Source organism: Amycolatopsis coloradensis (assembly GCF_037997115.1).
GTDB lineage: Bacteria > Actinomycetota > Actinomycetes > Mycobacteriales > Pseudonocardiaceae > Amycolatopsis > Amycolatopsis coloradensis_A.
Genome location: NZ_CP150484.1, coordinates 8,719,791 through 8,932,590 on the forward strand (window position 1 = coordinate 8,719,791; position 212,800 = coordinate 8,932,590).

Below are 212,800 nucleotides of genomic sequence, written 5' to 3' on the forward strand. Positions count from 1 at the left end.
CGCGGTCCGGGTGATCGGCCATCCGCACGGCGAACGACGGCACGCCCGCGCGTTCGGCCCGGGTGAGCGCCTCGATGCCGGCGCGGTCCGCTCCGACGGCGACCACCTTCGCCGGGAAGTTCGGCTTTTCGACCGCGTCGAGCACGGCTTGCAGCAGCGTGCCGGAACCGGACGCGAGGACGACGAGCTTCACCGGAGTGGGCAGGTCCAACCGACTAGCCAGAACGGGCTCCTTGCCACGGCGGTACGCACTCGGGCGTACGGCGCTTCACCTGGTCGCGACAACCCTAACGGTCGTCTCCGGGGGCGCTTTCGTCGCCGGACCCCTCGGTGGAGTCGGTCACAGCGACGTCCTGCTCGGGCTCGTCTTCCGGCTCCGCGTCCGGCTCGTCTTCAGCAGGAGTCTCGTCGACGTCCTCCGCCGGTTCTTCGGCTTCGGGCTCGGTTTCTTCCTCCGCCGGTTCATCCTCTTCCGGCTCGACGAGGTCTTCCTCGACCTCGGGTTCACCCGGCGGTTCGGGGGCGTCGTGCGCTCCGGCGAAGAACGCGACGAACCCGCCGGGAACGACGATCCAGCAGAAGGCGATCACCGACGCGACCCCGACCGGCACGCTGACCGGATCGAACGGCCCGTCTCCCAGCCTGCCACCGGAAAGGGTCCCGAGGATGACACAGCCGAACGCGACGAACGCGCCCGCGACGGCGACCGCCCGCATCCGCAGCATCGGATCCTCGTCGATCGCGCGGATCCGCCAGCCGACCAGCGCGCCGACCAGCGCGGGCAGGAGCAGCAACGCTGGCCACCAGACCGCGTGGTGCGACGGGACCCCCGCCAGCAGCGGCACCCCGGGCAGCTTGCCTTCCTGGTAGCCGAACATGCCGACGGTCAGCGAACCGACCGAGAACCCCGGCCCGGTGGTGAACGACAGCGCGGCGACGACCGCGTTCGGCAGGTAGGCGACGGAAAGCACGAACAGGCCGAAGCTCGCACCGAATCCCGGCTCGAACAGACTGTCCACAGTGGACCAAGAAAGCGCGGTGGCCGCGGTGAACACCACGGCGCCGCAGGCGATCAACGCGGCGAGCCCGAGCGCGCCCGCCCGCAGGCCTTGGACCGCCACCGGATCGAACCGGTCCCGCACCGCGACAGGCAGCCCGCAGGCCTTGGCGACCCCCGCGATGGCGGCGAGTCCGGCGAGGAGGCCCGGTACGCAGAAAGCGGTCAGCGGGTTCGCGTCGACCGGCGATCCGCCCGCCAGCAGGGCGACGAGCACACCGAACAGGGCGTGGGCGCCGGCGATCACCGTCACCACGGGAATGGCGTCCGCCGGGGTCCGGCCGCCGCTCCGGCGGGCGGCGCGTGCGGCGGCCCTCGCCACGATCCAGCCGACGACGAGCGTCGGCAGCAGCGGCAGCACGCCGAGCGGATGACCACCGAGGTCGAGTTCCACCTGCCACGAGGCGAGCCAGCCGGGGCCGGCGGCGAGCAGGGCGCCGGTGGCGGAGAACCGGGACCGGTCGGCGGCGAACGAAACCACCGCGAGGACGGCCGCGATGGCGGTGAAGGAGAACAACAGGGGCGCGCAGGCCGCCGCGAGCAACACACGAACCCGCTTCGCCCTGGAGACCTCCAGCTCGGGGACGAGGTCGCTCACCGGCTCTTCGCCCGGCGGGCGTTCGTCGCGGGTGAGCAGCTTCATGAACCGCACCATGACATCCGGACTGGGCCGTCCGGGTGAGGCACGCCGCCACCCGTCGGCGCACGTGGCCCAACCCACCCGGTCGGGTAACCCGGAAAAGAAAAACACCCGCTGTGACACGGAGAGTCACAGCGGGTGCTTTTTCGTGCGAGAGGTCAGCTCTGCTGGCCGAAACCGCCGGGCGGCGTGCCCGGGTTCTGACCCGACTCCGACGAGGAGGACGGCGGCTGCTGGAAGAACTGGCCCTGCTGCGGCGCGTACGTCGTAGCCTGCTGGCCCGGCGGCTGTGTGACCGGCGGCTGGAACCCGCCCGGCTGCGAGAACGGACCGGACTGCTCACCCTGCTGACCCTGCTGGCCCGAACCGGGGAACGGCTGGACCTGCGTGGCGGCCGGGCCCTGCTGACCCTGCTGACCGAACGGACCCTGCGGGCCCTGCTGCGGGAACTGCTGACTGTACGGAGCCTGCGGCGCCTGCTGCTGCGGCTTCGCGGCGGGCAGCTTGATGACGTCGTGCTCGAACAGCAGCGCGGCGACCGCGACCAGCATCTGCAGGATGCCGAGGATCAGCACCACGGTGAGGATGCCGGGGACCGAGACATCCTCACGACCGCTCCCGTAGCCGATGACCAGATCCAGCGCTCCGAACGCGCCGAGGACGCTGAACAACGCGGCGAACGGCAGTGTCTTCGGACCGCGCGGCAGCGCGTGCAAGGCCGCGAGCAGACCGCTGACCAGCAGGAAGATCGAGACCTGCCCGGCGGCGTCGGCCTCGTCGGAGAAACCGATGAAGAACTGCACCAGGCCGAGGACGGTCACGGCGAGCGCGAGCAGCAACGCCAGGTTCAGCGGAGTCGCCTGCGACGGCGCCTGCTGCTGAGGAAAGGCTCCCGAGCCGGGGTTGGGGTGTTGCTGGCCGCCACCCTGCTGGGGGTAGCCGGGCCCACCGCTGGGATAGGACATCCGAATGCTCTCCTGTCGTTCGACCGGCACCCCGGGGCGCGCGGGACTCCCGGGACAAACGAGGCGGCTGTGATGCTCGAACGCTAGCGCACACGCGGACACCCCACGCCTCGGGCTCTGAGACGTCTCTACACCCGGTCGGGTTCCGTGCGGAACCCCTCGGCGACGACCGGATCGCGATTAGGGGGCTAAACGCGACGCGGCCGCCGGATCGCGATTAGGGGGCTAAACGCAGGTCCGCCCCGACGTGCGTTCAGCGGGCTAACCGCGATCCGGGCGCAAAGAGGCGGGCCGGGCACCACATCTGCTCGTCGGCCGATGACTACCTNCGAACGCCTCGAGGGCGTCGATGTGCGTCGTGCCGATGACCGGGTCGCCGCCGATGCCGACACCGGTCGAGAAACCGATGTCACGCAGCTCGTACATCATCTGGTAGGTCAGCGTGCCCGACTTCGACACGAGACCGATCGGGCCGGCACCGGTGATGTCGGCCGGGATGATGCCCGCGTTCGACTTGCCGGGGCTGATCACGCCGGGGCAGTTCGGCCCGATGATGCGGGTCTTGTTGCCCGTCGCGACCGCGTGCGCCCAGAAGTAGGCCGAGTCGTGCACCGGGATGCCCTCGGTGATCACCACGGCGAGCGGGATCTCGGCGTCGATCGCCTCGATGACCGCGTCCTTGGCGAACTTCGGCGGCACGAAGATGACCGAAACGTCGGCGCCGGTCTCCTTGATGGCCTCCTCGACCGTGCCGAACACGGTGAGGTCCTTGCCCTCGATGGAGACGGTCTGGCCTGCCTTGCGGGCGTTGACGCCACCCACGATGTTCGTGCCGGACTTCAGCATCTTGGTCGCGTGCTTCATGCCCTCGGAGCCGGTGAGCCCCTGGACGATGACCTTGCTGTTCTCGTTGATGAAGATCGACATCTCACGCACCTGCCGCGGCGAGCTCGGCGGCCTTGTCGGCCGCGTTGTCCATTGTGTCCACCACGGTGACGAGCGGGTGGTTCGCGTCGGCCAGGATCTGACGTCCCTCGACGACGTTGTTGCCGTCCAGCCGCACGACGAGCGGCTTGGTGGCCTCGTCGCCCAGGATCTTCAGCGCTTCGACGATGCCGTTCGCGACCGCGTCGCAAGCGGTGATGCCACCGAAGACGTTGACGAAGACGCTCTTCACGTCGGTGTCGTTGAGGATGACGTCCAGACCGGCCGCCATGACCTCGGCCGAAGCGCCGCCACCGATGTCGAGGAAGTTGGCGGGCTTGACGCCGCCGTGCTTCTCGCCCGCGTACGCCACGACGTCCAGCGTGGACATCACGAGGCCCGCGCCGTTGCCGATGATGCCGACCTCGCCGTCGAGCTTGACGTAGTTGAGGTCCTTGGCCTTGGCCTTCGCCTCGAGCGGGTTCTCCGCGTCCTTGTCGACCAGGGCCTCGTGGCCCGGCTGACGGAACGAGGCGTTCTCGTCGAGGGTGACCTTGCCGTCGAGGGCGATGATCTTGTCCTGCGGGTCACGGACCAGCGGGTTGACCTCGACCAGCGTGGCGTCCTCGGAGACGAAGGTCTCCCAGAGCTTCACGACGACGTCGGCGGCCTCGTCGACGACCTTCTCCGGGAACTTGCCCGCGGTCAGGATCTCGACGGCCTTCGCCTTGTCGACACCGGCGATCGCGTCGACCGGGATCTTCGCGAGCGCTTCGGGACGCTCGACGGCCAGCTGCTCGATCTCCACGCCACCTTCGGCGGAAGCCATCGCGAGGAAGGTGCGGTTCGCACGGTCCAGCAGGAAGGAGAAGTAGTACTCCTCGGAAATGTCCGAGGCTTCGGCCACCAGCACGCGACGCGTGATGTGGCCCTTGATGTCCAGGCCGAGGATCGCCTCGGCCTTCTCGGCGGCCTCATCCGGCGTCTGGGCCAGCTTGACGCCGCCCGCCTTGCCGCGGCCGCCGGTCTTGACCTGCGCCTTGATGACGACCTGGTTGCCGATCTTCTCGGCGGTGGCCTTGGCTTCTTCGGGGGTGTTTGCCACGGCACCCGGCAGAACCGGTACTCCGTGGGCGGCGAAGAGATCCCTCGCCTGGTATTCGTAGAGGTCCACTACTCCAGTCTCCTGACGACACGCCACTGTGGTGGTCCGTTGCCGGACCGCGCTGTCGGACCAGTCGAGGTTAGCGACCTGCGCAGAAGCAGGGGACTCCGCACCTGGTGAAGTCGGTCACCGTACGCGGTCAGACGGTGTTTCCACGGTGTGAGACCGCACACCGGAGACCCAGTTCGCCGCGTCTTCCAGGGTTTCGAAGGAGTTCTCGAACCCGCTCGGCCCGTTACCGACCGCGAAGAGGAGAACGCCGGGGGCAGCTTCGGCGAGTCCTTCCGGTCCGCTCGCGCCGCACAGGATGCCGAGGATGTCCGGATCCTCCTGTTCGACCGTCCTGGCCACTTGGTCGACCGTGTCGAGGCGTCCGACGTAGACGACCTCGACGCCGTCATCACGCAGCAACCGACCGAGAGCGACCGCCGCGCCTTCCTCGACGTCGAACTCGGCCAGCACGACCCGAAGAAGACGGCGCGTCATCCGGCCCGCCGTGAGCCCGCGACGGCCATCCCGGCCGTGACGAGGGTGACGACGGCGCCGCCCAGCGCGAGCCAGAACCCGATCCCGGCCGACGAGCCGTCGTACTCCGAGCCGACCAGCGGAAGTTCCGCCGCGCGCAGGCCGAGCACCAGCGCGGCCCCGGCCAAGGCGGACGCCGCCGCGGCCGGCCGTGAACGCGGGACGAGCGCGTACAGGCCGAGCACGACCGCGAGCGCGCCGAGCAGGCCCCACGACGCCGCGCCGAAGTCCGACCACAGCCCGGGGGCGGCGTAGCCGGGCGCGGTGAACACCGGCGTGCCGAACGCGGCGATCGCCAGTACCGCCGCCGCGACGAGCGGGGTGAGCACGTTCCCGCTCGCCCGCGTTCCGTCCAGGCCGGTGTCCAGTTCCGCGTCGTCGTCGGAGACGTCACGCTCCACGACGCCGGTGATCACCGCCGCGAGCGCGGCCACGGCCGCCAGCACGAGCGCGATGAACGTCCACGTGACCCCGGGACCCGCCGAGAAGCCGACCTTGTCCGGCAGCGGTACCGGCAGATCGACTCCGAACAGCGCCGGGTCCACGGCCTTGTCCTCGGTCACGGACAAGGCCGCGCTCAGCACCGCCGCGCCCGCGAGGACGACCCCCGCCCACGTGGCCGCGACGACTCCCCTCGCGAACGCCGAGAGCCGCGGTACGAAGACGAAGAGCGCGGGCACGGCGAGCACGACCGCGGCGCCGAGCAGCAGCCAGCGCGCCGGAGTCTCGGGTACCGGTGTCGGACCGTTGGCCTTCAGTACCGGGGCCAGCGCACCCGCGACCGCGGCCGTGGCGGCGAGCAGCGCCAGCCCGCCGGTGGCCAGCCGCCACCAGAACAGCCCCGGCAGCTTGGCCTCGCCCGCCAGGTCGCCGGTGACGGCCTCGCCCGCTTCCGCGACGTCGAACCGCGTGAAGGCAAGGCCCACGAGCGCCAGGCCCGCGACGGTCACGACCACCGAACCCGGCGCGACCGAAAGCCGGTCCACGACCAGCCCCGCGATCACGGGCGGGACACCGACCGCGAGCGCCGCCAGCCCCGCTCCGGCGAATCCGCCCTTGCCGACCCCGGCCGAGGGCGAACTCACCGCCACGAGCACGGTCAGCGGGAGCAAGGCCGCGAGCAACAGGTACCCGGCCATCGCGACGGTCGGGCCTTCGAAGGCGTTCTTGGCCAGGAGGTAAGCGTTGCCCGAACCGAGCGGCGCGAGCAGCAAGCCGACCCCGCCCGCCACGCCGAGCACGGGGCCGAGCAGCCGCCAGCGGCGCCGTCCGTCGAGTTCACCCGCCAGTTCCGCCTCGTCGCGAGCGGCCCCGGCGGCGAACGCCCCGGCCGCGAGCGTGAGCAGATGACCCGCCACCAGCGGCCACAGCCCCGGCCCCGCCGGAGGCAGCGCGAGCAGCCTGTCGGCGAGGAACAGTTCCGGACGCGCGGCGAGGGACCCGTCGGCGAGCAGCTGCAGATCCAGCAGCAGCCGTCCGGGCGCGAGCGCGGTGAGCCCGAGCACCAGACCCGCCGTGAGCCCCGAGCGGCCGGTGACCACCGCGTAGAGCACGGCCGCCGCGGGCGCCAAGGCCAGCACGACCAGCAGGGGAGCGGCGGTGAAACCAGGCGAACCGCCCTGGATGACGGGCAGCAGCGCGCCGGCGGCCAGCGCGACCGCACCGGCCGACACCAACCCCGCCGACAGCAGGAGCGCTCGCGGGCGGGAGCCCGGTTCGCTCCGGAGAAGTTCGGCGGACGCGGTACCGGGGTCGGCTTGCCCGGCGGAGTCGCCAGGGTGCCGTGAGCGCGAAGTCATCGACGGCGACGCTAGCAAGCCAGGGTCGGCGGGGCCCCGCAGCAGGGCGCCCCAGGTCTCATCGGCGCTCGACCAGGCCGCTGAAGGGGCCGGGTCCGGGTAAACCTGTTTCAACACCGTCGTGCAACCACTTATTTCCCTCGTTTGCCTCCCTTCCGGCCCTCCGGTACCCCCGAACGGCCCTCTGATCTTGTAACGCAAGTCACACGGTGGTGAGTAAACCTCCTCTAACTTTGGGTAATTTTCACTGGACAACGGCCAGATCGCCGTCGCCCGATCGGCCGAGAGCGCCGCCAGATCTTGCTGATCGGGGTGCCGCTTCGTTACTGTCCCGGGGTCCCCATTACAGTCAGATCACGAATGAGAGCACCGAACGAACCACCCCCGAGGTCGTTCACCGGGATCCCCCGCCCGGGCTCTTGATCCGACTCCCCGAACACGGAAGGCCCCGTCTTGGCTTCACACCGCTCCCCCGGCGGCCAAGCTCCTTCCCCGGCGCTCGAGAACGCACTCGATGGTGCGGTCGTTCGCGTCCGGGGCTCGCACCGCCTGTCGCCCCCGTCCTCGGCCCTTCGCGGTCGTGTCGTGGTCGCAGCCGTAGCTGCCGGCGCCTTCGCGGCCGCCGCTGCCGGGCAGACCCTGAAGTCCGTTTCGGAATCCTCCGACGCCGCCGTCACCCCGCTGGCCAGCACCCAGGACGCGAGCGCCTCGTTCGCCCTCGGCGGCGGAGCCGGTGGTGGCGCCCCCGAGCTGCTGCCGACGAGCCAGTCGACGAACGCCTCCGCCGAAGCCCAGAAGCTCTCGGAGAACAACAGCATCACCCAGGCCCGCGTCAAGCGTGAGGCCGAAGCGGCCCGCAAGGCCGAAGAAGAGGCCAAGCGGCCCAAGACCTGCATGCCGACCAAGGGCACCTTCACCTCGGGCTTCGGCGCCCGGTGGGGCACGAGCCACCTCGGCATCGACATCGCGGCCCCGATCGGCACGCCGATCGTCGCGGCCTCCGACGGCACGGTCGTCGAAGCGGGCCCGGCCAGCGGTTTCGGCCTCTGGGTCAAGGTCCAGCTCGCCGACGGCACCATCCACGTCTACGGCCACATGAACTCGTTCTCCGTCCGCGAAGGCCAGAAGGTCAAGTGCGGCGAGGAGATCGCCGAGGTCGGCAACCGTGGTCAGAGCACCGGCCCGCACCTGCACTTCGAGGTGTGGCAGAACGGCACGAAGAAGATCGACCCGCGCCCGTGGCTCGCCGCCCGTGGCGTGAGCGTCGGCTGATCCTGCCGCAGTCCCCTTCACCACACCGGTGACCCCGCCCGCGACAAGGGCGCGCCGGGCAACGACGCTCTGGCGCGCCTTCAAGGCCTCCGCTTCCCCCTTCGAAGACATCGGGAAGCGTCGCAGGCCATCCACCGCGGAGCGCGTGCCCTCTTTCGGGCCCTCAATGCCCTCATGCGACGCCGTCGGCCGGCTTCCGGACGAAGTACCCCACGGCGATCTGCCAGACCGTGCAGAGACCGGCCGGGCGCCGTTCGATCGGCCGCCATCCGGCGAGAAGTCCCCGGAAAAGAGTTCGGCACCCGGCTGGCCGCGGCCCGAACAGCCATCGCCGCGCGTGACCGCATACGACGCACCGTCCGGCCCCGTCCGGTTCGTGTGTCCGCAGTAACGCGCGCCAGGCCGCGACCAGCCTGAGCACTTCCGGCGGTTCCGGACCCCGATCCGTCCCCACCCCTTCTTCAACACCCCGCAAGTACTCGAGTACCCCACTCGAGAGAACCCCAAACAAGACCCCGTCCACACCGCGTGCCCCCTCCTCCTGGTCGGGGCACACCGGCTCATCCAGCCTACCCCAGCGCATCGAACTCGTGTTCGATGGCACAGGTATACGGGAGGGGTCCGACAGTTTTCGTGCGCGGCGAAGAAACCGCAGGTCAGGGCTAGAGTTTGACCATCGGGACGCTACCGATGAGCATCAGCCGGACCTTGCCGGCGGCGCCGAAGTCGATCGTCGCCGTGGCCCGCGGGCCCGCGCCGTCGCAGGCGACGACGGTCCCGAGCCCGTACTTGTCGTGGCTGACCCTGTCGCCGACGTCCAGTTTGAGCGCGACGGTGTCCTTCCAGCCCTTGCCGAACGGGCTGGTGCTCGCCGACCTCGAAGGCGACGAGCCACCGCCGCGGCTCCCCCAGGTCGTCGCGGCACGCGGCGATCCACCCGACGAACCGAAACCGCCGGAGGAAGAGGAAGGCGCGAGCCTGCGCCAATCGACCAGGTCCGCGGGAAGCTCGTCGAGGAACCGCGAGGCCGGGTTCATCTGCGGTTGGCCCCAGGCGGAGCGCACCATCGAACGGGAGACGTACAGCCTCTTCCTCGCCCGCGTGATCGCGACGTAGGCGAGCCGTCGCTCTTCGGCCAGTTCGGTCGGGTCACCGAGCGCGCGCATATGCGGGAAGATCCCGTCTTCCCAGCCCGTTCCGAAGACGACCGGGTACTCGAGGCCCTTCGCGGTGTGCACGGTCATCAGCGTGACCACGCCCGCGTCGTGCCCCTCGCCGCTATCGTCGCCGCCGTCGGGCGACGGGACCGAATCCGCGTCCGCCACCAGCGAGACCCGCTCCAGGAAGGCGGGCAGCGAACCCGGCTCCGGCACACCGGGGTCCGCGGTGTCGATTTCGGGGAGTTCGCCGTCCGGACCGGCGACCTCCGTGGTGAATTCGGTGAACTCCCGCGCGACGGTGACGAGTTCCGTCAGGTTCTCCACCCGCGACGCGTCCTGCGGGTCTTCGGACTCCTCGAGTTCCGTGCGGTAGCCCGTGCGCTCCAGGACCGCTTCGAGGATGTCGGCGACTTCCGCGCCGCTCTCGACGACCTCGCCGAGCTCGTCCATCAACTCGACGAAACCGGTGATCGCCTTGGCGGAGCGCGGGTTCAGCAGCGGCACCTCGCCGTTGACCGCGCCGCGCAACGCCTGCGCGAACGAGATCCGCTCGCGCTCGGCGTACGTCGCGATGACCGCTTCGGCGCGGTCGCCGATGCCTCGTTTGGGGACGTTGAGGATGCGGCGCAGGCTGACCGTGTCCTCCGGGTTCGCCAGCACCCTCAGGTACGCGAGCATGTCGCGGACCTCGCGCCGTTCGTAGAACCGCACCCCGCCGACGACCTTGTACGGCAGGCCCAGGCGGATGAAGATCTCTTCGAAGACACGGGACTGGTTGTTGGTGCGATAGAAGACCGCGACATCGGAATAGTCCGCTTCGCCCTTGTCCGCCAGCGCGTCGATCTCGCCCGCGACGAACGCCGCTTCGTCGTGCTCGTTGTCCGCGACGTAGCCGACGATCTTCTCGCCGTCACCGGAATCGGTCCACAGCCGCTTCGCGCGCCTGTTGGGGTTTCGCGCGATGACCGCGTTCGCCGCGTTCAGGATCGTCTGGGTCGAGCGGTAGTTCTGTTCCAGCAGCACGGTCCGCGCGTTCGGGAAATCGCGTTCGAATTCCTCGATGTTGCGGATCGTCGCGCCGCGGAAGGCGTAGATCGACTGGTCCGCGTCACCCACGACGCAGAGTTCGGCCGGCTCGATCCCGGCCTCGTTCGCCTCGGTGCCCACCAGCTCGCGGACCAGCGTGTACTGCGCGTGGTTCGTGTCCTGGTACTCGTCGACCAGCACGTGCCGGAACCGCCGCCGGTAGTACTCGGCGACGTCCGGATACCGCTGCAGGAGTTCGACCGTCCGCATGATGAGGTCGTCGAAGTCGAACGCGTTGGCCTGGTTCAGCCGCCGCTGGTACTCGACGTAGACCTCGGCGACGCGGCGTTCGAGATCGTTGCCCGCGTCGGCGACCGCCGTCTCCGGATCGATCAGCTCGTTCTTGAGGTTCGAGATGTGCACGGCCAGCGTGCGCGCCGCGTACTTCTTCGGGTCGATGTCGAGATCGCGGGCGACGAGGGTGATGAGCCGCTTCGTGTCGTCCGAGTCGTAGATGGAGAAACTCGACGACATCTCCAGCGTTTTGGCCTCACGGCGCAGGATCCGCACGCACATGGAGTGGAACGTCGACACCCACATGGCGTTCGCGCGGCGGCCGACGAGGTCGCTCACCCGCTCCCGCATCTCCGCGGCCGCCTTGTTGGTGAACGTGATCGCCATGATCTGGCCGGGGTGCACGTCCCGTTCGGCCAGCAGGTACGCGATCCGCCGGGTCAGCACCCGGGTCTTGCCGGAACCCGCGCCCGCGACGACCAGCAGCGGCGAGCCCGCATGGGTCACGGCCTCGCGCTGTGCCGGGTTCAGGTCGTCGAGCAGGTCCGAGTGCCGGGACTTGGCCGGACCGTCCGCTGGGAGATCGAAGAGGGTGTTCATCGCCGGTCCACGCTACAGCGCCGGGCGTAGGCGGTGTTGACGCCTGCCGTCCGACGCGCGAGCGGTGTTCGCGGCGGAGGATCGGATGCCATGGACACCAACGGAATTCCCTCCCGGCTCAGGGCCGCCGACATCGACAGGGAGCGGGTCGCGACCCGCATCCAGGCCGCCGGCGGTGAAGGCCGTCTCACTCTCGAAGAAGTGGAAGACCGGCTGAGCGCTGTGTATTCCGCCAAATACACGGACGATCTCGTCGCGCTCACTTCGGATCTGCCGAAACCCGTGCCGAAGCGGCGCCTGGTCGCCTTCGGGCATCCAGCGCTGCGGATCCATCTCGCGGTCGCCGTCGTGGTTTCGGCGCTGCTGATCGTCCGATGGACAACCTCGGGGGCGCCGTTCTTCTGGCCCGCGATGCCGATGTTCTGGCTGGCCATGAGCGTCCTCGTGCACGCCCGTGTCCGCGGAGCGCGCCGCCGCTTCAAGCCGGAAGACGGCATCGCTGTGGCATAATGACCGGCATGCGGCACCACGCGACGCGATTTTTTTACGGGACCCGGACTCCGGCTCCCGTGATCGCATAGTGCCGCGAATGCCATCACCCGAAGCCCCGGAGTCCACGGACCCCGGGGCTTTACGCTGTTCCGGGGGCCAGCAGGGAATCCGGACCGAAGAAAGGTCCCGATGAGCACCACACAGAAGCCGGACGCCGAAGAACCCACCGCCACCGCCGAAGAGATCGGCGAGCTCCGCAAGGAGATCGACTTCCTCGACGGCGAGATCCTGCGGCTGGTCAAACGCCGCGTCGAAGTCTCCAAGACGATCGGTGCGGCCAGGATGGCCGCGGGCGGCACCAGGATCGTCTACAACCGCGAGATGGACGTGCTCGCGCGCTACCGCGAGCTCGGGCCGGAGGGGCGGCAGCTGGCGATGGCGCTGCTCAACCTCGGGCGGGGCAGGCTGGGACGGTAAGTGGTAGCAAAGGTCCCTCGCTCCCGCGACGCACCCGGATCGCGTTTAGCGGGCTAAACGCGATCCGGCCACGTCACGATCCAGTGCCGTGAGACGGNACCCGGATCGCGTTTAGCGGGCTAAACGCGATCCGGCCACGTCACGATCCAGTGCCGTGAGACGGAACTCAGGGTGTTCCCCGAGCCACGACGGCCCGGGACAGGGCAAACTGGACACATGATTAACCTCATCGCCGTCGTGATCGCGATCGCCGGTGTGCTCGCCGCCCTGGGCCATCTCGGCTATCTCGCCATGCTGAACAACGCGGCGGGTAAGCGCGCGGGCGGCACCCCCATCGCCCAGTACGTCAAGACGCGCTGGCCGATCGCGGCGGGTACCACCGCCGCGTCGCTTTTCGCCTGGCTGCTCACGAGTGGGGGAACGACGCTCGACGTCATCGCCATTTTGCTTGCAGCGGGTAGCGGGATCACCGCCACGAAAGCCTTGCAATCGACCCAGCAGAAGTACCGCAGCGGCAACTGAACGGCTTCACCAGCGCCGATAGCACTCCGTAACGTCACCGAGGCCCGTTCGGCCGCGCCCGACCGAGTGAAACATCTGCAACTTGCAGAGTGGGTGAAGACTTGCGGGTGTCGAACTTTTAGTGTGGTCCTCGTGTGGACCCTTGCGTCTGGGTCGGGCGATGCCCGTATGGCGCGCGGGGGCGATGGCCCCGCGCGCCCCCAGTCGTATGCGCGTGCATTTGCTCACGAGACTGCTTGGGAGTCTGCAAGCGAGGGATCCCGTGAACTCGCTGCTCCGTTCGGCTTAACCGGTGTCACATCGCCGTCAGGGCCGGCCTGCGAGGGGGTCGCTCGGACATGAACGGCTGGGCGGAACACCAGGGACGGAACGGCGCCACGCAAGCGGGCCGCCACCGGGCGGGCGGTACCGAAGGCTGGACTCCCTCCGTGCCTCCGCGGGGGCAGCGCGCAGGCGGGCACGGGCATCACGCGCACCGCGAGTTCGCCCCGCCCTCCACCGGTTCCCTTCCCTTGCCGCCACCGCGGGACAGGAGGGCGCCGAGCCCCGGCTACGCCCCATCGAGCGGCCGTCTGCCGCTCCCCCAGCCCGCTCGCGAGGTCCCCGTAGAACCCCCAGCCCGCCCGGCCCGCGTCGAGGTCTCGTTCACCGAACCCGTCCCGCCTCCCGCCGAGGAACGGCGCGCGAAGACCGCCCAGCGCACGAAGGTGACGCTCACCGCCCCCGCTCCCCGCCGTCCCGAGCCGGTGGAGGTCGACGACAACGAAGACGTCCGTGTCTACTTAGCCCCGCCCGTCGACGGTCTGAGCACCTTCGACCTCGGTACGGTGCCCGCTTCGGTGACGCCGCCCAAGACCTGGCGCAAGGCCGCCTGGTTCGCGGCGGCGGCGTCCGCGCTGGTCGTGGTCGGCCTGCTCTTCGCCGGTTCGTACCTCGTCGGCAAACCCCTCCCGGAACAGCAGAGCCAGGGCGGCTGGCCCGGTTACCGCGGTGGCAGCCCGCTGACCCAGGACGATCTCGCCGGTCATCCGGCCACGCCGCCGCAGGGTGGCGCGGCGGGCAACCCGTCTGAATCCGAGAAGGAGTCTTCCACCAGGGACGACCGCAGTGCCGCGAATTCCGGCACCCCCTCGGACAGCGAAAGCGCCGGGACCGGCTCGTCGCGGCCCGACTCGAGCGGGCCGGCGACGTCCGGGCGGCCCGCGCCGCCGTCGAGCGATCGGCCGCAGAAGCCGCCGGTCGTCCCGGCCAACCGCACCACCACGCCGGCCCCCTGGTACGCGTCGCAGCCGGACGCGCAGGCGATGGGCGACAACACCGAGCTCTTCCTCAACTCGGTCACCACGAACCCCCAAGAGGCGTCCTCGGTGACCTCCGGCGGCCTGCGCGAAGAGGGCGCGGAGGGCCTCCGGGACCGCTACCGCGATGTCGCCTACTTCGAGGTGAAGAAGGTCAGCATCGACCAGCGCCGCGGCGTCACGGTCAACACCGTCGAGGTCACTCACAAAGACGGAACGAAGACCATGGAGCAGCGCACGTTCACCTTCGGCGACGACGACAAGATCGTCGACGACGGCATGTAGGCGACCGCGCACGTGCAAGTGTCCTGTTCCTCTGCACGTGCGGTGCGCCGAGCGGTCATCCCTGGTCCGGGTGGGTGACCTAAGCTGCCGTTCGTCGTATCGCGACGGCATTCCGGCGATGGAGTCTGGCCGTGGACCGTCCGCACAGGGTTACCTGACGACTGCAGGGGTCCGCACCGTTCAGAAGACGGCCGCGCGGACCAGAGGCGTCGGCCGAACGGCCTAGCGCCTGCCCCGGACCAGAGCGAGGAATTCGTGCTTGATCGACAGCGCATACGGCGGGAGGACGCCGTACGTGTCGAGGACGTCATCCCGGAAGAGATCCTGAACGACACCCGCGTCGACCGCGAGTACCTCGAGCAGGTCTTCCGCGAGCCGCAGAAGTTCGTTCCCGCGCGTGCGCGCGAAGAGCGGTCGCCGCGGCCCGAACCCGAGGTGGACGAGCCGGAAAGCCGCGCCATCCGGCGGGCGAAGCTGGCAGGCCTGGTCGCCGCCGGGCTCCTGGTCGCGGGCGCCGTCGTCACCGCGGGCGTGCTCGCGGGCACACAGCCGCAGGGCACCGTGCCGGCTGCCGCCGTACCCGAGGTGATGAGCGGAGCAGCCGCGCTCGGCGGGCTCGCCGTCCCGGACTCCACCGAGCCGCAGCGGAAGCAGGAGACGCCGACGCCGTCGGGCAGCGGCACGAGGCCCCAGCCGTCCTCAGGCACCGGCTCGGGCTCGCTCCCGCCGCAGGGCTCGTCGTCCAGCACCAGCTCGCAGCCTGCCGCCAAGCCCGCCGCGGTCAGCACGACCGAGGACAAGATCGACGCGGTCCGGAAGTTCTACCAGACCGTCGACGCCGATCCGTACGGCGCGATGTCGCTGATCACGCCGGTGCTGGCCGATTCCGAAGCGGGCAAGCTGATCGAGGCGTGGAGCGCCATGGACGCCATCCAGATCCAGGACGTCCGGGAACAGGCCGACGGCACCATCCTCGCCGTCGTGACCATGCGCAACCCGGACGGCGGCCTGCTGCGGGTCACGCAGGTGCTGGAATTCGCCGACGAGACCTCCGGCCTGATCACCGACGCGCGCCTGCTGTCCGCGCAGCACATGTGACGGACACCGCGCGTGTAACAGCCCTCCACCCAGGGCGATCAGTGTGTGCCGCGTGTGTGTGCGCAGAGTGAGCGCCTAGCCTTGTCACGAGTCGGTCTCGGAAAAGCCGGCACACAGACCACTACATGTGCATACGCTCCAACGCTGTGGCGTGCTGAAGGCCGCACCGCGTACGCGGACGATTCCGCGTCGTGAAGACGGAGCCCAAAGGGAGGTCGCGTGAGCGACGAGGGTCGCCTGGTCGCCGGTCGATATCGCATCGCCGGGCGGATCGGCACGGGCGCGATGGGGGCCGTGTGGCAAGCGCACGACGAGGTACTCGGCCGCACGGTGGCGATCAAGCAGTTGCTTCTGCAACCCGGGCTTGAGGCTCACGACGCCGAAGACGCCCGTCAGCGCACGATGCGCGAGGGACGTATCGCCGCCAGACTGCACCACCCGAACGCCATCTCGGTGTTCGACGTCGTCACCGACGACAACGGCCAGCCGTGCCTGATCATGGAGTACTTGAACTCCACCAGCCTCGCCCAGGTGCTGCAGGAGGAGCGCACGCTGCCGCCGACGGAGGTCGCGCGGATCGGCGCGCAGGTCGCGGCGGCGCTGACCGAAGCGCACGCGGTCGGCATCGTGCACCGGGACATCAAGCCCGGCAACATCCTGCTGGCGCCCAACGGCACGGTGAAGATCACCGACTTCGGCATCTCGCGGGCCAAGGACGACGTGACGGTCACGAAGACCGGGATGATCGCCGGGACCCCCGCCTATCTGGCGCCCGAGGTGGCCATCGGCGGCGACCCCGGCCCGGAGTCGGACGTCTTTTCGCTCGGCTCGACGCTCTACGCGGCCTGCGAAGGCCAGCCGCCGTTCGGCCTCAGCGAGAACACGCTGAGCCTGCTGCACGCGGTCGCGGCCGGGCAGATCATCCCGCCGCGCCAGTCCGGCCCGCTCGCCAGCGTGCTGGCCGTGCTGCTGCACCCGGAGGTGCGGCACCGCCCCACCGCCGAAGAGTGCGAAGAGCTCCTCGCCGCCGTCGCGCGGGGTGAAACGCCGCTGGGCGGCCCCGCGGACGACACCGTGCTCGCCGCCCCGATCGCGGGCGCGCTCGCCGGCGGTGGCGTGACCCAGGCGCTCGACAGCGAGGCCGCCGGTCACTCGGGCTCGCTCCTCGACGACCAGGACGCGGCCGGGTCGTACTACGACGACGAGGACGACTACCACCAGCCGCCCGCGTCGGGCTACCCGGAAGACGACTACGACGGGTACGACAACTACGACGAGACGGCGTTGCTGGCCGAACGCGGCCACCCCGGCGGCGGCCCCGCGCCCACGCGCGCCGTCCCGATCCCCGCGGGCGACTACGACGACGATCCCTACGACGACGATTACGACAACCCGCCCCCGCCGCCGCCCACCCGCGCGCAGACCAGCCCGGTGGACGAGGACGACGACGAAAAGCCGGGCGCGTGGAAGAAGCCCGCGATCATCGGCGGTGTCGTGGTGGTGGCGCTGGCCGCGCTGGGGTTCTGGCTGCTGAGCCCGAACAACCCGGAAGCACCCGCGCAGGTGGGGAACTCGTCCTCGACGAAGCCGTCCCCGTCTGCGACGTCGTCGGCTCCGGAGACCACGGAAACGCCGACGGAAACGCAATCGGCGGAGCCGCCGAAGGAGACACCGACTTCGTCGAAGAAGACGTCGAGCAAGGCGACGCAGACTCAGGAACCGGATCCGACGACACCGTCGAAGACGCCCACTAAGACTCCGACGAAGACACCGACTCCGACCACACCGACAACTCAGTCGAACACGGAGACACCGACTTCGACCCCGGCTGGCACTTGATCCGAGGCTGCAATTGAGTTCTGAAGGTTCCATCGTCGGCGGCCGATACCGCCTGGACCAGCCCATCGGGCGCGGCCGGGCGGGCATCGTGTGGCTGGCGTTCGACACACGCCTGCTGCGCACGGTCGCGATGAAGCGCATGTACCTGCCCGTCGGCCTGCCGCCGGACCGGGCGGAGCAGGCCAAGGCCGTCGTCGTCCAAGAAGGCAAGGACGCGGCCAAGTTCGAGCACGCCACCGCCATCAAGGTGTACGACGTGCTGCCCGACGGGCCGGACGTGTGGCTGGTGATGGAGTACATCCCGTCCCGCGGGATGGCGACCTTCCTCGCCGAGCACGGCAGGTTGACCGCGGAACAGGCCGCCGGGCTGGGCATCGTGCTCGGCCGCGCGCTGGCCGCGATGCACGAGGCCGGGGTGGTGCACCGGACCGTCGAGCCGGGCACGGTCCTGCTGGCCGACGACGGCGGAGTGAAGCTCACCGACATCGGCATCACCGGCGGCGGCCCGAGCCCCGCGTACCGGGCGCCCGAGGTGGCGCGCGGTGAACCGGCGACTTCGGCGTCCGACGTGTTCTCGCTGGGCGCGACGCTGTACACGGCCGTCGAGGGGGTGCCGCCGTTCGGTGAAGACGGCGAGTCCTCGGAACGGCCGCCGCAGACCGCCGGGCCGCTGGCCGGCGCGCTGCGCAAGATGCTGCGGGCGGAGCCGGACGCGCGGCCGACTATGGCCGACACGGTGCGCTCGCTGGGCGCGATCACCGAAGGGCGGCAGACGGCGTTCATCCCGCCGACCGCGCCCGCCATGCCGACGGTCCCGGCCTCGATGCCGGTGCCCATGCAGCAGCAGGCGCCGCAGTTTCCCCAGCACCAGCCGCAGCAGTATCAGCCGCCGCAGCCGCAGTACGCGCCGCCGGCGCAGCAGTACGCGCCCGCCGCGCCGGTGGCGGCGAAGTCGGCGGACACCCGGAAATGGCTGATCGTCGCGGGCGCCGTGGTGGCGGCGATCCTCATCGGTGTGCTGTTCGCGGAGCTGTTCCTGATCTGAGCTAGAGCCGCTCGAGGACCAGCGTCGCCAACTCGACAGGACGGCTGAGATACGGGCTGTGGCCGGCCCGCCAGGTCACCGTCGTGTCGCACCGGGCGGCGAAGTGGACGACCATTTCCGGGACGAGCGCCCGGTCTTCGGTGCAGGTGATGTAGGTGGTCGGGGTGTCCTTCCACGCCGAGCCTTCCGGTGACTCGTCGAAGATCGTGACGGGCTCCGGGCGCAGCAACGCCATGGCGCGCTCGGCGATGGCGTCCGTGCAGTCGGCGTACATCGCCTCGCGGACGGTGGCGAGGTCGAGGTGGGTCAGGCCCGTGTCGTCGATGGTCAAGGGCACCTGGCCGGGTTCGCGGCCGGTTTCCTCCTTGATCCGCTCGATCCAGTACTGGGCGGTTTCACCCGGCTCGCTGACGATCGCGGCCAGATAGACCAGGTGCGCGGCCCCCTGGAGGCCGCTGGCGGTGAGCCCGCCGAAGGAGTGCGCGAGCACCACCGGTGGCTCGGCCGACCGGTCGACGAACTCCTGGACGGTCCGGGTGGTTCGGCGATCGGACGCCCGCCCAGGTCGGGGACGGTGACCACGGCGCCTTCCCGGCGCAGACGTTCGGCGAGGTCGTCGAAATGGGCGGGCTGGTGCCAAGAGCCGTGCAGGACGATCAGGGGGCGCACCGGGGTCCTTTCGCTGGCGGGTTCCCTGCCAGGTTGTCGACCGCCAGTGCGGCTGTTCAAGCTCAGCCGGTTTTCGTGCCTACTCGGCCAGTCCCGCTTACCTGTCCGGCCCCTTCGCGGATCGCGAGGAGGAACCGTCGCACCGCGGGGTGTTCCCTGGCGTGCGCGGCCACGGCGGCGTGGATGGACCGCACCGGATCCGGCCGCCGGACCTTGCGGATGGCGACGCCGGGATGCGGGGCGCCGAGGCCGAGCTCCGGGATCAGCGCGACACCGAGCCCGGCGGCCACGAACCCTTGTGCCGTTTGGTAATCCTCGGATTCGACGACGTGGTTCGGGGCGAATCCGGCCGCGCCGCAGGCGTCGAGGAGGATGTCGCGGCAGGCGCCGGGGAGACCGTCGACGCCGACCCACGGATCCTCGGCGAGTTCGCCGAGATCGAGGACGCGTTTGCGGGCGAGCCGGTGGTTCTTCGGCAGGATCGCGCGGTACGGATCGTCGAGCAGGTGGACGTACTCGACCCCCTTGATCCGGGGAGTGCTGCTGGGGAGCACGATCATCGCGACGTCGGCCTTGCCTGACTCGATCTCGGGCATCGAATCGTCGGGCTCGACCAGTTTCAGGTCGAGGCGGACACCGGGGAAGTCCCGGCGCAGCGCGGCGACGGCCAAGGGCACCAGCGAGGCGCCCGCCGTGGCGAAGTAGCGGATCGCGAGCCTGCCGGTGCGGCCTTCCTTGAGTTCGGTGAGCGCGGCTTCGGCCTTGGCGAGCTGGGTGCTCAGCGTTTCCGCGTGTTCGGACAGCAGCGAGCCGGCGGGTGTCGGCCGCACGCCGCGGCCGACACGCTCGAGCAGTTCGACCCCCGCTTCCCTTTCCAGGGTGGACAATTGCTGGCTGATCGCGGAAGGTGTGTAGCCGAGATTCCGGGCGGCGGCGGTGATCGAACCACTGCTGATCACGGCTCGGAGGACCTGCATGCGGCGGACGTCCAGCATGCCTCGATCTTACAGTTCTTCTTAAGGCTGCCTGCAGTTATTTTCGCTTGTCCTTACGCGTCGGCGCGGCGAAGCTGGGCCAGGCACTTAAGGAGGACTGGGGTGGGCGAGACGAAGACCCTGCTGCGGATCGGCGCGCTGGCGCTCATGTGGGGATCGAGTTTCTTCTGGATCAAACTGGGGCTCGGCGCGTTCTCGCCGGTGCAGCTGGTGCTGGCGCGGGTGGCGCTCGGCGCGGCGGTGCTGATCGGACTCTGCTACCTCGGCCGGGACCGGCTGCCGTCGGGACGGCGGATCTGGGGGCACCTGGCCGTCGCGGCGTTCTTCCACAACGCGCTGCCGTTCCTGCTGTTCGCGTGGGGTGAGCTGACCGTCGACTCCGGGATCACCGGGGTGCTGAACTCGACGACACCCCTGTGGGTGTTGCTGGCCGCGCCGATGATGGGCGCGCGGACGAAGATGACCGCGGTGCGGGTCACCGGGCTCGTCGTCGGGCTCGCCGGGATCCTGCTGATCTTCGCGCCGTGGGAGGCCTCCGGCCTGCTCAGCTGGGGCGCGCTGGCGTGCCTCGCGGCGGCCGCGAGCTACGGGTTCGCGTTCGTCTACGAGGGCAAGTACCTCACCGGTACCGGTGACTCGCCGCTGTCGCTGGCCGGCGGGCAGATGCTGCTGGCGACCGGGTTCCTGCTGCTCGCGATGCCGATGGGCGGTTTCGAACCGGTGCACCTGAGCACCGGCGCGGTCGTCGCGGTGGTGATCCTGGGGATCGGGTCGACCGGGATCGCGTTCGCGCTGAACTACCAGCTCCTCGCGAGCGAGGGCGCCGTCGCGGCGTCGATCGTCGGCTACCTGTTGCCGGTGGTGTCGGTGCTGCTGGGGGCGGTGTTCCTGGCCGAGCCGCTGAACCTGCGGGTGATCGCCGGAATGGTCGTCGTGCTGGGCGGGGTCGCGCTGACCCGGCTCCGCCCGAGGGAGCAAGGGACCTTTGCTACCACTCCGCAGGTCGAGCGCCCACTCGCCGCCGCCGGGGAGGCCGCGCCGTGACCGCGACGACGACGTTGTGGCGGCCGACGGGCCCGGCCGAGCTCGACCTCGTCCGCGAGTCGGGCTGGCGCGAGTGGCCGCCGCGGCTGCCGGAGCAGCCGATCTTCTACCCGGTGCTGAACGAGGACTACGCGATCAAGATCGCCCGCGACTGGAACGTGCGGTACGACGGCGCCGGGTTCGTGACGCGGTTCGAGGTCGAGACCGCGTTCGTCGAGCGGTACCCCGTCCAGCAGGCGGGCGGGAAGACGATCCTGGAGCTCTGGGTCCCGGCCGAGGATCTCGCCGAGTTCAACGCGCACATCGTCGGAAAGATCGAAGTGACCCACGAATTCAGCTGACCTGCGTTTAGCGGGCTAATCGCGATGCGGTGGGGCTGGGGGCTCGCCGGATCGCGATTAGCCCGCTAAACGCAGGTCAGGGCGTCAGAGGGTCGCGAGGATGAGCAGACCCGCGAGAACGATCTCGACCCAGAAGTAGAGCCAGCTCGGATAGAACCGCTCCGGCCGCTCCGCGAACCGCGCGACCAGCCGTCCGAAGGCCATCCCGGAGAGCGCGACGGCCACCGCGATCGCGGCGCCCCGCTGTATCCCGCCGACGTCGAAAGCCGCGAACCCGAGCAGCACCGCGACAGCCACCCCGAAGCCGCCGTAAACCGCGCGCACTTCGGTCCGCGCCGTCGCCGACTCCAGGGAGATGCCGAACGGCCGGATCAGCCGTTTCGGCGCGACGAGCCCGAGCAGCCCCATGCCCAGGAAGAACACGGCCACCAGGCCGATGAGAACAGGCGCCACCTAGACGAGACGCCGGTCGGAAGCCCAGCGCGAAAGCTCGTACCGGTTCGAAAGCTGCGTCTTCCGCAGCACGCTCGACACATGCGTCTCGACGGTCTTCACCGAGATGAACAGCTCCGACGCGATCTCCTTGTACGCGTACCCGCGCGCGAGCAGCCGCAGCACGTCGCGTTCCCGCGGGGTCAGCAGGTCGAGGTCCGGGTCGCTGATCGGCGCGGAACCCGGCCGGTCGGCGAACGCGTCGAGCACGAACCCGGCCAGCCGCGGCGAGAACACCGCGTCCCCGTCCGAGACCCGCACGACGGCGCGCACGAGTTCCTTCGACGAGATCGTCTTCGTGACGTAGCCCCGCGCCCCCGCGCGGATCACGGCGATCACGTCCTCCGCGGCGTCGGAGACCGACAGCGCGAGGAACACGACGTCCGGCAGTTCCGGCCGGACCCGGCGCAGCACCTCGGCGCCGCCGCCGTCCGGCATGTGCACGTCGAGCAGCACGACCTGGGGTTTGGTCCGGGCGATGCCCGCGACCGCCTCGGCGACCGAGCCCGCCTCGCCGACCACGCGGACGTCGTCGGTGATCGAGTCCAGTTCGGTGCGCACACCCGCACGGAAGAGCGCATGGTCGTCGACGAGGAAGACCTTGACCGGCTCCCGCGTCTGCTGGTTCTCCGTCACGATGCTCCCTCGCTCGCCCTGTCCCGTGAGCATAGCGACCTCACGCCGCACCCTTCCCCGCCTTGACCGGCATCTCCAGCTGGACCTCGGTTCCTTCACCCGGTGCGGTACGCAGCTTGCACTTGCCCCCGTGCCGTTCCATCCGCCCCCGGATGGAATCGGCGAGACCGTGCCGATCGCTCGGCACGACGTCGGGATCGAACCCCTTGCCCCTGTCCCGCACGAAGACCGTCACCGCTGTCGGCTCGACCTCGGCGTACACGCTGACTTCGTCGACGCCCGCGTGCTTGGCGGCGTTGACGATCGCTTCGCGTGCCGCCTGGACCAGCGCGGTCAGCGGCTCGTTCAGGGTCGCCTCCCCCACGACGACCTGCTGCACCGAGATCGCGAACGCGTCCTCGACCTCGCCGCACGCGGCCGCGAGCACTTCGGACAGCTGACCGCTGATGGCCTCTTCCTCGGTCTTCTTGCTCTTGCCGTACCCCGACGGCCCGTACAGCCAGCCGCGCAGCTCGCGTTCCTGGCCGCGCGCGAGCCTGGCGACCTCGCGCGGTGATTCCGCCTGTTTCTGGATCAGCGCGAGAGTCTGGAGGACCGAGTCGTGCAGATGCGCGGCGATCTCGGCGCGTTCGTCGGTGCGGATGCGAGCCATACGCTCGTCGGACAGGTCACGGACCAGGCGCAGCCAGAACGGGACGGTCAGCACGGCCACCCCGAACAGCGTCGCGATCACGGCGACCAGCGCGAACTTGACCTGGTCGATGCTGCCGCTCTCCAGGACGACGACGCCGATGCCGGTCATCACCAGCGCGACACCGGCGACCACGCGGATCGCGGCCGACCAGCCCCCGCCGCCGAGGAACGCCGTGGCGACCCCGCCCTTGGCACTGACGCGCCAACGCCGTCGCTGCGACTCGTCGGCCTCCCGCCAAACGACGGCCGCACCTATCATCGCCAATGCCAGCGGGATGGCGACCCAGCCGCTGATCAGGCCGGTCAGCGTGCCGCTGGCGACGGCGAGGCCGACACCCAGCGCCATGAGCCCGAAGGCCTGTTGCTTCTCCTTCGGCGCGGATTTCTCCGGCTCGACCTCGCCGGATTGCTGCTGGACGAACACCCAGAGCAGGCCGTACGCGAGCAGGCCGGCGCCGTTCAGGGCGGCCAGCAACGCGAACGCGGTCCGGACCCAGAGCACCTTGACGCCGAGGTGGTCAGCGAGGCCGCCGGCGACACCCGCGATGGCGCGGCCGGAGCGGCGGCGGTACATCTTGGGCGGCTCGAACGGTGCCGGGGACAGGCTGCCGACGACGGGCACCGGCGGACGCTCGATGATCGTCGGCTTCACCTGTTCGGCAAGGTCGTTGGGGGCGGATTCCTGCACGTTCTCCATGGTCACACGGAGTGGGGTACTGATCCATCGGGGAAACCCCTGACTCTTCCCGCTGGGGAAACCTCAGGGACGTTCCCGGATGTGGCGGAGGCCGCCGGGGCGCATTCTTTGTGGCATGAGTGGGAGTGAGACACAGGTTCCGAAGCGCGGCCCCGCGGCCGGCTTCGAGGAGACCGTCAAGGATTTCTGGCGGAGCAGGCCGGTCCGCCCGGCACACGGCCGCAAGTTCGCCGGTGTGGCCGCCGGCATCGGCTACCGGTACGGCATCGACCCGACCGTGGTCCGTGTCGCGCTGGTCGCGGCGACCGTGTTCGGCGGCTTCGGCGTCTTCGTCTATCTGCTGGGCTGGCTGTTCCTGCCGCAGGAGGGCGACCCCGTTTCCGCGTTCGAGAGCCTGATCGGCCGAGGGCGGGCGTCGAGCTCGCCGGCGTTCGCGGTGCTGCTTCTGCTCCTGCTTTTCCCCGGTCTCACCTGGACCTTGAGCGGCGGCTGGATGACCGACGGCACCGGCTTGATCGGTTTCGCGCTGATGGCCGTCGCGCTGTACCTGCTGCACCGCAACCGCGGACAGTTCAACCGGCCGACGATGCCCGCTCCGGCTTATCCGACGGCCGCGTTCTCGATGGCGTCGGCGTCGGCGGCCTCCACCTCGACGGCGACCGAGGGCGGCTGGGACCCGCTCGCGGCCGACCCGTCGGCTTGGGATCTGCCGAACGCATCGCCCTCTGGTGGGCTGCCGCCGCAGACTCCACCTCCGCCTCCCGCGCCGCCTGCGCCTCGCGGCCGGAAATCGAAGATCGGCGCCACGACCTTCGGGATCGCCGTGCTGGTCGCCGGGGTCGGCACCGTCCTGGGTCTGGACGGCGAAGCGTGGTTCACCCCGCAGCACATCGTCGGGCTCACCCTGGGTGTGGTCGGCATCGGGCTGGTGGCCGGCTCGTTCGTCCGGGGCGGCCGCGGGCTGATCGGGCTGGCGGTGCCGCTGGCGATCGTCGGGATGGCGCTGACCACGGTGCCGTTCGAGAACTTCTCCGTGAAGGGCGGCGTCGGGGACCTCACGGCGACGCCGAGCCAGGTGTCCGAGGTGCTGCCGGAGTATCACCGCTCGGCGGGGAACATCGACGTCGACCTGACCAAGCTGCCGGCGGGCGCTTCGGTGACCACGAAGGTCTCCAACGGGGCGGGCAACTCGACGGTGCTCGTGCCGGCGGGTGCCGAAGTGAAGGTCTCCTGCGAGACGGGAGCGGGCGAGGTCGACTGCCTCGGCCAGTCCCGCTCGGGAGTCGGCGAGGACGCCGTCGACTTCACCGCGCCGGGCGACAACGGACAGAAGATCACTCTGAAGGTCAAGAACGGTGTCGGGAACGTGGAGGTGCGCCGTGGCTGAGTACGACTACGACAGCACGCAGGCACAGTCGTCGCAGCCCGCGAAGCGCGGGGTGGACGTCTTCACCCTGATCATCGGCATCGCGACGTTGCTGGTGTCGGGTTACGTCCTCTCGGACGGCTCCTCGTGGCTCCCGCGGTTCGACTTCCGGTGGGTCATGGCGGGTGGGGCGATCTTCGTCGGCGTCCTGCTGCTCGCCGCTTCGCTGCGCAAGAGCCGCCGCTAGCGGCGTCGCTCACGCTCCACCCCACTCCGAAGGCCCCGGCCCCTCGCCGGGGCCTTCGCCTTGCTCCCACCCCGGCGCCCCGGATCGCGATTAGGGGGCTAAACGCAGGTCCGGGCGGGGCTGGTCACTCCCACTCGATGGTGCCCGGCGGCTTGGACGTGACGTCCAGGACCACCCGGTTCACCTCGGCGACCTCGTTGGTGATGCGGGTCGAGATCCGCTCCAGCACCTCGTAGGGCAGCCGCGTCCAGTCCGCTGTCATCGCGTCCTCGGACGACACCGGCCGCAGCACGATCGGGTGCCCGTAGGTCCGCCCGTCGCCCTGGACGCCGACGCTGCGGACGTCGGCCAGCAGCACCACCGGGCACTGCCAGATCTCGCCGTCCAGCCCGGCCGCGGTGAGCTCCTCGCGCGCGATGGCGTCCGCCGCGCGCAGTGTCTCGAGCCGCTCGGCGTCGACGGCGCCGATGATCCGGATGCCGAGCCCCGGGCCGGGGAACGGCTGCCGCTGCACGATCGTCTCCGGCAGCCCGAGCTCCAGCCCGACGCGCCGCACCTCGTCCTTGAACAGCAGGCGCAGCGGCTCGACGAGCTCGAACTGCAGATCGTCGGGCAGCCCGCCGACGTTGTGGTGGCTCTTGATGTTCGCCGCGCCCTCACCGCCGCCGGACTCNTCGGGCAGCCCGCCGACGTTGTGGTGGCTCTTGATGTTCGCCGCGCCCTCACCGCCGCCGGACTCGACGACGTCCGGGTACAGCGTGCCCTGGACCAGGAACTTGTAGTCGCCCTTGGCCTTGAGGTCGCGCTCGGCCTGCTCGAACACGCGGATGAACTCGCGCCCGATGATCTTGCGCTTCTCCTCGGGGTCGGTGACCCCGGCCAGCGCGTCGAGGAACCGGTCCCGCGCGTCGACGGTCACCAGGTTGACCCCGGTCGCCGCGACGAAATCACGCTCGACCTGGGTGCGCTCGCCGGACCGCAGCAGGCCGTGGTCGACGAACACGCAGGTCAGCCGGTCACCGATGGCCCGCTGGACCAGTGCGGCGGCCACGGCGGAGTCGACGCCGCCCGAGAGCCCGCAGATCGCCCGGCCGTCGCCGACCTGCTCGGCGATGCGCTTGACCTGGTCGTCGACGATGGACGACGTCGTCCACTGCGGCTTGATGCCCGCGATGTCGTGCAGGAAGCGGCGGAGCACCTCTTGGCCGTGCGGCGAGTGGTGCACCTCGGGGTGGTACTGGACGCCGGCGAAGCGGCGCTCGACGTCTTCGAACCCGGCGACGGCGGCGCCGTCACTCGAAGCGGTCACGGTGGCGCCCTCGGGAGCCTTGGTGACGCTGTCGTTGTGGCTCATCCAGGCGGGCTGGTTGCTCGGGAGACCGGCGTGCAGGACACCGCCCTCACCGGCGACGCGGACCTCGGTGCGGCCGAACTCGCGGATCCCGGTCGGCTCGACCGTGCCGCCGAGGGCCTGCGCGAGCACCTGGTGGCCATAGCAGATGCCGAGGATCGGCACGCCCGCGTCGACCAGCCCGGGGGCGAGGGCGGGGGCGTTCTCCGCGTACACGCTGGAAGGACCGCCGGAAAGGATGATCGCGGCGGGGTCCTTGGCGAGGATGTCCTCGGCGGTGGCGGTGTGCGGGACGACCTCGGAGTAGACCTGCGCCTCACGCACGCGCCGCGCGATCAGTTGCGCGTACTGCGCCCCGAAGTCCACGACGAGTACCGGACCGGTGGGACTGGGCACCTGAAACCTCCAGATCAGAGCAGTACGCTTCCCCACCATCGTCCCAGGTGGGCCGGGTCACCTCGCCGCCAACCCCCTCACGATTCAGGACAGCGGATGACCGCGAGGCGTCCTAACGTTCGGGACATGGACATCGACTGGAGCAAGGAACTCTCCGAACAGCTCGACTGGCACTGGACACAGCATCTCCGGCCCCGGCTGGACACCCTCGCCGACGACGAATACCTCTGGGAACCCGTCGAGGACTGCTGGTCGATCCGGCCGGGCGAGAACGGCGCTTTCACGATCGACTGGGCGTATCCGGAGCCGTCTCCGCCGCCGGTGACGACGATCGCGTGGCGCCTCGCCCACATCATCATCGGCGTCTTCGCGATGCGGAGCGCGTCGCATTTCGGCGGCCCGCCCGTCGACTACCAGACCTTCCCCTACGCGGGCTCCGCCAAAGAAGCGCTGGAGCAGCTCGACGACGCCTACGCGCGCTGGCGTGACGGCGTCCGCGGCCTCACCGCCGTAGACCTCGCGCGCCCCTGCGGCGAGGCTGAAGGCCCGTACGCGGAGTACCCACTCGCGACCCTCGTCCTGCACATCAACCGGGAGGCCATCCACCACGGCGCCGAGGTCCTGCTGCTCCGCGACCTCTATCGGTCCCGTCCCCGAACAGATCGCGTTTAGCGGGCTAAACGCGACGCGCCCATACTGGGGCAAGCCGAGGAAAGGACCCGTCTTGCGAGCGACTCTCATCTACGGCGCCGGCGACGTACGCGTCGAGACCGTCCCGGACCCGAAGCTGAGCGAACCGACCGACGCCCTCCTCCGCGTCGTCCGCTCCTGCATCTGCGGCAGCGACCTCTGGCCGTACGGCAGCATGCCCGCGCGCGACCGCGGCGTCCGGATCGGGCACGAGTTCCTCGGAGTCGTCGAGGCCGTCGGCTCCGACGTCACCACGCTCAAGCCTGGAGACCTGGCCGTCGCGCCCTTCGTCTACTCCGACAACACGTGCCAGTTCTGCCGCGAAGGCCTCCACACCTCCTGCCTGCACGGTGGCAACTGGGGCGCGAAGGGCGTCGACGCCGGCCAGGGCGAGGCCGTCCGCGTCCCGCAGGCCGACGGCACGCTGGTGAAACTGCCGCACACCGAGGACGACGACCTGCTCGCCTCGTTCCTCACGCTCTCCGACGTGTTCGCGACCGGCCACCACGCGGCGGTCAAAGCGGGCGTGAACGAGCGCACCACAGTCACTGTCATCGGTGACGGCGCCGTCGGTCTCTCCGCGGTTCTCGCGGCGAAGCGCCTCGGCGCCGAGCGCATCATCCTGATGGGCCGCCACCGGACCCGCACGGACCTCGGCCGTGAGTTCGGCGCGACAGACGTCGTAGCCGAGCGCGGCGACGAAGGCATCGAGAAGGTCCGAGAGCTGACGAACGGCGAAGGCACGCACACAGTCCTCGAATGCGTCGGCACGAAGCCCGCCTTCGAGATGGGTGTCGGCGCGGTCCGCCCCGGCGGCACGGTCAGCCGCGTCGGCGTGCCGCAGTACGCCGAGGGCCCGATCGGTCCGTCACTCTTCCGTCGCAACATCACCGTCACCGGTGGCGTCGCCCCCGCCCGCCACTACATCCCCGAACTGCTCGAAGACGTCGTCGAGGGCAAGTACCAGCCGGGCAAGGTCTTCGACCGGACCATCGGGCTCGAAGAGGTCCCCGGCGGTTACCGCGCGATGGCGGACCGCGAAGCGCTCAAGGTGCTCGTCAAACCCTGACTGGAATACCTTGTCCCCATGGACATGATCACCCCGGAGCCGCGCCCCGCCTGGATCGCCGGACGCCCCGAGCAGGGCGCTTCGACGATCACCGTGCATCACCCCTACGACGGCAGCGAAGTCGCCACCGTCGCGGTGCCCGGACCGGAGCAGGTCGAACGAGCGGTGAGCGCTGCGGCGAGCGTCGCGAAGGAGTTCCGGCGTTCCTCGGCACACAGCCGTGCCGCGGCGCTCGACCACGTTTCGCGGGTCATCGCCGGCCGGGCCGAGGAGATCGCCGAGGTCATCACCGCCGAGAACGGCAAGCCGCTCAAGTGGGCCGACGCGGAGGTCCGGCGCGCGGTGTCGGTGTTCCGGATCGCGGCCGAAGAGGCCCGCCGGTTCAGCGGCGACCTGCAGCGCCTGGACACCGACCCCGCGGGCGAGGGCAGGCTGGCACTGACCCGGCGTATCCCGCGCGGCCCGGTGCTGGGCATCGCGCCGTTCAACTTCCCCCTGAACCTGGTGGCGCACAAGGTGGCGCCGTCGCTCGCGGTCGGCGCGCCGATCATCGTCAAACCCGCGCCGCGCACGCCGTTGTCCGCGCTGATCCTCGGCGAGATCCTGGCCGAGACGGACCTGCCGGAAGGCGCGTTCTCGGTGCTGCCGCTCGGCAACGAGGAGACTTCGGCGCTGGTCGCGGATCCTCGGCTCCCGGTCGTGTCGTTCACCGGTTCGGGTCCGGTCGGCTGGTCGATCGCGGATGCCGCGCCGCGCAAGCACGTCGTGCTCGAACTCGGCGGCAACGCGGCCGCCGTCGTGCTCCGCGACTGGCCGGATCCGGAAGGTGCCGCGGAGCGCATCGCGACCTTCGGCAACTACCAGGCCGGGCAGTCCTGCATCGCCGTGCAGCGGGTCATCGTGGAACGCGAAGTCGCCGAGGAGTTCGTGCCCGCGTTGGTGGAAGCCGTGCGGGCACAGCGAACCGGTGACCCGTACGACAAGAACACCGACGTGGGCCCGGTCGTCGACGAGGCCGCCGCGGAGCGGATCGTCGCCTGGATCGACGAAGCCGTCGCCGCCGGCGCGAAGGTCCTCACCGGCGGCAAGCGGGACGGCGCGACGGTGGAGCCGACCGTGCTCACCGACGTGCCACCGTCCACAAAGGCCTGGGCGGAGGAGATCTTCGGGCCGGTACTCGCAGTGTCCCTTGTGGACGGTGTCGACGAGGCTTTCGCGTCGGTCAACGAATCCGCCTACGGCTTGCAGGCCGGAGTGTTCACCCGCGACGTGCATCTCGCCTTCTACGCGTCGACGGAACTCGAAGTCGGCGGCGTGATCATCGGCGACGTCCCGAGCTACCGCGCGGACCAGATGCCCTACGGCGGCGTCAAGGGATCGGGCGTCGGCAGGGAAGGCGTCCTGGCCGCGATGCACGACCTCACCGAGGAACGGGTCACCGTCTTCACCGGCATCGACCTCTAGTCCGGGGTGACGGCCTGCGCGAACCCGAACACCTTGTCCGGGTCGTAGGTCTTCGCCACCTGCTTGAGGCGGGTGACGTTGCCGCCGTAGTAGGCCGTCATCCAGTCGGGCAGGGCGGGGTCGATGTAGTTGACGTAGCCCCCGTCCAGCCCGAGCCCTGTCACCACCTCCGCGACGGAATCCGTTGCCGCGGAACGGTTACGCGCGTCCGCCTGACTGTAGATCTGGACGCTGCCGAGCGCTTTCCGGTGCCAGAACGCCGTGGCGTCAGGGGCGATGTCGGCGACGGCGCCGCCGAGGCCGTCGACCAGCAGGTCCATTCCGCGCCTGCCCTTGAGGATCGACGTCACTTTCGCGGGATCCGCCGGTTGGCCGAGAATCCGCGACGAGGCCACAAAGGACTGACGATTCTCGCTGCCGGAGAAGTACTTCATGGCACCGAGATAGTCGAGCTGCTTGACCGAACGCGTCGCACCGGCGAATCCGTTCAGCAGCTTGCCCAAGGAAGCGGAATCGCCCACGTAGCAACCGGAAATCCGCGCACCGACCGAAGTCCCGCCGGACAGCACGACGTTCGCCCACAACTCCGGCGGGGCTTCGGGTAGCCAGCGCTGCCACTCGGCGACGACATCGTCCGCGCTGCCCGCCGGGAAATGCAAGGAGAACACCGAAACGGCCGACGGCGCGGGATCCGTGCGGAAGGTGAACGAGGTGACGACACCGAAGTTGCCACCGCCCCCACCGCGCAACGCCCAGAACAGCTCCGGCTCGGAATCCGCCGACACCCTCCGGAGTTCCCCGTCCGCCGTGACCACGCGCGCGGACACCAGATGGTCACAGGTGAGACCGTATTTCCTGGCCAGGACACCGATTCCGCCGCCGAGCGTCAGCCCGGCGATCCCGACACTCGGACAGGAACCCGCGGGCAGGCAACGGCCCGCCGCGCCCAGCGTCGCGTAGACGTCCTTCAGCTTCGCGCCCGCACCGATCACGACCTGATCACCTTGGACGTCCACTGAGGACATTCCGCCGAGGTCGATCATCAAGCCACCGTCGGGAACCGAATAGCCGGCGTAACTGTGCCCACCACCGCGCGCGGCGATGGGAACCCGCCTCGCGGCAGCGGAAACAGCCACCTGTACGTCTTCGGGCTTGGCGCAGTTCGCGATCGCGGCGGGCCTGAGTCCGTCGAAGGCCGGATTGAATACGCGTTTGGCGCTGTCGTAGCCGGAATCCCCTGGCAGGAGCAGGGAAACCTTGCTCCGCAACGCCGCCCAGTCCGGCGAACCGGACGGCGGCGTGACACCGGCGCTCGGCGGCAACGACGTTCCCGGGGCGGAGCTGGGCGCCTGGCCGGAAGGCACGGCGGAGCACGCCGTCGCGGCCACCCCGGCCGCTGTCGCACCGGCGAGTTTGAGGAAGTTCCTTCGCCCCAGCTTCATGCCCGTTAGACGCCCATGGGGCGGGCAGGTTGCGGCCTTACGCCCGAAGGTGTGCGCTCACCGGCACGACCAGCGGCGTACCGGACACCGGATCGGCCATGACCTTCGCCGTCAGACCGAAGATCTCCTCGAGCAGCGGCTCGGTGAGCACCTCGGCGGGTGGGCCCTGCGCGACGATCCTGCCGTCGCGCATCGCCACCAGCTTGTCGGCGTACCTGGCGGCGAGGTTCAGGTCGTGCAGCACCATCACCACGGTGGTCCCGCGTTCGTCGTGCAGCCGGTACACCAGGTCCAGCACGTCGATCTGGTGTGCCAGGTCGAGATACGTGATCGGCTCGTCGAGCAGGAGCAGGCCGGTCTCCTGCGCCAGCGTCATCGAGATCCACGCCCGCTGCCGCTGCCCGCCGGAGAGCTGGTCGACGACCCGGCCGGCGTGCTCCTCCATCCCGGTCAGCCGCAGCGCCCGCTCGATCGCCTCGTCGTCGGAGGAAGACCACTGCCGGTACCAGCTCTGATGCGGATGCCGCCCCCGCCGGACCAGATCCGAGACGGTCAGCCCTTCGGGTGCGGACGGCGTCTGCGGCAACAGGCCGATGATCTTGGCGACCTCGCGGGTCGGCAGCTTGTCGATGCGCTCACCGTCGAGCAGCACCGCGCCCTGCCGTGGCTTGAGCAACCGCGCCAGCGCACGCAGCAGGGTCGACTTTCCGCAGCCGTTGGGGCCGATGATCGCGGTGACGGTCCCGTCGAGGACGTCGAGGTCCAGCCCGGTCACGACGGGCGTTTCGCCGTAGCCGAGTTCCAATTCCCGGGCACGCAGTCTGGCGTTCACGCGCGCTCCTCCTTACGGCTGCGGATGAACAGGAAGATCAGGTACGGCGCACCGAGGATCGCCGTGAGCACGCCGACCGGGAGCCCGGACAGGCCGGGCGTCACCCGCACCACGAAATCCGCGCCGACGGTCAGCAACGCGCCGAGGACCATCGAGCCGAACAGCGGCGGCTGCGCGGAGCGGACCAGCCTCAAGGCGATCTGCGGGGTGGCCAGCGCGACGAAGGTGATCGGGCCCGCGGCCGCGGTGGCGACGGCGGCCAAGGCCGCGCCGAGCAGCAGCAGGGTCCCCCGGGCGGCGTCCACCCGGATACCGAGACCGCGCGCGGTGTCGTCGCCGAACTGGAGGCCGCCGATGGTGTGCCCGGCGACCAGCGTGACCGGCGCGAGGACGGCCAACGCGAGCAGGACCGGGGCGACCGACTCCCAGCCGACGTCGGCGAGGCTGCCCACGATCCACGTCGTGGCCCGCGCGGCGTTGTCGACGTCTCCGATGGTCAGCAGCCAGTACACGAGGTTGTAGCCGACGGCCGAAAGCGCGATACCGATCAGCACGAGCCGGTAGCCGTCGATCCCGCGCCGCCAGGAAAGCGCGTACAGCAGGATTCCCGCGATCACGCCGCCCGCCAGTCCGGCGAGGGGGACGCCCAGCGTGCTCGCCAGGCCGCTGACCTGGCCGCCGGTGCCGCCCGCGACGATCACGCCGACCGCGCCGACGCCCGCGCCCCAGGTGATGCCGAGGATGTCCGGGCTGGCCAGCGGGTTCCTGGCGATGGTCTGGAACAGCGCGCCGGACAGCCCGAGGGCCGCGCCGACCCCGATCGCGGTCAAGGTACGCGGCATCCGCAGGTCGAAGATGATCCCGCGTTCCCGCGCGGTGCCGCCGCCGAACAACGTCTTCAGGACGTCGCCGAGGCCGATGTGGGAGGTGCCGATACCGATGTTCAGCGCCGCGACCAGCACCAGTGCGACCGCCGCGAGGGTCACGACGGCGAGCGTCCTCGGCCGGACGGTCCAGGCCGCCGGGCCGAGCGAGATCACCTTGGGAGCCGTCATATCCGTGCCAGGCCCTTCTTGCGGACGAGGTGGACGAACACCGGCACGCCGAGCACCGCCAGCATGATGCCGACCTCCAGGTTGTCCGAGGCGACGACGCGGCCGAGCAGGTCCGCCGCCAGCAGCAGGATCGCGCCGAGCACGGCCGAGAACGGCACCAGCCACCGGTAGTCGGGTCCGCTGATCGCCCGCGCGAAATGCGGGACCAGCAGGCCCAGGAACGCGATCGGGCCGCAGGCGGCGACGGCGGCGCCGGTCAGCAGCGTGATCGCGACGACCCCGAGCAGCCGCGTCCGGCCGACGCGCCGTCCGAGCGCGACGGCGACGTCGTCACCGAGCGCGAGCGTGTTCATCCCCGGGGTGTTGATGACCGCGAGGAGCAGGCCGGCGGCCACGAACGGGGCGATCTGGCCGATCATCGCGGGATCCCGGCCCGCGATCGAACCGACGTGCCAGAACCGGTAGGTCTCCATCCCGCAGTCGTCGCCGAGCACGATCGCGGAGATGACGCCGTTGAGCAGGGCGCTCACCGCGGCTCCGGCCAGCGCGAGCGTCACCGGCGTGGCGCCGCGGCCGCCGACCGCGCCGAGCAGGAACACCACGGCACTCGCGACGAGGGCACCGGCGAAGCCGAACCAGATGAACGCGTACAGGTCGTCGATGCCGAGCACGACGACGGCGAGCACCACCGCGAACGCCGCGCCCTGCGTGACGCCGAGCAGGCCGGGGTCCGCGAGCGGGTTGCGGGTGTGGCCCTGCATGAGCGCCCCGGCCGCGCCGAGCGCGAGCCCCGCGAGGACACCGAGCAGCGTGCGCGGCACCCGCAACGAACGGACGATCAGGTGATCCGGCACACCGGTGGGATGGAAGATCGCGTCCCACACCACACCCAACGGAATCGAGCGCGCACCGAGGGCGATGCTCGCGACGCAGATCACAGCCAGAAGGGTGGCGAGCAGAGCGCCTACTGTCGCCTTTCCAACACGAACTTCCACTGTGGACATCCGCCATCCTATGCTCCGGTTAGGAAAGCCTAACCGCACAGAAAGAGTGGCCCATGACCCCACCCCGGCGCGCAGTCCTCGCCCTCGCCGTGACAGCCTGCCTGGCACTCTCCGCATGCGGTGGCGCTGAACAGGAATCCGCTTCCACCGGCACCGGCCAAAGTGGATTCCCGCGAACCGTCGAACACGTGATGGGGTCCGCCCAGATCGAGAAGCAGCCCGCCACCGTCGCGGCACTCGACTCCAGCTACGTCGATGCCACGCTGGCACTCGAGACGAAACTGGTGGCGTACACCAAATACCGCAACTACGACAAGCTGCCGGACTACCTGGGCGACGACCGCAAGTACGCCGAGGGCGCCAAGGAGATCGGCGCGCTCGAGAGCCCGGACATCGAGCAGCTGTACGACATCAAGCCGGATTTGATCGTGTCCGCGAAGGTGCGCCACGAGAAGTTCTACGCGGAGTTCAGCAAGGTCGCACCCACGGTGTTCAGCCAGACCACCGGTGCCACCTGGAAGGACAACATCCGGATGCTCGGCAAGGCGCTGGGCAAGGAAGCGTTGGCAGAGCAGAAGATCAAGTCCTACGAGGAGCGGGCCCGCAAGGTCGGCGACGCGATCAAGGCGAAGCTCGGCAAGCCCGCGGCCGTCTCCGTGGTCCGCTTCATCGAGGGGGAGCCGACGGTGCGGCTCTACAGCAGCGCGTCGTTCCCCGGGACCGTGATGGCCGACGCCGGGCTCCAGCGCCCCGCGGGTCAGCCGGACAACAAGACGAAGATCTCCAACGACCTGAGCCAGGAGGAGATCGGGAAGCTCGACGCCGAAGCCATCTTCATCGCCAGCTACACCGATGAGACCAAGCAGGCCGAAAACCCCATGACGAAATTCCAGTCGAACCCGCTTTGGGGAACCCTCAAGGGAAAGAAGATCGACGTCAACGACACCACCTGGTTCACGTCGGTGAGCCTGCAGGGCGCGCAAGCCATGCTCGACGACCTCGCCAAGCAGTTCGGCGTGGACTCGTTCCGGAGCTGACCCTGTCCTCTTTGGACGGTGCCATCACAGCCAGCGCGGGAGCGTCGGCACGTCACCGTCCAAAGAGGATCCGTCGCTGCGGCCGGTGACCCAGGCCAACACCTCGCCACGGGTCCCGGTCAACGTCGTCAGTTGCCCTTCGCTCATCCGCCACTCGTGGCGGTAACCGTTGTCTTCGGCGGCGACCAGGAGTACGGCTGGCAGTTCGCCGCCGTACATCCCGATGGCGTTGCCGACGACGGTGTCGAACTCGTCACCGAGCAGATCGGCGACACGGGCGAAGTCGTAGCCGAGATCGAGATCGGCGAGATGGATCGAGGTCTCGGAGAGCCGGAGCCAGAGCACGAACTCCGCCGGGATGTCACGTCCCTGCCTGGCTCGCACCCGGACCCCCCACGCGTCGTCCGGCAGGCTCTCCGCGACCTCGACCAAGCGCGCGGCGGAGCCGATGACGTCCTCGGCGATCTCCTCGACGGACCGATACGCGCCCTGCTCGATGTCGTGGTCCCTGGCCGCCTCGCCGGCGTACATCGGCGTCTCGACGCCAGATTTCGCCCAGGTGAGCAGGTTGACCAGGCCGTCGGCGTTCCGCGCGAGGTGGGACAGCAGATGCGCCCGCGTCCAGCCGGGCAGCGCGCTGGGGCCGCGCACGGCCTCCTCGTCCATCCCGCGCACGACGCGCTCCCATTCGCCGTGCAGGGCACGGACGCGGTTCAGCAGCGCGTGCGCGCGTTCAGAGGCTGTCACACCCCCAAGTTACCGCCGAAGCGCCGCGGGCGCGTCTGCCGGAACGGCCGGGTTCTTCGGCGCGATCGGTTCGAGCCGCGCGTACGGCGAATCCTGCGGCGGCCTGCTGTCCCGCTCACCCTTGTTGGGCCAGAACGAGAAGGCCCGCTCGGCCTGCGCGGTGATGGTCAGCGAGGGGTTCACGCCGAGGTTCGCCGTGATCGCCGAGCCATCCACAATGGACAATCCAGGGTAGTTGAACACCCGGTGGTACGGGTCGATCACGCCGTTGTCGGGCGCCGTGCCGATCGGGGCGCCACCGATGAAATGCGCCGTGAGCGGGATGTCGAAGATCTCGCCCCAGGTGCCACCCGCCATGCCGCCGATGCGCTCGGCGGTGCGGAGGTTGGCCTCGTGCCCGGCGGGGATGAAGCTCGGGTTCGGCTCGCCGTGGCCCTGTTTGGACGTGTACTTGCGGCGGCCGAAGAGCCCGCGTTTGGTGTACGTGGTGATGGAATTGTCGAGACTCTGCATCACCAGCAGGATCACCGTGCGCTCGCTCCAGCGGTAGCCGTTGAGCAGCTTCACCGTCTGGACCGGGTGCTTGAGCATGAAGTTCACGGCCTGGCGCCAGCGCGGGACCGCCGAATCGCCTTCGGTGGCGATGGTCTGGAGCAGGCTCATCGCGTTGCTGCCCTTGCCGTAGCGGACGGGCTCGATATGCGTGTTCTCGTCGGGGTGGATCGACGACGTGATCGCGACACCGCGGCTGAAGTTCCGCCCCTCGTCGACCGAGGTCCGGGCGGCGCCGATGATGGCCTCGGAGTTCGTGCGGGTCAGTTCGCCGAGGCGCGGCGAGAGCTTCGGCAGCTTGGCGGTGTCGCGCATGCTGTGGAGCAGGTTCTGCGTGCCCCAGGTGCCGGCGGCGAGCACCACCTGCGCGGCGGTGAGCTTGTGCCGGAACCTGCGCGAGGTGGTCCCGGTCTTCTTGATGCTCACCTCGTACCCACCTGCGTTTAGCGGGCTAATCGCGCTCACGGTGGTGAGGGGGATGACCTTCGCGCCGTCCTTCTCCGCGAGGTACAGGTAGTTCTTGACCAGCGTGTTCTTGGCGCCGACGCGGCAGCCGGTCATGCAGGAGCCGCATTCGGTGCAGCCTGTGCGCGCCGGGCCCGCGCCGCCGAAGTACGGATCCTCGGCGCGCTCCCCCGGCTTGCCGAAGTACACGCCGACGGGCGTCGGATGGTACGAGTCCGGCACGCCCATGTCCTCGGCGACGCCCTTCATGACCACGTCCGACGGCGTGACGCTGGGGTTGGTGACGACGCCCAGCATGCGGCTGGCCTGGTCGTAGTGCGGGCCGAGCTCGGACTCCCAGTCGGTGATGTGAGACCACTGCGGGTCGACGTAGAACGGCTTCAACGGGCGGTACAGCGTGTTCGCGTAGACCAGCGAGCCGCCACCGACGCCCGCGCCGGCGAGCACCATGACGTCCTTGAGCATGTGGATGCGCTGGATGCCGAAGCAACCGACCTGAGGCGCCCAGACGTAGCGGCGAAGGTCCCAGGACGTCTTCGCGAACTCGTCGTCGGCGAAGCGGCGGCCCGCCTCGATGACGGCGACGCGGTAGCCCTTCTCGGTCAGGCGGAGGGCGGCGACACTGCCGCCGAACCCGGAGCCGACGACGATCACGTCGTAGTCGAAGTCGTCTTCAGTGGTGGTGTTACTCGCAGTCACACCCTCGACTGTAACCCCGGCCACCCCTTCTGACCAGAGGTAAGTTACTGGCCGGTTACCTTCCAGCCGAATGCACGAACGCGGCTGGGGCATCATCGACCGGTGGATACGGAGGCACTGCTGACGATCGACCTGACGCGTGACGAGCGCACGGTACTGCGCTGTGGCCTGGCGGAATGGGGTGGACCGGCCGCGTGCACCGACGACCTCGCCGTCGCGATGGGCTTCAAGGACGTGCCCGACCTCTTCGAACAAGCGCGAAGGTTGCGCGGGGCGCTGGCCGACGAAGAACCACTAAGCGCCTCGGACTGGCGCAGGGGCCTCGTGGCCACCGAAATCGTGTTCGCCAGCGACGTCTTCGGCTCCGGGATGGACTGGTCGATCACGACGGGCTTCGCGGACGACGAAACCCTCCCGATCCTGCGGGACCTACAGCGGAAGATCGCCCGGGCTCTCGGCTCGTCCCACTACCGCCCCCGGCCGCCGGAGCGCCTTTAGCAGGCTAAACGCGACACAGGAGGGACGTATGGGGCTGATGGGACTCCAGAACACGAAGACGGCCCGGATCGCGTTTAGCGGGCTAAACGCGGTGCGGGCCTTGCTGGATTCCGGCCAGCCGATCGGGCTGCTCATGGTGGCCGTGTNGCCGACGCCGTGATTGGATCGCGTTTAGCGGGCTAAACGCGATCCGGGCCGGGAGCGAGCGTCAGCGGCGGACGGTCAGGCCGACCCGCTGGAACTCCTTCAGGTCCGAGTAGCCCGTCTTCGCCATCGCGCGGCGAAGCGCGCCGAAGAGGTTCACGACGCCCTCGGCGTCCGAGGACGGCCCGAAGAGCAGCGTCTTCAGGTCGACGGCGTAGTCCGGCCCCAGCGCCACGCGCGAACGCGGCAGCGACGGGTGCGCGGCGGCCGACGTCCAGTAGAGCCCCTGCCCCGGCGCCTCGGAGGCGGCGGCCAGCGGCGCGCCCAGCATGACCGCGTCGGCACCGCAGGCGATGGCCTTGGCGATGTCGCCGGACGTGCTCATCCCACCGTCGGCGAGCACGTGGACGTACCGGCCGCCGGTCTCGTCGAGGTAGTCACGGCGAGCGGCCGCGGCGTCGACGATCGCGGTCGCCATCGGCGTCCCGATCCCCAGCACGCTGTCGGTGCTCGTCACGCCGCGGCTGGCCCCGTGCCCGACTATGACGCCGGCCGCGCCGGTGCGCATCAGGTGCATCGCGGTGCGGTAGTCGCTGACGCCGCCCGCGATCACCGGGACGTCGAGCCGTCCGATGAAGTCCTTCAGGTCCAGCGGCTCGGCGTCCCGCTGGACGTGCTCGGCGGAGATGATCGTGCCCTGCACGACGAGGATCTCGACGCCCGCGGCGAGGAGGTCCGGCGTCAGCTCCGCGGCGTGCTGCGGGCTGACCCGCGCCGCCACGGTGACCCCGGACTCGCGAACGGTCTTGATCGCCTCGGTCAGCAGATCCAGCCGGATCGGGGCGGAGTGCAGTTCCTGCAGCTCGCGCACGATCGCGGTCGGGTCCTCGGTGTCCTCGGCGGCCCGGACGAGGCGGAAGATCGCGTCCTCGACGTTCGGGTGCCGCGCCCACAGCCCTTCGGCGTTGAGGACGCCCAGCCCGCCGAGTTCGCCGACGGCCACCGCGGTTCCCGGCGACACGATCGCGTCGGTGGGGTGGGTGACCAGCGGCAGCTCGAACCGGTACGCGTCGATCTGCCAGGCGGTGGACACGACCGAAGACGACCGGGTGCGCCGCGACGGCACGATCTCCACGTCATCGAGGTCATACGCCCGCCGCGCGGTGCGGCCCATGCCGATCTCGACCAGATCCCGCACGTCAAGTCCCTTCTCACCGACGACCGTTACACCCCATTGTCGCTAGGCCGCGTGGGTTACCTGCGCACGGGGCACCCGAACCGGGCCGGAAGTCACACCAGCCCCATACGCCCCACCGGTTTCGCGTTTAGCCCGCTAAAGGCGCTCCGGGGCTCGTGGGGTCAGAAGGAGACCTTCTCCACGGAGTCGGTCCGAAGGACGGATTCCTGCGCGAAGGCCTTCTTGTAGTCGGTCCGGATCTCTTCGATCTCGCGGTTCGCGTCGCGGTCGCCGAACGGGTACACGACGACGATCACCTTAGACTTCTCTCGCGAGATCACGCCGTCCGAACCGCGCCACTGGCCGCGTCCGGTCAGCTCGGTGAACCCGTCCGGGAACCTCGGCGTGACGACCTTGTCGGTGAACGCGGCGAACTCGGCGTCGGTCAGCTCCCCGCCGCCCGGCTTCGTCGTCCCGAAGTACAGCTCGGTGCGCTTCCACAGCTCACCCGGTGACGCCTGGAAGGCGACGGCCTCGGGCGTGGAAGGCGCGGCGGAAGCGGTGGGGACGGCGGAAGCGGCCACCCCGCCGCCGAGCCCGAGGGCCGCGGCGGCGAAGACGGCCAGAGCGGTCCGACGCGACGTGAAAGACATCGGTTCCTCCCGGGAGACTTGATCAGCGAGCCAAGTCTCCCGGGAACGGAACCGGATGGGTAAGTGTCCTAAGGGGCGGACTAACGGGTGGTGTAGTTCGGCGCCTCGACGGTCATCGTGATGTCGTGCGGGTGGCTCTCCTTGAGCCCGGCCGCGGTGATCCGCACCAGCTGCGCCTCCTGCAGCTCGGGGATCGTCGACGCGCCCGCGTAGCCCATGCCCGACCGCAGCCCGCCCACCAGCTGGTGGACGACGTTCGCCAGCGGCCCGCGGAACGGGATCCGCCCCTCGATGCCCTCGGGGACCAGCTTGTCCTCGCTCAGCACGTCGTCCTGGGCGTAGCGGTCCTTCGAGTAGGACTTCGCCTGGCCGCGCGACTGCATGGCGCCCAGCGAGCCCATCCCGCGGTAGGTCTTGAACTGCTTGCCGTTGACCAGGATCAGGTCGCCGGGCGATTCGGCGGTGCCCGCGAGCAGGCTGCCGAGCATCACCGTGGACGCGCCGGACGCGATCGCCTTCGCGATGTCACCCGAGTACTGGATGCCGCCGTCGCCGATCACCGGGATCCCGGCCGGACGCGCCGCCTGGTCGGCCTCGTAGATCGCGGAGATCTGCGGCACGCCGACCCCGGCGACGATGCGGGTGGTGCAGATCGAGCCGGGGCCGACACCGACCTTGATCCCGTCCGCGCCTGCCTCCACCAGCGCCTGCGCGCCGGCCCGGGTCGCGACGTTGCCGCCGACGATGTCGACGGTGTCGCCCAGTTCCTTCTTCAACAGCGCGACGGTCTCGACGACGGCGCGGGAGTGCCCGTGCGCGGTGTCCACCATCAGCACGTCGACCCCGGCGTCGGCCAGCGCCATCGCGCGCTTGTGCCCGTCCGGGCCGACCCCGACGGCGGCACCGACGATCAGGCGGCCGTTGGTGTCCTTGGAGGCGTTCGGATACTGCTCGGTCTTGACGAAGTCCTTGACCGTGATCAGCCCGCGCAGCTTGCCCGCGCCGTCGACGATCGGCAGCTTCTCGATCTTGTGGCGGCGCAGCAGCCCGAGCGCGGCCTCCGCGGTGACGCCGACCTGCGCGGTGACCAGCGGCGGCTTCGTCATCACCTCGTGCACCGCGCGGGTGTGGTCGACTTCGAACCGCATGTCGCGGTTGGTGATGATGCCCACCAGCGACCCGGCGGCGTCCGTGACCGGCACACCGGAGATCCGGAACCGCGCGCACAGGGCGTCGACCTCGGCGAGGGTGTCCTCGGGCGAGCACGTGACCGGGTCGGTCACCATGCCCGCTTCGGAGCGCTTCACGACCTCGACGGCGGCCGCCTGGTCGTCGATCGGCAGGTTGCGCTGCAGCACGCCCATCCCGCCCTGGCGGGCCATCGCGATGGCCATCCGGCCCTCGGTGACGGTGTCCATGGCGGCGGAGACCAGCGGGATGTTCAGGGTGACGTTGCGGGAGAGCCGGGTGCGGGTGCTGACCGCACTGGGCACCACGTCGGACTCGGCCGGCAGCAGCAGCACGTCGTCGAAGGTCAGCCCGAGCATGGCGAACTTGCTCGGGACGGGGGCGGTGACGCTGTCGCTGGTCATAGCAGGCGAAGGGCCTTCCTAGCGGTGGCTAATGGGGGCCGCCGTGGCTGTTGGCATCACGGCGAGGGCCTGCCCCTCATGATATCCGGGCCGGGCGGCCGCCCGGCCCGGGTGGGCGCCCGGTAGCGTGCAGGCGTGCCGCAAGATGCGTTGCCCCCAGACCCGTTCGCGGATGACCCGGACGACCCGGCCCGCGCGTTCATCGACGACGCCGACCGGCTCGACGAGCCGATCAGCGACGAAGAACGCACCGAGTTGCTGGCCGACCTCTCCGATCTCGCCGTCTACCAGGCGCTCCTAGAGCCGCGCGGGGTGCGCGGGATCGTGGTCGACTGCGGTGAATGCGACGAGCCCCACTACCACGACTGGCATCTGCTGCGCGCCAGTCTCGAGCAGCTGCTCGCCGACGGCCGCATGCGGCCGCACGAGCCCGCGTTCGACCCCAACCCCGGTGACTACGTGAGCTGGGACTACTGCCGCGGGTTCGCGGACGGTGTCACCGCCAACGAAAGCGCCTACTGATCGCGTTTAGCCCGCTAAAGGCGAAGGGCCTGGTGAGAGAGATCTCACCAGGCCCTTCGGCGTTTTCGGGGTGCTACGTCGTCTCGCCCGCGGCGGGAGCCTGTGCTCCGGCGCCCGGCGTCGGCTCATTCCGCGAGCCACCGGGGTCGTTGCCCGAGGCCGGCGGCGTCGTGGACGTCGTGGGCGGCGGCGGCTCGCTGGTCGTGGTCGGCGGAGTCGGCGAGGGAGTCGTGGTGCCCGGCAGGCTCGTGCCGGGGTTGCCGCCTCCGGGCAGCGACGTCGGCGGAGCGGTCGGCTGTGGAGTGGGCTGCGGTGTGGTCGCGACCGGGGTCTGCGACGGCTGCTGCTGATCCGGCGGCAAGGGCTGCTGGCCGGGGTTCTGCAGCTGAGCACTCAACTGGCGGTGCTGTTCGAGCAGCTGATCGCGGTTCTCTTCGTCGGTCACCTGGCTCAGCGCGGCCTGGGCCTCGTCGAGCGCCTTGCGGGCGTCGTCGAGGCGCCCGCCGGCGAGCGCGAGGTTGGCCTTCTCGAGATCGAGTTTGGCCGCCGCGGCGGCCTCGACCGACCGGGCGTGGTCGGCGTAAAGCACCTTGGTCAGGCCCCAGAGCGTGTCACCAGGCTGCGCGTCCTTCGCGGCGAGACCGGTACCGGCGAAGGCGATGGCCAGGACGGCCGCGGCGGCGGCCACCGGGACCAGCAGCCGGCGTCTTCCCCCGTGTTTGCGGGCGAGCGCGGCTGTCTTCACGGTGACGACGGCGGTGTCGACGTCGACGAGTTCCGCGAGCGGCTCGCTGTCGATGTCACGCCGCCAGGCCAGCAGCAGCGCGTTGAGTTCTTGATCGCCGAGGTCGTCGGCCATCTTCGGATCCGAGCCACCGAGTGCGTCGAGCAGCGCGTCGTCGGCCTGGACGGCCGACAGATCAGCTGCGAACTCGGCTTCCGAGGGCGTCAGCCCTCTTTCGAAAGCCGTCAGTTCACGATCGGTCCCAGGGGAGAACCGATGGTCGCGATCGGTCACTCAGATCACCTCCTCAGCGGCCAGAACCTTACGTAGGCGCGCGAGGGCGCGATGCTGGGCCACCCGGACGGCGCCGGGGGTGGACCCCACGGCCTCGGCCGTCTCTTCGGCGGACAATCCCACGACCACCCGCAGGACCACGATCTCACGCTGTTTGTCGGGAAGGACGCGCAGCAGCTGCGACATGCGCTCGTTCAGCTCGCCTTGAAGGGCACGCTGCTCGGGACCGACGCCGCCCTCGATTTCATCGGGGACTTCGGCGACCGGCTCGGCGCGGTTGCGGGCCGCGGCGCGATGCGCGTCGGCCACCTTGTGCTGGGCGATCCCGTAGACGAAGGCCAGGAACGGGCGGCCCTGATCACGGTACGAAGGCAATGCCGTGAGCACCGCGAGACACACCTCCTGAGCAACGTCGTCTGCGGAAGCGAACGAACGCTCCTGCCTGCCAACCCGAGCGCGGCAGTACCGCACTACCAAAGGACGGATGGCCGCCAGCAACCGCTCGACCGCTTGAGGATCACCCTCAACAGCAGCGGCGACCGGCTCATCCAGTCCGTCCCCCACATTGGCCATCGCAGACAACAGTCCCAGTGTTACGTATAGGCGTGCAAAGAGTCCGGTGTGTGACTTCGGAATCCACTACCGGTGACAACTACCGTACCGCTCGGGCTCGCCGCCTTTGTTGACGGCCGCCATCGGCGCGCCGCCCTGCCGGCGAGCACGCTGAACCCGGATCTTCCTGGTCCTTTTCGCTCGTAGTCGAACTTTCAACGAGCCGGGACACAGTGGAGTACGACGGTCCACCCGGAGGCGGACTCGCTCGGGCAAGGGTGCCCGAGCGGTGAACATAAATGCGCGAAGCGTGACAGGGAACACAGGTACGGGCCAGGGGGTACGCCCCCGGCCCGCTCGTCACCCGTTGTGCGATCTCGCCGTTGAAATCAAGAAAGCGTTGTCAGGAAACAAGTCCACGGCGGAATCCGTGGGCGACCGCCTGAGCGCGGTCTCGCACGCCGAGCTTGCGGAACAAGCGGCGCGCGTGGGTCTTCACGGTGTCTTCGGACAGATACAGCTCGCGGCCGATCTGCCCGTTGCTCTTGCCCTGGCTCATCCCGCGAAGCACCTGAAGCTCTCGCTCGGTGAGCTGGACGCCCGGGTCGGACGGCTGACGCGGCGCCGGCACCGAGGTGCTGGCGAGCGTGTGCGCCAGTGCGGCGACCAGCTCGGGACGCGAGGCGTCCCAGCGCAGGTAGCCGCGGGCGCCGCCGGCGATGGCGGCGGCGATGCTGCCCGCGTCGTCCGGGGCGCCGAACACGATCACGTTCGCTTGGGGGTTCGCCGAGACGAGCCGCCGGGTGGCTTCGACGCCGGTCGGGACGGCGCGCTGGGTACCGACCAGCACGACGTCGACCGGCTGACGGGAGTACCGGGCCAGCAGCTCGTCACCGTGCGCTACGCAGTCGATGCGACTGACCCCTGGGACCGCGGACATCACTCGAGTGAGCCCTTCGCGGACACTGCGTCGGTCGTCGCAGATCAAGACCGTCGTCACGGGGTTTCCTTCCTGCAGCCGGGTGACATTCCACTTCCCCTATCGGACGCTTTAGCCCGAACCTTGACACGATCCGGTGGCTTTTTTTGAAAGTTCTTAGCCCGGTTGCCGGAATGGGCCCTCCAACAGGCTAGACGCCATCAGAGGGGTACCCACGGAGATTCCCGGGCGAGCCACCTCCCGCAAGGATCCGCATGCCGTAACACTGCGTGCAACACTTCCGCGCCTCTGAATCGATACTCATCGGCGTGTCCTGCCCCAAAGTCCGCCTCGACCAGGCATGCGACCCACAGAAGTGAATTGAATTCGTATTTTTCGGCGGTTTCGCGCGCGCTCTCGACCAGCGCTTTCGCGCGCTCCCGCTCAGCGGAACCGGCATTCGCGATCGTCACGCCGAGTACAAGCTGTGATTTGACGACGTGTCGGCACGCACCCCTGGCAAGCGCGGTTTTCCACGCCATTTCCGCAGGTGCGATCGCCGCCGCGGAAATGTTACTCGCCAGTTCGATTTCCGCGCCGACCCAGCCCGCCCTCGTCCGGGTCCGCCAGTTGCCGGTGTGCACGTCCGCACGGGTGAGCAGCCTCCGGGCGGCGGCCAGCCTGCCGCGCCCCAGGTTGTCCGCCGCGAGGCCGAGGAGTGCGTCCGCCCGCGCGCCCTCGGCGTCCAGACCGTCGGGGTCGGGTTCGCCTCGCGGCTCCGTGATCACCCGTGCGAGCGCCTCGCCGTCGAGGACGAGGGCCGCCGCGTGCCCGCCCAGCTGCCGCCGGTGCGACGCCAGCGTGCTCGCGGCCAGCGACGCGACCACCGGATCCTTGCCCGTGCGCAAACCGTTCAGCAGCGTGGCCGCCGCCGCGTACCGACCGCGGGCGCCGAGCCCGATCGCGGCGAGCAACCGTCCGCGAGGCGACGCGGGCACCGCGAAGAAGCTCGGCGGCGGCACGCCGTCACCGAACGCGGCGGACCGCAAGGACGATTCCATGCGTCCTTTCTATCGCCTCGCACCGACAAGAACGTGCTCTATCCGGTCGGCGGCGGTCGTCAGTTCGCCGAGCAGTTCGATCTTGTCCGGGAGGGTGGCGGGATCCCAGCCGGGTCCGCACGCGAAGAGCCTGTTGCGCTGACGGCCGCGGGAGATCCTGGCGAACAGGCGAGGGTCCGCGGTCGCACGCCGTCCCGACCACAGCACCACGGCGGCCGGGACGCTGCGGCGCACGGTCACGGCGAGCACTTCGGCGGGCAGGGACGCCCCGAACAGCTGGGCGCCGATCCGGCGTCCCGCCAGCGCCGCGGCGAGCGCGTACATGGGCAGGTTGTCGCGCTCGTCCGGGACGCAGGTCAGCAGGACCGGGCGCTGGTTACGCGGTTCGCGCAGCACCGGCGTGGCGCGGACGAGCGCGGCGTACACGCATTCGGCGAGCAGGTATTCGACCTCCGCGCCGGCGCTGACACCGCGCCAGCGCGCGCCGAGCGCGGTCAGGACCGGCGACACGACACCGGTCCAGGCCGGCAGGACGCCGAGTTCGCGGATCGTGTCGGCGAGCATGCGCTGGACCGCGGCGAAATCCATCGCGAGCGCGGCGGTGCTCAAACGCCTGGCGAGACGGGAAGGAACGTCATGATCGTCGGCGGGCGGCGCGGTGGCCCGCTCCTCCACTTGGACCACGACGGCTTCCGGCGGCTCCGTCGCAGTCCGGGGCATCTGCTCCAGCGCGTACTTCGCCGCTTCAGCCGTCGAGGCGCCACGAAGCAATGCGCGCTGCATCAGTTCGAGGCGGCCGATGTCGGAGCTGCCGTAGCGACGGTGACGGCCGTTGGTGTGGCGGCTCGGTCCTACGCCGTATCTGCGGTCCCAGGTGCGCAGGGTGGACGGCGCGACCCCGAGCCGGCGAGCGACCGAGGCCACCGGCAGGGTGGGTTCTTCACTGCTGATCCGAGATCCCACTCGACCCAATATCCAGGCAGGCAGGGACCGGGGCAACCGGAACGGAAAGTACCGCTCACACATCCGGGGGATGCCTAACGGCTGAATCGTCTTGAATCTCTTGAACAAGTATTGGCGCGCTTCTAACGTTACCGCCGTTGCACCGAATGGAGTATCCGCAGCGCAGCAGAGCAGGTAAACGCTTCGACCGGATGACGGAGGCGGTCAGGATGGCGGACACACGCAGGCTCCCGGGGCCCAACGCGGATGTATGGGACTGGCAGCTCGAAGGGTCGTGCCGAGGCATGGACAGCGCGTCCTTCTTTCACCCTGACGGCGAGCGCGGGCCGGCCAGAGCCCGCCGCGAGGCGAGGGCCAAAGCCGTGTGCCTGGCCTGCCCGGTACTGGCCATGTGCCGGAACCACGCGCTCGCCGTGCACGAGCCGTACGGCATCTGGGGCGGACTGTCGGAATCGGAACGCGAGCACATCATCAAGGCGGACAAGCGCACACTGAGCATGTCGAACGGCTGAACCGGCCGAGTCGGCGACGCGGAAGGGCGGCATCCGGGTGGGGTGCCGCCCTTCCGCGTCTCCGGCCCCGGATCGCGATTAGGGGGCTAAACGCAGGTCGGTGCGGCCCTGGGCACCCGCGCCACCCAGATCGCGTTTAGCCCGCGAAAGGCAGGTCGGCCTCGGACGCCGCTTCCCGCCCGCCGGATCGCGTTTAGCCCGCGAAACGCAGGTCCGCGGCGCGGCACCGCAGAGCGCGCCGGACCGCGATTAGGGGGCTAAACGCAGGTCGGCGGTGGGCACGAAAACGGGGCGGCACTCCGGATGGAGTACCGCCCCGCTTCAGGGGGTGGAACTAGTGCGCGTGGCCGTGACCGGCCGCGGCGGGCTCCTCCTCGACCGGCTTCTCGACGATGGAGCTCTCCGTCGTGAGCACGAGCCGGGCGATGGAAGCGGCGTTCGCCACCGCGGACCGGGTCACCTTGACCGGGTCGACGATGCCGGCGGCCAGCAGGTCGGTGAGCTCACCGGTGGCGGCGTTGAAGCCGTGCCCCCAGCTCTGCTCCTGGACCTTGTTCACGATGACCGCGCCCTCGTGGCCCGCGTTGGTCGCGATCCAGAACAGCGGGGCGGACAGCGCGTCGCGGACGATGCGCACACCGGTCGCTTCGTCGCCCTCGAGGCCGAGGCCGCCGTCGAGCTCCTTGACCGCGTGCACCAGCGCCGAGCCACCGCCGGGCAGGATGCCCTCTTCGACGGCCGCCTTGGTCGAAGCCACGGCGTCCTCGATGCGGTGCTTGCGCTCGTTCAGCTCGGTCTCGGTGGCCGCGCCGACCTTGATCACCGCGACACCGCCGCCGAGCTTCGCCAGCCGCTCCTGCAGCTTCTCGCGGTCCCAGTCGGAGTCGGTGTTCTCGATCTCCTTGCGGATCTGCGCGACGCGGGCCGCGATGTCGTCCTTGGTGCCGGCACCGTCGACGAGCGTGGTGTCGTCCTTGGTGACGACGATCCGGCGGGCGTTGCCCAGCTGGGCAAGCGTGGTCTCGGACAGCTTGTGCCCGATCTCGGCCGAGATGACCTCGCCGCCGGTGACGACCGCGAGGTCGTCCAGGAACGCCTTGCGGCGGTCGCCGAAGAACGGCGCCTTGACCGCGACGGCGGTGATCGTCTTGCGCAGCGAGTTCACGACGAGGGTCGACAGCGCTTCACCGTCGACGTCCTCGGCGATGATCAGCAGCGGCTTCTTGGCCTCGACGACCTTCTCCAGCACCGGGAGCAGGTCGGCCAGCGCCGAGATCTTCTCGCGGACCAGCAGGATGTAGGCGTCCTCGAGGATCGCCTTCTGCTCCTCCGGGTTGGTCGCGAAGTGCGCCGACAGGAAACCCTTGTCGAACTGCACACCCTCGGTGATCACGAGCTCGGTCGCCAGCGTGGACGACTCCTCGATCGTGATGACACCGTCTTCGCCGACCCGTTCGACGGCCTCGCCGAGCAGGGCGCCGATGGCCGCGTCACGCGAGGTGACGGTGCCGACCTGGGCGATGTTGTCGCGACCCTTGACCGGGGTCGCCTTCTCCTTGAGGACCGCGATGACCTTCTCCGCGGCGGCCTCGATGCCGCGGCCGACTGCGGTCGGGTTGGCACCGGCGGCGACGTTGCGCAGGCCGACCTTCACCAGCGACTGCGCGAGCACGGTCGCGGTCGTGGTGCCGTCACCGGCGACGTCGTTGGTCTTGGTGGCGACGCTCTTGGCGAGCTGGGCGCCGAGGTTCTCGAACGCGTCGTCGAGCTCGATCTCACGAGCGACGGTGACGCCGTCGAGGGTGATGGTCGGGCCACCGAACTTCTTGTCGAGCACGACGTGGCGACCGCGCGGGCCGAGGGTGACCTTGACCGCGTCGGCGAGCTTGTTCACCCCGCGCTCGAGCGCGCGACGAGCGTCCTCGTCGAAACTGATCTGCTTGGGCATGGCCTGTTCCGCTTACCTTCCAGTTCTAAAGCTCGGAAAACACGAACGCCCCGTTCCCCGGCAATGCGGGGCCCGGGGCGTCATGCGCTGAGAGCGGACGTCAGTTGATGACGGCCAGCACGTCGCGAGCGGAAAGGATCAAGTAGTCCTCACCGTTGTACTTCACTTCGGTGCCGCCGTACTTGGAGTAGATGACGACGTCGCCGACGGAAACGTCGAGCGGGACGCGGTTGCCCTTGTCGTCGATGCGGCCCGGGCCCACGGCCAGAACCTTGCCCTCCTGGGGCTTCTCCTTGGCGGTGTCGGGGATGACGAGGCCGGAAGCGGTCGTCTCCTCGGCCTCACTCGTCTGGACAACGATCTTGTCCTCGAGCGGCTTGATGTTCACGCTCACCGGGTTGACCTCCACGGTCGTCGAAAGCGTTGGCAGGATGAGTTACGGCTCCTACCACCCCCGCCGTCGCGGGTGCCGGGGCGTGTTCGGGCCGTGCAATTAGCACTCTAGCCATGTGAGTGCCAGCTTCGCAAGGAGGGTCCGCTCACCCCGTGAAAACTCGGCCTCCGAGCCCGTGACCGGCCGTTTTGTTGAGCCCGGTACCACCGGATCGCGATTAGGGGGCTAAACGCAAGTCCGCGAGGTCGGTCACCAGGGCGTCGGGGTCGAGGGCGGCGAGGGCCTTGCGCTTCGACGGCGTCTTCGCCAGAGCGATCGAAGCGACGCCCGCGGAGCGAGCGGCCAGGATGTCCGCGGCCGAGTCGCCGACCATGACGCACTGCCCCGGCGACGTGGCCAGGGCCTTCACCGCGGCGTCGAGGAGCGCCGGCCCTGGCTTCAGCAGCGCGGGATCGCTCGTCGTCCGCGCGCTGATCCCGCGGATGTGCACGGCGAGTTCGTGCAGCCCCAGGAAGGACCTGATCGCGTCGACGGAGTTGTTGCTGACGATCGTCACCGTGAACCCCTGCGCGCGCCATTCGCGGAGCACTTCCGCGATACCGGGAGCCGGCGAGATCAGGGCGACGGCCTCCCCTTCGAAGCGGTTGAGCTGCCGCTCGACGACGTGCGCGGCGTTCGGTCCGCACGAGGCGGCGTACCGGAGCACGTCGAACGGATCAGCCGAGGCGATCACCTCGGGCTCGATGAGGCGTTTGAGCCTGTCCGCCACCTCGCTCGCCGGAAGCCTGGCGAACACGTCGCACACCGGACCGTCGAAGTCGAGGAAGACGTGGTCCTTCTCCTGCAGAAGCTCCTTCACCCCAGTCATGCCCCCACCTTGCCACCGACCTGCGTTTAGCCCCCTAATCGCGATCTGGAGGGACCTTACGGACGAAGCCGGTTTCTGGTTAGGTTCCGACCATTGGGGTCGGTCCTGTTCAGCAGACCTAGTCACTGGGGGTATACGCCCATGCCGCGTCCCTTCCGTCCCGTAACCCTCGAGCCGCTCCGACGCCGGTCCAAACGGACCGCCGGGCTCGCCGTCCTCGCCCTCGCAGCAGGCCTCCTCGCCGCTGTCCCCGCCGAAGCCGCCCCTGCGGACCAGCAGCGTCAGCGGGACTTCGCGGCCGCCGCGCGGGAGTTCGGCGTCCCGGAGAACGTCCTGCTCGGCGTCTCCTTCCTGGAGTCGCGCTGGGATTTCAACGCCGGCACCCCGAGCACGTCCGCGGGGTACGGCCCGATGCACCTGACCGACCTCCGCGAGGCGGGCACGGGCACGCATCACGACGAAGGCGAGGAGGACCCGCGCGGCGACGACGCCCGCCCGGCGAAGCTCCCGGCGACTCCGGCGCCGGCGCCTCCCCCGCCCGGCATGCAGACCATCGACGAGGCGGCCGCGCTCATCGGCCAGGACGTCGCGACGCTGCGCACGAACACCACGCAGAACATCCGCGGTGGCGCCGCTCTGCTGGCGAAGTACCAGCGCGAGACCGGCGACTGGAGGGCCGCCGTCGCGCGCTACAGCGGCGCGAAGGACGCGGAGGGAGCGCAGGTCTTCGCCGACGAAGTCTTCGACACCATCTCCAAGGGCGTCAGCCGCAGGACCGACGACGGCCAGAACGTCACCCTCGCCGCGTCACCGGTGAGCCCGGCGCGCGCCCAGGCCGAAGCCCCGAAGATCGAGTGCCCGAAGAAGGTCTCGTGCCTTTCCGTGCCGGCGCCGTACCAGGAGTTGCCGGACAACGACTACGGCAACCACGACAAAGCGGACCGGCCGAAGAGCCAGAAGGTCGAATACATCATCATCCACGACACCGAGGGCTACTGGGACACGGCGATGGACCTTGTCACCGACCCGACGTACGTGAGCTGGCACTACACGATCCGCTCGTCCGACGGCCAGATCGCGCAGCACGTGCCGACCAAGGACGTCGCCTGGCACGCGGGCAACTGGTACGTCAACGCGAAGTCCGTCGGCATCGAGCACGAGGGCTTCGCCGCGAAGGGAACTTGGTACACGGAGGCGATGTACCGTACCTCCGCGAAGCTCGTCGCCTACCTCGCGCGGAAGTACGACATCCCGCTCGACCGCGCGCATATCCTCGGCCACGACAACGTCCCCGGCACGATCCCCTCGACCATCAGGGGCATGCACTGGGATCCGGGCCCGTACTGGGACTGGGCGCACTACTTCGAGCTCATGGGCGCGCCGCTTTCCGGCTTCGGCCGTCCCGGCTCACCGCTGGTGACCATCACCCCGGACTTCGCCACGAATCAGCCCGCGTTCACCGGCTGCGAGACGGCCGGAAAGCCTTGCCCGGCAAGGGGTTCCGGTTCGGTCGTGCTGCGCAGCGAGCCGAGCGACTCGGCGCCGCTGCTCAAGGACGTCGGCCTGCGCCCGGACGGTTCGGCGAGCACGATGGCCGTTTCCGACATCGGCAGCCGGGCGGAGACCGGCCAGCGGTACGTGGTCGCCGAGCGGCGTGACGGCTGGACGGCTATCTGGTACCTCGGCCAGAAGGGCTGGTTCCGCGACCAGCACACGACGAGTCCGGCGTTCGGCCTGGTCGTCACGCCGAAGCCCGGCCTGGCGACCGTGCCGGTGTTCGGGCGGGCGTATCCCGAAGCCGAGGCCTATCCGGCGAACGTGCCGGTGCAGCAGGTCGTCCCGCTGCCGTACACGTTCTCGGCGGGACAGCGGTACTCGCTCGGCAACGTCCTCGGTTCCGAGTACTACTCGGCGACGACGTTCGACCCGGCGAACCACGTGGTCGTCAAGGGCAAGACGAAGTACGTGCAGATCCAGTTCGGACACCGCATCGCCTTCGTGAAGGCGGACGACGTCCGGATCGTGCCCGCGCTCTGAAACCGTCCCCGGGGTCAGGAGTCCAGCGCGACCTTGACCCCGGGGGCGTGCTCGGTGTTCCGCCGCGTCTTCGACCAGCCGTTGCGGCCGCGCACCAGCCGGAACAGCGCCCGCCACGACGTGATGTAGAACGTGTAGATGTACAGCGCGTAGGCGAAGCCCATCCCCAGTCCACGCAGGACATTGCGGCTCTTCAGGCATTTGAACTGGTAGATCGGGCCCCACACGATGAACGGCAGCAGCCCGAACGAGCCGTAGATGGCGAACAGGATCCACGCGCCGTCGTCGGCGAACCAGGTCCACACCTGCGCCGGATCGCCCGCGGTGCTGAAGAGCAGCAGGATGAACGGGATCGGGTACAGCAGCGAGCCGAGCAGCTGCATCCACGGCTGCGCGAGGTAGTACATCATCTCCGCCGCGCCCAGCGTGCTCACATGCGGCGAATCCCAGATCCGCCGGAGATACCGCGAACACTGCATCGTGCCCTGGCCCCAGCGCGTGCGCTGCACCAGGAATCGCCGGAGGCTGTACAGACCTTCTTGCTTCACATGGGAATCCGGGGTGTAGCCGGTCCGCCAGCCCGCGGTCAGCAGGTGCACGCCGAGTTCGAAATCCTCCAGCAGCGAACCGCGCCATGGCTGTTCGTCCGGTCCGGCGATCGAGTCCAATGCGGACAGCCGCGTGAACTGACCGTTGCCGCCCATGGAGATCGTGCCGGTGAACCCGCGCGAGGTCTGGATGGCCGCGATGGCCGTGCGGAACTCGAGATCCTGCATCTGGGCCAGCTTCAGCCCGAAAGCGCGCGAAAACCAGTTCTTCCCCGGCGGGCGGGTGTCGGCGTTGCCCATCCAGACGTCCAGTTGCACGGCGCCGATCGTTTCGTCGCCGAAGAGATGGTCCGCGGCGCACACCTCGAGACAGTTCGCCGCCGGCCGCCCGTCCGCGTCGACGACCACGACCACCACGTCGTTCCGGCTCGCGTCCGGTCCCATCCAGTCGTTGAGCGCCTGATAGGCCGCGTTGAGCGCGTCCCCCTTGCCCGTCCGCGCCTCCGGACGACGCCGGGGAACGAGGTGCAGGTACGGGTCGTAGCCGCCGTTGCGGCGCCAGATCGACCTCACCACCCGCGCCGTGCGGTCCTCGGAGTCGTCGTCGACGACCCAGACGTGCGCGTGCCGGAACGTCGACCGCAGGTACCGCACGGTTTCCCGGATGACGGTCTGTTCGTCCCGGCACGGAACGAAGAAGTGCCAGGTGAAGTCGGCGGCGTCACCGACGGGAGCGGGTTTGCGCCGCAGGTACGGCACGACGATCACGACCACGTACACGATGAACGCCACGCTCATGGTGAGCGCGAAGGCCTGCGTGATCGCGAGAAGGATCTTGATCGAGCCGCCGCCCATCAGGCGGCCCCTCGTTCGGCACGCGGCTTGCGGGTGCCCAGCCAGACGAACAGCACGAGGGCGACCGCGCCGCCGAGGACACTGACCATCGAACCGAGCAGGGTGTGACCCCAGTAATAGCCTTCGTCGATACCCATCACGTTCACGAGCCCGACAATGGCCAAAACCCTCATCTGATTGACAAGAATGACGACGATCGCGGAAATGGCCAACGAAACGAAGAGCCTCTTCGCATTTCCAGGACGGAAATACAACATGACGGCGGTCACCAGCAACAGAGGCAGCAACATGAATGCCGACGAGCATTCCGGAGTCATTCTTAACCCGAGTGGAGTATCGCCCGACAACCCAAAGTAGACAGTCTCGCGTTCACCGGCGACGAAGACACCCGATGTGGTGATGACCCTCAGTATCAGACCGGAGAGCTGGACTTCGAAAACCCGGTACAGACGTTCGGCCAGCACCAGGCCGACCGCGACGGCGAGCACCGCCAGCACCGCCATACGCAGCGGGAACCGGCTGGAACTCGGCAAGGGAGCGCTCGCAACGGCCACGGTGACCCTCTCAGGAAAGACGCAGCAGACGACGGGATCCGGCGCAGCGGACAGGAACTCGCCGACGAGAGTAAGTCAGCGGGAACCGGCCCTTTCGACCGGGGTTCGCAATTCCAACGTGATCATGGGCCCTTTCGGCACGATCGTGGAGAAACTGACTAGGCCGAAAGGGTGAATCCTTCGGCGACCTGCGGGAAATTTCCGCAAGACCACCTGATCCGGTGATCCTCGCAGTTTTTTGTTCAATTTAAGAAACACTCGGCGATAGACGACCCGCGAGCCGAGTCAGGCCAGCTGAGGATTCGTCCGCAACGGTTGTGCCCTCGCGCCGACCGCAGATGAGAGAACCCCCACGAATCAATTCGGAGGACCAGTTGAAGAACACGCACCTCTTGCGACGAGGCGGACTGCTCGCCGCTGTGGTGGCGAGTGTGGCCATCGCCGGTGCGGCGCCCGCCTCGGCGGCCCCCGGTGACGGCTCCGCGTATGGCGTCAAGGTCGATGTGAAACTCCTCGGCCTCGACGCGGTGAAGGCCGGGCCGCTCGCCGAAGCGAAGACCTCCGGGCCGACCACCAACAGCCTCGCGAAGGCCAACCTCACCGGTGTGCTGACCGCGGGCGCTATCAACACCGAAGCCAAGCGCGACGACAACTCCGGTGCCGTGACCGCCAAGGCCAGCACCGCCGATGTCGGCTTGCCGCTGCTGAAGAGCGCACTCGGTAGTGTCGGCGTCAAGGTCGTCGAAGCCACCTGCACCGCGACCCAGAAGGGTGTGCAGGGTGCGACGAACCTGGTCGGTGCGAACCTCGGCAGCGCGGGCGCCGTCGACTCGACGCCGGCACCGAACACACAGGTCAAGGTCGGTCTCGGCGACGCCAACGTCGCGACGATCATCCTCAACGAGCAGATCAAGAACGGTGACGGCAGCCTCACGGTCAACGCCATCCACGTGAAGCTGCTGGGACAGGCGCTCAACCCGCTCGGTTCCGGCGACGTGATCGTCTCGTCGGCCACCTGTGGTCCGGCCGGTCTGCCCGTGCCGCTCGCTTCGGGCGCCGGACTGTGGATCGGTCTCGGCCTGCTCGGTGCCGTCGCCATCCCGGTCGGTATCCGCGTCGTCCGCAACCGGCGTCCGGCGACCACCGCCTGACCTGGGTGAAGTGAGGTCGAAATGTACAAGTTGCCTGGCGCCGGAGTCGGCGTCGCCGGTGGCGGGGTGGGTGCCCTCGCCGCCACCGGGGCCGATGTCGGCTGGTGGCTGGCCGTCGGGGTGATCCTGCTGGTTCTCGGAACCATCGCGGTCATCGCGGGCTATCGCCGCACGAAACGGCTCGGCGAGATGGGGAGCTGACGCTTCCCCGGACGGAACGGCCGCCGGCGTGGGCCCCTCGCACGCCGGCGGCCTTCACCCGCGCTTTGCGGGACACTCGAAATGTGGATGAGGAGCGCGAACGCGTGGATGTGATGTTGCTGGCCGGAACACGGCCGGAGGCGGTCAAGCTCGCGCCGCTGGCATTGGCGCTGGCGGAGCACCCGCACCTACGGCCCTTCGTCGTCCACAGCGGACAGCATCAGGGCATGGTGGAACAGGCGCTGATCCCGTTCGGACTGCCGGTCGACGCCTGGCTCGACACCCCGCCCCGGACCACCGGCACGCAGGCGGAACTCGTTTCCGGGCTGCTGCCCGCGCTCGACGATGTGCTGCGACGCGTCGCACCGGCCGCGGTCGTCGTCCAGGGTGACACCACGACGGGGCTGGCCGGCGCGCTCGCCGCGTTCTGGCAGGGCATCCCGGTCGTGCATCTGGAGGCGGGCCTGCGGACGCACGACCTCGCCGCACCGTTCCCCGAAGAGGGGACGCGGCAGATGATCTCGCGTATCGCCGCCTTGCATCTCGCGCCGACGCCGGCCGCCGCGGCCGCGCTGCGCACGGAAGGTGTTCCGCGCCAGCGGATCGCCGTCACCGGCAACACCGTCGTCGACGCCGTGATCGCGATCGCCGAGCGGGATCTCCCGGCGAGGGACACCGCGCTCGCCTTGCTGGAGATGGAAATCGCCGAGGCCGGCGAACGCCTCGTCCTCGTGACGTCGCATCGGCGCGAGTCCTGGGGCGAGCCGCTGAGCCGCACGCTCGCGGCCATCGAACTGATCGTCGCGGAACACAGCGACGTCCAGGTGCTGTTCCCGGTGCATCCCAATCCGGCCGTGCGGGATCAGGTGAAGACCGCGCTCGGCGGAACCCCGAGGGTGACGATCACCGAGCCGCTCGAGTATCCCGATCTCGTGCGCGCATTGCGGCTCGCCGAGCTCGTCCTGACCGATTCCGGTGGTATCCAAGAGGAAGCACCGACTTTCGGCACGCCCGTCCTCGTGCTCCGCGACGTCACCGAACGGCGCGAAGCCGTCGAGGCCGGCTGCGCCTGGCTGGTCGGGACGGACACCGGCCTCATCGCGGACACCGCGGCGAAGGTCCTCCGTGGCGACCTCTATCCGACACATGCCGGAAACCCTTACGGCGACGGCAATGCCGCCGCGTTGTCGGTGGCCGCGCTGGAGGAACTGCTCGACCTCGCCCCGGCGCCGCGCACCGCCGCCGAATCGCGCTAGATCGAGACGATCTGCACCGGCAGCGCCGGATTCGCGGAGAAATCGAGCGATGCCCGCGGCCGTCCGGCGGCGACCACGTGCGCGCCGAGCGCGGCGATCATCGCACCGTTGTCGGTGCACAGCCGCGGCCGCGGAACCCGCAGGGTGATCCCGGCTTCGGCGCAGCGCTCGGCGGCGAGTTCGGACAGTCGCGAATTCGCCGCCACGCCGCCGGAGATCACCAGCGTGTCCACGCCGTGTTCCTTGGCGGCGCGGATGGCCTTCATGGTGAGCACGTCGGCGACGGCCTCCTGGAACGACGCAGCGACGTCGTCGACAGGAATGTCCTCACCGCGGCGTTCGGCGCCTTCGACCCAGCGGGCGACGGCGGTCTTCAGGCCAGAGAAGGAGAAGTCGAACTTGGCGTCGCGCGGCCCGGTCATTCCCCGGGGGAACGCGATGGCGGCGCCGTCGCCGTTCTTGGCGGCCTTGTCGATGGGCGGGCCGCCGGGGTACGGCAGGCCGAGCACGCGGGCGACCTTGTCGTAGGCCTCGCCCGCCGCGTCGTCCACAGTGGACCCGAGTTCGATGATCTCGGAAGCGATGTCGTCCACCAGCAGCAATTGCGTGTGCCCGCCCGAAACGAGCAGGGCGAGACAGCGGTCAGGCAGCGGGCCGTGCTGGAGCGTGTCGACGGCGATGTGCCCGGCCAGGTGATTGACGCCGTAGAGCGGGATGTCGAGCGCGGCGGCGTAGGCCTTGGCCGCGGCGACGCCGACCAGGAGCGCGCCGGCAAGCCCGGGTCCCGCGGTGACCGCGATCGCGTCCACATCGGACAGTTGGAGCCCGGCTTTTTCGAAGGCCCGCTCGACCGTCGGGACCATCGCCTCCAGGTGCGCGCGGCTGGCGACCTCGGGCACGACGCCACCGAAGCGGGCGTGCTGGTCGACGCTGGAGGCGACCTCGTCGGCGAGGAGTTCGACCGTGTTGTCGTCGTGCAGGCGGACGAGGCCGACACCGGTCTCGTCGCACGAACTCTCGATGCCCATGATGATGCGCGGCATCAGCCCGCCACCTCGTCTCGGACCTGGGCCCGCGGGCGGGCCATCGTGTAGGCGTCGGCGCCGGAGGGCTGGTAGTAGCGCTTCCGGAGGCCGACGCGTTCGAAACCGTGCCGCTCGTAGAGCGTGATCGCCGCGTCGTTGTCGGTGCGGACTTCGAGGAAGACCGGCGCGGCGAGTTCGTCCGCGCGGTCGAGGAGCGCCTTCAGCAGCGTGGTGCCGATGCCCTTGCGCTGGTGGCCGGGGTCGACGCCGATCGTGTGGATGCTCGCCTCGTAGTCGCCGCGGCGGCCGACGACGGCGAGCCCGGCGTAACCGATGACCTCGTCGCTTTCGTCCGGACGGGCGACCAGGTAGTAGCCGCCGCCGTCGAGTTCGGCGTGAAAGGCGTAGGCGCTCCACGGCGAATCGCCGGGGAAGAGGATCTTCTCTATCTCGACACAGCGGGGAATGTCCTTGCGGCGTAAGGGTTCCAGCCTCACGGCGTGGTCACCTTCTTGCGCGCGGCCGGTTCGACGGCGTCCGGGCGGCGGAGATACAGCGGGGTAAGTGGGCTTGGCTTCTTGTTGAAGTCCTCGCGTGCGGCCTTGACCAGCCCGACGGGTGACGGGAAGCGCGGCTCGATCGGCTGGACGCCGAGGGTGTCCGCGTAGAGGAGCGCGCCGTCACCCGCCGCGACCTTGATGGTGGTCTCGAGGCCGGCGGGCCGCTCGACGTGGGGGCCGTCGGTGCGGGAGCCGTCGGCGGCGTACGCGGCCCAGTAGACCTCGCGGCGCCTCGCGTCGGTGAGGACGAGGAAGGGCGCTTCGCCGGGGGCGACGTCGGCGGCGATCGCGTCGAGGCTGCACACCGGGTACGCGGGGATGCCGAGGGCGTGGGCGAGCGACGCGGCGGTGGCCATGCCGGCGCGAAGGCCGGTGAAGGGGCCGGGGCCGACGCCGCAGACGATGGCGTCGAGGTCGCGAAGCGTGACGCCTGCGGCCTTGACGGCTTCGAGGGCGTGGGGCGTGATCAGCTCGCCGTGCGCACGCGGGTCGACCGTGACGCGGTCGCCGCGCGACTCGAGGACGTCGCCGTCCAGGGCGACGAGGCCCGCGGTGACCGCCGGGGTCGAGGTGTCGATGGCCAGTACCAGCACGGTTACCCAGCCTACGACCAGCGCCCCGCGTCGCGTTTAGCGGGCTGAACGCGATCGGGTGGCGTGGCCGCTCCCCCCGCGGCCGGATCGCGTTTAGCCCGCTAAACGCGATCCGNGATCGGGTGGCGTGGCCGCTCCCCCCGCGGCCGGATCGCGTTTAGCCCGCTAAACGCGATCCGGCTGGGGCCTGCCCTCCGGTCTCCGGACCACGCCGCCGGATCGCGATTAGGGGGCTAAAGTCGCTCCCGCTCTCCGCCCGCAGATCGCGTTTAGCCCGCTAAACGCGATCTGGTGGAACTTGGCGCCTCAGACCCGCAGATCGCGATTAGGGGGCTAAACGCGATCCGGCCGCGGGGTGTGAAGCTGGTCGCAGGGGTGCGGGTGGGCAGCGCGGTACGGTCCTGCGAGGGCCACGTGCCCGGCCGGCGGAATCGAGCAGGAGGTCACACGGTGCCCGATCGGTTGTTCCCCACGCTGGCGAGCGGCGCGGCCAAGGAGGCGCTGCGCTTCGGCGACATCTCCCTCACCTACGACGACGTCGCGGCCATCGCCGGCACACTCGCCCGCGACCTGCCGAGCGACCGCGTCGCCGTCTGGGCGACGCCGTCGGTGCACACCAGCGTCGCCGTCGTCGCCGCCCTGCTCGCCGGCGTCCCCGCCATCCCGCTCAACCCGAAGATCGGCGAGCGCGAACTCGCGCACATCCTCACCGACAGCGAGCCCGTCCTCGTACTCGCCGAACCGGGCGTCGGCCTGCCCGCGGGGCTCAGCGGCCTGCCGCGCCGCGACGTCGTCCTCGAAGGCACGCCTGTCGATCTCCCCGCCGAACCGGACGCCGAAGCCCCGGCACTGATCGTCTACACCTCCGGCACCACCGGCCCGCCCAAGGGCGTCGTCCTCCCCCGGCGCGCCATCTCGACGACTCTCGACGCGCTCGAAGACGCCTGGGAATGGACCGCCGACGACGTCCTGGTCCACGGCCTGCCGCTGTTCCACGTGCACGGCCTGATCCTCGGCATCCTGGGGCCGCTCCGGCGCGGCGGCTCGGTCCGGCATCTCGGTCGCTTCTCCACCGAAGGCGTCGCACGCGAACTCGCCTCCGGGGCGACGATGCTGTTCGGCGTCCCGACCATGTACCACCGCATCGCGGGCGAAGTCGGTGAAGATCCGTCGCTCGCCGAAGCCCTCGGCGGCGCCCGGCTGCTCGTCTCCGGATCGGCCGCGCTGCCCGTCCACGATCACCAGCGCATCACCGCGGCGACCGGCCGGCGCGTGATCGAGCGCTACGGGATGACCGAGACCCTCATGAACACCAGCATTCGCGCCGACGGCGAGCACGTGCCTGGCACAGTCGGTGTCCCGCTGCGCGGCGTCGATCTCCGGCTGGTCGACGAAGCGGGCAAGCCCGTCGAGGAGATCGAGACCGTCGGCGAGATCCAGGTCCGTGGGCAGAACCTGTTCACCGAGTATCTCAACCGCCCCGACGCCACCGAAGCCGCCTTCGACGACGGCTGGTTCCGGACCGGCGACATGGCGACCCGCGACGGGGCCGGATACGTGAAGATCGTCGGCCGGAAGGCGACGGATCTGATCAAGAGCGGCGGCTACAAGATCGGTGCGGGTGAGATCGAGAACGCGCTCATGGAGCATCCCGGCGTCGCGGAGGTGGCGGTGACCGGCGAGCCCGACGACGACCTCGGCGAGCGCATCGTGGCCTGGGTGGTGCCCGAAGGAGAACGCCCGGCGGAGTCGGAACTCGCCGACCACGTCTCGCGCCTGTTGTCGCCGCACAAACGGCCTCGGGTGGTCCGCTATCTGGAAGCGTTGCCGCGCAACGACATGGGCAAGGTCATGAAGCGAGCGCTCGGATGAGCAGGCTCTCGGCGCGGTCCGTCATCAAGGGAATCGCGAACGATTTCGAGGATCTGGACGTCCCGCGTTCCGAGGAGCCGGACGACGGGCCGATCGGCTGGCCGGGTTACCGCTCGGCACGCGAGACCGCCGAAGAGCGGACTGGAGAAGACGAGTCCGTGGTCTGCGGGACCGCCAGGATCGGCGCCGTCGAAGCGGTCGTGATCGCCTTCGAGTTCGGCTTCCTGGGCGGGTCGATCGGCCTGCGGACCGGTGACCGCGTCGAAGCGGCGTTCGCGCGGGCGGTCGAATCCCGGTTGCCCGTGGTGTCACTGATCGCGACCGGCGGCAGCCGCATGCAGCACGGGATGCGGGCCCTTTCGCAGTTGCAGCGCATCGCGCGGGCGGCGGCCGGAGCCCGGTCGGTGCCGCAGATCTCGGTGCTGCGCGATCCGACCACGGGCGGCGGCTGGGCGACCCTCGGCGCGAGCGCCGACGTCGTTCTCGCGCTACCCGAGGCACAGGTCGGTTTCGCCGGTTCCCGCGTGCGGCCCGTCGGCGCACCCGCGGAGGCGTACACGGCCGAAGCGAAGTTCGCGTGGGGCCAAGTCGATCAGATCGTGGTGCCTGCCGACCTTCCCGCCGCACTGGAACGGTGGCTGCGCCTCCTGACTTCGCCGACGCCGGAAGCCGCGAAGCCGCCTGGCGCGCTCGGGGTGACGGACTTACCCGACAGCGGATGGGACGCGGTCCAAGCCGCACGCTCCGCCGAGCGGCCGAGGGCAGCGGAGTACCTCGACGCGTACTTCGACTGGCGTGAGGAGGTCTCGGGCGACAGGTGCGGCGGAGTCGACTCCGGTGTCTTATGCGGCTTCGGCTGGCGAGGCGGCCGAGCGATCGCATACGCCGCGCAGTGCGGAACGCCGACGTCGCCCGCGGGTTTTCGGACGGCGGCGCGTCTGGTGCGGCTCGCGTCGAGGCTCGGAATCCCGGTCCTCACCCTCGTCGACACCCCGGGCGCGGCGAACGACGAGGCGGCCGAGCGGGCCGGGGCCGGCGCGGCGATCGCGGAGTTGTTCGAGGCGGTCGCGAGCGCGGCCGTGCCGATCACGACCCTGGTGATCGGGGAAGGTGGGTCCGGAGGCGCGCTCGCGTTCGCGGCGCCGGGGTCGACGTGGGTGACGCCCGGCGCGTACTTCTCGGTGACCTCGCCGGAAGCGGCCGCGGCGATCCTCAAGCTGCCCGCCGACGAAGCCCCCGCCCTCGCGGACCGACTGCGGCTACGCCCCCAAGACCTTGTCGACCTGGGGATCGCGCGCTCCGTCGTCGGCCCGGCGGATCGCGTTTAGCCCGCGAAACGCAAGTCAGACGGCACAGATCGCGATTAGGGGGCTAAACGCAGGTGGGCCCGCAGATCGCGATTAGCCCGCTAAACGCAGGTCTGGCGTGCGGGACGTCCAGGTGCCGTGCGGCTCCAGGGTGACCAAGCGGACATCGTCCTCACGGCGCTCAAGCCGCACGACGAGGTAGTCGTCCGACAGGCGTTCAGCGGACCCTTCGCCCCATTCGACGACCAGCGCGGATCGCTCCAATTCGGTGTCGAGGTCCAAGTCTTCCAGCTGCGAGAGATCCCCGCCGAGCCGGTACGCGTCCACGTGTACCAGCGCGACCCCGGAAGCCCCCGCCGGATGCACCCTGGCCAGCACGAACGTCGGCGAGCTGACCCGCCCGCCGACCCCGAGACCTTCCGCGATCCCGCGGGTCAGCGTCGTCTTGCCCGCCCCGAGCGGCCCGGCGAGCAGCACCAGATCGCCCGCGCGCAGCGAACGTCCGAGCTCGCGCCCGAAATCCATCGTCGACTCGGGAGTCGGGAAAGCGAAATTCATCAGCGTTGCCACCACCAGGTCCGCCGTTCGGAAGTCTCACCATCGGTGCCCGTGCATCGTTGCACCAAGTCGATCAGGTGGCTGTTCACCAGTTCGGGTTGTTCCAGCTGCACCATGTGCCCCGCGCCGCGGACGCGCACCAGCTCGGCGTCCGGTAGCTCCGCCGCGATCCGCTCGGCGTGCGCGATCGGCGTGAACCGGTCGGAATCCCCGCCGACGACCAGCACGTGCGCGTGCTTCAACCCGGCGAGCGCGGCGTACCGATTGTGGCTGCCGAGCGTGTCGACGAAGTTCACGAGCCCGCGCACGGGTGTCACTTCGAGCATTTCCAGCATGAAGTCGACGAGTCGCGGCGACACGTCACGGCTGCCGAAAGCGAGCCTGCGTACGGCCTGCCGGGTCAGCTGCCCGCCTGCCGCGCGCACGAACTCGACGAGCCCCGGCTGCCAGCCGGCCAGTCCGCCGACGCCTCGCGTGAGCGGGTTGTACTTAGAGAGCAGTGATCTCGGCAGTCCCCGCGCACCGACTTCACCCGCCGCGGTCGCGATGAACGCGACTCCGCAGACACGGTCGTCGAACAGCTCGGGATGCTCCGAAGCGAGCTCCATGATCACCATGCCGCCCATCGAATGCCCCATGAGCACGATGGGCCCCTCCGGCACCACCGAGCGCAGGACCATGTCGAGGTCGCGCGCCAGCTGCTCGATGGTGCTGGTCTCGGCGGTCGCGGCGCCGGATTGCCCGTGCCCGCGATGGTCGAAGTACACCTGTCGCACGCGCGGCAGCTTCAGCGAAGCGAGGTCTCGCCGCTGGAAGTGCCAGCAGCGCTTCGACAACGCGAAACCGTGCACGCCGACGACGGTCAGCTCCGGTTCTCCTCCATCGGCCGGATCGATCTCCTCGACCGCGAGCGGCGTGCCGTCCTCCGCCGCCACTGTCGATGTCCGGTCCGGTGCGAGATCCCCCAACGGCTCGTCCACGAACGGATCCTCACTCTGCCGCCGCTGCTGAGCGGCGACGGCGATCGCGGCGGCGGTGCCGGTGGCCACCGCCCCGACACCGCCGACGATGGCCAGCAGTCTTCGTGAAGGTGTCACGAGCCTGCCTCCAGATACGTCCGGTGGATACGCGGGCGGTACATCGAAGTCACGATCTCGTAGTCGATCGTCCCCAGCTTGTCGGCCCATTCCCGGGCCGTCGGCTCGCCGGAAGCGCCTGCGCCGAAGAGGATCACTTCGCTGCCGATGGACGGCTCGTCGTCTCCGCAGTCGACGATCAGCTGGTCCATGCAGACGCGGCCGACGACCGGCCGTCGCTTCCCGGCGAGCAGGACGTCCATCCGCCCGGACAGCGACCGCGGCACGCCGTCGGCGTATCCGACGGGGACGAGCGCGAGGGTGGTGTCGCGTTCGGCCGTCCAGCTGTGGCCGTACGAGACCGATTCGCCGGCCGGGATCCGCTTCGTGAGCACGACGGACGACTTGAAGGTCATCGTCGGGCGCAGATCGTCGCCGGTCGGCACCGGGTTCAGCCCGTAGATCGCGATCCCGGGTCGGACGAGGTCGAAGTGCAGGTCGGGCCTGGTCAGCACGGCGGCGGAGTTCGCGATATGCCGCATCGGGTCCAGGCCGGCGGCGCGGGCGATGTCGTAGGCCTCGTCGAATCGCTTCGCCTGCGCGTCGATGGAGGGGTGGCCGGGCTCGTCGGCGCAGGCGAGGTGCGACCAGATCGCGACGACCTCGATGAGCGGCTTCGCGGCCGCCGCGGCCTTGACCAACGCCGGCCACTCCGCAGGCGGGCAGCCGTTTCGGGAGAGCCCGGTGTCGATCTTGAGGTGAACCCGGCAGATCGCGTTTAGGGGGCTAAAGTCGCGTGCCCGGCGCGCGCCGTCGGCCACGCGGGCCAGCTCGTCGAGGGAGCTGACGGCGACGTCGATGTCTTCGGCGACCGCGGGCGCGAAGTCGGCTTCGGGAGTGTCGAGCCAGCTGAAGAGGCGAACACCGATCCCCGCCCGGCGCAGCGCGAGCGCCTCGCCGAGAGAGCAGGTGCCCAGCCAGGTGGCCCCACCCTCGACGGCGGCACGGGCGACCTCGAGGGCTCCGTGCCCGTAGCCGTCCGCCTTGACCACGGCCATGGTCTGGGCCGAGGGAGCGCGGGACGCGAGCAGGGCGACGTTGTGCCGGATGGCGGACAGGTCGATGACGACCTCGGCACGCGGGAAACTGGCGGTCATAACGACCACCAGTTTCCCACGAACCGGCTCAGGACAAGCGCGCCCCGTCGGTGGCGGAGAACACGTGCAGCTCGTCGGGACGGATCCGCAGGTGCAGGGTGTCACCCATGGCCGGCGGCTTGCGCGGGTCGACACGGGTGACGACGTTCGACTTCGTGCCTTCGGCGTCGGTCTCGGCCAGCTTGCCGTACACGTACGCGTCCGAGCCGAGCTCCTCGACGAGGTCGACCTTGACCGGCACGGTGCCGTCCTCGCTGGTGGTCACCTCGAGCGACTCCGGACGGAAGCCGAGGGTGACCGTGTCGCCGTCGGCCTTGGCGAGGATCTCGCGCGTCAGCGGCACCCGCGCGCCACCCAGCTCGGCACCGTCTTCGGTGAGCTTCGCGGTGACGAGGTTCATCGCGGGCGAGCCGATGAACCCGGCGACGAAAGCGTTTGCGGGCCGGTCGTACAGGGCGCGCGGGGTGTCGCACTGCTGCAGAAGACCGTCCGAAAGGACCGCGACCCGGTCACCCATCGTCATGGCCTCGACCTGGTCGTGCGTGACGTACACGGTGGTGACGCCGAGGCGGCGCTGCAGCGCGGCGATCTGCGTACGGGTGGAGACACGCAGCTTGGCGTCGAGGTTCGACAGCGGCTCGTCCATGAGGAAGACCTGCGGCTCACGAACGATGGCGCGGCCCATCGCGACACGCTGGCGCTGACCACCGGAGAGCGCCTTCGGCTTGCGGTCGAGGTACTGCTCGATGTCGAGCAGCTTGGCCGCGTCGAGCACCTTCTGCTTGATCTCCGACGCCGGACGGCCAGCGATCTTCAGCGCGAAGCCCATGTTCTGGCCCACGGTCATATGCGGGTACAGCGCGTAGTTCTGGAACACCATCGCGATGTCGCGGGCACGCGGCGGCAGCTGCGTGACGTCGCGGTCGCCGATCCACACGGCGCCTTCGTCGATGTCCTCGAGGCCGGCGAGCATCCGCAGGCTGGTGGACTTGCCACAGCCGGAAGGCCCGACCAGCACGAGGAACTCGCCGTCGGCGATCTCGAGGTCGAGTGCGTCCACGGCGGGCCGCTCGGAGCCCGCGTAGCGCCGGGTCGCCTTGTCGTAGGTGATCGTGGCCATCGGTTCAGTCCTCTTTCGGTTTCGCGGAAATGCCGTGCCCGAGTTCGCGGGCTTCGAGATGCCGTTGCCGGATCCGGTGCCCTTCGGCGCTGTCCGTTTCGGTCGGCTCGAGTGGGGTGTAGCCGTGCTGTTCCTGCCAGCGGGGAGGTTCCGTGCTGGAAGCGAGGGCCCAGGCCGCCTGCCGCGCGGCACCGACCGCGACGTACTCGGCGACTTCGGGGATGACGACGGGCACGCCGAAGACGATCGGCGCGACCGCGCGGACGGCGGCCGACTGCGCGCCGCCACCGATCAAGAGCACGCGGCGGACTTCCAGCCCCTGCTCGCGCAGGGCGTCGAGACCGGCGGCGAGGCCGCACAGCATGCCTTCGACGGCGGCGCGGGCGAGGTTCTCGGGCGTCATGTTGGCGCGGGTCAGGCCGAAGAGCGTGCCGTTGGCGTCCGGAAGGTTCGGCGTCCGCTCACCGTCGAGGTACGGCAGGAAGGTGAGGCCGCCGGAACCGGGCCCGGCCGTGAGCGCCAGCTTGTCGAACTCCGCGAGTTCGACACCGAGCATCGCGGACGTCGCCGTGAGCACGCGGGCCGCGTTGAGGGTGCAGGCCAGCGGGAGGAAGCAGCCGGTGGCGTCGGCGAATCCGGCGACGATTCCGGACGGGTCGGCGCTCGCCGTCTCCGAGACGCCGAAGACGGTGCCGCTGGTACCGAGCGAGACCACGACGTCGCCGGGGGCGAGTTCGAGGCCGAGGGCGGCGGCCATGTTGTCACCGGTTCCGGCCGAGACCAGGATCCCGTCCGGGGTGTGGCCCGCGGCTTCGGCGGGGCCGATGACCCTGGGCAGCTCGGGAGTGCGGCCGCCGAAAGCGTGCGCGAGGAGGTCTTGGCGGTATTCGCCGGTGGCGGGCGAGAAGTAACCGGTGCCGGAAGCGTCGCCGCGATCGGTGACCGGCTCGGCGCCGGAGCCCAGCAACCGCCAGGTCAGCCAGTCGTGCGGGAGCAGAACGCGGGCGACGCGATCGGCCAGCGCCGGCTCGTTCTCCGCCATCCAGCGCAGCTTCGTGACGGTGAAGCTGGCGACCGGCACCGAACCGACGGACTTCGCCCAGCTCTCCGGACCGAGCTCGCCGCTGAGGTCTTCGGCCGCCTTCGCGGACCGGGTGTCGTTCCACAGCAATGCGGGCCGGACGACTTCGCCCGCCTCGTCGACGGTGACCATGCCGTGCTGCTGACCGCCGATGCCGATGGCGCCGACGCCGTCGAGCAGGCCGTCCGTGGCCTCGCGGAACGCGTCCCACCACGCGGCGGGAGCGACCTCCGTGCCGTCGGGGTGCGAAGCGCGGCCGGTACGGACGATCTCGCCCGTGTTCGCGTCGCAGACGACGACCTTCGTCGACTGGGTCGACGAGTCGATTCCGGCGACCAGGTCAGAACTCATATTCCGGCCCTTCCGGTGCGCACTCGACCTGCTCTATGGCGGTTCCCGCGGTCAGCGCCGCCTCGATCTCCTCGGTCGGCGCCTCTTCGTCGGTGATCAGGAGGTCGTAGTCACCGATGTCGCCGTACGCGTAGGTGGCGGTGCGGCCGAACTTGGAGTTGTCGACGACCAGGACGTTGCGGTCGGCGGTGCGCAGCGCGGCTTTCTTGAGCTCGGCGTAGTCCTGGACCGGGTGGAACAGGCGGCCGACCGCGACCGCGGCGACCGAGACGAACGCGATGTCGGCGTGCGTGCGGTCGAGGAACGCGACGACGTCCGGGCCGGCGCACGAGTCGAACTCGTGGTGGTAGCGGCCGCCCGCCAGGACGACCTCGACGCTCTTGGCCGGGCCGAGGATGCGGGCGGCTTCGAGCGAGTTGGTGATGACGGTGAGGTCTTCGACCTGGCCGAGGCGGCGGACGAGCGGGAAGAGCGTCGTCGAGTCGTCGACGAAGACCGTCTGACCGGAGTGGACGTGCGCCGCGGCGGCTTCGCCCAGCGCGTCCTTCGTGGCCTGGTTGAAGGTGTCGCGGAAGCGGGCGGCGGACTCCATGGTCGTCGCGGGGTAGGCCTCGACCTTGCCGCGGAGTTTGCGGAGGAGGCGGCGCTCGGCGAGGTCGTCGAGGTCGCGGTGCATCGTCATCAGGCTGACGCCGAAGCGGGCGGTGAGGTCGTCGATGCGGACCTCGCCGGTGGCGATGACGTGGTCGAGGATCTCTTGGCGTCGTTGCTCGACTGCGGCGTCCGATGGCCTGGTCTTAGACATGGGCGACACCGTTCACGACCCGGACCATCGCGGTCTCGGCGGGGTGGGTGTCGACGCTCACACCTGCTTCTTACCAGATTATTCGGCCGGAGTTAACACGTAACTCGATAACTCTCGCATTTCTTGCCACCTTCCCCCTGACCCACGGACCTGCGTTTAGCCCCCTGATCGTGCTCTGCGGGCANCCTGGCGAGGAAGCGGGCAAGGCGCTCACGGAGGCGCTCCCCGCCCGCAGAGCACGATCAGGGGGCTAAACGCAGGTCGGGGCTCTGGTCAGGAGGTCGGCGGGCGGACCGACCGGATGGCGTCCGGGACCGCCGCGAGGATGCCGGAAGCCGAGGTGGGGGCGCCGTCGGCGGCGAGGGAACCGGCGAGGGAATGGACGTGCGCGGCAGCGCCGGCCGCCAGCCACGGGTCGAGCCCCGAAGCGAGCAACGCGCCGACCAGACCGGACAGCACGTCTCCCGAACCGGCCGTCGCGAGCCACGACCCCCGCGGCGTGTTCACCAGCGCGCGCCCGTCCGGCGCCGCGACCACCGTGCAGTGCCCCTTCAAGAGCACGACGGCGTCGTACTTCCGCGCGGCCGACCGCGCCGCCGCGACCCGGTCCGCCCCCGGCGGCGAACCCATCAGCCGCTCGAACTCCCCCGCGTGCGGAGTCAGCACGAGCGGCGTGTCCGGATCACGCGCGTCGAGCACGTCGGGCGAACGCGCGATGATCGTCGTCGCGTCGGCGTCCGCGCACACCGGCACGCCGCGGCCGAGCACGAACCGCAGCACGTCCCGCCCCTCGTTCCCCGTGCCGATACCCGGCCCGACAACCCACGCCTGGACCCGGCCCGCGTCGGTCACCGAACCCGTCGCGATGATCTCGGGCCACTGCCCGCGCACCACGTCCGCGGCATGGCCGGCGTACCGCACCAGCCCGGAAGTCGCCCGCACCGCCGCACCGGCCGCGAGCACGGCCGCCCCCGGATACGTCGCCGATCCGGCGGCCACCCCGACCACGCCCTGGCTGTACTTGTCGTCGTCCGGACCGGGCATCGGCCACGCGGCGGCGACGTCCGCCGTATCGAGTCGCTGCAGATCGGGATCGGTTAGCCGTAGTCCGATGTCCACCAGCGAGACCTCGCCGCAGGAAGCGGGTGCGAGGGCGTGCACCGGCTTGAGCGCGCCGAAGGTGACGGTCCGATCCGCCACGACCGCCGGACCGTCGACGGCGCCCGTGTCCGGATCCACCCCGCTCGGCAGATCGACCGCGAGCACCGGCGAGCTCACGTGCTCCAGCAACGCCGCGGCATCCGGCCGCAGCGGCCCGCGCGCCGAGATACCGACGATCCCGTCGACGACGAGGTCGGCCCGCCGGATCCACTGTGGACCGTCCTCAAGGGACACGACCTTGCCGCCGGATCGCTTCAGAGCGGCCAAACCCGGGCCGTGCGCGCGTTCGGGCTTCAGCAGGATCGCCGATACGGCCACATTGCGGCGGCGCAGGAACGCGCCCGCCCACAAGGCGTCACCGCCGTTGTTGCCCGACCCGACGAGCAGCGTCACGCGCCGCCCGGACACCGAACCTGTGTGCTCGGCCAGCATGTCGGCGGCGTGCACCCCGAGACCGAAAGCCGCGCGCCGCATGAGCTCGCCGTCCGGAGTGACGGCGAGCAACCGGTCCTCCGCCGCGCGAATCCGTTCCGTGGTCCAGATTCCCTGCACGACGCCTCCGGTCTATTACTCGACGGTGACCGACTTCGCCAGGTTACGCGGCTTGTCGACGTCGTACCCGCGCGTGCGGGCGATCTCGGCGGCCAGCACCTGCAGCGGCACCGTGGAGACCAGCGGCTGCAGCAGCGTCGGCACGGCCGGGATCTCGATCAGTTCGTCGGCGAACGGGCGGACGGTCTCGTCTCCCTCCTCCGCGATCACGATCGTGCGGGCGCCGCGAGCCTGGATCTCGCTGATGTTCGACACCAGCTTCGAGTGCAGCACCGCCCGTCCCTTGGGCGAGGGCATCACCACGACGACGGGCAGGCCTTCTTCGATCAGCGCGATCGGGCCGTGCTTGAGCTCGCCCGCGGCGAAGCCCTCGGCGTGCATGTATGCCAGTTCCTTGAGCTTCAGCGCGCCTTCGAGGGCGACCGGGAAACCGACGTGACGGCCGAGGAACAGCACGGCCTTCGAGTCGGCGATCCGACGGCCGAGATCGCGGACCTGGTCCACAGTGGACAGGACCTTCTGTACCGCGGCGGGCATGGCCTCGAGTTCGGCGAACTCACGGGCGACCTCGTCCGGGTACTTGGTGCCGCGGGCCTGCGCGAGCGCCAGGCCGACCAGGTAGTTGGCCGCGATCTGCGCGAGGAAGGCCTTCGTCGACGCGACACCGATCTCCGGACCGGCGTGCGTGTAGAGGACGGCGTCGGACTCACGCGGGATCTGCGCGCCGTTGGTGTTGCAGACGGCCAGGACGCGGGCCTTCTGCTCGCGCGCGTGGCGGACGGCTTCGAGGGTGTCCGCGGTCTCTCCCGACTGGGAGACGGCGACGACCAGCGTCGCGCGATCCAGCACCGGGTCGCGGTAGCGGAACTCGCTGGCCAGCTCGACCTCGACCGGCAGGCGGCACCAGTGCTCGATGGCGTATTTGGCGACGAGGCCAGAGTGGTACGCGGAACCACAGGCGACGACGAAGACCTTGTCGACGTCACGCAGGTCCTGGTCGGAGATGCGCTGCTCGTCGAGGATGATCCGGCCGCCGTCGAAGTGGCCGCGCAGCGTGTTCGCCAGTGCCTCCGGCTGCTCCTCGATCTCCTTGAGCATGAAGTACTCGTGGCCGCCCTTTTCCGCGGCCGAGAGGTCCCAGTCGACGGTGAACGGCTTGGCCTGGGCGGCGTCGCCGTGGAAGTCGGCGACCTCGTAACCGTCGCGGGTGATCACGACGAGCTGATCCTGACCGAGCTCGACCGCCTCACGGGTGTGCTCGATGAACGCGGCGACGTCGGAGGCGACGAAGTGCTCGCCCTCGCCGACACCGACGACCAGCGGCGACGAACGACGGGCGGCGACGATGGTGTCCGGCTGGTCGGCGATGCTCACGACCAGGGTGAACGCGCCTTCGAGCCGACGGCAGACCGCGGCGACGCTGGCCGGGAAGTCACCCTTGGTGTCGCCCTCGGTGTAGGCGCGGGCGATCAGGTGCGCGGCGGTCTCGGAGTCGGTGTCACTCGCCATCTCGATGCCTTCGGCCTCGAGATCGGCGCGCAGGGCGGCGAAGTTCTCGATGATGCCGTTGTGCACGACGGCGACGCGCTGGGAGGCGTCGCGGTGCGGGTGCGAGTTGCGGTCGACCGGGGCGCCGTGGGTGGCCCAGCGGGTGTGACCCATCCCGGCGGTACCGGTGAAGGCGTCCCTGCCGACGGTGTCGAGCTGGGTCTCCAGGTTGGCCAGGCGGCCCGCTTTGCGCTCGACGTTCAGCGCGCCGACGCCATCGAGGACGGCGACGCCCGCCGAGTCATAGCCGCGGTACTCCATCCGGCGAAGCCCGCCGATGACGACGTCCAGAGCCGGGCGGTGTCCGACGTATCCCACGATTCCACACACGGCCACCAGCCTAACGACGGAAATTCGGCCCCTTCGCCCGGGCGCCCGCACCTGCGTTCAGCGGGCTAAACGCGACGCTTAGGCACGCTAAGCAGCGCAGTTAGCCCGCGAAAGGCGAACGCCGGGGCGGCGCGCGGGCCGGACGGGAGCGCGGGCAGTAAGGTCACGAGCATGGCCAGCAAGCCCAAGCAGCTGCTCGCGGAGCTGTCCCACCCAGGTCCGCACGAGGTTCTGCGCGGCAACCTCGCCCTGGTCGGACTGCCCGGCGTCGTGTTCACCCCCCGTTCGGGACTCGGTCTGCCCGCGATCGCGTTCGGGCACGGCTGGTTGCAGCCGACCGGAAGCTACCGGCACCTGCTCCGGCACCTCGCGAGCTGGGGCATCATCGCGGCGGCCCCGGCCACCCAGCGCGGCCCGCTGCCTTCGCACCGGCTGCTGGCAGGCGATCTGCTCACGACGCTCGACCTGATCACGACCGTCCGCCTCGGACCGGACGGCATCAGCGTCGACCCGGCGAAACTCGGCCTGGCCGGGCATTCGACCGGCGGCGGTTCGGCGGTGCTGGCCGCCGCGCAGGCCGCCGAGAACGACGAGCGACCCGAGATCCGCGCGGTCGCGACCATCACCCCCGCGCAGACGCTGCCGCCGGCGACGGTGTCGGCACGGTCGGTGACCGCGCCCGGCCTGCACCTCGCGGCGGGCGAAGACCTGGTCGCGCCGCCCGTCGGACATGCCGAGGCGATCGCGGACGCGTGGGGCGGGCCGGTGCAGCTCCGGAAGCTCGGGAAGTCGTCGCACCTCGGTGTCACCGAGGGCAGGCACTGGAGCCAGCTGCTGCTGCACGGGAAGCCGCACCGCGGGACCCAGCAGCTGACGCGGGCGCTGTTCACCGCGTTCTTCCTCACCCACCTGACGGGGACGACGAAGTACCAGCCTCTGCTGGACGCCGACGTCAAACGCGCCCCCATCGAGCTCCAGGACGAACCCGCCGCCTGACCCGCCCGGATCGCGTTTAGCGGGCTAAACGCGATCCGGGGGTGAAGCCGGTCAGTCGACCATCCACGAGTTGTTCGAGAAGTCGTCGTCGTCGAATCCCTTGTCGTCACGGGCGTGACGACCGCGGCGACGCGCGGGCGTGCCAGGCGCTTCGGGCGCCGCGGCGCTGGGAGCGGGCGTCGGCGCCGCAGGCGGAACGTCCACCGTCGCCGGCATTCCGGGCACCCCCGGCGCGACCGGGAGCGGCGGAGGAGGAGGCGCTACCGGCCGCGACGCGTCAGGACGGGCACCGAACTCGGCGAACCGGGCGTCCGGCTTGTCGTCGTCCTCGATGTCGAAGCCGATCGTGTGACTGCGGTCGGCGGTCGTCTTGCCGGTCAGCCAGCCGCCCGCCTCCTTGCTCCGCTTCCCCAGCTCCTGCATGTGCGCGGCGTACTTGTCGTGGACGGCGGCGTCCTTCTGCATGGTCTCCACCGCCTGGGCCTTGGCGTCGGCGAGATGCCGCTCCCGCAGCCCGCGCTGCTCCAACTGCTCCGTGATGGCGGCGTCCTGCCTGGACATGGCGGCCGCCAGCCGGTCAACAGCGCTCATCGGTCCTCCCTCGTTCCCCGGCTACCGATCATCGCTCGTAACTGATCGAACGGTCGCCACCCTCGTCGTCGAGCGAGCCGCTGATCCGGCCGCCCGCGCCACTGGTCTCGAAAATGCCGCCTTCGACGCGGTACTGGCTCGACCCGCGCTGCGTGTCACCCCCGCCACCACCGGCCGCGCCGCCCATGGCGCCCATGCCACCCATCATGCCGCCCATTCCGGCGGGCGAGCTCGCGGCACCGGCGTTCGCGGGCGCCGGGTCCATCCCACCCGGAGCCATCCCGAGACCGCCCTCGGCCCCGGCCGGCTGCGCGCCACCTCCGGACTGCATGCCCGCTTCCAGCGAACCGGCTTCGTTCAGCGACCCCGACGAACCACCTTCGAGAGGGCTGCCGATCGCGCCTTCGAAGCTGCCACCGCCTCCCGCGGTCGGCACGGTGCCATCGCCACTGACACCCGACGCGCCGCCCGCGGTGGCTTCGGCCCCCGCGGACACCGAAGCGGTCCCTTCGGCGCCGACACCGACCTCGACTCCGCCCGGAGCGCTGAAGCCACTACCGCCGCCGCCACCGGGCGCCATCCCGCCGTCAGCGGGGGCGGGCATGGGACGAACGTCTTCGACCTTGCCGGGCTGAGGGTTGCCGGGGTTCCGGTCGTCGAGACCGTTCTTGATGTCGTCGGTCTCGAGGACGTCGCCGGTCTTGAGTTCCTTCTTCTCACCCTTTTCGTCGAGGGTGTAGGTGGTCGGCTCGCCCTTGCCGTCGTCGACGGTCACCACGGTCGGACCGTTCGGTCCCTGCGGCTGCTCGGCGGTGATCTTGAGGTTGCCGTCCTGGATGTGGATCTTGCCGTCCGGGCCGGGCCGGTAGACGCCGTCGGGGCCGGGCTCACCCTCCTTGACCGTGCCCTTCGGCCCGAACTCGCCGTCCTTACCCTCTTCGCCGGGCTTGCCGTCCTTGCCCTCTTCGCCCTTCGGGTCGTCGAAGTCGAGCTTGTAGTCCTTCTCGTTGCCCTTGCCGTCGTCGACCTTGATGTCCATTTTGCCGTCTTTATCCGGCTCGGTCATCTCGATCTTGTTGTCGCCCTTTTGGACGGTCATGGTGTCCTGACCGTCGATGCCGTCCTTGATCGCCTCACCCGTCGCCGGGTCGATCGGGTACGGCTTGCCGGTCTCGGGGTCCAGCTCGAGCGGCTTGCCGGTGACCGGGTTCATGCCCTCGGCGGGCTTGTCCTCCGGCTTCGGCGTTTCGGGAACCGACGCGGCGGGCGGCGTGCTGGCGCCACCGCCACTCCCGCTTCCGCCGCCAGTACCGCTTCCACCGCCAGTACCGCCGCCGGTGTTCCCGCCGCCGTTGTCGTTGCCCTTGCCCTTGCCGTCGTCGGCGGGCGGCTTCTCGGATCCGGGCGCGGGGAACGGGTTCGTGTAGTCCTCCATGAACCGCGACAGCTCGTGATACTGCGTGTTGATCGTCTCGGTCGCGTTCTTGCAGAGCTTCTTGAAGTTCTCGAAACGCTCACCGAACTCGGTGGCGAACGAGCCCTTCAGCCACTGCTTCGCGGCCCCGATCGCGTAGTCCTTGTTCTCGTCGTTCAGATCGCAATCGTCGTGACGCAGCCGTTCGGCGAGGTTGTTGCCCGGGCACGCGGAGTCGAGCCAGTACGCGACGTCCATGAGCTTTTCTTTGGAATCGACCTTGCCGTTGGCGATCTCGACGACCTGCTTCGCGATGTACAGCGGCGCCGTGGCGACCTTGTCGACTCGGAGCTTCAGCGTTTCGTCGACCTTCAGCTTGAGCGCGCTGTAGATCTTGTCGATGGTCGACGGCACCAGTTTGATGGCGCCGTCCATCTGCGCGATGAGTTCCTTCGCGTCGGGCTGGATTCGCTGCTCGTACTTGACCTTCGCGGCTGTTGCGCCCTCGCCCTTCCAGTCGTGGAAGAGCGTGGTCAGCGCCGCCGTCGCGTCCTTCTGGGTCTGCTCGACGGCCTTCTTCGCGTCGCCGAGATCTTCGACCTCGTCGAACATCTTCTGGAAATTGATCTCACGGTTCTCGTGGAACCGGTCCCAGATGTCGGTCTTGTAGCTGATCTCGTACGACTTCTCCGGCATCTTGTTCCAGACCTGCTCAGCCCAGTCGGAAAAGAAGTCCAGCGCCGGCTTTCCGAGGTCGAGCACCTGGTCGGACTTGGTGGTGGAGCCACCCGCGGCCGGCCGGGACATGGAGTCGAGATCCTTGTCGGCCTGTTTCGTGGCGGCCGCCTGCTTTTTGTCCCCGGCGGCGTTCGAGTCGCGTTCGGCGACGGCCTTCTTGTAAGCCTCTTCCCTGTTGACGAAGGGGTTCAGCAAAGCGTCTTTGGTGCCCTGCGTGATGTAGGGGTCGTTCAGGATTTCCCGTACCTGGGCGGGCGTCGGTTCACTCATTACTGGGCTCCCGCCTTGTTGGCAGCCGCGGCGTTCGCCTGGTCGGATGAGGTGTAGCGGGTCGACGCGGTGCTGACTCCACCGGCGAGCTGGGTGAGCTGGCCCGCATACCCCTTCATCGCGTCGGAAATGGCGAGGATCCCGGTGGCGTAGCCCTTTTGGTAGTCCTTGTGGACCCGGCCGAAGTCCGCGGGCTGAACCTGCGTCGGCCCCACCTTCCCCGCCTCGGACGTCGTGTTCTCAGCTGCGCGCTCCAACGACGTCGACGCCGTGAGCATCGCCTCTGAATCGGCTTTGTAGCCCCCGTCCGGCATGACCGGTGCCCCCTTCGTCCCGCTGTATCCGCCTCGTTGTCCTACCTACGACGCACGCCGGCGGCATCAGGTGCCATCGCATATGCACACAGAATGTACCCACCGGTCATCCGGGCCGCAGGGACATTCACACCTTTGCTAACTCAAACGATTTCGGCGCAAGAAGCCTGGTAGACCGCGTTTCCGGGGTTTCGCACCCGCCTCGACCGCCTCGGCGAGCACGGTGGCCGCGCCGCGGATGTCGACCAGGCGATCCAGCTCGTCGAGGTCGATGTCGATGCCGAACTCCACCTCGACCGTCGCCAGGAGCCGGACGCGGCGCCGGGAGTCGACGCCCATCTCGGCGAAGGGTGTGTTCTCGTCGATGGTGTCCGGATCGACGTCGAAGGTCTCGCAGACGAGGGCCTTGATCTCGTCGACGTACTCGCTCCCGTCAGCTGCCATGGAGGGATTCTGTCCCATCCGCGGTCCAGTACCGCGTTCTGGCCGCGGAACGCGCGACCTTGCCGCTGGAGGTCCTCGGCAGTCCGCCGGGTTTGACCAGGAAGAAAGCACGAAGCCGCACGTCGTGCCGCTCGGCGACGGCACGGGTGGCGGCCCGCGCGATCTCGGCTTCGTCGAAGTCCGGGGCCTTCCGAGCGCGCTCGGCGACCACGACGACACCCTCCCCTTCATCACCGTCGACCGAGAACGCGGCGACTCGTTCGGGCGCGAGAAGAGGATGCGCGGCGGCGACCGTCTCCTCGATGTCGTGGGGGCTGTGATTGCGGCCGTCGATGATGATCAGGTCCTTGATCCGGCCGGTCACCGACAGCCTGCCGTCGCGGATCATGCCCAGGTCGCCGGTGCGGAGCCAGCCGCCTTCCCCGTCGAGTTCGGCGCCGAACACCTCGGCGGTCAACTCCGGACGGCGCCAATACCCGGCGGCCACGTTGGGCCCCTTGACCCAGATCTCGCCCATGTCGACTTTAGCGGGCAAAACGCGATCCGGCGGGGGCACGACGCGGACCCGCTGCCCCCTGGGCCAGCCGATCTCGACGATTTCGCGGCCGTCCACCTCGGTCACCACCGGGCCGCCGGAATCGCCGCTGGCGACGTAGACCGTGGCTTCGGCCAGACCGTAGGACGGCCGGAACGCGCCCCTCGGAAAGCCATGGGGTTCATAAGCGGCGAGGAACTCCCGGACGGTCGCCGCCCGGACCGGTTCACTGCCGCTGAGCGCGATCGACACCGTCGAGAGGTCGTACTCGGCGCGTTTCGGCTCGGGCACGGCCTCGGTCACCAGGTCGTACGCGAAGTTCGGGGCCGCGGTGAGCGTGTTCGGATACGACGACATCAGCAGCAGCCAGCGCTCCGGGCGCCGGATGAACTCCAGCGGCGCGATGAACACCGTCCGGCCGCCGCAGTGCATCGTCCCCGCGAGCAACTGCGCCAGCCCCATGTCGTGAAAGAACGGGATCCAGCCGACGCACGTGGTGCGCTCGTCGACGTCGTAGGCGTCGCAGATCTGCCAGCAGGCGGCCGACAACGCCCGATGCGTGATGATCACGCCGGCGGGTGATCGCGTCGTGCCGGAGGTGTACTGCAGGTAGGCGGGGTCTTCGGGGGAGACCGGCGACGGCGGCGTCTGGTCGGCCGGGTCCAGTGGCAAGGTGTCGACGGCGATGATCTCGCGGGGCGCCGGAACCGCCTCGGCCCTGGCGAACTCGGTCAACCGCTCGACCAAGGACTCCGACGTGAGCCAGATGTCGGCGTCGCAATCGTTGAGGACCCCGACCAGCCGCTCGCGGTGAGCGCGGACGTCCGGTGCGGACAGTGGCACCGCGACAGCCCCGGCATACAGCGCGCCGAAGAAGGCGACGACGTAAGAGAGGTCTTGTCGCGCCGTGATCGCCACGCGGTCTCCCGGCTGGATCACCTCACGCAGCTTCGCCGCGACAGCGCGGACGTTGACGAGCAGTTCGGCCCAGGTCAGCGTGTCCTCGACGGGCTCGTGCCGGTTCGAGCAGTCGAGGTGCGTGTACGCCGGACGATCGACGTCGGCGCGTTCGAGCAGGCGGCGCACGAGCGGGGTCCGCAACACTTCGTCGGGCACTTCTGGTGACACTGGCACATCCTCCGGCCGCGCATGGGCATCATACGAACGTGGACGACTTCTTCGTGCTGGACGATCCGGCGGATCGCGTCAAGGCCCTGCGCGACCGCGAGCTCAGCTCGAACCCGGGCGGTTCCGCGGCCGAGACCCCGAATCTCCTGCTGATGGACGGCGCCGGCCACCGGCGGCTGCGCGCGGTGGTCAAGGAGGTCATCGCCCTGGTGGAGCCCCTGCCGGATGCCCTGCTCACAGACCTCCGCGTCACGATTAGCCCGCTAAAGTCGAGTGCGCGGTTCGACCTGGTGGCCGATTTCGCCAGGCCGGTGGCGGCCAGGGTGACGGAGGCGGTGCTGGGCACGGTCGAGCCACTCGGCGAGAAGCTGCTGACGAACCTGTCGGAGACCGCCGCGAATCTGGATGTCTGGTCGGGCGGGCCCGCCGGGGCCGACACCGCCGCGCTCAGGGTCGCGATGTTCTTCCTCAAGGCGACGGCTGTCGAAGGCGGCGGGCTGGCGCTGCTCCGCGAAGCGCACGAAGCGGGCCGGATCACCGAAGACGAGCTGATGATCACGCCGGTGATGCTCGCCCACGCGGCGTACGAGAACTCCATGAACTTCCTCGCCCTCGCCGGTCTCGAACTCCTACGCCGTCCAGACGTCCTCGACGACGTACGCGGCCTGATCCACGAAATCGCCCCGACCCGCTTCGCCGCGCGCCGCGTGACAGCGCCGTTCTCCTTGGCGGGCAAGGACTTCGCGGCCGGGGACAAACTGGCCATCCCGCTGGGCCCCGACGCCGAGCTCGCCTTCGGCCTCGGCAGGCACACCTGCCCCGGCTCGCGAGTCGCGGTCGCCGAGGGCGAAGCCGCGCTTCGCGCCCTTGCCGAGATCCTGACTCCCGACCACGTCGCCGAGGAGGTGCGGTACAAGACGCACGCCGTCTTCCACGGCGTCGAGCGGGCCGTCGTAGCGCTGCGAACCTGACCGCTCAGGTCGCCAGCCAGTCGGTGTTGGCGAAATCGTCGTCGTCGCCCCGCGCGGCGGCCGCCCGCCGATGCCGCCCGGCCGGACGCTCCTCCGGCACGGGCGCCGGAGGCGGCGGCGGGGGAACGGACGGAGCAGGCGGCCGGTACGCGATCGGCGGCTCCTCGGCCGTCCGATACCCGGCGCGGCGCTCGTTCTCGGTCTCGTCCTCCTCGAACCCGAAGTCGCCGTCGTCCTCGACCTTCTCGCTGAGCGTCGACTCGGTCGCCCAGCCACCCGCGGCCTTGGCCTTACGGTTGCGCTCCTGCAACCGGACGATGACGCCGCCCTGGATCTTCGACTGTTTGTCGAATTTCTCCTTGGCCTCGGCGAGCGCCTCTTCACGGCGCTTGTCGAGCAGAGCCATCCGGGCGGAGTTCTCGCTCTCCAAGTTCGCCAATTTGCTCTTCATCGCGGCAAGCGCGTCTTCGGAACCCACGGTCAGTCCTCCCCTCGCTGATGCCGGCCGCTAGCGGAACCCGATGACACCGTCGTCGTCGAGAGAACCACTGATCCGGCTGCTCGACGTCGCGGTGTCGAAGAGACCGCCGTCGACGCGGTAGCCGCTCGAGGTGCGCTGCTGATCCTCGCCACTGCCGCCCGCTCCGGCACCGCCCATCATGCCGCCGCCCATCATGCCCATTCCGCCGCCCATGGCCATGGCGGACTGATCACCGCCGCCTGGCGCCGAGCCGAGCCCTGAGGATGCGGACGTGGACGCGCCGCCGCCGGCTCCCGCCGGGTCGGAGACCTCACCGAGTCCGTCATCGCCCATGGGGTTGCTCAGCGACTGTGGCGAGGTCGACTCCGAATCCGCCGCCGGTGAGGTCTGTTCGGTGGCGGCCGCCGGGACTTCGACCGCGCCGGAAGCCGGAACGTCGTGCGTTCGCCCGGACTGGCCTCCGTTTTGCGAGGCCGGCTCCGGATCGGCTTGCGCCGTCGCATGGTCCCTCGCCACCGCTTCGACCGGATGACCGGGAACGTGCTCGGCGGCGTGCCTGCCACCCGGCGCGGCGACGTCCGAACGAGCTTCGGGAGCGCCACCGCCGGCGGTCTTGGACGCGGGGCTCTCTTCGCCGAGGGTGTAGGTCGTCGGCTTGCCACTGCCGTCGTCGACCGTCACGCGCGTCGGTCCTTCAGGTCCGTCCGGCCGCTCGGCGGTGATCTTGAGGCCGCCGTCCTCGATGTGGATCTTGCCGTCCGGACCGGGTTTGAACGCCTGGTCGTCCGCGCGCGGAGCGTCCGGCAACTGAGCGGTGTCACCCCCGGGTCCGCGGTTCGGTGTGTCATCCGGCAACGGCCGCGAGTCACCGAAGTCGAGCTTGTACTCCTTCGGCTGCCCTGTGCCGTCTTCGACCGAGATCCCCATCTTGCCGTCCTTGCCGGGCTCGGCCATGGAGATCTTGTGATCGCCCTGCTCGACGGTGACGGATTCCGGGCCCTCCGGTTTGACCGCCTCACCGGTGCGCGGATCGATCGGATACGCCTCGCCGGTCTCCGGGTCGACTTCGAGCGGCTTGTCCGTGACGGGGTTGATGTTCGGATCCGGCGGGCTCGGCGGCGCCGGAGGGGCGGGAGGTTTCGTGTCGCCGATCGGCGTGGTGTTGCCCCCGCCACCACTACCTGGTCCGGAGCCCGGCCCGCCGGCGCGACCTCCGCCGTCGTCCGCTCCTCCGCCGGTCTTGAACCCACCGTCCGAGGTCCCGGCCGCCGCGTCGAGATTGACGAACGGATTCTCTTCGAGCTGGCTGAAGAAGTCGGTCAGGCCTTGCCAAGCCCCCGCGACCGCGGTGTGGGTATTGGCGCACATGGTTCTGAAGTCGGTCAGGTACTTCGAGTAGAACGGATTGAAGGTCCCCGACAGATAAGCCTTGACCTGCCCGATGATGTGATCGATCGTGTCGCTGTCGAGGTCGCAGTCGTCATCGTTGATCATGTCGCGCGACTGCTGGTCGAGGAACTTCGAGCAGTGCTTGAAATCGTCCTGGCTGGCATTGTTGCCGAGCTCGGCGATGCGGATGATCCGATCCAGGTCCTGCGCGGTCACCTCGCCGAGGCGGTCGCACGACGCCTTGATCATCCAGTCGGCCTTGTCACGGCAGAACTTCGCGACCGAACCGGCCGCCGTCATCATCGCGCCGGCGGCGTGTTCCGCGCCGTCGGCGACGACCTTCGTCTTGGCCTCGTAGTTCTGCTGATAGGTCCGGGCCTGGTCTGCGGCGGCCCCCTCCCAGCCTCCGAGGTTCTTCTTCATCTCCCCGGAAACATCACCGGAGGAAGTGGCGACCGCTTCCTTCAGCTTCGTGAACTCATCGGCACCAGCCGCGAATTTCCCGAACGGGATCTTCCTCTGCTGGTCGTACAGCTCACGCAACTGGTTGATGTCGGCAGGCGCACCGGAATGCACCGCCGCGACCGAACGGTTGTAGAGCGGCACGAAGATCTCGATGTTCCGGAACGACGGCTTGCCGAAGTCCAGGATCTGGTCTGAGGTCTCCGCGGCGGGGTTGGTCGCGGACGCCTTGGAGGCCATCTGATCGAGGCCCGTCCTGGCGTCGGCGTTGGCCTTCTGATTCGCCTGACGGTCTTCCTCGGCGAACTTGTCGACATAGCCTTTGGCGTTGCCGTACGCGACCTGAACACTTTCTTCCAGGCTGTTGATCACCGGGATGTCGGACAGCATCCCGCCCCAGAAGTTGTTCCCGTTGAGATCGCCTTCGCTGATCTTCATCTGCGCCTTTACGGCGTCACGGAAACCGTTCTTGTCCTCGTCGCTGGCGAAGCCGACCTCATCGGGGTCTTCGTCTTCGATGTAGTCGATGTACTGGAGAGCGAGATCACGCCGGACGTCCCATGGGATCCGCTCGTCGTTGATGATCTGCTCGACCTCGGCACGGGTCGGGAGGTCGTCTTCTTCCTGGGCGGTCACCGGCCGCTCGCCTTCACGGACTGACTCGTGTCGGCTTCGTTGGCCTCGTACTTGCCGCCCGAAGCGTTCAGCTTCTGCGCGAACAGGTCAGCGGCCTTGAGGTAGCTGTCGGCCATGTTGGCCAGCCGCGTGACGGCGGGCCGGTACGGGCCGTAGCTGTCCTGGTGCCCCTGCCCGAAATCCATCGCGACCAGCTGGATGTCCTTGACCGCGGCCAACGGCTGCTCCAAAGCGTGCTTCGGAATGTCGCTCAGTGCCTTGGCCGCCTGCGTCAACGCCTGCGGATCGACCTTGTGGCCGCCGGACATGTCTCCCCCCTCACCCTGGGCAACGATCTGCGTCGGAGATCAGACGTGGCCCAAGCCCTCCCGGTGCCGTTCCTTGCACACGGAATGTACCGGGCCGGTAACCCCAGCGCAGCGACTTGGGGAGATCGTGAGAGGGGTTACGAGGCGGAGGAGACGACTCCGGCGAGCCGGTCGGCGGCCGCCTGTGCGGTGTCGTGCGCGGGGGCTTCGACCATGACGCGGACCAGTTGCTCGGTGCCCGACGGGCGCAGCAGGACACGGCCTTCTTCGCCGAGTTCGGCCTCGACGGCGCCGACGGCGTCGCGGACAGCGGCCGAGACGGCGACCGCCGCCTTGTCCGCTACCGGGACGTTCACCAGCACCTGCGGCAGGCGGTTCATGACGGCGGCGAGGTCGGCGAGCGACTTGCCGGTGGACGCCATGCGGCTCATCACCCGCAGCGCGGTGAGGAGGCCGTCGCCGGTGGTCGCGTAGGCGGGAAGGACGACGTGGCCCGACTGCTCGCCGCCGAGCGCGAACCCGCTCGCGCGGAGCTCCTCGAGGACGTAGCGGTCGCCGACGGCGGTGGTGACCAGGTTGATGTCGTGCGCGCGCATCGCCAGGTGCAGGCCGAGGTTGCTCATCACGGTGGCGACCAGGGTGTTCTTGGTCAGCTCGCCGGTCTCGGCGAGGGCGAGCGCGAGGACGGCCATGATCTGGTCGCCGTCGACGAGTTCGCCCGAGGCGTCGACCGCGACACAGCGGTCGGCGTCACCGTCGTGCGCGATCCCGAGGTCGGCGCCGTGCTCGACGACGGCGGCACGCAACGCTTCCGGGTGATTCGACCCACAGTGCTCGTTGATGTTCACGCCGTCCGGATCGGCGTGGATCGCGATGACCTCGGCACCGGCCTTGCGGTACACCTCGGGAGCGGCGAAGGAGGACGCGCCGTTCGCGCAGTCGACGACGACGCGCAGGCCCGCGAGCGGGTGCGGGGTGGCCGACAGCAGGTGCTGGATGTAGCGGTCACCCGCGTCGGGGACGTCCTTCACCCGGCCGACGCCGATGCCGGTCGGACGGGTGACGGGAGCGGCGAGACCGGCTTCGATCTCGTCCTCGATCCCGTCGGGCAGTTTGTGGCCACCCGCCGCGAAGAGCTTGATGCCGTTGTCGGGCATGGGGTTGTGGGAGGCGGAGATCATCACGCCGAGATCCGCTTCGAGCGCGCCGACCAGGTACGCGACGGCGGGCGTCGGGAGGACGCCGAGCCGGAGCACGTCGGCACCCGCGGACGTGAGGCCCGCCACGACGGCGGCCTCGAGCATCTCGCCACTGGCGCGCGGGTCACGGCCGACGACCGCGACCGGGCGGTGCGAACGGTCGTGGGCGGCCAGAACGCGGGCGGCGCTGGCGGCGAGCGAGAGCGCCAGCTCCGGGGTCAGCTCCTCGTTGGCGAGGCCACGTACGCCGTCGGTACCGAATAGACGAGCCATCTGTCGACCTCCTTGAAAAACCACCACGACAACCTAGCCAGTCCCCCTGCCTGCCCACCCGCGCCCCCGTCTCGCCTTTAGCGGGCTAAACGCGACGCGCGCGACTTTAGCGGGCTAAACGTGACACGGGTGGGGCGCAGGGGGCAGGTGTGACTTGTGGGACTGGGGGCGAGCGGGGACCGAGGGACCCCGGAAACACGGAAGCGCCCATCCGAGAGACGGATGGGCGCTTCCGCGGGTTGCGCCAGAGGCGCGATCAGCGCTTGCTGTACTGCGGAGCCTTACGGGCCTTCTTGAGGCCGTACTTCTTCCGCTCCGTGGCGCGAGCGTCACGGGTCAGGAAGCCGGCCTTCTTCAGGGCCGGGCGGTCGTCGGCGTCGACCTCGACGAGCGCACGGGCGATCGCGAGGCGGAGCGCGCCGGCCTGGCCCGAGATCCCGCCACCGTGCAGGTTGGCGAAGATGTCGAACGAGTCGGGCTTGTCGACCGTCACCAGCGGCTCACGGATGAGCTGCTGGTGCACCTTGTTCGGGAAGTACTCTTCGAGCGTGCGGCCGTTGAGCTTGAACTCACCGGTACCGGGAACGACGCGCACCCGGACGACGGCTTCCTTGCGACGGCCGACGGTCTGGGCGTTGCCACCGGCGGCACGCGACGGGCGCGGGGCGGCGGGGGTCTCGCTGGTCGCGACGGCGTCGCCGACCGGAGCGGTCTCCGTGGTCGCGACAGCCTCGACGGCCTCGGTCTCGGTGCTGGTCACAGACTGTTCCTCACTCACTGCGCGACCTGCGCGATCTTGGTGATCTCGCGCGCCTGCGGCTGCTGCGCGGCGTGCGGGTGCTCGGCACCGGCGTAGACCTTGAGCTTCTTCGCCTGGGCGCGGCCGAGCTTGTTCTTCGGGAGCATGCCCTTGACGACCTTCTCGAGCAGGTGCTCGGGCTTGGTGTCGAGCAGTTCGCCGAAGGAGCGCTTACGCAGACCACCGGGGTAACCGCTGTGCCGGTACGCGAACTTCTGCTCGCGCTTGTTACCGGTGAGCGCCACCTTCTCGGCGTTGACGATGATGACGAAGTCACCGGTGTCCACGTGCGGGGCGTAGGTCGGCTTGTGCTTGCCGCGCAGCAGCGTGGCGACCTCGGTCGCGAGCCGGCCGAGCACGACATCCTCGGCGTCGATCACGTGCCAGGCACGAGTGACGTCGCCGGGCTTGGGGCTGTACGTGGGCAAGGGTCTACCTCGTCGTCAACATTGCGTGTGGGTTCTGTGCGGGCCTAGCGCTTACGCGCCGCAGCGCACAACGACATATGAAGATACCCCCACGCCCGACCCTACTGCGAAGCGGGGGTCGGTCCGGGGTCCCATACTAGGACCGGCGCCCGGCGGGCGCCCCGCAACTGTACCTCGCCGGTGTGGCGGAACCGCCCACGGCATCGTCCTTCGCGGGAGAGGATGAGACGATCCGGACGCGCACCGCGCGCGGGGGACTCGATCAGGGGAACGGCGATGAACAAACGTCCAACGACCATCTTGTGCGTGCTGGGCGCCGTGCTGGCGCTCACCACCGCCTGCGGCCAGGGGCGGGCGGGCACCGCCGTGCCGAAGGGTGACGACGCGGCGACCTACGTCGGCACGAAGTTCGAAACGGCGATGAACAAGCTCCAGGACACCATCGGCCAGCAGCGCGACGTCACCAGCGAGTCGGGCGCCTACTTCCGGTTCGACGAGAAGTACATCCGCAGCACGATCTCCTCGGCCCGCACCGGTTCGCCGGAAGGCCGGGTCAGCCGCCAGCGTTCGCAGAAGAACCCGGACGACAGCATCGACTGGTACACGCCTGCCGACGGGACCGTCGAGTACGTGTACCTCGGCCCCGTCTACAAGAGCCTCGCCCCGACACCGTGGGTCTCGATGCCGAAGTCGGAGGCCGGGCTGGCGATCCCGTGCGCCTGGGTCGGGATCATCACCGCCTGCAAGATGGCCGACGCGATCGCCGTGTCCTACAACGCGGACAAGAAGATCGTGAAGGGCGCCAAAAGCCTTCCGGAGAACCGGATCGAGCTGACCGCCGACGTCCCGTTCGGGAAGTTCATGGAACGGCGGGTGGAGATCCTGCCGCCGTCGATCAGCGGGGCGGTCACGGCCGAGATGAAGAAGGCGCCGGTGCACACCACCGTCTCCCTCAACTCGGACGGGACGCTGAACCAGATCGTGATGGACGCCAAGATCGAGGGTGGCGGGCACAAGATCGAGCTGCGCTACGACTTCCGCTTCACCGGCAAGGCGAGTGCGCAGGACTTGCCCAAGCTGCCCGACGCCTCGCAGATCACCGTGCTGCCGGACAAGGCGGCCAAGGACGACTTCAACCGCCGCTTCAACGAGTTGAAGGGCGTCTGAGGCATGGCCCCCTTTCGTCCCGACGCCGTGAAGTTCCCGAAGTCCCGAGGTGACCACCGATGAGCCAGCCCCCCGAACAGCAGCCGCAGCAGTGGTGGCAGCCGCCCGCGAATCCCGCGAACCAGCAGCAGGGCTGGCAGCAGGAAGGCCAGGCCACCGGACCGCATGCCGGGCAGTGGCAGCAGAACGACCCGAACGCGGCGACCACTGGTTCCTACACGGGACAGTGGCAGCAGCAGCCCGGCGTCACCGGCTCCTTTTCCGGGCCCTGGCAGCAAAGCAGCACCCCAGCACCGGGGACGGCGTGGCAGCAACCACAGCAGCAGCCCGCGCCGCAGCAGCAGGATTGGCAGGCACAGCAACAGGTTCCGGGCACTCCCCCGCAGGGCCAGTACGGCGGCGGGTTCCAGCCCGCCCAGCAGACACAGTCTTCGCAATACGGCGGCCTCGGCGCTTTCGGGGCAGAGACGGCGAAGAAGCCCAAGGCTTCCAAGAAGACCTTGCTGATCGGCGGGATCGCCGCGGCCGTCGTGATCGCGGGCGGCGTCGGCGCTTGGCTGCTCGGCGCGTTCGCGGGCGACACGCTCGACCAGAAGTCGGTCCAGGACGGTGTCGTCCGCGTGCTCAACGAGCACTACGGAGAGCCGGACGTGAAGAACGTGTCCTGTCCTTCCGGCCAGCCGGTCGAGAACGGCACCACGTTCGACTGCTCGATCGATCTTTCGGGGCAGCAGAAGAAGGTCACCGTCCGGGTGCTGAACACCAGCCCGGAATTCGAGGTCGGCGCGCCACACTGACCCGCTGCCGGACGAGAAAAGCCGCGACGATTCCCGTCNCGGACGACGGCGGGAGTCGGCGCGGTCTCGCCGCCCGCGAGCCGTCCCTTGCCGAATTGCTTCGCCAGTTCGGCGTTCTCACCCCGGCGGCGTTCGTAGCGCGCCTTGGCCGTGCGGGCGACCTGCCGCGCATAAGTGACCGCGTCGCGCCCTGTACGCGCGAAGTGTTCGGCGGCGGTCTCGGGTTCGGGTGGCATGTGCCTCCCCCTTCAGTTGATGACCACCATCGTCTTGACGACCTGCTCGCAGGCCGCGCTCACGCGTTGTTCGAGTGGCGAGCCGGTGCCGTACTGGCACCCGATGTGGACGCGAGTCTTTCCCTGCACGACGACGTACCAGTCGACGCGCGCGCTCGGCTTGGTCTCGCGGTAGTAGATGACGGTCTTCCCGGCGTACTGCGCGGCGCCGTTGAAGCCGCTGTACTTGTCCGGCTCTCGCCGCGCCAGCGCGGCGAGTTCGTCGACGAGCTTCTGTCTGTCGGCCGTCGCGTCGTAGTCCATCACGTTCTCCTGGGCGACCACGAGATCGTCACCGGTGAGAGATTCGCTGGGGTGGATCACCACCTGACGCTTGGCGACGCGGTCGTCGGTCTGTGTCCAGTCCGGCGGCGCGATGAAGCGGTAGTCGTACTGGGCGAGTGTGCGGCCCTCCGGCTCGGCCTCCCCGCTGTTGACCGCGAAGAGGATGCCTCCGACGACCGCCGCGACGGCCACCACGGCCCCGGCGATGATCCAGGGCAGCTTCTTGTTCTTCCCGCCGCCCTCGGTGGCCTTGGGCTCCCGGGCGGGCTCACCCGGGAGCCACGGCGGCGGGGGTGCCGCTATTCCCTGCTGTCCCATCGGAGGCGACGGCGGCCCCTGCCGCGTCGCGTTTAGCGGGCTAAACGCGCTCTGCGGGGGTGGGCCGGGCGGGAACGGGGGGCGCGGGGCGTCGGGACGCCGGTCGGCGGGCGCGGGCGCGGGGCCGCCCCCGGCACGGGAGACCGCGGAGCCCGCGAGCGAACCCGTCCGGTCCGGGTCGATCAGCACCGCACGCAGGGCACCACGGGCGACCACGGTCTCCGGCTGGTCCAGGGTCGTCGGTACGACACCGGTCCGCTCGTGCACCAGCCGGGACACCATCGGGATCCGGCTCGACCCGCCGACGAGGAAGATCGCCGTCAGCTGCTTCGGCCGCAGCCCGGAATCGCCGATCGCGGCCACGGTCAGCTCGACCGCGCGGCCGAGCGGGCCCGCGATGAGCCGCTCGAGGTCTTCCCGGGTCACATGGGCGTCGGCGAACGGCGGTGGCATGGGGACGTCGGTGTACGCGTGCCGGGAAAGCGTCTCCTTCGCGCCGCGCACGTCCTGCCGCAGGACGCGCCGCCGCCTTCTGTCGGTGAGCTCGCGGCCCTCGACGAGTTTCCGCCATTCCGGCGGATCGGCCGACGACACCAGCGAACCCACGTGCTCCAGGAGCGCCTGATCGACATCCGCTCCCCCGAAGCTCGGATCGCCCCGGGTGGCCAGCACCTGGAACCCGGCGCGTTTAGCGGGCAAACTGCGATCCGCCGGGCTGCCGGGCATGCGCTGCACCACGGAGACGTCGACGGTGCCACCGCCGAGGTCGAGTACCGCCAGCGCGTCGCCGGGGCGGCCGCTGAACTCGACGGTGCGCTCGGAATTGAGGTCGGCAGGGGCGAACGTCGCCGCGTGATAGACCGCCGCGGCGACCGGCTCCGGCACGAGCGCGACCTGACGCGCGAGCCCGCCCGCCGCCTGCCGGAGCAGCCGGGTTCGGGTCGCGCCCCAATCGGCGGGATGGGTCAGGACGAGCAGCTCGACCTCGGCGTCGCCGGCGAGCCGGCGCGCCTCGGTCACCGCGCGCTTCAGCACGGCGTGGACGACGTCGGTCACGCGCAGGACGTTGTCGCCCAGCAGCAGGTCGCCTTCGTCGATCCGGCGCTTCGGGTTCGGCTCGTAGCGCGACGGATCCACCGCCGCCTGCCGCTCCGCCTCCTGGCCGACGAACAGCGTCCCGTCCGGCGCGGCGTAGACCGCCGACGACATCAAGGGCTGCCCGTCCACCACGACGACCTGCGGCTCACGGCCGTTGATCGAAGCGACTACGCAGGTGCTCGATGTCCCGAAGTCCACCGCTACCCGCACTGTCACAAGCCACTCCCGCAGATCGTCGTCGTCACCCCACGCCCGGCCCTTGCCTCACCTGGTTCCGCGGGAGGTCAGTCCGGCTGGATCCACGAGACCTGCATGAGCTGCTTGCCGTGCTTCCGGGTCACGAGGTTGCCTCGGCCCGGCGGCATCTGGCTCGGCTTCACGTTGGCGACCAGGTTGCCCTCGTCTCGCGAGCCGTTCATGACCATACCGGGCGCCGCGATCTCCCTGAGCTTGCCGAGGATCGGGTCGAACATCGCCCGGCTCGCGCCACCACTGCGGCGCACGACGACGATGTGCAGACCGACGTCCTTCGCCTGCGCGAGGAATTCGGCGAGCGGCTTCAGCGGGTTGCTCGTCTGCGTGGCGACCAGGTCGTAGTCGTCGACGATGACGAACAGCTCGGGACCGGTCCACCAGGACCGGGTCTTGAGCTGTTCCTGCGTGACGTCCGGACCGGGGAGGCGCCGGGTCATCGACCCGTGCACGTCCTTGACCATGCTCTCCAGCTGCGCGGCGGACACCGCGTAGCCGAGCAGTTGGTCCCCGCCGATGAAGCCGAGCATCGTGCGCCGGTAGTCGACGAGGATGATGACCGCTTCCTGCGTCGTGTACCGCTCGGTGATGCCCCTGGTGATCTGGCGCAGCAGGTTCGTCTTGCCCGACTCGCCGTCCGCGAACGCGTAGAAGTGCGAATCGGCCGCGAAGTCGAGGTAGATCGGCTGGAGGTCTTCCTCGTTGACGCCGATCGGCACCAGCTTCGTGTTGCGCTTGGTGTCGATGCTGAGGACCTCGTCGTAGGTGACCATCTCGGGCAGCAGGCGGACCTGCGGCGCCGGGCGGCCCTTCCACGCGGCCTTGATCTTCGCGACCGCGTCGGCGACGCCGGCGGCGACGTCGTCCGGGTTGCTCGATCCGTCGATACGCGGAAGACCGGTCAGCAGGTGGAGCTTGTCCCTGGTGAGACCACGGCCGGGGCGTCCGGCTGGGACGTTCACCGCGACCCGGCGGTCGATGTCCGACTCGCTCGGGTCACCGAGGCGAAGCTCGAACCGGGTACCGATCATGTCCTTGATCGCCGGGCGGATGTCCGCCCACCGGTTCGCCGCGATGATGACGTGCACACCGTAGGAAAGACCCTGGGTGGCGAGCTTGGTGATCGAGGTCTCCAGCTCGTCGAAGTCGTCCCGCAGCGCCTTCCAGTTGTCGACGATCAGGAAGGCGTCACCGAAGGCGTCTTCCTCGGGCTTGATCTCGCCCCGCCGTTTGCGGTTGCGGAACTCGTTCATCGAGTCGATGCCCATCGCGCCGAACCGGCCTTCCCGCTCGGTGAGCAGGGTGGTCAGCTCGGCCACGATCCGGCGGGCCTTGTCCGGCTCGCGCCGGGCGACGGCCACGCCACCGACGTGCGGCAGGCTCTGGAGACCGGCCAACGTACCGCCACCGAGGTCGAGCGCGTAGAACTGCGCTTCCTCGGGGGTGTGGGTCAGCGCCATCGACATGATCAGCGTCCGGAGCATGGTCGACTTGCCTGACTGCGGACCGCCGACGATCACACCGTGCCCGGCGCCACCGGAGAAGTCGGCCCACAGCAGGTCACGACGCTGCTCGTACGGGCGGTCGACGATACCCATCGGCACCTGGAGCCGTCCGTTGCCGAAGAACCCGACCGGGGAAAGACCGCGGTCGTCGGTGGGGTTCAGGTTCGGCAGCAGGGTGTCGAGCGAGTTCGGCTCCTTGAGCGGCGGCAGCCAGACCTCGTGCGCGGGCGGGCCCTGGCCGATCAGCCGGGACACGATCACGTCGAGCTCACTGGGCTCGACGGCCTCCTCCGACTTGGCCTCTTCCACCGGCGCGGCCTCGATCTGCTGCGGCTCCGGTTCCTTCGGCAGTTCGACGAAGTCCGGGACGAACAGCTGCGGGCGCTTGTCCGCGCGGACCACGGTCGCGACCGGGCCGGCGGCCTTGATGCCCGCGGGCCGGTACGGACCCGAGACGTACGAGGCCTTGAACCGCACCAGCGTCGAGGTGTCGTACTTGAGGTAACCGCCACCGGGCACGGACGGCAGCTCGAACGCGTCGGGCACGCCGATCGCGGCACGGGATTCCGCGGCGGAGAAGGTCTTCAGACCGATGCGGTAGGAAAGGTGCGAGTCGAGACCGCGCAGCTTGCCCTCTTCCAGCCGCTGCGACGCGAGGAGCATGTGCATCTGCAGCGACCGGCCCAGACGGCCGATGGCGACGAACAGGTCGATGAAGTCCGGCTTCGCGGCCAGCAGTTCGGAGAACTCGTCACAGACGATGAAGAGCGCGGGCAGCGGGTCGAGGTCGGCGCCGTTCTCGCGGGCCTTCTCGTACTCCCAGACGTTCTTGAAGTTACCGCCGTTCTTCAGCGCCTCCTGGCGCCTGTTCATCTCGCCCGCCAGCGCGTCCTTCATCCGGTCGACCAGCGTGACCTCGTCCGCGAGGTTGGTGATGACCGCGGAGACGTGCGGGGCGGCGTCCAGGCCGAGGAACGTCGCACCACCCTTGAAGTCGACGAGGACGAAGTTCAGCGTGCTCGACGAGTGCGTGGCGAGCATGCCCAGCACCAGGGTGCGAAGGAACTCCGACTTACCGGAACCGGTCGCCCCGATGCACAGGCCGTGCGGGCCCATGCCCTCCATCGCGGCTTCCTTGATGTCCAGCTCGACCGGCTGGCCGTACTCGCCGACACCGAACGGGACGCGATAGCGGTCACGCACGGGACGCGGCCGCCAGGCCTGCTGGACGTCGAAGGTCATCGGGTCGCCGGGGATGCCCAGCAGCTCCAACAGACCGGGGTTGGACAGCAGCGGCTCTTCCTCGGCGGCGTCCTGCGCGGCGGTGCCGACGCGGTACGGGGCGAGGAGCCGGGCCAGCGCTTCGGCCTCGACCACGCTGAGCGTGTCCGGACGGCCGAACCACTCGACGCCGCCGGCGCTGCGCGCGCCGAGGCGGTCTTCCTCGACGACTAGCCGCAGACCACGACGGGCCGCGAGGTTGCCGATGGAGTCGGAAAGGTCGATCAGGGTGACGCCGACCAGACCCTCTTCGAGGATGATCTGCTCCTCGCGGGTGACCTCGGCGTCGTCGACGATGATGACGATGTGCGGCTGGTCCGGGGCCGGCGTCGCGTTGCGGGAGAACCGCTGGCGGTCACGGAGTTCTTCGTCGAGCCACTGCTCGATCTGCGCGAGGGAGCCCGCCATCATCCGCAGCTGGCCGATACCGTCGGCGAGCGCCGGGTGCTGGGCGTGCGGCAGCCACTTCGCCCACTCCCACTCCTCCTTGGCACGGCCCGCCGTCGCGACCGCGATGAGGACGTCGTCGGGGCTGTGGAAGGTGACCAGCTGGGCCAGCATCGCGCGGGTGAGGCCGCGGGTGAGACCGCGGTCGCCCTGCATGCTGACCGCGGCGAACCCGCGAAGGGTGATCTGGGTCGGGAGGTCCGGGACGATCGAGTGCGCGCGGACGAACCGGCGCAGGGCGAGCGTGGCGATCGGCTCCAGCTCGTCGACCGGGCCGGTCTGCGGTGGCACCAGCCGCGTCGCGAGGCGGTGCGAGCTGCGGCCGACGCGGAGGTGGAGGAAGTCCTGGTCGTTCTGGCGGCGTTCCCACATGCGGCGGCTCGCGGCCAGCGACCACAGGGTCTGCGGGTCGGGGTGGACCCATTCGAGAGCGGCGCGCTGGTCGACCATGGCCTCGCGGGCCCTGTCGCGCATCTGGCCGAGGTAGCGCAGGTAGTCCTTGCGGTCCTCGTCCATCTCGGCCTTTTTGGCGCCGCCGCCCTTGCCCGCGCCGCCGGCCATCATGCCGACGGTGCTGAGCACCATCATGCCGCCCATCATCATCATCATGGGATTACGTCCACCGGTCGTGAACATGAAGATCATCATCCCGATGGAGGCGACGATCATCACCGCGGGAAGCAGCTTCATGACGATGTTGCCCGGGATGGTGCGCGGCACCTCAGGCGGCGGTTCGAGATGCACCTCGCCGCCCGGCGGCCGCGGCGCCGCCAGACGCGGTGACTTCTTGAACTGCAGCGTGCTCATCGAAGGACCCCTCTTCAAACTCGACGATGGCGGCCACCGTTGGTGCGCGTACTGGTGCGCGAGACAACCTATCGAACGTGGCCGGTGAAATCCGGACAACGCCGAGAACGGCCCCGGCCGGGGCCGTACGCATGTCGGGAGTGTAGGGCTCCGGCTCCGCCGACGTGCGTTTAGCGGGCTAACCGCGATCCGGCGCCCACACGCCCGGACGTGCGTTTAGCCCCCTAAACGCGATCCGGCGGTCCGGGGCGCCCAGGTGCCCGGGGCTCAGGCGCGTCGCGTTTAGCCCGCTAAAGTCGACGCGCCGGCAGCCGGTCAGGGAGGCTTCGCAGGTCGCCTCTCCTACTTTTGCCGGTCTTTTTCCGACAGTCGATGATGTGGGCACCCGGGTTCGGTATAGGTTCCCCCGGGAGCAGACTCTCAGGGCAGGGGGAAGGCAGTGGCAACGGGCACGACGGTATTCAGCAGGGTGACGGTGGTCGCGCCACGCACCCGGATCGACGTGGCTTTGCCGGCTGACGTCGCGGTGGCGGACCTGCTGCCCATGCTGTTGGAGATGGCGAAGGAGGCGACGCCGGACGGCGGCGCCCGCCACGGCGGCTGGGCGCTGGCGAAGCTGGGCGACGCACCGCTCGACCCGAGCCGGACCCTCGCGTCCCTCGGGGTGGTCGACGGCGAGCTGCTGCAGCTGCGCAAGCGCAACGAGAACCCGCCGCCCCCGCTGTACGACGACGTCGTCGACGCGATCGCCGAGTCGTCCCCGGACAGCTTCCGTCCGTGGACCAAGGAGACGGCACGCCGCTTCGGGCACATCGCGGGCGGCCTGGCGCTGTTCTTCGCGGCCCTCGCGCTCTTCACCAGTGGCTCTTTCTACGGCGGCAACGCGCTCGCCGCCGCGATCGCCGGCGGTGTCGGCGCGATCGCGTGCGTCGCGATCGGCGCGACACTGGCCAAGGCGTACCAGGCCGAGGCGACCGGCGTCCTGATCGCCGCCGCGGGCGGTCTGCCGCTGGCTTTCGTCAGCGGGTTCTACATCGTGCCGGGGCTGTCCCTGTGGGCGAACCTGTTGCTCGCGAGCACTCTCGTGATCATCGTGGCGGCGGTCTGCATCCTCGTCATCGGACACGGGATCACCACCTTCATCGCGGCCGCGACGACGGCCACGATCTCGGCGCTGACGTTCCTGGCCGCGACGCTCATCGACACCCCGATCGCCGGGATCGCCGCCGGCGCCACCGCGTTCTCGCTGGCCTGCATCTCGATCCTGCCGCGCGCGACGATCAAGCTCGCCGCCCTTCCGACGCCGCACGTTCCCGGCAGCGCCGAAGAGCTCAAGGAAGACTCGGGCTTCCCGGACTACCGCGCCATCGAACGCCGCACCGCGGTCGCCCACGAGTACATGACCGGTCTGCTGACCGGCTGCGGCGCGGCCACGGCGCTGTTCGCGATCATCGCCTCGACTTCGCCGACGGTCTTCGGGCCGATCCTCGGTGTGATCGCCACGCTGGTCCTGCTCCTCAGGGCGCGGGCGTACGCGAACGGCGCGCAGGCCATCGCCCTGCTGACCACCGGCATGGTGTCCGGCGCGGGCATCCTGCTCGGCTGGATGTGGTCGGCGAGCCCGCTGAACCGCGTCCTCTTCGTGTTCGGCGCGCTGCTGTTGATCGGCGCGGGCGCGCTCGTGGTCGGCGTGATCTTCCCGAACCAGCGCTTCTCGCCGCCGCTGCGGCGGACGGTGGAGATCTTTGAGGCCGTCTTCATCGCGACGGTGCTCCCGCTGGCGCTCGGCGTCATGGATCTCTACACGACGCTGCGCCACCTCAACTTCAAGTGACGACCCGATCGGATGATGTTCTGATGGCCGTAGCGCGGAAGTCCAGGGGGACGCGCGTCCGCCACCTCGGCCTCGCCGGACGTACCGGAACGGTGCTGCTGGCGGCCGGTATCGGTGTTCTTTCGCCGGCGTCGGTGGCTCTTCCCGCGTGGGCGCAGCAAAGCAGCGTCGCGCCGGACGCCGGCGGCTACTACGCGACTCCACCCCGGGTGGACCCGTCCAAGAAGCCGAACGACTCGGGGAAACCGGACAAGACCTACGAGAAGAAGACCGAGTGCGTCCAGCGCAGCAAGCTCGGCGGCGACCAGGTCGACATCAAGAACCGGCCCTGGGGCCAGGAGTACCTGCAGATCGAAAAGGTCCACCAGCTGATGCGCGGCGCCGAGAAGTCGGTCGGCGGCGGCATCAAGGTCGCCGTGATCGACACCGGTGTCTCCGCGCACCCGTACTTCGGGGGCCGTGTCGAATCGGGTGGCGACTACGTCGCGACGCCCGGCGGAGGCAAGGCACCCGGGCTCGAGGACTGTGACGGCCACGGCACCGAGGTGGCGGGCATCATCGCCGCGAACCCGCCCGACGCGAGCATCGGGTTCCGAGGGGTGGCGCCGGACGCGACGATCCTGTCGATCCGCCAGTCCAGCCAGAACTACGAGGAAGCGGAGAAGAAGGAAGAGCCGCCGCCACCGGTTTCTTCCAACAACCCGGCTCCCCCTTCCTCGTCGAACAATCCGGGTTCGCAGCTACCGCCGTCCTCCCAGGGGAACGGTGCTGTCGGCGGAACCTCACCGGGCCAGGACAAGGGCGGACGGCAGCAGGAACAGGGCAAGACAGCCGGCACACTGACCACGCTCGCGCAAGCGGTGGTCCGGGCCGTCGATCAGGGCTCCAACGTCATCAACATGTCGGTCGACAACTGCCGCGCAGCCAGCGGCAGCATCACCAAGGGCGAGCAGGAGCTTCAGGCGGCGGTGAACTACGCCGTCAATCGCAATGTGGTCGTCGTCGCGGCAGCGGGCAACGTCGGCGACAAGTGCCCGCAGAACGATCAACCGGATCCCAAGGCCCCCAAGACGATCGTCACTCCGCCTTGGTTCTCCGAAGACGTGTTGTCGGTCGCGGCGATCGACGAGACCGGCGGTGTCGCGGAGTTCAGCGTCCACGGGCCGTGGGTCAGTGTCGCCGCGCCGGGCACCAAGATCATCTCGCTGGACCCTGCGGAGGGGTCCAGCAGCCTGGCCAACCTGACCATCGAGGGTGGCAAGGACCCCGGCCCCATCCAGGGGACCAGCTTCGCCGCCCCGTACGTCGCCGGCGTGGCCGCGCTCGTGCGCCAAAAGTTCCCGGAGCTGAGCGCCCGTGACGTGATGAACCGGATCAAGGCGACAGCACAGCACCCCGCGGCGCCGGGCGGACGGGACAACTTCGTCGGCTTCGGCGTCATCGATCCGATCGCGGCGCTGACGGCGATCGTGCCCTCGGAGGCGGACAAGGCCAAGCCGGTCCAGCTGCCCGCGAACCTGCCGCCGGCGAACGACCGCGACCCGGCCCCGATGATCGTCGCGCTCGCCGGAACTGGCGGGGGCCTGGTGGCGCTGCTCGTCACGCTGTTCGTGGTGCACTCGGTCCGCCGCAACCGGCCGGCCGCCTCACCGGGCCGCAAGACCCCGTAGGACCTGCGTTTCGCGGGCTAAGTGCGATCTGACGCGGACTCGCCTCCGAGCCGCCCAGATCGCACTTAGCCCGCGAAAGTCGCTCTGCCTACTTGGCGGGCTTGGGCTTCGGAGCGGGCTTCGCCGGCTTCTCGTCCTCACCGATCACGGGCGGGACGACCTGGCCGGGCTCACCGACCACATCGGACGGCTTCGAGGCGGGCCGCGTCTTGGACTGGTGAGCCGTCTGGCCTCCGCCCATGCCGCCCATCCCCATCATCGGCGCCATCCCCATCGGCATCATCGCCGATCCGGCCCCGGCGACCCCCTGCCCATGAGCCGGAGCGGCCTGAACGGGCGCGACCTCCGAGACCAGTGCCTGCCCCTGCTCGATCAGCGGCTCCTGTGACCCGGTCTGCCTGCCGTCGGCCGCGGACGGCGACGTCGACTGCTCTTCAGCCGCCGCGCCGGAATCCACCTCAGCGGAAGCCTTCTCAGGCACCGGCGCACCCTGCGCCTCGGAATCGTCGTGAAGCTTGAATTCGTCCTGCGGGTACCGGTGCGCGATCGAAATGCTCCGCGAGCCGGCGTCAGGATCGTCGACGCCGTCGCAAAACCGCACGAAGCCTTCGAGGACATTGCGTGCGGCTTCGTAGAGCGCCTTGGCCGACTCCTGCGCCTCCTCCAGCTGGGTCCGCGCCCGCCGGACGCCGCCGACCGGCAGCATCGCGGTCTCGGAGGTCAGTTCCGCCGTGTCGATCAGGACCTCGACGAGGTCGGTCAGGATGCGGCGGATCGACAGCACCAGTTCGTCGAGCGAGCTCGCCAGCGTGGTGAGGGCGTCTTCGACGTCGGAGCCTGCGGCGTTGATGTCCACGATGTACGCGACGAAGGCGTCAGCGTCCTTGCCGGACCAACCGGCGTCGAGACGTCCGAGGTCCTCCGACAGTTCTTTCGAGACGTTGCCCGCGGTCTTCGCCGCTTTCCGGAGCAGGTCCGCCTCGTTCTTCAAGTCCTCCCAGCGCCCCGCCAGCGGGGTCAGGTAGGCCTCGACCGGATCGATCAGCCCCAGATGCCCGGACAGCTCCGAGACGAAGGCGAGATGCGGTGCCGCGGCCTCGATCAGCTCCTCGCCGCCCGACCCCGTCGCGTTTAGCGGGCTAAACGCGATCGGGGGCGCCTCGGGAGCGGCAGGGCGTGCGGCCGCCATCGGGTGCGGGATGGAATCCGTCGGGTTCTCCGATTCGGCGATCATGCGGTTCAGAGCTCCACTGCGCGCTTGATCGTCTGCGCGGCCTCGTCGTCGTGCCCGGCGTGCCGCGCGGTCACCGTGTGCAGGGCCTCGGACGCCGACCTCAGCGCGGCCGCGCCCTCCACCAGCTGACGCCGGATGGCCTCGGCCGCACGCCCGTAGGACGCGCCAAGGCCCAGTTCCTCGCCCAGCGTGCCGTGTGACTCGACGGTGACGCCCGCACCCGTCACCTCCGCGGCCGCCAGGTCGAGCTCTCCGGCGGCCGCGTCCACCCGTTTCGCGTAGTCACCGACGACGTCGCCGTCGATCTTCAGGCCGGCCACTGCACCCTCCACTCACCCGATTCCGCTCGGGCGTTGAGACGCTCGCGCCGCCCGGGGGGTTCCCGTGCTCAGTTACCCGCCGGAGCCTGCTGCGACTGCGTGGCGACCGAACCGGCCCTATCGTCGATCGGCACCGTGTCGAACGTCCGGAGCACGTCCTGCGTGTTCAGCGAAGCGCCCGTCGGCAGGATCCTGACGATGGACTCGGGCGCGGGCACCCGCTTGTTCAGACCGATCGAATCCGCCGTGACGGCGTCGGGGACGCCGTATCGGATCCCGCGATCGGAGATCAGCTGGATCGGCCCCTTGTCGAAGGTCTCCTTGCCGGTCGCCGACTGGACGACCGCCGCGAAACCCGGCTCCATGTAGAAGCTGTTGATCGGCGCGCCGACCGGGCCGGGGGTACCGATCTTGACGCCGGGGGCGGACCCGTCGGCGTTCCTGCCCTTGGGCAGCTTGTCGTCGACGAACACGGCCGTGTGCGCGTCCCGCGAAGCGCCCTCGCCGGTGATGGACCAGCTCAGGCAGGAGACCCGGGAACCCTGGGTCGCGTTGAGTACCGTCGGCACGGTCTGGGGGTACGCGTCGAGCTCGACGACCTGGGAAACCCGCGTGAGGTTGCGGATCGCGCCGAGCGGCACGGACTTGACCGAGGTGCTCCCGTCGTTCTTCCCGGTCTGCACGATGTCCGCGACGGCGGGCGAGATGGATTGGATGCCTTCCCTCGTGATGAGGTGGAAGTCCTTCCGCCCTTCGGCCTGCTCGGTGGAGAACACGTCGCCGACCCGCATGCCTTCGATCTCGTAGTTCGGGCGCTCACCCTTGCCAGGGACGTCCGGGAGCTTCAGCTCCGGCACCTCGGGGATCGCGTCCAACAGACCCTGCGAGATACCGCGGGGCTGATTGGGCAGTTTCAGCGCGGAACGGACGGCGTCGGCGTCAGGTTTGATCTCGGCCTTGACGGCGTTGGCGTTCCGGACGTTCGGGTCGGGCTTCTGCCGGTAGACCAGGTATTCGCGGCCGTTGGCGCCCTTGACCAGTAAGGCTTCGTTCTGGCCGAGTTCACGGCTTCCTAGCTGCTTCACACCCGCGTAGACGGTCGTCTCCGTCTTCGTGAGGTCCGGCTGAGGCACCGACGGGTCGTACATGACCTCGTCGCACACACCCCAGTCCGGGGAGACCCGCTGGGTTTCCGTCGGCATCAGCTGCGGGCCGTTCGGAATACCCATGAGCTGGCCGCGGGGAATGTTCTTCAGCTGTTCGTCCGAGACGACTGTGGGGTTCTTCACTTCGGAGGCCTGCGCGGGTCCGGAAGGCTTGGCGCCCGCCTGCTGCGCCCCCTGCTTCGACTGCGCGATGATCAGCAGCCGCGCGGAGGCGAGGTTGAAGGTCGGGATCAGTTTCTTCGGGTTCCCGGCCACGACGTAGACCGTTCCGGACTGCTCGCCGATGACGATGTTGCCCGCTTCGGGCACGGACGGCTTCGGGCTCAGCAGGCCCCAGATGACGAAGACCAGGACGCCCAGCGCGGCCAGCACGACACCCACGATGGTGGCCCGCGTGTGCGTGCGCATCGGGTCGTGGAGCATGACGGCGTCGCGACGGACCAGCGCGGATTGCATCCGTCGCAGAACGAACTGATAAGCCTGAACTTGAGACTTAGTAGTCGGTGTTGATGGCATTCTCGACCTACAGTCCTCCCCGTCGCGGTACGGTTCCGCAGGATAGCCGTACGGGGACCGTCTGGTGTGGGGTTTCTACCAACTCCAGCTAGTGTCAAGTTTCTCGGGACCGGCTTTCCGGGTACGCAGCAAGCACGAGGGGAAGAGAAAGCGCGGATGTCCGTCACCACTCCTCCACGTCCGCCCGGCCCTCCGGGGTCGCAACCTCCTGGTCGTCCGCCGGGGCCGCCGCCAAGGCCCGGCAGACCGGGTGGTCCGGGCGGCCCGGCCGGAGGCCCGGGAGGTCCCGGTGTTCCTCGCGGTCCCGGGGGCCCAGGCGGCCCTGGAGGGCCTGGCGGACCGCAGGGTCCTGGCGGCCCCGGTGGTCCAGGAGGGCCCAAGGGCCCCGGCGGGCCTGGGGGTCCGGGAGGTCCCGGTGGGCCTGGCGGCCCTGGTGGCCCGGGCGGTCCTCCGTCCGGCGGCCCCGGCCCGCAGTCCGGTCCTCCGCCGGCTCCGGCGGTACGGATCGCCGCGCCCGCTCGACGCCGGACCGGCGGGATCAACCTCGGCCCGCTGCCCGTGGCGAACCTGGTCGTGCTCGAACTCGGGCTCGCGATCGGCCTCGTCCTGCTCGCGATCGACATGAAGCTGAAATACGTCGCGATCGGCGTGCTCGCGTTCGCGATCATCATCGCGTTCCTGCGCTGGGGCGGCCGCTGGTTCACCCAATGGGCTGGACTCACCATGCGGTACGCGTTCCGCTCGCACGATCGGGTGGCGAATCCGCTTCCGCCGAGCAGCATCGAGTCGCTCGCGGCCGAAGAGGACGCCGTCACCGGTCCCGACGACGCCCGCGTGAACCTGCTTCGCCTCGCCGTTCCCGATCTCGTCGTCGCGCACGGCGTGGACCACGAACGCCAGCAGGTCGGCATCGCGTGGAACGACGGGACGTGGACAGCCGTCCTGCTCGTCGAGCCCGCGCCCGCGCTGATCACCCAGGCGGGTGGCGCACCGAGCCTGCCGCTGTCCGCGCTCGCGCCGTGCCTCGAAGACCGCGGTGTGGTCCTCGACTCGATCCAGATGATCTGGCACTGCTACCCGGGGAGCGCCGCGCTTCCGTCGGACTCGCCTGCCCTCAGCTCCTACATGGAGGTGCTCGGCCCGCTTCCCGCGGCGGCGCGGCGGACGACGTGGGTCGCCATCAGGCTCGACCCGCGCCGGTGCCCCGCCGCCATCCGCGAACGTGGCGGCGGCGTCGTGGGTGCGCATCGCGCCCTGATCGGCGCGCTCTCGCGGGTGCGCAACGCCTTGGAATCGCAGGGTGTGCCGACGCGGCCGCTCGACCCGGACGAGTTGCTGCGGTCCAGCATTTCGGCCGCGGAACTGACCGCGGTCGCCGGTTCGCAGGGCAAGGTCGGCCTGCAGGAACGCTGGACCGGCGTCACCGCGGCCGGTATCGGGCACGCGAGCTACGCGATCACCAGCTGGCCGAAGGGCAAGATCAGCGGCAGCCTGAACGCGTTGACCAGTGTCCGCGCGCTGTCGGCGACGGTGGCGATGTCGATCTCGCCGTCCGCGGACGAAGGCAAGATCGGCCTGCGGGGAATCGTTCGCCTGAGCGCGCGGAACCCGCGGGAACTGGACGCGGCCGACCAGCGGCTGCAGGGCATCTCGGACCGGCTGGGTGTGACGCTGACACCGCTACGCGGTCTGCAGATCTCCGGGTTCTCCGCGACTTTGCCGATCGGAGGCACGGCATGAGCACCCGCATGCGCGACGCAGGCCAGAGCGCCGGTGTCGCCCCGGAATTCACCGTCGACCCGGCGATGCTGGACGCGATCAGCCCTTCGGGTGATCGCGGCGGGATCGTCCTCGGCTCCGGGCTCAAGGGCGAGCCGCTGACGATCTCCGCGCTGCGCTCGACTCCGACCCGGATCGTGCTGGTCGGTGGTCTTTACCTGGCACGCCAGGTGGCGCTGAGGGCGATGGCGGTCGGGGCGTGGGTCGTCGTGGCGACCGGACGTCCGGCCGCGTGGCAGGTGCTCCCGCAGGCTGCGGGGAACCAGCCCAACGGCAGGCCTTCGCCGCTGGTGCAGATCCGGCGGCTGTCGCCGGTGGACCTTCCGCGGCCCTCCGAGGACGCGCCGCTGCTCGTGGTGACCGATGGTGGCCCGACGCCGCAGGACCTGTTCCCGCCGCGGTCGCCGTGGCAGACGACGATCTACGTGCTGCCGTACCTGCACCCGCAGGCCGGGGCGACCGCGAACGCGGCCGACCTGGTGCTGATGCAGCGGCTCCCGCCAGGACAGGCCGAGCTGGCCGCCCGGATCTGGCGGCTCCCGCCCCAGATGATGAAGCAGCTCACGACGTTGAAGGACGACCAGGTCGTCGCTCTGGGCCGAAACCTCTGGCGCCCTCTTCGCCTGGTCACCACGGCGAAAGAGCAGCAGATCCTGGGCCCTGTGCGCCGCGGCGACTAACCCGCCCGCGTCGACTTTAGCGGGCTAATCGTGCTCTGCGGGGGCACTGTCCTTTTCGGACGGTGCCCCCGTTTTGCGTCCGCCCGCGTCACGGTTAGGCCGCTAAACGCGATCCGGGGCGTGGGGTGTGTCCGTCAAGGGGTGATCGCGCCGGCTGTGGATAGGCAGGGGGTTGTGGATAAAGCACCCTCGAATAGGCGGTCACGGCCATCGGTTGTCGGTCATGTCGATCACTGTGTCGCCATGACCAAACCCTTCGATTCATCTCATCTTCCCGACGTCTTCCGCGGCTCGGAGGCGCGCAAGGCGGGCCTCATCACGGCCAGCCAGCTACGCGGCTCGAGCGTCCGGCGGCTGTTCCAGGACGTTTATACCCGCGCAGATGTCGAGGTCACGCATGAGTTGCGTTGCCGAGGAGCCGCGTTGCTGGCGCCTCCCAAAGCGGTGCTGACCGGGCGATCTGCCGCGACCGTTCAAGGCGTCGAACTGGCCAAACCCAACGATCCGGTCGAGATGGTCGTACCGGAGAAATACCGCTTCGGCCCGATTGTCGGCATCAAGGTCCGGCGTACCGAAGTCAAACCCGAAGAATCGAGACCATGGAACGGCATTCGCATCGCGCGGAAAAGCCGAATCGCACTGGATCTGCTGCTCCGGCTTTCTCCCCGCAAATCCGGCTGGGTGCGACGGCTCCGTATCGGCGTACCGGATCTCGATCAGTTCATGAGAGCCGAGAGCCTGACCGATCTGCATCTCAACAGGGAGTTCTACGGCCGCCGCAACAGGGGAATCCGCTTGGCCAGACATGCTTTACGACTGTCCGATCCTCGCGCGGAGTCACCTCCGGAATCGGAGCTCCGCATCGTGCTGGCCGCCGGCGGCATCACGGCGACACCTCAACTCGAGGTCATCGCCCGAACCGGTCATTTCCTCGCCCGTCTCGACCTGGGGGACGAGAAGTTCAAGGTCGCCGTCGAATACGACGGCCGATGGCACAACACAGCGAAACAACGAGCCCACGATCGCAAACGCCGAAGACGTGTGGAGGCCGAAGGCTGGCGTTTCGTCATCGTCACCGCGGAAGACCTGGCGAACGACTTCAAAGGCATCGTCGAGGCCGTCTGGCGAGCCCGCCGCCGCGGCGCGTTTAGCCCGCTAACCGCGCCGCGGCCGGGTCAGGAGGGAGTGCGCATGGCTCGCGTTTGATTGGCACGCGAGGCGAGTTCGGCGTCCGGCGGGTAGTCGACCGCCATCAACGTCAGGCCGTGCGCGGGAGCCACGGCGCTGTCGCGCGTCCGGCTCTCCAGGACGTCACCGGGCCAGTCCAGCGGACGGCGGCCGTCACCGACCAAGAGCAGCGCCCCCACCAGACTGCGCACCATCGAATGACAGAACGCGTCTGCGGAGACCGCGACCTCGACCGCGTGCGGTCCGGTTCGCCGCCATTCGAGCCGCTGCAGCTCGCGGATGGTCGTCCCGCCCTCACGCTGCTTGCAGAAGGCCGCAAAGTCCTGAAGCCCCATGAGAGCCGTCGACGCCTCGTTCATCGCTTCGATCGAGAGCGGACGGCCCCAGGCCAGAGTGTCGTGACGTCGCAAAGGATCCACGCCCCACGGCGCGTCCGAAACGCGGTATAGGTAATGCCGCCGCACGGCCGAGAACCGCGCGTCGAACCCAGGCGCCGCGATCCGGGCATCCAGCACCCGCACGTCGCCCGGCAGATACCGATTCCAGCGGTGACGCATCCGCCCCAGCTCAGGGATGCCCTGCTCGTCCACTTCCAGGCGACCGGATCGCGTTTTGCCCCCTAAAGGCGACACGTCGACGTGGACCACCTGGCCGGCCGCGTGCACACCGGCATCGGTGCGGCCGGCGACGACGACGGACTTCGGGACCGAGGCTCCTGGAGGCTGCTTCGCGAGCGCCTCTTCGAGGACTCCTTGCACCGTCCGCCGCCCGGGCTGCCGCGCCCAGCCGGAGAAATCGGTGCCGTCGTAGGCGACATCCAGACGCAGACGAACGAGCCCGCCCTCCGCAGTGGGAGTGGCGGGCTCGTCCGGGGTGTTCGGTGCCGTCAGGACGTCAGTCCTTCTTGCTGTCCGCGTCCGCGGCGGGGGCCTCAGCGGCCTCGTCGGCGGCGGGAGCCTCGGTGGCCTCCGGAACCTCGGTGGCGGCCGTGTCGGCAGCCTCAGTGGCCTCGGTGGTCTCCTCGGCGGCCGGGGCGGCAGCCTTCGGCTCGTCCTTGGCGAACTTCGTCTTGCGCGCGGCCTCGGCCTCGGCGGTGACGGTCTTCTCGGCCACCAGCTCGATGACGGCCATGGGGGCGTTGTCGCCCTTGCGCGCCATCGTCTTGGTGATCCGGGTGTAGCCACCCGGACGCTCCGCGAAGAACGGACCGATCTCGGCGATCAGCTTGTGCACGACGTCCTTGTCGCGCACGATGCGCTGGATCTGACGACGGTTGTGCAGGTCGCCCCGCTTCGCCTTCGTGATCAGCTTCTCGGCCAGCGGGCGCACCCGCCGGGCCTTCGCCTCGGTCGTCGTGATCTTGCCGTGCTCGAACAGCTGGGTGGCCAGGTTGGCCAGGATCAGCCGTTCGTGCGCGGGCGACCCGCCGAGACGGGGTCCCTTTGTGGGGGTGGGCATCGGTTCTCCTCGTTCAGCTCACAGCTGAAGGCCGGCGCTCCCCCACCCGACCGGTGAGGGAGCCGTAGCTGGCCTTACAGCTGCTCCGTCTCTGCGTAGTCCTGGCCATCGTCGTGGCCGTTGTCCGAAATTCCGTCCGTGATGCTGTCGACGCCCTCGGACCAGCCTTCACCGTCGTAGCTGGCCGCGGCCGCGGTCGGGTCGAACCCGGGCGGGCTGTCCTTCAGCGCGAGGCCGAGACCGACGAGCTTGAGCTTGACCTCGTCGATCGACTTCGCACCGAAGTTGCGGATGTCCAGCAGGTCGGCCTCGCTGCGCGAGACCAGTTCGCCGACGGTGTGGATGCCCTCGCGCTTGAGGCAGTTGTACGACCGGACGGTGAGGTCCAGGTCCTCGATCGGCATCGCGTAGGCGGCGATGGTGTCCGCCTCCTGCGGCGACGGGCCGATCTCGATGCCTTCGGCGTCGACGTTCAGCTCGCGCGCGAGACCGAACAGCTCCACCAGCGTCTTACCGGCCGACGCGACAGCGTCCCGCGGCGTGATCGACGGCTTCGTCTCCACGTCCAGGATCAGCTTGTCGAAGTCGGTGCGCTGCTCGACACGGGTCGCCTCGACCTTGTAGGTCACCTTCAGCACCGGGGAGTAGATGGAGTCGACCGGGATCCGGCCGATCTCCGCGCCCGCCTGCTTGTTCTGCAGGGCCGGAACGTAACCGCGGCCGCGCTCGACGACGAGCTCGATCTCGAGCTTGCCCTTGCCGTTCAGCGACGCGATGTGCAGATCCGGGTTGTGCACGGTGACACCGGCCGGGGGCACGATGTCGGCGGCGGTGACCTCACCGGGGCCCTGCTTGCGCAGGTACATGGTGACCGGCTCGTCCTCTTCCGAGGAGACCACGAGCTCCTTGAGGTTCAGGATGATGTCGGTGACGTCTTCCTTCACCCCGGGAACGGTGGTGAACTCGTGCAGCACGCCGTCGATGCGGATGCTCGTCACGGCCGCGCCAGGAATGGACGACAGCAGCGTGCGCCGCAGCGAGTTGCCGAGCGTGTAGCCGAAGCCGGGCTCCAGCGGTTCGATGGTGAACCGGGAGCGGGTCTCGTTGACCGTCTCTTCGCCGAGAGCCGGTCGCTGGGAAATCAGCATCTTTCCTATTTCCTTTCCAAACGGCGCCCGCCATATGACACCGAAAGGGATGGCGAAGCGGCGGCGCACTCCGGGCGCCGCCGCCCGTGCCCACATCGGGCCGGGGAAACCCCGGCCCGATGGTGGATCACTTCGAGTAGAGCTCGACGATCAGCTGTTCCTGGACCGGAACATCGATCTGAGCGCGCTCCGGGAGCTGGTGGACCAGCACACGGAGGTTGGACGGAACGACCTGGAGCCACGCGGGAACGGGACGCTCGCCGAAAGACTCCTTGGCCGCGACGAAGGGCAGCATCGCGAACGACTTCGGCCGCACGTCGATGATGTCCCACTTCGTGACCTGGTAGGACGGGACGTTGACCTTGACGCCGTTGACCAGGAAGTGGCCGTGGCTCACCAGCTGACGCGCCTGACGGCGGGTGCGGGCGATGCCGGCGCGGTAGATCACGTTGTCCAGCCGGGACTCGAGGATCTGCAGCAGGTTCTCACCGGTCTTACCCGGACGCCGGACGGCTTCCTTGTAGTACCGGACGAACTGACGCTCGAGAACGCCGTAGGTGTAGCGAGCCTTCTGCTTCTCCTGCGACTGCAGGAGGTACTCGGACTCCTTGATGCGCCCGCGGCCGTGCTGGCCCGGCGGGTAGGGGCGACGCTCGAAAGCCTGGTCGCCGCCGATGAGGTCAACCTTGAGGCGACGCGAAATACGCGTCGCGGGGCCGGTGTAACGAGCCATTTCTTCTTACTCCTCCCCGTTCCTCAGACCCGGCGCCGCTTGGGCGGGCGGCAGCCGTTGTGAGGCTGCGGGGTCACGTCCTGGATGGTGCCGACCTCGAGGCCGGCCGCCTGCAGCGAGCGGATCGCCGTCTCGCGACCCGAACCCGGGCCCTTCACGAAAACGTCGACCTTCTTCATGCCGTGCTCGGCAGCCTTGCGGGCGGCGTTCTCGGCGGCCATCTGCGCGGCGAACGGGGTGGACTTACGCGAGCCCTTGAAGCCCACGTGACCACTCGATGCCCACGCGATCACGGCACCGGTCGGGTCCGTGATCGAGACGATGGTGTTGTTGAAGGTGCTCTTGATGTGCGCGTGACCGTGCGCGACATTCTTCTTTTCCTTACGGCGGACCTTCTTGGCCCCCGCCGCAGTACGAGACTTCGGTGGCATGTTTTGAGGGTTCTCCTGTTAGCGCGCGTTCTCTTGGTGAGCGGCGACCGCTTCGGCCTGCCCGCGCCGGATGATCGAACCGGCGTCGGTGTACAGGTTGCGGAGCGCCATCGGGCGGGCGTAGAGCGCCTTGGGCGAGACACAAGCCGAGCCACGACGGCGGACGCCGCCCATCTGCACGACCTTCTTGCCCTGGACGCTCACTTCTTGCCAGCCTTCTTCTTGCCGGCGACCGTCTTCTTCGGACCCTTACGGGTGCGGGCGTTCGTCTTGGTGCGCTGACCACGGACGGGAAGTCCGCGGCGCCAGCGAAGGCCCTCGTAGCACCCGATCTCGATCTTCCGACGGATGTCGGCGTTCACCTCGCGGCGAAGGTCACCCTCGACCTTGAAGTTCTCCTCGATGTAGACCCGCAGCTTGGCGAGGTCGTCATCGCTCAGATCCTTGACGCGAGTGTCCGCGTTGAGCTCGGCAGCCGCGATGAGCTGCTTCGAGCGGGTACGGCCGATGCCGTAGATGTAGGTCAGCGCGATCTCCAACCGCTTTTCGCGGGGGAGGTCTACGCCAGCGAGTCGTGCCATTGGCGTTGATGCTCCTTCATAGAATTCATCTTCAGGTCTGCTCCCCGTCCGGTCCCGGGACCGACTCGCCTGTCGTGCCCTCGGCTTGCGCTTCGGGTGTCCCGGCCCCGGCCTGAAGTCCGGGGGTGAACCGGGCCGTTCGCACGGCCCGGCAGGTGCGGGGAGATTGTGTAGCCGTCAATCCACTCTGTACGAGTGCGAGTGATCAGCCCTGCCGCTGCTTGTGCCGCAGGTTTTCGCAGATCACCATGATCCGGCCGTGACGGCGGATCACCTTGCACTTGTCGCAGATCTTCTTGACGCTCGGCTGGACCTTCACGTCTCCTGCTCTCCTGCTTGTGCTAACTCGTCGTGATCACTTGTAGCGGTAGACGATGCGACCACGTGACAAGTCGTAGGGCGAGAGCTCCACGACAACCCTGTCCTCGGGCAGGATGCGGATGTAGTGCTGCCGCATCTTGCCGCTGATGTGTGCAAGGACCTTGTGGCCGTTCTCCAACTCGACGCGGAACATCGCGTTGGGGAGCGGCTCGACTACGCGGCCTTCGACCTCGATGGCCCCGTCTTTCTTGCCCATGTCCTCCGCATTTCCTGTCGCTACGCTGTGTGATCAGTCAAAGCTTGAGTGCTTGGCTGGGTGGTGCATCGGCACACTCCTGCCCGGGTCCAATGTCCGTTCGCGAGAATTCACGAGCGCGCAGGATCCGGGCGCGATGAGTACACCGACTTGACAGTGTACGCAACCCGTGTCGCGAGCCCCAAACGGGGGGTGACTGTGTTAGGGCACCCGTTGAGCCCGCCTGATGCGGCCTTCCCCATCGTACGCCCTCGCCGACCTGCGTTTAGCGGGCTAAACGCGATCCGATGGGGCCGCGACCTGGGGCGCTCGGCGGCCAAGGTGCACCCGATGGGGGCAGCCGACGGGCGCCGCAACGGCGGGCCCGAGCGCTGCGCCGACCAGCGGGCCGACCTGCGTTTAGCGGGCTAAACGCGGTCTGGGGGCGCACTTGCGTTTAGCGGGCTAAACGCGATCTGGAGGGTGAAGGGCAAGGTCAGGCGTCTTCGGGGGCGGTCAGGACCCACGGGCCGTCGTCGGTGATCGCGACGGTGTGCTCCCAGTGCGAGGCCCGCGAGCCGTCGGCGGTCACGACGGTCCAGCCGTCCTCGAGCTCGACGGTCTCCCCGCCGCCACCCGTCAGCATGGGCTCGATCGCGAGCGCCATGCCGGTTTTGAGCCGCGGCCCCTTGCCCGGTTTGCCCAGGTTCGGCAGGAACGGGTCCATATGCATCTGGCGCCCGATGCCGTGGCCGCCGTACTCGACGATCATCCCGTACTCGACGCCGTCTTCCCGGCCGGCCTTCTCGGCCGCGGTCTGCACCGCGTGCGAGATGTCCGTGAGCCTTCCACCGGACGACACCGCGGCGATCCCTGCCCACATCGCCGCCTCGGTGGCGGCCGAGAGCGCGAGATCCGCCTTCGATACCTCGCCGATCGCGAGGGTGACCGCGGAGTCGCCGTGCCAGCCGTCGAGGATGGCGCCGCAGTCCACCGAGATGATGTCGCCGTCGTTCAAGACCTGGGTCTTCGACGGGATGCCGTGCACGATCTGCTCGTTCACCGAAGCGCAGATCGACGCCGGGAAGCCGTGGTACCCCTTGAACGAGGGTACCGCGCCCGCGTCACGGATCGTCTGCTCGGCGAGTTCGTCGAGATCGGCGGTGGTCACCCCCGGCTTGGCGAGCTCACGCACCGCGGTGAGGGTGCGCCAGACGACCAGGCCGGCGGCCCGCATCGCCTGAAGCTCGCCAGGGGTCTTGATTTCGATCATGCGCCCACGACGAAGCCGTTGCAGTACACGCAGTCCTCCGAGATTCACGTGCGGTCGCGCAGCGCTTCCAGCACGCGGGCGGAGATCTCGTCGACCGAGCCGACGCCGTCGACCCTGACCAGGATGTCTGAGTAGTACTCGAGCAACGGAGCGGTCTCGGACACGTAGATCTGCTGACGGCGGCGGATGACCTCTTCGGTGTCGTCCGAACGGCCGCGGGACAGCAGCCGATCGACGACGACGTCTTCCGAGACCTGGAGCTGGATGACCGCGTTGAGCTTGGCGTCGACCTCGCCGAGGATCTCACCGAGGACGTCGGCCTGCTTCGTGTTCCGGGGGAACCCGTCGAGCAGGAAACCGACCTTGGCGTCGGGTTCGGCGAGGCGCTCGCGCACCATCTCGTTCGTGACCGAGTCGGGTACGAGTTCGCCGGAATCCAGGTAGCGCTTGGCTTCCTGGCCCAGCGGCGTCTGCTCGCCCACGTGGGCGCGGAACAGATCGCCGGTCGAGATGTGCGGGATCCGGAGCTTCTCCGACAGTGCTACCGCCTGAGTACCTTTGCCCGCGCCAGGAGGGCCAACGAGAACCAGGCGCGTCACTTCAAGAACCCTTCGTAGTTACGTTGCATCAGCTGGCTTTCGATCTGCTTCACGGTGTCGAGACCGACACCGACCATGATCAGCACAGCCGTGCCACCGAACGGGAAGTTCTGGTTGTTCCCGCTGCCGGTGACGGACAGGAAGAAGTTCGGAAGGATCGCGATGATGCCCAGGTACAGCGAGCCCGGCAGGGTGATCCGGCCGAGGACGTAGCTGAGGTACTCCGCGGTGGGTCGGCCCGGGCGGATACCCGGGATGAAGCCACCGAACTTCTTCATTTCTTCCGCACGCTCGTCCACGTTGAACGTGATCGTGATGTAGAAGTACGTGAAGAAGATGATCAACGCGAAGTACAGCAGGACGTGCGCCCAGCTGGACTGGTTGACGATGTAGTTCTGGATGAAGACCTGCCAGCCCGCGTTGCTGTTGGCGTCACCGACGAGGCGGCTGATCAGGTCCGGCAGGTAGAGCAGCGACGAGGCGAAGATGACCGGGATGACACCGGCCTGGTTCACCTTGATCGGCAGGTAGGTCGAGGTCCCGCCGTACATACGGCGGCCGATCATGCGCTTGGCGTACTGCACCGGGATCCGGCGCTGGCCCTGCTCGACGAAGATGACGCTGGCGATGATCACCAGGCCGAACACACAGATCAGGGTGAAGACCACCGGGCCGGCGCTGCTGAGGATGTTGCCACCCTCGATCGGGATGCGGGCCGCGATGTTCAGGAAGATGAGGACGGACATGCCGTTGCCGACGCCGCGCTCGGTGATCAGCTCACCCAGCCACATCATGACGGCGGTACCGGCGGTCATCGTGATGACGATGATGGCCAGCGTGTAGACGCTGTTGTCCGGGATGATCGCGGTGTCGCACTGCGGGAAGAGCTGCTTGCGGTCGGCGAGTGCCACCACACCGGTCGCCTGCAGGATCGCGAGGGCGATCGTCAGGTACCGGGTGTACTGGGTCAGCTTGCCCTGGCCGGCCTGGCCTTCTTTCTTCAGTTCCTCGAACCGCGGGATGACCACGGTGAGAAGCTGGACGATGATGCTCGCCGTGATGTACGGCATGATGCCGGTCGAGAACAGCGACAGCTGCAGCAGTGCACCGCCACTGAACAGGTTCAGCAGCTGATAGACGCCCTCCTGCGACCCGGTCTCCGTGCATTGCTGCACGGCGGAATACGAGATGCCCGGGGCCGGGATGGTGGCACCGATTCGGTAGACCGCGACGATGGCTAGCGTGAACAGGATCTTCTTACGTAGATCCGGCGTCGCTAGAGCCGAGCGGAAGGCGCTGAGCACGCGGGGAACCTCCTCGGCGTCGTCGGCTGTCTTACCGACGATCGGCTTGGCCGGCCTGGGGCCGGCGGGAACACACAGCTTTCTGGCACAAGCCAGGAACGCTTCGGGGCACACTCGTCCCGAAGCGTGTCGCCGACTCTAACAGCTTCACGGGGCGTGTCCGCAGTGCGTGTGGGTTTTCCGGACGAAGGTTGGTCCGCGGGGTTGATCGACTGCCGCTTCTCGCTCCGGAACCTTGACAGATCGCCTTGCCGTTCCTCACTTTTCCGGCCACCGGATCGCACTTAGCCCGCTGAACGCACCGTGATCAGGAGCCCGAAGTGGCGAGCGCGCCCGCCATGCCGAGGAGCACGACGCCGGTGCCGCGGTCGACGTTCCGAGTCGCCCGGCGGGACAACCGGAGCGACTTCACGAGCGCGCCCGCACAGACGTAGGTCGCGCCTGCCACGAACTCGGCGAGCAGGTAGACGGTGCCGAGAATCGCGATCTGGGCGAGGAAGGAGCCGTGAGCTGCGTCGATGAACTGAGGTACGAACGCCGTGAAGATGAGGATCGCCTTCGGATTCGTGATCGCGACGACGAATTCCTTCCTCGCGATCCGGAGCGCGGGTACGGATTCAGTGCCTCGCGGCGCCTGGACCAGCGCGGTGCCGCCGGCACGGAACGTCGACCACAGCAGGCGCCCGCCGATCCAGACCAGGTAGGCGACGCCGGCCCATTTGATCACTGTGAGTGCAAGTTCCGAAGCCGCGAGGAGCTGTCCAAGTCCGGCGGCGACGGCCGTGATCAGCACCGTGAATGCGGCCAATCGGCCTAACAGTCCGGCGAGCCCTTTCCAGGCCCCCTGTGTCATGCCGTGGTGCATGCCGAGCAGATTGTTCGCCCCTGGCGTAAAAGCCACGAGGACCGCCGCTCCGAAAAAGACCACCGCCCAAGTCATCGGCCCCTCCTTTCCCCACTGTATCGGCGACCGCGAGAGCGTTTAGCGGGCTAATCGCGCTCTTTCGCACCAGGATCCGGCGGAGGCGCGAAGGCCGAATAGTCCGGTTTCTCCGGCTGAGGCTCCGGTGGGAGCACCGTGATGGAGATGCCGTCCTTCGGTGTGGGCATGTCCGCGAGACTCGGGTTGCCACTCACCGGGACTTCGTCGTCCTGGACGCGGTGGCTCATGACGGCCGCGCCCGCCGCGGCGACGACCGCGGCGAAGAGAGCCCACATACCTGACTCGAGAGTCAGGGTCACCGTGATGTCGTCTCCCAGCTGACGGCCAGTCCCCAGCGTGGCGACGCTGCTGACCACTCCGGCGAGGAACACCGCCGCGATAGTGGTGAGCCACCTGTCCAAAGTGCCCGGACGTCGACGCCCGGCGACGCGCGTGCTGACGACCGTGGCCGCCAGAAGGAGCGCCGCGGCGACCAGGAGCGGGATACCGATAGGCGACGTCGACGTGGTGAAGGCAGGCTGGCCGCTCTGATAAGCCGTCGTGTCCCACGCACCCTGTACGAACACGATCATGATCTGTTCGCTGAGGTCGAAGCCGAACCGATGTTCGGTCTTGAAGTGCGGGAAGAAGCAGCCTACGAGGGTCAGCACCAGGGCCAAGGCGGCCAAGCCCGCTGCGACGAGCCTGCGGGGCTCGAGCCGGCCGGACCGCACCGGTTCGTCCGCGGGATCCATGGGCCCTGAAACCGATATGTCCATCGGCGGGGCATCCGGCTGCTGGAAGGGCTGCGGATCCTGCCCGGGAGGTATGGCCACCTGGCGATCCTTCCAGCTCATTCCCCCTTCCGCCACGCCCGCAGCCTGACGGCCGACCTGCGTTTCGCGGGCTAATCGCGATCTGGGCGGTCGGCACCTGGGCGACCGGCGGAGCGCGTTTAGCCCGCGAAACGCAGGTCGGGGGCCGGAAGGGCCGTCTGCGCACGGATCGCGATTAGGGGGCTAAACGCAGGTCTGCGCGCGAGCGCCGGGCCCAGGGGCCAGATCGCGATTAGCCCGCGAAACGCAAGTGCCGCCGGGCGAAGGGTGCGCAAGCGAAAGGCCCGCCGGGCGGAGCCGGGCGGGCCTTTCGGTGAAGCGAGCGAAGAAAGCTCAGAGCGTGGTGGCGGAGCCACCGGCAGCGGAGAGCTTCTCCTTGGCGGAGCCGGAGAAAGCGTCGGCGGTGACGTCCAGCTTGACGCCGTTCACGTCGCCGTTGCCGAGCACCTTCACGAGCTTGCCCTTGCGGACCAGACCGTTCGCGACGAGCTCCTCGGCGCCGACCTTGCCACCCTCCGGGAAGACGCGGGCGATGTCGCCCACGTTCACCGGCTGGTACTCGGTGCGGAACCGGTTCTTGAAGCCGCGCAGCTTCGGCAGCCGCATGTGGATGGGCATCTGCCCACCCTCGAAACCGGCGGGCACGTTCTTCCGGGCCTTGGTGCCCTTGGTACCGCGACCGGCGGTCTTGCCCTTCGAGCCCTCACCACGGCCGACGCGGATCTTGTCGCGCTTCGCGCCCGGAGCCGGACGAAGGTGGTGGATCTTGATGGCAGTCATGCCTTGACCTCCTCGACCTCCACCAGGTGGCGGACGGTGTGGATAAGGCCGCGCACCTCGGGAGTGTCATCACGCACGACGCTCTGGCGGATCTTGCGCAGCCCGAGGGTGCGCAGCGACTCGCGGTGAGCGTGCTTCGTGCCGATCTTGCTCTTGACCTGGGTCACCTTGAGCTGAGTCATGTCAGACCCCCTGGCCCGCGCGCTGGCGCAGCATCCGAGCCGGCGCGACGTCCTCGAGCGGGAGACCGCGGCGGGCCGCGACCTCTTCGGGACGCTGCAGACCCTTCAGGGCCGCCACGGTCGCGTGCACGATGTTGATCGCGTTGTCGGAGCCGAGCGACTTCGACAGCACGTCGTGGACGCCCGCGCACTCCAGCACCGCGCGCACCGGGCCACCGGCGATGACACCGGTACCGGCCGAAGCCGGACGGAGCAGCACGACACCGGCGGCTTCCTCACCCTGGATCGGGTGGGGGATGGTGCCGGCGACGCGGGGAACGCGGAAGAAGTTCTTCTTCGCTTCCTCGACGCCCTTGGCGATGGCCGCGGGAACTTCCTTGGCCTTGCCGTAGCCGACGCCGACCTGACCGTCGCCGTCACCGACGACCACCAGGGCGGTGAAGCTGAAGCGACGACCACCCTTGACGACCTTGGCGACGCGGTTGATCGTCACGACCTTCTCGAGGTGCGGGGTCTTTTCCTGGCCGGCCCCGCCACGGCCGCTGTCGCGCCGGTCACGGCGGTCGCGACGGTCATTGCGGTCGTTGCCGCCCTGCCCGCCGGGTCCACCCTGGCCACCGCCGAATTGCCGTGTACGTCCCGGCATCAGGCTTTCCTTCCATTCACGAGCATCTGCTGCATCAGAACTCCAACCCCGCCTCACGCGCGGCGTCGGCGAGCGCCGCGATGCGGCCGTGGTAGGCGTTGCCACCACGGTCGAACACCACGGTCGAGACACCGGCGTTCTTGGCGCGGGCGGCGACGAGTTCCCCGACCTTGGCGGCCTTGGCCTTCTTGTCGCCTTCCAGCGCGCGGACGTCCGCCTCGAGGGTGGACGCCGACGCCAGGGTCTTGCCGGCGAGGTCGTCGATCAGCTGCACGGCGATGTGCCGCGACGAACGCTTGACGACCAGGCGCGGACGCTGGTCCGTGCCGTTGATCTTCTTGCGAAGGCGGAAGTGCCGACGGGCCTTCGCGACGCGGCGGCGGGTCGAGATGTCCTTGCCGACCGGCTTGCGCTTCGTAGTCGTGTCGCTCATGATCACTTACCCGTCTTTCCGACCTTGCGGCGGATCTTCTCACCCTCGTAGCGCAGGCCCTTGCCCTTGTACGGGTCCGGGCGGCGCAGCTTGCGGATGACCGCGGCGATCTGGCCGACCTTCTGCTTGTCGATGCCCGAGACCGAGAACCGGGTGGGGGTCTCGACCTTGAAGGTGATGCCTTCCGGGGCCTCGATCTTCACCGGGTGGCTGTAGCCGAGGGCGAACTCGAGGTCCGAGCCCTTGGCCTGCACGCGGTAACCGACACCGTGGATCTCGAGCTTCTTCTCGTAGCCCTCGGTCACACCGACGACGAGGTTGTTGACCAGCGTCCGGGTGAGACCGTGCAGGGCACGGCTGGTGCGCTCCTCGTCGGGTCGCTTCACCTCGAGAGTGCCGTTCTCGGCCTTCTCGACGGTGATCGGCTCGGCGATGGTGTGCTCAAGGGTGCCCTTGGGCCCCTTGACCTTGATCTGCTGACCGTCGATGGTCACCTCGACCCCGGAGGGGACGGCGACCGGCAGCTTTCCAATGCGTGACATGTCTTTGCCCCCTTCCTTACCAGACGTAGGCGAGGACTTCGCCGCCCACGCTGTTTCGCTTGGCCTGACGGTCGGTCTGGAGGCCGGACGACGTCGAGATGATCGCGACGCCGAGGCCACCGAGAACCGACGGCAGTTCGGTCGATTTTGCGTAGACCCGCAGGCCGGGCTTGGACACGCGGCGGAGGCCGGCGATGCTGCGCTCACGGTTGGGGCCGTACTTCAGCTCCACGACGAGGTTCTTGTGCTTCTCGCCCGGCTCGTCGCGGTAGCCCGAGATGTAACCCTCGCGCTTGAGGATCTCGGCGATGTTCGCCTTGATCTTCGAGTGGGGAAGCACGACCTCGTCGTGGTACGCCGAGTTCGCGTTACGCAGACGGGTCAAGAAGTCTGCGATGGGGTCGGTCATCGTCATGGTGACCTGTCAACCTTTCTCGCCCTGGTTCCCTGCGGTACGTGCAGGGCCTGTGGCGAAGTGGGAGTTAAAAAAGACTCTTACCAGCTGGACTTGCGGACGCCGGGCAGCTCGCCCGCGTGTGCCATCTCGCGAAGGCAGATCCGGCAGAGCCCGAACTTGCGGAACACCGAGTGCGGGCGACCGCACCGCTGGCAACGCGTGTAACCGCGAACCTTGAACTTCGGCGTCTTCGCGGCCTTGTGGACCAGTGCTTTCTTGGCCATCGACTCAGTTCTCCTTGAACGGGAAGCCGAGCTTGCGAAGCAGCGCGCGGCCCTCGTCGTCGGTGTTGGCGGTGGTGACGACAGTGACGTCCATACCGCGCGGGCGGTCGATGGCGTCCGGGTCGATCTCGTGGAACATGGACTGCTCGTTGAGACCGAACGTGTAGTTGCCGTTGCCGTCGAACTGCTTCGGCGAAAGCCCGCGGAAGTCACGGATACGCGGCAGCGCGATGGTCAGCAGCCGGTCGAGGAACTCCCACATCCGGTCGCCGCGCAGCGTGACGCGCGCGCCGATCGGCTGGCCCTCACGCAGCTTGAACTGCGCGATGGACTTACGAGCCTTGCGAACCTCGGGCTTCTGCCCGGTGATCGCGGCCAGGTCGCGGATGGCGCCTTCGATCAGCTTGCTGTCACGGGCGGCGTCACCGACACCCATGTTCACGACGACCTTGACGACGCCCGGGATCTGGTGGACGTTCTCGAAGGAGAACTCCTGCTGGAGCTGCCCCTTGATCTCCTCGCGGTACCGCACCTTGAGGCGCGGGGCGATCTTCTCTGCGGTGGTCATGATCAGATGTCCTTACCGTTCCGGCGCGAGACCCGGACCTTCTTGCCGTCCTCGCCGATGCGGTAGCCCACCCGGGTCGGCTTGCCGTCGGAGTCGACGACCATCACGTTCGAGACGTGGATGGGCGCTTCCTGCGTGACGATGCCGCCGGACTGCGCGCCGCGCTGGGTCTGGGAGATCCGCGTGTGCTTCTTGATCCGGTTCACGCCCTCGACCAGCACGCGCTCGCGCTCGGGGTAGGCCTGGATGACCTTGCCCTTGGCACCCTTGTCCTTGCCGGCGATGACGACGACCGTGTCGCCCTTCTTCACCTTCATGCTCTACAACACCTCCGGCGCGAGCGAAATGATCTTCATGAACTTTCGGTCGCGCAGCTCGCGGCCGACCGGCCCGAAGATGCGGGTGCCGCGGGGCTCATTGTCGTTCTTGATGAGCACAGCAGCGTTCTCGTCGAAGCGGATGTAAGAACCGTCCGGACGACGGCGCTCCTTGCGCGTGCGAACGATGACGGCCTTGACGACGTCACCCTTCTTCACGCCGGCGGCCGGCATGGCGTCCTTCACGGTGGCGACGATGATGTCGCCGATGCCCGCGTAGCGCCGCCCCGAGCCACCGAGAACGCGGATGCAAAGGATCTCCTTCGCGCCCGTGTTGTCGGCAACCCGAAGCCGCGACTCCTGCTGGATCACGTCTACTCCTGTATGTCGCGCTGGTTCTCGCGTTCATCTTTCGATGTTTCAGCCGCGAGCCTTGCGGAACTAAGGGACTCCTTGAAGAGCCCTACTTACTTGGCCTTCTCCACGATCTGCACCAGACGCCAGCGCTTGGTCGCCGACAGCGGGCGGGTCTCCATCAGGGTGACCCGGTCGCCGACGCCCGCCTCGTTGTTCTCGTCGTGCACCTTGACCTTGCTGGTGCTGCGGAGAACCTTGGCGTAACGACGGTGCTTCTTGCGGTCTTCGAGCTCGACCACGATCGTCTTGTTCATCTTGTCCGAGACGACGTAACCCTCACGGACCTTGCGGTCGTTGCGGGGGGCCGCCTCAGCGTTGGGCTGCTCGCTCATGCGGCACCTTCACTCTCGGCGTCAGGGGAAACGGACAGGCCGAGTTCACGCTCGCGCATGACCGTGTAGATCCGCGCGATGTCCGTGCGGACGGTGCGCAGACGGCGGTTGTTGTCGAGCTGTCCGGTCGCCATCTGGAAGCGGAGGTTGAAGAGCTCCTCCTTGTATTCCTTCAGACGCAGAACGAGCTCTTCCGCGGTGAGCTCACGCAGCTCCGATGCCTGGGCGGCACCTGCCTTCGCCATCAGAACTCACCACCTTCACGGGTCACGATGCGGCACTTCATGGGCAGCTTGTGGATCGCGCGACGGAGCGCCTCACGGGCGGTCTCCTCGTTCGGGAACGAGATCTCGAACATCACGCGGCCCGGCTTCACGTTGGCGATCCACCACTCGGGCGAACCCTTACCGGAACCCATGCGGGTTTCCGCCGGCTTCTTGGTCAGCGGGCGGTCCGGGTAGATGGTCGTCCACACCTTGCCGCCACGCTTGATGTGACGCGTCATGGCGATACGAGCGGACTCGATCTGCCGGTTGGTCACGTAGCTGTGCTCAAGCGCCTGGATGCCGTACTCGCCGAAGTTCACCTTCGTACCGCCCTTGGCGGCACCGTGGCGCTTCGGGGAGTGCTGCTTCCGGTGCTTGACCCTGCGCGGGATGAGCACGTGTCAGCCCTCCGTCTTTTCTGCAGTCTCAGCAGCCGGGGCCTCGGTGGCCGCGGGGGCGGCGTCGTCGCTCTTGGCGGCGGCGGCGGCCCGGCCGGCTTCGGTCGAGGTCGGCGTCGTGCCCGACGAGCCGGAACGGCGCGGTCGGGACGGACGGTCACCACGGTCACGGCGCGGGGCACGCTCGGCGGCCGCGGCGGCGTCACGCGCCTCCTTGGCCTTGAGGCCACCCACGAGCTCGCCCTTGTAGATCCACACCTTCACGCCGATGCGACCGAACGTCGTCTTGGCCTCGAAGAAGCCGTAGTCGATGTCGGCACGCAGCGTGTGCAGCGGGACGCGGCCATCGCGGTAGTGCTCGGAGCGGGACATCTCGGCACCGCCGAGACGACCGCCGCACTGCACGCGGATGCCCTTGACCTGCGGCGAACGCATGGAGGTCTGGATCGCCTTGCGCATCGCGCGGCGGAACGCCACACGGTTGCTCAGCTGCTCCGCGACACCCTGAGCGACGAGCTGGGCGTCGGCCTCGGGGTTCTTGACCTCGAGGATGTTCAGCTGGACCTGCTTGGCGGTCAGCTTCTCCAGCGCGCCACGGATGCGGTCGGCCTCCGCGCCGCGACGGCCGATGACGATGCCCGGCCGGGCGGTGTGGATGTCGACGCGGACCCGGTCACGGGTGCGCTCGATCTCGACCTTCGAGATCCCGGCGCGCTCCATGCCCGTGGACAGCAGCTTCCGGATCTTGACGTCCTCGGCCACGTACTCCGCGTACTGCTTGTCGGCGTACCAACGCGACTTCCAGTCCGTGGTGATACCCAGGCGGAAGCCGTGCGGGTTGATCTTCTGGCCCACTACCGGCCACCTGCCTTCTTCTTGCCCTGTGCCTTCTTGGCCTCGGCCTTCGGACGCGACTCCACCTCGACGGTGATGTGGCTGGTCCGCTTGCGGATCCGGTACGCGCGGCCCTGGGCCCGCGGACGGATGCGCTTGAGGGTCGGGCCCTCGTCGGCGTAGGCGTTCTTGACCCAGAGGGTGTCCGGGTCGAGATCGAGGTTGTTTTCGGCGTTGGCCACGGCGCTGGCGAGCACCTTCGCGACCGGCTCGCTTGCCGCCTGCGGGGCGAACTGGAGCACGGCCAAGGCGTCGGCGGCGCTACGTCCCTTGATCAGCTCGATCACCCGGCGCACCTTGGTAGGCGAGTCCCGGACGAAGCGAGCCCGCGCGTAAGCCGTCGGCAGAGCCTCGGCCACGTCGTTCTGGGCGTTCATCGCTAGCTTCCTTGTTCTCTCGTGCCCGCTCAGCGGCGGCGCGACTTGCGGTCGTCCTTGATGTGGCCCTTGAAGGTCCGAGTCGGCGCGAATTCGCCCAACTTGTGACCCACCATCGCCTCGGTGACGAACACCGGGACGTGCTTGCGGCCGTCGTGCACCGCGATCGTGTGACCCAGGAAATCCGGGATGATCGTGGAACGACGCGACCACGTCTTGATCACGGTCTTCTTGCCCGACTCGTTGAGAGCGTCCACCTTCTTGAGCAGGTGGTCGTCCACGAAGGGGCCCTTTTTGAGGCTACGTGGCATGTTCTTCTACCTCCCTGCTCAGCGCTTCTTGCCGGTACGCCGGCGGCGGACGATCATGGCGTCGGAGGCCTTGCGGCGGCGGGTGCGGCCTTCGGGCTTTCCGTTCGGGTTCACCGGGTGGCGACCACCGGAGGTCTTACCCTCACCACCACCGTGCGGGTGGTCGACCGGGTTCATGACGACACCACGGACGGTGGGGCGCTTGCCGCGCCAGCGGTTACGGCCCGCCTTGCCCCAGTTGATGTTGGAGTGCTCGGAGTTGCCGACCTCGCCGATGGTGGCGCGGTTGCGCACGTCGACGTTGCGGATCTCGCCCGACGGGAGACGAAGCTGGGCGTACGGCCCGTCCTTCGCCACCAGCTGCACCTTGGCACCGGCGGACCGCGCCATCTTCGCGCCGCCACCGGGGCGGAGCTCGATCGCGTGGATCACGGTGCCGACCGGGATGTTGCGCAGCGGCAGGTTGTTACCCGGCTTGATGTCGGCACGGGGGCCGTTCTCGACCGTGTCACCCTGCTTGAGCTTCTCCGGGGCGATGATGTAGCGCTTCTCGCCGTCGGCGTAGTGCAGCAGCGCGATACGAGCGGACCGGTTGGGGTCGTACTCGATGTGCGCGACCTTGGCGGGAACGCCGTCCTTGTCGTTCCGGCGGAAGTCGATCAGCCGGTACGCACGCTTGTGGCCACCGCCCTTGTGCCGGGTGGTGATCTTGCCGCTGGAGTTACGGCCGCCGGACTTGCTCAGCGGACGCAGCAGCGACTTCTCCGGGGTGGACCGAGTGATCTCGGCGAAGTCGGAGACGCTGGAACCGCGACGACCCGGAGTCGTCGGCTTGTACTTGCGGATGCCCATGTGTCAGCTCAGTCCTTTACGCGGTGGGTCCGCCGAAGATCTCGATCGGCTTGCTTTCAGCCGAAAGAGTCACGATGGCGCGCTTGGTGTCCTTGCGCTTGCCGAAGCCGGCGCGAGTCCGCTTACGCTTGCCCTGGCGGTTGGCCGTGTTGACGCTGACCACCTTGACGCCGAACACCTTCTCGACCGCGATCTTGATCTGGGTCTTGTTGGCGTCCGGGCGGACGATGAACGTGTACTTGTGGTCCTCGAGCAGCCCGTAGGACTTCTCGGAGATCACCGGCGCGAGCAAGATGTCGCGGGGATCGGGGATGGCGATCGCACTCACTGCTCGTCACTCCCTTCAACCTCGCTCGACCGAGCCGAAGCCTTCGCGCCCTTGCCCCGGACGGGGCCGGCGACGAACACGTCGTAAGCGGCCTTGGTGAACACCACGTCGTCGTTGACCAACACGTCGTAGGTGTTGAGCTGGTCGGGCGTGATGATGTGGACCTCGGCCAGGTTCCGCAGCGAGTTCCAGCTCAGCTCGTCGTCGCGGTGCAGCACCACGAGAACGCGCTTGGCCTGGGTCACCGCGGCGATGGCGGCCTTGGCGGACTTGGTGGACGGCTTCTCGCCGGTCACCAGTTCGGTGACGACGTGCAGCTGTCCGGCGCGGGCCCGGTCGGAGAGGGCGCCACGGAGGGCGGCGGCCTTCATCTTCTTCGGGGTGCGCTGGGTGTAGTCACGCGGCGTGGGGCCGTGGACGACGCCACCACCGGTGAACTGCGGCGCACGGGTCGAACCCTGGCGGGCGCGGCCGGTGCCCTTCTGGCGGTACGGCTTCTTGCCACCACCGCGGACTTCACCGCGGGTCTTGGTGTCATGCGTGCCCTGGCGCGCGGCGGCCAGCTGGCCCACCACGACCTGGTGCATGAGGGGCACGTTGGCCTGCACGTCGAAGATCTCCGAGGGGAGCTCGACCGTGCCGTCGGCTTTACCGGCCGGGGTCTTCAGCTCGACGCTGGTCATGTTCAGTTACCACCCTTCGCGGCGCTGCGAACGAACAGCAGGCCGCCCTTGGGACCGGGCACGGCGCCCTTGATCAGCAGCAGGCCGTCCTCGGCACGCACCGCGTGCACGGTCAGGTTCTGCGTGGTGACCCGGTCGTTGCCCATCCGGCCCGCCATGCGCAGGCCCTTGAAGACGCGGCCCGGGGTGGCGCAGCCACCGATCGAGCCGGGCTTGCGGTGCACGGCCTGGGCACCGTGGCTCGCGCCCTGGCCCTTGAAGCCGTGACGCTTCATGACACCGGCGTAGCCCTTGCCCTTGCTGGTACCGGTCACGTCGACCTCGATACCGGCCTCGAACACCTCGGCGGTGATCTCCTGGCCGACCTCGTAGGTCTCGGCGTCGGTGGTACGCAGCTCGGCAAGGTAACGGCGCGGGGTCACGCTCGCCTTGTCGAAGTGGCCGGTGCGCGGCTTGTTCACCCGGCGCGGGTCGACCGCGCCGAAAGCCAGCTGCACGGCCTTGTAGCCGTCGTTCTCCTGGGTCCGAACCTGGGTGACCACGTTCGGCCCGGCCTGGACGACGGTCACCGGGACGACCCGGTTGTTCTCGTCGAAGACCTGGGTCATGCCGAGCTTGGTGCCCAGGATGCCCTTCACTTGCCTGTCAGACATGAGTCTCTTACTCTCCGCCGCTCGCCAGCCGCTGCTACTGGATGTTGACGTCGACGCTCGCCGGCAGGTCGATGCGCATGAGCGCGTCGACCGTCTTCGGCGTCGGGTCGAGGATGTCGATCAGACGCTTGTGCGTGCGCATCTCGAAGTGCTCGCGCGAGTCCTTGTACTTGTGCGGCGAGCGGATGACGCAGTAAACGTTCTTCTCGGTGGGCAGCGGCACCGGCCCGACAACACGGGCGCCGGTGCGCGTGACCGTCTCGACGATCTTGCGCGCCGAGGTGTCGATCGCCTCGTGGTCGTAGGCCTTGAGCCGGATGCGGATCTTCTGTCCCGCCATGGTGGCTGCTCGTTCCTTGTCGTCTCGTGCCGCTTTTGTCTTTTCAAACCTCAGTCTGACTGAGGTTTTCCCAGTTCAACGGCCCTGTCCCCGGTCCACGCGGTCGGGCGTGTCGAGCCCGACGCACAGACGGATCCCGCGGGATCTTCGTCTTGCCTGGTCTTCCTCAACGTGAGGAGGCATCGAGCCGGCGGAAATGCTTGATCGCCGTCTCAAACACCCTTGCCCGCTAGCCTCACCCGAAGGAAGTGCTCCGCGGACCGTGGCCGCTCATACTAGGGCGGCCGGAACCCGTTTTCCGAAGAAGTACGAGTTCGGCCGCCCCAGGACGAGCAACCTGAATAGTGTCGCACACGTGATTTGACGCCTTGAACCCGGGGGTGTATCAGACCCCCGGGTCGGCGTTAAATCACTTGATGATCTTGGTGACCTGGCCGGCGCCCACGGTCCGTCCACCCTCACGGATGGCGAAACGCAGACCCTCGTCCATGGCGACCGGCTGGATCAGCACGACGCTGATGTCCGTGTTGTCGCCCGGCATGACCATCTCGACACCCTCCTTGAGGGTGACGACGCCGGTCACGTCCGTGGTACGGAAGTAGAACTGCGGGCGGTAGTTGTTGAAGAACGGGGTGTGACGGCCACCCTCGTCCTTCGACAGGATGTAGACCGAGCCCTCGAACTCCGTGTGCGGGGTGGTGGTGCCCGGCTTCACGACGACCTGGCCGCGCTCGACGTCCTCGCGCTTGATACCGCGGACCAGCAGACCGACGTTGTCGCCGGCCTCACCCTGGTCGAGCAGCTTGCGGAACATCTCGACACCGGTGACGGTGGTCTTGGTCGACTTCTCCTTGATGCCGACGATCTCGACCTCTTCGTTCACGTTGACGCGGCCACGCTCGATACGGCCGGTCACGACCGTGCCACGGCCGGTGATCGTGAAGACGTCTTCGATCGGCATCAGGAACGGCTTGTCGAGCTCGCGCACCGGGTCCGGCACGTTCTCGTCGACGGCTTCCATCAGCTCGAGAACGCTCTCGCCCCACTTGGCGTCGCCCTCGAGGGCCTTCAGGCCGGAGACCTTGATGACCGGAGCGTCGTCACCCGGGAAGTCCTGGGAGGACAGCAGCTCGCGGACCTCGAGCTCGACGAGCTCCAGGATCTCCTCGTCGTCGACCATGTCGGCCTTGTTCAGCGCGACCACGATGTAGGGCACGCCGACCTGCTTCGCGAGCAGCACGTGCTCACGGGTCTGCGGCATCGGGCCGTCGGTCGCCGCGACCACGAGGATCGCGCCGTCCATCTGCGCCGCACCGGTGATCATGTTCTTGATGTAGTCCGCGTGACCGGGGGCGTCCACGTGGGCGTAGTGACGCTTCTCGGTCTGGTACTCGACGTGCGAGATGTTGATCGTGATACCGCGCTGCTTCTCTTCCGGCGCGTTGTCGATCTGGTCGAACGCCGAAGCGGTGTTCAGCTCGGGGTACTTGTCGTGCAGAACCTTGGTGATCGCCGCGGTCAGAGTGGTCTTACCGTGGTCGACGTGACCGATGGTCCCGATGTTGACGTGCGGCTTGGTCCGCTCGAATTTCGCCTTCGCCACTGGAATGTCCTCCTGGACTGTTTTGCTTACTCACCGGCCAACGTGGCTGTCGGACGGGGATTCGTTTCTTGACGGATGCTGCGGACGTTCAGGAGTGTTCCTTATGCCCGCGAGCGGACGGGAACTACTCCCCCGTCGCCTTCGCGATGATTTCCTTCGCGACGTTCGCGGGAACCTCGGCGTAGGAGTCGAACACCATGGAGTAGTTGGCACGTCCCTGCGTACGCGAACGCAGGTCGCCGACGTAACCGAACATCTCCGACAGCGGGACCAGTGCCTTGACGACACGGGTACCGGCGCGCTCCTCCATGGCCTGGATCTGGCCACGGCGGGAGTTGAGGTCGCCGATCACATCGCCCATGTAGTCCTCGGGCGTGGTGACCTCGACGGCCATCAGCGGCTCGAGGATGACCGGACCGGCCTTCTTCGCGGCTTCCTTCATCGCCATGGAGCCGGCGATCTTGAAGGCCATTTCCGAAGAGTCGACCTCGTGGTACGCGCCGTCCAACAAGGTGAACTTCAACCCGACGAGCGGGTAGCCGGCCAGCACGCCGTACTGCATGGCGTCCTGTGCGCCCGCGTCGACCGACGGGATGTACTCCCGCGGCACGCGGCCACCGGTGACCTTGTTGTCGAACTCGTAGAGGGCACCGTCGGTGGACTCGAGCGGCTCGAGCTTGACGATGACCTTCGCGAACTGACCGGAACCACCGGTCTGCTTCTTGTGCACGTAGTCGAGCTTCTCGACCGTCTTGCGCACCGTCTCGCGGTAGGCGACCTGCGGCTTACCGATGTTCGCCTCGACCTTGTAGTCGGACTTCATGCGGTTGACCAGCACCTCGAGGTGCAGCTCGCCCATACCGGCGATGATCGTCTGGCCGGTGTCCTCGTCCAGGTTGACCTGGAACGTCGGGTCCTCTTCGGCCAGCTTCTGGATCGCCAGGGACAGCTTCTCCTGGTCGGCCTTGGTCTTCGGCTCGATCGCGACGCGGATGACCGGCGCCGGGAACGTCATCGACTCGAGGACGACCGGGTTCTGCGGGTCGGCGAGGGTGTCACCGGTGGTGGTGTCCTTCAGGCCGATGACCGCGTAGATGTGGCCCGCCTGGGCCTCGTCCACCGGGTTCTCCTTGTTGGAGTGCATCTGGAAGAGCTTCCCGATGCGCTCCTTGCGCTCCTTGGTGGCGTTGATCAGCTGCGCGCCGGAGGCGACCTTGCCCGAGTACACCCGGATGTAGGTCAGCTTGCCGAAGAACGGGTGCGCGGCGATCTTGAACGCCAGAGCGGAGAAGGGCTCCTCGGTCGACGGCTTGCGCGACACGACGGTCTCGCCGTCGGGCAGCGTGCCCTCGACGGCCGGGACGTCCAGCGGCGACGGAAGGTAGTCGATGACCGCGTCGAGCATGGGCTGGACGCCCTTGTTCTTGAACGCGGAACCGGTGAGCACCGGGTACGCCTCGCGGTTCACGGTGAGCTTCCGGATACCGGCCTTGATCTCGGCCTCGGTCAGCTCCTCGCCCTCGAGGAACTTCTCCATCAGGGAGTCGTCGGTCTCGGCGATGGCCTCGACCAGCTTCTCCCGGTACTCGGCCGCCTTGTCGGCGAGCTCGGCCGGGATCTCCTCGACGGCGTAGTCCTCGCCCTTCTGGACCTCGCCGCGCCAGGTCAGCGCCTTCATGCGGACCAGGTCGACGACGCCTTCGAACTCGTTCTCGGCGCCGATCGGCAGCTGGATGACCAGCGGGCGGGCGCCGAGGCGCTCCTCGATGGTGCGGACGGTGAAGTAGAAGTCCGCGCCGAGCTTGTCCATCTTGTTGACGAAGCAGATACGAGGAACCTCGTACTTGTCCGCCTGACGCCAGACCTGCTCGGACTGCGGCTCGACACCCTCCTTGCCGTCGAAGACGGCGACGGCACCATCGAGCACGCGGAGCGAACGCTCCACCTCGACGGTGAAGTCGACGTGGCCCGGGGTGTCGATGATGTTGATCTGGTGATCGGCCCAGAAAGTGGTGGTGGCAGCCGAGGTGATGGTGATACCCCGCTTCTGCTCCTCCTCCATCCAGTCCATGGTGGCGGCGCCATCGTGGACTTCACCGATCTTGTAGTTGACCCCGGTGTAGAACAGGATCCGCTCGGTGGTGGTGGTCTTACCGGCGTCGATGTGGGCCATGATGCCGATGTTGCGGACCTTGTTCAGGTCGGTCAGCACTTCACGTGCCACGAGAGTGTTCCCCTGTCTCAAAATTGGGGCCCGGCAAGGCTTGGATCGGCAGCCGGGCGGTCATCACCAGCGGTAGTGCGCGAAGGCCTTGTTGGACTCGGCCATCTTGTGCGTGTCCTCACGCCGCTTCACGCTGGCGCCGAGGCCGTTGCTCGCGTCGAGGAGTTCGTTCTGCAGACGCTCGATCATGGTCTTCTCGCGACGGGCCTGCGAGAAGGAGACCAGCCAGCGAAGCGCGAGGGTCGTCGAGCGGCCCGGCTTGACCTCGATCGGCACCTGGTAGGTGGCACCACCGACGCGGCGGCTCTTCACCTCGATGGTGGGCTTCACGTTGTCGAGGGCGCGCTTCAGCGTGACGACCGGGTCGGTGCCGGTCTTCTCGCGAGCACCTTCGAGGGCGCCGTAGACGATGCGCTCGGCCAGGGACCGCTTGCCGTCCTTCAGCACCTTGTTCACCAGCTGGGTGACCAGCGGGGATGCGTAGACGGGGTCAGAGATCAGCGGCCGCTTCGGGGCCGGACCCTTGCGGGGCATTAGCTCTTCTCCTTCTTCGCGCCATACCGGCTGCGCGCCTGCTTACGGTTCTTGACACCCTGGGTGTCGAGCGAACCGCGGATGATCTTGTAACGGACACCCGGCAGGTCCTTCACACGACCACCGCGCACGAGCACCATCGAGTGCTCCTGCAGGTTGTGGCCTTCACCGGGAATGTAGGCGGTGACCTCGATGCCGCTGGTCAGCTTCACACGAGCGACCTTGCGAAGCGCCGAGTTCGGCTTCTTGGGGGTTGTGGTGTACACGCGAGTGCACACGCCACGCCGCTGCGGGCTCCCCTTGAGGGCCGCGGTCTTCTGCTTGGCAGCCTTGTCCTGGCGGCCCTTACGGACCAGCTGCTGGATCGTGGGCAATGGACCAGCTTTCTGTTCGCGATCTTGCTACTACGTGTTGTCTCCGGCCCCCGCGGTCGGGCGTGTCGGCCCGCGTCACGGTCTTGCGACCGGTAACTTCCCGTAGGGATTTTCCGTCGGATCCCGCGTGGGCGAAGCCTTTGGACCGGATGCCTGAGCACCCCGTCCATGCCGCACGGCACACGGGACGGCCCGACGCCTGCCGGGCACGGTCTCCAAAGATACCCGGCCACTTCCGGACCGGCCAAATCGGGGGGTCGATAACTATATCGTGCCGGGCGTCATGCCGCGGCGACCCTGATGGAACGGCGTTTCGGGCCGGTTCTCCATCCCGGCCCCCGCCATCGCCCTCACCGGAGGCGCTGCGCGCACGGCCTTCATTCCTCGTCGGGCTTGGCGTGGTCCGCCCGGCCCGGATGCGGGTCCCGGGAGAGGTCGATCAACGGATGTACGGGTGCCCCCTCCGGCGCCGCGTGACTCCCCCGCCTGGGTTCTTCGCTGCTTTCCTTCTGCTCGGCGTCCACGACGCCTCCCCTCGTTCGTACTGATACCGCCCTGCTCGGCGGACCACGCTACCTATTCCCCTATCGGGTGAGCCGGATGGATCCGGAAAGCACACCATCGCGTCAGACCCGTGAATAGGTCACGATGGCCGCGGTGATAGCGGTCACACGCACTTGCACGGGGAGGCTCCATGTCGGCCGAGTTCGAACAGCTGGTCGCCGAGTTCGAGAAATTCCAATCCAAGATCAAACAGGCCGAGACGCAGTTCGCGAAGGTCGGCGAGATGCAGGGCGAACTGGCGGAACTGGAGTCGGTGGCGACGTCGCCGGACCGCTCGGTCACCGTCGTCGCGGGGCCCGGCGGGTCCGTGAAGGACATTCGTCTCAGCCCGGAAGCCCTTCGGCAGCAACCACAACAGCTCGCCGCCGCCATCCTGTCCACTTTGCACACCGCGGTGGCCGACGCGGCACGGAAGCAGGCGGGGATCGTCGACGCGCGGTTCGGCGGGGCCTTCCATCTGAACGTCGAAGAACAGGTCCTCGAAGCCCAAGCGGAAGCGCTGGGAACCACGGCGGACGATCTGCGGTCTCAGATGTCGGAGGAGCCACCACAGAACACCGCGCGCCGCCCTCGGAACGAAGACGACTTCAGCGAGGAGACGGTGCTCCGGCGGTCGGACGAACCGACTCCCGGGCCGGCGCCGTCCGGCGGGAACTCGGCCGGTGACCAGTTCCTCAAGAACCTGTTCGACGAGGAGGATCACCGATGACCGGACCAGGCGGGCACGCGGTCAAGACGCAGGCCTTGACCGACTACGCCAACAAGCTCGGCTATTACAAGGACGAGGCAGGCAAATTCGGCGATCTCGTCGACCAGGCGGACGTCACGGACAAGTCGTGGGGCCTGATCGGGCTCGCGGTGAAGCAGACCTACACCGGCAAACTCGCCGACCTGCGTGAGCTCCTCGAGCTGATGAAGACCGGGGTCGACTCGTTCTCCGGGAAGATGACCCAGGCGGCGTCGATCTACAACGGCTTCGAAAACGACGCGACGATCACCCTGGGGAAGTACGAAGCCAAGATCGACGGACCGAAGTGAGCTGGGGGACGGCATGACCGACGAGAAGGCGAGCATCGCCGCCGGCGTCAAGATCACGGGTGACGACAGCTTCGGCAAGAACGCACTCGACGCGGCGAAGAAGGTGCCGATCGCGGGCAAGGGCGTCACCACCGTCGCCAACGCCTACGAGAAGTTCAGCACCGCGCAGGGCCCCGGCGACCTGGTGGCCGCCGGCGGGCAGCTGGTACAGGACGGCGCCGGGTTCATCGCGGGGGCCGGCGCGGATCTCGCGAGCTTCGTGCTCGACCCGGTCGGCTGGCTGGTCAGCAACGGCCTCAACATCCTGATCGAGCTGATCCAGCCGCTGCAGGACGCGCTGCACTTCGTCACGGGTGACGGCCCGGCGCTCAAGACCGCGGCGGGCAACTTCGGCAACATCGCCAAGGGCTTCGTCACGCTGGCCGACGACTTCGTCAAGACCGGCGACGAGTCCCTAAAGGACTGGGTGGGCGACGCGGGCGACGCCGCCAGGAACGCGCTCGGCGACTTCGCCGTCGGCATCAAGGGCATCGGCAACAGCGCCGGGACGGTGGCCGAGACGCTGCAGATGTGGTCGATGGTGATGACCGTCATCGAAGAGGTCGTCAAATCGATCATCTCCGAGCTGGTCACCTGGGCCATCTACATCTGGCTGCCCGCGCTGGCCGCTTCGGTGGTGAGCCTCGGCTCGTCGGTGGCCGCCGCGATGACCGCGACGATCGCCAAGGCCGCGAGCGCGATGGGCAAGATCACCAAGCACCTCGGCAAACTCGGCAAGCTGCTCGACAAGTTCATGGGCTTCATGCTCAAGTGGACCGACGACCTGGTCAAACAGGGTTCGAAGCTGACGAAGGCCGGCAAGGTCGGGATGACCCCCGGCCAGGAGAAGGCGATCGTCGGCGCGTTCGCGAAGGGCTCCGGGACTCAGCTGGGCACCTTCGGCGACGCCGCGAAGGACGTCCTCAAGGGTGTGCCGAACCAGGCGATCAAGCAGGTGGTCGGGGTCAACCCCAGCGATCTGTCGAAGGGTTCGGCCTACCAGGGCAAGGCGGCGTTCGACTTCGCGAACAAGGCCATCGACAACACCAGGAACACCACGACCGCGCAGGAGTACGGCCGGACCGGCGGTCGCCACAGCGAAGAGGAGACGCGCGAGAACCTCGACATGGACCAGTAGGGTCGCCCGATGGACGATCAGCTGGCCGGGCCGTGGCTCATCGCCGGTGGATACACCGTGGCCCTGGTGCTGTTACTGCTCGGCGGCCGGTTCGACGGACGGCGGCCGACCGCGGCCGCCGTCAGCTACGCGCTCTGCGGGATCCTCGTCTCCGAGACGTCGCTGTACTGGCTCTCGGCGGGGTCCGGCAGCGCGGTGCCCGGCTGGCTGTGGTTCGCGTTCCCCCTGGTCATCGCGGCTCTGGCGGCCTGGCGGGGGTATCGGCAGAAGACGTGGATCGGCAGGCTCGACGGATCCGGTGAGCCTAGCTTCGGCGTACTCCCCTCGCGGGGGATCGCCGTCACCCACGCGTCGCCCGAGTCGGTGGTGACCGCGGTCGAGTTCGACCACAACGGGCACCGTCTGCTCGGGGTCGAGTACCGGCTCGGCGGCTCGGCGGACTTCCCGGAACTGGCCAGGACAGCTGACCTGACCGATGGGACGTACGCCCTGATCCAGCTTCGGACGCCGGTCGTGCCGTCGGTCGTCATCACCCCCGCGACGGGTGCCTTCGAGCCGGAGCGGTTCACTCCGCTGGAGGACGCCCGCATCACGCGGAACACCGTCGGGGCGCCGAAGCCGGATGCCCTGCTGCAGCGGTTCGAGACCGGCACGGAGTTCGGCCGCCGGTTCACCGTGACGACGTCCGATCCGGAGTTCGCCGAGGCTCTTCTCTCCCCCGGCGTCCGCGCGCTGTTCGAAGGCGATCCGTGGTTCCGGGTCCGCGAAGTCGCCTTCCACGGCGGTTCACTGTGGACCTCCGAAGCCGGGACGCTGACCGAAGAGATGATGTTCGCCGACTCGCGCCGTCTGGCCGTCCTGGCGTCCGAAGTGGACTGGGAAGACGCGGACTTTCGTTCGGTGGCGGCCGCGTCCGACACCAGCGACGCCGGCTGGCTCGGCGGACGGCGAGGCCCGCTCGCCGGGCTCCGCGGTCCGCTCAACCGGCGCCGGGAAACGGCCGGACGACAGCCGCTGTCGACGCTGTCGCTGGTCGCGCGCACGGTCGTCGCGCTCGCCCTGGTGCTGCCTGGGCTGGCGCTCGCGGTGAACTCACTGACCGCGCTGACCGGGCTCGCCCCCGAGGCGCGGCTCACCGTGACCGCGACGCTGCGGGCGGAGGCGAGCACTTCGAGCTGCACCAGCTGCGGCAACGGCAACCTGGTGGACGGCACCTACGAACTCGACGGCGAGACGCACGAGGTGAAGGACCTGCGGTGGATGTCCTTCGGAACGTTCCCGGAGCGGGGTGACGTCGTCGACATCGCCGTGACGCCGCTGTGGTGGCATCCGCTGATCGAGGGCAAGGACACCGGCGTCTTCCTGCTGCTGATCGGGCTGGCGCCCGTCCTCGCCGGTGCCCTCCTCGCCAAGGCGACCTTCGCCCCGCGCCCGCGTCGCGTTTAGCGGGCTAAACGCGATCCGGCACCGCCGGGGCCAGGGACTTCGCGAAGTAGTGGTGCGCGTAGGGGTCGTCGTTGAAGGGCTCGACCGTCTCGTAGCCGAGGCGTGCGTACAGAGCCCTCGCCTCGACGAGATCGTCTCGGGTGTCGAGGCGGATCAGCGTGGCCCCGAGGCCGCGGGCGACGTCCTCGGCGGCGGCCACGAGCAGCGCCGCGCCGCCTTTGCCGCGCTCGGACTTCCGCAGGAAGACGCGTTTGAGTTCGGCGGTGTCGGGCGCGACGACCCGGAGACCGGCACAGCCGGCCAGCACCCTGTCCCGTCGCGCGAGGAGGAAGGCACCTGTCGGCGGGACCATGTCGCGGCTGTGGTTCTCCTCGAGCAAGACGTCGAGCTCCTCTTCGGTGACCTGGCGCTCGTAGTAGCGCGACGCGATCTCGTCCAAGTACTCGCGCAGCAGCTGGGCGGCGTCCGGGTGATCGACGGGGGTGACTTCGAAGCTCCAGGTCATGGCTACATTCTGCCCATCGTGGCCACCGGTTTTCGCTGGGCGCCGGATCGCGATTAGGGGGCTAAACGCAGGTCAGGAGGGGCGAGGCGGCCGGCACACGTGGCGACCTCTCCGGGGGCCGACTTCTCCGAGGTGACGACGGCGCCGCCCACGGCCACCCGGCATTCGACGGCGCCCTCGCCCTGCCCCATCAGCTGGGCGGTCGGCGGCGTGCCGGTGTTCTTCCACGTGAGCTCCTTGCGCCACGGCAGCGACACCTGCAGCTCCTGGTGCACGAGCCCCAGCCCGTTCGAGTCATAGACCACGGTCGCGGTCCCCGCCCGGCGAGCTCGTACGCGATCCGCCAGTCGTTCGACACCGGCTGCGGCTGTGCCTGGCTGAGCGTCCGCGTGATCGTGCGGTCCGGTCCCCGCGACGGCGCGGCCTCGGTCGGCTCGCCGACCACGGCCACGGTCTCGGCCTGCGGTTCCTCACCGAAAGCGGCGGCGCGGCCCCGGGAGCCGCGCCGCCGCGGAAGTCAGGACGGCAGCAGCCGGCCGGGGACGCCGTTGAGCGACTGGACGAGGCCCAGCACCGGGACGCCGAGCGGCGCGAACGTCCAGATGTTGTGGAGGTCGCTCGTGTCGGGTTCGTCGACGACCACGACCTCGTTCGGGGCGTCCTGCGCGGCGAGCGCCGGAGCGGCCGAGCCGAGCACGACGAGGCCGGCGAGCGCGGCGCCGGTGACCACGCGGACGAAGGTCTTCTTCATGAGATTCTCCTTTGTTGGTAACGGTTTTACGAAATCGGCGTGATGATCCCGTAGATCGGGGCGAGGAGGTCGGTGGGCACGGGGACGGTCGGTCCGAGCAGTCCGCCGAGGTCGAGGCCGGGGATCAGCCAGACCGCGGGGTCGCCGCCGCCGGTGGGCAGACCCGGCAGCGGGTCGGCCGAGGCGACGCCGCCGGCGAGTCCGGACAGCGCGCCCGCGACGGCGAGCGGCAGCAGCACACGGGCCGCGATTCGCTTCATCTCTACTCCCTTTTTCCTTACCGCTGCTGGAATCGAGCGGAATCCTTCACCGCAGTACCGAGCTGACCGGCACGATCGTGCCGTCGGGGATCCATTGCCCCGCGTAGTTCCGGTCGGCGATCATCCCGACGGCGTGCGGTTCGCCCGGGTACATCGGCATCGCGTTGACCTGGGCCGCCGCGAAGATCTGGACGTCGCCGTTGATCGACCTCCACTGCTCGCCCAGCCAGCTCCGGAAGCCGCCGAGCGTGGGACTTTCGCCACCGAAGGCGTCGCCCGCCGCGACGGCGAAGCTGACGGCGACCTGCTCACGCGGGTCGAATCTCAGCGGCACCGAGGAGCTCGCGACGGAGTTGACGATCGGCCCGTTCAGCAGCCAGGGCGCCAGGTACAGGCCGTATTGATGGGTCGGCTTGAGCCGCTGGGACTCGGCCGCGCGGGTCATCGCCGTGTAGCCGCCCGCCCAGCCGGACACGACGACCAGCGCGGTGTTCGGGCCCGCCTCGGTCTGCACCGGCAGACCGAAACGCGCGGCGGTCTCGCGGACCAGCTTCGCGGCGGCCACGCTGCGCGGCGAGGTGTCCTCGACGAGGGTGAGCGCGGACGGCTTGCGTCCGGCGAGGAATTCGACGAGTTTGACGAGAGAACCGCTGTCCTCACTGGAAAGCGCGTCCGCCGGGCATGAGGTGAGGGCTTCACGGCGATCGGCGATCAGGCCGCCCAGTGCCGCCGAAGCGCACTCGGGCGCGTCCGCGTCCTCGATGGCGGGGCCTGGCTCCTCCCCCGCGTCGACCTCGATCTTCGTCTTCTCCTCGCCGCGGCTGATGACCAGGTCGCTCCGCCCCCTCGGCAGGTCGACCTCGCCCCAGGTGCCCTCGGCGCCGGGCCGCACGATGGCCTTGCCGATCAGGCCGCCTTCGATTCCGGCGGACAGGTCTCCTCCCGCGCTCGCGGGGAAATGGACGAGGTTCTTGCCGGGCCGCTGCGGGCTCACCAGTACGGGGAACCGCTGCTCGCCGAGGGCCGCGTCGGCGAGCAGCGCGACACCGGGAACCGGGAGCTCGGGCGGTTCGGGAATGGCCGCGAGGGCGCTCCAGGCGACGAATCCGACGGCCACGGCTGCCGCGCCGAACCGATAGGCACGCGTGGATTCTCTGTCCGAGAGGAAGAAACCCGCGACGACGGTGGCGACGATCGGCAACAGCGCGATCACCAGCAACGTGAGCCCGAAGAGCGTGCCGTAGATCCGGCGATCGAACCCGAGACCGGAGGAGAACAGCTGGACCGCGCCCGCGACGACGAGAACTCCGCCCAGTGTCAGGGAAAGTGGGCCGAGCCGGAAGGTCGTCTGGCGCCATTGCTCCGCGGGTACCCAGACGGAGTGAACGGTGACGCCGAACCACAAGGCCGCGGCCGCGACGTAGACGGTGTCGATGGCGAATTCGACGCCTGTCCGCCCGAGCGAGGTTTCGAGCACCACCAATGCGGCGAGCGCGAGGGCCGCCCAGCGGCCCGCCGACGGACGGCGGATCAGGACGGGAATGGCCAGCGCGAGCACGAGATGCACGATCAGCGCGATGACGTTGACGTCGGTCGCGAAGGCGGAAACCGCGGCGAGCGCGGCGGAAAGCCCGCCGAGTACGGCGATGGTGAGCCGAAGCCGTCGGGGCAGCTCACCCACCAGCGGGCGCAGGATCCCTGTGCCGGCAAGGAAAGCGGTCGCCAGCAGAAGTCCGAGCCGGAGCAGGACGAGGGCGATGTCGACTCCGGTCGAACCCGAACTCGCCGGGATGACGTGGTGATCCATGGGAGCTTCTCCGAACAGATCGGCGGAGCCGTGGGTGGCGGGGTGCGCCCGCCACCCACGACCTTCCGCGCCGAGCAGGGTTACTTGAGATCCGCGTCCGCCACGACGAACAGTTCGGAGTGCGGCTTGGCGTTGCCGAAGGACCCGTGCGGCCAGGTCTTCCGGTTGAAGTTGATCCCGACCTGTCCGGTGAACTCGTCCCGGAAGTTCTGGTCGACCACGACCTTCCCGTCCTCGCCGAGGTCCAGCAGGTTGACCTTGTGGTCACCGTCCAAACCGGACCGTGCGACGAAGTAGTTCGACACCGCGAGGTGCTGCGGCTTGTCGGTTTCGTGGTAGTAGCCGTCGTCGCCGAGCACGAAGTTGTCGTACGCGCCCCAGTGCGGGCCGCCGCCGGGCGTGCCAGGGTTGATCGGCGCCGCGCCGACGACGGCCGGCAGGTCGCCGCCACCGCCCTGCTGGGACTTCTCCTTCGTGTCGATCCGGCCCTTGATGTTCTCGACCTTGTCGCCCGCGGCGACCAGCTTCTGGATGTCGAGGACGTACACGCCGCCGGTGGTGCCGGGGTCGTGCGGGCCGAGCGCGCCCTTGGAGCGTCCGGTGATCGCGCGGTAGAGGTACTTGTCGTCGGGGCTGGTCTGGATCCAGCCGCCGTTGGAGCCACCGCCGTTGGAGTCGTTGTCCGGGTGGATCGCCTTGTTGGCGGCGCCGTCGTCGAACACCTGGATCCAGTGAGGTTCCTTGGCGGTGATGTCCGGTGTGTAGAACACCGCGCCGCCCTGCATGGTCTGGGCGAAGGCGCCCTTGTGGCCGGGCAGGTTGGTCACCGTGGTCTCCATGACCGCGCGGCTTTCCGCGTGCAGCGGGTCCGCGGGATCGGCGCGAGGACCGTCCGGCAGGTACGAGACCGCCTTGAGTTTCGGCTTGTTGCGGTCGGAGATGTCCCACGTGCGGACGGTCGGCCGCCGCAGATACGGCGACGGCTGCTTCACCGGGTCGAGGATGATGTTCCGCGGCTCGGCGTAGTCACTGGTGACCAGGGTGTTGAGGTCCTCACGGGCTTGGATGCCGTGCGGGTTGGCGCAGGTCGGCTTGTCCAGTTGCGGGAGGTTGTCGCACAGCTTCTTGTTGTCACCCTGCGGCGTGGCCGCCGGGGACTCCGACAGCACCTGCGCGTTCTGGTCGAAGCGGACGACCTCGCCGGGACTACCGGCGAAACCGTTGCCCACCACGGTGGAACCGTTGGCGTAGGTGTGCGGGCCGGGCACGACCGGGCCGCCCATGTAGGTGCCGTAGGCGGTGCCGTCCTTGAGCACCCAGTACGCGTCCGGCACTGAGCCGCCGAGGGTCTGTGTCGGGAGACTGACGCCCTTGAGCTTCAGTTGCGGCAACGCGGAGACGTCGAAGGCGTACGTCGCGGCGGCGAATAGCGCGCCGGCGTAGATCGTGTCTCCCTTGTGCCACACGTACTGCATATGGTGCGGCTCGTTCTCGACGAGCGGCCCGACGGTGGCGGTGTTGACGACCTTGCCGTACGTCGGGGAACCCTGCGTCGCGTCGATCACGGCGAGGAAGTCCGGACCGGGCAACGCGTTCTTGATCTTGTTCAAGCCGCCACCGAGCGAACCCGGCAGGTTCTTGATGTCCTTGACCAGGGTGTCGGCGATGTTCTCGTCACCGGCCCAGACCAGCAGCCACTTCTTGCGCTTGCCGTCCGCGCTCCGGGACGCCGCGACGTCCTTGGACACCAGGTGGTTCTGGACCCAGTACTCCTTGCCGTCGGCAGCCTTCTTCGCATCCTTGACGACCTGGACGTCGGCGTAGGCGGTCGTCGTGGAGCCGGTATAGGTCACCGTGCCCACGGCGAGCGCCACCGACAAGGCGCCGATCACCACTTTTCGCCACTTTGGCGAGCTGGATAGCATTCTTTCTCCCTGTTTTCGCTACCGAAGCGCCAGACAATTGGCACACCTCTCCCTTTTCGCGCAGGCGTCACCGGCACGGATAAAAGGGAAAGCAATCAACCGCCGGTTCCAGCGGGGAACCGTTGCGGCACAGCGGAAAGTGTCAGCGCGCAAAGATCAGGCGCATCCGTTTCGGATACGCGGATTCGCCTACGACGCGACCAGCCCGGAATAGGTCAGAAATCCATACACAGCGCGCTTGCCTGCTGCCGCAAGTCAACGTGCCGGCGCCACACCAAGGCGACTGGGGATTGCATGGGCGAAATACTCGTGTGAAGCCGATGGAGTGTCAATCTCGCGATCAAAGAATGGGACATGCCACGACAGGGTGAATTTCCCACGATGCGGATGGGCCATTGAGCTGAACGGGTGACGGTTTTCCGAACGCTGGGAATCAGGACACCTGGCGGCACTACCGCAGGTCACAACGGACCAGTAACCCGCATCCGGCACGACTGCGGCCGTTATGGTTTCGTTATGCTTTCTGGGAACTCTGCCACTTCGCGGGACCCACGAGGCGGCACACTTCGAAGATCTCCCTCTCGGCGCAGGCGATCCGATACCGGATGGCCCGGACAACACGATCGACATGGGCACCGGCACGACTGCTTGGACACGTTCTCGCACACCGACGACCCGCCGGCCCCGGCGTGCGAGACTCGCGGCGGCCGAAACCCGGAACTCGCCGAGGCGTGGGGGCACCCTTCCCGAACACCTACTGACCTGCGGCCCCGCCCGCCGGATCGCGATTAGGGGGCTAAACGCAGGTCGGGCGGCGTGTGGGGCGGCGTATGGGCAGATCGCGTTCAGCCCGCTAAACGCAAGTGCCACCGGATCGCGTTTAGCGGGCTAAACGCGATCCGGAGATCGGNGGCGGCCGCGACGCTCAACGTCCTGATCCCCGGCCGCTGGCTCCAGACCGTCGCGGACCATCCGCTGCTCGGTGTCCTCGCGCTGTCCCTGCTGGCGGTCCTGTTGTCGATCTGCAGCGAAGCGGACGCCTTCGTCGCCGCCTCGCTGAGCCAGTTCTCCCTCACCGCCCGCCTGGCGTTCCTCGTGGTCGGGCCGATGGTCGACCTGAAGCTGTTCGCCATGCAGGCCGGCACCTTCGGCAGGCGGTTCGCCGCCCGGTTCGCGCCCGCCACGTTCGTGGTCGCGCTCGGTTGCGCGGTCGTGACCGGGACGGTGCTCTGGTGAACCGGACCGCCGCGACCGTCGTGCTGCTCCTGCTGGGCGCGGCCGTGGTCAAGGTCTGCTTGACCGGCCAATACCTGCGTTATGTCAAGGAAGGGCTGTGGCCGTTCCTGCTCGCGTCCGGTCTCCTGGTCCTGGTGCTGGCGGCGACGAACCGCCATCGTCATCCGAAAGTGGCCTGGCTGCTCCCTCTTCCGGTTCTCGCCTTGCTGTTGGTCGCCCCGCAGCCGCTCGGCAGCTACGCGGCGGGCAACGCGGGCACTGCGCTAAGCCGATCCGACGAATATCCGGCACTGCCCGACGGCGACCCGGTGAAGGTGACCGTCCTGGACTACGCCTCCCGCGCGGTGTTCGACGAGGGCCCTTCTCGTGGATTTCGCTTCGGTCAGCGGAAGTCGCGGCCGAAGTCGTAGTCGTCCAGCGGCACCGCGGCGCCCGGCGTGGAGCCGAACACATCCGGGGTGTAGTAGCCGTCGTCGTAGGACGGGATCGCGTAAGCGGCGACCCGCGCCTCCTCGGTCGGCTGCACCTGGATGTTGCGGTACTTGTTGATCCCGGTACCGGCCGGGATCAGCTTACCGATGATCACGTTCTCCTTGAGGCCCACGAGCTTGTCCGAGCGGCCGTTGATGGCCGCGTCGGTCAGGACACGCGTCGTCTCCTGGAACGAGGCCGCCGACAGCCACGAGTCCGTGGTCAGCGAGGCCTTCGTGATCCCCATCAGCACCGGACGACCCGAGGCGGGCTCGCCGCCCTCGGCGACCGATGCCCGGTTCTTCGCCTCGAACTTGGTCCGCTCGGGCAGCTCGCCCGGCAGGAAGTCCGTGGCACCGGAGTCGATGATCGTCACCCGGCGCAGCATCTGCCGGACGATGACCTCGATGTGCTTGTCGTGGATCGACACACCCTGCGCCCGGTACACCTTCTGGACCTCGTCCACCAGGTGCATCTGCGCCTCGCGCGGTCCCATGACCCGCAGGACCTCGTGCGGGTCCGGCGTGCCTTCGAGCAGCTGCTGACCGACGTTGACGCGGTCACCGTCGCCCAGCGGGCCGTTCGGGGTGTTCGCGAGCCGCTGACGCTTGGACAGCTTGTCGAAGACGATCTCTTCGCTGCCGTCGTCCGGGATCAGCGTGATCTTCCAGAACCGCTCGCTTTCCTCGATGCGCACACGGCCATCGACGTCGGCGATCGGCGCCTTGCCCTTCGGGACCCGAGCCTCGAACAGCTCCTGGACACGGGGCAGACCGGTCGTGATGTCGTCACCGGCGACACCACCCTGGTGGAACGTACGCATCGTCAGCTGCGTACCCGGCTCACCGATCGACTGGGCCGCGACGATACCCACGGCCTCGCCGACGTCGACGAGCTGACCGGTCGCCATGGACCGGCCGTAGCAGGTGGCGCAGATACCGACGGCCGACTCGCAGGTCAGCACCGAACGCACCTTGACCTTGGAGATCCCGCTCGAGATGAGCTTGTCGATCGCCGGGTCACCGATGTCGTCACCGGCGTTGAGCACGACGTTGCCCTTGGCGTCGACCGCGTCGGTCGCCAGATTCCGCGCGTACACGCTGGTCTCGACGTGCTGGTCGCGCAGGACCTTGCCATCGCCGATGTCCTCGCCGATCGGCATGTTGATACCGCGAGTGGTGCCACAGTCGATCTCGCGGACGATGACGTCCTGCGACACGTCCACCAGACGACGGGTCAGGTAACCCGAGTCGGCGGTACGGAGCGCCGTGTCCGCCAGACCCTTACGGGCACCGTGCGTCGCGATGAAGTACTCCGCCACCGACAGGCCTTCACGGAAGTTGGCCTTGATCGGACGCGGGATGTACTCACCCTTCGGGTTCGACACCAGACCACGCATACCGGCCAGCGACCGGACCTGCGTCATGTTGCCCGCCGCGCCCGACTTCACGATCATCGCGATCGGGTTGTCGTCCGGCAGCGCCGTCTCCATGATCTTGTGGACCTCTTCGGTGGCCTGCGTCCACACCTTGACGAGCTCGTTGTTGCGCTCGGCGTGCGACAGCTGACCACGCTGGTACCGCTTCTCGACCTGGTCGGCCTTGCCTTCGTACTCGTCCAGAATGGCCTTCTTGCCTGCCGGGACGAGCACGTCGGAGATCGCGACCGTGACACCCGAACGGGTCGCCCAGTAGAAACCGGCGTCCTTCAGGCGGTCCAGGGTCTGCGCGACCTGGGTCATCGAGTAGCGCTCGGCGAGGTCGTTCACGATCGCGGCCTGACGCTTCTTCGGCATCGGCTCGTTGATGAACGGGTAGTCCGCCGGCAGCAGCTCGTTGAACAGCACACGGCCCAGGGTGGTCTCGGCCAGCCACGCCTTGCCCGGCTCCCAGCCCTTCTCCGCGAGCGCCGCTTCGTCCGCCTTGGCGGGCTGACGGTCGGTGATGCGGATCTTGATCGGGGCGTGCAGGCTCAGCGCCTTGCGGTCGAACGCCATGATCGCCTCAGCGGGCGACGAGTACGCGTTGCCCGCGCCGTCGGCGTTCTCGTTCAGGCGGGTCAGGTGGAACAGACCGGTCACCATGTCCAGACGCGGCATGGCGAGCGGACGACCCGACGCCGGCGAAAGGATGTTGTTCGCCGACAGCATCAGGATGCGGGCCTCGGCCTGCGCCTCCGCGGACAGCGGGAGGTGCACGGCCATCTGGTCACCGTCGAAGTCCGCGTTGAACGCTTCACAGACCAGCGGGTGCAGCTGGATGGCCTTGCCTTCGACCAGCTGCGGCTCGAAGGCCTGGATACCGAGGCGGTGCAGGGTCGGCGCACGGTTCAGCATCACCGGGTGGCCGGTGATGACCTCTTCGAGCACGTCCCACACCTGCGGACGCGACCGCTCCACCATCCGCTTGGCGGACTTGATGTTCTGCGCGTGGTTCAGGTCGACCAGCCGCTTCATGACGAACGGCTTGAACAGCTCGAGCGCCATGTCCTTCGGCAGACCGCACTGGTGCAGCTTCAGCTGCGGACCGACGATGATGACCGAACGGCCGGAGTAGTCGACACGCTTGCCGAGCAGGTTCTGACGGAACCGGCCCTGCTTGCCCTTGAGCAGGTCGGACAGCGACTTCAGCGGGCGGTTACCGGGACCGGTGACCGGGCGGCCGCGGCGGCCGTTGTCGAACAGCGCGTCGACGGCCTCCTGCAGCATCCGCTTCTCGTTGTTGACGATGATCTCGGGCGCGCCGAGGTCGATCAGCCGCTTCAACCGGTTGTTCCGGTTGATGACCCGGCGGTAGAGGTCGTTTAGGTCGGAGGTGGCGAACCGGCCACCGTCGAGCTGGACCATCGGGCGCAGGTCCGGCGGGATCACCGGGACGGCGTCGAGCACCATGCCGCGCGGGTCGTTGCCGGTGGCCTGGAAGGCCGCGACGACCTTGAGCCGCTTCAGCGCGCGGAGCTTCTTCTGCCCCTTGCCGTTGCGGATGGTGTCGCGCAGGCTCTCGGCCTCCGCGGCGACGTCGAACTCGGTGGCCAGCTTCTGGATGGCCTCCGCGCCCATGCCGCCGGTGAAGTACTCGCCGTAGCGGTCGACGAGCTCGCGGTAGAGCAGCTCGTCGGCGATCAGCTGACGGGTGTCGAGCTTCGTGAAGGTCGTCCAGACCTCCTCGAGACGGTCCAGCTCGCGACCGGCGCGGTCACGCAGCTGACGCATCTCGCGCTCGCCGCCTTCCTTGACCTTGCGGCGGACGTCGGACTTGGCGCCCTCCGCCTCCAGCTCGGCCAGGTCGGCTTCCAGCTTCTGCGCCCGTGCCTCGATGTCCGCGTCACGCTTGGTCTCGAGGTTCTTGCGCTCGACACCGATCTCGTTCTCGAGGGTCGGCAGGTCGTTGTGCCGCAGCTCGGTGTTCACACCGGTGATCACGTAGGCCGCGAAGTAGATGATCTTCTCGAGGTCCTTCGGCGCCAGGTCGAGCAAGTAGCCCAGGCGGGAGGGAACACCCTTGAAGTACCAGATGTGGGTGACGGGAGCGGCCAGCTCGATGTGGCCCATCCGCTCACGACGCACCTTGGCGCGGGTGACCTCGACGCCACAGCGCTCGCAGATGATGCCCTTGAAGCGGACCCGCTTGTACTTACCGCAGTAGCACTCCCAGTCCCGGGTCGGGCCGAAGATCTTCTCGCAGAAGAGGCCGTCCTTCTCAGGCTTGAGCGTCCGGTAGTTGATGGTCTCCGGCTTCTTCACCTCGCCGAAGGACCACTGACGAATGTCGTCGGCGGTGGCGAGGCCGATGCGGAGCTCATCGAAGAAGTTGACGTCCAGCACGTCTTTACATCCCCTTGGGGTTGATGCGACTAGAGGAGTTGGCGAGCGGAGGCGGGAGCCCACGGGACGCAGGCTCCCGCCTCATCGCGGGTCAGTGCACGACGTCGTCCACCGAGGGCGACTCGTTGCGGGACAGGTTGATGCCGAGGTTGGCCGCGGCACGCTCGAGGTCCTCGTCGTCGGAGTCGCGCATCTCGATCGCGGCGCCGTCGCTGGACAGCACCTCGACGTTGAGGCAGAGCGACTGGAGCTCCTTCAGGAGCACCTTGAACGACTCCGGGATACCCGGCTCGGGGATGTTCTCCCCCTTGACGATGGCCTCGTACACCTTGACGCGGCCGACCACGTCGTCCGACTTGATCGTCAGGAGCTCCTGCAGGGTGTATGCGGCGCCGTACGCCTGCATCGCCCAGCACTCCATCTCGCCGAACCGCTGGCCACCGAACTGCGCCTTACCACCCAGCGGCTGCTGCGTGATCATCGAGTACGGACCGGTGGACCGGGCGTGGATCTTGTCGTCGACCAGGTGGTGCAGCTTCAGGATGTACATGTAGCCGACCGAGACCGGGTACGGGAACGGCTCGCCGGAGCGGCCGTCCAGCAGCGTGGCCTTGCCGTTCTGCTTGACCATGCGCTCGCCGTCGCGGTTCGGCTTGGTCGCGCCGAGCAGCCCGGTGAGCTCCTCTTCCTTCGCGCCGTCGAACACCGGGGTCGCGGTGTTCGTGCCGGGGTCGACGTCGTAGAGCTCCTCGTTGAGGTTCTTCGCCCAGTCCGGGTTGCCCTCGATCTTCCACCCCTGCGACGCCAGCCAGCCCAGGTGAAGCTCCAGGACCTGGCCGATGTTCATACGCCGCGGGACACCGTGGGTGTTCAGGATGATGTCGACGGGCGTGCCGTCCTCCATGAACGGCATGTCCTCGGCGGGGAGGATCTTGCCGATGACACCCTTGTTCCCGTGGCGGCCGGCGAGCTTGTCGCCCGGCTGGATCTTCCGCTTCTGGGCCACGTAGACACGGACCAGTTCGTTGACGCCCGGGGGCAGCTCGTCGTCGTCCTCGCGCGAGAACACGCGGATGCCGATGACCTTGCCGGTCTCACCGTGCGGCACCTTCAGCGAGGTGTCGCGGACCTCACGGGCCTTCTCGCCGAAGATCGCGCGGAGCAGGCGCTCCTCCGGGGTCAGCTCGGTCTCACCCTTGGGCGTGACCTTGCCGACCAGGATGTCGCCGTCGCGGACCTCGGCACCGATGCGGATGATGCCGCGCTCGTCGAGGTCGGCCAGGACCTCCTCGGAGACGTTCGGGATGTCCCGGGTGATCTCCTCGGCGCCCAGCTTGGTGTCGCGGGCGTCGATCTCGTGCTCCTCGATGTGGATCGACGTGAGCACGTCGTCCTGCACCAGGCGCTCGGAGAGGATGATCGCGTCCTCGTAGTTGTGGCCCTCCCACGGCATGACCGCGACGAGCAGGTTCTTGCCGAGCGCCATCTCACCGTTCTCGGTGGACGGGCCGTCGGCGATGACCTGACCCTGCTCGACCCGGTCGCCCTCGTTGACGATCGGGCGGTGGTTGAAGCAGGTGCCGTGGTTCGAGCGACGGAACTTGTACAGTCCGTAGCTCTTCCGCGTGCCGTCGTCGTGCATGATCGTGATCAGGTCGGCCGAGAGCTCCTCGACGACACCGGACTGCTCGGCGACGAGCACGTCACCGGCGTCGACCGCGGCACGCAGCTCCACCCCGGTGCCGACGTACGGCGCCTGGTTGCGGAGCAGCGGCACGGCCTGGCGCTGCATGTTCGCACCCATCAGGGCGCGGTTCGCGTCGTCGTGCTCGAGGAACGGGATCATCGCCGTCGCGACCGAGACCATCTGCCGCGGCGAGACGTCCATGTAGTCCACGTCCAGCGGGTCGATCAGCTCGACCTCGCCGCCCTTCTTACGGACCAGGACGCGGTCTTCGACGAAGGTGCCGTCTTCCGAGATCGGCGCGTTCGCCTGCGCCTTCACGTAGCGGTCTTCCTCGTCCGCGGTGAGGTAGTCGACCTGGTCGGTGACGCGGCCCTCGACGACCTTGCGGTACGGGGTCTCGATGAAACCGAACGGGTTGACCCGCGCGTACGAGCAGAGCGAACCGATCAGGCCGATGTTCGGGCCTTCCGGCGTCTCGATCGGGCACATGCGGCCGTAGTGCGACGGGTGGACGTCACGAACCTCCATGCCGGCGCGCTCACGCGACAGACCACCCGGGCCGAGGGCGGACAGACGACGCTTGTGCGTCAGCCCCGACAGCGGGTTGTTCTGGTCCATGAACTGCGACAGCTGCGAAGTACCGAAGAACTCCTTGATCGCCGCCACGACGGGACGGATGTTGATCAGGGTCTGCGGCGTGATCGCCTCGACGTCCTGGGTGGTCATCCGCTCGCGGACGACACGCTCCATCCGGGACAGACCCACGCGGATCTGGTTCTGGATGAGCTCGCCGACGGTGCGGAGACGACGGTTGCCGAAGTGGTCGATGTCGTCGGTCTCGACCGGGATGACCTGGTCGCCGACGGTCGCCTTGTCCTCGCCCGCGTGCAGGCGGACCAGGTACTCGATCGTCGAGACGATGTCCTCTTCGGTCAGCGTCCCGGTGTCGTACGGCGTGGTCAGGCCGAGCTTCTTGTTCAGCTTGTACCGGCCGACCTTGGCCAGGTCGTAGCGCTTCGGCTTGAAGAACAGGTTCTCCAGCAGCGTCTGCGCGCTCTCCTTGGTGGGCGGTTCGCCCGGGCGCAGCTTGCGGTAGATGTCGAGCAGCGCCTCGTCGGTGCCGGCGGTGTGATCCTTCTCGAGGGTGGCGAGCAGCGTCTCGGAGAAGGAGAAGCGCTCGCGGATCGCCTCGGTGGTCCAGCCGAGCGCCTTCAGCAGCACGGTGACCGGCTGGCGGCGCTTGCGGTCGATGCGGACGCCGACGGTGTCGCGCTTGTCGACGTCGAACTCGAGCCAGGCACCCCGGCTCGGGATGACGCGGACGTTGAAGACGTCCTTGTCGGTGGTCTTGTCGACGCTGGTGTCGAAGTACACACCCGGCGAACGGACCAGCTGGGACACGACGACACGCTCGGTGCCGTTGATGACGAAGGTGCCCTTGTCGGTCATCACCGGGAAGTCGCCCATGAAGACCGTCTGGCTCTTGATCTCGCCGGTGTTGTTGTTCACGAACTCGGCGGTCACGAACAGCGGGGCCGCGTACGTCATGTCCTTGTCCTTGCACTCCTCGACGGAGGCCTTGACCTCGTCGAAGCGCGGGTCGGAGAAGGACAGCGACATGGATCCGGAGAAGTCTTCGATCGGCGAGATCTCGTTGAGGACCTCTTCCAGGCCGCCGACCGGGTTTTCTTCACCTTCTTCGACGCGGCGTTCGAACCACGCCTCGTCGCCGGTGAACCATTCAAAGGACCTGATCTGCACGTCGAGCAGGTTCGGGGTGCTGAGCGGCTCGCGAATCTTTGCGAAGGAGACCCGCTTGGGGGCTCCCGGGATTCCCGTGGACTCCGAGCGAGATACAGCCGAGGTGGTCGCAGCAGTGGCCTGGTTCGCGGGAGAGACTGCCAAGATGCGTCCTTCCGGGGACAATGAGCGGTGAGCAGCCGCGTCAGCAACAGCTGATGCGATCTGTCAAGGGTGCCGTGTGCCCACTATCCTAACTACCGGCTCCGGGCAGCCTGAAAGAGGGCAGCGCAAAGAAGCAGTCTAGCCCGAACGTCGCGGTCTGTCCAGGGGGCACTCCCGATGGGGCCCAGCCTGCATCGCAACGTCTTCAGGTATGCCTCTCCTCGGCCTCCCCGGACCGTCCCTCCCGCAAGGGCACCGCCGGTTCTCACCGTTGCCAGTAAGCGTGACCCCACAGGGGCTCTGAGTCAAGATGCCGCGCGGTGGTCCCGCCGGTTGGCGCAGCGTCGAAGAAGCTCCGCACGGGGCGCTTCACAGGATGATCATCCTGGTTACCTTCGGTACCCGCAGGTGACGGCGCTGGGGCGCCGACCTGCGTTTAGCCGGCTAAACGCGATCCCGTGGAGGGGTGCTTCGGAGAGTCACCGGGTCGGGGCGGGGTGTTCTGGGGCGTCTTCGGGGTGTTTCGGGGCGTGTGGCGGTTGTGACCGGTGAGTCTTCTGGTGCGGGACACAGGAAAGGCCCCCGGATCGCGTTTAGCCCGCTAAACGCGATCCGCTTGGAGAGCCCGGGGCCTGGGGTCATGAGTGGCGTTTCGGGTTAATGAGGGGTGAGGCGAACGTGGGGTGTCCCGGTGGCGGGAGCGTGGGTGTTGTGGGTCGTTCTAGCGATCCACAACACTCGCGACCGGCTGAACCGATGCCTCACGTGCCCCACTGGTCACCCCCGTCCTAGAGCCGGGGTGCCAGGCGCGAAGGCGCAGGGTCCTGGTGGTCGTCACGCCGGGCGGAGCGCCTTTAGCGGGCTAAACGCGACTCGGGCAGGGCCACGGAGGGCTGGAAGAGCCGTGAAGGCCTCCGTGAGGGACTCTGGTCCCTCACCGTCGCCGACGGGCGGACCGACACCGACGGNCAGGGGAAGAAGGGGGTGCGGCGGGGGCCGAGGAGGCGGCCGGGTTGGGCGGAGCGGCGTAGGTGTTCATCGCCGTGATCTTCCACTTGTCGCCCTGCAGCTCCGCGTTCAAGTGCAGCTGTGCGCTCCCGGCGGTGGTCTTGTTCGTGTCGGCCCGCGTCGAGCTCTGGTCGACGAACACCATCACGTCGGCCCGGTCGCCTTCCAGCCGGATGACGGCGCTGCGGGTGACCTTGCAGGTCACGACCATCTTCTGCTGCGGGGCCAGCCGCTTGACCTCGCCCATCAGCAGGTTGTACTTCGCCCGCACCTCGTCGTTGACCAGCAGGTCACCCGCCGCGGTCTCGGTCTTCGCGATGTTGTTGTAGTCGTACGAGAACAGCGCCTCGGTCGCCTTCGCGACCTGGTCCTTGACCTGCGCGGTCTTCGCGACGTCCAGCAGCGCGGTGTTGTCCGTCGAGCTGGACACCTCGTCGGCCTGGATCTTGAAGAGCACCGCGGTCGCGGCCAGCAGCAGTCCGACGACGACCAGCGCACCCGCCAGGATCAGCTGCCTGGAACCCGGCTTCTTGGTCTCCGAAGCGTCTGAATCCTCACCTGAAGCGACCTCGGCTTCGGCGTCTTCGAGGTCGTCCGGCTTCTCTTCGGCAGCCGCGCGGACCTTCGCACGCGGGCTCGGCTTCGCGACAACCTCGTCTTCGGAGGGCTCTTCAGGGACCTCGACAGCGGCCACCTCAGCCTCAGCCTCAACAGGCTCAGCCGTCTCAGCGGCCTCAGGCTCGGGTTCAGGGGCAGGACGCGGAGCCGGTCGCGGCGACGGGCGGCGAACCGGAGTCGGCGTTTCGTCGACCTCGACCTCTGAAGCTGGGACTTCCGGAGAGGCGGGAGCAGGAGACGCACCGGGCCGTCGCAGGCCGGCCACCCGGGGGCGGCGCACCGGCGGAGTGCTGCGAGGGGGCTGGCGACGGGAGGGGGGCACTACGTGGCTCCGTTCTAGGTGACGCTCTTACTGACCGGCCGCGACGAGGGGCACGTTGTCGATCCCGGACAGCTTCCACTCATCGCCGACCCTGGTCATCGAGACCTCCAGGCGCAGCGCCTTCGAGCTCGCCTTGTCGCCCTGGGTGACCTGGGTGGAGATGGCGGCGAGGAAGCTCGCCTTGCCCTCGTGGTCGTCGAGCTCCTCGACCGCGATGTCCTGGATGGTGGTCACGACCTTGGTCTTCGCGTCGCCGAGCGCCTTGCGGTAGGTCGGCTCCAGCTGGGCCAGCTGCTGGCTCATCTTGTCGTCGGAGACGGCCTTCTGCCTGGCGAAGAACTCGTCGAGTTTCTCGAAGTCGACCTCGGTGTACGCCTTGATCGCGGTGCCGCCCGCCTTGACCACGTCGTCCCGAGAGCGCGCCAGGTCGGCGTTGTCGTCCGACGCGGCCACGGCCCACATGACACCGAAGATCGCCGCGGCGACGAAGGCGGCGAGCGCGAACGCCGCCGCCCCGAGGACCAGGGTCCGCGATCGAGAAGAACTCATGACACTCCAGGTTAGATATACGGTCTCGGCCTCAGCCGGGCAGGCCCAGCAGCGTGCCGAGGGTGGGCAGGCTGACCCCGGGGCTCTGCAGGACACTCGGCATGCCCTGTGCCGCGCGCAGGCTGGCCAGTTCCTCGGCCGAGCGGCCGGCGTTCGCCGCGACGTCGCCTTCCGACGGGATCTGCGGGACCCCGTTGTACGGCACGTTCTGCGAACCGCGCACGTTGATCGGGCTGCCCTTCGGCTCGGCGCAGTACGCGTCGTCCTTCGGCGGGCGAGGCGTCGTGTCGGTGCCTTCGCGGTACTTGTCGAGGCCGAGGTAGCCCTTGGTGCACGAAGGCGGGTTGAACAGGTTGAGCGCGAGGCCCAAGTGCGCGGTGCCGTCGTTGGCGACGCTGTTCGCGCCCGCGGCCAGCATCGGGTAGGTCACCAGGCCCTGTTCCAGCCCGTCGAGCCGGGTCACCAGCAGGTTCGACGTCGTGAGCAGGTTCGCCGTCAGCGCGCCCAGCCCCGGCCCGGATTCGGCGAGAACCGAGCTGATCTGGTTCGCCACCTGCGGGGTGATCCCGATCAGCTTCCGGATGTCGGCGTCGGAGTTCTTCAGTGTGCCGGAGAGCTTGTTGAGGTCCGCGCTGAACGACTTCATCGAGCTCGCCATGTCGTTCTGCGTTTCGAGGACCTGCCCGCCCTTTTCCAGCAGCTGGACGGTCTGCGGCAGGTATTCCTGCGCGGTCGCGGTGAAGCTCCGCGCGGTGTCGAGCAGCCGCTGCAGGTCCGGGCCGGTGCCGTTGAAGGCGTTGTACGACTCGTCGACGACCTTGCGCAGCGAGTCGGTCGGCACCGAAGCCGCGAGGCTGTCGAGGTCGCCGATGAGCTGCTCGGTGGGCACGGGCGTCTTGACCTTGTCGGCCGGGATGACCGAGCTCGCGTTCAGGAACGGGCCGTTCTCGCTCCGGGGCCGCAGGTCGACGAACTGTTCGCCGACCGCCGACCGGTTCGCGACGACGGCGTCGAGATCGGCGGGCACCTGCGGGGCGTCCGGCGAGATGTTGAGGTCGGCCTCCAGCCCGGTTTTGGTCAGGCGCAGCTCGCCGACCCGGCCGATGTTGAAGCCCCGGTACGTGACCTCGGCGTTCTGGAAGATGCCGCCCGACTGCTTGAGCTGCAGTTTCACCGTGTAGCCCTCGTCGCCGAAGACCTGGCCGAGCCCGGCGAACCGGATCAGCGCGTACACGATGGCGACCACGGAGATGATCGCGAACGCGACCAGCTGGATCTTCGTCCTACGGACCAGCATCAGCCGGCACCTCCCGACAGCACGCCGAAGATACCGGCGGGTCCGGTCTGTTGCGGCTGCCCGCCACCCTGTGGCGCGCTCGCCTGGCCACCGGCGACACCGCCGACGCTGTCCGGGATCGGCAGGGGCGGGTTCGCGCCCGGCCCCTCGGTGCCGCCGGTCAGGCCCGGGACCGGGACGACGTCCTTGAGCGGGTTCTCCCGGCTGCGGCCGAGGTTCTTGAGGATCTCGTTCAGGTTCAGGTCGATCTTCGCGAACAGGTTGAAGTAGTCGCCCTTGACGCCGTCGTAGGCGGCGTCGCTGAACGGGAAGGTCAGCAGGATCTCCAGCGCCTTCGGCAGATCCGAGCCCGCCTCGCCGAGCTTCTGCAGCGTCGGCTGCAGCGCCTTGAGGTCGGCGACGAGGTCTTCCTTGCTCTTGTTCACCGTGTCGACGGCGACCCCGGAGAGATGGTTGAGCGCGTTCAGCATGGTCACCAGCTGACCGCGCTGCTGCTCCAGCACGCCGAGGCCGGGGCCGAGGTTGTCGACCGCGCCGACCAGCTTGTCCTTCTGGCCGTTCAGGGTGAGCGAGAGCCGGTTCAGCCCGTCGAGCGCCCGCGTGATGTTCGCGGACTGCTTGTCCAGGTTCGTGACCAGCTCGTTGGTGTTGTTCAGCAGCGCCTTGAGCTCCGGCGAACGGCCGGTGGTGGCGTTGTTGAGTTCCTTGGTGATGGTGTTGAGCTGTTCGACCCCGCCACCGTTGAGCAGCAGCGAAAGCGCACCGAGTAGTTCTTCGACCTCGACGCTGCGGTTCGTGCGGGCCAGCGGGATCACGGCGTTGTCGGCGAGCTTGCCCTGCCCGTCGGCGGGCGCCGCCAGCTCGACGTACTTCTCACCGAGGAGGCTCGACTGCTTGACGTTGGCGAGCGCGTTCGCCGGCAGCTTCACGTCGCCGTTGACCCGGAGGGTGACCTCGGCGTTCCAGCCGTCCTGGGTCAGCCCGATCGCTTCGACGCGGCCGATGGCGACCTCGTTCACCTTCACCCCGGCCTGCGGGGTCAGGTCGAGCACGTCCCGGAACTGCACCTTGACCGTGTACGGGTGGTCGCCGAGTTCGGCGCCGCCGGGCAGCGGGACGTCGTAGATCCCGCTGAACCCGCAGCCGCTCAACGTCAGCGCCGCGACCGTCCCGGAGGCGATAAGAGCGATCTTCTTCATCACTTCGCCCCCGAACCGTAGAGCTCACCGGCGATCGGGAGCGGAAGCGGCGGCAACTGGCCCGCCTGCGAAGACTGGATCACCTGCGCGATCGACGGCAGCGGCACCAGCCCGTCGACCAGCCCGGCGACCCCCTTGCACGCGTCGCCCAGCGCGTCGAGCGCGTCCGGGGTCTGCTTGAGCAGGTTGCACACCATCACCAGCGGCGGCTGGGTGAGCTCGTTGAGGTTGGCCCGCGCGTCGAGCGTGCCCGACGAGGCGTTGTAGGTGTTGACCAGGTTGCCGAGGCCGACCGGGGCGACGTCGAGGATCTCGGCGAGCGCGCCGCGCTGATCCACGAGCACCTTGGTCACGCTGGCCAGCTTGTCCACATTGGACTTGAGTCGGTCGCGGTTCTTCTCGATGAACGCCTGCACCGCGGTGAGCGTGTCGGACAGCTGCTTCACCGTGGCCGAGAGGTTCTCCCGCTCCCCCGCGAGGAATCCGCTGACGTCGGCGAGCTGCCGTTCGAAGTCGCGGACCTGCTTGTCGCTGTTCACCAGCGTCTGCGAGAAGGAGCCGAGGTTCTCGACGGTCTTGAACAGGTCGTCCTTGTTGCCCGACAACGTGCCCGCGGCCTGGCCGAGTTTCGTGATCGTGTCGTGCAGCGCCTGCCCGTTGCCGTCGAAGTTCTTCGCGGCGGTGTCGAGCAGGTTCGACAGCGAACCGTTCTTGTTGGCGCCGTTGGGCCCGAGCGATTTGCTGACCCGGGAGAGGCTGGCGGCGAGTTCGTCGACTTCCAGGGGGACCTCGGTGCGGTCGAGCCCGATGACCGCACCGTCGGCGATCCGCGGGCCGCCCTTGTAGGCCGGGGCGAGCTGCACGTAGCGGTCGCTGACCAGGGACGGCGACACGATGATCGCCTTCGCGTCCGCGGGCACGGCGACCGAACGGTCGTACTCGAGTTCGACGCGGACCTGGTTGCCCATCGGCTGGATCTTGGTGACCGTGCCCATGTCGACGCCGAGCATGCGGACACTGTTGCCCTCGTAGAGGCCGACGGTGCCGGCGAAGTACGCGGTCACGTGGTTGCGGCCGGCGTCCTTGAGCGTCCACCACAGCGCGCCGGCGACGACCAGCGCGAGCACGATCGCGATGGTGAAGCCGCGAGCCAGGCCGGCTCCGAGACGGGTACTCATTTCTCGTAGCACCCCTTCTCGTTGATCGGCCCGAACGACGGCAGGACCAGTCCGCAGATGTAGTTGTCGAACCAGCGGCCGTTGCCGATCGTGTTCGTGAACACCCGGATGAACGGCGCGAACCGCGCGATGCCCTGGCCGAGGGCGTCCTGGTTGCGCTGGAGCATCGAGGTCAGCTGGTCGAGCTGGGTGAGCACCGGGTCGAGCTGCGCGTCGTTGTCGTCGACCAGGCCCTTGAGCTGGGTGGCGAGGTTGCGCGAGCCGTCCAGCAGCGCGGAGATCGCGTCCTTGCGCTTGGCCACCTCGCCGAGCAGCTTGTTGCCGTCGGCCAGCAGCTTCTGGAACTCGGCGTCACGGTCGACGAGCGTCTGCGAGACCTGCCGCGTGTTCGCGAGCAGGCTCGACAGCTGCGAGTCACGCTTGGCGATGGTGTCCGAGAGCCGGGAAAGGCCGGTCAGCGCGCCCTTCACGTCGGCTGGGGTGTCCGCGAACGTGTCCGTGATGACGTCGAAGCTCTTCGCCAGCTGCGTCGTGTCGATGTCGTCGACGGTCTGCGAAAGCCCGCGGAAGGCGTCGAGGACGTCGAACGGCGACATCGTGCGCTCACGCGGGATGGTGGCGCTCGGGTCGAGCGTGCGCTGCCCCTGCGGGTCGAGCGCCAGGTACTTCTGGCCGAGCACGGTCTTGATCTTGATGGCCGCGCTGGTCTTGTCGCCAAGCCAGGCGTCCTTGACCTTGAACGAGATCCGGACCTTGTCGCCGTCGAGCTTGATCTCGGAGACCTTGCCGACCTTCACGCCGGCGACCCGGACGTCGTTGTCCTCCTGCAGGCCCGAAGCCTCGCTGAAGTCCGCGGAGTACGTCGTCCCGCCGCCGATGACCGGTAGGTCCTCCGAGTTGAGCGCGGCGAGGAAACCGAGCAGCAGCACCGAGATGCCGACCAGCGCGATCGGGATCGGATTGCGTTTCTGGAACGACTTCATGCCGTGCACCTCGCCCGGTTCACCGGCAGCAGCGGCAGGTTGATCGGTTCGTTGATCAGCGGAGGCAGGGCGACGGCTCCCGTCATCTCACAAGCGAAGAAGTTGAACCAGGAGCCGTAGTCGGCCGTGCGGGTCAGCGCCGTCACCTTCTGCGGCAGGAACTGGATGAAGTGCTCGACGATCGGCTGGCTGTCGTTGAGGTTCTTCGTCAGCGTGCCGAGCGCGGCGATGTCCTGCTTGAGCGGCTCGCGGGCCTCGCCGAGCAGACCGGAGGTCGTCTGGGCGAGGGTGCCGAGCGAGTCGATGGCGTCGCCGATCGGCTCGCGGTCCGCGGCCAGCCCGGAGACCAGCTGCTGCAGCTTGACGATCAGGTCGTTCAGCTGCGGCGTATGCGCGTTGACCGTGTCGAGCACCGAGTTCAGGTTGTCGATGACCTCACCGATCACCTTGTCCTTGTCGGCGATCGTGGTGGCCAGCGACGCGGTGTGCTTCAACAGGCTTTCGACCGTGCCGCCCTCGCCCTGAAGGACCTGGATGACCTCGTAGGACAGCTTGTTGATGTCGTCCGGGTTGAGCGCGGTGAACAGCGGCTTGAACCCGTTGAACAACTGCGTCAGGTCGAGCGCGGGCGTGGTCCGCTCCAGCGGGATGTTCCCGCCGGGCTCCAGTGTCTTGCCGGAGGTGTCGGTGCCCTGCCCGAGCGAGAGGTAGCGCTGGCCGACCAGGTTCCGGAACTTGATCTGCGCGGTCACCCCGGCGGGCAGTTTGCGGCCGGCGTCCACTTCGAACTCGATCTCGGCCTGACGCCGGTCGACGATGCGGACCTCCTTGACCTGCCCGACCCGGACACCGGCGATGCGGACGTCGTCGTTGGGCAGCACGAGGGTCGCGTCGCTGAACCGCGCCTTGTAGGCGTTGGTGCTGGTGGTGTTCACGTTGGCGATGCTGATCCCGAGGATGGTCGTGAACAGCACGGTGACGACGATGAAGGCGCCGAGTTTGATCAGCGGAGCGAGCAATCCCCTCATTTGACGTGCACCTCCGCTCCTCGGTAGAGCGGGCCGACGAGCAGCGAGCCCCAGCCGGGCACGTCCGACGCGGCCATGCCGACCTGCGGTGCGACCAACTGCGCGAGGAAGTCCGATTCGGACGCGCTGTAGGACGGGCTACCGCCGGGGGCGCCCCCGCCGTTGCCGTTGTAGCCGCCGTAGTTCGCGAAGTTGTTCGACGGCGAGAGACCGTCGTTCGCCGAGCGCGCCGGCGGTTTGACCGTGCTGCCGTCCTTGATCGGGCCGTCCGGCGGGTACTGCGGGAACGGGTCCGGGAACTGCTTCAGGTCGTAGCAGCGCGGGCCGCGTTTGTCCTCGAACCGAGGCTCGTCCTTGCCGGGCAGGTACGGCCCGCGGTTGACGGTGACCTCGATGGTCGCGTGCAGACCCGGCCGGTCGGTGCCCTTGCCGAGAGCCTTGTCGATCTTCGGCAGGTTGTCCGCCATCTGCCCGATCACGCACGGGTACTCCGGCGAGTACTTCGCCAGCAGCTCCGCCGTCGGGCGGGCGGTGTCGGCGAGCCGGATCAGGTTGTCCGCGTTGTTCCGCAGGAACGTCTGCAGATCGACCGAAGCCTGGGTGACGCTGCCGTAGAGGTTCGCCAGGTTCATCTTCTGGTCCACCACGGTGCGGGTGGTGGTGCTCAGGTTGTCCAAGGTCTGCACCAGATCCGGGGCGACGGCGCCGAGGTTGTCCGAGAACTTCGCGAGCTCCTTGAGGTTCTGCTGGAGCTTGGGCTCGTGCGGGTTCAGTTCGCCGACGTAATTGCCGAGCTGCGCGAGGGTGTCGCCGAGTTGGTCGCCGCGGCCGTTGAGCGCGGTCGAGATCGCCGAAAGCGTGCTCGACAGCTTCTGCGGCTGGACGGCCTGCAAGACCGGCATCAGATGGGCGAAGGCCTGCTCCAGCTCGACCGCGCCGGACGTGCGGTCCTGGGTGATCACGTCGCCCTCGGCGATCGTCTTCTCCGAAGGCACGTCCGGGATTTCGAGGGAAACGAAGCGCTCACCGAACAAGGTCTTCGGCAGGAATCGCGCCGAAACGTTCTGGGGGATCAGTTTCGCCGACTCCGGATTCAGCGCGAGCGTGAGTTCGGCACCGTCCGGCGTCGCGGCGATGTCCTTCACCGAACCGACGATCAGACCGCGGACCTTCACGTCGGACTGCTTCAGCAACTGGTTCCCGATGTTGCCCGACTGGAGCTTCACGCTGACGACGGGTGTGAAGGCCCTTTGGTACAGCGCGATGCTCAGCGCCACTCCGCCGATGAGCACGGCGACCAGAAGCAGGCCCAGCAGCCTGCGCCGGATTGTCGCGATCATCCTGCGATCCTCACCGTGACGTCGGTTCCCCAGATCGCGAAACCGATGAAGAAGTTCATGATGGACACCGTGACGATGCTCAGCCGGACCGCTTTACCGACGGCCACGCCGACACCGGCGGGGCCACCGGAGGCCCGGTATCCGAAATAGCAATGGGACAGGATGATCAAGACGCTGAACAACAGCACCTTGATGAACGAATACAACACATCCTGTGGTGGTAGGAACAGGTCGAAGTAATGGTCGTAGGTACCCGCTGACTGGTTGTAGATGTAGATAACGACCAACCGGGACGCGAGATACGAACTCAGCAGGCCGATGACGTACAGCGGGATGACCGCGACGAAACCGGCGATGATCCGCGTGGTCACCAGGTACGGCAGGCTGGGCACGCCCATGACTTCGAGTGCGTCGATCTCCTCCGAGATCCGCATCGCGCCCAGCTGGGCGGTGAACCCGGCGCCGACCGTCGCCGAAAGCGCGAGGCCGGCGACCAGCGGGGCGATCTCGCGGGTGTTGAAGAACGCGGTCAGGAAGCCGGTGAAGGCCGAAGTGCCGATCGAGTTCAGCGCCGAATAACCCTGAAGACCGACGAGGACACCGGTGAACAGCGTCAGGCCGACCATCACGCCGACCGTGCCGCCGATGACCGCGAGCGAGCCGGAACCGAAGCTCACCTCGGCCAGCAGCCGCAGAACTTCTTTCATGTAGCGGCGAAGCGTCCTCGGCGTCCACAACAACGCGCGGCCGTAGAACGACATCTGGTCACCGAGGTTGTCCAGAGTCTGCAAAGGACGGTTGGCGACCCGCTTGGCGCCCTGGAGAAAGGTCATGCGTCAGTCCAGCTTTCCGGGCACGATCTGCAGGTAGATCAGCGTGATCACGAAGTTCACCACGAACAGCATGAGGAACGTGATGACGACCGACTGGTTCACCGCGTCGCCGACGCCCTTCGGGCCGCCGGACGGGTTCAGTCCCCGGTAGGAGGCGACGACCGCGGCGATGAAGCCGAAGATCAGCGCCTTCAGCTCGCCGACCCAGAGGTCCGGCAGCTGGGCCAGCGCGGAGAAGCTCGNATCGCGGTCGGGCCGACGAACAGGTCCTCGAGACCCTCGATTCCGGCGTCCGTGGCGGCACGCTTGACGAGGGTGTTCTTCGCGACCCGGTACTTGGCATTGGTGCCGAGAGCGCGGCGCAGCTGGGACAGCTGGGACACGGAGAGGCCGGTGTACTGGGTAACGACTGTGGCCGAGCTGCTGCGGAAGCTCTCCGCGATCTCGGCGACGGCCGCCTCCTTGTCGGGCTTCGCCATGGTCGCCTCCTCTCTTGGCTAGTGGTCCACTGGCCTTGAGAGCCCTGAAACGACGAAACGCCCCAGCGCAGACAGGCGCGGGGCGTCAGGGCACACGACGACATGCGTCATGGACGAGCCTCGTTCCTCCTGCGCGGGTCGCCCGCCCTAGCGGGGCCTTCGTTCTCCAGGCCAGATGACCAGGAGAAGACCAGCGGTCTTCGGTAGAACCTTGACGAGGATACGTGACCCTGTTTCGTCCCCGGCGGCACCCCCCTGCCAAATCGCGTTTAGCCCGCTAAACGCGACCGGCGGAGTGCGCGGGAGGGCCCGCGAGGCATCATGGTGACGTGGCGGAGCAGCGTGATGACGGAAAGCCGGACAACGAGCCCGGCACGGACATCGAACCCAAGGCGGGAGGTCGGCCCGCGCCCCGGCTGGACGAGGAACAACTGCGCCAGTTCCAGCAGTTTCAGCAGTTCCAGGACTATCTGAAGTTCACCGAGGCGCAGCAGCAGGGCCTTGTGCCGTCGCAGCCCGCGCAGCCCATGACCCAGCACTACGGAGGACAGCCCCCGGTACCTCCGGGACCTCCTCCCGGTGAACTCGTCAAGGCCCCTCGGCCGCGTGCGCCGCGCTGGCTGCGCCGTCTGGGCGGGAAGCTCCTCGCCTGGGTGATCGTGATCCTGCTGATCTGCATTGGCGCGACCATCGCCTACCGGCAGATCTTCCCCAGCGACGCCGGGGAAGACACGGCGACGTTCGTCCAGGGCGGCGGGGGCAAGCACCGCACCAACCAGGTGCTTTCGACCAACCCGTGGGAGGCGGTGCGGGCCATCTACGACACGATCGGCAAGCCGTACCCACCTGCCACCCGCGTCGAAAAGGTCTGCCTGTCGATGAGCGAGCAGGCGCAGGCCCAGTTCGCCCGCGACCTCGGCTATCCGGATTGCGCGACCGCTGTCCCGGCGCTGAACGCGAAGGTCACCGACATCACGCCGTACATCTACGCGGTGCGCCCCATGTCGAGTGTGGTCCCGCGGCAGAACCTGACGATCCACTCGTGCTGGTACACCATCCGCGGTGGCCCCCTGCTTGGCAGCTTCACCCTGCAGGAAGTCGAGATGGGCCAGTGGCTGATCACCGGGCACGCGAACTCCCCCGACCCCTGCCCCGCCCCGCCCACGGGCAACTGACCTGGGCGTTTCCACCCCAGATCGCGATTAGGGGGCTAAACGCAGGTCAGAGGTCGTGCGAAGTCAGGAAGCCGGTCAGCGCGGAGCCGAAGGCGGGGTGCATGACGGCGGCCATGTGGTCGCCGGGGACGCGGACGAGGCGAGCGCCGGCGATGGCGGCGGCCAGGCGTTCGGGTTCCGCGGCCAGCGGGTCGGTGTCCCCGGCCAGGATCAGGGTCGGCACCGCGATCGCCGTCAGGTCCAGTTTCGGGTTCGCCGTCCCGCGCGCGACGGCCGCCAGCGCGATCCGGTCCGCCCGCAGAGCGTCGGCCAGCATACGAAACGGCGCCGAAGACGGCGGAAGCGCCGAAGGGTCCTCCGCCAGGAGAGCATCGCTGATCGCCTCCGGCGTGACGACGCGGGTGTCCACGCCACCGAAGTCGACGATCCCCGAACCGACCCCGCCGATCGCGAGACACCGGATCCGCGGGTCGTCGGCCACAGCGCCGAGCGCGATCATCGCGCCCATCGAGTAGCCGACCATCGACACCTCGTCGAGGTTCAGCGTGTCGAGCAGCGCCGACACGTCGCGGACCATCGCATCGTCGCCGTAGCTCGCCTCGTCGTGCGGTTTCGCCGACCGCCCGTGGCCGCGCGCGTCCAGGCTGATCACGGTCAGCCCCGCGTCCTGGAGGGTGTCGACGACGCCCGGCGCGATCCAGTTGGCGTTCGTGTCGGCGGCGAAGCCGTGTTGCAGCAGTACCGGACGCCCTCGGCCTTCCCAAACGGTGTAGCTCAGCTGAAGCCCGTCGAACGACGCGAAGGTAGGCATGCCCTCAAGCAAACACGAAAAAGGGGCGACCCCGCCGTAGCGGGACCGCCCCCTTCTCAGTGATGTCTAACTCAGACTCACGCGTCCTCGGAGAGGAGGTTGCGGGTCCGGGCCGGGTCGACCGGGACACCCGGGCCCATCGTCGTGGAGATCGTGACCTTCTTCAGGTAGCGACCCTTCGCCGACGAGGGCTTGGCGCGGAGGATCTCGTCCAGCGCGGCCGCGTAGTTCTCCACCAGCTTCTCGGTGTCGAACGAGGCCTTGCCGATGACGAAGTGCAGGTTGGCCTGCTTGTCCACGCGGAAGTTGATCTTACCGCCCTTGATGTCCGTCACGGCCTTCGCGACCGCGGGGGTCACGGTGCCGGTCTTCGGGTTCGGCATCAGGCCACGCGGGCCGAGGATGCGGGCGATACGGCCGACCTTCGCCATCTGGTCCGGCGTCGCGATCGCGGCGTCGAACTCGAGCCAGCCACCCTGGATGCGCTCGATCAGTTCGTCGGTGCCGACCACGTCCGCGCCGGCGGCCTCGGCCTCGGCGGCCTTGTCACCAACGGCGAAGACAATGACGCGGGCGGTCTTACCGGTGCCGTGCGGCAGGTTCACGGTGCCGCGGACCATCTGGTCGGCCTTACGAGGGTCGACACCGAGGCGCATGGCGACCTCGACGGTGGCGTCCATCTTCGCGGAGGAAGTCTCCTTGGCCAGCTTCGCGGCCTCGAGCGGGGCGTAGAGCCGCTCGCGGTCCACCAGCTCAAGAGCCTTGCGGTAGGCCTTGCTGTGCTTGGGCATTGCTTCTGTCCTTAACTCTTCAACGGATCAGTGTGGTGTTGGAGCCAGCACTTGGCTCTCCCACGGTGGTGCTGGGTGGAGCTCAGTCGACGACCGTGATGCCCATCGAGCGGGCGGTGCCGGCGATGATCTTCGCGGCCTGGTCGATGTCGTGCGCGTTCAGGTCGGATTCCTTGGTCTTCGCGATGTCGCGGACCTGGTCCCAGGTGACCTTGGCGACCTTGGTCTTGTGCGGCTCGCCGGAACCCTTCTCCACGCCCGCGGCCTTCAGCAGCAGCTTCGCGGCCGGCGGCGTCTTGAGCTTGAAGTCGAACGTGCGGTCTTCGTACACGGAGATCTCGACCGGGACGACGTCCCCGCGCTGCGACTCGGTCGCGGCGTTGTAGGCCTTGCAGAACTCCATGATGTTGACGCCGTGCTGACCCAGCGCGGGGCCGACCGGCGGCGCGGGGTTGGCCGCACCCGCCTTGATCTGCAGCTTGATGATCGCCGCAAGCTTCTTCTTCTTGGGTGGCATTTCGTTTGTTCCTTCTTACTGACTTGAGTCCCCCGCACACCTGCCAGTACGCGGGGACTGCCGGCCGTCTGGCGGCCGTCAGATCTTGGAGACCTGGTTGAACGACAGCTCGACCGGGGTCTCCCGGCCGAAGATCGACACCAGGACCTTCAGCTTCTGTCCGTCCACGTTGACCTCGGAGATCGTCGCGGGCAGCGTCGCGAACGGGCCGTCCATGACGGTGACCGACTCGCCGACCTCGAAGTCGACCTCGACCGCGGGCGCACCGAGCTGGGACTCGGCGGAAGCGGCCTCTCCCTTGCCGGACTTGGCGGGGGCGGCCGTCTCGACCTTGGGCGCGAGGAACTTGAGCACCTCGTCCACGGTCAGCGGCGACGGACGCGACGTGGCGCCGACGAACCCGGTGACACCCGGCGTGTTGCGCACCGCGCTCCACGAGGCGTCGTTCAGGTCCATGCGGACCAGGATGTAGCCGGGCAGCACCTTGCGCTGCACCTGCTTGCGCTGGCCGTTCTTGATCTCGGTGACCTCTTCGGTCGGGACCTCGATCTGGAAGATGTAGTCCTCGACGTCCAGCGTCTGGGTCCGGGTCTCGAGGTTGGTCTTCACCTTGTTCTCGTAGCCCGCGTACGAGTGCACGACGTACCACTCACCGGGAGCGGCGTTGAGTTCCGCGCGCAGCTTCGCGACCGGGTCGACGTCCTCGTCGGACTCGGCGGCGGTGTCGTCGGCTGCGGTGTCGTCGGTCTCGACGGACGCCTCTTCGGCCTCCGCGACATCTCCGGCTTCGTCGACCTCGTCGCCTGCGGCGGGCACCTCGACGGAGTCCAGGTGCTCGGACTGCTCGTCGCCGAGTGCCGCGTGCACCTGCTCGTCGGAAAGCTCGGTCAGCTCATGACCGGCTGCTGTGCCGTTGTCGGAGGTCACGTTCCGTCCTCTCAGTTGATCGGTTGCCGTGGCGCAGGCCACCGGGCGGTGCGCTCAGGCACCGCGAACGGCTGCCTCAGCTGCCGAAGACGGCACCGACGACCTCTTTGAAGGCCAGGTCGAGGCCGCTCACCAGCGCCACCATGAACACCACGAAGACCAGCACCACCGCGGTGTAGGTGACCATCTGCTTGCGGTTCGGCCAGATGACCTTGCGCAGCTCGGCCCAGACCTCACGGATGAAGCGCATGAGCCGGGCGAAGATCGACGCCTGCTTCGGCTTGCGGTCGCGCTTCGGGGTCGCCGTGCCTTTGGCGTCCTTGGACTTCTCGGTCTTGTCCCCGGCCTTCGCCTTGCCGGCGGGGCGGGTCTTGTCGTCCGACTTGGCGTCGGCCTTACCGGACGGGCGCGCGGACGCACGGCGCTCACGCCGGGCAGCGGCGGTCACCGGGCGGGACTGCTCGTCGGGCTTCTGCCCGGCGCCGTCCTGCGCCTTCTCACCGCTGGCGTCGCTGTCGCTCACGACCACTCCTCCGCCTTCACCAGTTCGCTAACGCAGGGGTGACAGGACTTGAACCTGCAACCTGCGGTTTTGGAGACCGCTGCTCTGCCAATTGAGCTACACCCCTTTGGAACCCCGATGCTCCGGAGCTCCCGAGGACGCATTCCATCGTCCCCACCGCCGTGGCGGGGATGACCGTAGTGCGTTCCAAGACCAGAAGTCTACGGCAACCCCCGAACAGCTTCGCAACCGCGCCCCTCAAAGCGGCGCGGAGCAGCCTTCCGCGGGGAAACTCCCCCACGGCCGACCCCATGATCGTGCCACGATGTCGCCATGAGCGCTCCCGCACCCTCGCCTTCGATGGCCAACCGCGTCTCGGCCCGCATCGGCGGCATCACGCCCTCGGCCACGCTGGCCGTCGACGCGAAGGCCCGGGAGCTCAAGGCACAGGGTCGCCCGGTGATCGGGTTCGGTGCCGGGCAGCCGGACTTCCCCACCCCGGCCAACGTGCTCGAAGCCGCCGAAGCGGCCGTCCGGGACAAGGTCAATCACGGCTACACCGCCGCGGGCGGGCTGCCGGAGCTGCGCGAGGCGATCGCGGCGAAGACCGTCCGCGACTCCGGGTTCGAGGTCGACCCCGGCCGCGTCCTGGTGACCAACGGCGGCAAGCAGGCGGTCTACTCGGCGTTCGCGACGCTGCTCGACCCCGGCGACGAGGTGCTGCTGCCCGCGCCGTACTGGACGACGTACCCGGAGTCGATCGCCCTCGCCGGCGGCGTCGCGGTGCAGGTCACGGCGGACGAGACGACGGGCTACCTGGTCACCGTCGAGCAGCTCGAAGCCGCCAGGACACCGCGCACGAAGGTGCTGCTTTTCGTGTCGCCGTCGAACCCGACCGGCGCGGTGTACCCGCGCGAACAGGTCGAGGCGATCGGGCGCTGGGCGTACGAAAACGGCCTCTGGGTCATCACCGACGAGATCTACGAGCACCTGGTCTACGACGGCGCCGAAGCGCCCTCGATGCCCGTCCTGGTCCCGGAACTCGCCGACCGGACGATCGTCCTCAACGGTGTCGCGAAGACGTACTCGATGACCGGCTGGCGGGTGGGCTGGCTGCTCGGTCCGCAAGACGTGGTCAAGGCGGCGACGGCGTACCAGTCGCACTTGTGCGGCAACGTTTCGAACGTGGCGCAACGAGCCGCGCTGGCCGCGGTGAGCGGCCCGCTCGACGCCGTTTTCGCGATGCGCGAAGCCTTCGACTCCCGCCGCCAGAAGGCACTTTCCCTGCTGTCCGAGATCCCTGGCGTCGAGACTCCGGTGCCGCTCGGCGCCTTCTACGTGTACCCGTCGGTGAAAGCCTTGCTGGGTAAGGAAATTCGCGGCGCGCGCCCGGCCGACACGGTGGCGCTGGCCGATCTGATCCTGCGCGAGGCCGAGGTCGCCGTGGTGCCCGGCGAGGCGTTCGGGACCCCTGGCTACTTCCGGATTTCCTATGCGCTGGGCGAAAGCGATCTCGCCGAAGGGATCTCCAGGATGGGCAGCCTGCTCGCGGAAGCACGGTGACCGTGATGCGCCTGGGAATCGCCCTTCCGCAATACGGTCCCCTCGCGTCGATGGACGCCGTCACCGGTTTCGCCGCGGCCGCCGAAGAGCTCGGGTACGAGTCCTTGTGGGTCGGGGATCGTGTGCTGGCCCCGGTGTCGCCGTCGGACTTCTACCCCGGCGGCACGCCGGAACGGCCGTACCCGCCCGAGTTCGTCACCTTCGCCGATCCGCTCATCCTGCTGACCGTCGCCTCCAGCGTCACGAACAAGGTCCGGCTGGGCACCAGCACACTCACCGGAACGGTGTATCCGGCCGTCGTGCTCGCCCGGATGCTCACTTCACTGGATCAGGTGAGCGGCGGCCGCCTGGACGTCGGCTTGGGCATCGGCTGGCTTCGCGACGAGTACACGGCGACGGGCACGCCCTGGAAGGGCCGTGGCGGGCAACTGGAGGAGCTTCTCGACGTCCTCGGAAAGTTCTGGACCGGAGACCCTGTCGAGCACGAAGGCGAACGCTGGCGGATCCCGGCGTCGAAGGTCGGCTTACGACCGGCGCAGAGCCCGCATCCGCCGGTGTTGCTGGGCGGGCTGTCGCCGGTGGCGCTGGATCGCGTCGGCCGCCGCGCGGACGGCTGGCTTCCCGCGGGACTACCCGCGCCGTATCTGGCGAAGCTCTGGGAGACCGTGGTGAGCGCGGCCGAGAAGGCGGGTCGCGATCCCGGCACGCTGCGGCGGGTCCTGCGGATCAACCCGAAGCCCGGAACCGATCTCCAAGACGTCGCCTCGCAGCTGAAGGCGGCTGCCGAAACCGGGATCGCCGAAGCCTTCGTCGACCCGCACTACCTCGCGCGGGACGTCGGCCACGCCCTCGATCTCGCCGCCGAGCTGCGCGACCTCGTCCCCCGCGGCTGAAGGCCCTCCCCGGTTCACCGGGAAGGGCCTTCCGAAGGTCAGGATTCGCCGTCGGCGAGCTGTACGAGCGCGTGGGCCTTCGCGGCGTACTTCCAGTTGCCGAGGTCCCGGATGGTCTTGATCTTGAGCTCGGCGAGGAGTTCGTCGTGCTTCTTGGTGAGGCCTTCGAGCGCGGACGGGGGCGCGTCCAGCAGCTCGTTGATCCCCTTGTCCTCCCACGCCTTGTCGACCAGCTTGGTCAAGTTCAGGCTCACGTTTTCGCCTTTCCTCGGTGCCAGGTACCCGTCCACCTTGAATGTGATCCACATCTCAGGCAACCGGAGATCACCCGTTCACGCGTCGTCCACCGACGAGCGGACCGATGACAAATGTGACCCAGGTCGCGTACAACGAACGGGTGACGCAGCGGAGAACGGGCGGAGGCTGCCTCTTCCTGGTGATCGTGCTGTCCGTCCTGGGGATCGCTTACCACCTGTGGGAGCGTGGGACGTCGGTGACACCTGCGGGAGTCACCGTTTCGGACGGCGCGGGCCGGTACGTGGCGCTGGGTGATTCGTACACGGCGTCGCCGGGCACCGGTCGACCTGTGGGTGCGCCCCCGGGCTGCGACCGCTCGGACAACAACTACCCGAGCCTGCTCGCCGCGAAGCTGCGCCCGGCCGAGTTCGTCGACGCCAGCTGCGGTGGCGCCACGACCGAACACCTCACCGGTGAGCAGAAGACCCGGGACGGCACGAACGCTCCGCAACTCGACGCCATCGACGGCGACACGACCCTGGTGACCGTCGGGATCGGCGGTAACGACGTGGGCTTCGTCGGCTTCGCGAACCAGTGCACGACGCAGGTGCAGACCGCTTCGCCTTGTAGGGCCCAGCTGACCGCGGGTGGACGTGACCAGCTGGCCGAGCGGATCGCCGCAGCGGCGGGGCGGCTCGGCGGAATCCTGGACCAGATCCACGCGAAAGCCCCTTCGGCGCGCATCGTGGTCGTGGGGTATCCGACGGTGCTTCCGGACGACGACGCCGGTTGCTGGCCGGTCCTGCCCGTCGGCGCGGGGGACGTCGCCTACTTCCGCGACTCGCTGAAACGACTGAACACGGCGCTGCAGGAGACCGCGAAGGAGCACGAAGCGGGCTTCGCCGACATGTCGACAGCGAGCAAGGGGCGGGACATGTGCAGCGCCGCGAACCGGCGCTGGGTCGAAGGCCCAGCTCCCTCCGTGCCCGCGGCGCCACTGCACCCGAACGCGCGGGGCGCGGAAGGGATGGCGGAGGTCATCGAGAAGCTGCTCAAGCTCGCGTAGGGGTTTCTGCGGGCCTTGCCTCGGTGATGTGGCGGGCTCGGGTCTGGACTGGCAGGGCACGCGGGGTGTCCAGCCCCTTCCTGCGGGACTGTGTGGATTTCGGGTCATCTAACGTCCCGAAATCCACACAGTGGACGCGAAGCTCCTACGCGGCCGACTCCGACTCGCTGACCTGCGGAAAGAGAGCAAGGGACCTTTGCTATCACTTACTTAGGCACGCTAAGCGAGTGATAGCAAAGGTCCCTTGCTCCGCTTGAGGTCAGGCGCGGACGACCGCTTGGGCCTTGCCCAGGACGGCCTTGCCCTCGAACTTGGCGGTGATGTCGACGCGGGCGGTGCCGTCGTCGTTGACCACGGCGACCTTCCCGGTGAACTCGATCGTCGCCGCGCCGTCGTTCGGCACGACCACGGGGCGCGTGAAGCGCGCGAAGTAGTCGACAAGGCGGCCGGGGTCGCCGAGCCAGTCGGTGACGAGCCGCGCTCCGAGCGCCATGGTCAGCATCCCGTGCGCGATGACGTCCGGCAGGCCGACCTCCTTGGCGAAGGCCTCGTTCCAGTGGATGGGGTTGAAGTCCAGCGAGGCGCCGGCGTAGCGCACCAGCTGCTCCCGGGTGACGTCGATGGTCAGCGGTGTCAGTTCTTCCCCGACGGTGAACGTGCTCACGCGTCCTCCCCTCGGACCACGAGCTGGGCGTTCGTGGTGGCGATCGGGCCACCGTCGGCGCCGGAGATCTCGGCGCGCAGGTTGATGAAGTCGTTCCCGGCGCGGGTCATGATGTTGTCGATGTACGTGGTGAGCGACAGGACGTCGCCCGCGTGTACCGGCCGCGTATAGGTGAACCGCTGGTCGCCGTGGACCATCCGCGAATAGTCGAGCCCCAGCTCGGGGTCTGAGACGATCGCGTTGATCGAGGCGAGGTTGATGATCGTCAGGAACGTCGGCGGGGCGATGACGTCGGGGTAGCCGGCCGCCTTCGCCGCTTCGGTATCGCGGTAGAGCGGGTTCGCGTCGCCGAGCGCGTCGGCGAACTCCCGGATCTTCTCGCGACTCACTTCATAGGTACTGGTCGGCGGGTACACCCGCCCGGTGAACGACTGGTCCAAGGCCACCCGAGCAGGCTACCGAACCCGAAAAATACCCGAAGCCGCCCTGGCGGCCAGGACGGCTTCGGGTAAGACAGGTAGAACCGCTAGACGCTCAGCGGGTCTCTTTGTGAGTCCGGTGCGTACCGCAGTTCGGGCAGAACTTCTTCATCTCCAGGCGATCCGGGTTGTTGCGCCGGTTCTTCTTGGTGATGTAGTTGCGGTGCTTGCACTCCTCACACGCGAGCGTGATCTTCGGTCGCACGTCAGTGGCAGCCACAGCATTTCCTTCTCTACTAGGCCTGGGATACCCAGGATTACCGCGTAGCGGTGGCCGGACTTGAACCGGCGACACAGCGATTATGAGCCGCTTGCTCTGCCAGCTGAGCTACACCGCCTTACATGAACCTGGCCGCGACACGCTTACGTGACGCGGCTGAGGTCGCGAGCCCCTTTACGGAATCGAACCGTAGACCTTCTCCTTACCATGGAGACGCTCTGCCGACTGAGCTAAAGGGGCCTTGCCTCTCGCGAGGACTTGGAAAGATTACCAACTTCGGAGGACCCCGATTTCAGGGGGGTCCCCTTACCGCAAAACCTCAGGTCAGCAGGGTCAGGACGGTCTCGGAGTGCCGCCCCGGCGAGCGTGCCGTGCGGGCCTGCAGCCACGCCTCCAGGCGGTCCTCCGGCAGCGGCCGCGAGATGAGGTAGCCCTGCGCCACGTCACACCCCATCGCCTCGAGCTGATCCCGCGCGACGTCTTCCTCGACACCCTCCGCCACGACCGTGAGGCCGAGCGAATGGCCCAGTTCGACGATGGAGCGCACGACGGCGAGGTCGCCGAGGTCGGTGCCCATGCCGAGGACGAAGCTCTTGTCGATCTTGACCTGGTCGACCGGGAGCTGCCGCAGGTACGCCAGGGACGAGTAGCCGGTGCCGAAGTCGTCGACGGCGAGCACGATGCCCAGGGAGTGCAGCTCCCGCAGGATCGGCAGTGCCTTTTGCGGGTCGGACATCACACCGGACTCGGTCAGCTCGAAGGTGAGCAGCTCGGGCGGGATGCCGAAACGGTCGAGTTCGCGCGCGACCTTCGTCGGGAAGTCCTCGTCGGCCAGGTTCCGCACCGACAGGTTCACCGCGGCGGAGATGCGCAGGCCCTCGTCGAGCCACTTACGCACGCGCTTCAACGACTCTTCGAGCACGAACGACGTCAGGACGCCGATGAGGCCGGCGGCTTCGATCGCCGGGACGAACTCGTCGGGGCCGAGCCTGCCGAACTCCGGATGCACCCAGCGCACGAGCGCCTCGACGCCTTGGATCTGCCGGTTCGGCAAGGTGATCTTCGGCTGGTAGTGGACGCTCAGCTGGCCTTCTTCCAGCGACTGCCGGAACTGCGTGACCATCTGGAACCGGCGCATGAAGATCTGGCCCATGCTGGCCATGTAGCCGCGGACCTCTTCGCCGCCCTTGGTCGCGCGGACGGCGACGTCGGCGCGTTGCAGGAGCCCGTCGACGTCGACCTGTTCGTCGTCTTCCGCCGACGAAGTGGCGTAGCCGATCATCGCGTTGGCCTCGACGGAAAGCCGGTCCACCGGATACGGGGCGACGAGTTCCGCGCGCAGCAGTTCCGCGGAGGCCTGGGCGCGTTCCGGCGCGCAGCCGACGAGGAGCGCCGCGAAGGACGCACCTTCGAGCCTGGCGAGCGGGACGTCGGGGCCGAGCGCGTCGCGGATCCGGCGGCCCGCGGCGATGACCATCCGGTCGGCCCAGACGTAGCCGAGGGCGTCGCTGACGGTGGAGAAGACGTCGAGGTCGATCCGGAGCACGACCGCGTTGACCTGTTCCCGCAACGGTTCCTTGGCGACCTGGCGGAAGCCCGGCCGGTTGAGCAGGCCGGTCAGCGGATCGTGGTAGGCGTCGTGGCGCAGGGTCGCGAGCAGGCGCCGGTTGTCCAGCGACGTCGCGAGGTGGCTGGCCATCGTGCCGAGCAGCTGGACGTCGTACTTGCCGAACCCGCGCCAGCGGGACAGCCTGTCGTGCGCTTCGACGACGCCGAGGAGCTGGTTCGCGCTGCGCAACGGGACGACCAGCGCCTCCTGCGCGCCACGGTCGAGCAACGCGGAGCGGACGTCGGGATTGGCTTCGGTGATCCGGAAGTGCCGGACGTGTGCGCCGGGCAGGCGCAGCAGCGGGTCGTCGGCGGCCGGGTCGACGGGCGGCAGTTCGTCGCCCGCGACGACCATCCGCATGGTGTCCTTCGGTTCCAGCCGGAGCCTGAGCACGACCCGGCCGGCGGCGAGCTGGTCCTTGATGCGTTCGGCGATGGTCGCCCATTCGCGGACGTCGACACCGCCGACGAGTTCGTCGGCTCGCCCGGCGGGCCGCGCGGCGGCCTGTTGACCGGATCGCGCGACCATCAGGCTGACGTCGGACAGCGCTTCCATGTCGCGCTGCTCGCGGAGCAGGTCGGAGTACGCCCAGTACAAAGCGGTGAGCCCGAGGAACACCGCCAGCACGAGCGGCCAGGCCTTCGGTGTCCCGGAAATGACCAAATATCCGGAAAGGCCGACCGAAGCGTTGACGAAGCCGACGACGAGGATGCGGCCGGTCAAGCGGATCGCGGTGCTGACCCGCATGCGGCGGCGCAGCACGCGGACGGCGGCGAGCGCGAGCAGCGTGCTGACCAGCGGCGCGGTCAAAGTGCCCGCCAGCGCGGCGATCCAGGTCATGTCGTGGGCGCCGGAGGCCTGTTTCACCAGCCCTGCCACGGCGAACGCGCCGGTGATCTCCAGCAGGAAGGCGCCGGCGTTGTAGAGCACGCGGCCCGCGACCTTGCGGGCCAGCAATGTCCCGATGCCCGCCGCGAGGTGGGCGGCGAGCACGACTTCGAAGGGAGCGACGAAGAAACCGATGACCAGCGGGATCTCGGTGAACGAGATCGTCCACGAGATACCGCTGCGGACGTCGACGTTGATGCCGAGCTGTTCGGCGAGGAGGAACGCGAGCGCGAGGATCGGCCCGATCCACAACAGGTCGTCCGAAGCCTCGAAGTCCAGCCAGAGGCTGACCGCGGCCGCGGCGGCGATGCCCATGGTGAGTACCGCGAAGGTGTAGACGCGGAACCGTCGCTCGTCGGTACGAGCCTCCGTAACGGCGCCTCCCTTGCCCGCCGGCGCCTGTGCGGCGCTCCCGGGCCTGCCGTTCGTGTCCGGCATCCGACCTTCCTTCCCGGCTGCCCAACCGGTCTTGTCCTACCGCGACCTCGGGGACGAGGGCAATACAGTACCCCGGAGGGCGTACCCGAGTCCCATTCGAGACAGTATGAGATCACCCCAGGGTTAACAATGGGCGCGTCCCGCTGACCTGCGTGGACCAAGGGGTGAAATGGGAGCGTTATTCGCGTTCCTTCCGACTACCGGAAGTCACCTGGCGCCACGCCCCGGCCAATCTCGTGAAGTTCCCGGCGGACCCATCAGTAGGGGCTTGAATAGCCCTATGAATAGCCACGCCATCGCCGCCGGGCACGCCGAGCGGCTCGCCACCGTGGACGCCCTGCTCCCCGAAATGCCTGCACTGGAGCCTGCCGAGGGCTCCGTGTCACTCTCCGCGACGGCAGGCGACTCGGCCGCCGCCGGATTGTCGGTACGGACCGAGGCACGCCCCGATTCTGTTGACTCTCCGTGGCGGGCGCTCGTCGAGCATCGCCTCGAAGCGCGGCTCACCGGCCCTCGCCCGGAAGCTGCCCTTGACGCATTACTCACCCGATGGGATGAACATCTGAAGACCGTCGCCCCGCCTGGGGATGTCGAGACCGCGGCGACCGTGGTGCGGCCCAGCCGGGACTCCCCCGGCTCGGCCGAATTGCTGCGCCGCGGCTTCGCGCCGGTGCTGGTGATCGCGGTCCGCCCGGCCGACCGGCTCGCCGTGACGGGGCCGCCCGCCACTCCCGGAGTGCACATCCGGCCCGCCGAAGCGGATGATCTCGAAACCGCCGTCGGACTCGAACTGGAATTGCAGCGTTATGACGCGCAGTTCGGTTCTGTCACTTTGCGCGAGGGCGCGGAGGAAACGATCACGGCGGAGCTGTCGAAACACGTCGGCCGCGAAAATCCGACGTTGTGGATCGCCGAACTGTACGGCCGCCCGCTGGGCATGGTCCGGGTGCAGTTCCCCGGCGAGACGGCGTGGATCGGCGACCGGGTCGCGGCGGAGAAGGTCGGCTACCTGTCGTCGCTCGCGGTGGCCGAACCGGCGCGCTCGAGCGGGGTGGGGACGGCGCTCGCCGCGCACGCGCACCAGGTCTTCGACGAATGCGGCACCGAAGCCGTGCTGCTGCACCACGCGTTGGCCAACCCACGATCGACGCCGTTCTGGTACGCGCAGGGCTACCGGCCGCTCTGGACGTACTGGCAGCGCCGACCCGCGGTGCCCTGATCCCGATAGGCTCATTTCGTGAAGAGGGACGATGACGCGGCCCCGGTGGCTCCGACCGGGGTCGACACCGAAAAGCCGTCCGCGGCGAGGATCTACGACTGGTTCCTCGGCGGCACCCACAACTGGGCGGTCGACCGCGAGTTCGCCCGCGCGCTGGAAAAGCAGTGGCGGTGGGTCAAACCGGGCGCGCGGCACAACCGCGAGTTCATGAACCGGGTCGTGCGCGCGGCGCTGAACGCCGGGATCCGGCAGTTCATCGATCTGGGCTCCGGTGTCCCGACCGCCGGGAACGTGCACGAGATCGTCCAGGAGGAACTGGAGCCGGGCGATACGGCGAAGGTCGTGTACGTCGACTACGAGCCGGTGGCGGTGGCGCACGCGGAGCTGATCCTCGAACGGCACGAGGCGACCGACTGGGCCGGGATCGTCCAGGCGGACATGCGGCGACCGAAGGACGTCCTACGGCATCCGGAGACGCTGCGGCTGATCGATTTCGACCAGCCGGTGTGCCTGATGATGATGGCCGTCCTGCATTTCGCCGGGCCGCACGACGATCCGCCCGCGCTGGTCGCGACCTACCGGAACGCGCTGGCGCCGGGCAGCTGGCTGGGGTTGTCGCATATGAGCTTCGGCGGCCAGACGGGCAAGGAAGCCGACGGTCTCCACTGGATGGTCGAGCAGTACCGGAAGACGAGCAACCCGGTGTGGATGCGGGATCGCGAAGAGATCGAGCCGCTCTTCGGGGATTGGCCGTTGCTGGAGCCCGGCGTCGTCCACCTGCCCGACTGGCGGCCGGTGCGGGAGCTGCGGCGGGACGAAGAAGGCGCCCGGCCGTTCGCCTGGTGCGGGGTCGCCGCCCACCCCTGACATCCGACCTCTGGCCCCAACGCGTCGCGTTTAGCCCGCTAAACGCGACGCGTTGGGCTTTAGAGGTCGGAGAAATAGGTGATCGCTGACGGCGAACGCGGAAAGGAAACAAACGGGTCGATCGGAGAGTTGAGCTAGGCAGACTCAACTAACCGAGGAGTGCACAGATGACCGACAACCGCCTCCTGCCCGTCCTCCCGCTCGATGACGACGTCGTGCTGCCGGGCATGATCGTCCCGCTCGACCTCGCCGACACGGAGACGCGCGCCGCGGTGGAGTCCGCCCAGGCCAACACGCCTGCCCAGGCTTCTTTCCCGGGGATCCGGTCCAGCGCCGCCACGAAGGCCGAAGTGCTGATCGTCCCCCGCGTCCACGGCGAGTACGCCGAACTCGGCACCATCGCGACCGTCGAGCGCATCGGGCGCGTGCCCGGCGGCAAGACCGCGGTGTTGCTGCGCGGCACCCGCCGCGCCGTCGTCGGCCGCATCGCCGACGGGCCCGGCGCCGCCCGCTGGGTGCACGCCGAGGTCGCCACCGAGACCACCGACGACAACGCCGCGAAACTCGCGTCCGAGTACAAGTCCGTCGTCATCGCGATCCTCCAGCAGCGCGGCGGCTGGCAGATGATCGACGCCGTCCAGGAGGTCGAAGACCCGTCCGCGGTCGCCGACCTGGCAGGCAACTCGTCCTACCTCAAGACCGAGCAGAAGCTCGAACTGCTGACCATGCTCGATGTCTCCACGCGGCTGGAGAAGGCCCTCGAATGGAGCCGCGAGCAGCTGGCCGAGCTCGAGGTGACCGACACCATCCGCAAGGACGTCCAGGAGGGCATGGAGAAGCAGCAGAAGGAGTTCCTGCTGCGCCGCCAGCTCGAAGCGATCCGCAAGGAACTGGGCGAGCTCGACGGCACCGCCAACGACGACGACTACCGCGCCCGCGTCGAGGCCGCCGAGCTGCCGGACGCGGTCAAGAAGGCCGCACTGTCCGAAGTGGACAAACTGGAGCGGACCTCCGACCAGTCCCCCGAGGGCGGCTGGATCCGCACGTGGCTGGACACCGTCCTCGAACTGCCGTGGAACGAGCGCACCACCGACGTCCACGACATCGCCGCGGCGCGCGACATCCTCGACGCCGACCACGCCGGTCTCGACGACGTGAAGGAACGCATCATCGAGTACCTGGCCGTGCGCAAGCGTCGCGCGGAATCGGGGCTCGGCCCGGTCGGCGGACGACGTTCGGGCGCAGTGCTGGCGCTCGCCGGCCCTCCCGGGGTCGGCAAGACGTCGCTCGGCGAGTCCGTGGCGAAGGCGATGGGCCGCAAGTTCGTCCGCGTGGCGCTCGGCGGCATCCGCGACGAGGCCGAGATCCGCGGTCACCGCCGCACCTACGTCGGCGCGCTGCCCGGCCGGATCGTCCGCGCCATCAAGGAAGCGGGCTCGATGAACCCGGTCGTGCTGCTCGACGAGATCGACAAGGTCGGCGCCGACTACCGCGGCGACCCGACGGCCGCGTTGCTGGAGGTGCTGGACCCGGAGCAGAACCACACCTTCCGCGACCACTACCTCGAGGTCGAGCTCGACCTGTCCGACGTCGTGTTCCTGGCGACGGCGAACGCGCTCGAGACCATCCCCGGCCCGCTGCTGGACCGGATGGAGCTGGTCACCCTCGACGGCTACACCGAGCACGAGAAGGTGACCATCGCCCGCGACCACCTGCTCCCCCGCGAGCTGGAGCGCGCCGGCCTCGGCAAGGACGACGTCACGCTGACCGACGGCGCGTTCAGCCGCATCGCCGCCGAGTACACGCGGGAAGCCGGGGTGCGCAACGCGAACCGGACCATCGCGAAGGTGCTGCGGAAGGTGGCGACCAAGGTCGCCCTCGACGAGGTCGAGTTGCCGCTGACGATCGACGCCGACGGGCTCGAGACCTACCTCGGCCGTCCTCGGCACCTGCCGGAGTCCTCGCTGCCCGCGTCGACACAGCGAACGTCGACCCCGGGCGTGGCGACCGGGCTGGCCGTGACCGGCGCCGGCGGTGACGTCCTCTACATCGAGGCGTCGCTGGCGGATCCGGAGTCGGGCTCGACCGGGCTGTCGCTGACCGGTCAGCTGGGTGACGTGATGAAGGAGTCGGTGCAGATCGCGTTGTCGTACCTGCGCTCGCGCGGCGCCGAGCTGGAACTGCCGGTCGGCGACCTGAAGGACCGCGGCATCCACGTGCACGTCCCCGCGGGCGCGGTGCCCAAGGACGGGCCGAGCGCCGGCATCACGATGACGACCGCGCTGGCGTCCCTGCTTTCGGGCCGGGTCGTGAAGTCGGACGTCGCGATGACCGGTGAGGTGTCGCTGACCGGGCGCGTGCTGCCGATCGGCGGGGTCAAGCAGAAGCTGCTGGCCGCGCACCGGGCGGGAATGAAGACGGTGATCATCCCGCAGCGCAACGAACCCGATCTGGACGATGTCCCGGCCGAAGTGCTGGCACAGCTGGACGTCCACGCCGTGGCGAACGTCCGCGACGTGCTGGACATCGCGCTGGCCCCGGCGACGGCTCCGGTCGCCCAAGCGGCGTAACAGCGCGAGGCCGAAGCCCCGGATCTCCCAAGGATCCGGGGCTTTCGGCTTTCCGAGATCCGGACGAACCCGGACATTGCCTCACCTTAAACTCCCTATCACGTTTTGATAACGTGTATTGCGTGCCACCCAGCCGGGGTGCGTGAACCTTGAGAGGGCAAGGTCATGAGTCAAGGAATTCTTTCCCCGTTGCGGCCGAGGCGCAGGTGCGTTTCGGCCGGTCAGATCGTCTGTCTGAGCATTCTCACCGGTTTCACCGCGGCACTGACCTTCGCCGGCACCAGTGCCTCGATCGCCGCGGGCATCGCCATCGCCCTGTTCGGCGCCGTTCTCCGTCACCCCGTGCCCGCCAGGGCACACCGATGAACACCGAATCGGAGTTCATGGCGCGACTGCGTGAACTTCGCGACCGAAGCGGCCTCAGCATCCGCGCGCTGGCCGCCGCGACCGGCTGGTCCCGCAGCACCTTGGCCGACACGCTGGCCCGGAACACCTTGCCCGGCAACGAAAACCAGATGAGGGTGCTGTTGCGCGCACTGCTCCGGGCACTGCCCGGAGAGCCGGGAATCGACGAGTATCTCGCCGACTGGCGTCACCTGATCGGACGTCGTCACCACCGCAATGGCGGATGCGCACCGATCGATCGGATACTGCTCGCTTTGGCCGTCGCGGAACAGCGCGGCGGGGCCGACGCGCCGGGACTCCGCAAAGCCCGGGAAATTGTGCTGAGCGAGGGTTCCCTACGAAAGTTCCCTTCTCGCGGTGAATATGCCGCGAATTCACCTGGAAGTCCCGTTCCGCCCGTACTCTCCGACCCGCTCCTTCCCGCACCACCACATCAGCGGATGTCTCGGAGGCATGAGTGAAGCGACGGAATTTCCTGCGCGCGGCCGTGGTCGGCGCCGGTGTCACGGCGTTCGGAAACAGGCTCTCGGGGGCGGCCCTCGCCGCGCCTGCCCAGAACGGACCCAGCCCGTACGGCGCGCTCCAGGCGGCCGACGCGAACGGGATCCAGCTGCCGGCGGGATTCACCAGCCGCGTCATCGCGAGGTCCGGCCAGAAGGTCGCGAACACCGGGTACACCTGGCACAGCGCCCCGGACGGCGGCGCGGTGTTCGCCGACGGCAGCGGCTGGATCTACGTGTCGAATTCGGAGATCACGCCCGGCGGCGGGGCGAGCGCGGTCAAATTCGACGCGAGCGGGAACATCACCGGTGCCCATCGCATCCTGGCGAATACGCGCCAGAACTGCGCGGGCGGCAAGACTCCTTGGAACACCTGGCTTTCCTGTGAGGAGATCGACCTCGGGTTCGTCTACGAGTGCCAGCCGAACGGTCCGGCCACGGCCGCCGTCCAGCGGCCCGCGATGGGGAAGTTCAAGCACGAGGCCGCGGCGGCCGACCCGGTGCGCAAGGTCGTCTACCTGACCGAGGACACCTCGGACGGCTGCTTTTACCGCTTCGTCCCGACGACCTGGGGCAACCTCTCCGCCGGAACGCTGCAGGTGCTGAAGGCGGGCACGGCGACCTCGGGCAGCTTCACCTGGGCGAACGTGCCCGACCCCGACGGCTCTCCCACCGCCACCCGCAACCAGGTGTCCGGTGCGAAGCGGTTCTCCGGCGGCGAAGGCCTGCACTACGCCAACGACACCGCGTGGTTCACCACCAAGGGCGACAACCGCGTTTGGCAGCTCAACCTGACCAACAACACTTACGAGCTGGCCTACGACGACTCGCTGGTCAGCCCCGGCTCGGCCCCGCTGACCGGCGTCGACAACGTCACGGGGACCTCTTCGGGTGACCTGTACGTCGCCGAAGACGGCGGCAACATGGAGATCTGCATCATCACGCCGAACGACATCGTGGCGCCGTTCCTGCGGATCAACGGCCAGAGCTCGTCGGAGATCTGCGGTCCCGCGTTCACCCCGGCGGGCAACCGGCTGTATTTCTCGTCGCAACGCGGTACCTCCGGTTCGTCCTCCGGCGGGATCACCTACGAGGTGACCGGCCCCTTCCGTTCCTGAGTGCCTGTTGGTGAACCCGCACCGCGATCGACGTCGGCAGGGCACGACCTGATCAACCCCTCTCTCGTTGACAGGCAAGGGCGCCCTGCCACCGCGATAGCGGGGCCTTCGGCCGGGCGGGTTCACGCGTTGTGTCCCTTTCCGAGTCCATCCTGACTCCGCCAACAGGCTCTGACACCGCGTGCGGGGCGCCCGGCCGGGCGCCNTGGTCGTCGGCATCATCCTGTCCGGTCTGGTGTCCGGCCTGCTCAACACGCTGTTCACCGGGACGCCGCACCGGCTCAGGCGTTGGTGCGGTTCTTCTCACGCAGGCGGTTCACCACGAAGAGGGTCAGCGCGAGCCCGACGGCGGCGATCACGAAGTACTGGAAGAACCCGGCGTACTCCTCGACCACGTGCCAGCTCTCCCCGAGGCCGTAGCCCGCCAGCACGAACACCGTGTTCCAGATCAGGCTGCCCAGCGTGGTCAGGGCCAGGAACCGCCAGAACGACATGCGCTCGATCCCGGCGGGCAGCGAGATGAGGCTGCGGAAGATCGGCACCATCCTGCCGAAGAACACCGCCTTGGTGCCGTGTTTCTGGAACCAGGCCTCGGTCTTGTCGAAGTCGGACGTCTTGACCAGCGGGATCTTCGCCATCCAGCGGCGCGTGCGGTCTCGGCCGAGCAGGAGGCCGAGGTAGTACACGATGATCGCGCCCGCGACCGAGCCGAAGGTCGTCCACACCAGCGCTTCCACGAGGGTGAACGTGCCCTGGCTGGCGGAGAACCCGGCGAGCGGGAGCACCAGTTCGCTGGGGATCGGCGGGAACAGGTTGTCCAGGCCGACGATGATCGCGGCGCCCGGACCGCCCAGCGCGTCCATCAGTGACACCGCCCAGCCGGCGAGTCCTCCCATCGGTTCGCTGGCGGTTTGGGCGAGCAGGAGGTTCATGGCGGCCTTTCGTGGTCGTCTGCAGTTGCCAACGAACGTACGAATCACGCGGGTTCCGCACCCTGGGGTGAAGCGGCACAGATCACTGCGGAAAACCTCAATACCGACCTTCGGATACCCCGCTAACCTGGCGCTATGCCTGTTCCGGCAGCGATGCGCCGCTACCTGCGCAAGATGCTCCGCGGCACGCTGGGCCTGGCGATCGGCGCCACGACCGGGGTCGCGGAGTTCTTCTACGTGCTTTTCGGCGGCATCGCGCTCGCGGTCCCCGCGTTGCGGCGGCCCGTCTTCTCCGGCGCCCGCACACTGTCCGAAATGGAGCGACAACGGCTGGAGAAGTACTTCGGCGAGGAGAACGCGACGGATTACTCCGGACGCCGCGCGATGGCCTACCTGGTCCCGCGGTGCGTCATCGGGTTGCTCAGCGCCGGGATCTTCGGCCTGATCCTGCTGGGTGCCGGATCCGGCCTGATCATCGGGTATCAGCTCCTCGACGGCAGGTCGCCCGGCGGCGACGCCCCGGCCGATTGGTACGACCCGGTCACCACCCTGCTCTTCGGCGCGCTGCTCGTTTTCCTTTCCTTGCAAGGGCTCATCGGGGCCGCGACGCTGGACGGCAAGCTGGCGAGGTACTTTTTCGGGCCCAGCAAGAAGGAACAGCTGCGCCGCCGGGTCTCCGAACTCGCGACCAGCCGGGCCGAGGTGGTCGAAGCGGTCAACGGCGAGCGCCGCCGGATCGAACGGGACCTGCACGACGGCGTCCAGCAGCGGCTCGTCGCGCTCGGGATGCTGCTCGGCCGGGCACGGCGGGCCACCGACCCGAAGCGCGCGTCGGATCTGCTGCGGCAGGCGCACGAGGAGTCCCAGCGCGCCCTCGTCGACTTGCGCGAGGTCTCATGGCGGGTGTACCCGATCGCGCTGGACGCGGACGGGCTGCACCCCGCGCTGGAAGCGCTCGCGGAACGCTCGGGGGTACCGGTCCACCTCCGGGTCGACCTGCCGGAACGGCCACCGGCGGCCATCGAGACCGTCGTCTACTTCGTCGCGTCCGAAGCGGTCACCAATACGATCAAGCACGCCGCGGCGACGCGGATCGACATCGAGGCCGAGCGGGACGGGGACAGGGTGCGGGTGCGGATCACCGATGACGGCACGGGCGGGGCGCGGGAGTCCGGCGGCGGTCTCTCCGGCCTCGCACGGCGCGTCGCCGCCGCGGACGGGCAGTTCATTGTGGACAGTCCACCCGGCGGCCCGACCGTGGTGACGGCGGTGCTGCCGTGCGCGTGATCCTCGCCGAGGACTCGACCCTGCTGCGCGAGGGGCTGGTCCGGCTGCTGGTCGAGGAGGGGCACGAAGTCGTCGCGTCGGTCGGCGATGGTGACGCGCTCCTCTCGACGACGGCCGCCTATCGGCCGGACGTGATCGTCACCGACGTCCGCATGCCGCCGACCCATACCGACGAGGGGCTTCGCGCGGCGCTCGAGATCCGGAAGCGCTGGCCGGAGATCGGAGTGCTGGTGCTCTCGCAGTACGTCGAGAAGCGCTACGCCGCCGAGTTGATCACCGGCGACGGCGAACGCGTCGGCTATCTCCTGAAGGACCGGGTCGCCCAAGTGGGCGAATTCCTGGACGCGCTCGACCGCGTCGCCGCGGGCGGGGCCGCGTTCGATCCGGAGGTCGTCCGGCGGCTGCTCGCGCGGACCACGCACACCGATCCGCTCGGGAAACTGACCGTCCGCGAGCGTGACGTGCTGGAGAAAATGGCGCAGGGCCACACGAACGCCGGGATCGCCGAGTCACTGTTCGTGTCACTGAGCGCCGTCGAGAAGCATGTGAACGCCATCTTCGACAAGCTCGGCCTGGCCAGCACCGCCGGGTACAGCCGCCGTGTCCTCGCGATCCTGCGGTACCTCGGTTCCTGAGCCCGAGTTGACAGGCAAGTGACGACTTGCCTATAACAGGGTCGTGGACGTCGACCTGTTCAAGGCGATCGGTGACGCGACGCGACGCACCATCCTGGACGAGCTGACCGAAAAGGACGGTCAGACACTGTTCGAGATCTGCGGCAGGCTGACCATGAAACACGGCCTGACCTCGTCACGGCAGGCCATCTCGCAACATCTCGCGATGCTCGAACAGGCGGGCCTGGTGCACACCCGGCGACAGGGCCGCTACAAGTTCCACCACATCGACACGAGCCCGTTGCGATCGATCGTCGAGCGGTGGCCCATCGACCGAGAGGAACCGAACCCGTGATCCGGATCAACATCACCAGCGTCTTCGTCGACGACCAGGCCAAGGCGCTGGAGTTCTACACCGAAAAGCTGGGTTTCATCAAGAAACACGACGTGCCCACCGGCGACGCCCGCTGGCTCACCGTGGTCTCCCCCGCCAATCCCGACGGTGTCGAGCTGCTGCTGGAACCGGATGGCCACCCCGCGGCGAAGCCGTTCAAGAAGGCACTGACCGACGACGGCATCCCGTTCACCCAGTTCGCCGTCGACGACGTGTACGCCGAGGTCGACCGGCTCAAAGGCCTGGGGGTCCAGTTCACGCAGGACGCTGTCGACATGGGGCCGGTGGTCACCGCCGTCTTCGACGACACCTGCGGCAACCTGATCCAGCTCGCGACGATGAAGTAGGCCGGGCACGGAAAGCGGGGCTCGGTCCACTGTGGACCAAGCCCCGCTGCGTCTCACCGAGAGACGGGCATTCCTTACTGCTGCGCCCATTCCACGAGTTCCACAGGCACGCCGTTCGGGTCGGTGACCATGAGGAGGCGCTCCCCCCACGGCTCTTCCCGCAGCGGCAATGTGATCTCGACACCTTCGTCGCGCAGGCGCTTCTCCTCGGCTTCGAGGTTCTCGACCGTGAAGGCCACGATCACCCCGGACGCGCGCTGCTGCCGCAGGTTCTCCGGCAGGACCTCGATCCCCGCCTGAAGCAGGACGATGGCCACCTTCGCGGTTTCATGCCCGAGGGAGACGAAACCCTCCGCGGCCATCTGCTCGGTGAAGCCGAAGTGCTCGGTGAAGAAGCGGCTGGAAGCGGCGACATCGTCGACGGTCAGCGAGACGGTGGAGGCAAGGACGTTCATGGGCTATCCCCTTCGGGTCGGCGGTGGGTTTCGGAGAAGCGGGCCGGTCAGTACGACCGGCGTCGCGGGACGCCGATCGAGCGGCGCACCGGCATCGAGCGGCCCGGGAACGGCTGCTGGTGACGGCGGTCGCTCCGGCGAACCTGGGCGCGGTTGGTGCCTTCGTTGCCTTGGGGGATTCGAGCGGTCAAGGAGCCTCTTCTCTCACTGTTCGGTAGTACGGACGTAAGTTTACATCCGACGCACGGTAAGTCAAGGATATTTTTACTACGGTGGTAAACTTCGCTCATGACCAGCACGGATGTGGGTTTGCGGGAGCTCAAGAAGCAGGAGACACGGCAGCTGATCTCCGATCAGGCGACGCTGCTCTTCATCGAGAAGGGCTTCGAGGAGACGACGATCGCCGAGATCGCAGCGGCGGCGAGAGTCGCGAAGAAGACCGTCACGAACTACTTCGCGCGCAAGGAGGACCTGGCGCTCGACCAGCACGAGGAGTTCACGAACGGGCTGGCGAACGCCGTCCGGGACCGGAAGCCGGGTGAGTCGGCGTTGGCCGCGCTACGACGCACCTTCCTGGACGCGGTGGCCGAGCACTCGCCGGTGATCGGCTTCACCGGGCCGGTCTTCGCCAAAATGGTGCTGGAGAGCCCGACTCTGACCGCCCGGCTGCGTGAACTGCACGAACTGCGGGAAGCTGCGCTCGCCGAACTGCTCGCGAGCGAGACCGGAGCGAACGCGGACGACGTCACCCCGGTCATGGCGGCCGCCGAGCTCAACGCGATCGACCGCGTCCTCTTCCGCGAGGTCCTCCGGCGCTCGCACGCGGGCGAGAGCAACGACGAGATCGCCGAAGCGCTGACGAAGGCGACACAGCGGGCTTTCGAGTTGCTGGAACCGGCGTTCGGCGACTACGCGATCCGTGAATAGCCCTGGGTTTTGTCGGGGGTTACCGCTAGGTTCCGCTCCATGTCTGAGGGGACCTTGCTGGACGTCGTCTATTGCGAAGGCTGGGATCCGGCCGCCCGCGCGGTGATCGGGAGGCTCTCATCCGGCACCGCACGCGGACGCGACGCCGCCGGGGAGCAATACGCCGTCGCCTTGGTGCGCCCGGGCACCGAGGTGCCGCTGGTGCTGCTCGAAATCGCGTGGAAGCACTCCTTCGCCCGCACGGTGCTGTTCGATGAGCTGGGCAGGCGCCGGGGTTTCTTCGAGTTCCGAGTGCTGGAGGACGGCGCGCTGTTCCTCATGAAGGTCGAGCAGTGGACCTACCGGTTCGAAGACCAGGAAGAGTTCGACAAGAAGAGCGCCGGCCATCTGGAGATGTCCTTCGGCCCGGACGGCAAGGGCTGGATGCACCAGGCGCCCCAGGGTTACGGCGGCGGCTCCAGCAGCGGTCAGGTGAGCAAGCAGGTGTCGGAACTGACCACACCGAAGCCCGCCTTCGGTGACTGGGAGCCTCTCGCGAACTCGGGGCCGCTGACCCTCCGGACCCCCGACGCTCCCGACACCGATCCGCCGCTGCCCGTCGACGAACGTCCCTGGCGGCCGTCCGTTCCGCTGCGCCCTTCCGGCATGGACGAGATGTTCACCGCGGGCACGCGCTTCTCGATGAGCGGCGACCATGGCCTCGTCGAGGTCGAGCTCCGGGACGCCGGGAAGCTCCGCATGCCCAGCGGCAGGCTCGTCGCGGCGGACCCGGCGTTCCTGGACGCGAACGCGGAGCACTTCACGGTCACCGTGCCTCCCGGTGAGTACCAGGTCGCAGTCTCCGTGATCCGGTTCGTCGACGAACCCACCCACGAACGGGTCGCGGCCGCCAAACTCGTCGTCGCCGATGTTCCCGTCGTCACCTGGGAAACCGCGCTCTGGCCCGGACAGAACGCGCTTTTCCTCGGGGACGGGGAGTTCTACGGCTACGGCGTGGACAGCGGCACGGGCTGCTTCGCCGACGCGGCCGCCGTCCCCGCGGAGATGGACGACGACCTCCTGGAGAAGTTCGAGGAGGTGGACCCGTATGTCGACGTCACCCCGGACGGAGCCGACGGCAACATCATCGCGTTCACCACCGGCTGGGGCGACGGCAGTTATCCGACCTGGATCGGCCGGGCGGCCGACGGCAGGCCGGCCTGCTTCGTCACCGACATGCTGGTCCTCGACCGCGCCCGGATTCTCACGGCTTGAGCGGGATGATGACGCCATGACCTTTACAGACGAGGAGATCGCATACCTGCGTTCGCAGCCTTTGGCCCGCTTCGCGACCCTCTCGGAGGACGGCGAACAGCCTGATGTCGTGCCGCTGGCGTTCGAGTTCGACGGCACTTGTTTCCGGGTCGGCGGAGTGGGCGCGTCGGTCCTCGCGACCCGGAAGTTCCGCAACATCCGTGCGGGGCGGCGCAAAGTCGCCCTGGTCGTCGACGACACGGCCTCCTTCGACCCGTTCATCGCCCGCGGTATCCGGATCTACGGCGAGGCCGACGACCCGATCGAACGCGTGGGAGCGGTCGGCCCTGGCATCTACTCGCGCGTGACGCCGAAGGTGTCGTGGAGCTGGAACATGGCGGGGGAACCCGCGGGCGAGACGTGGTACCCGTCGAGGCGCGCGGTTCACGGCGAGGCGTAGACGAGCATGTCCTTCGGGACGCCGCCGATCTCGTGATGATCGGGCAGCAGTCCTTCGCACCGGTAGCCCGCCTTCTCGGCCGCGCGGAGGGAGCCGCGGTTCCACGGCTCGATGTACAGCTCGACCCGCTCGACGCCGGGCACGGTCCGGGCGAACCCGGTGATCGCCACGAGGGCGTCGGTCGCGAAACCGCGTCGCCGATGCTCGGGCGAGATCGAATAGCCCACGATCCCGACGCCTTCGGACAGCTTTCGCAGCCAGAGGGCGATCGTGCCGACCGCGGTTCCGCCCGCGACGATCACGAAGGGAAGGCCGCGGCCTTCGGCTCGGCCGCCTTGCTGCCGTCGCACCCACGCTTCGGCTTCCTGCCGGCTTGGATGCGCGGGAAGGCTGCCGATGAGCGGGATGTAGGGATCTTCGCCGAATTCGAGGGCGAGCCCGACGTCGGCTTCGGTGAACTCGCGGAGGATGACGGATCCATGGGCCGGCGGCTCGGTCATCGGTCCATTCTTGTCGGAGGGCGGCGGTACGGTCTGTTCCATGCGGGAGCTGATCGTCACCGAGAACTGCACGATCGACGGCGTGATAGAGCTGGCGGGCGACTGGTTCAGTCCGGGCGACACGGATCCGGACGTGGACCGGTCGGACGTCCTGGCCGTCCTCGAAGAACAACGTGAGAACGCCGACGCGTTCCTCCTCGGACGCGTCACCTTCGAAGACATGCGCGGGTACTGGCCGAAGCAAACCGACGACACGACGGGAATTTCGGCCTATCTCGACTCAGTGGACAAGTACGTGGTCTCGAGCACGCTGACGGAGCCGGAGTGGCAGAACACGACAGTGCTCTCCGGTGAGCTGCGTTCCGAGATCGAGAATCTGAAGGCCGCCGAAGGCAGGGACATCGTGACGACCGGCAGCATCTCGCTGGTGCGGGCGCTCATCGCCGAGGGCCTCGTCGACGAGTACCGACTGTTCGTCTATCCCGTCGTGGCCGGCGAAGGCCGCAGGCTGTTCGAAGGCGCTACCGGCGTTCCGAAGCTTCGCCTGGCGGAGGAGCGGCCGTTCGCGTCGGGGATCGTGCTGCTGCGTTATCGGGCCGCGTCGCGCTGACGCCACCGAAAACGGGATGAACACCCCACGGTCGCGGGCGTAGCGTCGGCGACCGTGATCAGTGAGACGGATACGGGAGACGACCCGGCGGACGGCTGGTTTCCCGAGAGTGTGGCCGCGGGCTATGACGCGCCGGGCGGCGCGAACGCGCCCGAAGTGGTGACGCCCGCGGTGGACGTCCTCGAGAACCTGGCCGACGGTCCGGTGCTCGAGTTCGCCGTCGGAACCGGACGGATCGCGATCCCGCTGGCGGCGCGCGGCGTACCGGTGAACGGCCTCGAACTGAGCCGGGCGATGGCGGACCGGATCGCGGGCAAGCCGGGCGGCGACGCGGTCGAGGTCACGATCGGCGATATGACGAAAACCCGGATGGCGGGCGAATTTTCGCTGGTCTACCTGGTGTACAACACGATCAGCAACGTGACCACCCAGGACGGTCAGGTCGACGTCTTCCGCAACGCGGCCGCGCATCTGCGGCCGGGCGGGCTGTTCCTCGTCGAGGTCGGCCTGCCGGATCTACGCCGCTTGCCGCCCGGGCAGGACATCGTCCCGTTCGCGATGGCGCCCGGCTACGTGGGGTTCGATCAGTACGACGTCGTGAGGCAGGAGTTCACTTCGAACCACGTCACGGTGTCGCCGGAGGGAGAGGGACGATTCCGCCGCATCCCCTTCCGGTACGCGTGGCCCGCTGAAATGGATCTCATGGCCCGCATCGCCGGGATGCGCCTGAAGTACCGCTGGGCGGACTGGGACCGTTCGGACCTCACCTCCGAGAGCACCAAGCACGTGTCCGTGTGGGAGCGCGTGCGTCCGTGAAGACGATGACCGCGCTGGCGGCGAGCAGCGGCAGAGCCCACAGCGCTGTCGTGAGGTAGCCGTCCCGGGTGGGGAGCAGTGCGCCGTCCGGAGTGGCGGCGGCGAGCAGCAGACCGGCGAGAGCGCTGCCCACGGCCATCCCGATGCTGCGGGCGATCTGGTTGATCGAGAGCACGCTGGCTGTTTCCCCTTGCGGCACACCGACGAGCACGAGTTTGGGCATCACCGCGAAGATGCCGCCGACGGCGAACCCGAGCAGGGCGATCGCGGCGAGGACGAGAACGAACGACTGACTGCCGACGGCGAACAACAGCGCACTGGCCACCGCGATCATGGTCGAGACCAGGTACGTCCACCGCTCGTTGACGTGCGGAATCGCTTTTCCCGCAACGAATCCGAGCAGCGAGAACGGGATCAGCGCCGCGCCCGCGGCGACACCGGGGAGCGCGAATCCGTACTGGGCGTCCGCAGGTGTCTGCACGTAGCGGGTGAAGAGACTGAACAGCAGGTACAAACCCGCCCCGGCGACGAGAATCGCCAGGTTCGCGCGGAGAACGGGGCCTTGGCCGAGCAGCCGAAGATCCACCAACGGCTCGGTCGTGCGCAGTTCGATGAACGCCCACACGGCCAGGACCGCGGCGGTACCGGCGAGGAGACCACCGGCGGCCCACACGGTCGCCCACAGCGAGGGCACGGCGACGAGCAGGAGGACGCCGAGTGTGCCGAGAGCGAGGAGCAGCGTGCCGGGGACATCGATCCGGGGCGGCTCGCCAGGTGCCTCGACAGGCAGCATCCGCCAGGCGATGAGGAACGCGACGGCCGAGAGGAGGAATCCGAATCCGTACGCGACGCGCAGGCCCGCGAGCTGATCGAGGAGGCTGACCACCGGATAGCCGACCCCGATGCCGACGGTCGACGCGACCGACAGCGCGGCGATCGTCGAGGTCGAGCGCTCGGGCGGCAGATGCGCGCGGGCGACGCTCATCAACAGCGCCCCGGCCGCGACCCCGAGCCCCTGCAGGCCGCGTCCGATCACCAACGCCGCGTACGGAAGCGGGAGCACCGTGAGCAACCCGCCGGCCATGACCAGGGCCAGGGTGACCAGGATCGTGGTGCGGCGGTACGGGCCGCCGCCGAGCCTGCCCAGGACCGGACCCGCGATCGCGCCGCTGAACAACGTCACCGTCAACGTCCACTGCGCCGCGTCGAGGGATACGTGCATCCCGGTGGCGACCGGGGTGATCAGCGGCGCGCCGACGCTGCCGATCACGGCGCCCGCCAACGCCGTGCACACCAGTGCGGCGCTCAGCCGTCCGTCCCGCCGGACGGGGGCACTCATCGGTTCGTCTCGGTGGTGACGTGCGTGAACAGGCCCGGCTGGATCCGGGTGCGAACCCCCTCGGCCCAGACCGCGTCGACCTGCTCGACGTCCATCGCGGCGCCGGCGTTCAGCAGCATTCCGAAAGCGAGGAACGTCTTCACGGTCACCGGGTCGAGCCCGGTGCCGTTCTCGGCGGTATCCCACATCCGTGCGAAACACGACCGCACCACGTCCCGCACCTCCGGGTCGCCGCACGCGGCGAAGCCCTGGAGCTGCAACAACAACCCGGTCCGGTCGGCCAGGAGGTCGAAGTACTGCGCACCCATCGCCGAGAGCGCCTTCAGCCCGGTCTCCCTTTCGCCCGCGTCTCGCATCGCGTCACTGAGCCGCTCGAAAGCGGCCTGGACCAGCTCCAGGAACAGGGCCTTCTTCGTCCCGAACATCCGGAAGACGTAGGCCTGCGTGATCCCCGCCGTCTTCGCGATCGCTTCCGTCGATGCCCCGTGCAGCCCGTGTTCCGCGAACTCCTCCGCGGCGATGGCCAGCACCTGGGCACGTCGTTCGGGTCCGCTCATCCGTGCCATAGGCCCTAAGTTACTGGTTACTAACCACTAACTAAAGGTGCTATGCGCAACACAAAGGAGCGGCCTCGTGACTGGGTCACGAGGCCGCTCCGGTGTGGCGAGTGAGGGATTCGAACCCCCGAAGGCAGTGCCGTCTGATTTACAGTCAGATCCCTTTGGCCGCTCGGGCAACTCGCCGTGACCGGGTGTCCCCGGCCGAGACGAAAGAATACCCAATGCCGTGGCGGGCCGGTCAACCGGGTTCCGCAGGGCTAGGGTGGAAGCTCCTGACAAGCGAGTACGAGGTGTGAGAACACGTGGCGGATCCCTCTTTCGACGTGGTGAGCAAGGTCGATCGCCAGGAGGTGGACAACGCCCTGAACCAGGCCAGCAAGGAACTCGGTACACGGTTCGACTTCCGGGGTACCGGGACCAAGATCGACTGGTCCGGCGAGGAGGCGATCGCGATCGAGTCCGAGACCGAGGAGCGGGCGCTGGCGGCGGTCGAGGTGTTCAAGGAGAAGCTGATCAAGCGCGGCATCTCCCTGAAGGCCTTCGAGGCGGGCGAGCCGGCGCTGTCCGGCAAGATCTACAAGATCGGCGGCAAGATCCTGCAGGGGATCGCGTCGGACAAGGCGAAGCAGATCGCCAAGTTCATCCGCGACGAGGGCCCCAAGGGGGTCCAGGCGCAGATCCAGGGCGACCAGCTGCGGGTGTCCGGCAAGAAGAAGGACCAGCTGCAGGAGGTGATCGCCTTGCTGAAGGGCAAGGACTTCGAGATCGCGCTGCAGTTCACGAACTACCGCTGAGCGCGGCGACGACAAGGCCACCTTCCGCGGAAGGTGGCCTTCGTCATGTCTAGGACGCGGTGACCGTCCAGGTCCCGTCGCCTTCCATCGACACGAATGCCGGGCCGGCCACGGGCACGCTGCCCTTGTAGTCGCCGAGCTGGTTCACGGGAAGTTCCGAGTAGTCGCCGCTGTGCACCCACACCGCGGTGCGGCCGCTGTTCTTGGTCGTGACGGCGACCGACGTGATGGCGTCGGGCACGGCGAACACCGCTTCGCTCTTGCCCGACAGGGGCTTGCCCGGCTCCAGGACGGGCAGGCCGCTTTCGTCGGTGATGGTCAGCGTCCAGGCGGCGTTGGCCTTGATGGTGAACGTCTTCGCCTGACGGCCGGGCATGTCGTTGATCCACTGCGTGCCCTTGTACGGGCCGATGTCGTTGACGATCAGCTCGTTCTCGGTGTTGACCGCGACGTGGCCGGAACACTTCGGGCAGTCGAAGGTCACGAAGCCGAGGCGCGGCGGCCAAGCCATGGGGACCGACGCGTTCCCCTTCCCCGAGTGCTTCTCCTCCGGCTGCGGGCCGGGTTTCGGGGTGGTCGTGGGGGTCGGCGAAGGTGCGCTCAGCCCTTCCGGGGCGGCGGCCTGCGGGACGACGCGGCCCAGGTTCGGCGGTGAGCAGGCCACCAGGCCCACGGTCAGCAGCACGGCCGCGCACAAGCGCATGATCACGAATTTCCCCCTGGTCGAACCCGTCAACGGATCTTCGCCTGCCGATAGCCCAGCGTTACCGGACCACTCGGCCGAGCGATTCACGCCACTCGGACGTGGGTTTCCGCCGCGTCGCCTTCGCGGGAGTCCGAAAGGGACAAAAGCCCGTGTTGTAATCCGGCGATCGCGTTCGAGGAAGGTCACCATGAAGCGCCGTTTCAGCTCTGCACTCGCCTTCGCGCTGTCACTCACGGTGATCGCGTCCCTGTTCACCTCCGCGCAGGCCGCCGAGCGCCAGCAGCTCGTACCCGGCTACGGCTCGTACCCGCGGCTCATCCGCCTGGAGCATTCGGCGATCGGCCGCGGCCGCATCCTCGCGTCGCTGACCAGCGAGGACGCGAGCGGCAAGTTCACCCCGATCATGGAGAGCACCGACGAGGGCCAGAGCTTCCACAAGATCGGTGAGATCCGCGATCGCGACGGCCGCCGCGGCATGTGCTGCGGGACGTTGTACGAACTGCCGCAACGGGTCGGCAGGCTCCGCGCGGGCACCCTGCTGTGGGCCGCGAGCTACCGGCAGGACGCCGGTCCGCAGCGGCGGATCGGCATCAGGATCTGGTCCAGCCGCGACGCCGGCCGCACGTGGGGCTTCCTGTCCGAGGCGGCCCGTTCGCACAATCACGACGGCATCTGGGAGCCGGAGTTCGTCGTCGACGCGGGCGGCACGCTCTGGCTGCACTACGCCGACGAGACCGAGGCGCCGCAGTTCGCGCAGGTGATGAACCGGGTCGCCTCCACCGACGGGGTGAACTGGGGCACCAAGCAGCGCACGATGGCCATCCCGCCCCATCGGGTGCGGCCGGGGATGCCGATCATCCGCCGCCTGCCCGACGGCCGGTACTACCTGGCCTACGAGATCTGCAACTACCGCGACCGCTTCTGCGACCCGTACTTCAAGATCTCCTCCGACGGCGCCAACTGGGGCGATCCCCGCGACCCCGGTACCCGCGTCACCACCGCGAACGGCAACTACTTCCAGCACGCCCAGACGATCACGCTGTTCCCGGGCGGCCCGAACGGGGTGCGGCTGGTGATGGTCGGGCAGATCTACACCAACGCCGCCGGGGTCCCGCAGGACAAGAACGGCAGGGTGCTGCTGGCCAACGACAACTTCGGCGCCGGACACTGGTACGAACTTCCGGCCCCGGTGCACATCGTCGGGATCCACGACAACTTCTGCCCCAACTACAGCTCGACGCTGCTGCCGGTCGACGGGGGCAAGAACGTGTTGCAGATCTCCACCGAGTACAACCTCGGCTGCAAGGCGTACTTCGCGAAGGGCCCGGCTTTCTGAGCCACCCGGTAGTGTGAGTTCCCGAGCGATCGGCTACGAAGCGGGGGCATCGCATGAAGGGCATCGTGCTGGCGGGCGGCAGTGGGACGCGTCTGCATCCCATCACCCAGGCGATATCGAAACAGCTGCTACCGGTCTACGACAAACCGATGATCTACTACCCGATCTCGGTGCTGATGTTCGCCGGGATCCGCGAGATCCTGATCATCTCGACGCCGGTCGACCTGCCGCATTTCCGGCGGCTGCTCGGCGACGGCAGCCAGTTCGGGCTCAGTTTCAGCTATGCCGAGCAGGCCGCGCCGAACGGGCTGGCCGAGGCTTTCGTCATCGGCGCGGACTTCATCGGCGACGACGACGTCGCGCTCGTGCTCGGTGACAACATCTTCTACGGCCAGGGGTTCTCCAGCAGGCTGCAGGCCGCGGCGACCGCGCTCGACGGCTGCGTGCTGTTCGGCTACCCGGTCAAGGACCCGCAGCGGTACGGCGTCGGCGAGATCGACGCCGACGGCAAGCTCCTCTCCATCGAGGAGAAACCCGAGAAGCCGAAGTCGAACAAGGCCATCACCGGCCTGTACTTCTACGACAACCAGGTCGTCGAGATCGCCCGTGACCTCAAGCCCTCGCCGCGCGGGGAACTGGAGATCACGGATGTCAACCTCACCTACCTGCGGCAGGACCGCGCGACCCTGATCGACCTCGGCCGCGGGTTCGCCTGGCTCGACACCGGCACGCACGACTCACTGCTGGAGGCCGGCCAGTTCGTGCAGGTCCTCGAACACCGGACGGGTGTCCGGATCGCGTGTCTCGAGGAAGTCGCGCTGCGGATGGGCTTCATCGACGCGGAACAGTGCTACGCGCTCGGCGCGAAGCTGGCGAAGTCCGGCTACGGCGAATATCTGATGAACGTCGCGCGCACCCAGGGTGCCACCGGCTGAACAGGTGCTCGCGCAGGGTGTCGCCGGTGTAGTCGGTCCGGAAGACACCCCGTTCCTGCAACTGCGGGACGACGTCGTCGACGAACGCACGAAGCCGTCGGCGGCGTCGCTCTGGACGTACTCGTCGATCGACTCCGCGACCTGCCGGGCGGTGCCGACGAACTGCCGGCGCGCGACGGCCGTCGAGATGTGGAACGGCTCGGTGTGGGTGGTGGTGACCGTCGGGACGAGGCCGATTCCGCTGGTCATCGGGGCTATCGCGGCGAAGGCCAGTAGCGCGTCGAGCCGGCCTCGGACGACCTCCTCGCCTCCGGGTTGGAGCGCGAGGTTGTCGTCGAGGGTGACGAAGTCGAGCGAAGCCGCTTCGGCGAGCTTCGCGTGGGCGAGGTAGTGGGCTGCGGTGAACAACGCGGTCGGCCGGACGTCGGAGACCCGCCAGGCGGCCGGATGGTGCCCGCCCCGTCGAGCGCGACCCCGAGGTGCAACTGCTGTGCCGAACCCATGCCCGGGGAACTCGCGCGCAGATGCCCCGCTTCCCGCTCCCACGAGGTGAGACACCGGCGGCCGACCTGCGTTTAGCCCCCTAATCGCGATCCGGAGGCGACCTGCGTTTCGCGGGCTAATCGCGATCCGGCTGGTCAGTGGGGGTGGCGCGCCATTTCTTCCAGGCGCCGGATGCGTTCGGCCATGGGCGGGTGGGTCGAGAAGAGCTTCGTGAGGCCTTCGCCCGGCCGGAACGGGTTCGCGATCATCAGGTGCGACTGCGAGACCAGCTTCGGTTCCGGCACGAGCGGCGCCGTGCGCGTCCCCTGGTCGAGCTTCCGCAGAGCCGACGCGAGCCCGAGCGGGTCTCCGGTGAGTTCCGCGCCCGACGCGTCGGCCTGGAACTCGCGCGAACGGCTCACCCCGAGCTTCACCACGGCGGCCGCGATCGGCCCGATCAAGACCAGGAGCAGCCCGACCAGCGGGCTGTCGCCGTCCTCGCGGTTGCTGCCGCCGAAGAGGCTGGTGAACATCGCGATGTTGGCGATCACGCTGATCACGCTCGCCAGCGCGCCCGCGACACACGAGATCAGGATGTCGCGGTTGTAGACGTGGGACAGCTCGTGCCCGAGCACCGCCCGCAGTTCGCGTTCGTCGAGCAGGCCGAGGATGCCGGTGGTGCAGCACACCGCCGCGTGCCGGGGGCTGCGGCCGGTGGCGAAGGCGTTCGGGGCCTGGGTGGGGCTGACGTAGAGCCGCGGCATCGGCTGCCGCGCGGTGGTCGCCAGCTCCCGCACGATCCGGTACATCGCCGGCTGCTCGGCCTCCGAAATCGGCCGGGCGCGCATGGCCCGCAACGCCAGCTTGCCGGAGTTGAAGTAGGCGTACGCGTTGACCCCGAGCGCCACCACCAGCCCGATGACCAGCGCGCCCCGCCCGAAGAAACCGCTGATCCCGACGATGAGCGCGGACAGCAGGCCGAGCAGGACGACGGTCTTGAGCCCGTTCTGGTGTTTGTGCACGGCGTCCTGCTCCTTCCTTTCTCCGGGGTGGGGGTTACTCATCGGAAACAACGCGATCGGGGGACGCGAAGTTCCTTCGCGTGCTCGGCTCGCGGGTTATCGTCGAACCCCGGAACGATCATCGGGAGGCGCCAGTGCGAGGACCCGAACTGAGCCGCCGAGCCCTGCTCGCCCTGGCCGCGGCCGGCGCCTCCGCGGTCGCCTTCGCGCCGGCGGCCAGAGCCGAAAAAGTGCTTCTCGTCGAGGTGGGAGGCGCCCCGGAGGCGGTCGCGGTGAATTCCGTCACCGGCTTCGCGTACGTCTCCGACCCGTCCACCGGCACGGTCGTCGTCCTCGACTCACGGTCCGGCACGGTCGGCGACGTGATCCCGGTCGGCGGCGAGCCCGCCGGGCTGGCCGTGGACACCGCGACCGACCGGGTCTTCGTCGCGAACCCGCCCGGCGGGACCGTCCTCGTCCTGGACGGGCGGACCAGGGACGTCGTCAGCGTGGTGCCCGCCGGCCCCGGCGCGTCCAGTGTCGACGTCGACGAGCGGGCGAACCGCATCTACGCGGCCAGCGCCCTCACCGGGACGCTGGCCGTCATCGACGGCGTCGGCTGCCGCCTGCTGGACCTCGTCCCCGGTCCCACACGGGGGTTGTCGTCGACGGCGGTCGACAGCGGACGCAAGCTCGCGTACTGCACCAGCACGACCACTGACTCTCTAGAGGTCTTCGACATCGGCGCGGGCAAGTTCACCGGCGGGATCCCGGTCGGCAAGTCACCGACCGGGGTCGCCGTGCACAGCGCGTCCGGGACGGTGTTCGTCGCGAATTCGGCGATCCATCATCTGTCCATCGTGGACACGGGCACGCGCAAGGAGAAGGCGACCGTGTTGCTGCGCTCGGAGTCTTCATCGGTGGTGGTCCACGAAGGATCGAACACCGTGTACTCCAACGGAGGGCCGAACGGCCTCGCCAGGATCGACGGGGTGACGAGCCTGCTCACCGGAGACCTGTCACTCGGCGTGAACCCGGGCGCCGTCGCGATCGACCAGCGCACCAGGACGGTGTACGTCGCGGATCCCTTGCGCGGCAGGGTTTCCCTGATCAGGGACTTCTGAGGCCGAAGCGGGCATGATGGTGGGGTGACCGAGTACGAATTGCGCGGCGGGCTGCAACCGGACGTCTCGGCCGTGGCCGCCGTGCTGGCGCATCACGGTGTCGAAGGGCCGGACGGGAAGGCGCCCGGCGAGGCGCTGATCTTCGCCGTCTCCGGCGGGATCGGGGCCGGCTACATCCTGTGGGATTTCGCGCACGAAAAGATGTCGACGATCGTATTCGGTTTCCGCGCACGCTGGCAGTACCCCCAGGACTGGCTCAAGTCCACAGTGGACCGACTGGGGCTCGGCGTCGATCTCCACACCACCGGCGGTAAACGCGCCGCCGCGAAACGACTCGGCACCGAACTCGAAGCGGGGCGGCCGGTGCTCGTCCTCCCCGACCGCGAATCGCTCGGTTACTGGCACCTGCCGCCGGAGATGTCCGGCGGTGGCGGCCACTTCGTCGTCGCGTACGGCGAAGAAGACGGCCGGGTGCTCGTCGACGACCGGAACCTCGCCTCGCTGACGGTCGACCGGAAGACCTTCGACGCCGCGCGCGGCCGGGTCGGCTCGTACAAGAACCTGCTCGCGACGATCCGGCCCGGTGAGGTCCCCGATTGGCGGACGGCCGTGCGCGACGGGCTGACGGACTGCGTCCGGAGTCTCTCGGCACCGTCGAAGTCGTTCTCGCTGCCCGCCTGGGGGCGCTGGGCGAAGGCGATGACCGACGAACGTGACCCGAAGGGCTGGCCGCGCGCGTTCGGCGAGCGGCGCGGGCTCGTCGGGGCGCTGTTCAACGTCTGGGAGAGCGTCACCCCGGCCGGGATGGAGGGCGGGCACCTGCGCGGGCTGTTCGCCGACGCGCTCACCGAAGCCGCCGGCCTGCTCGAACTTCCGGCGCTGGCCGAACAGGCCTCGACCTGGCGCGGAATCGGCGAACGCTGGGCCGAACTGGCCGAGACTGCGGTCCCGGCGTCGAACGCGGAGTTCGCCTGGGTGCGCGGACTGGTCAGCGCGGTATCGGCGGGTGTCCGGGAGGGCGACGCGGGGCAGGACGCCGCCGCGGCGGCCGGTGCGGAAATGTGGAAACTGCGCGCGCACTACAACGACGAAACACCGTTCACCGACGTCGAAGCCCGTGAACTCTTCGGCACGATGGGCGGCCTGATCCGGGACATCCACACCGCCGAGACCGCCGCGATCCGCGAGCTGTCCGAAGCCCTGATGGAGTGAACCGGGCCGGTGTCCGTTGCGCCGCGCGGCCGGAACACCGCGCGATCGTTGAAGATCCACTTCGTGCACGCACATCCGCTGGGGACGACCAGTGCGCGTCCCGCTCCCGAGATCCACCTCCACCGCCATCGCCTGCGTGTCGCCGACCTGGACTGTCTCGGTCACGTCGGGAACGTGCGGCTGCTGGACTACTTCCAGGAAGCCCAGATCGCGCTGCTCGACCCGCGGCGTGAGCACCTTTTCCAGGCCAAGGGACCGGCGTACCTGATCGCGAAGCACAACGTCAGCTACCTGCGGCGGCTGACGTTCCGTGACAACCCGGTCGAGGTGGAGACCGTGGTCGGCCGGATCGGCACCTGCGACGTCGTGGTGAACAGCAGGCTGCGCGACGAACGGGCCGTCTACGCGCGCTGCCGCACCATCTGGGTCGCGTGCACCCTGCCCGAAGGCAGCACGCGGCGGCTCGACGAAGAGGAACGCGAGCGGCTGACGCGCTTCAGCGGGGCGATCGACGAGATTTCCTGAAGCGGTTTTTAACCGTTTATGCTCCATTTCCCGCACCACCGGGAAACGGCTGGGCCGTTCAGCGGCTGATCATCACGCTTTTCGGCCGGTACCTTCGAAAGACCTCTCCCCTGCAGAGCTCCCCGGAGGTATTTCATGCCACGGCCGAAGTCTGTCCGCTTTCTCGCGCCCATGATCGGCGCGATGCTACTGACGAGCGGGGCGGCCGTCGCCGCCCCGGCCGCCGAAGACCCGCAGTTCATCCGTCTGGCCAGCAGGACCTTCGACCCGCTGACCCAGCGCACGGCGGCGAGCCAGGAGTGGAAGGGCGCATATCTGCTCCAGGTCCGAAGCGCGCTGACCGACGCACAGCGCGGGAAATTGCGCTCACTCGGCGTGCGGATCGGGACCTACATTCCCGATTTCGCCTACGTGGTCCGACTGAAGCCGGAGAACCGCGAATCGGTGGCGGAATTGAATTTCGTCCGCTGGCTCGGCGAATACCGACCGGACGACAAGGTGGAGATCTCACTGGCCGCGACGGGCGGCTACCTGGTGACGCTGGTCGAGTCGGACGCCCGGGACCAGCGGGCGGTGGCCGAGCGGATCCTGCGGCTCGGCGGCGGGATCGAGGCGATCTCGCAGAGCGGGCAGCACATCGTCGCGAAACTCGGTGCCGGCCAAGCCGCCACCGTGGCGCAGGGGGCCGAGGTGCTCGCGGTCGGCGCGATCACCGCCCCCGAGACCGACATGGCCAACGCCAGGGAGAGCGGGGGCGCGAACCACATCGAGAGCGTCGGCGGCTATCGCGGCCAGGGCGTGCGCGGTGAGGTGATGGACGGCGGCCTGCGCGTCACCCACCAGGAGTTCAAGGCCCGGCCGACGGTGATGCACGGCTCGAACTCCACCAGCACCAGCCACGGGACCTCCACCTACGGCCAGATCTTCGCCTCGGGAGTGAGCGCGCCACAACGGGGACTCCTGCCCGAGGCGCAGGGGATCTTCGCCACCTACAACAAGCCGGACCGCTACGCCCACACCAAGGAACTGGTCGATCCGGCGGGCAAGTACCGCGCGGTGTTCCAGAGCAACAGCTGGGGCGGCGGGCTGACCACGGCCTACAACTCCGTCTCCGCCGAGCTCGACAAGATCGTCTTCGACCACGACCTGCTGATCTGCCAGTCGCAGAGCAACGCGGGCACCCAGCAGTCGCGGCCGCAGGCCTGGTCGAAGAACGTGCTCTCGGTCGGCGGGCAGTACCACTACAACACGCTGGGCCGCACAGACGACAAGTGGAGCGGCGGCGCCAGCATCGGCCCGGCCGCCGACGGCCGGATCAAACCGGAACTGTCGAACTACTACGACCGGATCGACACCACGTCGTCGGGCAGTGACACCTCGTACACGACATCGTTCGGCGGCACGAGCGGCGCGACCCCGATCACCTGCGGGAACGCCGGGTTGCTGTTCCAGATGTGGGCCGACGGCGTGTTCGACGGCGGCCCCGGCAAGGGCCGCGACGTCTTCACGAGCCGCCCGCACGCGGCGACCGCGAAGGCGCTGCTGGTCAACGGGGCCGACCAGTTCGCGTTCAGCGGCACATCGCACGACATGACCAGGACACATCAGGGCTGGGGCACCGCGAACGTGCGGTACCTGCACGACCAGGCCAAGGCGAACGGGTGGAAACTGCCGGTGCTGGTGAACGAGACCGACCTGCTGGGCACCGGGCAGTCGAAGAAGTACACGGTCGCGGTGAACGGGACCAAGCAGTTCAAGGCGACGCTCGCCTACACCGACCCGGCGGGCTCTCCGAGCGCGTCGGTCGCCAGGGTCAACGACCTGACCCTGAAGGTCACCGCGCCGAACGGGACCGTCTACTACGGCAACAACGGGCTGAAGGCGGGCAACTTCTCGACCGCGGGCGGCTCGCCGAACACGGTCGACACGGTGGAGAACGTCATCCTCGAGAAGCCGGCCGCGGGGACGTGGACGGTGGAGGTCGTGGCGACGCAGGTGAACGCCGACGGTCACCCGGAGACGTCGGCCACCGACGCGGACTACGCGCTGGTGGTTTCTTGACGATGAGCTGAAGGCGCGTGCAGGCCCCCTTCCCTCGGCTCAGCCGCGGGAAGGGGGCCTTCACGCGGGTCTGGCCGGATCGCGTTCAGCCCGCTAAACGCGATCCGCCGGGGTACCCGCGCCCGGATGGCGGAGACGTCTGCGCCGATGGCCGAGACGACAGGTTTCGGTTGTGAGACGGAAGCGTGAGACCCCTGAAAGGCATGTAACGAGGCGACCCGAGGTGCCGACGTCTGGGATACGTGACGCGAGCCAAGGAGCCTCTTCGATGACCACCTGCCGACTCTGCGGCTCGGCCCATCTCGCCAGTGTCGCCGACCTCGGGGCGACACCGCCGTGCGAACGATTTCTGACCGCGGAGCAGCTCGCGGAGCCGGAGCCGACATACCCCCTGCATCTGCGTGTCTGCACGGAATGCCGGCTCGCCCAGATTCCGCCGCTGATCACCCCGGAAGAGACGTTCACCGAATACGCGTACTTCTCGTCGTATTCCTCCTCCTGGGTCGAACACGCGAAGACCTTCGTCGACGGCGCCGTCGAGCGGCTGGGGCTCGACGAGTCCTCGTTCGTCGTCGAGGTCGCCAGCAACGACGGCTATCTGCTCAAACACGTTGTGGCACAGCAGATCCGCTGTCTGGGCGTGGAACCCTCGGTGAACGTGGGCCAAGCCGCGCGTGACGCCGGGGTGCCGACGAAGACCGCGTTCCTCAGTCCCGAGACCGGACGCGACGTCCGTGAGGAACATGGTCCGGCCGACCTCGTAGTGGCGAACAACGTTTACGCACACATTCCGGACATCATCGGTTTCACGCACGGGCTCCGCGCCCTGGTCGCCGACGACGGCTGGGTCAGCATCGAGGTCCAGCACCTGCTGACACTGATCCAGGAGAACCAGTACGACACGATCTATCACGAGCACTTCCAGTACTACACGGTGGATTCCGCGCGCCGGGCCCTCGCGCGCGGCGGATTGTCCGTTGTGGACGTCGAACTCCTGCCCACCCACGGCGGTTCGATCCGGTTGTGGGCGCGCCCGGACGCCGTCGCCGGCGAACCGAGCGAGCGGATGACTCAGGTCCTCGACGCCGAGAAAGCCGCCGGACTGCACGAAATGTCCGGCTACACCGAATTCTCCGAGCGGGTCACCAAGGTCCGGCTCGAGCTGAACAAGTTCCTCACCGACGCGGCGCTCGAAGGCAAGACCGTCGTCGGTTACGGCGCCCCCGGCAAGGGGAACACGCTGCTGAACCACTGCGGTATCCGCCCGGACGTGTTGCGGTACACCGTCGACCGGAACCCGTACAAGCACGGCCGGTTCACCCCCGGGACCCGGATCCCGATCCTGCCACCCGAACGGATCGAAGCCGACAAGCCGGATTACGTGCTCGTCCTTCCGTGGAACCTCCGGAAGGAATTGACCGCCCAACTGTCCTTTGTGGACGAGTGGGGCGGAAAACTGGTCTTCCCCATCCCGCACCTGGAAATCGTCGAGGTGAAGTCGTGAAGGTAGTCCTCTTCTGCGGCGGCTACGGCATGCGGATGCGCAACGGTGACGCGTCCGACGTGCCCAAGCCGATGGCCATGGTCGGCCCCAGACCCCTGATCTGGCACGTGATGCGGTACTACGCGCATTTCGGCCACACCGAGTTCGTCCTCTGCCTCGGCTACGGCGCGCACCACATCAAGGAGTTCTTCCTCGACTACCGGGAGACCACCTCCAACGATTTCGTCCTGCGCAACGGCAAGGCGGAACTGCTGTCGACCGACATCGCGGACTGGTCGATCACCTTCGTGCAGACCGGCCTCGAATCGGCCATCGGCGAGCGGCTGCGCCGGGTGCGCCCGTACCTCGAGGGCGACGAGATGTTCCTCGCCAACTACGCCGACGTCCTCACCGACGCTCCCCTGCCGGAGATGATCGAGCGGTTCACCGAATCCGACGCCGGCGCGTCGATGATGGTCGTACCGCCGCAGTCGTCGTTCCACTGCGTGGAGATGGGCGAGGACGGACGGATCGGCGCGCTGACCCCGGTCAGCGAGATGCCGCTGTGGGAGAACGGCGGGTACTTCGTGCTGCGCCAGGAGATCTTCGACCACATCCCCGAGGGCGGCGACCTCGTGGCCGACGGCTGCGGAGAACTCGCCAAGCAGGGGAAACTGCTCGCGTACCCGTATCGCGGGTTCTGGAAGCCGACGGACACCGTCAAGGAACGCGTCCAGCTGGACGACGCCTACGCGCGCGGCGACCGTCCGTGGGCGTTGTGGGAACACGAACCGGCTCCGGTGAGCATCGCGTGATCGGACTCGGTACCGGCGGGCTCGAACGGATCGTCGCGCTGGGCGCGCATTGCGACGACATCGCCATCGGGGCGGGCGGCACCCTGCTGACGCTCTGCGCCGCCAACCCCGGTGTCCGGGTGGACGCGCTCGTCCTTTCCGGCGGCGGCACCGAACGGGAGGCCGAGGAGCGCGCCGCGCTCGCGGCCTTCTGCCAGGGCGCCGACGTCGAGGTCACCGTGCTCAAACTGCCCGACGGCCGGTTCCCCGCGCACTGGGAAGAGGCCAAGAACGCCCTGGAAGAGCTGCGCCGCCGCACCGACCCGGACCTCGTCCTCTCCCCGCGCACGGCGGACGCGCACCAGGACCACCGCGGGCTGGCGACGCTGGTGCCGACGGTGTTCCGCACCCATCTCCAGCTGGAGTACGAGATCGCGAAATGGGACGGCGACCTCGCCAAACCCACCGCGTACGTACCGCTCACGCCCGAGCGCGCCGAAGAGAAGGTCCGGCTGCTGCAGGAGCACTACGCCTCTCAGCGGCACCGGCCCTGGTACGACCGGGAAGCCTTCCTCGGCCTCGCCCGTATCCGCGGAATCGAATGCGGGCAGCGCTACGCGGAGGCCTTCGACCTCAAGAAACTGACGCTCGACCTCACTCCGAAAGGCTGAAAGCCATGCGTGTGCTGCTGACCGGGCACAAGGGTTACCTGGGTACGGTGATGGCCCCGGTACTGGCCGCCGAAGGCCACGAGGTCGTCGGCCTCGACTCCGGTCTCTTCGACACCTGCGTGCTGGGCCCGAAACCCGACGATCCCAAGGGCTACGAAGTCGACCTCCGCGACGTCGCGGCCGAGCACGTGACCGGGGTGGACGCGGTGATCCACCTCGCCGCGCTGTCCAACGACCCGCTGGGGTCGCTGGCGCCGGAGCTCACCTACGACATCAACCACCACGCCTCGGTCAAGCTCGCGAAGCTGGCGAAGGACGCTGGAGTCAAGCGGTTCCTCTACGCCTCGACGTGCTCGGTCTACGGGGCTTCGGGCGGAGACGGCCTCGTCGACGAGGACGCGCCGCTGCGCCCGGTGACGCCGTACGCCGAGTCGAAGGTGCGGGTCGAGGACGACCTCCACGAACTCGCCGACGACGATTTCACCCCGGTGTACATGCGCAACGCCACCGCGTTCGGCTTCTCGCCGCGGCTGCGGTCGGACATCGTGCTCAACAACCTCACCGCGCACGCCCACGTTTCGGGCGAGATCCTGGTGCTGTCGGACGGGTCGCCGTGGCGGCCGCTGGTGCACGCCAAGGACATCGCGCGCGCCTTCGAGGCCGCGCTGGTCGCGCCCAAGGTGGCCGTCCACGACAAGGCCTTCAACATCGGCACCGAGCGCAACAACGTGACCGTGGCCGAGATCGCCCAGCAGGTCGTCGAGGCCGTCCCCAGCGCGAAGCTGCGGATCACCGGCGAGTCCGCGGGCGACCCGCGCTCCTATCGCGTCGACTTCTCCCGCTTCCGCGACGCGATCCCCGGCTTCGAATGCGAGTGGTCGGTCAAGGACGGGGCGCTCGACCTGATCTACGCCTACCGCACGCACGGCCTGACCGCGCACGACTTCAAGAACCGCTTCACCAGGCTGGCCACGCTCAACGCGCGGGCCGCCGCCGGCGAGATCGACGAAACCCTGCGGCGACGGTGATGACCCGCAAGCCACTGGACACGGGCGCCGACCTGCGCGAACTGGTCGAGCGCCTGTATCCGCTCTGCCGCAGCATCACCGGCGACGGCGTCCGCGCCACGCTGGAGATCCTCGGCGAGCACATCCCGCTCGACGTCCACGAGGTGCCGACCGGGACTCAGGTGCTCGACTGGACCGTTCCCCAGGAGTGGAACATCCGCGACGCCTGGGTGAAGGACCCTTCCGGGCGGAAGGTCGTCGACTTCCGGGAGTCGAACCTGCACGTCGTCGGCTACAGCGTCCCGGTCTCGCGGACGATGCCACTCACCGAACTGCGCGAACACCTGCACACCCTGCCCGATCAACCGTCCTTGGTGCCGTACCGGACCAGCTACTACTCGCCGACGTGGGGTTTCTGCCTGGCACAGGAGACCCTCGACGCGATGCCGGACGGCGAGTACGAGGTCCACATCGACTCCACGCTGACGAACGGGAGCCTCACCTACGCCGAACACGTCGTACCGGGCGAAGTCACCGACGAAGTGATCATCTCCTGCCACACCTGCCATCCCTCGCTGGCGAACGACAACGTCGCCGGGATCGCGATCGCCGCCGCGTTCGCGCGGACGCTGAAGAAGCCCCACTACACGTACCGGTTCCTGTTCATGCCGGGCACGATCGGCGCCATCACCTGGCTCGCGCGCAACAACGACCGCGTCGGCCGGATCAAGGCCGGGCTCGTGCTGGCGTGCGCGGGTGACCCGGGGCCGCTGACCTACAAACGAAGCCGCCGGGGCGACGCCGAAATCGATCGCGTGCTCACGTACGTCCTGGCCGATCGCGCCCACAAGATCGCCGACTTCTCACCGTACGGCTACGACGAGCGCCAGTTCTGCTCCCCCGGTTTCAATCTCGGCGTCGGTTCGCTGACGAGGACGCCGTATGCGGGTTATCCCGAATATCACACCTCGGCCGACAACCTCGATTTCGTTTCCACCGCGGCCATGGAGGAAACCCTTCAGACCTTGCGGGACACCTTCGCCGTCCTCGACCGCAACCGCAGCTACGTCAACCTCAGCCCGTTCGGCGAGCCGCAACTCGGCAAGCGCGGGCTGTACGACTCGCTCGGCGGGCGAAGTGACGCCAAGCATGCCCAGATGGCCATGCTCTGGGTGCTCAACCTCTCGGACGGCGAGCACAGCCTCCTCGACGTCGCCGATCGGTCCGGGCTGCCGTTCGATTCCGTCGTCGCCGCCGCTCAGGCACTGCACGACGCCGGATTGCTCAAGAATTAGAGGCCCCATGCGATCACTTCTGCGTTCCCAAGCCGTCCGGGCCATGGCCGGACGGCTCAGCTGGGGCCTCGGCGACCAGGCCGTCTCCAGCATCACCAACTTCGTGGTCGGGCTGTTCGTGGCGCGCTCACTCGGCACGTTCGCCTTCGGCATGTTCAGCCTCGCTTGGGTCAGCTACGGCGTGGTGCTCAACCTGTCGCGCGGGCTGACGACGGATCCGCTGATGGTGCGTTTCTCCGGGGTGCCCACCGAGACCTGGCGGACGGCGACCGCCAGGGCGACCGGGACGGCGCTCTCCGCGGGTGTCCTCGCCGGTGCCATCAGTGTGGTCGCCGGTCTCGTGGTGGGCGGCCCCATCGGCGGCGCGTTCGTCGCGCTCGGCCTGGTCATCCCCACGTTGCTGCTGCAGGACGCGTGGCGGTTCAGCTTCTTCGCAGCGGGGCACGGGAAGAAGGCGTTCGTCAACGACGTCGTCTGGGGCGTCGCCCTGATCCCGGCGCTGTTCATCGCCCACCGGTGGTTCGACTCGGTCGTCGCGTTCATCCTGGCGTGGGGCCTGTCCGGGGCGGTCGCCGCCGGATACGGCTGCCTGCAGGCCGGGGTCCGGCCGGATCCGCGCGGCACGCTCGACTGGCTCAAGCGGCACCGAGACCTCGGCACCCGCTACCTGATCGAAAACGTCAGCAACAGCGGCTCGACGCAGCTGCGCATGTACGGACTCGGCGCGATCGCCGGACTCGAGAGCGTCGGCGCGGTCCGCGGCGCCGAACTGCTGCTCGGACCGTTCTTCGCTCTTCTGATGGGACTTTCCCTGGTCACGGTGGCGGAAGGTGCGCGAGTGCTCCAGCGAGCGCCGCATCGCCTACGCCACTTCTGCGCCGTTCTGGGCGCGGGCCAGGCGGCCGCCGCCCTGGTCTGGGGTCTCGCCTTGCTTCTGGTACCCGACGACGCCGGCCGGTTCGTCCTCGGCGACGTCTGGGCTCCCGCCTCCGAACTGATCCTCCCGGTGACCATCGGTATCGCCGCGGCGGGATTCAACACCGGGGCGGCCGCCGGATTGCGTGCGCTCGGCGCTGCGAAAAGGAGCCTTCGCGCCCAGCTGATCAACTCGGCCGGCTATGTCGGTTTCGGGCTCATTGGCGCCTTCTTGGCCGGGGCGTCCGGATCCGCTTGGGGAGTCGCGTTGGCGATCACCAGCGGATCGGCGGTGTGGTGGCTTCAGCTCCATTCCGCCCTCAAAGAGCACCTAACTTCGGAGAAGGAAGAAATGAGGACGTCATGAGCACCGCTCCTCGGCTGAGCATCGGGCTCCCTGTCTACAACGGCGAGGATTACCTCGCCGAATCGCTGGACGCACTCCTCGGCCAAAGCTACGAGAACTTCGAACTGATCATCTCGGACAACGCGTCCTCGGACCGCACCGAAGAGATCAGCCGCGAGTACGCGAAGATGGATTCCCGCGTCCGGTATGTCCGCCAACCGGTGAACATCGGCTGCGCGCCGAACCACAACTACTGCGTCGACGTCGCCCGCGGCGAATTGTTCAAGTGGGCGTCCGACGACGACCTCTACGCATGCGACCTGCTGGAACGGTGCGTCGAGGCGCTCGACGAGCACCCCGAGTTCGTCCTCTCGCACTCGTGGACGGCGATGATCGACGAGAAGGCCGTCGTCACGCAGGCACTGGAGTACCCGCTCAACACGGCTTCGCCGCACGCCGCGGAACGCTTCCGCAGCACGTTGTTCGCACCCGGCGGGGACGACGACGGCGCGGTCATCCGCACCGAGGTGCTGCGCCGCGTCGCACCGTTGGACAGCTACCACCACGCGGACCGCACGATCATCTCCGAACTCGCCCTGCACGGCCCGTTCCACCAGGTGCCCGACTGGCTGTACTTCCGGCGTGACCACCCCGGCCGCTCCGAGCACGAGCACCCGACCGTGCGCAGGCGGGCCGCCAACCTCGACCCGAAGCGGGCCGACAAGCTCCGCCACCCGATGGTCCGGTTGCTCGGCGAGTACGTGCTCGGCTACGTCAACGCGATCCGCAACGCGCCGATCTCCGGCGCGGAGAAGCGCGAATGCTTCCGCTATCTGCGGCAATGGATGCTGAACCGGGCGGGGAACCCGGCCATGGGCCGGATGCCCGACCAGGCCGAGGCCGAACTGGGCCCGCGTGAGGTCTCCGTGGCGTCGGTCGTCGCAGGCCAGGAGGGACGAGTCTCTTGACCTCGCCCGCGAGAATCGGGCTGTTCGGACTCCTCGGATCGGGGAACCTCGGCAACGACGGTTCCTTCGAGGCGGTTCTCGGGTATCTGCGCACGGAACATCCGGACGCCGCGCTCAGCGTGATGTGCGGCGGTCCGGAAGTCGTCGCGGCGCGCTACGGACTCGAGACGACCGCGTTGAACTGGTACGAAGGTGAGTACCGAACGGCATCGGGACCGTTTTCCATCGCCATGAAGGGCTTCGGGAAACTCGTCGACATCTTCCGCACGACGGCTTGGGTCAGGCGTCAGGACGTGGTGATCGTGCCGGGGATGGGTGTCCTCGAATCCTCCCTTCCCTTGCGTCCGTGGGGCTTCCCGTACGCACTGCTGCTGCTTTCGGCGTCCGGCCGTCTGGTCGGCACCAAGGTGGCTTTGGTGAGTGTCGGCGCCACCGTGAGCACGCACCGGGCCACCCGGACGATCATCGGCTGGGCGGCGCGGCTCGCGTCGTTCCGGTCCTACCGGGACGAGCCGTCGCGGGAAGCGATGCGCGCGATGGGCACCGACGTCACGAACGACCGCGTCTACCCCGACCTCGCCTTCGCTCTCTCTTCGACTTCGGAGCCGGTGGTGCCCCGTTCCGTCGGAATCGGCGTGATGGCCTATCACGGCGGGAACGACGACAGGGCCCGCGCCGCCGAGATCTACAGGTCCTATGTGGACAAGATGACTCGGTTCGTCGCCGGCCTCGTCGCCGAGGGCCGGCCAGTGCGGTTGTTCATCGGCGACCGGGCCGACGCGCAGGTGGTCGGCGAGATCATGCGGAAGCTGGAATCCCCGCTGGTCACCGCGGCCGACACGGCCACGCTGAACGACGTGATGCGGACGATGTCGACGGTCGAGACCGTCGTCGCCACGCGCTACCACAACGTCTTGTGCGCGCTGAAGCTGGCGAAGCCGACGTTGTCCGTCGGGTACGCCCGCAAGAACGAGGTCCTCATGTCCGCACTCGGGCTCGGGGAGTTCTGCCAATCCGCCAAGGAGATCGACTTCGAGGCGCTGGTGCGCCAGTTCGCCGAACTGGAGTCCAGGGCGGGCGAACTGACCGAGATCGTCGCGAAACGAAGCGCGGAGCAGGAGCGGCTGCTGGACGAACAGTTCGCCGCACTTTCGGCCGCCGTCCTGCCGATGGGAGTCCGATGAAGATCATCCCGGTGCCCGCCATCGCGGGCGCGTACCTGTTCGAGCCGACCCCGCACGCCGACGAGCGCGGCTTCTTCTGCCGAACGTTCGACGCCGACGTCGTCCGGTCGGCGGGGATCGACCCGAACGGGTTCCTCCAGGACAGTGTTTCCCGTTCCCGCAAGGGCGTGCTGCGCGGGATGCACCTCCGCTCGGGGCTCGGTGAGGCGAAACTCGTCCGCTGTTCCTGGGGCGCCGTCTTCGACGCCGTGGTCGATCTCAGGCCGGATTCACCGACGTACCTCGGCAAGGAGACGTTCGAACTGTCCGGGGAGACTCAGGTGTCGCTGTACATCCCGGCGGGTTGTGCGCACGGATTCCAGGCACTCACCGAGTACGCCGACGTCTCCTACCGGATCGACCGCGCGCACGACCCTTCCGAGGACGTCGCGATCGCCCACGACGATCCGGAGCTGGCGATCCCGTGGCCGCTTCCGGTGGCGCTGATGTCGGAGCGGGACCGATCCGCGCTCCCGCTTTCCGCGGTACTGGCGTCCATCGGTGGACCCGCGTCCTCGATGGACGTCGGCGGGACGCCGGCGCGATAGCGGGTCTTCGGCGAGGCGGGTCACGCGGATTCGTCTCAGATTCGCCACCAGGTACTACAGAACACGAGGTGAGAGCATGCCCCGTCAGCTTCCCCGATCCATGCGGGCCAACGAGCGCCTCCACGCGATGATCCCCGGCGGGGCGCACACCTACGCCAAGGGCGACGATCAGTACCCGGAGAACCTGGCGCCGGTCATCTCGCACGGGCTCGGCGCGCACGTCTGGGACGTCGACGGGAACGAGTACATCGAGTACGGCTCGGGGCTGCGCGCGGTCAGCCTCGGGCACGTACACCCGCGGGTGAGCGAAGCCGCCCACCGCGAGATCGACCGGGGCGCCAACTTCGCCCGTCCATCCATTGTGGAGGAACGGGCGGCGGCGAAGTTCCTCGAAACCGTGCCCACCGCCGAGATGGTCAAGTTCGCCAAGAACGGTTCGGACGCCACCACGGCCGCGGTCAAGCTCTCCAGGGCCGCCACCGGAAGGCCGCTCGTGGCGATCTGCCGTGACCACGCCTTCTTCTCCATCGACGACTGGTTCATCGGCACCACGGCGATGTCGTCGGGCATCCCGGACGGGATCACCGATCTCACCGTGTCGTTCCCCTACGGCGACCTCCCCGCGACCGAACGGCTGCTGCGGGAGAACGCGGGCCAGGTGGCCTGCCTCATCCTGGAGGCGTCCACCCAGCTCGAACCGCCCGCCGGGTATCTCGTCGGCCTGCGGGAACTCGCCGACCGGTACGGCTGCGTACTGATCTTCGACGAGATGATCACCGGTTTCCGCTGGTCCGAGGCGGGAGCGCAGGGTCTCTACGGCGTCACGCCGGATCTCTCGACGTTCGGCAAGGCGCTCGGTAACGGATTCGCCGTCTCGGCGCTGGCGGGCAAACGCGAACTGATGGAACTCGGCGGGCTCCGCACCGCCAAGGAGCGCGTCTTCCTGCTGTCCACCACGCACGGCGCCGAAACGCATTCGCTGGCCGCCGCGATCGCGGTCATGGAGACCTACACCGAAGAAGGCATCGCCGCGCGGCTGCACGCGCTCGGCGACCGGCTCGCCGCCGGGGTCCGCGAAGTCGCGGCCTCGGCCGGGGTCGGGGAACACGTCGTCGTGCGCGGCCGGGCGAGCAACCTCGTCTTCGGCACGCTCGACGCCGAGAAGAAACCGTCGCAGGACTACCGAACGTTGTTCCTGCGGCAACTGGTCACGGGCGGGGTCCTCGGACCGTCGTTCGTGGTCAGCAGCGCGTTGTCCGAAGAAGACATCGACCGGACGGTCGAAGTGGTCTCGCAGGCCTGCCTCGTGTACCGCAAAGCGCTCGACGCGGAAGATCCGGCGCCGTGGCTGGGTGGCCGTCCGGTGAAGCCGGTTTTTCGGAGAAGGGTATGAGCTCAAGGATCGCACCTCGCTCGACCGGCATGCGAGCGCTTTGCGCCGCGTTGTCCGTACTACTGCTCCAGGTCACCGTAGAGAACACAGAGCACACAGCGGTGGCGTCCGAAGAGCCGAATCGAGGGGTGTGCGGCACGACCGTCGGCGTCCCTTCCGCCCCGGAAGGCGCCCAGGTCGTCGATCCGGGCACCGATCTGACCGACAAGACCCGGTTCAGCCCGCCGGGGAGCACGTTCTGGCTGGCACCGGGCACGCATACGCTGAGTTCCGACCAGTTCGGCCAGGTCATGCCCAAAGACGGCAACGTCTACCTCGGCGCACCCGGCGCCGTACTGGACGGACGCGGGATCAACCGCGCGGCCTTCACCACGTCGGCCAAGGACGTGGTGATCCGCGGGCTGACCATCCGCGGTTTCGTCGCCGAACGGGACCAGGGCGTGGTCAATCACGACTCCGGTGAGCGCTGGACCATCGAAGGCAACGTCATCGAGGACAACGACGGCGCCGGGATGATGACCGGGACCGGCCAGCGGGTGATCGGGAACTGCCTGCGCAACAACGGCCAGTACGGCATCAACGCCTACCGTTTCGGCGGCGGGCTGACCGATCTGGTGATCGAGGGCAACGAGATCACCGGGAACAACACCGGCGACTGGGAGACGAAGATCCCGGGCTGCGGCTGCAGCGGCGGGGCGAAGTTCTGGTCCGTGAACGGTGCCGACGTCGTCGGCAACTGGGTCCACCACAACCACGGTGTCGGGCTCTGGGCCGACACGAACAACAACGATTTCCTCATCCAGGACAATCTGATCGAGGACAACGCCTCCGAGGGACTGTTCTACGAGATCTCCTACAACCTGGAGCTGATCGGGAACACCTTCAACCGGAACGCGCTGGTGCAGGGCCGCAACCGGGCCGCCAAGGGCGACAACTTCCCGGTCGCCGCGGTGTACCTCAGCGAATCGGGCGGCGAGCCCAGACTGCCCGCCCGGACCAGCCGGATCGACATCCGGGGCAACATGTTCTCCGACAACTGGTCGGGGATCACGCTGTGGGAGAACGCCGACCGGTTCTGCAACAGCCCGGCCAACACGTCGACGCTGTCCTGTACGGCCTTGGTTTCGCCGACGTCCGCCTGCTCCGATCCGGGTATCAAGACCGAACCGCTGTACGGCGACTGCCGCTGGAAGACGCAGCGCGTTTCGGTGCACGAGAACACGTTCGAGTTCGATTCGTCGCTGGAAGGCTGCCTCGGCCTCTGCGGGCGGATGGCGGTGCTCTCGAACTACGGGACCTTCCCGGCCTGGTCGCCATACCGGGGTGCCGTGATCTCCGAGTCGATCACCTTCCGGCAGGACAACCGGTGGTACGACAACCAGTACTACGGGCCCTGGACGTTCGTCGCCCACGACACGTCACGGCGGCTGACCCCGGCGCAATGGCAGGCGGCGCCCTACCTGCAGGACATCTGCAGCGGGTTCGGAGAGCCGGTGACCTGCTGAAGGTTCACCTGTAAGTGTCCACCTGGGACCGTCCATAGTGGCTTACCGTTGCCTTCATGCCCGCGTTCCTGGTTGTTCTGATGCTGCTCGCGACAGGAGTCGTCACGGCTTCGGCGGCTCCTGTCGCGGCCTGCGCCGCGGGGCCGGTGAGCCCGGGCGAACCGGACGGCGCCGTGGTGATCTCCCCGGGGATCGATCTTTCCGCGAAGACACGTGAACTCCCGGCCGGCACGACATTCTGGCTGACCGAGGGCAAGCACACCCTCGGCCCGGACGAGTTCGGGCAGATCATCCCCAAGGACGGCAACGCCTACCTCGGCGCACCCGGCGCCGTACTGGACGGTGGCGGCGTCAACCGCTACGCGTTCACCCAGCGGGCTCGCGACGTCGTCATCCGCGGCCTCACGATCCGCGGTTTCGCGGCGCCGCGCGATCAGGGCGTGGTGAACCACGACTCCGGTGAACACTGGACCATCGAAGGCAACACCATCGAGGACAACCGCGGTGCCGCGATGATGGCGGGTCCGCGTCAGGAGATCCTCCGGAACTGCCTGCGGAACAACGGGCAGTACGGCATCAACGCCTACCGGGCGGGCGACGGGATCACCGGGCTGCTCGTCGAGGGCAACGAGATCACCGGGAACAACACCGACGACTGGGAGACGAAGGAACCCGGCTGCGGCTGCAGCGGCGGAGCGAAATTCTGGGCCGTGAACGGCGCCGACATCCGCGGCAACTGGGTCCACCACAACCACGGTGTCGGGCTCTGGGCCGACACGAACAACAACGATTTCCTCATCGAGGACAACTTGATCGAGGACAACGAGGCCGAGGCGTTGTTCTACGAGATCTCCTACAACGTCGTGGTCCGCGGGAACACCTTCCGGCGGAACACGCTCGTGCAAGGCCGCGCTTTCGCTTCTCGCGGGGACGATTTCCCGGTCGGCACGATCTACCTTTCGGAGTCCGGCGGCGAGCCGCGTGTTCGTGCCCGCACTTCGCTGGTGGAGATCGTCGACAACGTCTTCGAGGACAACTGGTCCGGAATCACCCTGTGGGAGAACGCGGACCGCTTCTGCAACAGCCCGGCGAACACGTCTTCCGGCTCTTGTACCCTCCTCGTCCCTTCGGTCTCCTCCTGCTCTTCGCCGGGGATCACTTCTCGGCCGTTGTACGACGACTGCCGGTGGAAGACCCAGCGGGTCTCCATCCACGGCAACAAGTTCTCTCACGGGTCCGATTGCTCAGGCTTTTGCGGGCGGATGGCGCTCTTGGCGAACTTCGGGACCTATCCGGACTGGTCGCCTTACCGGGGATCTTCCGTTTCGGACGCGGTGACCTTCCGGCAGGAGAATCGGTGGTATGACAACGATTATTCCGGTGGATGGCGGTTCGTCGTTCAGGACACTTCGCGGACCGTGGGGGTTTCGGGGTGGCAGGGGGCTCCTTACTCGCAGGATGCTTGTAGTTCCTTTGGGGATGGTGGGTGCTGAGCGGACCTTTCGCGACGCCGGTCTTTCATGATCAACGGAGGATCGGGGACGTTGAGCGTCCCCG

General features: G+C 68.5%; 210 protein-coding genes, 4 tRNA genes and 4 pseudogenes (1 of these 218 running past the window's edge). 78 read left to right on the forward strand and 140 right to left on the reverse strand.

Translation table 11 applies throughout. The features are described 5' to 3' along the window. The 7 genes and pseudogenes from purN to LCL61_RS40855 all read right to left on the reverse strand — a co-directional run. Nucleotides 1–211 carry the beginning of a phosphoribosylglycinamide formyltransferase gene (purN, locus tag LCL61_RS40825; RefSeq protein ID WP_125680035.1) on the reverse strand. Its footprint begins 407 nt before the window's first position, so 211 of the gene's 618 nt are visible here — the first part of the coding sequence; the start codon lies at nt 209–211; its stop codon lies off the left edge, out of view. 76 nt (nt 212–287) lie between these two features. Further along, on the reverse strand, nt 288–1,712 hold the full coding sequence (locus LCL61_RS40830) for a DUF6350 family protein (protein ID WP_340684680.1): 1,425 nt from the start codon (nt 1,710–1,712) through the stop codon (nt 288–290). Nucleotides 1,713–1,855: 143 nt separating this feature from the next. After that, entirely contained in the window at nt 1,856–2,662 is an 807-nt protein-coding gene (locus LCL61_RS40835) for a DUF5336 domain-containing protein (RefSeq protein ID WP_340684681.1), read from the reverse strand. Nucleotides 2,663–2,992: 330 nt separating this feature from the next. Further along, nucleotides 2,993–3,589, reverse strand: a pseudogene (locus tag LCL61_RS40840) (CoA-binding protein); the annotation flags it as partial. 1 nt (nt 3,590) lies between these two features. Further along, nucleotides 3,591–4,760 carry an ADP-forming succinate--CoA ligase subunit beta gene (gene sucC, locus LCL61_RS40845; RefSeq protein ID WP_126736646.1) on the reverse strand — a complete coding sequence of 390 codons (1,170 nt, stop codon included), beginning with the start codon at nt 4,758–4,760 and terminating at the stop codon, nt 3,591–3,593. Nucleotides 4,761–4,877: 117 nt separating this feature from the next. Beyond that, nucleotides 4,878–5,237, reverse strand: coding sequence for a hypothetical protein (locus LCL61_RS40850; protein ID WP_340684682.1), 360 nt, complete (start codon nt 5,235–5,237; stop codon nt 4,878–4,880). Then, a complete protein-coding gene (locus tag LCL61_RS40855) occupies nt 5,234–7,075 on the reverse strand; it encodes a hypothetical protein (protein ID WP_340684683.1) in 1,842 nt (613 codons plus the stop codon). Before LCL61_RS40855 ends, LCL61_RS40850 begins: the two co-directional genes overlap by 4 nt. A gap of 585 nt (nt 7,076–7,660) precedes the next feature. Between LCL61_RS40855 and LCL61_RS40860 the strand changes: the two genes are divergently transcribed. Continuing rightward, entirely contained in the window at nt 7,661–8,347 is a 687-nt protein-coding gene (locus tag LCL61_RS40860; protein ID WP_340684684.1) for a M23 family metallopeptidase, read from the forward strand. Between the two features lie 662 nt (nt 8,348–9,009). On the opposite strand, the gene pcrA is transcribed toward LCL61_RS40860, so the two are convergent. After that, nucleotides 9,010–11,427 (reverse strand): DNA helicase PcrA, encoded by a 2,418-nt coding sequence (gene pcrA, locus LCL61_RS40865; protein WP_340684685.1) that lies wholly within the window; start codon nt 11,425–11,427, stop codon nt 9,010–9,012. 90 nt (nt 11,428–11,517) lie between these two features. Between pcrA and LCL61_RS40870 the strand changes: the two genes are divergently transcribed. The 7 genes from LCL61_RS40870 to LCL61_RS40900 all read left to right on the forward strand — a co-directional run bounded on the left by LCL61_RS40870 (nt 11,518) and on the right by LCL61_RS40900 (nt 18,483). Next, nucleotides 11,518–11,937 carry a DUF1707 domain-containing protein gene (locus tag LCL61_RS40870; RefSeq protein ID WP_340684686.1) on the forward strand — a complete coding sequence of 140 codons (420 nt, stop codon included), beginning with the start codon at nt 11,518–11,520 and terminating at the stop codon, nt 11,935–11,937. A 171-nt stretch (nt 11,938–12,108) separates the two neighbouring features. Next, complete coding sequence (locus tag LCL61_RS40875) at nt 12,109–12,396, forward strand: chorismate mutase (RefSeq protein WP_034304455.1); 288 nt, start codon at nt 12,109–12,111, stop codon at nt 12,394–12,396. Between the two features lie 216 nt (nt 12,397–12,612). Next, complete coding sequence (locus tag LCL61_RS40880; RefSeq protein ID WP_125680026.1) at nt 12,613–12,918, forward strand: hypothetical protein; 306 nt, start codon at nt 12,613–12,615, stop codon at nt 12,916–12,918. A gap of 338 nt (nt 12,919–13,256) precedes the next feature. Beyond that, nucleotides 13,257–14,501, forward strand: a complete 1,245-nt coding sequence (locus tag LCL61_RS40885; protein WP_340684687.1) for a hypothetical protein — start codon at nt 13,257–13,259, stop codon at nt 14,499–14,501. 255 nt (nt 14,502–14,756) lie between these two features. Beyond that, on the forward strand, nt 14,757–15,599 hold the full coding sequence (locus tag LCL61_RS40890) for a hypothetical protein (protein ID WP_340684688.1): 843 nt from the start codon (nt 14,757–14,759) through the stop codon (nt 15,597–15,599). Between the two features lie 219 nt (nt 15,600–15,818). Next, a complete protein-coding gene (locus LCL61_RS40895) occupies nt 15,819–17,438 on the forward strand; it encodes a serine/threonine-protein kinase (protein ID WP_340684689.1) in 1,620 nt (539 codons plus the stop codon). A gap of 13 nt (nt 17,439–17,451) precedes the next feature. Continuing rightward, complete coding sequence (locus LCL61_RS40900) at nt 17,452–18,483, forward strand: serine/threonine-protein kinase (protein WP_340684690.1); 1,032 nt, start codon at nt 17,452–17,454, stop codon at nt 18,481–18,483. A 1-nt stretch (nt 18,484) separates the two neighbouring features. Here LCL61_RS40900 and LCL61_RS40905 read toward each other — a convergent pair whose 3' ends face one another. Together LCL61_RS40905 and LCL61_RS40910 are read right to left on the reverse strand one after the other, a co-directional pair. After that, the gene (locus LCL61_RS40905) at nt 18,485–19,123 is read right to left on the reverse strand and encodes an alpha/beta hydrolase (RefSeq protein ID WP_340684691.1); all 639 of its coding nucleotides are present in this window, start codon (nt 19,121–19,123) and stop codon (nt 18,485–18,487) included. 91 nt (nt 19,124–19,214) lie between these two features. Then, nucleotides 19,215–20,147 carry a LysR family transcriptional regulator gene (locus LCL61_RS40910; RefSeq protein WP_340684692.1) on the reverse strand — a complete coding sequence of 311 codons (933 nt, stop codon included), beginning with the start codon at nt 20,145–20,147 and terminating at the stop codon, nt 19,215–19,217. 102 nt (nt 20,148–20,249) lie between these two features. Between LCL61_RS40910 and LCL61_RS40915 the strand changes: the two genes are divergently transcribed. Both LCL61_RS40915 and LCL61_RS40920 read left to right on the forward strand, forming a co-directional pair. Then, on the forward strand, nt 20,250–21,191 hold the full coding sequence (locus LCL61_RS40915) for a DMT family transporter (RefSeq protein ID WP_340684693.1): 942 nt from the start codon (nt 20,250–20,252) through the stop codon (nt 21,189–21,191). Beyond that, complete coding sequence (locus LCL61_RS40920; RefSeq protein ID WP_340684694.1) at nt 21,188–21,532, forward strand: hypothetical protein; 345 nt, start codon at nt 21,188–21,190, stop codon at nt 21,530–21,532. Before LCL61_RS40915 ends, LCL61_RS40920 begins: the two co-directional genes overlap by 4 nt. 84 nt (nt 21,533–21,616) lie before the next feature. Here the strand turns inward: LCL61_RS40920 and LCL61_RS40925 are convergent, their stop codons facing one another. The 3 genes from LCL61_RS40925 to LCL61_RS40935 are packed head-to-tail and all read right to left on the reverse strand — an operon-like array spanning nt 21,617 to nt 24,056. Further along, nucleotides 21,617–21,985: a DUF4345 domain-containing protein gene (locus tag LCL61_RS40925; RefSeq protein WP_340684695.1), complete on the reverse strand. Its 369-nt coding sequence runs from the start codon at nt 21,983–21,985 to the stop codon at nt 21,617–21,619. After that, a complete protein-coding gene (locus LCL61_RS40930; protein ID WP_085939730.1) occupies nt 21,986–22,693 on the reverse strand; it encodes a response regulator in 708 nt (235 codons plus the stop codon). Between the two features lie 7 nt (nt 22,694–22,700). Further along, nucleotides 22,701–24,056 carry a PspC domain-containing protein gene (locus tag LCL61_RS40935; protein WP_340684696.1) on the reverse strand — a complete coding sequence of 452 codons (1,356 nt, stop codon included), beginning with the start codon at nt 24,054–24,056 and terminating at the stop codon, nt 22,701–22,703. A 109-nt stretch (nt 24,057–24,165) separates the two neighbouring features. Between LCL61_RS40935 and LCL61_RS40940 the strand changes: the two genes are divergently transcribed. Beyond that, on the forward strand, nt 24,166–25,437 hold the full coding sequence (locus LCL61_RS40940; RefSeq protein ID WP_340684697.1) for a PspC domain-containing protein: 1,272 nt from the start codon (nt 24,166–24,168) through the stop codon (nt 25,435–25,437). Next, nucleotides 25,430–25,663, forward strand: coding sequence for a hypothetical protein (locus tag LCL61_RS40945; protein ID WP_340684698.1), 234 nt, complete (start codon nt 25,430–25,432; stop codon nt 25,661–25,663). Before LCL61_RS40940 ends, LCL61_RS40945 begins: the two co-directional genes overlap by 8 nt. Before the next feature lie 124 nt (nt 25,664–25,787). On the opposite strand, the gene guaA is transcribed toward LCL61_RS40945, so the two are convergent. Continuing rightward, nucleotides 25,788–27,410 (reverse strand): glutamine-hydrolyzing GMP synthase, encoded by a 1,623-nt coding sequence (gene guaA, locus LCL61_RS40950; RefSeq protein WP_340684699.1) that lies wholly within the window; start codon nt 27,408–27,410, stop codon nt 25,788–25,790. A 126-nt stretch (nt 27,411–27,536) separates the two neighbouring features. Here guaA and LCL61_RS40955 point away from each other — a divergent pair, with 126 nt between their 5' ends. From LCL61_RS40955 to LCL61_RS40965, 3 genes are read left to right on the forward strand one after another with little or no spacing between them, the layout of a single operon-like run. Then, on the forward strand, nt 27,537–28,082 hold the full coding sequence (locus LCL61_RS40955; RefSeq protein ID WP_340684700.1) for a DinB family protein: 546 nt from the start codon (nt 27,537–27,539) through the stop codon (nt 28,080–28,082). 52 nt (nt 28,083–28,134) lie between these two features. Beyond that, the gene (locus tag LCL61_RS40960; protein ID WP_340684701.1) at nt 28,135–29,169 is read left to right on the forward strand and encodes a zinc-dependent alcohol dehydrogenase family protein; all 1,035 of its coding nucleotides are present in this window, start codon (nt 28,135–28,137) and stop codon (nt 29,167–29,169) included. Nucleotides 29,170–29,187: 18 nt separating this feature from the next. Continuing rightward, the gene (locus LCL61_RS40965) at nt 29,188–30,633 is read left to right on the forward strand and encodes an aldehyde dehydrogenase family protein (RefSeq protein ID WP_340684702.1); all 1,446 of its coding nucleotides are present in this window, start codon (nt 29,188–29,190) and stop codon (nt 30,631–30,633) included. On the opposite strand, the gene LCL61_RS40970 is transcribed toward LCL61_RS40965, so the two are convergent. Genes LCL61_RS40970 through LCL61_RS40985 form a run of 4 tightly spaced genes read right to left on the reverse strand, consistent with a single transcriptional unit; the run spans nt 30,630 to nt 34,966 of the window. Further along, a complete protein-coding gene (locus tag LCL61_RS40970) occupies nt 30,630–32,075 on the reverse strand; it encodes an FAD-binding oxidoreductase (protein WP_340684703.1) in 1,446 nt (481 codons plus the stop codon). The genes LCL61_RS40965 and LCL61_RS40970 overlap by 4 nt on opposite strands. A gap of 37 nt (nt 32,076–32,112) precedes the next feature. Continuing rightward, nucleotides 32,113–32,907 (reverse strand): ABC transporter ATP-binding protein, encoded by a 795-nt coding sequence (locus LCL61_RS40975; protein WP_340684704.1) that lies wholly within the window; start codon nt 32,905–32,907, stop codon nt 32,113–32,115. Further along, nucleotides 32,904–33,962 (reverse strand): iron ABC transporter permease, encoded by a 1,059-nt coding sequence (locus LCL61_RS40980; protein ID WP_340684705.1) that lies wholly within the window; start codon nt 33,960–33,962, stop codon nt 32,904–32,906. Before LCL61_RS40980 ends, LCL61_RS40975 begins: the two co-directional genes overlap by 4 nt. After that, nucleotides 33,959–34,966, reverse strand: a complete 1,008-nt coding sequence (locus tag LCL61_RS40985; RefSeq protein ID WP_340684706.1) for a FecCD family ABC transporter permease — start codon at nt 34,964–34,966, stop codon at nt 33,959–33,961. Before LCL61_RS40985 ends, LCL61_RS40980 begins: the two co-directional genes overlap by 4 nt. Nucleotides 34,967–35,019: 53 nt before the next feature. Between LCL61_RS40985 and LCL61_RS40990 the strand changes: the two genes are divergently transcribed. Beyond that, the gene (locus LCL61_RS40990; protein WP_340684707.1) at nt 35,020–36,003 is read left to right on the forward strand and encodes an iron-siderophore ABC transporter substrate-binding protein; all 984 of its coding nucleotides are present in this window, start codon (nt 35,020–35,022) and stop codon (nt 36,001–36,003) included. Between the two features lie 24 nt (nt 36,004–36,027). On the opposite strand, the gene LCL61_RS40995 is transcribed toward LCL61_RS40990, so the two are convergent. Next, complete coding sequence (locus tag LCL61_RS40995) at nt 36,028–36,750, reverse strand: maleylpyruvate isomerase N-terminal domain-containing protein (RefSeq protein WP_340684708.1); 723 nt, start codon at nt 36,748–36,750, stop codon at nt 36,028–36,030. Nucleotides 36,751–36,759: 9 nt separating this feature from the next. Next, nucleotides 36,760–38,466 carry a GMC family oxidoreductase gene (locus LCL61_RS41000; RefSeq protein ID WP_340684709.1) on the reverse strand — a complete coding sequence of 569 codons (1,707 nt, stop codon included), beginning with the start codon at nt 38,464–38,466 and terminating at the stop codon, nt 36,760–36,762. Between the two features lie 102 nt (nt 38,467–38,568). Here LCL61_RS41000 and LCL61_RS41005 point away from each other — a divergent pair, with 102 nt between their 5' ends. Continuing rightward, nucleotides 38,569–38,964: a hypothetical protein gene (locus LCL61_RS41005; RefSeq protein WP_340684710.1), complete on the forward strand. Its 396-nt coding sequence runs from the start codon at nt 38,569–38,571 to the stop codon at nt 38,962–38,964. 208 nt (nt 38,965–39,172) lie between these two features. Here the strand turns inward: LCL61_RS41005 and LCL61_RS41010 are convergent, their stop codons facing one another. From LCL61_RS41010 to guaB, 3 genes are all read right to left on the reverse strand, one after another. Continuing rightward, nucleotides 39,173–40,306, reverse strand: a complete 1,134-nt coding sequence (locus LCL61_RS41010) for a GuaB3 family IMP dehydrogenase-related protein (protein WP_034304399.1) — start codon at nt 40,304–40,306, stop codon at nt 39,173–39,175. Nucleotides 40,307–40,467: 161 nt separating this feature from the next. Continuing rightward, entirely contained in the window at nt 40,468–40,938 is a 471-nt protein-coding gene (locus LCL61_RS41015) for a DUF3574 domain-containing protein (protein ID WP_340684711.1), read from the reverse strand. An 80-nt stretch (nt 40,939–41,018) separates the two neighbouring features. Beyond that, the gene (gene guaB, locus LCL61_RS41020) at nt 41,019–42,530 is read right to left on the reverse strand and encodes an IMP dehydrogenase (RefSeq protein WP_340684712.1); all 1,512 of its coding nucleotides are present in this window, start codon (nt 42,528–42,530) and stop codon (nt 41,019–41,021) included. 135 nt (nt 42,531–42,665) lie between these two features. On the opposite strand from guaB, the gene LCL61_RS41025 reads away from it, so the two are divergent. Next, nucleotides 42,666–43,052, forward strand: coding sequence for a DUF5319 domain-containing protein (locus LCL61_RS41025; RefSeq protein WP_005166667.1), 387 nt, complete (start codon nt 42,666–42,668; stop codon nt 43,050–43,052). Nucleotides 43,053–43,125: 73 nt separating this feature from the next. On the opposite strand, the gene LCL61_RS41030 is transcribed toward LCL61_RS41025, so the two are convergent. The 5 genes from LCL61_RS41030 to LCL61_RS41050 form a co-directional block, all read right to left on the reverse strand. Next, complete coding sequence (locus LCL61_RS41030) at nt 43,126–44,070, reverse strand: anti-sigma-D factor RsdA (protein ID WP_340684713.1); 945 nt, start codon at nt 44,068–44,070, stop codon at nt 43,126–43,128. Then, nucleotides 44,071–44,643 (reverse strand): sigma-70 family RNA polymerase sigma factor, encoded by a 573-nt coding sequence (locus LCL61_RS41035; RefSeq protein WP_037314832.1) that lies wholly within the window; start codon nt 44,641–44,643, stop codon nt 44,071–44,073. A gap of 382 nt (nt 44,644–45,025) precedes the next feature. Beyond that, nucleotides 45,026–45,622, reverse strand: coding sequence for a response regulator transcription factor (locus LCL61_RS41040; protein WP_003073605.1), 597 nt, complete (start codon nt 45,620–45,622; stop codon nt 45,026–45,028). A 140-nt stretch (nt 45,623–45,762) separates the two neighbouring features. Further along, complete coding sequence (locus tag LCL61_RS41045) at nt 45,763–46,602, reverse strand: hypothetical protein (RefSeq protein WP_340684714.1); 840 nt, start codon at nt 46,600–46,602, stop codon at nt 45,763–45,765. A gap of 9 nt (nt 46,603–46,611) precedes the next feature. Beyond that, on the reverse strand, nt 46,612–47,526 hold the full coding sequence (locus LCL61_RS41050; RefSeq protein WP_425342088.1) for a MerR family transcriptional regulator: 915 nt from the start codon (nt 47,524–47,526) through the stop codon (nt 46,612–46,614). A gap of 230 nt (nt 47,527–47,756) precedes the next feature. On the opposite strand from LCL61_RS41050, the gene LCL61_RS41055 reads away from it, so the two are divergent. Continuing rightward, nucleotides 47,757–48,077, forward strand: a complete 321-nt coding sequence (locus tag LCL61_RS41055; RefSeq protein WP_007031108.1) for a WhiB family transcriptional regulator — start codon at nt 47,757–47,759, stop codon at nt 48,075–48,077. A 334-nt stretch (nt 48,078–48,411) separates the two neighbouring features. Here the strand turns inward: LCL61_RS41055 and groL are convergent, their stop codons facing one another. The 3 genes from groL to LCL61_RS41070 all read right to left on the reverse strand — a co-directional run bounded on the left by groL (nt 48,412) and on the right by LCL61_RS41070 (nt 51,287). Next, nucleotides 48,412–50,025, reverse strand: a complete 1,614-nt coding sequence (gene groL / locus LCL61_RS41060; RefSeq protein ID WP_340684716.1) for a chaperonin GroEL — start codon at nt 50,023–50,025, stop codon at nt 48,412–48,414. 100 nt (nt 50,026–50,125) lie between these two features. Then, nucleotides 50,126–50,419, reverse strand: coding sequence for a co-chaperone GroES (gene groES / locus LCL61_RS41065; RefSeq protein WP_007031106.1), 294 nt, complete (start codon nt 50,417–50,419; stop codon nt 50,126–50,128). A 217-nt stretch (nt 50,420–50,636) separates the two neighbouring features. Continuing rightward, nucleotides 50,637–51,287: an HAD-IIIA family hydrolase gene (locus tag LCL61_RS41070; protein ID WP_340684717.1), complete on the reverse strand. Its 651-nt coding sequence runs from the start codon at nt 51,285–51,287 to the stop codon at nt 50,637–50,639. A gap of 141 nt (nt 51,288–51,428) precedes the next feature. Here LCL61_RS41070 and LCL61_RS41075 point away from each other — a divergent pair, with 141 nt between their 5' ends. After that, nucleotides 51,429–53,324 carry an N-acetylmuramoyl-L-alanine amidase gene (locus LCL61_RS41075; RefSeq protein WP_340684718.1) on the forward strand — a complete coding sequence of 632 codons (1,896 nt, stop codon included), beginning with the start codon at nt 51,429–51,431 and terminating at the stop codon, nt 53,322–53,324. Nucleotides 53,325–53,338: 14 nt separating this feature from the next. Here LCL61_RS41075 and LCL61_RS41080 read toward each other — a convergent pair whose 3' ends face one another. Together LCL61_RS41080 and xrtP are read right to left on the reverse strand one after the other, a co-directional pair. Continuing rightward, entirely contained in the window at nt 53,339–54,727 is a 1,389-nt protein-coding gene (locus LCL61_RS41080) for a glycosyltransferase (protein ID WP_340684719.1), read from the reverse strand. Further along, a complete protein-coding gene (gene xrtP / locus LCL61_RS41085) occupies nt 54,727–55,230 on the reverse strand; it encodes an exosortase P (RefSeq protein WP_340684720.1) in 504 nt (167 codons plus the stop codon). The genes LCL61_RS41080 and xrtP overlap by 1 nt, the downstream gene beginning before the upstream one ends. A gap of 389 nt (nt 55,231–55,619) precedes the next feature. On the opposite strand from xrtP, the gene LCL61_RS41090 reads away from it, so the two are divergent. The 3 genes from LCL61_RS41090 to wecB all read left to right on the forward strand — a co-directional run bounded on the left by LCL61_RS41090 (nt 55,620) and on the right by wecB (nt 57,889). Then, on the forward strand, nt 55,620–56,432 hold the full coding sequence (locus LCL61_RS41090) for a choice-of-anchor P family protein (protein WP_425341969.1): 813 nt from the start codon (nt 55,620–55,622) through the stop codon (nt 56,430–56,432). Between the two features lie 21 nt (nt 56,433–56,453). Beyond that, nucleotides 56,454–56,633, forward strand: coding sequence for an LPXTG cell wall anchor domain-containing protein (locus LCL61_RS41095; protein ID WP_007031099.1), 180 nt, complete (start codon nt 56,454–56,456; stop codon nt 56,631–56,633). Between the two features lie 104 nt (nt 56,634–56,737). Further along, a complete protein-coding gene (gene wecB, locus LCL61_RS41100) occupies nt 56,738–57,889 on the forward strand; it encodes a non-hydrolyzing UDP-N-acetylglucosamine 2-epimerase (protein ID WP_340684722.1) in 1,152 nt (383 codons plus the stop codon). Here wecB and tsaD read toward each other — a convergent pair. Genes tsaD through tsaB form a run of 3 tightly spaced genes read right to left on the reverse strand, consistent with a single transcriptional unit; the run spans nt 57,886 to nt 60,067 of the window. Next, entirely contained in the window at nt 57,886–58,932 is a 1,047-nt protein-coding gene (tsaD, locus tag LCL61_RS41105; RefSeq protein ID WP_340684723.1) for a tRNA (adenosine(37)-N6)-threonylcarbamoyltransferase complex transferase subunit TsaD, read from the reverse strand. The genes wecB and tsaD overlap by 4 nt on opposite strands. Then, nucleotides 58,932–59,411 carry a ribosomal protein S18-alanine N-acetyltransferase gene (rimI, locus tag LCL61_RS41110; RefSeq protein WP_340684724.1) on the reverse strand — a complete coding sequence of 160 codons (480 nt, stop codon included), beginning with the start codon at nt 59,409–59,411 and terminating at the stop codon, nt 58,932–58,934. Before rimI ends, tsaD begins: the two co-directional genes overlap by 1 nt. Beyond that, the gene (gene tsaB / locus LCL61_RS41115) at nt 59,408–60,067 is read right to left on the reverse strand and encodes a tRNA (adenosine(37)-N6)-threonylcarbamoyltransferase complex dimerization subunit type 1 TsaB (RefSeq protein WP_340684725.1); all 660 of its coding nucleotides are present in this window, start codon (nt 60,065–60,067) and stop codon (nt 59,408–59,410) included. Before tsaB ends, rimI begins: the two co-directional genes overlap by 4 nt. A gap of 450 nt (nt 60,068–60,517) precedes the next feature. On the opposite strand from tsaB, the gene LCL61_RS41120 reads away from it, so the two are divergent. Together LCL61_RS41120 and LCL61_RS41125 are read left to right on the forward strand one after the other, a co-directional pair. Then, a complete protein-coding gene (locus LCL61_RS41120; protein ID WP_340684726.1) occupies nt 60,518–61,939 on the forward strand; it encodes an acyl-CoA synthetase in 1,422 nt (473 codons plus the stop codon). Next, a complete protein-coding gene (locus tag LCL61_RS41125; protein ID WP_340684727.1) occupies nt 61,936–63,267 on the forward strand; it encodes a carboxyl transferase domain-containing protein in 1,332 nt (443 codons plus the stop codon). Before LCL61_RS41120 ends, LCL61_RS41125 begins: the two co-directional genes overlap by 4 nt. 72 nt (nt 63,268–63,339) lie before the next feature. Here LCL61_RS41125 and tsaE read toward each other — a convergent pair whose 3' ends face one another. From tsaE to glmS, 8 genes are all read right to left on the reverse strand, one after another. Beyond that, on the reverse strand, nt 63,340–63,804 hold the full coding sequence (gene tsaE, locus LCL61_RS41130) for a tRNA (adenosine(37)-N6)-threonylcarbamoyltransferase complex ATPase subunit type 1 TsaE (RefSeq protein ID WP_340684728.1): 465 nt from the start codon (nt 63,802–63,804) through the stop codon (nt 63,340–63,342). Further along, on the reverse strand, nt 63,804–64,901 hold the full coding sequence (locus LCL61_RS41135; RefSeq protein ID WP_199745637.1) for an alpha/beta fold hydrolase: 1,098 nt from the start codon (nt 64,899–64,901) through the stop codon (nt 63,804–63,806). The genes tsaE and LCL61_RS41135 overlap by 1 nt, the downstream gene beginning before the upstream one ends. Further along, nucleotides 64,898–66,037 carry an alanine racemase gene (gene alr / locus LCL61_RS41140; RefSeq protein ID WP_340684729.1) on the reverse strand — a complete coding sequence of 380 codons (1,140 nt, stop codon included), beginning with the start codon at nt 66,035–66,037 and terminating at the stop codon, nt 64,898–64,900. The genes LCL61_RS41135 and alr overlap by 4 nt, the downstream gene beginning before the upstream one ends. A gap of 28 nt (nt 66,038–66,065) precedes the next feature. Further along, on the reverse strand, nt 66,066–67,157 hold the full coding sequence (locus tag LCL61_RS41145; protein ID WP_034304347.1) for an ABC transporter ATP-binding protein: 1,092 nt from the start codon (nt 67,155–67,157) through the stop codon (nt 66,066–66,068). 4 nt (nt 67,158–67,161) lie between these two features. Continuing rightward, nucleotides 67,162–68,589 carry a xylulokinase gene (xylB, locus tag LCL61_RS41150; protein WP_340684730.1) on the reverse strand — a complete coding sequence of 476 codons (1,428 nt, stop codon included), beginning with the start codon at nt 68,587–68,589 and terminating at the stop codon, nt 67,162–67,164. Beyond that, complete coding sequence (locus LCL61_RS41155) at nt 68,579–69,394, reverse strand: DeoR/GlpR family DNA-binding transcription regulator (protein WP_340684731.1); 816 nt, start codon at nt 69,392–69,394, stop codon at nt 68,579–68,581. The genes xylB and LCL61_RS41155 overlap by 11 nt, the downstream gene beginning before the upstream one ends. A 273-nt stretch (nt 69,395–69,667) precedes the next feature. Further along, nucleotides 69,668–71,107, reverse strand: a complete 1,440-nt coding sequence (locus LCL61_RS41160; RefSeq protein WP_340684732.1) for an NAD(P)H-hydrate dehydratase — start codon at nt 71,105–71,107, stop codon at nt 69,668–69,670. 15 nt (nt 71,108–71,122) lie between these two features. After that, nucleotides 71,123–72,985, reverse strand: coding sequence for a glutamine--fructose-6-phosphate transaminase (isomerizing) (gene glmS, locus LCL61_RS41165; protein ID WP_340684733.1), 1,863 nt, complete (start codon nt 72,983–72,985; stop codon nt 71,123–71,125). Between the two features lie 171 nt (nt 72,986–73,156). On the opposite strand from glmS, the gene LCL61_RS41170 reads away from it, so the two are divergent. Continuing rightward, nucleotides 73,157–73,981 (forward strand): dienelactone hydrolase family protein, encoded by an 825-nt coding sequence (locus LCL61_RS41170; protein WP_340684734.1) that lies wholly within the window; start codon nt 73,157–73,159, stop codon nt 73,979–73,981. A gap of 51 nt (nt 73,982–74,032) precedes the next feature. Here LCL61_RS41170 and LCL61_RS41175 read toward each other — a convergent pair whose 3' ends face one another. From LCL61_RS41175 to LCL61_RS41195, 5 genes are all read right to left on the reverse strand, one after another. Then, nucleotides 74,033–74,572 (reverse strand): hypothetical protein, encoded by a 540-nt coding sequence (locus LCL61_RS41175; RefSeq protein WP_340684735.1) that lies wholly within the window; start codon nt 74,570–74,572, stop codon nt 74,033–74,035. Between the two features lie 28 nt (nt 74,573–74,600). Further along, a complete protein-coding gene (locus LCL61_RS41180; RefSeq protein WP_340684736.1) occupies nt 74,601–76,994 on the reverse strand; it encodes a hypothetical protein in 2,394 nt (797 codons plus the stop codon). Continuing rightward, nucleotides 76,994–77,308: a hypothetical protein gene (locus LCL61_RS41185; protein ID WP_276366451.1), complete on the reverse strand. Its 315-nt coding sequence runs from the start codon at nt 77,306–77,308 to the stop codon at nt 76,994–76,996. Before LCL61_RS41185 ends, LCL61_RS41180 begins: the two co-directional genes overlap by 1 nt. Before the next feature lie 138 nt (nt 77,309–77,446). After that, entirely contained in the window at nt 77,447–77,752 is a 306-nt protein-coding gene (locus tag LCL61_RS41190; protein ID WP_020633351.1) for an acyl carrier protein, read from the reverse strand. Continuing rightward, nucleotides 77,742–79,403 (reverse strand): fatty acyl-AMP ligase, encoded by a 1,662-nt coding sequence (locus LCL61_RS41195; protein WP_340684737.1) that lies wholly within the window; start codon nt 79,401–79,403, stop codon nt 77,742–77,744. The genes LCL61_RS41190 and LCL61_RS41195 overlap by 11 nt, the downstream gene beginning before the upstream one ends. 50 nt (nt 79,404–79,453) lie before the next feature. Here LCL61_RS41195 and LCL61_RS41200 point away from each other — a divergent pair, with 50 nt between their 5' ends. Beyond that, nucleotides 79,454–80,386: a cytochrome P450 gene (locus LCL61_RS41200; protein ID WP_340684738.1), complete on the forward strand. Its 933-nt coding sequence runs from the start codon at nt 79,454–79,456 to the stop codon at nt 80,384–80,386. 4 nt (nt 80,387–80,390) lie between these two features. Here the strand turns inward: LCL61_RS41200 and LCL61_RS41205 are convergent, their stop codons facing one another. The 6 genes from LCL61_RS41205 to rplM all read right to left on the reverse strand — a co-directional run bounded on the left by LCL61_RS41205 (nt 80,391) and on the right by rplM (nt 86,361). Then, the gene (locus LCL61_RS41205) at nt 80,391–80,864 is read right to left on the reverse strand and encodes a hypothetical protein (protein WP_340684739.1); all 474 of its coding nucleotides are present in this window, start codon (nt 80,862–80,864) and stop codon (nt 80,391–80,393) included. A gap of 30 nt (nt 80,865–80,894) precedes the next feature. Then, nucleotides 80,895–83,354, reverse strand: a complete 2,460-nt coding sequence (locus LCL61_RS41210) for a hypothetical protein (protein ID WP_340684740.1) — start codon at nt 83,352–83,354, stop codon at nt 80,895–80,897. After that, nucleotides 83,351–83,662: a hypothetical protein gene (locus tag LCL61_RS41215; protein ID WP_340684741.1), complete on the reverse strand. Its 312-nt coding sequence runs from the start codon at nt 83,660–83,662 to the stop codon at nt 83,351–83,353. The genes LCL61_RS41210 and LCL61_RS41215 overlap by 4 nt, the downstream gene beginning before the upstream one ends. A 137-nt stretch (nt 83,663–83,799) precedes the next feature. Continuing rightward, entirely contained in the window at nt 83,800–85,134 is a 1,335-nt protein-coding gene (gene glmM, locus LCL61_RS41220) for a phosphoglucosamine mutase (RefSeq protein ID WP_340684742.1), read from the reverse strand. 256 nt (nt 85,135–85,390) lie between these two features. Continuing rightward, entirely contained in the window at nt 85,391–85,894 is a 504-nt protein-coding gene (rpsI, locus tag LCL61_RS41225) for a 30S ribosomal protein S9 (protein WP_034304312.1), read from the reverse strand. 14 nt (nt 85,895–85,908) lie between these two features. Continuing rightward, the gene (gene rplM, locus LCL61_RS41230; RefSeq protein WP_005166833.1) at nt 85,909–86,361 is read right to left on the reverse strand and encodes a 50S ribosomal protein L13; all 453 of its coding nucleotides are present in this window, start codon (nt 86,359–86,361) and stop codon (nt 85,909–85,911) included. Nucleotides 86,362–86,637: 276 nt separating this feature from the next. Between rplM and LCL61_RS41235 the strand changes: the two genes are divergently transcribed. Both LCL61_RS41235 and LCL61_RS41240 read left to right on the forward strand, forming a co-directional pair. Then, nucleotides 86,638–87,528, forward strand: coding sequence for a hypothetical protein (locus tag LCL61_RS41235; RefSeq protein WP_340684743.1), 891 nt, complete (start codon nt 86,638–86,640; stop codon nt 87,526–87,528). Nucleotides 87,529–87,587: 59 nt separating this feature from the next. Continuing rightward, nucleotides 87,588–88,325 (forward strand): DUF4333 domain-containing protein, encoded by a 738-nt coding sequence (locus LCL61_RS41240; RefSeq protein ID WP_340684744.1) that lies wholly within the window; start codon nt 87,588–87,590, stop codon nt 88,323–88,325. Between the two features lie 248 nt (nt 88,326–88,573). On the opposite strand, the gene LCL61_RS41245 is transcribed toward LCL61_RS41240, so the two are convergent. Continuing rightward, on the reverse strand, nt 88,574–90,517 hold the full coding sequence (locus LCL61_RS41245) for a type VII secretion-associated protein (RefSeq protein WP_340684745.1): 1,944 nt from the start codon (nt 90,515–90,517) through the stop codon (nt 88,574–88,576). A 68-nt stretch (nt 90,518–90,585) separates the two neighbouring features. Continuing rightward, nucleotides 90,586–94,593, reverse strand: a complete 4,008-nt coding sequence (gene eccCa, locus LCL61_RS41250; protein WP_340684746.1) for a type VII secretion protein EccCa — start codon at nt 94,591–94,593, stop codon at nt 90,586–90,588. A gap of 469 nt (nt 94,594–95,062) precedes the next feature. Between eccCa and eccD the strand changes: the two genes are divergently transcribed. Further along, nucleotides 95,063–96,427, forward strand: a complete 1,365-nt coding sequence (eccD, locus tag LCL61_RS41255; protein WP_340688809.1) for a type VII secretion integral membrane protein EccD — start codon at nt 95,063–95,065, stop codon at nt 96,425–96,427. Between the two features lie 23 nt (nt 96,428–96,450). Next, nucleotides 96,451–98,097: a type VII secretion-associated serine protease mycosin gene (gene mycP / locus LCL61_RS41260; protein ID WP_340684747.1), complete on the forward strand. Its 1,647-nt coding sequence runs from the start codon at nt 96,451–96,453 to the stop codon at nt 98,095–98,097. Between the two features lie 88 nt (nt 98,098–98,185). Here the strand turns inward: mycP and LCL61_RS41265 are convergent, their stop codons facing one another. The 3 genes from LCL61_RS41265 to eccB form a co-directional block, all read right to left on the reverse strand. Beyond that, complete coding sequence (locus LCL61_RS41265; protein ID WP_340684748.1) at nt 98,186–99,331, reverse strand: WXG100 family type VII secretion target; 1,146 nt, start codon at nt 99,329–99,331, stop codon at nt 98,186–98,188. A 5-nt stretch (nt 99,332–99,336) separates the two neighbouring features. Beyond that, on the reverse strand, nt 99,337–99,651 hold the full coding sequence (locus tag LCL61_RS41270) for a hypothetical protein (RefSeq protein ID WP_340684749.1): 315 nt from the start codon (nt 99,649–99,651) through the stop codon (nt 99,337–99,339). A 68-nt stretch (nt 99,652–99,719) separates the two neighbouring features. After that, nucleotides 99,720–101,273 (reverse strand): type VII secretion protein EccB, encoded by a 1,554-nt coding sequence (eccB, locus tag LCL61_RS41275; RefSeq protein ID WP_340684750.1) that lies wholly within the window; start codon nt 101,271–101,273, stop codon nt 99,720–99,722. A 618-nt stretch (nt 101,274–101,891) separates the two neighbouring features. On the opposite strand from eccB, the gene eccE reads away from it, so the two are divergent. The 3 genes from eccE (at nt 101,892) to LCL61_RS41290 (ending at nt 104,998) form a co-directional block, all read left to right on the forward strand. Continuing rightward, on the forward strand, nt 101,892–103,073 hold the full coding sequence (eccE, locus tag LCL61_RS41280) for a type VII secretion protein EccE (RefSeq protein ID WP_340684751.1): 1,182 nt from the start codon (nt 101,892–101,894) through the stop codon (nt 103,071–103,073). Beyond that, a complete protein-coding gene (locus LCL61_RS41285) occupies nt 103,070–103,792 on the forward strand; it encodes a hypothetical protein (protein ID WP_034304279.1) in 723 nt (240 codons plus the stop codon). The genes eccE and LCL61_RS41285 overlap by 4 nt, the downstream gene beginning before the upstream one ends. Before the next feature lie 243 nt (nt 103,793–104,035). Continuing rightward, nucleotides 104,036–104,998, forward strand: coding sequence for a hypothetical protein (locus LCL61_RS41290; protein ID WP_340684752.1), 963 nt, complete (start codon nt 104,036–104,038; stop codon nt 104,996–104,998). Here the strand turns inward: LCL61_RS41290 and truA are convergent. The 39 genes from truA to rpsL form a co-directional block, all read right to left on the reverse strand. After that, nucleotides 104,968–105,801, reverse strand: a complete 834-nt coding sequence (truA, locus tag LCL61_RS41295; RefSeq protein WP_340688810.1) for a tRNA pseudouridine(38-40) synthase TruA — start codon at nt 105,799–105,801, stop codon at nt 104,968–104,970. The genes LCL61_RS41290 and truA overlap by 31 nt on opposite strands. 73 nt (nt 105,802–105,874) lie before the next feature. Next, complete coding sequence (gene rplQ / locus LCL61_RS41300; RefSeq protein WP_340684753.1) at nt 105,875–106,438, reverse strand: 50S ribosomal protein L17; 564 nt, start codon at nt 106,436–106,438, stop codon at nt 105,875–105,877. 74 nt (nt 106,439–106,512) lie between these two features. Further along, the gene (locus tag LCL61_RS41305; protein WP_005166811.1) at nt 106,513–107,586 is read right to left on the reverse strand and encodes a DNA-directed RNA polymerase subunit alpha; all 1,074 of its coding nucleotides are present in this window, start codon (nt 107,584–107,586) and stop codon (nt 106,513–106,515) included. Nucleotides 107,587–107,713: 127 nt separating this feature from the next. Next, on the reverse strand, nt 107,714–108,319 hold the full coding sequence (gene rpsD / locus LCL61_RS41310; RefSeq protein ID WP_007031054.1) for a 30S ribosomal protein S4: 606 nt from the start codon (nt 108,317–108,319) through the stop codon (nt 107,714–107,716). Nucleotides 108,320–108,342: 23 nt separating this feature from the next. Further along, a complete protein-coding gene (gene rpsK, locus LCL61_RS41315; RefSeq protein WP_004558885.1) occupies nt 108,343–108,750 on the reverse strand; it encodes a 30S ribosomal protein S11 in 408 nt (135 codons plus the stop codon). 18 nt (nt 108,751–108,768) lie between these two features. Next, the gene (locus tag LCL61_RS41320) at nt 108,769–108,954 is read right to left on the reverse strand and encodes a hypothetical protein (protein ID WP_034304268.1); all 186 of its coding nucleotides are present in this window, start codon (nt 108,952–108,954) and stop codon (nt 108,769–108,771) included. After that, nucleotides 108,951–109,331: a 30S ribosomal protein S13 gene (gene rpsM, locus LCL61_RS41325; RefSeq protein WP_005166805.1), complete on the reverse strand. Its 381-nt coding sequence runs from the start codon at nt 109,329–109,331 to the stop codon at nt 108,951–108,953. Before rpsM ends, LCL61_RS41320 begins: the two co-directional genes overlap by 4 nt. A 205-nt stretch (nt 109,332–109,536) precedes the next feature. Further along, on the reverse strand, nt 109,537–109,650 hold the full coding sequence (gene rpmJ, locus LCL61_RS41330; protein WP_004558882.1) for a 50S ribosomal protein L36: 114 nt from the start codon (nt 109,648–109,650) through the stop codon (nt 109,537–109,539). Nucleotides 109,651–109,686: 36 nt separating this feature from the next. Then, entirely contained in the window at nt 109,687–109,908 is a 222-nt protein-coding gene (gene infA / locus LCL61_RS41335) for a translation initiation factor IF-1 (RefSeq protein ID WP_005166804.1), read from the reverse strand. 475 nt (nt 109,909–110,383) lie between these two features. Beyond that, entirely contained in the window at nt 110,384–111,160 is a 777-nt protein-coding gene (map, locus tag LCL61_RS41340; protein ID WP_340684754.1) for a type I methionyl aminopeptidase, read from the reverse strand. A gap of 44 nt (nt 111,161–111,204) precedes the next feature. Beyond that, nucleotides 111,205–111,759 carry an adenylate kinase gene (locus tag LCL61_RS41345; RefSeq protein WP_034304263.1) on the reverse strand — a complete coding sequence of 185 codons (555 nt, stop codon included), beginning with the start codon at nt 111,757–111,759 and terminating at the stop codon, nt 111,205–111,207. Further along, nucleotides 111,756–113,063 (reverse strand): preprotein translocase subunit SecY, encoded by a 1,308-nt coding sequence (secY, locus tag LCL61_RS41350; protein ID WP_034304262.1) that lies wholly within the window; start codon nt 113,061–113,063, stop codon nt 111,756–111,758. Before secY ends, LCL61_RS41345 begins: the two co-directional genes overlap by 4 nt. 307 nt (nt 113,064–113,370) lie before the next feature. Beyond that, complete coding sequence (locus LCL61_RS41355) at nt 113,371–114,003, reverse strand: LysE family translocator (protein ID WP_340684755.1); 633 nt, start codon at nt 114,001–114,003, stop codon at nt 113,371–113,373. A 50-nt stretch (nt 114,004–114,053) separates the two neighbouring features. Further along, nucleotides 114,054–114,821 (reverse strand): hypothetical protein, encoded by a 768-nt coding sequence (locus tag LCL61_RS41360; protein WP_340684756.1) that lies wholly within the window; start codon nt 114,819–114,821, stop codon nt 114,054–114,056. 333 nt (nt 114,822–115,154) lie between these two features. Beyond that, a complete protein-coding gene (rplO, locus tag LCL61_RS41365) occupies nt 115,155–115,601 on the reverse strand; it encodes a 50S ribosomal protein L15 (RefSeq protein ID WP_034304258.1) in 447 nt (148 codons plus the stop codon). After that, entirely contained in the window at nt 115,598–115,783 is a 186-nt protein-coding gene (gene rpmD, locus LCL61_RS41370; protein WP_007031047.1) for a 50S ribosomal protein L30, read from the reverse strand. Before rpmD ends, rplO begins: the two co-directional genes overlap by 4 nt. A 1-nt stretch (nt 115,784) precedes the next feature. Then, on the reverse strand, nt 115,785–116,429 hold the full coding sequence (gene rpsE, locus LCL61_RS41375) for a 30S ribosomal protein S5 (protein WP_007031046.1): 645 nt from the start codon (nt 116,427–116,429) through the stop codon (nt 115,785–115,787). Between the two features lie 34 nt (nt 116,430–116,463). Beyond that, on the reverse strand, nt 116,464–116,862 hold the full coding sequence (gene rplR / locus LCL61_RS41380; protein ID WP_007031045.1) for a 50S ribosomal protein L18: 399 nt from the start codon (nt 116,860–116,862) through the stop codon (nt 116,464–116,466). Between the two features lie 2 nt (nt 116,863–116,864). After that, nucleotides 116,865–117,404, reverse strand: a complete 540-nt coding sequence (gene rplF / locus LCL61_RS41385; RefSeq protein ID WP_340684757.1) for a 50S ribosomal protein L6 — start codon at nt 117,402–117,404, stop codon at nt 116,865–116,867. 16 nt (nt 117,405–117,420) lie between these two features. Next, nucleotides 117,421–117,819, reverse strand: coding sequence for a 30S ribosomal protein S8 (rpsH, locus tag LCL61_RS41390; protein ID WP_007031043.1), 399 nt, complete (start codon nt 117,817–117,819; stop codon nt 117,421–117,423). Between the two features lie 80 nt (nt 117,820–117,899). Beyond that, nucleotides 117,900–118,085, reverse strand: coding sequence for a type Z 30S ribosomal protein S14 (locus tag LCL61_RS41395; protein ID WP_005166789.1), 186 nt, complete (start codon nt 118,083–118,085; stop codon nt 117,900–117,902). Nucleotides 118,086–118,089: 4 nt separating this feature from the next. After that, nucleotides 118,090–118,653, reverse strand: a complete 564-nt coding sequence (gene rplE / locus LCL61_RS41400) for a 50S ribosomal protein L5 (protein WP_007031042.1) — start codon at nt 118,651–118,653, stop codon at nt 118,090–118,092. Between the two features lie 2 nt (nt 118,654–118,655). Next, nucleotides 118,656–118,970: a 50S ribosomal protein L24 gene (gene rplX / locus LCL61_RS41405; RefSeq protein ID WP_005166786.1), complete on the reverse strand. Its 315-nt coding sequence runs from the start codon at nt 118,968–118,970 to the stop codon at nt 118,656–118,658. Nucleotides 118,971–118,973: 3 nt separating this feature from the next. Beyond that, nucleotides 118,974–119,342 carry a 50S ribosomal protein L14 gene (gene rplN / locus LCL61_RS41410; RefSeq protein WP_005166785.1) on the reverse strand — a complete coding sequence of 123 codons (369 nt, stop codon included), beginning with the start codon at nt 119,340–119,342 and terminating at the stop codon, nt 118,974–118,976. Nucleotides 119,343–119,437: 95 nt separating this feature from the next. Next, nucleotides 119,438–119,719 carry a 30S ribosomal protein S17 gene (gene rpsQ / locus LCL61_RS41415; protein ID WP_007031041.1) on the reverse strand — a complete coding sequence of 94 codons (282 nt, stop codon included), beginning with the start codon at nt 119,717–119,719 and terminating at the stop codon, nt 119,438–119,440. Next, the gene (rpmC, locus tag LCL61_RS41420; protein ID WP_007031040.1) at nt 119,716–119,964 is read right to left on the reverse strand and encodes a 50S ribosomal protein L29; all 249 of its coding nucleotides are present in this window, start codon (nt 119,962–119,964) and stop codon (nt 119,716–119,718) included. The genes rpsQ and rpmC overlap by 4 nt, the downstream gene beginning before the upstream one ends. Then, the gene (gene rplP, locus LCL61_RS41425) at nt 119,964–120,383 is read right to left on the reverse strand and encodes a 50S ribosomal protein L16 (protein ID WP_005166782.1); all 420 of its coding nucleotides are present in this window, start codon (nt 120,381–120,383) and stop codon (nt 119,964–119,966) included. The genes rpmC and rplP overlap by 1 nt, the downstream gene beginning before the upstream one ends. A 3-nt stretch (nt 120,384–120,386) precedes the next feature. Then, a complete protein-coding gene (gene rpsC, locus LCL61_RS41430; RefSeq protein ID WP_340684758.1) occupies nt 120,387–121,238 on the reverse strand; it encodes a 30S ribosomal protein S3 in 852 nt (283 codons plus the stop codon). Next, complete coding sequence (rplV, locus tag LCL61_RS41435) at nt 121,238–121,654, reverse strand: 50S ribosomal protein L22 (RefSeq protein ID WP_005166780.1); 417 nt, start codon at nt 121,652–121,654, stop codon at nt 121,238–121,240. The genes rpsC and rplV overlap by 1 nt, the downstream gene beginning before the upstream one ends. A gap of 29 nt (nt 121,655–121,683) precedes the next feature. Next, nucleotides 121,684–121,965: a 30S ribosomal protein S19 gene (gene rpsS / locus LCL61_RS41440; RefSeq protein WP_003102083.1), complete on the reverse strand. Its 282-nt coding sequence runs from the start codon at nt 121,963–121,965 to the stop codon at nt 121,684–121,686. A gap of 18 nt (nt 121,966–121,983) precedes the next feature. Continuing rightward, the gene (rplB, locus tag LCL61_RS41445; RefSeq protein WP_005166779.1) at nt 121,984–122,817 is read right to left on the reverse strand and encodes a 50S ribosomal protein L2; all 834 of its coding nucleotides are present in this window, start codon (nt 122,815–122,817) and stop codon (nt 121,984–121,986) included. Between the two features lie 16 nt (nt 122,818–122,833). Next, nucleotides 122,834–123,145, reverse strand: coding sequence for a 50S ribosomal protein L23 (gene rplW / locus LCL61_RS41450; RefSeq protein ID WP_005166778.1), 312 nt, complete (start codon nt 123,143–123,145; stop codon nt 122,834–122,836). Then, complete coding sequence (gene rplD, locus LCL61_RS41455) at nt 123,142–123,828, reverse strand: 50S ribosomal protein L4 (RefSeq protein WP_034304244.1); 687 nt, start codon at nt 123,826–123,828, stop codon at nt 123,142–123,144. Before rplD ends, rplW begins: the two co-directional genes overlap by 4 nt. A 2-nt stretch (nt 123,829–123,830) precedes the next feature. Then, entirely contained in the window at nt 123,831–124,481 is a 651-nt protein-coding gene (gene rplC, locus LCL61_RS41460; RefSeq protein ID WP_007031036.1) for a 50S ribosomal protein L3, read from the reverse strand. A gap of 34 nt (nt 124,482–124,515) precedes the next feature. Beyond that, nucleotides 124,516–124,821: a 30S ribosomal protein S10 gene (gene rpsJ, locus LCL61_RS41465; protein WP_003102098.1), complete on the reverse strand. Its 306-nt coding sequence runs from the start codon at nt 124,819–124,821 to the stop codon at nt 124,516–124,518. A 409-nt stretch (nt 124,822–125,230) separates the two neighbouring features. After that, on the reverse strand, nt 125,231–126,424 hold the full coding sequence (tuf, locus tag LCL61_RS41470) for an elongation factor Tu (protein ID WP_007031035.1): 1,194 nt from the start codon (nt 126,422–126,424) through the stop codon (nt 125,231–125,233). A gap of 124 nt (nt 126,425–126,548) precedes the next feature. Continuing rightward, nucleotides 126,549–128,648, reverse strand: coding sequence for an elongation factor G (gene fusA / locus LCL61_RS41475; protein WP_034304237.1), 2,100 nt, complete (start codon nt 128,646–128,648; stop codon nt 126,549–126,551). Between the two features lie 63 nt (nt 128,649–128,711). Continuing rightward, complete coding sequence (rpsG, locus tag LCL61_RS41480; protein ID WP_007031033.1) at nt 128,712–129,182, reverse strand: 30S ribosomal protein S7; 471 nt, start codon at nt 129,180–129,182, stop codon at nt 128,712–128,714. Continuing rightward, complete coding sequence (gene rpsL / locus LCL61_RS41485) at nt 129,182–129,556, reverse strand: 30S ribosomal protein S12 (RefSeq protein ID WP_003102113.1); 375 nt, start codon at nt 129,554–129,556, stop codon at nt 129,182–129,184. The genes rpsG and rpsL overlap by 1 nt, the downstream gene beginning before the upstream one ends. 694 nt (nt 129,557–130,250) lie before the next feature. Between rpsL and LCL61_RS41490 the strand changes: the two genes are divergently transcribed. The 4 genes from LCL61_RS41490 to LCL61_RS41505 are packed head-to-tail and all read left to right on the forward strand — an operon-like array spanning nt 130,251 to nt 133,781. Beyond that, on the forward strand, nt 130,251–130,829 hold the full coding sequence (locus tag LCL61_RS41490) for a YbaB/EbfC family nucleoid-associated protein (protein WP_340684759.1): 579 nt from the start codon (nt 130,251–130,253) through the stop codon (nt 130,827–130,829). Next, nucleotides 130,826–131,158: a hypothetical protein gene (locus LCL61_RS41495; RefSeq protein ID WP_340684760.1), complete on the forward strand. Its 333-nt coding sequence runs from the start codon at nt 130,826–130,828 to the stop codon at nt 131,156–131,158. The genes LCL61_RS41490 and LCL61_RS41495 overlap by 4 nt, the downstream gene beginning before the upstream one ends. 13 nt (nt 131,159–131,171) lie before the next feature. Next, nucleotides 131,172–132,335, forward strand: a complete 1,164-nt coding sequence (locus LCL61_RS41500) for a hypothetical protein (protein WP_340684761.1) — start codon at nt 131,172–131,174, stop codon at nt 132,333–132,335. A 9-nt stretch (nt 132,336–132,344) separates the two neighbouring features. Next, nucleotides 132,345–133,781 (forward strand): hypothetical protein, encoded by a 1,437-nt coding sequence (locus tag LCL61_RS41505; protein ID WP_340684762.1) that lies wholly within the window; start codon nt 132,345–132,347, stop codon nt 133,779–133,781. Nucleotides 133,782–133,785: 4 nt separating this feature from the next. On the opposite strand, the gene LCL61_RS41510 is transcribed toward LCL61_RS41505, so the two are convergent. The 6 genes from LCL61_RS41510 to LCL61_RS41535 all read right to left on the reverse strand — a co-directional run bounded on the left by LCL61_RS41510 (nt 133,786) and on the right by LCL61_RS41535 (nt 139,029). Next, nucleotides 133,786–134,286 (reverse strand): GNAT family N-acetyltransferase, encoded by a 501-nt coding sequence (locus LCL61_RS41510; RefSeq protein ID WP_340684763.1) that lies wholly within the window; start codon nt 134,284–134,286, stop codon nt 133,786–133,788. A 53-nt stretch (nt 134,287–134,339) separates the two neighbouring features. Further along, on the reverse strand, nt 134,340–134,591 hold the full coding sequence (locus LCL61_RS41515) for a hypothetical protein (RefSeq protein ID WP_340684764.1): 252 nt from the start codon (nt 134,589–134,591) through the stop codon (nt 134,340–134,342). Between the two features lie 212 nt (nt 134,592–134,803). After that, on the reverse strand, nt 134,804–135,037 hold the full coding sequence (locus tag LCL61_RS41520; RefSeq protein WP_340684765.1) for a hypothetical protein: 234 nt from the start codon (nt 135,035–135,037) through the stop codon (nt 134,804–134,806). A gap of 26 nt (nt 135,038–135,063) precedes the next feature. Beyond that, complete coding sequence (locus LCL61_RS41525; protein ID WP_340684766.1) at nt 135,064–135,297, reverse strand: hypothetical protein; 234 nt, start codon at nt 135,295–135,297, stop codon at nt 135,064–135,066. Between the two features lie 46 nt (nt 135,298–135,343). Further along, nucleotides 135,344–137,104 carry a hypothetical protein gene (locus LCL61_RS41530; RefSeq protein WP_340684767.1) on the reverse strand — a complete coding sequence of 587 codons (1,761 nt, stop codon included), beginning with the start codon at nt 137,102–137,104 and terminating at the stop codon, nt 135,344–135,346. Between the two features lie 80 nt (nt 137,105–137,184). After that, nucleotides 137,185–139,029 (reverse strand): hypothetical protein, encoded by a 1,845-nt coding sequence (locus LCL61_RS41535; protein WP_340684768.1) that lies wholly within the window; start codon nt 139,027–139,029, stop codon nt 137,185–137,187. 816 nt (nt 139,030–139,845) lie between these two features. Here LCL61_RS41535 and LCL61_RS41540 point away from each other — a divergent pair. Further along, nucleotides 139,846–140,265, forward strand: a complete 420-nt coding sequence (locus tag LCL61_RS41540) for a permease (RefSeq protein WP_425341970.1) — start codon at nt 139,846–139,848, stop codon at nt 140,263–140,265. Beyond that, a complete protein-coding gene (locus LCL61_RS41545) occupies nt 140,262–140,675 on the forward strand; it encodes a hypothetical protein (RefSeq protein ID WP_340684769.1) in 414 nt (137 codons plus the stop codon). Before LCL61_RS41540 ends, LCL61_RS41545 begins: the two co-directional genes overlap by 4 nt. On the opposite strand, the gene LCL61_RS41550 is transcribed toward LCL61_RS41545, so the two are convergent. The 12 genes and pseudogenes from LCL61_RS41550 to rplJ all read right to left on the reverse strand — a co-directional run. Beyond that, complete coding sequence (locus LCL61_RS41550; protein ID WP_340684770.1) at nt 140,648–144,559, reverse strand: DNA-directed RNA polymerase subunit beta'; 3,912 nt, start codon at nt 144,557–144,559, stop codon at nt 140,648–140,650. The two genes, LCL61_RS41545 and LCL61_RS41550, sit on opposite strands and share 28 nt — an antisense overlap. Nucleotides 144,560–144,650: 91 nt before the next feature. Next, nucleotides 144,651–148,151 (reverse strand): DNA-directed RNA polymerase subunit beta, encoded by a 3,501-nt coding sequence (locus LCL61_RS41555; RefSeq protein WP_219146135.1) that lies wholly within the window; start codon nt 148,149–148,151, stop codon nt 144,651–144,653. 1,975 nt (nt 148,152–150,126) lie between these two features. After that, nucleotides 150,127–150,648 (reverse strand): hypothetical protein, encoded by a 522-nt coding sequence (locus LCL61_RS41565; RefSeq protein ID WP_034304211.1) that lies wholly within the window; start codon nt 150,646–150,648, stop codon nt 150,127–150,129. 31 nt (nt 150,649–150,679) lie between these two features. After that, nucleotides 150,680–151,945, reverse strand: coding sequence for an MlaD family protein (locus LCL61_RS41570; RefSeq protein WP_340684771.1), 1,266 nt, complete (start codon nt 151,943–151,945; stop codon nt 150,680–150,682). Continuing rightward, complete coding sequence (locus tag LCL61_RS41575; RefSeq protein ID WP_340684772.1) at nt 151,945–153,144, reverse strand: MCE family protein; 1,200 nt, start codon at nt 153,142–153,144, stop codon at nt 151,945–151,947. The genes LCL61_RS41570 and LCL61_RS41575 overlap by 1 nt, the downstream gene beginning before the upstream one ends. Next, nucleotides 153,144–154,322 (reverse strand): MCE family protein, encoded by a 1,179-nt coding sequence (locus tag LCL61_RS41580; RefSeq protein ID WP_340684773.1) that lies wholly within the window; start codon nt 154,320–154,322, stop codon nt 153,144–153,146. Before LCL61_RS41580 ends, LCL61_RS41575 begins: the two co-directional genes overlap by 1 nt. Continuing rightward, a complete protein-coding gene (locus LCL61_RS41585) occupies nt 154,319–155,305 on the reverse strand; it encodes an MCE family protein (protein WP_340684774.1) in 987 nt (328 codons plus the stop codon). The genes LCL61_RS41580 and LCL61_RS41585 overlap by 4 nt, the downstream gene beginning before the upstream one ends. Beyond that, a complete protein-coding gene (locus LCL61_RS41590; RefSeq protein WP_340684775.1) occupies nt 155,302–156,333 on the reverse strand; it encodes an MCE family protein in 1,032 nt (343 codons plus the stop codon). The genes LCL61_RS41585 and LCL61_RS41590 overlap by 4 nt, the downstream gene beginning before the upstream one ends. Next, complete coding sequence (locus LCL61_RS41595) at nt 156,330–157,673, reverse strand: MCE family protein (protein ID WP_340684776.1); 1,344 nt, start codon at nt 157,671–157,673, stop codon at nt 156,330–156,332. Before LCL61_RS41595 ends, LCL61_RS41590 begins: the two co-directional genes overlap by 4 nt. Beyond that, nucleotides 157,670–158,506 carry an MlaE family ABC transporter permease gene (locus LCL61_RS41600; RefSeq protein ID WP_016331063.1) on the reverse strand — a complete coding sequence of 279 codons (837 nt, stop codon included), beginning with the start codon at nt 158,504–158,506 and terminating at the stop codon, nt 157,670–157,672. Before LCL61_RS41600 ends, LCL61_RS41595 begins: the two co-directional genes overlap by 4 nt. A 3-nt stretch (nt 158,507–158,509) precedes the next feature. Continuing rightward, nucleotides 158,510–158,746, reverse strand: a pseudogene (locus LCL61_RS41605) (ABC transporter permease); the annotation flags it as partial. A 5-nt stretch (nt 158,747–158,751) separates the two neighbouring features. Continuing rightward, a pseudogene (gene rplJ / locus LCL61_RS41610) lies at nt 158,752–158,985 on the reverse strand (50S ribosomal protein L10); the annotation flags it as partial. Nucleotides 158,986–159,314: 329 nt separating this feature from the next. Between rplJ and LCL61_RS41615 the strand changes: the two are divergent. After that, entirely contained in the window at nt 159,315–160,160 is an 846-nt protein-coding gene (locus tag LCL61_RS41615; RefSeq protein ID WP_340684777.1) for a hypothetical protein, read from the forward strand. A gap of 46 nt (nt 160,161–160,206) precedes the next feature. Here LCL61_RS41615 and LCL61_RS41620 read toward each other — a convergent pair whose 3' ends face one another. From LCL61_RS41620 to LCL61_RS41645, 6 genes are all read right to left on the reverse strand, one after another. After that, entirely contained in the window at nt 160,207–160,971 is a 765-nt protein-coding gene (locus tag LCL61_RS41620) for an alpha/beta hydrolase (RefSeq protein ID WP_340684778.1), read from the reverse strand. 77 nt (nt 160,972–161,048) lie between these two features. Continuing rightward, nucleotides 161,049–161,762, reverse strand: a complete 714-nt coding sequence (gene rplA / locus LCL61_RS41625) for a 50S ribosomal protein L1 (protein WP_007031003.1) — start codon at nt 161,760–161,762, stop codon at nt 161,049–161,051. An 82-nt stretch (nt 161,763–161,844) separates the two neighbouring features. Beyond that, nucleotides 161,845–162,279: a 50S ribosomal protein L11 gene (rplK, locus tag LCL61_RS41630; protein WP_005152062.1), complete on the reverse strand. Its 435-nt coding sequence runs from the start codon at nt 162,277–162,279 to the stop codon at nt 161,845–161,847. 78 nt (nt 162,280–162,357) lie between these two features. Beyond that, nucleotides 162,358–163,206, reverse strand: coding sequence for a transcription termination/antitermination protein NusG (nusG, locus tag LCL61_RS41635; protein ID WP_340684779.1), 849 nt, complete (start codon nt 163,204–163,206; stop codon nt 162,358–162,360). A gap of 76 nt (nt 163,207–163,282) precedes the next feature. Next, complete coding sequence (gene secE, locus LCL61_RS41640) at nt 163,283–163,735, reverse strand: preprotein translocase subunit SecE (protein WP_007031001.1); 453 nt, start codon at nt 163,733–163,735, stop codon at nt 163,283–163,285. A 27-nt stretch (nt 163,736–163,762) separates the two neighbouring features. Next, a tRNA-Trp gene (locus LCL61_RS41645) sits at nt 163,763–163,835 on the reverse strand. 206 nt (nt 163,836–164,041) lie between these two features. Here LCL61_RS41645 and LCL61_RS41650 point away from each other — a divergent pair. Both LCL61_RS41650 and LCL61_RS41655 read left to right on the forward strand, forming a co-directional pair. Beyond that, nucleotides 164,042–165,271 (forward strand): pyridoxal phosphate-dependent aminotransferase, encoded by a 1,230-nt coding sequence (locus LCL61_RS41650; protein ID WP_340684780.1) that lies wholly within the window; start codon nt 164,042–164,044, stop codon nt 165,269–165,271. Continuing rightward, nucleotides 165,268–166,164, forward strand: a complete 897-nt coding sequence (locus tag LCL61_RS41655) for a TIGR03619 family F420-dependent LLM class oxidoreductase (RefSeq protein WP_340684781.1) — start codon at nt 165,268–165,270, stop codon at nt 166,162–166,164. Before LCL61_RS41650 ends, LCL61_RS41655 begins: the two co-directional genes overlap by 4 nt. 38 nt (nt 166,165–166,202) lie before the next feature. Here LCL61_RS41655 and LCL61_RS41660 read toward each other — a convergent pair whose 3' ends face one another. Continuing rightward, entirely contained in the window at nt 166,203–166,418 is a 216-nt protein-coding gene (locus LCL61_RS41660; RefSeq protein ID WP_093932019.1) for a hypothetical protein, read from the reverse strand. Nucleotides 166,419–166,534: 116 nt separating this feature from the next. Between LCL61_RS41660 and LCL61_RS41665 the strand changes: the two genes are divergently transcribed. Continuing rightward, nucleotides 166,535–167,467: an SGNH/GDSL hydrolase family protein gene (locus LCL61_RS41665; RefSeq protein WP_340688812.1), complete on the forward strand. Its 933-nt coding sequence runs from the start codon at nt 166,535–166,537 to the stop codon at nt 167,465–167,467. A 259-nt stretch (nt 167,468–167,726) separates the two neighbouring features. Here LCL61_RS41665 and LCL61_RS41670 read toward each other — a convergent pair whose 3' ends face one another. The 6 genes from LCL61_RS41670 to LCL61_RS41695 all read right to left on the reverse strand — a co-directional run bounded on the left by LCL61_RS41670 (nt 167,727) and on the right by LCL61_RS41695 (nt 171,765). Continuing rightward, the gene (locus tag LCL61_RS41670) at nt 167,727–168,131 is read right to left on the reverse strand and encodes a MaoC family dehydratase (protein WP_340684782.1); all 405 of its coding nucleotides are present in this window, start codon (nt 168,129–168,131) and stop codon (nt 167,727–167,729) included. Further along, entirely contained in the window at nt 168,128–168,577 is a 450-nt protein-coding gene (locus tag LCL61_RS41675) for a MaoC family dehydratase N-terminal domain-containing protein (RefSeq protein ID WP_034304171.1), read from the reverse strand. Before LCL61_RS41675 ends, LCL61_RS41670 begins: the two co-directional genes overlap by 4 nt. 88 nt (nt 168,578–168,665) lie before the next feature. After that, nucleotides 168,666–168,830, reverse strand: a complete 165-nt coding sequence (gene rpmG, locus LCL61_RS41680; RefSeq protein ID WP_005152047.1) for a 50S ribosomal protein L33 — start codon at nt 168,828–168,830, stop codon at nt 168,666–168,668. Between the two features lie 45 nt (nt 168,831–168,875). Next, nucleotides 168,876–168,948, reverse strand: a tRNA-Met gene (locus LCL61_RS41685). A 49-nt stretch (nt 168,949–168,997) separates the two neighbouring features. After that, nucleotides 168,998–169,070, reverse strand: a tRNA-Thr gene (locus LCL61_RS41690). A gap of 79 nt (nt 169,071–169,149) precedes the next feature. Beyond that, a complete protein-coding gene (locus tag LCL61_RS41695) occupies nt 169,150–171,765 on the reverse strand; it encodes a putative bifunctional diguanylate cyclase/phosphodiesterase (RefSeq protein WP_340684783.1) in 2,616 nt (871 codons plus the stop codon). Nucleotides 171,766–172,045: 280 nt separating this feature from the next. On the opposite strand from LCL61_RS41695, the gene LCL61_RS41700 reads away from it, so the two are divergent. From LCL61_RS41700 to LCL61_RS41725, 6 genes are all read left to right on the forward strand, one after another. After that, nucleotides 172,046–172,984 carry a GNAT family N-acetyltransferase gene (locus LCL61_RS41700; RefSeq protein ID WP_340684784.1) on the forward strand — a complete coding sequence of 313 codons (939 nt, stop codon included), beginning with the start codon at nt 172,046–172,048 and terminating at the stop codon, nt 172,982–172,984. Nucleotides 172,985–173,002: 18 nt separating this feature from the next. Then, on the forward strand, nt 173,003–173,851 hold the full coding sequence (locus LCL61_RS41705; RefSeq protein ID WP_340684785.1) for an SAM-dependent methyltransferase: 849 nt from the start codon (nt 173,003–173,005) through the stop codon (nt 173,849–173,851). Between the two features lie 167 nt (nt 173,852–174,018). Then, nucleotides 174,019–176,421, forward strand: a complete 2,403-nt coding sequence (lon, locus tag LCL61_RS41710) for an endopeptidase La (RefSeq protein WP_340684786.1) — start codon at nt 174,019–174,021, stop codon at nt 176,419–176,421. 165 nt (nt 176,422–176,586) lie between these two features. Further along, nucleotides 176,587–176,787: a hypothetical protein gene (locus tag LCL61_RS41715; RefSeq protein ID WP_126733312.1), complete on the forward strand. Its 201-nt coding sequence runs from the start codon at nt 176,587–176,589 to the stop codon at nt 176,785–176,787. Beyond that, nucleotides 176,784–177,287, forward strand: a complete 504-nt coding sequence (locus LCL61_RS41720) for a helix-turn-helix transcriptional regulator (protein ID WP_340684787.1) — start codon at nt 176,784–176,786, stop codon at nt 177,285–177,287. Before LCL61_RS41715 ends, LCL61_RS41720 begins: the two co-directional genes overlap by 4 nt. Then, nucleotides 177,284–178,444: an alkaline phosphatase PhoX gene (locus LCL61_RS41725; RefSeq protein WP_340684788.1), complete on the forward strand. Its 1,161-nt coding sequence runs from the start codon at nt 177,284–177,286 to the stop codon at nt 178,442–178,444. Before LCL61_RS41720 ends, LCL61_RS41725 begins: the two co-directional genes overlap by 4 nt. A 281-nt stretch (nt 178,445–178,725) precedes the next feature. On the opposite strand, the gene LCL61_RS41730 is transcribed toward LCL61_RS41725, so the two are convergent. Continuing rightward, on the reverse strand, nt 178,726–179,376 hold the full coding sequence (locus tag LCL61_RS41730; RefSeq protein ID WP_340684789.1) for a DedA family protein: 651 nt from the start codon (nt 179,374–179,376) through the stop codon (nt 178,726–178,728). Between the two features lie 135 nt (nt 179,377–179,511). Here LCL61_RS41730 and LCL61_RS41735 point away from each other — a divergent pair, with 135 nt between their 5' ends. Genes LCL61_RS41735 through LCL61_RS41750 form a run of 4 tightly spaced genes read left to right on the forward strand, consistent with a single transcriptional unit; the run spans nt 179,512 to nt 182,018 of the window. Then, nucleotides 179,512–180,663: a sensor histidine kinase gene (locus LCL61_RS41735; RefSeq protein ID WP_340684790.1), complete on the forward strand. Its 1,152-nt coding sequence runs from the start codon at nt 179,512–179,514 to the stop codon at nt 180,661–180,663. After that, complete coding sequence (locus tag LCL61_RS41740; RefSeq protein WP_340684791.1) at nt 180,654–181,298, forward strand: response regulator transcription factor; 645 nt, start codon at nt 180,654–180,656, stop codon at nt 181,296–181,298. The genes LCL61_RS41735 and LCL61_RS41740 overlap by 10 nt, the downstream gene beginning before the upstream one ends. Before the next feature lie 43 nt (nt 181,299–181,341). After that, entirely contained in the window at nt 181,342–181,632 is a 291-nt protein-coding gene (locus LCL61_RS41745; protein ID WP_340684792.1) for a metalloregulator ArsR/SmtB family transcription factor, read from the forward strand. Continuing rightward, complete coding sequence (locus tag LCL61_RS41750; RefSeq protein ID WP_340684793.1) at nt 181,629–182,018, forward strand: VOC family protein; 390 nt, start codon at nt 181,629–181,631, stop codon at nt 182,016–182,018. The genes LCL61_RS41745 and LCL61_RS41750 overlap by 4 nt, the downstream gene beginning before the upstream one ends. A gap of 74 nt (nt 182,019–182,092) precedes the next feature. Here LCL61_RS41750 and LCL61_RS41755 read toward each other — a convergent pair whose 3' ends face one another. Beyond that, nucleotides 182,093–182,473: a VOC family protein gene (locus LCL61_RS41755; protein ID WP_340684794.1), complete on the reverse strand. Its 381-nt coding sequence runs from the start codon at nt 182,471–182,473 to the stop codon at nt 182,093–182,095. Between the two features lie 47 nt (nt 182,474–182,520). Further along, entirely contained in the window at nt 182,521–182,664 is a 144-nt protein-coding gene (locus LCL61_RS41760; RefSeq protein ID WP_340684795.1) for a hypothetical protein, read from the reverse strand. 97 nt (nt 182,665–182,761) lie between these two features. On the opposite strand from LCL61_RS41760, the gene LCL61_RS41765 reads away from it, so the two are divergent. From LCL61_RS41765 to LCL61_RS41775, 3 genes are read left to right on the forward strand one after another with little or no spacing between them, the layout of a single operon-like run. After that, nucleotides 182,762–183,400: a TetR/AcrR family transcriptional regulator gene (locus tag LCL61_RS41765; RefSeq protein WP_340684796.1), complete on the forward strand. Its 639-nt coding sequence runs from the start codon at nt 182,762–182,764 to the stop codon at nt 183,398–183,400. Between the two features lie 39 nt (nt 183,401–183,439). Beyond that, nucleotides 183,440–184,654 (forward strand): DUF4241 domain-containing protein, encoded by a 1,215-nt coding sequence (locus tag LCL61_RS41770; protein WP_340684797.1) that lies wholly within the window; start codon nt 183,440–183,442, stop codon nt 184,652–184,654. Between the two features lie 16 nt (nt 184,655–184,670). After that, nucleotides 184,671–185,093, forward strand: coding sequence for a PPOX class F420-dependent oxidoreductase (locus LCL61_RS41775; RefSeq protein WP_340684798.1), 423 nt, complete (start codon nt 184,671–184,673; stop codon nt 185,091–185,093). Here the strand turns inward: LCL61_RS41775 and LCL61_RS41780 are convergent. Further along, nucleotides 185,078–185,593, reverse strand: coding sequence for a GNAT family N-acetyltransferase (locus LCL61_RS41780; protein ID WP_340684799.1), 516 nt, complete (start codon nt 185,591–185,593; stop codon nt 185,078–185,080). The two genes, LCL61_RS41775 and LCL61_RS41780, sit on opposite strands and share 16 nt — an antisense overlap. Before the next feature lie 40 nt (nt 185,594–185,633). On the opposite strand from LCL61_RS41780, the gene LCL61_RS41785 reads away from it, so the two are divergent. Further along, the gene (locus LCL61_RS41785; RefSeq protein ID WP_340684800.1) at nt 185,634–186,203 is read left to right on the forward strand and encodes a dihydrofolate reductase family protein; all 570 of its coding nucleotides are present in this window, start codon (nt 185,634–185,636) and stop codon (nt 186,201–186,203) included. Nucleotides 186,204–186,257: 54 nt separating this feature from the next. Next, nucleotides 186,258–187,019, forward strand: coding sequence for a class I SAM-dependent methyltransferase (locus LCL61_RS41790; protein WP_340684801.1), 762 nt, complete (start codon nt 186,258–186,260; stop codon nt 187,017–187,019). Here the strand turns inward: LCL61_RS41790 and LCL61_RS41795 are convergent. From LCL61_RS41795 to LCL61_RS41805, 3 genes are all read right to left on the reverse strand, one after another. Continuing rightward, entirely contained in the window at nt 186,967–188,358 is a 1,392-nt protein-coding gene (locus LCL61_RS41795) for an MFS transporter (RefSeq protein ID WP_340684802.1), read from the reverse strand. The genes LCL61_RS41790 and LCL61_RS41795 overlap by 53 nt on opposite strands. After that, nucleotides 188,355–188,924 carry a TetR/AcrR family transcriptional regulator gene (locus LCL61_RS41800; protein ID WP_340684803.1) on the reverse strand — a complete coding sequence of 190 codons (570 nt, stop codon included), beginning with the start codon at nt 188,922–188,924 and terminating at the stop codon, nt 188,355–188,357. Before LCL61_RS41800 ends, LCL61_RS41795 begins: the two co-directional genes overlap by 4 nt. 95 nt (nt 188,925–189,019) lie before the next feature. After that, nucleotides 189,020–189,101, reverse strand: a tRNA-Tyr gene (locus tag LCL61_RS41805). A 119-nt stretch (nt 189,102–189,220) separates the two neighbouring features. Between LCL61_RS41805 and LCL61_RS41810 the strand changes: the two genes are divergently transcribed. Beyond that, on the forward strand, nt 189,221–189,712 hold the full coding sequence (locus LCL61_RS41810; RefSeq protein WP_340684804.1) for a YajQ family cyclic di-GMP-binding protein: 492 nt from the start codon (nt 189,221–189,223) through the stop codon (nt 189,710–189,712). Between the two features lie 49 nt (nt 189,713–189,761). Here the strand turns inward: LCL61_RS41810 and LCL61_RS41815 are convergent, their stop codons facing one another. Further along, nucleotides 189,762–190,415: a hypothetical protein gene (locus tag LCL61_RS41815; RefSeq protein ID WP_340688813.1), complete on the reverse strand. Its 654-nt coding sequence runs from the start codon at nt 190,413–190,415 to the stop codon at nt 189,762–189,764. A gap of 190 nt (nt 190,416–190,605) precedes the next feature. Here LCL61_RS41815 and LCL61_RS41820 point away from each other — a divergent pair, with 190 nt between their 5' ends. Together LCL61_RS41820 and rfbA are read left to right on the forward strand one after the other, a co-directional pair. Then, nucleotides 190,606–191,754, forward strand: coding sequence for a sialidase family protein (locus tag LCL61_RS41820; protein ID WP_340684805.1), 1,149 nt, complete (start codon nt 190,606–190,608; stop codon nt 191,752–191,754). Between the two features lie 53 nt (nt 191,755–191,807). Beyond that, on the forward strand, nt 191,808–192,689 hold the full coding sequence (rfbA, locus tag LCL61_RS41825; protein WP_340684806.1) for a glucose-1-phosphate thymidylyltransferase RfbA: 882 nt from the start codon (nt 191,808–191,810) through the stop codon (nt 192,687–192,689). Here rfbA and LCL61_RS41830 read toward each other — a convergent pair. Beyond that, a pseudogene (locus LCL61_RS41830) lies at nt 192,586–192,863 on the reverse strand (hypothetical protein); the annotation flags it as partial. The gene rfbA and the pseudogene LCL61_RS41830 sit on opposite strands and share 104 nt — an antisense overlap. 464 nt (nt 192,864–193,327) lie before the next feature. Next, nucleotides 193,328–194,194, reverse strand: coding sequence for a zinc metalloprotease HtpX (gene htpX, locus LCL61_RS41835; RefSeq protein ID WP_340684807.1), 867 nt, complete (start codon nt 194,192–194,194; stop codon nt 193,328–193,330). Nucleotides 194,195–194,328: 134 nt separating this feature from the next. Here htpX and LCL61_RS41840 point away from each other — a divergent pair, with 134 nt between their 5' ends. The 16 genes from LCL61_RS41840 to LCL61_RS41915 all read left to right on the forward strand — a co-directional run bounded on the left by LCL61_RS41840 (nt 194,329) and on the right by LCL61_RS41915 (nt 212,736). Next, a complete protein-coding gene (locus LCL61_RS41840) occupies nt 194,329–195,297 on the forward strand; it encodes a YncE family protein (RefSeq protein ID WP_340684808.1) in 969 nt (322 codons plus the stop codon). 24 nt (nt 195,298–195,321) lie between these two features. Next, nucleotides 195,322–196,509: a BtrH N-terminal domain-containing protein gene (locus LCL61_RS41845; protein WP_340684809.1), complete on the forward strand. Its 1,188-nt coding sequence runs from the start codon at nt 195,322–195,324 to the stop codon at nt 196,507–196,509. 9 nt (nt 196,510–196,518) lie between these two features. Further along, nucleotides 196,519–197,034: an acyl-CoA thioesterase gene (locus LCL61_RS41850; protein WP_340684810.1), complete on the forward strand. Its 516-nt coding sequence runs from the start codon at nt 196,519–196,521 to the stop codon at nt 197,032–197,034. A 183-nt stretch (nt 197,035–197,217) separates the two neighbouring features. Beyond that, nucleotides 197,218–199,095 (forward strand): S8 family serine peptidase, encoded by a 1,878-nt coding sequence (locus tag LCL61_RS41855; protein ID WP_340684811.1) that lies wholly within the window; start codon nt 197,218–197,220, stop codon nt 199,093–199,095. A 268-nt stretch (nt 199,096–199,363) separates the two neighbouring features. Continuing rightward, the gene (locus tag LCL61_RS41860; protein WP_340684812.1) at nt 199,364–200,599 is read left to right on the forward strand and encodes a class I SAM-dependent methyltransferase; all 1,236 of its coding nucleotides are present in this window, start codon (nt 199,364–199,366) and stop codon (nt 200,597–200,599) included. After that, on the forward strand, nt 200,596–201,393 hold the full coding sequence (locus LCL61_RS41865) for a sugar phosphate nucleotidyltransferase (protein ID WP_340684813.1): 798 nt from the start codon (nt 200,596–200,598) through the stop codon (nt 201,391–201,393). The genes LCL61_RS41860 and LCL61_RS41865 overlap by 4 nt, the downstream gene beginning before the upstream one ends. Further along, a complete protein-coding gene (locus LCL61_RS41870) occupies nt 201,390–202,043 on the forward strand; it encodes a PIG-L deacetylase family protein (RefSeq protein ID WP_340684814.1) in 654 nt (217 codons plus the stop codon). Before LCL61_RS41865 ends, LCL61_RS41870 begins: the two co-directional genes overlap by 4 nt. A 5-nt stretch (nt 202,044–202,048) precedes the next feature. Further along, nucleotides 202,049–203,071, forward strand: coding sequence for an SDR family oxidoreductase (locus LCL61_RS41875; protein ID WP_340684815.1), 1,023 nt, complete (start codon nt 202,049–202,051; stop codon nt 203,069–203,071). Further along, nucleotides 203,071–204,345 carry a DUF4910 domain-containing protein gene (locus LCL61_RS41880; protein ID WP_340684816.1) on the forward strand — a complete coding sequence of 425 codons (1,275 nt, stop codon included), beginning with the start codon at nt 203,071–203,073 and terminating at the stop codon, nt 204,343–204,345. The genes LCL61_RS41875 and LCL61_RS41880 overlap by 1 nt, the downstream gene beginning before the upstream one ends. Before the next feature lie 7 nt (nt 204,346–204,352). After that, the gene (locus LCL61_RS41885) at nt 204,353–205,627 is read left to right on the forward strand and encodes a hypothetical protein (RefSeq protein WP_340684817.1); all 1,275 of its coding nucleotides are present in this window, start codon (nt 204,353–204,355) and stop codon (nt 205,625–205,627) included. After that, nucleotides 205,624–206,574, forward strand: coding sequence for a glycosyltransferase family 2 protein (locus tag LCL61_RS41890; protein ID WP_340684818.1), 951 nt, complete (start codon nt 205,624–205,626; stop codon nt 206,572–206,574). The genes LCL61_RS41885 and LCL61_RS41890 overlap by 4 nt, the downstream gene beginning before the upstream one ends. Then, on the forward strand, nt 206,571–207,758 hold the full coding sequence (locus LCL61_RS41895; protein WP_340684819.1) for a polysaccharide pyruvyl transferase family protein: 1,188 nt from the start codon (nt 206,571–206,573) through the stop codon (nt 207,756–207,758). The genes LCL61_RS41890 and LCL61_RS41895 overlap by 4 nt, the downstream gene beginning before the upstream one ends. Next, nucleotides 207,755–208,345, forward strand: a complete 591-nt coding sequence (locus tag LCL61_RS41900) for a dTDP-4-dehydrorhamnose 3,5-epimerase family protein (protein ID WP_340684820.1) — start codon at nt 207,755–207,757, stop codon at nt 208,343–208,345. The genes LCL61_RS41895 and LCL61_RS41900 overlap by 4 nt, the downstream gene beginning before the upstream one ends. A gap of 76 nt (nt 208,346–208,421) precedes the next feature. Then, nucleotides 208,422–209,738 (forward strand): glutamate-1-semialdehyde 2,1-aminomutase, encoded by a 1,317-nt coding sequence (locus LCL61_RS41905; RefSeq protein WP_340684821.1) that lies wholly within the window; start codon nt 208,422–208,424, stop codon nt 209,736–209,738. Next, nucleotides 209,735–211,243 (forward strand): right-handed parallel beta-helix repeat-containing protein, encoded by a 1,509-nt coding sequence (locus LCL61_RS41910; RefSeq protein ID WP_340684822.1) that lies wholly within the window; start codon nt 209,735–209,737, stop codon nt 211,241–211,243. Before LCL61_RS41905 ends, LCL61_RS41910 begins: the two co-directional genes overlap by 4 nt. A gap of 56 nt (nt 211,244–211,299) precedes the next feature. Then, on the forward strand, nt 211,300–212,736 hold the full coding sequence (locus tag LCL61_RS41915) for a right-handed parallel beta-helix repeat-containing protein (RefSeq protein ID WP_340684823.1): 1,437 nt from the start codon (nt 211,300–211,302) through the stop codon (nt 212,734–212,736). Nucleotides 212,737–212,800: the final 64 nt, after the last annotated feature.

Bases quoted from the DNA above. Each gene is read 5' to 3' on its own strand.
- LCL61_RS40830 (WP_340684680.1), bottom strand. From the start codon at position 1,712: ATGGTGCGGTTCATGAAGCTGCTCACCCGCGACGAACGCCCGCCGGGC.
- LCL61_RS40835 (WP_340684681.1), bottom strand. From the start codon at position 2,662: ATGTCCTATCCCAGCGGTGGGCCCGGCTACCCCCAGCAGGGTGGCGGC.
- LCL61_RS40850 (WP_340684682.1), bottom strand. From the start codon at position 5,237: ATGACGCGCCGTCTTCTTCGGGTCGTGCTGGCCGAGTTCGACGTCGAG.
- LCL61_RS40855 (WP_340684683.1), bottom strand. From the start codon at position 7,075: ATGACTTCGCGCTCACGGCACCCTGGCGACTCCGCCGGGCAAGCCGAC.
- pcrA (WP_340684685.1), bottom strand. From the start codon at position 11,427: ATGAACACCCTCTTCGATCTCCCAGCGGACGGTCCGGCCAAGTCCCGG.
- LCL61_RS40870 (WP_340684686.1), top strand. From the start codon at position 11,518: ATGGACACCAACGGAATTCCCTCCCGGCTCAGGGCCGCCGACATCGAC.
- LCL61_RS40875 (WP_034304455.1), top strand. From the start codon at position 12,109: ATGAGCACCACACAGAAGCCGGACGCCGAAGAACCCACCGCCACCGCC.
- LCL61_RS40880 (WP_125680026.1), top strand. From the start codon at position 12,613: ATGATTAACCTCATCGCCGTCGTGATCGCGATCGCCGGTGTGCTCGCC.
- LCL61_RS40885 (WP_340684687.1), top strand. From the start codon at position 13,257: ATGAACGGCTGGGCGGAACACCAGGGACGGAACGGCGCCACGCAAGCG.
- LCL61_RS40910 (WP_340684692.1), bottom strand. From the start codon at position 20,147: ATGCTGGACGTCCGCCGCATGCAGGTCCTCCGAGCCGTGATCAGCAGT.
- LCL61_RS40930 (WP_085939730.1), bottom strand. From the start codon at position 22,693: ATGCTCACGGGACAGGGCGAGCGAGGGAGCATCGTGACGGAGAACCAG.
- LCL61_RS40940 (WP_340684697.1), top strand. From the start codon at position 24,166: ATGAGTGGGAGTGAGACACAGGTTCCGAAGCGCGGCCCCGCGGCCGGC.
- LCL61_RS40955 (WP_340684700.1), top strand. From the start codon at position 27,537: ATGGACATCGACTGGAGCAAGGAACTCTCCGAACAGCTCGACTGGCAC.
- LCL61_RS40965 (WP_340684702.1), top strand. From the start codon at position 29,188: ATGGACATGATCACCCCGGAGCCGCGCCCCGCCTGGATCGCCGGACGC.
- LCL61_RS40970 (WP_340684703.1), bottom strand. From the start codon at position 32,075: ATGAAGCTGGGGCGAAGGAACTTCCTCAAACTCGCCGGTGCGACAGCG.
- LCL61_RS40980 (WP_340684705.1), bottom strand. From the start codon at position 33,962: ATGACGGCTCCCAAGGTGATCTCGCTCGGCCCGGCGGCCTGGACCGTC.
- LCL61_RS40985 (WP_340684706.1), bottom strand. From the start codon at position 34,966: ATGTCCACAGTGGAAGTTCGTGTTGGAAAGGCGACAGTAGGCGCTCTG.
- LCL61_RS40990 (WP_340684707.1), top strand. From the start codon at position 35,020: ATGACCCCACCCCGGCGCGCAGTCCTCGCCCTCGCCGTGACAGCCTGC.
- LCL61_RS41015 (WP_340684711.1), bottom strand. From the start codon at position 40,938: ATGTCTTTCACGTCGCGTCGGACCGCTCTGGCCGTCTTCGCCGCCGCG.
- guaB (WP_340684712.1), bottom strand. From the start codon at position 42,530: ATGACCAGCGACAGCGTCACCGCCCCCGTCCCGAGCAAGTTCGCCATG.
- LCL61_RS41035 (WP_037314832.1), bottom strand. From the start codon at position 44,643: ATGGCCAATGTGGGGGACGGACTGGATGAGCCGGTCGCCGCTGCTGTT.
- LCL61_RS41045 (WP_340684714.1), bottom strand. From the start codon at position 46,602: ATGGAATCGTCCTTGCGGTCCGCCGCGTTCGGTGACGGCGTGCCGCCG.
- LCL61_RS41055 (WP_007031108.1), top strand. From the start codon at position 47,757: ATGACGGAGGCGGTCAGGATGGCGGACACACGCAGGCTCCCGGGGCCC.
- groL (WP_340684716.1), bottom strand. From the start codon at position 50,025: ATGCCCAAGCAGATCAGTTTCGACGAGGACGCTCGTCGCGCGCTCGAG.
- LCL61_RS41070 (WP_340684717.1), bottom strand. From the start codon at position 51,287: ATGACTGGGGTGAAGGAGCTTCTGCAGGAGAAGGACCACGTCTTCCTC.
- LCL61_RS41075 (WP_340684718.1), top strand. From the start codon at position 51,429: ATGCCGCGTCCCTTCCGTCCCGTAACCCTCGAGCCGCTCCGACGCCGG.
- LCL61_RS41080 (WP_340684719.1), bottom strand. From the start codon at position 54,727: ATGGGCGGCGGCTCGATCAAGATCCTTCTCGCGATCACGCAGGCCTTC.
- xrtP (WP_340684720.1), bottom strand. From the start codon at position 55,230: ATGGCGGTGCTGGCGGTGCTCGCCGTCGCGGTCGGCCTGGTGCTGGCC.
- LCL61_RS41090 (WP_425341969.1), top strand. From the start codon at position 55,620: ATGAGAGAACCCCCACGAATCAATTCGGAGGACCAGTTGAAGAACACG.
- LCL61_RS41095 (WP_007031099.1), top strand. From the start codon at position 56,454: ATGTACAAGTTGCCTGGCGCCGGAGTCGGCGTCGCCGGTGGCGGGGTG.
- tsaD (WP_340684723.1), bottom strand. From the start codon at position 58,932: ATGCCGCGCATCATCATGGGCATCGAGAGTTCGTGCGACGAGACCGGT.
- LCL61_RS41125 (WP_340684727.1), top strand. From the start codon at position 61,936: ATGAGCAGGCTCTCGGCGCGGTCCGTCATCAAGGGAATCGCGAACGAT.
- tsaE (WP_340684728.1), bottom strand. From the start codon at position 63,804: ATGAATTTCGCTTTCCCGACTCCCGAGTCGACGATGGATTTCGGGCGC.
- alr (WP_340684729.1), bottom strand. From the start codon at position 66,037: ATGACCGCCAGTTTCCCGCGTGCCGAGGTCGTCATCGACCTGTCCGCC.
- LCL61_RS41145 (WP_034304347.1), bottom strand. From the start codon at position 67,157: ATGGCCACGATCACCTACGACAAGGCGACCCGGCGCTACGCGGGCTCC.
- xylB (WP_340684730.1), bottom strand. From the start codon at position 68,589: ATGAGTTCTGACCTGGTCGCCGGAATCGACTCGTCGACCCAGTCGACG.
- LCL61_RS41155 (WP_340684731.1), bottom strand. From the start codon at position 69,394: ATGTCTAAGACCAGGCCATCGGACGCCGCAGTCGAGCAACGACGCCAA.
- LCL61_RS41170 (WP_340684734.1), top strand. From the start codon at position 73,157: ATGGCCAGCAAGCCCAAGCAGCTGCTCGCGGAGCTGTCCCACCCAGGT.
- LCL61_RS41175 (WP_340684735.1), bottom strand. From the start codon at position 74,572: ATGAGCGCTGTTGACCGGCTGGCGGCCGCCATGTCCAGGCAGGACGCC.
- LCL61_RS41180 (WP_340684736.1), bottom strand. From the start codon at position 76,994: ATGAGTGAACCGACGCCCGCCCAGGTACGGGAAATCCTGAACGACCCC.
- LCL61_RS41185 (WP_276366451.1), bottom strand. From the start codon at position 77,308: ATGCCGGACGGGGGCTACAAAGCCGATTCAGAGGCGATGCTCACGGCG.
- LCL61_RS41190 (WP_020633351.1), bottom strand. From the start codon at position 77,752: ATGGCAGCTGACGGGAGCGAGTACGTCGACGAGATCAAGGCCCTCGTC.
- LCL61_RS41215 (WP_340684741.1), bottom strand. From the start codon at position 83,662: ATGTCCGGCGGCCACAAGGTCGATCCGCAGGCGTTGACGCAGGCGGCC.
- glmM (WP_340684742.1), bottom strand. From the start codon at position 85,134: ATGGCTCGTCTATTCGGTACCGACGGCGTACGTGGCCTCGCCAACGAG.
- LCL61_RS41235 (WP_340684743.1), top strand. From the start codon at position 86,638: ATGAACAAACGTCCAACGACCATCTTGTGCGTGCTGGGCGCCGTGCTG.
- LCL61_RS41240 (WP_340684744.1), top strand. From the start codon at position 87,588: ATGAGCCAGCCCCCCGAACAGCAGCCGCAGCAGTGGTGGCAGCCGCCC.
- eccCa (WP_340684746.1), bottom strand. From the start codon at position 94,593: ATGAGCACGCTGCAGTTCAAGAAGTCACCGCGTCTGGCGGCGCCGCGG.
- mycP (WP_340684747.1), top strand. From the start codon at position 96,451: ATGGCCGTAGCGCGGAAGTCCAGGGGGACGCGCGTCCGCCACCTCGGC.
- LCL61_RS41265 (WP_340684748.1), bottom strand. From the start codon at position 99,331: ATGATCGCCGAATCGGAGAACCCGACGGATTCCATCCCGCACCCGATG.
- eccB (WP_340684750.1), bottom strand. From the start codon at position 101,273: ATGCAATCCGCGCTGGTCCGTCGCGACGCCGTCATGCTCCACGACCCG.
- LCL61_RS41285 (WP_034304279.1), top strand. From the start codon at position 103,070: ATGAGCACCCGCATGCGCGACGCAGGCCAGAGCGCCGGTGTCGCCCCG.
- LCL61_RS41290 (WP_340684752.1), top strand. From the start codon at position 104,036: ATGACCAAACCCTTCGATTCATCTCATCTTCCCGACGTCTTCCGCGGC.
- rplQ (WP_340684753.1), bottom strand. From the start codon at position 106,438: ATGCCCACCCCCACAAAGGGACCCCGTCTCGGCGGGTCGCCCGCGCAC.
- LCL61_RS41305 (WP_005166811.1), bottom strand. From the start codon at position 107,586: ATGCTGATTTCCCAGCGACCGGCTCTCGGCGAAGAGACGGTCAACGAG.
- rpsD (WP_007031054.1), bottom strand. From the start codon at position 108,319: ATGGCTCGTTACACCGGCCCCGCGACGCGTATTTCGCGTCGCCTCAAG.
- rpsK (WP_004558885.1), bottom strand. From the start codon at position 108,750: ATGCCACCGAAGTCTCGTACTGCGGCGGGGGCCAAGAAGGTCCGCCGT.
- rpsM (WP_005166805.1), bottom strand. From the start codon at position 109,331: ATGGCACGACTCGCTGGCGTAGACCTCCCCCGCGAAAAGCGGTTGGAG.
- infA (WP_005166804.1), bottom strand. From the start codon at position 109,908: ATGGGCAAGAAAGACGGGGCCATCGAGGTCGAAGGCCGCGTAGTCGAG.
- map (WP_340684754.1), bottom strand. From the start codon at position 111,160: ATGATCGAAATCAAGACCCCTGGCGAGCTTCAGGCGATGCGGGCCGCC.
- LCL61_RS41355 (WP_340684755.1), bottom strand. From the start codon at position 114,003: ATGACTTGGGCGGTGGTCTTTTTCGGAGCGGCGGTCCTCGTGGCTTTT.
- rplO (WP_034304258.1), bottom strand. From the start codon at position 115,601: ATGACTGCCATCAAGATCCACCACCTTCGTCCGGCTCCGGGCGCGAAG.
- rpmD (WP_007031047.1), bottom strand. From the start codon at position 115,783: ATGACTCAGCTCAAGGTGACCCAGGTCAAGAGCAAGATCGGCACGAAG.
- rpsE (WP_007031046.1), bottom strand. From the start codon at position 116,429: ATGCCGGGACGTACACGGCAATTCGGCGGTGGCCAGGGTGGACCCGGC.
- rplR (WP_007031045.1), bottom strand. From the start codon at position 116,862: ATGAGCGACACGACTACGAAGCGCAAGCCGGTCGGCAAGGACATCTCG.
- rplF (WP_340684757.1), bottom strand. From the start codon at position 117,404: ATGTCACGCATTGGAAAGCTGCCGGTCGCCGTCCCCTCCGGGGTCGAG.
- rpsH (WP_007031043.1), bottom strand. From the start codon at position 117,819: ATGACGATGACCGACCCCATCGCAGACTTCTTGACCCGTCTGCGTAAC.
- LCL61_RS41395 (WP_005166789.1), bottom strand. From the start codon at position 118,085: ATGGCCAAGAAAGCACTGGTCCACAAGGCCGCGAAGACGCCGAAGTTC.
- rplE (WP_007031042.1), bottom strand. From the start codon at position 118,653: ATGACCACCGCAGAGAAGATCGCCCCGCGCCTCAAGGTGCGGTACCGC.
- rplX (WP_005166786.1), bottom strand. From the start codon at position 118,970: ATGAAGGTGAAGAAGGGCGACACGGTCGTCGTCATCGCCGGCAAGGAC.
- rpsQ (WP_007031041.1), bottom strand. From the start codon at position 119,719: ATGAGCGAGCAGCCCAACGCTGAGGCGGCCCCCCGCAACGACCGCAAG.
- rpmC (WP_007031040.1), bottom strand. From the start codon at position 119,964: ATGGCGAAGGCAGGTGCCGCCCAGGCATCGGAGCTGCGTGAGCTCACC.
- rplV (WP_005166780.1), bottom strand. From the start codon at position 121,654: ATGAACGCCCAGAACGACGTGGCCGAGGCTCTGCCGACGGCTTACGCG.
- rpsS (WP_003102083.1), bottom strand. From the start codon at position 121,965: ATGCCACGTAGCCTCAAAAAGGGCCCCTTCGTGGACGACCACCTGCTC.
- rplB (WP_005166779.1), bottom strand. From the start codon at position 122,817: ATGGGCATCCGCAAGTACAAGCCGACGACTCCGGGTCGTCGCGGTTCC.
- rplD (WP_034304244.1), bottom strand. From the start codon at position 123,828: ATGACCAGCGTCGAGCTGAAGACCCCGGCCGGTAAAGCCGACGGCACG.
- rplC (WP_007031036.1), bottom strand. From the start codon at position 124,481: ATGTCTGACAGGCAAGTGAAGGGCATCCTGGGCACCAAGCTCGGCATG.
- rpsJ (WP_003102098.1), bottom strand. From the start codon at position 124,821: ATGGCGGGACAGAAGATCCGCATCCGGCTCAAGGCCTACGACCACGAG.
- rpsG (WP_007031033.1), bottom strand. From the start codon at position 129,182: ATGCCCCGCAAGGGTCCGGCCCCGAAGCGGCCGCTGATCTCTGACCCC.
- LCL61_RS41490 (WP_340684759.1), top strand. From the start codon at position 130,251: ATGTCGGCCGAGTTCGAACAGCTGGTCGCCGAGTTCGAGAAATTCCAA.
- LCL61_RS41495 (WP_340684760.1), top strand. From the start codon at position 130,826: ATGACCGGACCAGGCGGGCACGCGGTCAAGACGCAGGCCTTGACCGAC.
- LCL61_RS41500 (WP_340684761.1), top strand. From the start codon at position 131,172: ATGACCGACGAGAAGGCGAGCATCGCCGCCGGCGTCAAGATCACGGGT.
- LCL61_RS41505 (WP_340684762.1), top strand. From the start codon at position 132,345: ATGGACGATCAGCTGGCCGGGCCGTGGCTCATCGCCGGTGGATACACC.
- LCL61_RS41510 (WP_340684763.1), bottom strand. From the start codon at position 134,286: ATGACCTGGAGCTTCGAAGTCACCCCCGTCGATCACCCGGACGCCGCC.
- LCL61_RS41520 (WP_340684765.1), bottom strand. From the start codon at position 135,037: ATGAAGAAGACCTTCGTCCGCGTGGTCACCGGCGCCGCGCTCGCCGGC.
- LCL61_RS41525 (WP_340684766.1), bottom strand. From the start codon at position 135,297: ATGAAGCGAATCGCGGCCCGTGTGCTGCTGCCGCTCGCCGTCGCGGGC.
- LCL61_RS41530 (WP_340684767.1), bottom strand. From the start codon at position 137,104: ATGGATCACCACGTCATCCCGGCGAGTTCGGGTTCGACCGGAGTCGAC.
- LCL61_RS41535 (WP_340684768.1), bottom strand. From the start codon at position 139,029: ATGCTATCCAGCTCGCCAAAGTGGCGAAAAGTGGTGATCGGCGCCTTG.
- LCL61_RS41565 (WP_034304211.1), bottom strand. From the start codon at position 150,648: ATGAGTTCTTCTCGATCGCGGACCCTGGTCCTCGGGGCGGCGGCGTTC.
- LCL61_RS41570 (WP_340684771.1), bottom strand. From the start codon at position 151,945: ATGCTGGTCCGTAGGACGAAGATCCAGCTGGTCGCGTTCGCGATCATC.
- LCL61_RS41575 (WP_340684772.1), bottom strand. From the start codon at position 153,144: ATGAAGAAGATCGCTCTTATCGCCTCCGGGACGGTCGCGGCGCTGACG.
- LCL61_RS41580 (WP_340684773.1), bottom strand. From the start codon at position 154,322: ATGAGTACCCGTCTCGGAGCCGGCCTGGCTCGCGGCTTCACCATCGCG.
- LCL61_RS41585 (WP_340684774.1), bottom strand. From the start codon at position 155,305: ATGAAGTCGTTCCAGAAACGCAATCCGATCCCGATCGCGCTGGTCGGC.
- LCL61_RS41590 (WP_340684775.1), bottom strand. From the start codon at position 156,333: ATGAGGGGATTGCTCGCTCCGCTGATCAAACTCGGCGCCTTCATCGTC.
- LCL61_RS41595 (WP_340684776.1), bottom strand. From the start codon at position 157,673: ATGATCGCGACAATCCGGCGCAGGCTGCTGGGCCTGCTTCTGGTCGCC.
- LCL61_RS41600 (WP_016331063.1), bottom strand. From the start codon at position 158,506: ATGACCTTTCTCCAGGGCGCCAAGCGGGTCGCCAACCGTCCTTTGCAG.
- LCL61_RS41620 (WP_340684778.1), bottom strand. From the start codon at position 160,971: ATGCCTACCTTCGCGTCGTTCGACGGGCTTCAGCTGAGCTACACCGTT.
- rplA (WP_007031003.1), bottom strand. From the start codon at position 161,762: ATGCCCAAGCACAGCAAGGCCTACCGCAAGGCTCTTGAGCTGGTGGAC.
- rplK (WP_005152062.1), bottom strand. From the start codon at position 162,279: ATGCCACCCAAGAAGAAGAAGCTTGCGGCGATCATCAAGCTGCAGATC.
- LCL61_RS41650 (WP_340684780.1), top strand. From the start codon at position 164,042: ATGAGCGCTCCCGCACCCTCGCCTTCGATGGCCAACCGCGTCTCGGCC.
- LCL61_RS41695 (WP_340684783.1), bottom strand. From the start codon at position 171,765: ATGCCGGACACGAACGGCAGGCCCGGGAGCGCCGCACAGGCGCCGGCG.
- LCL61_RS41700 (WP_340684784.1), top strand. From the start codon at position 172,046: ATGAATAGCCACGCCATCGCCGCCGGGCACGCCGAGCGGCTCGCCACC.
- lon (WP_340684786.1), top strand. From the start codon at position 174,019: ATGACCGACAACCGCCTCCTGCCCGTCCTCCCGCTCGATGACGACGTC.
- LCL61_RS41715 (WP_126733312.1), top strand. From the start codon at position 176,587: ATGAGTCAAGGAATTCTTTCCCCGTTGCGGCCGAGGCGCAGGTGCGTT.
- LCL61_RS41720 (WP_340684787.1), top strand. From the start codon at position 176,784: ATGAACACCGAATCGGAGTTCATGGCGCGACTGCGTGAACTTCGCGAC.
- LCL61_RS41730 (WP_340684789.1), bottom strand. From the start codon at position 179,376: ATGAACCTCCTGCTCGCCCAAACCGCCAGCGAACCGATGGGAGGACTC.
- LCL61_RS41735 (WP_340684790.1), top strand. From the start codon at position 179,512: ATGCCTGTTCCGGCAGCGATGCGCCGCTACCTGCGCAAGATGCTCCGC.
- LCL61_RS41755 (WP_340684794.1), bottom strand. From the start codon at position 182,473: ATGAACGTCCTTGCCTCCACCGTCTCGCTGACCGTCGACGATGTCGCC.
- LCL61_RS41765 (WP_340684796.1), top strand. From the start codon at position 182,762: ATGACCAGCACGGATGTGGGTTTGCGGGAGCTCAAGAAGCAGGAGACA.
- LCL61_RS41770 (WP_340684797.1), top strand. From the start codon at position 183,440: ATGTCTGAGGGGACCTTGCTGGACGTCGTCTATTGCGAAGGCTGGGAT.
- LCL61_RS41775 (WP_340684798.1), top strand. From the start codon at position 184,671: ATGACCTTTACAGACGAGGAGATCGCATACCTGCGTTCGCAGCCTTTG.
- LCL61_RS41780 (WP_340684799.1), bottom strand. From the start codon at position 185,593: ATGACCGAGCCGCCGGCCCATGGATCCGTCATCCTCCGCGAGTTCACC.
- LCL61_RS41785 (WP_340684800.1), top strand. From the start codon at position 185,634: ATGCGGGAGCTGATCGTCACCGAGAACTGCACGATCGACGGCGTGATA.
- LCL61_RS41795 (WP_340684802.1), bottom strand. From the start codon at position 188,358: ATGAGTGCCCCCGTCCGGCGGGACGGACGGCTGAGCGCCGCACTGGTG.
- LCL61_RS41800 (WP_340684803.1), bottom strand. From the start codon at position 188,924: ATGGCACGGATGAGCGGACCCGAACGACGTGCCCAGGTGCTGGCCATC.
- LCL61_RS41815 (WP_340688813.1), bottom strand. From the start codon at position 190,415: ATGCGCTTGTGCGCGGCCGTGCTGCTGACCGTGGGCCTGGTGGCCTGC.
- LCL61_RS41820 (WP_340684805.1), top strand. From the start codon at position 190,606: ATGAAGCGCCGTTTCAGCTCTGCACTCGCCTTCGCGCTGTCACTCACG.
- rfbA (WP_340684806.1), top strand. From the start codon at position 191,808: ATGAAGGGCATCGTGCTGGCGGGCGGCAGTGGGACGCGTCTGCATCCC.
- LCL61_RS41855 (WP_340684811.1), top strand. From the start codon at position 197,218: ATGCTACTGACGAGCGGGGCGGCCGTCGCCGCCCCGGCCGCCGAAGAC.
- LCL61_RS41860 (WP_340684812.1), top strand. From the start codon at position 199,364: ATGACCACCTGCCGACTCTGCGGCTCGGCCCATCTCGCCAGTGTCGCC.
- LCL61_RS41875 (WP_340684815.1), top strand. From the start codon at position 202,049: ATGCGTGTGCTGCTGACCGGGCACAAGGGTTACCTGGGTACGGTGATG.
- LCL61_RS41880 (WP_340684816.1), top strand. From the start codon at position 203,071: ATGACCCGCAAGCCACTGGACACGGGCGCCGACCTGCGCGAACTGGTC.
- LCL61_RS41885 (WP_340684817.1), top strand. From the start codon at position 204,353: ATGCGATCACTTCTGCGTTCCCAAGCCGTCCGGGCCATGGCCGGACGG.
- LCL61_RS41890 (WP_340684818.1), top strand. From the start codon at position 205,624: ATGAGCACCGCTCCTCGGCTGAGCATCGGGCTCCCTGTCTACAACGGC.
- LCL61_RS41900 (WP_340684820.1), top strand. From the start codon at position 207,755: ATGAAGATCATCCCGGTGCCCGCCATCGCGGGCGCGTACCTGTTCGAG.
- LCL61_RS41905 (WP_340684821.1), top strand. From the start codon at position 208,422: ATGCCCCGTCAGCTTCCCCGATCCATGCGGGCCAACGAGCGCCTCCAC.
- LCL61_RS41910 (WP_340684822.1), top strand. From the start codon at position 209,735: ATGAGCTCAAGGATCGCACCTCGCTCGACCGGCATGCGAGCGCTTTGC.
- LCL61_RS41915 (WP_340684823.1), top strand. From the start codon at position 211,300: ATGCCCGCGTTCCTGGTTGTTCTGATGCTGCTCGCGACAGGAGTCGTC.